This window comes from Faecalibacterium sp. I4-3-84 (genome assembly GCF_023347255.1).
Lineage (GTDB): Bacteria > Bacillota > Clostridia > Oscillospirales > Ruminococcaceae > Faecalibacterium > Faecalibacterium taiwanense.
Genome location: NZ_CP094466.1, coordinates 2,681,501 through 2,912,186, shown reverse-complemented (window position 1 = coordinate 2,912,186; position 230,686 = coordinate 2,681,501). Strand labels below are relative to the sequence as shown.

The 230,686-nt window shown below is 55.3% G+C and carries 212 protein-coding genes, 1 tRNA gene, 1 other RNA gene and 2 pseudogenes (2 of these 216 cut by a window edge); 67 read left to right on the top strand and 149 right to left on the bottom strand.

Annotated elements, in window-relative coordinates; translation table 11 throughout:
- Positions 1 to 1,544, top strand: the 3' portion of a protein-coding gene (locus tag MTP41_RS14460) for a glycerophosphodiester phosphodiesterase family protein (RefSeq protein WP_249235802.1). Its footprint begins 412 nt before the window's first position; only the last 1,544 of its 1,956 coding nucleotides appear in the window; its start codon lies off the left edge, out of view; its stop codon occupies positions 1,542 to 1,544.
- Between the two features lie 269 nt (positions 1,545 to 1,813).
- Here MTP41_RS14460 and MTP41_RS14455 read toward each other — a convergent pair whose 3' ends face one another.
- From MTP41_RS14455 to MTP41_RS14400, 12 genes and pseudogenes are all read right to left on the bottom strand, one after another.
- A complete protein-coding gene (locus tag MTP41_RS14455) occupies positions 1,814 to 2,269 on the bottom strand; it encodes a toll/interleukin-1 receptor domain-containing protein (protein WP_249235801.1) in 456 nt (151 codons plus the stop codon).
- A complete protein-coding gene (locus tag MTP41_RS14450) occupies positions 2,269 to 2,658 on the bottom strand; it encodes a TIR domain-containing protein (RefSeq protein WP_081028370.1) in 390 nt (129 codons plus the stop codon). Before MTP41_RS14450 ends, MTP41_RS14455 begins: the two co-directional genes overlap by 1 nt.
- Before the next feature lie 21 nt (positions 2,659 to 2,679).
- The gene (locus MTP41_RS14445; RefSeq protein WP_055184335.1) at positions 2,680 to 3,648 is read right to left on the bottom strand and encodes a caspase family protein; all 969 of its coding nucleotides are present in this window, start codon (positions 3,646 to 3,648) and stop codon (positions 2,680 to 2,682) included.
- A 22-nt stretch (positions 3,649 to 3,670) separates the two neighbouring features.
- The gene (locus MTP41_RS14440; RefSeq protein ID WP_055184332.1) at positions 3,671 to 4,381 is read right to left on the bottom strand and encodes a hypothetical protein; all 711 of its coding nucleotides are present in this window, start codon (positions 4,379 to 4,381) and stop codon (positions 3,671 to 3,673) included.
- Complete coding sequence (locus MTP41_RS14435) at positions 4,378 to 5,286, bottom strand: Dam family site-specific DNA-(adenine-N6)-methyltransferase (protein WP_055184330.1); 909 nt, start codon at positions 5,284 to 5,286, stop codon at positions 4,378 to 4,380. The genes MTP41_RS14440 and MTP41_RS14435 overlap by 4 nt, the downstream gene beginning before the upstream one ends.
- Positions 5,286 to 5,498: a helix-turn-helix domain-containing protein gene (locus tag MTP41_RS14430; protein ID WP_442900312.1), complete on the bottom strand. Its 213-nt coding sequence runs from the start codon at positions 5,496 to 5,498 to the stop codon at positions 5,286 to 5,288. The genes MTP41_RS14435 and MTP41_RS14430 overlap by 1 nt, the downstream gene beginning before the upstream one ends.
- Before the next feature lie 207 nt (positions 5,499 to 5,705).
- Positions 5,706 to 6,974: a plasmid recombination protein gene (locus MTP41_RS14425; protein ID WP_249235800.1), complete on the bottom strand. Its 1,269-nt coding sequence runs from the start codon at positions 6,972 to 6,974 to the stop codon at positions 5,706 to 5,708.
- Positions 6,975 to 7,227: 253 nt separating this feature from the next.
- Positions 7,228 to 7,461 (bottom strand): complexin-2, encoded by a 234-nt coding sequence (locus MTP41_RS14420; protein WP_097778380.1) that lies wholly within the window; start codon positions 7,459 to 7,461, stop codon positions 7,228 to 7,230.
- Positions 7,462 to 7,546: 85 nt separating this feature from the next.
- Positions 7,547 to 8,671 carry an AAA family ATPase gene (locus MTP41_RS14415; RefSeq protein WP_249235799.1) on the bottom strand — a complete coding sequence of 375 codons (1,125 nt, stop codon included), beginning with the start codon at positions 8,669 to 8,671 and terminating at the stop codon, positions 7,547 to 7,549.
- A complete protein-coding gene (locus tag MTP41_RS14410; protein WP_015538530.1) occupies positions 8,668 to 8,997 on the bottom strand; it encodes a plasmid mobilization protein in 330 nt (109 codons plus the stop codon). Before MTP41_RS14410 ends, MTP41_RS14415 begins: the two co-directional genes overlap by 4 nt.
- Positions 8,994 to 10,059 (bottom strand): annotated as a pseudogene (locus tag MTP41_RS14405) (tyrosine-type recombinase/integrase). Before MTP41_RS14405 ends, MTP41_RS14410 begins: the two are co-directional and overlap by 4 nt.
- A gap of 4 nt (positions 10,060 to 10,063) precedes the next feature.
- Positions 10,064 to 10,249, bottom strand: a complete 186-nt coding sequence (locus MTP41_RS14400; RefSeq protein WP_015538532.1) for a hypothetical protein — start codon at positions 10,247 to 10,249, stop codon at positions 10,064 to 10,066.
- A 333-nt stretch (positions 10,250 to 10,582) separates the two neighbouring features.
- Here MTP41_RS14400 and MTP41_RS14395 point away from each other — a divergent pair, with 333 nt between their 5' ends.
- Entirely contained in the window at positions 10,583 to 11,086 is a 504-nt protein-coding gene (locus MTP41_RS14395) for a helix-turn-helix domain-containing protein (protein ID WP_249235798.1), read from the top strand.
- A gap of 157 nt (positions 11,087 to 11,243) precedes the next feature.
- Here MTP41_RS14395 and guaA read toward each other — a convergent pair whose 3' ends face one another.
- The 22 genes from guaA to coaD all read right to left on the bottom strand — a co-directional run bounded on the left by guaA (position 11,244) and on the right by coaD (position 40,564).
- A complete protein-coding gene (gene guaA, locus MTP41_RS14390; protein WP_097778120.1) occupies positions 11,244 to 12,794 on the bottom strand; it encodes a glutamine-hydrolyzing GMP synthase in 1,551 nt (516 codons plus the stop codon).
- A gap of 102 nt (positions 12,795 to 12,896) precedes the next feature.
- Complete coding sequence (locus tag MTP41_RS14385; RefSeq protein WP_249235797.1) at positions 12,897 to 13,529, bottom strand: GyrI-like domain-containing protein; 633 nt, start codon at positions 13,527 to 13,529, stop codon at positions 12,897 to 12,899.
- Positions 13,519 to 13,902, bottom strand: a complete 384-nt coding sequence (locus tag MTP41_RS14380; RefSeq protein WP_249235796.1) for an MmcQ/YjbR family DNA-binding protein — start codon at positions 13,900 to 13,902, stop codon at positions 13,519 to 13,521. Before MTP41_RS14380 ends, MTP41_RS14385 begins: the two co-directional genes overlap by 11 nt.
- Before the next feature lie 226 nt (positions 13,903 to 14,128).
- On the bottom strand, positions 14,129 to 15,334 hold the full coding sequence (gene tuf, locus MTP41_RS14375) for an elongation factor Tu (RefSeq protein ID WP_097778122.1): 1,206 nt from the start codon (positions 15,332 to 15,334) through the stop codon (positions 14,129 to 14,131).
- A 175-nt stretch (positions 15,335 to 15,509) separates the two neighbouring features.
- Positions 15,510 to 17,606 (bottom strand): elongation factor G, encoded by a 2,097-nt coding sequence (gene fusA / locus MTP41_RS14370; protein WP_242702867.1) that lies wholly within the window; start codon positions 17,604 to 17,606, stop codon positions 15,510 to 15,512.
- A 54-nt stretch (positions 17,607 to 17,660) separates the two neighbouring features.
- Positions 17,661 to 18,131 carry a 30S ribosomal protein S7 gene (gene rpsG, locus MTP41_RS14365; RefSeq protein WP_005930552.1) on the bottom strand — a complete coding sequence of 157 codons (471 nt, stop codon included), beginning with the start codon at positions 18,129 to 18,131 and terminating at the stop codon, positions 17,661 to 17,663.
- 161 nt (positions 18,132 to 18,292) lie between these two features.
- Positions 18,293 to 18,721: a 30S ribosomal protein S12 gene (rpsL, locus tag MTP41_RS14360; RefSeq protein WP_005940205.1), complete on the bottom strand. Its 429-nt coding sequence runs from the start codon at positions 18,719 to 18,721 to the stop codon at positions 18,293 to 18,295.
- 289 nt (positions 18,722 to 19,010) lie between these two features.
- Complete coding sequence (rpoC, locus tag MTP41_RS14355; protein ID WP_249235795.1) at positions 19,011 to 22,583, bottom strand: DNA-directed RNA polymerase subunit beta'; 3,573 nt, start codon at positions 22,581 to 22,583, stop codon at positions 19,011 to 19,013.
- 128 nt (positions 22,584 to 22,711) lie between these two features.
- Positions 22,712 to 26,554 (bottom strand): DNA-directed RNA polymerase subunit beta, encoded by a 3,843-nt coding sequence (gene rpoB, locus MTP41_RS14350; protein ID WP_097778125.1) that lies wholly within the window; start codon positions 26,552 to 26,554, stop codon positions 22,712 to 22,714.
- Between the two features lie 51 nt (positions 26,555 to 26,605).
- A complete protein-coding gene (locus MTP41_RS14345) occupies positions 26,606 to 26,824 on the bottom strand; it encodes a hypothetical protein (protein ID WP_249235794.1) in 219 nt (72 codons plus the stop codon).
- Between the two features lie 280 nt (positions 26,825 to 27,104).
- Positions 27,105 to 28,184, bottom strand: coding sequence for an RNA polymerase sigma factor RpoD (rpoD, locus tag MTP41_RS14340; RefSeq protein ID WP_120079519.1), 1,080 nt, complete (start codon positions 28,182 to 28,184; stop codon positions 27,105 to 27,107).
- Between the two features lie 50 nt (positions 28,185 to 28,234).
- A complete protein-coding gene (gene dnaG / locus MTP41_RS14335; RefSeq protein WP_154258718.1) occupies positions 28,235 to 30,010 on the bottom strand; it encodes a DNA primase in 1,776 nt (591 codons plus the stop codon).
- A 25-nt stretch (positions 30,011 to 30,035) separates the two neighbouring features.
- On the bottom strand, positions 30,036 to 31,034 hold the full coding sequence (locus MTP41_RS14330) for a deoxyguanosinetriphosphate triphosphohydrolase (RefSeq protein ID WP_154258716.1): 999 nt from the start codon (positions 31,032 to 31,034) through the stop codon (positions 30,036 to 30,038).
- A 167-nt stretch (positions 31,035 to 31,201) separates the two neighbouring features.
- Positions 31,202 to 31,822, bottom strand: coding sequence for an IMPACT family protein (locus MTP41_RS14325; protein ID WP_097778129.1), 621 nt, complete (start codon positions 31,820 to 31,822; stop codon positions 31,202 to 31,204).
- A gap of 195 nt (positions 31,823 to 32,017) precedes the next feature.
- Positions 32,018 to 32,956 carry a CAP domain-containing protein gene (locus MTP41_RS14320; RefSeq protein WP_249235793.1) on the bottom strand — a complete coding sequence of 313 codons (939 nt, stop codon included), beginning with the start codon at positions 32,954 to 32,956 and terminating at the stop codon, positions 32,018 to 32,020.
- Between the two features lie 624 nt (positions 32,957 to 33,580).
- Complete coding sequence (gene acrA / locus MTP41_RS14315; RefSeq protein WP_097778131.1) at positions 33,581 to 34,675, bottom strand: acryloyl-CoA reductase electron transfer subunit beta; 1,095 nt, start codon at positions 34,673 to 34,675, stop codon at positions 33,581 to 33,583.
- A gap of 21 nt (positions 34,676 to 34,696) precedes the next feature.
- Entirely contained in the window at positions 34,697 to 35,491 is a 795-nt protein-coding gene (gene acrB / locus MTP41_RS14310) for an acryloyl-CoA reductase electron transfer subunit gamma (protein ID WP_097778132.1), read from the bottom strand.
- Between the two features lie 17 nt (positions 35,492 to 35,508).
- Positions 35,509 to 36,678: an acyl-CoA dehydrogenase gene (locus MTP41_RS14305; RefSeq protein ID WP_097778133.1), complete on the bottom strand. Its 1,170-nt coding sequence runs from the start codon at positions 36,676 to 36,678 to the stop codon at positions 35,509 to 35,511.
- 104 nt (positions 36,679 to 36,782) lie between these two features.
- Positions 36,783 to 37,655 (bottom strand): 3-hydroxyacyl-CoA dehydrogenase family protein, encoded by an 873-nt coding sequence (locus MTP41_RS14300; protein WP_097774829.1) that lies wholly within the window; start codon positions 37,653 to 37,655, stop codon positions 36,783 to 36,785.
- A 197-nt stretch (positions 37,656 to 37,852) separates the two neighbouring features.
- Positions 37,853 to 38,638, bottom strand: coding sequence for an enoyl-CoA hydratase-related protein (locus MTP41_RS14295; RefSeq protein WP_097778134.1), 786 nt, complete (start codon positions 38,636 to 38,638; stop codon positions 37,853 to 37,855).
- A gap of 122 nt (positions 38,639 to 38,760) precedes the next feature.
- Positions 38,761 to 39,978 (bottom strand): acetyl-CoA C-acetyltransferase, encoded by a 1,218-nt coding sequence (locus MTP41_RS14290; RefSeq protein WP_249235792.1) that lies wholly within the window; start codon positions 39,976 to 39,978, stop codon positions 38,761 to 38,763.
- Between the two features lie 79 nt (positions 39,979 to 40,057).
- Entirely contained in the window at positions 40,058 to 40,564 is a 507-nt protein-coding gene (gene coaD / locus MTP41_RS14285; protein ID WP_118527957.1) for a pantetheine-phosphate adenylyltransferase, read from the bottom strand.
- Between the two features lie 513 nt (positions 40,565 to 41,077).
- Here coaD and MTP41_RS14280 point away from each other — a divergent pair.
- On the top strand, positions 41,078 to 42,424 hold the full coding sequence (locus tag MTP41_RS14280; protein WP_118527959.1) for a butyryl-CoA:acetate CoA-transferase: 1,347 nt from the start codon (positions 41,078 to 41,080) through the stop codon (positions 42,422 to 42,424).
- A gap of 48 nt (positions 42,425 to 42,472) precedes the next feature.
- Positions 42,473 to 43,765, top strand: a complete 1,293-nt coding sequence (locus MTP41_RS14275) for an AI-2E family transporter (protein ID WP_249235791.1) — start codon at positions 42,473 to 42,475, stop codon at positions 43,763 to 43,765.
- 347 nt (positions 43,766 to 44,112) lie between these two features.
- On the opposite strand, the gene glmS is transcribed toward MTP41_RS14275, so the two are convergent.
- The 26 genes from glmS to MTP41_RS14145 all read right to left on the bottom strand — a co-directional run bounded on the left by glmS (position 44,113) and on the right by MTP41_RS14145 (position 69,714).
- The gene (glmS, locus tag MTP41_RS14270; protein WP_120019705.1) at positions 44,113 to 45,933 is read right to left on the bottom strand and encodes a glutamine--fructose-6-phosphate transaminase (isomerizing); all 1,821 of its coding nucleotides are present in this window, start codon (positions 45,931 to 45,933) and stop codon (positions 44,113 to 44,115) included.
- Positions 45,934 to 46,234: 301 nt separating this feature from the next.
- Entirely contained in the window at positions 46,235 to 46,792 is a 558-nt protein-coding gene (locus MTP41_RS14265) for a hypothetical protein (protein WP_118527965.1), read from the bottom strand.
- The gene (locus MTP41_RS14260; protein ID WP_097778139.1) at positions 46,789 to 47,658 is read right to left on the bottom strand and encodes a DUF5685 family protein; all 870 of its coding nucleotides are present in this window, start codon (positions 47,656 to 47,658) and stop codon (positions 46,789 to 46,791) included. The genes MTP41_RS14265 and MTP41_RS14260 overlap by 4 nt, the downstream gene beginning before the upstream one ends.
- Positions 47,659 to 47,726: 68 nt before the next feature.
- The gene (locus MTP41_RS14255) at positions 47,727 to 47,921 is read right to left on the bottom strand and encodes a hypothetical protein (protein ID WP_120120107.1); all 195 of its coding nucleotides are present in this window, start codon (positions 47,919 to 47,921) and stop codon (positions 47,727 to 47,729) included.
- A gap of 7 nt (positions 47,922 to 47,928) precedes the next feature.
- Complete coding sequence (locus tag MTP41_RS14250) at positions 47,929 to 49,134, bottom strand: THUMP domain-containing class I SAM-dependent RNA methyltransferase (RefSeq protein ID WP_120019704.1); 1,206 nt, start codon at positions 49,132 to 49,134, stop codon at positions 47,929 to 47,931.
- A gap of 105 nt (positions 49,135 to 49,239) precedes the next feature.
- Positions 49,240 to 49,809: a S1 RNA-binding domain-containing protein gene (locus MTP41_RS14245; RefSeq protein ID WP_097778141.1), complete on the bottom strand. Its 570-nt coding sequence runs from the start codon at positions 49,807 to 49,809 to the stop codon at positions 49,240 to 49,242.
- Between the two features lie 39 nt (positions 49,810 to 49,848).
- A complete protein-coding gene (locus tag MTP41_RS14240) occupies positions 49,849 to 50,154 on the bottom strand; it encodes a septum formation initiator family protein (RefSeq protein ID WP_097778142.1) in 306 nt (101 codons plus the stop codon).
- Between the two features lie 30 nt (positions 50,155 to 50,184).
- Positions 50,185 to 50,625: a hypothetical protein gene (locus tag MTP41_RS14235; protein WP_249235790.1), complete on the bottom strand. Its 441-nt coding sequence runs from the start codon at positions 50,623 to 50,625 to the stop codon at positions 50,185 to 50,187.
- Positions 50,622 to 50,906: a YabP/YqfC family sporulation protein gene (locus MTP41_RS14230; protein WP_120019701.1), complete on the bottom strand. Its 285-nt coding sequence runs from the start codon at positions 50,904 to 50,906 to the stop codon at positions 50,622 to 50,624. Before MTP41_RS14230 ends, MTP41_RS14235 begins: the two co-directional genes overlap by 4 nt.
- Positions 50,907 to 50,954: 48 nt before the next feature.
- Positions 50,955 to 51,212 (bottom strand): RNA-binding S4 domain-containing protein, encoded by a 258-nt coding sequence (locus MTP41_RS14225; RefSeq protein ID WP_005940129.1) that lies wholly within the window; start codon positions 51,210 to 51,212, stop codon positions 50,955 to 50,957.
- A gap of 70 nt (positions 51,213 to 51,282) precedes the next feature.
- Entirely contained in the window at positions 51,283 to 51,552 is a 270-nt protein-coding gene (locus MTP41_RS14220; RefSeq protein WP_097778145.1) for an HU family DNA-binding protein, read from the bottom strand.
- Between the two features lie 54 nt (positions 51,553 to 51,606).
- Positions 51,607 to 52,317 carry a MazG family protein gene (locus MTP41_RS14215; RefSeq protein WP_243112280.1) on the bottom strand — a complete coding sequence of 237 codons (711 nt, stop codon included), beginning with the start codon at positions 52,315 to 52,317 and terminating at the stop codon, positions 51,607 to 51,609.
- A 161-nt stretch (positions 52,318 to 52,478) separates the two neighbouring features.
- Positions 52,479 to 52,913: a zinc ribbon domain-containing protein gene (locus MTP41_RS14210; protein ID WP_249235789.1), complete on the bottom strand. Its 435-nt coding sequence runs from the start codon at positions 52,911 to 52,913 to the stop codon at positions 52,479 to 52,481.
- A 169-nt stretch (positions 52,914 to 53,082) separates the two neighbouring features.
- Positions 53,083 to 54,045 (bottom strand): uridine kinase family protein, encoded by a 963-nt coding sequence (locus MTP41_RS14205; protein ID WP_097778148.1) that lies wholly within the window; start codon positions 54,043 to 54,045, stop codon positions 53,083 to 53,085.
- Complete coding sequence (hemZ, locus tag MTP41_RS14200; RefSeq protein WP_118527979.1) at positions 54,011 to 55,480, bottom strand: coproporphyrinogen dehydrogenase HemZ; 1,470 nt, start codon at positions 55,478 to 55,480, stop codon at positions 54,011 to 54,013. The genes MTP41_RS14205 and hemZ overlap by 35 nt, the downstream gene beginning before the upstream one ends.
- 12 nt (positions 55,481 to 55,492) lie before the next feature.
- On the bottom strand, positions 55,493 to 56,110 hold the full coding sequence (locus tag MTP41_RS14195) for an MBL fold metallo-hydrolase (RefSeq protein WP_249235788.1): 618 nt from the start codon (positions 56,108 to 56,110) through the stop codon (positions 55,493 to 55,495).
- A 5-nt stretch (positions 56,111 to 56,115) separates the two neighbouring features.
- Entirely contained in the window at positions 56,116 to 56,577 is a 462-nt protein-coding gene (gene dtd, locus MTP41_RS14190) for a D-aminoacyl-tRNA deacylase (protein WP_249235787.1), read from the bottom strand.
- Positions 56,578 to 56,580: 3 nt separating this feature from the next.
- On the bottom strand, positions 56,581 to 58,920 hold the full coding sequence (locus MTP41_RS14185) for a RelA/SpoT family protein (protein WP_097778151.1): 2,340 nt from the start codon (positions 58,918 to 58,920) through the stop codon (positions 56,581 to 56,583).
- A gap of 1 nt (position 58,921) precedes the next feature.
- Positions 58,922 to 61,054 carry a single-stranded-DNA-specific exonuclease RecJ gene (recJ, locus tag MTP41_RS14180; RefSeq protein WP_249235786.1) on the bottom strand — a complete coding sequence of 711 codons (2,133 nt, stop codon included), beginning with the start codon at positions 61,052 to 61,054 and terminating at the stop codon, positions 58,922 to 58,924.
- Entirely contained in the window at positions 61,051 to 62,403 is a 1,353-nt protein-coding gene (locus MTP41_RS14175; RefSeq protein WP_249235785.1) for a 5-bromo-4-chloroindolyl phosphate hydrolysis family protein, read from the bottom strand. The genes recJ and MTP41_RS14175 overlap by 4 nt, the downstream gene beginning before the upstream one ends.
- A 10-nt stretch (positions 62,404 to 62,413) precedes the next feature.
- On the bottom strand, positions 62,414 to 64,009 hold the full coding sequence (locus MTP41_RS14170; RefSeq protein ID WP_249235784.1) for an NAD(P)/FAD-dependent oxidoreductase: 1,596 nt from the start codon (positions 64,007 to 64,009) through the stop codon (positions 62,414 to 62,416).
- A gap of 23 nt (positions 64,010 to 64,032) precedes the next feature.
- A complete protein-coding gene (locus MTP41_RS14165) occupies positions 64,033 to 65,337 on the bottom strand; it encodes a CdaR family protein (RefSeq protein WP_249235783.1) in 1,305 nt (434 codons plus the stop codon).
- Positions 65,334 to 66,233 (bottom strand): diadenylate cyclase CdaA, encoded by a 900-nt coding sequence (gene cdaA / locus MTP41_RS14160; RefSeq protein ID WP_005940107.1) that lies wholly within the window; start codon positions 66,231 to 66,233, stop codon positions 65,334 to 65,336. Before cdaA ends, MTP41_RS14165 begins: the two co-directional genes overlap by 4 nt.
- 16 nt (positions 66,234 to 66,249) lie before the next feature.
- Entirely contained in the window at positions 66,250 to 67,425 is a 1,176-nt protein-coding gene (gene ispF / locus MTP41_RS14155; RefSeq protein WP_442900309.1) for a 2-C-methyl-D-erythritol 2,4-cyclodiphosphate synthase, read from the bottom strand.
- Positions 67,426 to 67,552: 127 nt separating this feature from the next.
- Positions 67,553 to 69,235: a phospho-sugar mutase gene (locus MTP41_RS14150; RefSeq protein ID WP_249235781.1), complete on the bottom strand. Its 1,683-nt coding sequence runs from the start codon at positions 69,233 to 69,235 to the stop codon at positions 67,553 to 67,555.
- Positions 69,236 to 69,357: 122 nt separating this feature from the next.
- Positions 69,358 to 69,714: a hypothetical protein gene (locus MTP41_RS14145; RefSeq protein ID WP_179859701.1), complete on the bottom strand. Its 357-nt coding sequence runs from the start codon at positions 69,712 to 69,714 to the stop codon at positions 69,358 to 69,360.
- A 160-nt stretch (positions 69,715 to 69,874) separates the two neighbouring features.
- Here MTP41_RS14145 and MTP41_RS14140 point away from each other — a divergent pair, with 160 nt between their 5' ends.
- A complete protein-coding gene (locus tag MTP41_RS14140) occupies positions 69,875 to 71,413 on the top strand; it encodes a YifB family Mg chelatase-like AAA ATPase (RefSeq protein ID WP_249235780.1) in 1,539 nt (512 codons plus the stop codon).
- Positions 71,414 to 71,561: 148 nt separating this feature from the next.
- Here MTP41_RS14140 and MTP41_RS14135 read toward each other — a convergent pair whose 3' ends face one another.
- From MTP41_RS14135 to MTP41_RS14085, 11 genes are all read right to left on the bottom strand, one after another.
- Positions 71,562 to 73,001, bottom strand: coding sequence for a TrkH family potassium uptake protein (locus MTP41_RS14135; RefSeq protein ID WP_120079498.1), 1,440 nt, complete (start codon positions 72,999 to 73,001; stop codon positions 71,562 to 71,564).
- Positions 73,002 to 73,013: 12 nt separating this feature from the next.
- Positions 73,014 to 74,384, bottom strand: a complete 1,371-nt coding sequence (gene trkA / locus MTP41_RS14130) for a Trk system potassium transporter TrkA (protein ID WP_097774809.1) — start codon at positions 74,382 to 74,384, stop codon at positions 73,014 to 73,016.
- A gap of 168 nt (positions 74,385 to 74,552) precedes the next feature.
- Positions 74,553 to 75,872 (bottom strand): thymidine phosphorylase, encoded by a 1,320-nt coding sequence (locus MTP41_RS14125; RefSeq protein WP_249235779.1) that lies wholly within the window; start codon positions 75,870 to 75,872, stop codon positions 74,553 to 74,555.
- A gap of 171 nt (positions 75,873 to 76,043) precedes the next feature.
- Positions 76,044 to 76,961 (bottom strand): ABC transporter permease, encoded by a 918-nt coding sequence (locus tag MTP41_RS14120; RefSeq protein ID WP_097778160.1) that lies wholly within the window; start codon positions 76,959 to 76,961, stop codon positions 76,044 to 76,046.
- Position 76,962: 1 nt separating this feature from the next.
- Positions 76,963 to 78,132 (bottom strand): ABC transporter permease, encoded by a 1,170-nt coding sequence (locus MTP41_RS14115; RefSeq protein WP_120120119.1) that lies wholly within the window; start codon positions 78,130 to 78,132, stop codon positions 76,963 to 76,965.
- 3 nt (positions 78,133 to 78,135) lie between these two features.
- Entirely contained in the window at positions 78,136 to 79,650 is a 1,515-nt protein-coding gene (locus MTP41_RS14110) for an ABC transporter ATP-binding protein (RefSeq protein WP_249236575.1), read from the bottom strand.
- Positions 79,651 to 79,945: 295 nt separating this feature from the next.
- Positions 79,946 to 81,121, bottom strand: a complete 1,176-nt coding sequence (locus tag MTP41_RS14105) for a BMP family lipoprotein (RefSeq protein WP_249235778.1) — start codon at positions 81,119 to 81,121, stop codon at positions 79,946 to 79,948.
- Positions 81,122 to 81,394: 273 nt separating this feature from the next.
- Positions 81,395 to 81,841, bottom strand: coding sequence for a cytidine deaminase (locus MTP41_RS14100; protein WP_005940064.1), 447 nt, complete (start codon positions 81,839 to 81,841; stop codon positions 81,395 to 81,397).
- A gap of 90 nt (positions 81,842 to 81,931) precedes the next feature.
- Entirely contained in the window at positions 81,932 to 82,651 is a 720-nt protein-coding gene (gene deoD / locus MTP41_RS14095; protein WP_118528007.1) for a purine-nucleoside phosphorylase, read from the bottom strand.
- 78 nt (positions 82,652 to 82,729) lie between these two features.
- Positions 82,730 to 84,613 (bottom strand): M23 family metallopeptidase, encoded by a 1,884-nt coding sequence (locus MTP41_RS14090; protein WP_249235777.1) that lies wholly within the window; start codon positions 84,611 to 84,613, stop codon positions 82,730 to 82,732.
- A 174-nt stretch (positions 84,614 to 84,787) separates the two neighbouring features.
- Positions 84,788 to 85,714, bottom strand: coding sequence for an RluA family pseudouridine synthase (locus MTP41_RS14085; protein ID WP_249235776.1), 927 nt, complete (start codon positions 85,712 to 85,714; stop codon positions 84,788 to 84,790).
- A gap of 109 nt (positions 85,715 to 85,823) precedes the next feature.
- On the opposite strand from MTP41_RS14085, the gene rnpB reads away from it, so the two are divergent.
- The 4 genes from rnpB to MTP41_RS14065 all read left to right on the top strand — a co-directional run bounded on the left by rnpB (position 85,824) and on the right by MTP41_RS14065 (position 90,392).
- An RNA gene (rnpB, locus tag MTP41_RS14080) (RNase P RNA component class A) lies at positions 85,824 to 86,161 on the top strand.
- Positions 86,162 to 86,377: 216 nt separating this feature from the next.
- Positions 86,378 to 88,303: an NAD(+) synthase gene (locus tag MTP41_RS14075; protein ID WP_249235775.1), complete on the top strand. Its 1,926-nt coding sequence runs from the start codon at positions 86,378 to 86,380 to the stop codon at positions 88,301 to 88,303.
- A gap of 3 nt (positions 88,304 to 88,306) precedes the next feature.
- Positions 88,307 to 88,660, top strand: a complete 354-nt coding sequence (locus MTP41_RS14070) for a NusG domain II-containing protein (protein ID WP_097774802.1) — start codon at positions 88,307 to 88,309, stop codon at positions 88,658 to 88,660.
- A 19-nt stretch (positions 88,661 to 88,679) separates the two neighbouring features.
- Positions 88,680 to 90,392, top strand: a complete 1,713-nt coding sequence (locus MTP41_RS14065; RefSeq protein ID WP_097778168.1) for an LCP family protein — start codon at positions 88,680 to 88,682, stop codon at positions 90,390 to 90,392.
- Positions 90,393 to 90,581: 189 nt separating this feature from the next.
- Here MTP41_RS14065 and MTP41_RS14060 read toward each other — a convergent pair whose 3' ends face one another.
- Entirely contained in the window at positions 90,582 to 91,760 is a 1,179-nt protein-coding gene (locus MTP41_RS14060; RefSeq protein WP_249235774.1) for a phosphopentomutase, read from the bottom strand.
- A 434-nt stretch (positions 91,761 to 92,194) separates the two neighbouring features.
- Between MTP41_RS14060 and pyk the strand changes: the two genes are divergently transcribed.
- Together pyk and MTP41_RS14050 are read left to right on the top strand one after the other, a co-directional pair.
- Complete coding sequence (pyk, locus tag MTP41_RS14055) at positions 92,195 to 93,949, top strand: pyruvate kinase (protein WP_097778170.1); 1,755 nt, start codon at positions 92,195 to 92,197, stop codon at positions 93,947 to 93,949.
- Positions 93,950 to 93,965: 16 nt separating this feature from the next.
- The gene (locus MTP41_RS14050) at positions 93,966 to 94,418 is read left to right on the top strand and encodes an S-ribosylhomocysteine lyase (protein WP_249235773.1); all 453 of its coding nucleotides are present in this window, start codon (positions 93,966 to 93,968) and stop codon (positions 94,416 to 94,418) included.
- Between the two features lie 77 nt (positions 94,419 to 94,495).
- On the opposite strand, the gene MTP41_RS14045 is transcribed toward MTP41_RS14050, so the two are convergent.
- The 13 genes from MTP41_RS14045 to MTP41_RS13985 form a co-directional block, all read right to left on the bottom strand.
- Positions 94,496 to 95,272, bottom strand: coding sequence for a copper homeostasis protein CutC (locus MTP41_RS14045; RefSeq protein WP_249235772.1), 777 nt, complete (start codon positions 95,270 to 95,272; stop codon positions 94,496 to 94,498).
- Positions 95,273 to 95,410: 138 nt separating this feature from the next.
- Entirely contained in the window at positions 95,411 to 96,259 is an 849-nt protein-coding gene (locus MTP41_RS14040; RefSeq protein ID WP_249235771.1) for an HAD family hydrolase, read from the bottom strand.
- Positions 96,260 to 96,276: 17 nt separating this feature from the next.
- Positions 96,277 to 97,266: a LacI family DNA-binding transcriptional regulator gene (locus MTP41_RS14035; RefSeq protein ID WP_249235770.1), complete on the bottom strand. Its 990-nt coding sequence runs from the start codon at positions 97,264 to 97,266 to the stop codon at positions 96,277 to 96,279.
- A 182-nt stretch (positions 97,267 to 97,448) separates the two neighbouring features.
- Complete coding sequence (locus MTP41_RS14030; RefSeq protein ID WP_249235769.1) at positions 97,449 to 98,249, bottom strand: hypothetical protein; 801 nt, start codon at positions 98,247 to 98,249, stop codon at positions 97,449 to 97,451.
- 70 nt (positions 98,250 to 98,319) lie between these two features.
- Positions 98,320 to 99,354 carry a hypothetical protein gene (locus MTP41_RS14025; protein WP_097774794.1) on the bottom strand — a complete coding sequence of 345 codons (1,035 nt, stop codon included), beginning with the start codon at positions 99,352 to 99,354 and terminating at the stop codon, positions 98,320 to 98,322.
- Positions 99,355 to 99,383: 29 nt separating this feature from the next.
- The gene (gene ftsH / locus MTP41_RS14020) at positions 99,384 to 101,555 is read right to left on the bottom strand and encodes an ATP-dependent zinc metalloprotease FtsH (protein WP_097778176.1); all 2,172 of its coding nucleotides are present in this window, start codon (positions 101,553 to 101,555) and stop codon (positions 99,384 to 99,386) included.
- Positions 101,556 to 101,588: 33 nt separating this feature from the next.
- Positions 101,589 to 102,137: a hypoxanthine phosphoribosyltransferase gene (hpt, locus tag MTP41_RS14015; protein WP_005940003.1), complete on the bottom strand. Its 549-nt coding sequence runs from the start codon at positions 102,135 to 102,137 to the stop codon at positions 101,589 to 101,591.
- Positions 102,134 to 103,591 (bottom strand): tRNA lysidine(34) synthetase TilS, encoded by a 1,458-nt coding sequence (tilS, locus tag MTP41_RS14010; RefSeq protein ID WP_249235768.1) that lies wholly within the window; start codon positions 103,589 to 103,591, stop codon positions 102,134 to 102,136. The genes hpt and tilS overlap by 4 nt, the downstream gene beginning before the upstream one ends.
- Positions 103,591 to 104,991, bottom strand: a complete 1,401-nt coding sequence (gene dnaB / locus MTP41_RS14005; protein ID WP_005939997.1) for a replicative DNA helicase — start codon at positions 104,989 to 104,991, stop codon at positions 103,591 to 103,593. The genes tilS and dnaB overlap by 1 nt, the downstream gene beginning before the upstream one ends.
- An 80-nt stretch (positions 104,992 to 105,071) precedes the next feature.
- The gene (gene rplI, locus MTP41_RS14000) at positions 105,072 to 105,527 is read right to left on the bottom strand and encodes a 50S ribosomal protein L9 (protein ID WP_005939994.1); all 456 of its coding nucleotides are present in this window, start codon (positions 105,525 to 105,527) and stop codon (positions 105,072 to 105,074) included.
- Positions 105,528 to 105,778: 251 nt separating this feature from the next.
- Positions 105,779 to 106,882, bottom strand: coding sequence for a UDP-galactopyranose mutase (gene glf, locus MTP41_RS13995; RefSeq protein ID WP_249235767.1), 1,104 nt, complete (start codon positions 106,880 to 106,882; stop codon positions 105,779 to 105,781).
- Positions 106,883 to 106,905: 23 nt separating this feature from the next.
- Positions 106,906 to 108,885 (bottom strand): DHH family phosphoesterase, encoded by a 1,980-nt coding sequence (locus MTP41_RS13990; RefSeq protein ID WP_242959357.1) that lies wholly within the window; start codon positions 108,883 to 108,885, stop codon positions 106,906 to 106,908.
- Positions 108,886 to 108,931: 46 nt separating this feature from the next.
- Complete coding sequence (locus MTP41_RS13985) at positions 108,932 to 110,758, bottom strand: ribonuclease J (RefSeq protein ID WP_249235766.1); 1,827 nt, start codon at positions 110,756 to 110,758, stop codon at positions 108,932 to 108,934.
- Positions 110,759 to 111,157: 399 nt separating this feature from the next.
- On the opposite strand from MTP41_RS13985, the gene rnhA reads away from it, so the two are divergent.
- Both rnhA and MTP41_RS13975 read left to right on the top strand, forming a co-directional pair.
- A complete protein-coding gene (gene rnhA / locus MTP41_RS13980; RefSeq protein ID WP_005939979.1) occupies positions 111,158 to 111,622 on the top strand; it encodes a ribonuclease HI in 465 nt (154 codons plus the stop codon).
- Positions 111,619 to 112,149 (top strand): hypothetical protein, encoded by a 531-nt coding sequence (locus MTP41_RS13975; protein ID WP_249235765.1) that lies wholly within the window; start codon positions 111,619 to 111,621, stop codon positions 112,147 to 112,149. The genes rnhA and MTP41_RS13975 overlap by 4 nt, the downstream gene beginning before the upstream one ends.
- A gap of 318 nt (positions 112,150 to 112,467) precedes the next feature.
- Here MTP41_RS13975 and mgsA read toward each other — a convergent pair whose 3' ends face one another.
- The 9 genes from mgsA to MTP41_RS13930 form a co-directional block, all read right to left on the bottom strand.
- On the bottom strand, positions 112,468 to 112,872 hold the full coding sequence (gene mgsA / locus MTP41_RS13970) for a methylglyoxal synthase (RefSeq protein ID WP_005939970.1): 405 nt from the start codon (positions 112,870 to 112,872) through the stop codon (positions 112,468 to 112,470).
- Positions 112,873 to 113,066: 194 nt separating this feature from the next.
- Positions 113,067 to 115,370, bottom strand: a complete 2,304-nt coding sequence (locus MTP41_RS13965; protein ID WP_249235764.1) for a peptidoglycan D,D-transpeptidase FtsI family protein — start codon at positions 115,368 to 115,370, stop codon at positions 113,067 to 113,069.
- Between the two features lie 19 nt (positions 115,371 to 115,389).
- Positions 115,390 to 115,923 (bottom strand): rod shape-determining protein MreD, encoded by a 534-nt coding sequence (gene mreD / locus MTP41_RS13960; RefSeq protein ID WP_044953428.1) that lies wholly within the window; start codon positions 115,921 to 115,923, stop codon positions 115,390 to 115,392.
- Positions 115,924 to 115,937: 14 nt separating this feature from the next.
- Positions 115,938 to 116,768 carry a rod shape-determining protein MreC gene (gene mreC / locus MTP41_RS13955; RefSeq protein WP_101956484.1) on the bottom strand — a complete coding sequence of 277 codons (831 nt, stop codon included), beginning with the start codon at positions 116,766 to 116,768 and terminating at the stop codon, positions 115,938 to 115,940.
- Positions 116,769 to 116,917: 149 nt separating this feature from the next.
- The gene (locus MTP41_RS13950) at positions 116,918 to 117,940 is read right to left on the bottom strand and encodes a rod shape-determining protein (protein WP_005939954.1); all 1,023 of its coding nucleotides are present in this window, start codon (positions 117,938 to 117,940) and stop codon (positions 116,918 to 116,920) included.
- Positions 117,941 to 118,100: 160 nt separating this feature from the next.
- The gene (locus MTP41_RS13945; RefSeq protein ID WP_249235763.1) at positions 118,101 to 118,655 is read right to left on the bottom strand and encodes a Maf family protein; all 555 of its coding nucleotides are present in this window, start codon (positions 118,653 to 118,655) and stop codon (positions 118,101 to 118,103) included.
- Between the two features lie 9 nt (positions 118,656 to 118,664).
- Positions 118,665 to 119,111, bottom strand: a complete 447-nt coding sequence (gene dut / locus MTP41_RS13940) for a dUTP diphosphatase (protein WP_005939948.1) — start codon at positions 119,109 to 119,111, stop codon at positions 118,665 to 118,667.
- Between the two features lie 77 nt (positions 119,112 to 119,188).
- On the bottom strand, positions 119,189 to 121,264 hold the full coding sequence (locus tag MTP41_RS13935; RefSeq protein WP_249235762.1) for a U32 family peptidase: 2,076 nt from the start codon (positions 121,262 to 121,264) through the stop codon (positions 119,189 to 119,191).
- A 25-nt stretch (positions 121,265 to 121,289) separates the two neighbouring features.
- Positions 121,290 to 121,721, bottom strand: a complete 432-nt coding sequence (locus MTP41_RS13930) for a cell division protein ZapA (RefSeq protein ID WP_249235761.1) — start codon at positions 121,719 to 121,721, stop codon at positions 121,290 to 121,292.
- A gap of 426 nt (positions 121,722 to 122,147) precedes the next feature.
- Here MTP41_RS13930 and MTP41_RS13925 point away from each other — a divergent pair, with 426 nt between their 5' ends.
- The 6 genes from MTP41_RS13925 to MTP41_RS13900 all read left to right on the top strand — a co-directional run bounded on the left by MTP41_RS13925 (position 122,148) and on the right by MTP41_RS13900 (position 128,999).
- Entirely contained in the window at positions 122,148 to 124,553 is a 2,406-nt protein-coding gene (locus MTP41_RS13925) for a glycogen/starch/alpha-glucan phosphorylase (RefSeq protein WP_249235760.1), read from the top strand.
- A 75-nt stretch (positions 124,554 to 124,628) separates the two neighbouring features.
- Positions 124,629 to 126,485 carry a glycoside hydrolase family 13 protein gene (locus MTP41_RS13920; RefSeq protein WP_249235759.1) on the top strand — a complete coding sequence of 619 codons (1,857 nt, stop codon included), beginning with the start codon at positions 124,629 to 124,631 and terminating at the stop codon, positions 126,483 to 126,485.
- 190 nt (positions 126,486 to 126,675) lie between these two features.
- Positions 126,676 to 127,125 (top strand): NfeD family protein, encoded by a 450-nt coding sequence (locus MTP41_RS13915; RefSeq protein ID WP_118528053.1) that lies wholly within the window; start codon positions 126,676 to 126,678, stop codon positions 127,123 to 127,125.
- A gap of 50 nt (positions 127,126 to 127,175) precedes the next feature.
- Entirely contained in the window at positions 127,176 to 128,081 is a 906-nt protein-coding gene (locus MTP41_RS13910; RefSeq protein WP_005939926.1) for an SPFH domain-containing protein, read from the top strand.
- A 179-nt stretch (positions 128,082 to 128,260) separates the two neighbouring features.
- Complete coding sequence (locus MTP41_RS13905) at positions 128,261 to 128,740, top strand: YhcH/YjgK/YiaL family protein (protein WP_097778190.1); 480 nt, start codon at positions 128,261 to 128,263, stop codon at positions 128,738 to 128,740.
- 19 nt (positions 128,741 to 128,759) lie between these two features.
- Positions 128,760 to 128,999, top strand: coding sequence for a hypothetical protein (locus tag MTP41_RS13900; RefSeq protein WP_097778191.1), 240 nt, complete (start codon positions 128,760 to 128,762; stop codon positions 128,997 to 128,999).
- 59 nt (positions 129,000 to 129,058) lie between these two features.
- On the opposite strand, the gene MTP41_RS13895 is transcribed toward MTP41_RS13900, so the two are convergent.
- From MTP41_RS13895 to dapF, 6 genes are all read right to left on the bottom strand, one after another.
- On the bottom strand, positions 129,059 to 129,217 hold the full coding sequence (locus MTP41_RS13895; protein WP_165852545.1) for a hypothetical protein: 159 nt from the start codon (positions 129,215 to 129,217) through the stop codon (positions 129,059 to 129,061).
- A 1-nt stretch (position 129,218) separates the two neighbouring features.
- Positions 129,219 to 129,863, bottom strand: coding sequence for an ABC-2 transporter permease (locus MTP41_RS13890; RefSeq protein WP_249235758.1), 645 nt, complete (start codon positions 129,861 to 129,863; stop codon positions 129,219 to 129,221).
- A complete protein-coding gene (locus tag MTP41_RS13885) occupies positions 129,860 to 130,705 on the bottom strand; it encodes an ABC transporter ATP-binding protein (RefSeq protein ID WP_097778193.1) in 846 nt (281 codons plus the stop codon). The genes MTP41_RS13890 and MTP41_RS13885 overlap by 4 nt, the downstream gene beginning before the upstream one ends.
- A gap of 2 nt (positions 130,706 to 130,707) precedes the next feature.
- Positions 130,708 to 131,079 carry a GntR family transcriptional regulator gene (locus MTP41_RS13880; RefSeq protein WP_005939906.1) on the bottom strand — a complete coding sequence of 124 codons (372 nt, stop codon included), beginning with the start codon at positions 131,077 to 131,079 and terminating at the stop codon, positions 130,708 to 130,710.
- Between the two features lie 130 nt (positions 131,080 to 131,209).
- Positions 131,210 to 132,397 (bottom strand): LL-diaminopimelate aminotransferase, encoded by a 1,188-nt coding sequence (locus MTP41_RS13875; RefSeq protein ID WP_097774778.1) that lies wholly within the window; start codon positions 132,395 to 132,397, stop codon positions 131,210 to 131,212.
- 182 nt (positions 132,398 to 132,579) lie between these two features.
- Positions 132,580 to 133,419, bottom strand: a complete 840-nt coding sequence (dapF, locus tag MTP41_RS13870) for a diaminopimelate epimerase (protein WP_249235757.1) — start codon at positions 133,417 to 133,419, stop codon at positions 132,580 to 132,582.
- A gap of 299 nt (positions 133,420 to 133,718) precedes the next feature.
- Between dapF and acpP the strand changes: the two genes are divergently transcribed.
- Entirely contained in the window at positions 133,719 to 133,955 is a 237-nt protein-coding gene (gene acpP / locus MTP41_RS13865; RefSeq protein WP_044953468.1) for an acyl carrier protein, read from the top strand.
- Between the two features lie 122 nt (positions 133,956 to 134,077).
- On the top strand, positions 134,078 to 135,517 hold the full coding sequence (proS, locus tag MTP41_RS13860; RefSeq protein ID WP_097778196.1) for a proline--tRNA ligase: 1,440 nt from the start codon (positions 134,078 to 134,080) through the stop codon (positions 135,515 to 135,517).
- 214 nt (positions 135,518 to 135,731) lie between these two features.
- Here the strand turns inward: proS and MTP41_RS13855 are convergent, their stop codons facing one another.
- Positions 135,732 to 136,613 (bottom strand): aldose 1-epimerase family protein, encoded by an 882-nt coding sequence (locus MTP41_RS13855; RefSeq protein ID WP_249235756.1) that lies wholly within the window; start codon positions 136,611 to 136,613, stop codon positions 135,732 to 135,734.
- Between the two features lie 317 nt (positions 136,614 to 136,930).
- Between MTP41_RS13855 and MTP41_RS13850 the strand changes: the two genes are divergently transcribed.
- The 3 genes from MTP41_RS13850 (at position 136,931) to MTP41_RS13840 (ending at position 141,686) form a co-directional block, all read left to right on the top strand.
- Complete coding sequence (locus MTP41_RS13850; RefSeq protein ID WP_249235755.1) at positions 136,931 to 139,534, top strand: peptidoglycan-binding domain-containing protein; 2,604 nt, start codon at positions 136,931 to 136,933, stop codon at positions 139,532 to 139,534.
- 3 nt (positions 139,535 to 139,537) lie between these two features.
- A complete protein-coding gene (locus MTP41_RS13845) occupies positions 139,538 to 140,230 on the top strand; it encodes a peptidoglycan-binding domain-containing protein (protein ID WP_005939873.1) in 693 nt (230 codons plus the stop codon).
- Positions 140,231 to 140,522: 292 nt separating this feature from the next.
- Complete coding sequence (locus tag MTP41_RS13840) at positions 140,523 to 141,686, top strand: pyridoxal phosphate-dependent aminotransferase (RefSeq protein ID WP_044953423.1); 1,164 nt, start codon at positions 140,523 to 140,525, stop codon at positions 141,684 to 141,686.
- Between the two features lie 36 nt (positions 141,687 to 141,722).
- On the opposite strand, the gene MTP41_RS13835 is transcribed toward MTP41_RS13840, so the two are convergent.
- The 3 genes from MTP41_RS13835 to MTP41_RS13825 all read right to left on the bottom strand — a co-directional run bounded on the left by MTP41_RS13835 (position 141,723) and on the right by MTP41_RS13825 (position 144,158).
- Entirely contained in the window at positions 141,723 to 142,685 is a 963-nt protein-coding gene (locus MTP41_RS13835; protein ID WP_249235754.1) for a D-2-hydroxyacid dehydrogenase, read from the bottom strand.
- A gap of 21 nt (positions 142,686 to 142,706) precedes the next feature.
- On the bottom strand, positions 142,707 to 143,345 hold the full coding sequence (locus MTP41_RS13830) for a hypothetical protein (RefSeq protein ID WP_249235753.1): 639 nt from the start codon (positions 143,343 to 143,345) through the stop codon (positions 142,707 to 142,709).
- Positions 143,346 to 143,432: 87 nt separating this feature from the next.
- Entirely contained in the window at positions 143,433 to 144,158 is a 726-nt protein-coding gene (locus MTP41_RS13825; protein WP_097774769.1) for an NAD-dependent protein deacylase, read from the bottom strand.
- Positions 144,159 to 144,245: 87 nt separating this feature from the next.
- On the opposite strand from MTP41_RS13825, the gene MTP41_RS13820 reads away from it, so the two are divergent.
- Positions 144,246 to 144,719, top strand: a complete 474-nt coding sequence (locus MTP41_RS13820) for a methylated-DNA--[protein]-cysteine S-methyltransferase (protein ID WP_249235752.1) — start codon at positions 144,246 to 144,248, stop codon at positions 144,717 to 144,719.
- 199 nt (positions 144,720 to 144,918) lie between these two features.
- Here the strand turns inward: MTP41_RS13820 and MTP41_RS13815 are convergent, their stop codons facing one another.
- Positions 144,919 to 145,926: a GDSL-type esterase/lipase family protein gene (locus MTP41_RS13815; protein ID WP_249235751.1), complete on the bottom strand. Its 1,008-nt coding sequence runs from the start codon at positions 145,924 to 145,926 to the stop codon at positions 144,919 to 144,921.
- Positions 145,927 to 146,270: 344 nt separating this feature from the next.
- Here MTP41_RS13815 and MTP41_RS13810 point away from each other — a divergent pair, with 344 nt between their 5' ends.
- Positions 146,271 to 147,494: a 6-phosphofructokinase gene (locus MTP41_RS13810; RefSeq protein WP_005939849.1), complete on the top strand. Its 1,224-nt coding sequence runs from the start codon at positions 146,271 to 146,273 to the stop codon at positions 147,492 to 147,494.
- An 83-nt stretch (positions 147,495 to 147,577) separates the two neighbouring features.
- On the top strand, positions 147,578 to 148,810 hold the full coding sequence (locus tag MTP41_RS13805; protein ID WP_097781973.1) for a 6-phosphofructokinase: 1,233 nt from the start codon (positions 147,578 to 147,580) through the stop codon (positions 148,808 to 148,810).
- A 99-nt stretch (positions 148,811 to 148,909) separates the two neighbouring features.
- On the opposite strand, the gene MTP41_RS13800 is transcribed toward MTP41_RS13805, so the two are convergent.
- From MTP41_RS13800 to MTP41_RS13775, 6 genes are all read right to left on the bottom strand, one after another.
- Positions 148,910 to 150,226 (bottom strand): 2-hydroxyacyl-CoA dehydratase, encoded by a 1,317-nt coding sequence (locus MTP41_RS13800; RefSeq protein ID WP_256466452.1) that lies wholly within the window; start codon positions 150,224 to 150,226, stop codon positions 148,910 to 148,912.
- A 50-nt stretch (positions 150,227 to 150,276) separates the two neighbouring features.
- On the bottom strand, positions 150,277 to 153,216 hold the full coding sequence (locus MTP41_RS13795; protein ID WP_256466451.1) for an acyl-CoA dehydratase activase: 2,940 nt from the start codon (positions 153,214 to 153,216) through the stop codon (positions 150,277 to 150,279).
- A 351-nt stretch (positions 153,217 to 153,567) separates the two neighbouring features.
- Positions 153,568 to 154,413, bottom strand: a complete 846-nt coding sequence (locus tag MTP41_RS13790) for a sensor histidine kinase (RefSeq protein ID WP_097778215.1) — start codon at positions 154,411 to 154,413, stop codon at positions 153,568 to 153,570.
- 26 nt (positions 154,414 to 154,439) lie between these two features.
- Positions 154,440 to 155,177, bottom strand: coding sequence for a response regulator (locus tag MTP41_RS13785; protein WP_097778216.1), 738 nt, complete (start codon positions 155,175 to 155,177; stop codon positions 154,440 to 154,442).
- A complete protein-coding gene (locus MTP41_RS13780) occupies positions 155,167 to 155,472 on the bottom strand; it encodes a hypothetical protein (RefSeq protein ID WP_242959366.1) in 306 nt (101 codons plus the stop codon). The genes MTP41_RS13785 and MTP41_RS13780 overlap by 11 nt, the downstream gene beginning before the upstream one ends.
- Positions 155,473 to 155,540: 68 nt before the next feature.
- On the bottom strand, positions 155,541 to 155,768 hold the full coding sequence (locus MTP41_RS13775; RefSeq protein ID WP_133300960.1) for a hypothetical protein: 228 nt from the start codon (positions 155,766 to 155,768) through the stop codon (positions 155,541 to 155,543).
- A gap of 223 nt (positions 155,769 to 155,991) precedes the next feature.
- Here MTP41_RS13775 and MTP41_RS13770 point away from each other — a divergent pair, with 223 nt between their 5' ends.
- Positions 155,992 to 159,294 carry an ATP-binding cassette domain-containing protein gene (locus tag MTP41_RS13770; protein ID WP_097778218.1) on the top strand — a complete coding sequence of 1,101 codons (3,303 nt, stop codon included), beginning with the start codon at positions 155,992 to 155,994 and terminating at the stop codon, positions 159,292 to 159,294.
- Positions 159,295 to 159,362: 68 nt separating this feature from the next.
- On the opposite strand, the gene MTP41_RS13765 is transcribed toward MTP41_RS13770, so the two are convergent.
- On the bottom strand, positions 159,363 to 160,163 hold the full coding sequence (locus MTP41_RS13765) for a YoaK family protein (RefSeq protein ID WP_097778219.1): 801 nt from the start codon (positions 160,161 to 160,163) through the stop codon (positions 159,363 to 159,365).
- A 197-nt stretch (positions 160,164 to 160,360) separates the two neighbouring features.
- Between MTP41_RS13765 and MTP41_RS13760 the strand changes: the two genes are divergently transcribed.
- The 7 genes from MTP41_RS13760 (at position 160,361) to MTP41_RS13730 (ending at position 166,780) form a co-directional block, all read left to right on the top strand.
- Positions 160,361 to 161,188, top strand: coding sequence for a TrmH family RNA methyltransferase (locus MTP41_RS13760; protein WP_249235750.1), 828 nt, complete (start codon positions 160,361 to 160,363; stop codon positions 161,186 to 161,188).
- A 282-nt stretch (positions 161,189 to 161,470) separates the two neighbouring features.
- Positions 161,471 to 161,543 (top strand) — tRNA-Ala (locus MTP41_RS13755).
- A 337-nt stretch (positions 161,544 to 161,880) separates the two neighbouring features.
- Positions 161,881 to 163,260: a ParB/RepB/Spo0J family partition protein gene (locus tag MTP41_RS13750; RefSeq protein ID WP_249235749.1), complete on the top strand. Its 1,380-nt coding sequence runs from the start codon at positions 161,881 to 161,883 to the stop codon at positions 163,258 to 163,260.
- 309 nt (positions 163,261 to 163,569) lie between these two features.
- Positions 163,570 to 163,926, top strand: a complete 357-nt coding sequence (locus tag MTP41_RS13745; RefSeq protein ID WP_003500157.1) for a DUF7768 domain-containing protein — start codon at positions 163,570 to 163,572, stop codon at positions 163,924 to 163,926.
- Complete coding sequence (locus MTP41_RS13740; RefSeq protein WP_249235748.1) at positions 163,913 to 164,998, top strand: DNA cytosine methyltransferase; 1,086 nt, start codon at positions 163,913 to 163,915, stop codon at positions 164,996 to 164,998. Before MTP41_RS13745 ends, MTP41_RS13740 begins: the two co-directional genes overlap by 14 nt.
- A complete protein-coding gene (locus MTP41_RS13735) occupies positions 164,961 to 165,716 on the top strand; it encodes an antirestriction protein ArdA (RefSeq protein WP_249235747.1) in 756 nt (251 codons plus the stop codon). Before MTP41_RS13740 ends, MTP41_RS13735 begins: the two co-directional genes overlap by 38 nt.
- A 26-nt stretch (positions 165,717 to 165,742) precedes the next feature.
- Positions 165,743 to 166,780, top strand: a complete 1,038-nt coding sequence (locus tag MTP41_RS13730) for a hypothetical protein (protein ID WP_249235746.1) — start codon at positions 165,743 to 165,745, stop codon at positions 166,778 to 166,780.
- 254 nt (positions 166,781 to 167,034) lie between these two features.
- Here MTP41_RS13730 and MTP41_RS13725 read toward each other — a convergent pair whose 3' ends face one another.
- The 3 genes from MTP41_RS13725 to MTP41_RS13715 are packed head-to-tail and all read right to left on the bottom strand — an operon-like array spanning position 167,035 to position 169,161.
- A complete protein-coding gene (locus MTP41_RS13725) occupies positions 167,035 to 167,952 on the bottom strand; it encodes a radical SAM mobile pair protein B (protein WP_097778225.1) in 918 nt (305 codons plus the stop codon).
- Positions 167,940 to 168,629, bottom strand: coding sequence for a radical SAM mobile pair protein A (locus tag MTP41_RS13720; protein ID WP_249235745.1), 690 nt, complete (start codon positions 168,627 to 168,629; stop codon positions 167,940 to 167,942). The genes MTP41_RS13725 and MTP41_RS13720 overlap by 13 nt, the downstream gene beginning before the upstream one ends.
- Positions 168,630 to 168,657: 28 nt before the next feature.
- On the bottom strand, positions 168,658 to 169,161 hold the full coding sequence (locus MTP41_RS13715; protein WP_097778227.1) for a flavin reductase family protein: 504 nt from the start codon (positions 169,159 to 169,161) through the stop codon (positions 168,658 to 168,660).
- A gap of 154 nt (positions 169,162 to 169,315) precedes the next feature.
- Between MTP41_RS13715 and MTP41_RS13710 the strand changes: the two genes are divergently transcribed.
- Positions 169,316 to 169,669, top strand: coding sequence for a winged helix-turn-helix transcriptional regulator (locus MTP41_RS13710; RefSeq protein ID WP_097778228.1), 354 nt, complete (start codon positions 169,316 to 169,318; stop codon positions 169,667 to 169,669).
- Here the strand turns inward: MTP41_RS13710 and MTP41_RS13705 are convergent.
- From MTP41_RS13705 to MTP41_RS13670, 8 genes are all read right to left on the bottom strand, one after another.
- The gene (locus MTP41_RS13705) at positions 169,596 to 170,627 is read right to left on the bottom strand and encodes a toprim domain-containing protein (protein WP_429887427.1); all 1,032 of its coding nucleotides are present in this window, start codon (positions 170,625 to 170,627) and stop codon (positions 169,596 to 169,598) included. The two genes, MTP41_RS13710 and MTP41_RS13705, sit on opposite strands and share 74 nt — an antisense overlap.
- Positions 170,628 to 170,639: 12 nt before the next feature.
- Positions 170,640 to 171,020 (bottom strand): hypothetical protein, encoded by a 381-nt coding sequence (locus MTP41_RS13700; RefSeq protein ID WP_242959370.1) that lies wholly within the window; start codon positions 171,018 to 171,020, stop codon positions 170,640 to 170,642.
- Entirely contained in the window at positions 171,017 to 171,637 is a 621-nt protein-coding gene (locus MTP41_RS13695; RefSeq protein WP_097778229.1) for a hypothetical protein, read from the bottom strand. Before MTP41_RS13695 ends, MTP41_RS13700 begins: the two co-directional genes overlap by 4 nt.
- 21 nt (positions 171,638 to 171,658) lie before the next feature.
- A complete protein-coding gene (locus MTP41_RS13690; protein ID WP_249235744.1) occupies positions 171,659 to 172,261 on the bottom strand; it encodes a Fic/DOC family protein in 603 nt (200 codons plus the stop codon).
- Between the two features lie 2 nt (positions 172,262 to 172,263).
- Positions 172,264 to 172,452: an antitoxin VbhA family protein gene (locus MTP41_RS13685; protein ID WP_005939815.1), complete on the bottom strand. Its 189-nt coding sequence runs from the start codon at positions 172,450 to 172,452 to the stop codon at positions 172,264 to 172,266.
- Positions 172,453 to 173,088: 636 nt separating this feature from the next.
- Positions 173,089 to 173,637 carry a hypothetical protein gene (locus MTP41_RS13680; protein WP_249235743.1) on the bottom strand — a complete coding sequence of 183 codons (549 nt, stop codon included), beginning with the start codon at positions 173,635 to 173,637 and terminating at the stop codon, positions 173,089 to 173,091.
- Between the two features lie 390 nt (positions 173,638 to 174,027).
- Complete coding sequence (locus MTP41_RS13675) at positions 174,028 to 174,243, bottom strand: hypothetical protein (protein ID WP_343214681.1); 216 nt, start codon at positions 174,241 to 174,243, stop codon at positions 174,028 to 174,030.
- A 19-nt stretch (positions 174,244 to 174,262) separates the two neighbouring features.
- Positions 174,263 to 175,153 carry a LysR family transcriptional regulator gene (locus tag MTP41_RS13670; protein WP_179859707.1) on the bottom strand — a complete coding sequence of 297 codons (891 nt, stop codon included), beginning with the start codon at positions 175,151 to 175,153 and terminating at the stop codon, positions 174,263 to 174,265.
- Positions 175,154 to 175,377: 224 nt separating this feature from the next.
- On the opposite strand from MTP41_RS13670, the gene MTP41_RS13665 reads away from it, so the two are divergent.
- From MTP41_RS13665 to MTP41_RS13650, 4 genes are all read left to right on the top strand, one after another.
- Entirely contained in the window at positions 175,378 to 177,693 is a 2,316-nt protein-coding gene (locus MTP41_RS13665; protein ID WP_097778233.1) for an FAD-binding protein, read from the top strand.
- Positions 177,694 to 177,873: 180 nt separating this feature from the next.
- Positions 177,874 to 178,773 (top strand): hypothetical protein, encoded by a 900-nt coding sequence (locus tag MTP41_RS13660; RefSeq protein ID WP_097778234.1) that lies wholly within the window; start codon positions 177,874 to 177,876, stop codon positions 178,771 to 178,773.
- A 298-nt stretch (positions 178,774 to 179,071) separates the two neighbouring features.
- Positions 179,072 to 179,254: a transposase gene (locus MTP41_RS13655; protein ID WP_097778235.1), complete on the top strand. Its 183-nt coding sequence runs from the start codon at positions 179,072 to 179,074 to the stop codon at positions 179,252 to 179,254.
- A 20-nt stretch (positions 179,255 to 179,274) separates the two neighbouring features.
- On the top strand, positions 179,275 to 179,646 hold the full coding sequence (locus MTP41_RS13650) for a hypothetical protein (RefSeq protein WP_097778236.1): 372 nt from the start codon (positions 179,275 to 179,277) through the stop codon (positions 179,644 to 179,646).
- Positions 179,647 to 179,663: 17 nt separating this feature from the next.
- Here MTP41_RS13650 and MTP41_RS13645 read toward each other — a convergent pair whose 3' ends face one another.
- The 14 genes and pseudogenes from MTP41_RS13645 to MTP41_RS13580 all read right to left on the bottom strand — a co-directional run bounded on the left by MTP41_RS13645 (position 179,664) and on the right by MTP41_RS13580 (position 192,271).
- Positions 179,664 to 179,888, bottom strand: a complete 225-nt coding sequence (locus tag MTP41_RS13645) for a hypothetical protein (protein WP_242959372.1) — start codon at positions 179,886 to 179,888, stop codon at positions 179,664 to 179,666.
- 184 nt (positions 179,889 to 180,072) lie between these two features.
- Positions 180,073 to 180,462 (bottom strand): TnpV protein, encoded by a 390-nt coding sequence (locus tag MTP41_RS13640; RefSeq protein WP_097778238.1) that lies wholly within the window; start codon positions 180,460 to 180,462, stop codon positions 180,073 to 180,075.
- A complete protein-coding gene (locus MTP41_RS13635) occupies positions 180,459 to 182,198 on the bottom strand; it encodes a recombinase family protein (RefSeq protein ID WP_249235742.1) in 1,740 nt (579 codons plus the stop codon). The genes MTP41_RS13640 and MTP41_RS13635 overlap by 4 nt, the downstream gene beginning before the upstream one ends.
- A 26-nt stretch (positions 182,199 to 182,224) precedes the next feature.
- Positions 182,225 to 182,620, bottom strand: a complete 396-nt coding sequence (locus MTP41_RS13630; RefSeq protein WP_005934733.1) for a recombinase family protein — start codon at positions 182,618 to 182,620, stop codon at positions 182,225 to 182,227.
- Positions 182,617 to 184,224 (bottom strand): recombinase family protein, encoded by a 1,608-nt coding sequence (locus MTP41_RS13625; protein WP_249235741.1) that lies wholly within the window; start codon positions 184,222 to 184,224, stop codon positions 182,617 to 182,619. The genes MTP41_RS13630 and MTP41_RS13625 overlap by 4 nt, the downstream gene beginning before the upstream one ends.
- A complete protein-coding gene (locus tag MTP41_RS13620; RefSeq protein ID WP_249235740.1) occupies positions 184,225 to 184,722 on the bottom strand; it encodes a hypothetical protein in 498 nt (165 codons plus the stop codon).
- Positions 184,723 to 184,764: 42 nt separating this feature from the next.
- Positions 184,765 to 184,884 (bottom strand): annotated as a pseudogene (locus MTP41_RS13615) (recombinase zinc beta ribbon domain-containing protein); the annotation flags it as partial.
- Between the two features lie 271 nt (positions 184,885 to 185,155).
- The gene (locus tag MTP41_RS13610) at positions 185,156 to 186,361 is read right to left on the bottom strand and encodes an IS110 family transposase (RefSeq protein ID WP_154244678.1); all 1,206 of its coding nucleotides are present in this window, start codon (positions 186,359 to 186,361) and stop codon (positions 185,156 to 185,158) included.
- Between the two features lie 210 nt (positions 186,362 to 186,571).
- A complete protein-coding gene (locus tag MTP41_RS13605; RefSeq protein WP_249235739.1) occupies positions 186,572 to 187,669 on the bottom strand; it encodes a recombinase family protein in 1,098 nt (365 codons plus the stop codon).
- Positions 187,670 to 187,684: 15 nt separating this feature from the next.
- Complete coding sequence (locus MTP41_RS13600; protein ID WP_249235738.1) at positions 187,685 to 189,319, bottom strand: recombinase family protein; 1,635 nt, start codon at positions 189,317 to 189,319, stop codon at positions 187,685 to 187,687.
- Between the two features lie 213 nt (positions 189,320 to 189,532).
- Positions 189,533 to 189,775, bottom strand: a complete 243-nt coding sequence (locus MTP41_RS13595; RefSeq protein ID WP_008816138.1) for a DUF6870 family protein — start codon at positions 189,773 to 189,775, stop codon at positions 189,533 to 189,535.
- Positions 189,776 to 190,286: 511 nt separating this feature from the next.
- Entirely contained in the window at positions 190,287 to 190,769 is a 483-nt protein-coding gene (locus tag MTP41_RS13590) for a hypothetical protein (protein ID WP_008816140.1), read from the bottom strand.
- Positions 190,770 to 191,219: 450 nt separating this feature from the next.
- Complete coding sequence (locus tag MTP41_RS13585) at positions 191,220 to 191,948, bottom strand: ImmA/IrrE family metallo-endopeptidase (RefSeq protein ID WP_008816141.1); 729 nt, start codon at positions 191,946 to 191,948, stop codon at positions 191,220 to 191,222.
- Positions 191,945 to 192,271 carry a hypothetical protein gene (locus MTP41_RS13580; protein WP_154238209.1) on the bottom strand — a complete coding sequence of 109 codons (327 nt, stop codon included), beginning with the start codon at positions 192,269 to 192,271 and terminating at the stop codon, positions 191,945 to 191,947. The genes MTP41_RS13585 and MTP41_RS13580 overlap by 4 nt, the downstream gene beginning before the upstream one ends.
- A 203-nt stretch (positions 192,272 to 192,474) precedes the next feature.
- Between MTP41_RS13580 and MTP41_RS13575 the strand changes: the two genes are divergently transcribed.
- From MTP41_RS13575 to MTP41_RS13480, 20 genes are all read left to right on the top strand, one after another.
- Positions 192,475 to 192,903, top strand: a complete 429-nt coding sequence (locus MTP41_RS13575) for a helix-turn-helix domain-containing protein (RefSeq protein ID WP_021748080.1) — start codon at positions 192,475 to 192,477, stop codon at positions 192,901 to 192,903.
- Positions 192,904 to 193,043: 140 nt separating this feature from the next.
- Entirely contained in the window at positions 193,044 to 193,508 is a 465-nt protein-coding gene (locus MTP41_RS13570) for an ImmA/IrrE family metallo-endopeptidase (protein WP_223385148.1), read from the top strand.
- A gap of 24 nt (positions 193,509 to 193,532) precedes the next feature.
- A complete protein-coding gene (locus MTP41_RS13565) occupies positions 193,533 to 194,357 on the top strand; it encodes a hypothetical protein (RefSeq protein ID WP_249235737.1) in 825 nt (274 codons plus the stop codon).
- A gap of 33 nt (positions 194,358 to 194,390) precedes the next feature.
- The gene (locus tag MTP41_RS13560; RefSeq protein WP_147561320.1) at positions 194,391 to 194,696 is read left to right on the top strand and encodes a carboxylate--amine ligase; all 306 of its coding nucleotides are present in this window, start codon (positions 194,391 to 194,393) and stop codon (positions 194,694 to 194,696) included.
- Positions 194,696 to 195,382, top strand: coding sequence for an AlkZ-related protein (locus MTP41_RS13555; protein ID WP_249235736.1), 687 nt, complete (start codon positions 194,696 to 194,698; stop codon positions 195,380 to 195,382). The genes MTP41_RS13560 and MTP41_RS13555 overlap by 1 nt, the downstream gene beginning before the upstream one ends.
- A gap of 4 nt (positions 195,383 to 195,386) precedes the next feature.
- Entirely contained in the window at positions 195,387 to 196,118 is a 732-nt protein-coding gene (locus MTP41_RS13550) for a hypothetical protein (protein ID WP_071699572.1), read from the top strand.
- A complete protein-coding gene (locus tag MTP41_RS13545; protein WP_120136751.1) occupies positions 196,111 to 196,590 on the top strand; it encodes a flavodoxin in 480 nt (159 codons plus the stop codon). Before MTP41_RS13550 ends, MTP41_RS13545 begins: the two co-directional genes overlap by 8 nt.
- A 34-nt stretch (positions 196,591 to 196,624) precedes the next feature.
- Entirely contained in the window at positions 196,625 to 197,044 is a 420-nt protein-coding gene (locus tag MTP41_RS13540; RefSeq protein ID WP_006573504.1) for a nuclear transport factor 2 family protein, read from the top strand.
- Positions 197,045 to 197,088: 44 nt separating this feature from the next.
- Positions 197,089 to 197,298, top strand: a complete 210-nt coding sequence (locus MTP41_RS13535) for a hypothetical protein (protein WP_118564803.1) — start codon at positions 197,089 to 197,091, stop codon at positions 197,296 to 197,298.
- A 19-nt stretch (positions 197,299 to 197,317) separates the two neighbouring features.
- A complete protein-coding gene (locus MTP41_RS13530) occupies positions 197,318 to 198,361 on the top strand; it encodes an O-acetyl-ADP-ribose deacetylase (protein ID WP_006573506.1) in 1,044 nt (347 codons plus the stop codon).
- Positions 198,362 to 198,366: 5 nt separating this feature from the next.
- Complete coding sequence (locus MTP41_RS13525) at positions 198,367 to 199,899, top strand: hypothetical protein (RefSeq protein ID WP_249235735.1); 1,533 nt, start codon at positions 198,367 to 198,369, stop codon at positions 199,897 to 199,899.
- Between the two features lie 22 nt (positions 199,900 to 199,921).
- Entirely contained in the window at positions 199,922 to 201,430 is a 1,509-nt protein-coding gene (locus tag MTP41_RS13520; RefSeq protein WP_147561332.1) for a Y-family DNA polymerase, read from the top strand.
- The gene (locus MTP41_RS13515; RefSeq protein ID WP_008396798.1) at positions 201,427 to 201,849 is read left to right on the top strand and encodes a hypothetical protein; all 423 of its coding nucleotides are present in this window, start codon (positions 201,427 to 201,429) and stop codon (positions 201,847 to 201,849) included. Before MTP41_RS13520 ends, MTP41_RS13515 begins: the two co-directional genes overlap by 4 nt.
- 101 nt (positions 201,850 to 201,950) lie before the next feature.
- Positions 201,951 to 202,607, top strand: a complete 657-nt coding sequence (locus MTP41_RS13510) for a VWA domain-containing protein (protein ID WP_076917487.1) — start codon at positions 201,951 to 201,953, stop codon at positions 202,605 to 202,607.
- Positions 202,607 to 203,266, top strand: a complete 660-nt coding sequence (locus tag MTP41_RS13505) for an SIMPL domain-containing protein (RefSeq protein WP_076917488.1) — start codon at positions 202,607 to 202,609, stop codon at positions 203,264 to 203,266. The genes MTP41_RS13510 and MTP41_RS13505 overlap by 1 nt, the downstream gene beginning before the upstream one ends.
- Positions 203,267 to 203,502: 236 nt before the next feature.
- Positions 203,503 to 203,832, top strand: coding sequence for a plasmid mobilization protein (locus tag MTP41_RS13500; RefSeq protein ID WP_005934759.1), 330 nt, complete (start codon positions 203,503 to 203,505; stop codon positions 203,830 to 203,832).
- Complete coding sequence (locus MTP41_RS13495; RefSeq protein WP_249235734.1) at positions 203,793 to 205,157, top strand: relaxase/mobilization nuclease domain-containing protein; 1,365 nt, start codon at positions 203,793 to 203,795, stop codon at positions 205,155 to 205,157. Before MTP41_RS13500 ends, MTP41_RS13495 begins: the two co-directional genes overlap by 40 nt.
- Positions 205,158 to 205,306: 149 nt before the next feature.
- The gene (locus MTP41_RS13490) at positions 205,307 to 205,546 is read left to right on the top strand and encodes a helix-turn-helix domain-containing protein (protein WP_008982943.1); all 240 of its coding nucleotides are present in this window, start codon (positions 205,307 to 205,309) and stop codon (positions 205,544 to 205,546) included.
- A gap of 69 nt (positions 205,547 to 205,615) precedes the next feature.
- Complete coding sequence (locus MTP41_RS13485) at positions 205,616 to 207,118, top strand: class I SAM-dependent DNA methyltransferase (protein ID WP_249235733.1); 1,503 nt, start codon at positions 205,616 to 205,618, stop codon at positions 207,116 to 207,118.
- On the top strand, positions 207,108 to 207,611 hold the full coding sequence (locus MTP41_RS13480; protein WP_249235732.1) for a restriction endonuclease subunit S: 504 nt from the start codon (positions 207,108 to 207,110) through the stop codon (positions 207,609 to 207,611). Before MTP41_RS13485 ends, MTP41_RS13480 begins: the two co-directional genes overlap by 11 nt.
- Here MTP41_RS13480 and MTP41_RS13475 read toward each other — a convergent pair.
- Positions 207,608 to 208,300 (bottom strand): restriction endonuclease subunit S, encoded by a 693-nt coding sequence (locus MTP41_RS13475; RefSeq protein WP_249235731.1) that lies wholly within the window; start codon positions 208,298 to 208,300, stop codon positions 207,608 to 207,610. The two genes, MTP41_RS13480 and MTP41_RS13475, sit on opposite strands and share 4 nt — an antisense overlap.
- A 37-nt stretch (positions 208,301 to 208,337) precedes the next feature.
- Here MTP41_RS13475 and xerA point away from each other — a divergent pair, with 37 nt between their 5' ends.
- From xerA to MTP41_RS13450, 5 genes are read left to right on the top strand one after another with little or no spacing between them, the layout of a single operon-like run.
- The gene (xerA, locus tag MTP41_RS13470) at positions 208,338 to 209,321 is read left to right on the top strand and encodes a site-specific tyrosine recombinase/integron integrase (protein ID WP_249235730.1); all 984 of its coding nucleotides are present in this window, start codon (positions 208,338 to 208,340) and stop codon (positions 209,319 to 209,321) included.
- A 12-nt stretch (positions 209,322 to 209,333) separates the two neighbouring features.
- Positions 209,334 to 210,464 carry a restriction endonuclease subunit S gene (locus MTP41_RS13465; protein ID WP_249235729.1) on the top strand — a complete coding sequence of 377 codons (1,131 nt, stop codon included), beginning with the start codon at positions 209,334 to 209,336 and terminating at the stop codon, positions 210,462 to 210,464.
- 35 nt (positions 210,465 to 210,499) lie between these two features.
- Positions 210,500 to 212,002 (top strand): hypothetical protein, encoded by a 1,503-nt coding sequence (locus MTP41_RS13460; RefSeq protein WP_249235728.1) that lies wholly within the window; start codon positions 210,500 to 210,502, stop codon positions 212,000 to 212,002.
- Between the two features lie 16 nt (positions 212,003 to 212,018).
- Complete coding sequence (locus MTP41_RS13455; protein ID WP_249235727.1) at positions 212,019 to 215,108, top strand: type I restriction endonuclease subunit R; 3,090 nt, start codon at positions 212,019 to 212,021, stop codon at positions 215,106 to 215,108.
- Positions 215,109 to 215,134: 26 nt separating this feature from the next.
- The gene (locus MTP41_RS13450) at positions 215,135 to 216,526 is read left to right on the top strand and encodes an NYN domain-containing protein (RefSeq protein WP_249235726.1); all 1,392 of its coding nucleotides are present in this window, start codon (positions 215,135 to 215,137) and stop codon (positions 216,524 to 216,526) included.
- On the opposite strand, the gene MTP41_RS15740 is transcribed toward MTP41_RS13450, so the two are convergent.
- Entirely contained in the window at positions 216,448 to 217,626 is a 1,179-nt protein-coding gene (locus tag MTP41_RS15740) for a hypothetical protein (RefSeq protein WP_249235725.1), read from the bottom strand. The genes MTP41_RS13450 and MTP41_RS15740 overlap by 79 nt on opposite strands.
- Positions 217,627 to 217,816: 190 nt before the next feature.
- Between MTP41_RS15740 and MTP41_RS13440 the strand changes: the two genes are divergently transcribed.
- Both MTP41_RS13440 and MTP41_RS13435 read left to right on the top strand, forming a co-directional pair.
- Entirely contained in the window at positions 217,817 to 219,016 is a 1,200-nt protein-coding gene (locus MTP41_RS13440) for a DNA cytosine methyltransferase (protein ID WP_097784883.1), read from the top strand.
- Positions 219,003 to 219,629 carry an Eco29kI family restriction endonuclease gene (locus MTP41_RS13435; protein ID WP_117535817.1) on the top strand — a complete coding sequence of 209 codons (627 nt, stop codon included), beginning with the start codon at positions 219,003 to 219,005 and terminating at the stop codon, positions 219,627 to 219,629. The genes MTP41_RS13440 and MTP41_RS13435 overlap by 14 nt, the downstream gene beginning before the upstream one ends.
- A 45-nt stretch (positions 219,630 to 219,674) precedes the next feature.
- Here MTP41_RS13435 and MTP41_RS13430 read toward each other — a convergent pair whose 3' ends face one another.
- From MTP41_RS13430 to MTP41_RS13385, 10 genes are all read right to left on the bottom strand, one after another.
- Positions 219,675 to 220,088, bottom strand: coding sequence for a hypothetical protein (locus MTP41_RS13430; protein ID WP_097784885.1), 414 nt, complete (start codon positions 220,086 to 220,088; stop codon positions 219,675 to 219,677).
- Positions 220,089 to 220,106: 18 nt separating this feature from the next.
- On the bottom strand, positions 220,107 to 220,493 hold the full coding sequence (locus MTP41_RS13425; protein ID WP_249235724.1) for a TnpV protein: 387 nt from the start codon (positions 220,491 to 220,493) through the stop codon (positions 220,107 to 220,109).
- Positions 220,490 to 222,361: a recombinase family protein gene (locus MTP41_RS13420; protein WP_249235723.1), complete on the bottom strand. Its 1,872-nt coding sequence runs from the start codon at positions 222,359 to 222,361 to the stop codon at positions 220,490 to 220,492. The genes MTP41_RS13425 and MTP41_RS13420 overlap by 4 nt, the downstream gene beginning before the upstream one ends.
- A 33-nt stretch (positions 222,362 to 222,394) precedes the next feature.
- Complete coding sequence (locus MTP41_RS13415) at positions 222,395 to 223,831, bottom strand: DNA topoisomerase (RefSeq protein WP_249235722.1); 1,437 nt, start codon at positions 223,829 to 223,831, stop codon at positions 222,395 to 222,397.
- The gene (locus MTP41_RS13410) at positions 223,828 to 224,607 is read right to left on the bottom strand and encodes a DUF4366 domain-containing protein (RefSeq protein ID WP_249235721.1); all 780 of its coding nucleotides are present in this window, start codon (positions 224,605 to 224,607) and stop codon (positions 223,828 to 223,830) included. The genes MTP41_RS13415 and MTP41_RS13410 overlap by 4 nt, the downstream gene beginning before the upstream one ends.
- Positions 224,600 to 224,836: a DUF4315 family protein gene (locus tag MTP41_RS13405; RefSeq protein ID WP_249235720.1), complete on the bottom strand. Its 237-nt coding sequence runs from the start codon at positions 224,834 to 224,836 to the stop codon at positions 224,600 to 224,602. Before MTP41_RS13405 ends, MTP41_RS13410 begins: the two co-directional genes overlap by 8 nt.
- A 16-nt stretch (positions 224,837 to 224,852) precedes the next feature.
- A complete protein-coding gene (locus tag MTP41_RS13400) occupies positions 224,853 to 227,060 on the bottom strand; it encodes a C40 family peptidase (protein WP_249235719.1) in 2,208 nt (735 codons plus the stop codon).
- Complete coding sequence (locus MTP41_RS13395) at positions 227,060 to 227,890, bottom strand: DNA-methyltransferase (RefSeq protein ID WP_249236574.1); 831 nt, start codon at positions 227,888 to 227,890, stop codon at positions 227,060 to 227,062. Before MTP41_RS13395 ends, MTP41_RS13400 begins: the two co-directional genes overlap by 1 nt.
- Positions 227,891 to 228,042: 152 nt before the next feature.
- Positions 228,043 to 228,636: a nitrogen fixation protein gene (locus MTP41_RS13390; RefSeq protein WP_249235718.1), complete on the bottom strand. Its 594-nt coding sequence runs from the start codon at positions 228,634 to 228,636 to the stop codon at positions 228,043 to 228,045.
- Between the two features lie 17 nt (positions 228,637 to 228,653).
- Positions 228,654 to 230,686, bottom strand: partial view of a VirB4-like conjugal transfer ATPase, CD1110 family gene (locus tag MTP41_RS13385; RefSeq protein WP_249236573.1) — the 3' portion only. It continues 367 nt past the right edge of the window; only the last 2,033 of its 2,400 coding nucleotides appear in the window; its start codon lies beyond the right edge, outside the window; the stop codon is at positions 228,654 to 228,656.

Here is a 230,686-nt window from a genome sequence, read left to right as displayed (position 1 = left end):
ACTGGCTCGTTCTGGTCTACAGTGCCGTGCTGATCCCGTTCACCAACTTCTTCCTCGCCTATAACTATATCACGCAGCTTGCCGTGCCGGAATACATCATGGGTGTCATCCGGGCAAACAGCCGGTATTACCTGCTCTATCTGGCTGCCGGTGCCGCCCTGCTGTTCCTCTGTGTCAGCTGGGTGCTGGTGCTGCCGCTGTTCGTGCTGGAGCGCAAAAGCCTGTGGCAGTCGGTAAAGGAAAGCTTTTGCTGCATCCGCAGGCGCGTCTTCCGCGCTTTTCTTTTGCTGCTGCGCTGGAACCTCTCGGTCGTCCTACGTTCCCTGCTGCTGACGGCAGCGGTTGCCGTGCCGCTGTACGGCATCATCATCGCGGTCGGGCTGCAGAGCACACAGGCTATGTTTGCACTGTCCCGCGCGGCGCTGGCCATTGAGATGCCTTTCTTCCAGTTCCTGATCGACTGCGCCATCACCATGGCGCAGTGCACGATCCTCGCCATGCTGTACTGCCGCCTGCGGGAATCTCTCCCCTCTGAGCCGGAGCCGGTCCAGAGCGGAAAGCATCACCGTTCCACCGGCAGGCTGCTTCTGGGTGCATCGGTTGCGGGTGCTACTCTGCTCACCTTTGCGCTGGCATTCTGTTACCTTGCCCTACCCAGAGACGACGAGCTGCTCTCCATGCTGGGCGGCGTTGCGCCGGTAGTCACCGCGCACCGCGGCTACTCCGCTGCCGCACCGGAAAACACCCTGCCCGCTTTCCAGCTGGCCATCGATCAGGGCTGCGAGTGGGCCGAGCTGGATGTGCAGATGACCAGGGACGGCGTGGTCATGGTGACCCACGATACCAGCCTGCGCCGCTGCACCGGCCGCAACGAGAACATCTACGACCTGACCTGTAACGAGGTTCGCAAGCTGGATGCCGGGCGCTGGTTCGGCCAGAAGTACACTGGTGCCAAAGTTCCCACACTGGAAGAAGTGCTGGACCTGTGCAAAGGTAAGATCCAGCTGAACATTGAGATCAAGCCCAATGCCGCCACCCCGGAGCTGGAAGCGGAAACCATCCGCATCATCCGCGAAAAAGGCTTTGCGCAGGACTGCACCATCACCTCGCAGAGTTATGAGACCCTCTGCAAGGTCAAGGAGCTGGCACCGGAGATCCGGACCGGCTATATCCTTGCACTGGGCGTGGGCAGTTATTACGATCTGCCTGCCGCAGATTTCTTCAGCGTACAGTCCACCTTTATCACCTCCGGTATGGTGCAGCAGATCCATAAGCGCAGCAAGACGATCTCCGCATGGACCGTCAACCGCGAAGAGGATGCCAGCGAACTGCTGAGCATCGGCGTGGACGACCTGATCACCGATAAGCCGGATATGATCCAGCAGCTGCTGAGCGAGGATGCCGACCTTGACAACAGCCTCGTCCTCCTGCGCGACTTCATCTGTGACCTGTTCGCTCCGTCCGATGTCGATGAACCCACTCCTGAGGAAGAGACCATCGAAGAAGCCATCGAGGACCCGGACGAATTGCTGGATGCGTCGTAATCGCGGCAAACATCAAGTATTCTGTTAAACTACCCGTACACACATAAAAAGCCCCCTGCCAGTTCATCACCGGCAGGGGGCTTACAAGTTTACCTGATCCAGTTTTATCAAGAAAGATTATTCGAGCTCGGTAAGTTTGGATTCTCGCTAAACAAATTTGTTTAGTAACGCTATTCTTGAATGTTCACTTTTTCATGAGATTGCTGTGCTAGATGTGGCTTGCTGATTTTTTAGTATCAGGATAGTATCACGCAAATTTTGTCTTTGAATTACAATCTTCGCTTCAACACATCATAGAAACGTTCTGTCTGCGACTTTGTCGTTTGCGCCATATCATATCTCACATATTCATCCTGGACTTCTCTTCTGGTACTAACGTATTTAGCAATATCGCTTGGATATTTTAATCTAGGCCAATACTCCAGAAATTCAGGTAACGAAACGTTGCTCTTAAGAAACGTTGCCGTTGGCATATCATTTTGTGCTGACATTCCCACTTCAAACGGAACCCATTGCGAGAACCGTGTTGCCTCCGACATTATAACAATAATATCTGTGCAATCATTTAAGTTGCTTTTTATATGTTCCGTTAATGCCTTGCCACTTGTCGTTACCGTAGAATCAAGAATATCGAGATAATAGGGTATCCCTAATGATCTCAATTCACTTGCAAGTCTATTTGCTGTATCCGAGTCTTCTTGCTTATGTGAAATAAAAATTTTCACTATCTTGCACCCCCAATTAGCTTTTTCAAGTTTGCCCACGTCCAAGTATAAATTTTATCCGTGTATCTTGCTGCTACCGGTTTAACACATGTACCACTCGATCTGCCCCACAGTAAAAAATATGGAACATTTTCCTCTTGAGCAATTTTTACTTCTGCGCTAACACCTGTAGCAAAATTTGTGTATCTTCCGCATATTACAATTACGACATCACAGCCCTTTATTCTTCGTCTCGCGTTCTCCTTCCAGTTGCTTTCAATCGTTTCTTTTATGGACATATCCACAATTTCAAAAGGTGAATCTGGATTTCTAGCTTGCCCTACCAGCAAAGCCTTCAAATCCACATCGTTATCATAATCAAAACTAATAAATGCTCTCTTTTTTGCCATAGTTCACACCCTTTCTTTTGTTCAAATGCGTCCAGCTTTGACCAATCTCCAATATTGTTTTCCGATAGCTGTTAAGGCACATGCTTTTGACTTCATTGCAGCATAATACATATGTTCTTCGCCTACTGGTACAACTAAGCCTACTCCCTCCAGCTTCTGTAAATCCGAAAAGATTTTGGTATGCTCTTCAACTGCATAAGGCTCTATAACCTCATGTGTGACGGTTGGAGAATTCGTAGGTTCATAAGACGGATCAATGTTCAGGTTTTCATTTTCGCTAGAGAAATAATCGCACAGTTTCCTAATAACAGACAAATCCACCTGAGGTGTAACATCGCGCAGTGATGTAAACCTCGTAACATTTGTCTTAAAAACCGGGCGTTGTTCCCAAGGTCCTAACGCTTTATCAATATACGCATACACTCCGCCTGGCGTAACATGACCCGTCACATCAGCAGCACTTCCCATTAGTGCTTCAATCAACAGCGAGGTAAAAACTCCGTGTCCATGAGATTCCACAGATGTTTCATTCGACCGACTAGCTGTTAATATTGTTACACCCTCATTAATTATTGCTGTTTGTTGCCCCGATGTGTTTATGTTTCCCATAAAGCCAGAATAGCAACTATCCAAAATAATGATTTTCTCCTTTGCTTTTGAATTATTGGCAATTGTCAAAACATCTTGCAAGGAGACTCCATAATCGTGCTGTGTAGCATCAGGTGTCACCAAATAGCCACCAACAGAATCTATGTATCCGTGCCCTGAATAATAAAAAAGCGAAATATCAGAATCGCCCGCAAAGCATTCATCAATCATCCCACGAAGTTCTGCTTTGCTAGAAACATTCTTTTCTATCCTTACGTCAAAATTAGGAGAACCATTACCATTTTTACTGAGGACATTTGCAATGGCATCTGCATCATTGCAGCATCCATGTAATGGACAACCCGTATATTGATCAATGCCTACAACCAACGCCTTTCTCATTTCTGTTTTTCCTTTCCTTCATTCACTTCAGGTGCTCATGCAAAATCCTTTTTATTACCGCCTGCGCAGTATCTTCGCCAGATAATGCAATTAACTTATTATAGTCATCAACTTCATCGCCCGTGAACACAATTGACACCAACTTTTCCGGTTTTCCAGCAACATGGTCATAATCTTCAGGATGTGCCCAATAGCACCTCATACAAAAACTCGGATTTTTCGTTTCCCAGTTTTCACAATGCTCACATGTCCACGATTTTGCACGGTTTGCCGATGGGCTAAGCAACATAAAATAATCTATGTCTTTTTCATCATGTTCTCCGCCAATCTCATACGGTACTCTGTGATCTACTTGCAGTTTTGACTCATCCATCTCTTCAAGATAGATAAAGCATCTAGCTCCATATTTTTCAATAAGGGCCTGTTTTAATGCTTTTGATAAAACCGTTCGTCCCGCTGTTTTCGATAATGCATTTTGTACTTCGTGAGGGTCGCCAAATTTATATGCTGCAATCTTTCTGCCATCCGACCCTTGGACTCTATATGTCACAAGCGGTATTCCATACTCGCGAACATCTCTTACTGCACGCGGCGGATGATTATACCCATAAACATCCTTTAATTCCTCAGACGTAATATATCCATTTTTTAATATATGCTGAATTACCGTTCTGGGTCTCTTGGCTGTCACACTCTCCAATAGCTCCAAGAATTCTTTGGGGTATTCTGTCATCCGATTGCCTCCATAAAGGATAATTGTTCAGGTTCTTTATCAATTTCTTGAATCAATGCTTCACTTATATACAAAGCTTCAAATGTTGTTTGTTTCTTTCCCAGCAAAAGTGCTTGACTTGAAAGCCCCGCATTCAGCATAACTTTTTTACATTTCAAATCTTCCGGCAGGTCTTCTCCATATTCTTTTCCTCCACATTCACCATCATAGCTGATAAGATAGTCAACACCTTTTTTATTAAGGATTTTCAAAGATTCTGCGAACTCATCAAAGGGAACACCTGAAAAATAACGATTATCCCGAACATTTGTAACGCCTTGATACGGCGGATCCATATAAACCAAATCGCCAGGTTGGGCCATCTCTAAAATTTCATGGTAGTCTTTTGATACAAACTCCGTCTTTCCTTTTAAAAGTCGCGATACCTTGTAGACATTCTGTGCCAAAGTCTTAGGGTTTGTTCCATGTCGCCGCTTATCAGGGGACTGATTGAAATTTCCATTTTTCCCATATCTGACCGCTCCTTTAACACAGCGAGCCAGCAAATATAGCATATTGGCGGATGTTTTCTCCCCATTATTGAAACGCTCTCGTACATCATAAAAATGTTGGATATGATTTTCTCCGTAGGAAAATTGTTCTTCCCACACTTTTGAGTAATTCATGATCAACTGCTCAGGCTTTTCAATGGCCTCTTGAAGCATGTCTACCAATGGCTTATTAAGATCATTTACCAAAAAGCTATTCGTCCTATTTTCGTATGCTGTCGCAATGCTAATTGCCGCCATTCCAGAAAATGGTTCTATCAATCTGTTAAATCGCTCCGGCATATATTGCAGTATTTGAGGTGCCAATACTCTTTTTGAACCTTGATATTGCACAATATGAGGAATCTTCCCATTCATTAAACCACCCCCGGTTTCAAAAATTCCATAATATCACCTATATTACAATCCAATGCGGTACAAATCTTGTACATACTCTCCATTGACACCGCTTCGCATTTTCCCAGTTTCGCAATAATATTAAAGCTAATGCCTGCTAAATCTTTTAATTCTGTCTTACTCATTTTCTTGTCTATTAGCAATTTCCATAGCTTATCATATGAAATCTGCATTATACCCCTCGTTTTCATCCCATTCTTAATTATTAGTATATCGAGTACAATTGCAAAAATCAAGATTATCTCATAATATTGTGAGATTTTATATAAATTCTTTACAGTTTTTGTCTTTCTATTTCGCATTTCTTTGTTCCTTTCTGTTAATATTTTAATATTTAGCAGCCCTTACTATCAATGTGCTGGTAGTAAGGGCCGCTATGCTTACAGTTCTACGCTGTTCTGCCTGTTCTTCTTCTGGCTTCTATCCGCGGTCTGTTCCTGCCCCCTCATAAGCCCAATGACCTGCTGCATCTTTTCGGCACCGAAATAGTTCCATACTCGCCTGAAATCACGTTTCATCGCATAGAGCTGAGAGTTTTCAGCCTCCACCTCTTTCAGCCGCTGGCTTAGATGATGGGTAGCTTTCTTCTCGTCCTGATAGAAGTACAGATACTTATCCCGCTCATCCTTGACCTCCCAGTACTTCCGATGGAGGGCAAAGAGTACCTTCACCAACTTCTGGATCAGCGGCATGGCCTTTTTCTCTCGGTAACTCTTGGCGGTCTCAAACATGGCTGCTTCCGGCACCCATTCTTCTGGCCGCTGGGAGTACTGCGCTGACAGGTTTTCCAGCCCCTCCATGATGGGAGCCAGCTTGTTCAGCTTCTGGCTCTGCTTCTGGTAGGTCAGCTCTGCTTTCTGTACCCGCTGTTCAGCGGCTTCTACGGCTGTCTGCGCTGTTTCCAGCTGTTCCTGCATCTCGGTCAGGTCGGTCTGGCACTCCTGCTTGGCAGCTTCCAGAGCCGCTACCTCTTTACTACGCTCCTGCTTTTTGAAGTCCAGCACAGACAAGTGCTCTTCGTGGATGCATTTCTGTTCCCACTCGATGCCGTGCCGCTCCATCACGGCGGCAAGCTGCTCTTTCTCGGCGTTGATCCACTGGTTCAGCTCGGATTCCCGTTTAGAACCGCCTGCAAAGCCCAAGGCTTTCAGCGCCTGCTTCAGGGACACCTTGGTGTCCAGTCCTTTGCCCTTCCAGCCGGACACATACGGCACGAAGTCGATGTGCAGATGGGGCGTAGCTTCGTCCATGTGGAGGAAAGCCCCGAACACCCGCAGTGTCGGGTTCCGCTCTTGGAAGCCCTGCATATACTCGTCCAGCAGTTCCTTCGCCAGTGCGCCATTCTCGGTCAGGACACCCATATCATCTTTGTTGCCGATCTGGACGATCAGCTCATGGAAAAGCTTTTCCTGCTTGCCTGTCCGCAGGTGCTCATAGTAGTCGGTGATACAGCGGTCCTTGCGCTTCTGCTTGGCATTGTAACGCTTCACTGCCTCGTCAAACAGTTCGTGGTACACCTTCTGAATCGACTCATCACGGTACACGACATTCAGACTGCTGCGCTTCGGGTCTACGTTTTCAGCGGTGAAACTTCTCCGGTTATGGTTGAGGGAGCCGGGACCCCGCATTGCGGAAATGGTTCTTTTCAATCGCACGTCCTTTCTCTGTGGAAGTAACTGGTGCCGGACACGGCAAAGGCTTTGTTACTTTCGTCGAAAGTAACGCAAAAGCACTTTTGACAGACGTTCCGTCCATCAAAAGATGCCTTTGCGCCCTGCCGGGGGCTTCCGTCTGCGGACGAGGTTTCGCTGCACCTCACCGCTACCCGGTCCAACACCACCTTCCTGCATGATTGCATTCACAGGAGCGTGACACGCTCCTGTACTTTGCCAATAGAGGGGCTCACCAGCGGAAGCTTTCTGGCACGCCTCGTCTGTCCAGATACTCCTGCCGAGCCTGCTCCCGCTGTTCCTCGGTGGGTGCTGTCTTGTACTGGGCATACAGCTCATGCCGCAACATCGCATCCAATTTTTGCTCCAGACCCTGCTCAATGACCTCTTCGTACTCATTTTCGCCGCTCAAATGATAATGCAGCAAGGCGACGAAAAGTTCCTGCGAAATCTGCACATTTTTCATCATTATCACCATCCCGTGTCGGTTGTGTCGATTGTGACGGTATTTTACATAGTAGCAAAAATACCGTCACAACCGTCACGAATCGTCACGCCTCAGAATTTTCCAGCGTTAATTTGACCACTCTGCCCTCATGGGTGCGCTTGCTTTCGTACCGAATTCCATAATCGTTGTAGAGCCTGTCGGCACTCACGTTCAGCTTCCGGGTCAAGATGTTTGCCTGTATGCTCACACCAGACAGACGTTCCAGCAGCTCCGTGGGCGTACCGCTCCACTCTGGCTGTTCCGGGCTGAGCATCTTTGCCACCGCTTCCAGAAGCGGGTCGGGCGGCAGCTTCCAAAGTTCCGTTTCGGCTCCTTGGAACTCCCACACGCAGCGTTCCCGGTCAAACTCCAATGTCAGCTCCTGATCCGGCTGGTCACGCCCCACGATGTCCAGCAGAGCGGTATTATCTGTACGCCGCTTCTTCTGCATGATGAACGCGCCATCCGCTGCACCCAACAGACCGTTGGTGCCGGAAATCATATCGAAGCTGTCCTCGGCTTCCATCTTCCGGGTGTGATGAACCACCAGCAGGCAGATGCCGTACCTGTCGCTGAAAGTTTTCAGTTTGGTCACGATCTCGTAGTCGCTGGCGTAGCTATATCGTTCACCGCCGATCTCCCGCACCTTCTGCAGGGTGTCGATAATGATGAGCCGCACATCCGGGTGCTCCCGGATGAAGCCTTCCAGCTGCTGGTCAAGTCCTTCGCTCACGGACTTGGCCTGTGTTGCGAAGTAGAGATTGCTGGTCTCCTCCACCCCGAACATCCGGGAGAGCCGCCGCTGCAACCGGGCGTAATCGTCTTCCAAGGCCAGATAGAGGACTGTTCCCTGATGCACCTCGTACTCCCACAGCGGAAGCCCCATCGCCACATGGTAGGCAAGCTGCCCCATGAAGAAGGACTTGCCCACCTTTGGCGCACCTACGAAGAGGTACGTTCCGCTGTAAAGCAGGTCATTCACGATTGGTTTCCTTGGTGGATAGACCGTGTCATACAGTTCGGTCATTGATATCGTGTTCAGCCCGAAATTGTTTGATTTTTTCGCGGCTTGCAGATTGATTTGCTTGTCCGAATTTGTTATAATATTGGTGCTAGTTTTGTGAGACGACTGTACCGCATCTGCGCCAACAGATGCACCCGGTACGGTCGTTTTTCTATTGTCCGTCATTCGCATTCCTCCTTAAGTCCGTTCAACGTCAGAGCCACCATTTGCAGGGTCTCCAGCAAGTCCGGCGGAACTTCTTCATCCACGGCCAGCCGCTGCAATTCCTGATAGATCAGCTTCATCTGGTCTCGCAGGGCTTTGTAGACCCTTGGGTTGCCTACCACGGTGATCTCCCGATCGGTCAAGCGGCGGATGATATACTCCTGTTTGGTCAGCCCGGAGAGCTTTACTTTGGCTTCCAGAACCTCGTCCTCTTCCGGGGACATTCGGAAGGCTACCACCTTGTTCCGCCAGCGGCCTTGCTGGTCGAGTACTCGTTCCATCTTCATCCCTCCTTTCGCTCCATATCCAACTTCTGCGCCATCTCCTGCTGCTTTGAGGGGAAGAGGTGGGCGTACTTATAGGTGATGTCCACGCTCTCATGCCCCACCCGGTCTGCGATTGCCAGCGCCGAGAAGCCCATCTCGATCAGCAGCGATACATGGGAGTGCCGCAGGTCGTGGATTCGGATGCGCTTCACCCCGGCTTCCTTGGCTCCCCTGTCCATCTCGTGGTGCAGGTAGCTCTTGGTCACCTCAAAGATCCGCTGATCCGGCTGGACTTTGTAGAGGGATTTCAGATAGTCCCTGATCTCGTCCGTCAGAAACTGCGGCATCTGGATGACCCGGACGCTCTTGGATGTTTTCGGGTCGGTGATCACATCCCGGCCTTTCAGCCTTTGATAGGATTTGGTGATGGAGAGCAGCCCCTTGTCCAAATCGAAGTCTGCTGGAGTCAGAGCCAGCAGCTCGCCCTCCCGGATGCCACACCAGTAGAGGACCTCAAAAGCGTAATAGGACTGCGGCTTGTCCATCATCGCTTCCGCGAACTTGAGGTACTCCTCCTTTGTCCAAAAGAGCATCTCCTTGTGCTTTTCCGACCCCATGCACCCGGCTGTGGCTGCTGCGTTTGATTTCAGCCCGTAGAACCGGACGGCGTGATTCAGAATGGCACTGAGTTGTCCATGCAGCGTCTTGAGGTAGGTCGGCGAGTAGGCCTTGCCGTTTTTGTCCCGGTAGTTCAGCATCTCGTTCTGCCATGCAATCACATCCCGTGGCTTTATCTCGCTGAGCCGCTTTTCTTTGAAATACGGTAAGATTTTCGTTCGGATGATATGCTCCTTGGTAAACCATGTGTTTTCCCGGAGTCGCTTCTTTTTGTCCGTGATATAAATTTCCACAAAGGCTTCAAATGTCATGGTCAGGTCTGCCGCCTGTTGAAGAAGGAACTCCCGCTCCCACGCCAGAGCATCCTTCTTGGTGGCAAATCCCCGTTTCAGCTTCTTCTGCTTCACACCTTGCCAGTTAGGAAGCGTACCATGTGCCCTGCCTGTTGTCCTTGTAGGCTGGCATCCTATCACTCCTCCCCTGCCCCGTAGATCTTCTCCTGATAGTACCTCCTGCTTACCCGGCCTCCCACGGTCGTGTAGCCTTTGGCCCTCAGTTCCTCGTTCCACTGGGCGATCATCTTGTACGCCAGACCCTGGGAGATGTCCAGTTCCTTTGCCAGCTCGTCTGCCTTGATAAAAATGCTGTTTGCCATTTTTTGTCCTTTCCTTGTCGGTTTCGTTTCGGTGCCGCTTCATCCTCGCTGACTTCCGGCAGGCATATCCCCTTTGCGGTGCTGTGCCGTCCCCTTGTGGAGCGCTCGCTTCCTTTCGGAAGGTCTTGGCGGTTTGGATCAGTTTGGCGGTCATTCAATTTTACTAAGCATTTTTGCTTATCTTTTTGCACTCTCATTATACTAAACACATTCCGTTAAGTCAAGAGGTTTTCAGGTAAAATCTTAAACTTTTTTGTTTATTTTCTATTGCACCTCCTATTTTTCTGTGCTATACTAGGTTCAACAAATATGTTTAAGTCAGGAGGCAATCGCATGGCAGTCGGTGACCGCATCAAACGTGCCCGCAACCTCCGAGGTATGACCCAGAAAGAACTGGGCATTGCCATCGGGTTTGAGGAGAAAAGCGCAGACATCCGCATCGCACAATACGAAAGCAACACCCGCACTCCTAAAGAAGAGCTGCTCCGCAAGATTGCGGAGGTATTGGATGTGAACTATCGGTCTCTCTATGAGCCGACCCTGTACGCCGCAGAGGATGTGATGTACACTCTGTTCGAACTGGATGAGCACTACCCCGGCACCCGGCTCTATGAGGTCACAGACACCGCCGACCCGGACCTCCCGGAAAAGCACATGGCAGTCAGCTTCCGGTATCGCCTGCTGGATGAGTTCTTAAAGGAGTGGCAACTCCGTAAGAAGCAGCTCCGGGAGGGCGAGATCACCAAGGAAGAGTATCTGGAATGGAAGCTCAACTGGCCACAGACCGCCGACAGCTGCGGCCGGTACGAGCCGAAGAAAAAGTGGCGTAAAGAATAAAAGACACAAAAATGCCCTCTGAAAAACTTACCGTTTCTCAGAGGGCATTCTCATGTCTCTCTTTATGAATAATCGCCTGATAGTATCAAAGCAGTATCAGAGCACCTTTTGGTTCTCAAAATATCGCATTGTATCAATACTTTTCAGGTTTTGCAGATTACTCGAGCTCAATGGTTGCCGGCGGCTTACCGGTGCAATCATAGAACACGCGGTTCACATGCTTGACCTCATTGACGATGCGGCTGGTGACAGTGCCCAGAACATCCCAAGGCATATTATAGCTCTCTGCAGTCATGAAGTCGGTGGTGGTCACAGCACGCAGGGCCACAGCGTAATCATAGGTGCGCTCGTCGCCCATGACGCCCACACTGTGCATGTTGGTCAAGGCTGCATAGTACTGGCTGATCTCCTTATCCAGACCCGCCTTTGCGATCTCCTCACGCCAGATCGCGTCGGCATCCTGCACGATTGCCACCTTCTCCGGGGTCACCTCACCGATGATGCGGATGCCAAGACCCGGGCCGGGGAACGGCTGACGGCTGACCAGATATTCGGGCAGGCCCAGCTCACGGCCAGCCTGACGCACCTCGTCTTTGAACAGGTTGCGCAGCGGCTCCACCAACTCCTTGAAGTCCACAGTGTCGGGCAGACCGCCGACGTTGTGGTGGCTCTTGATAACAGTGGACTCACCGCCCAGACCGCTCTCAACGACATCCGGGTAAATGGTACCCTGTGCCAGGAAATCCACCTTGCCGATCTTCTTGGCCTGCTCTTCGAACACACGGATGAACTCTTCGCCGATGATCTTGCGCTTGCGCTCCGGCTCGGTGACACCAGCCAGCTTTGCAAAGTAGCGGGCGCGGGCATCCACACAGATAAAGTTGATATCAAAGCCATTGGCATTGCCCGGACCAAAGACTGCACAGACCTCTTCCTTCTCGTTCTTACGCAGCAGACCGTGATCCACGAACACGCAGGTCAGCTGCTTGCCGATGGCCTTAGCCAGCATAGCTGCCAGAACGGAGGAATCCACGCCGCCGGACAAGGCGCACAGCACCTTGCCATCGCCGATGCGCTCACGCAGGGCCTTGACGTTGTTTTCCACAAAGGAGTCCATCTTCCAGTCGCCGGTGCAGCCGCAGACGTTGTACACGAAGTTGCGCAGCATCTTCTTGCCTTCCGCAGTGTGCAGCACTTCCGGGTGGAACTGGACCGCATACAGGCCCTTTTCCTCGTTCTCTGCCGCAGCTACCGGGCAGTTGACCGTGTGAGCAGTGATTTTAAAGCCGGGCGCTGCCTGCTCAATGTAGTCGTTATGGCTCATCCAGCAGATGGTGGAGGGCTGCACATCGGTGAACATCTTGCTGTTCGTGTCCACGAACACCTCAGTCTTGCCATATTCGCGCTCCGGTGCGCGGCAGACATGGCCGCCCAGCAGATGCATCATCAGCTGGCTGCCATAGCAGATGCCCAGCACAGGCACACCCCAGTTGAAGATCTCAGGGTCGATCGTGGGAGAATCCTCCAGATAAACACTGTTGGGGCCACCGGTAAAGATGATACCCTTGGGGTTCTTTGCCTTGATAACCGACAGATCGGTTTTATAGGAATAGATTTCACAGTAGACATTGTTCTCGCGGACGCGGCGCGCGATCAGCTGATTGTACTGGCCGCCAAAGTCCAGCACGATGACAGTTTCATGCTGCATGAAGTTCTCTCCTCCCTTATCCATTCAATGTGTTTCTACAGATAGAATCAGTATATCACATCTGCCAAATAAAAGCGACATCATTTGTGAATTTTCCCGTTTTTATTTTTCACGTATGGGATGCCGCAGAACTGTTTTCAGTGTTCCCGGTGCAGCGCGGCGAGGATCACCCAGATAAATCTCGTGGTGGAAGCGTGTCTCTGAAAAATCAAGCCTATACCCCTGCTCTACGGCAAAGGCATCCATCTGCGCCAGCGTTTTCGGTTCTTCATCATAAGGGCCGATATGCAGGCACTGAACGCAAAGTCCCTCGTCATAGGTCAGGAATTCCGCCTTGGAAAAATCCTTTTTCTTTTTTGCCGTTGCTTCCTGTACGGCCCAATCAAACGCTTCCGACGTCACGAATTCCGGCAGGCGGATCATAGATGTCCACTCAAATAATTCTTTATGCGCATAGTCAACGCCATCCACGCCCTTCTGATGCCACAAGCCCTCCAACGGTGGAACCACATATTCAAAATAGCCGTCCATCTTGTGGCTGCCCTTATAGCTCATTTTGATGGTGAAAGCAATGCCGTACAGCACTCCCATAGCCTCCTGATAGGCTCCACCCGGAGCATTCGGGTCGCCCTTGCCGTGCACTGCCACAAAATTCATACGAGGTATCGTAATCAGATGCGGTTTTTTCGGCGGGAGATAAAATTCCCTGTACTCTTTCTTATAATCAAACGGCATTGCCCTTCACCTCTTCCAGAAGTTCACGCTGTTTCTTTTTGCTGAATCCTCTCAGCACCAGCCGATAGGACTTTTCCAGTATTTCCTGCAGTAGTTCATCCGGCACATTCCCCTCCGCTTTGACAGAGCTCCAGTGCGTTTTGTTCATATAATAACCCGGGATGATATCCTCATACTGCTGACGCAGAAATTCGCTTTCTGCGGGATCGAGCTTCATAGTAATATAGACCGGCTTTCCGCTGGAATCATCCAGACAGACCGCAGCAAACATTTTGTCTCCGATCTGGTAACGCACCCAGTTCCACTCTGCCTGTAAGTTCTTTGTCACACCGGGCTTTGACAGCAGATATTCATCGATCCATGGATATTTCATCCATCCACCCTCCATTCTGATTCAGATGCACATCCTCTTTCTGCTTTTCAGTATACCAGAACAACCTTGTTTTGTAAACAAAGAGTTGTGACATGCCGCAAAAAAAAAATCCCCTGCCCTTACAGACAGAGGATCTAAAACAAAAAGAGACCTTCCCACTCTCCGGAATGGGAAGGTCTCTCGTAAGTTTAACCTTTAGCCTTAGGAAAGGCGCGAAGGGTCAAAATCACTCAATGATCTTGCCAACAACGCCAGAACCAACGGTACGGCCACCCTCACGGATAGCGAAACGCAGGCCCTCTTCCATAGCAACAGGGGTCAGCAGCTCAACGTGCATCATGACGTTATCGCCGGGCATGCACATCTCAGTGCCTTCGGGCAGAGTGATGATACCGGTCACGTCGGTGGTGCGGAAGTAGAACTGAGGACGATAGTTGGAGAAGAACGGGGTGTGACGGCCGCCTTCGTCCTTGGTCAGAACGTACACCTGAGACTCGAAGGTCTTGTGGGGGTGCACGGAACCGGGCTTAGCCAGAACCTGACCACGCTCGATCTGGGTACGATCAACACCACGCAGCAGAGCGCCGATGTTATCGCCAGCCTCAGCGAAGTCCAGAGACTTACGGAACATCTCCAGACCGGTGATGGTGGTGCTCAGACGATCGGGCTTGATGCCGACGATCTCCATAGCATCGCCAACCTTAGCAATACCACGCTCAACACGACCGGTTGCAACGGTACCACGGCCAGAAATGGTCATGACATCCTCGATGGGCATCAGGAAGGGCTTGTCTTCCTCACGATCGGGGTTGGGGATATAGGTGTCAACAGCGTCCATCAGCTCCTTGATGCAAGCATACTCGGGAGCATTGGGATCGGTGGAGGTAGACTCCAGAGCCTTCAGAGCGGAACCACGAATGATCGGGGTATCGTCGCCCGGGAAGTCGTACTCGCTCAGCAGCTCACGGATCTCCATCTCGACCAGATCCAGCAGCTCTTCGTCGTCGACCATATCGCACTTGTTCATGAACACGACGATATAGGGCACGCCGACCTGACGAGCCAGCAGGATGTGCTCACGGGTCTGGGGCATGGGACCATCGGTAGCAGCAACGACCAGAATAGCGCCGTCCATCTGAGCAGCACCAGTGATCATGTTCTTAACGTAGTCAGCATGGCCCGGGCAGTCAACGTGAGCATAGTGACGAGCGTCGGTCTGATACTCAACGTGAGCGGAGTTGATCGTGATACCACGAGCACGCTCCTCAGGAGCCTTATCGATGTTGGCATAATCCATGAAGTCTGCGTCGCCCTTCAGAGCCAGGTACTTGGTGATAGCGGCGGTCAGAGTGGTCTTGCCGTGGTCAACGTGACCGATGGTGCCGATGTTCACATGCGGCTTAGAACGGTCGAACTTTGCCTTTTCAGCCATTGGAATATCCTCCCTTAATTTAGGTTTTGATATTTGGTTACAACAACCCTGCAAGATGCAGACATTGCATTGCAAGGCTATTCTACTAAATTTGCCCTGTAAAATCAAGTGCTTTTACAGGAAATTTTGCCGAGGTTACACTACCCCGGCAAAATCTTTATCCATTTTTCAGGAATCAGCCCTTGGTGCGGCCAGCAATGATCTGGTCAGCAATGTTCTTGGGCACCGGCTCGTAGTGAGACGGCTCCATGACATACTGGCCACGGCCCTGAGTCTTGGAACGCAGGTCGGTAGCGTAGCCGAACATCTGAGCCAGAGGCACAAATGCATTGACGCGCTGAGTACCAGCCATAGCTTCCATGCCCTGGATCTGACCACGGCGTGCATTCAGGTCGCCGATAACATCGCCCAGATACTCATCGGGAACGATAACTGCAACCTTCATGATAGGCTCAGTGATGATAGGATCAGCCTTGCGCATAGCATCCTTGAACGCCATAGAACCAGCAATGGAGAAGGCCATTTCAGAGGAGTCGACCTCATGATAAGAACCATCCCACAGGGTAACCTTGACATCAACGACAGGATAGCCAGCCAGAACACCGGACTTCATAGCACCCTGGATACCGTTGTCGATAGCCGGGATGTATTCCTTCGGGATGGCACCGCCAACGATGGCGTTGACGAACTCGTAACCCTTGCCGGGCTCGTTGGGCTCGATCTTGATCTTAACATGACCGTACTGGCCCTTACCACCGGACTGACGTGCGTACTTGGTCTCCTGGTTGGCCTCTTTGCGGATGGTCTCACGGTAAGCAACCTGAGGTGCACCCACGTTTGCTTCAACCTTGAACTCACGCAGCAGACGGTCAACGATGATCTCCAGGTGCAGCTCGCCCATACCGGCGATGATGGTCTGACCGGTCTCTTCGTCAGTGTAGGTCTTGAAGGTCGGATCCTCTTCGGCCAGCTTTGCCAGCGCGATGCCCATCTTCTCGTTGCCGGCCTTGGTCTTAGGCTCGATGGCAACACGGATAACAGGCTCGGGGAACTTCATGGACTCCAGAATGATGGGATGATTCTCATCACACAGAGTGTCACCGGTAGTGGTGTTCTTCAGACCGACAACAGCAGCGATATCACCTGCGTAGCAGCAGTCGATATCCTTGCGGTGGTTAGAATGCATCTGCAGGATGCGGCCCATACGCTCCTTGCTGTCCTTCACGGAGTTGTAGACAGTGGTACCTGCCTCAACCTTACCGGAGTAAACACGGAAGTATGCCAGCTTACCAACGAACGGGTCGGTAGCGATCTTGAAGGCCAGAGCTGCGAAGGGAGCGTCGTCAGAAGACGGACGGGTCTCCTCTTCCTCAGTCTCGGGATTCACGCCCTTGATGTCAGGGACATCGGTAGGAGCGGGCATATAGTCAACGATAGCGTCCAGCAGCTTCTGGACACCACGGTTCTTGTAGGAAGAACCGCAGACAACGGGAACCAGCGTGTTAGCGATGGTCTCCTTGCGGATCGCAGCCTTCAGCTCGGCACGGGTGATCTCCTCGCCCTCGAGGTACTTCTCCATCAACTCTTCGTCGTTCTCAGCAACAGCCTCGATCAGAATGTTGTGGTACTCCTCGGCCTGCTCACGCATATCCTCGGGGATGGGCTCAGTGCGCATGTCGTTACCCATATCGTCGTAGTAGACCTCAGCGTTCATATCGACCAGGTCAACGATACCGCGGAAGGTATCCTCCTGACCGATAGGCAGCTGGATCGCCACGCCGTTTGCGTGCAGACGATCGTGCAGCATCTTGATGCAGCGGAAGAAGTCGGCACCCATGGTGTCCATCTTGTTAACGTACACCATACGGGGAACCTTGTACTCGTCAGCCTGACGCCAAACGGTCTCAGACTGCGGCTCAACACCGCCCTTTGCAGCCAGAACGGTCACAGAACCGTCCAGCACGCGCAGGGAACGCTGGACCTCAACAGTGAAGTCCACGTGGCCCGGGGTGTCGATGATGTTGATGCGGTGACGGTTCTTCTTGAATGCAACCGGATCCTTCTGGGTCTCAGAGTGGCTCCAGTAGCAGGTGGTAGCAGCGGAAGTGATGGTGATACCACGCTCCTGCTCCTGAACCATCCAGTCCATGGTAGCGCCGCCATCATGAACTTCGCCGATCTTGTGGTTGATACCGGTGTAGTACAGAATACGCTCGGTAGTAGTAGTCTTACCAGCATCAATGTGGGCCATAATGCCGATATTTCTCGTCATCTGAAGAGAAACTTCTCTGGGTGTAGCCATGAAATTAACCTCCTACAGAACAGATCAATAACGGAAATGAGCGAAAGCCTTGTTAGCCTCTGCCATCTTGTGAGTATCCTCACGCTTCTTCACGGCGTTACCAGTGTTGTTGGCAGCATCCATGATTTCAGCAGCCAGACGCTGAGCCATGGTCTTCTCACCACGGCTGCGGCTGTAGGCAGTCAGCCAGCGCAGACCCAGGGTCTCGCGGCGAGCCGGGCTGACTTCCAGAGGAACCTGGTAGTTAGCACCGCCAACGCGGCGGGTCTTGCACTCGAGGCTGGGCATGATGTTCTCCATCGCCTTCTCGAAAGTCTCCAGAGGATCGTTGCCGGTCTTCTCCTGAATCATGGAGAAAGCTTCGTAAACGATCTTCTGAGCGACGCCCTTCTTGCCATCCAGCATAACGCTGTTGACCAGACGAGTGACCATCTTGGAATTGTAAATAGGATCAGCTAAGACATCGCGCTTAGCAATGTTACCTCTTCTAGGCATCTTTCTTCCCTCCTTCACAGAATGATATCATCGGTACTCGAAAGTAATAAAACTCCCGTTGTGTCACAAAGAGCTGACCTTTACATAAACTGTTGCCCTCCGCTTTGCAAGCGGACTTGTTATTTATATAATGGAAAGCCGTTTATGGCGGTTGTCCTCAATTACTTCTTTGCAGCACCGGCCTTAGGACGCTTTGCGCCGTACTTGGAGCGGGCCTGATTACGGCCTGCCACACCCTGAGTATCCAGGGTACCACGGATGATGTGGTAACGCACACCGGGCAGGTCCTTAACACGACCGCCACGGATCAGCACGACGGAGTGCTCCTGCAGGTTATGGCCGATACCGGGAATGTAAGAGGTGACCTCGATACCATTCGTGAGGCGGACACGAGCAACCTTACGCAGAGCAGAGTTGGGCTTCTTGGGGGTCATGGTACGAACAGCAGTGCAGACACCACGCTTCTGGGGGCTGTTCAGATCAGAATACTGTTTCTTCTGAGAATTGTAGCTCTTCAGCAGTGCGGGAGCGGTACTCTTGGTAGCCAGAACCTGACGGCCCTTGCGTACAAGCTGGTTAAAAGTAGGCATTTTGTTTCTCCTTTCTTAATAATGCACATCGGACTTTTTTCCGACTTTTTTGCCGCACTATCCCCATGAGGGATGCGCAACAGTTATATAATACTCGCTTTACAGGCGGATGTCAACAGTTTTTGCAAAGTTTTTTGCATTTATTCCAGATTTTTTCTTTCAGCATTTTTTCGACGTAAAACGCACGGTTTTCTCCCCTGTTTCCGCTTTTCCGGGCATATAAAAACCGCCCTGCAGGCGGATGCCCACAGAGCGGTCCATTGTTTTATTTCAGAAGAAGGAGCTTTGCTTACTGTACAGCAGCTGCCTGTTCGGCAGCGATCTCAGCATCGCGCTCAGCCTCACGGTTCTTCAGATCCTCACGGACTTCCGGCAGACCGGTACCTGCGGGGATCAGCTTACCAATGATGACGTTCTCCTTCAGGCCGGCCAGCGGGTCGACCTTGCCCTTGATGGCAGCCTCGGTCAGCACGCGGGTGGTCTCCTGGAAGGATGCAGCGGACAGGAAGGAGTCGTTTGCCAGAGCAGCCTTGGTGATGCCCAGCAGCACCTGCTGGTACTCGACCAGCTTCAGGCCCTCTTCACCAGCGTCGATGCGCTGCTGCAGATCGGCGTTGATGCTCTCCACTTCCAGACGGCTTGCCAGTGCACCGCCGATCAGGTTGGAAGAACCGGAATCAGTCACGCGCACCTTGCGGCACATCTGACGGACGATGACTTCGATATGCTTATCGTTGATCTCAACGCCCTGCAGACGGTAGACCTTCTGAACTTCGTTGATCAGGTAGTTCTGGACATCCTCCAGACCCTTGATTGCCAGAATATCCTGCGGATACAGAACACCTTCACGGGTGATGATGTCGCCCTTCTCCACACGGTCACCCGGCATCACGCGGGAATGCTGGGTGAACGGGATGGAGTAGCTCTTTACGACCTCGGCACCGTTCTCGTCCTTGCCGGTCACCTTGATAACGACATTCTTCTTGGTATCGTCCTGAGAAACGACACCAGAGATCTCGCTCATGATGGCCATGCTCTTGGGACGGCGGCTCTCGAACAGCTCTTCAACACGGGGAAGACCCTGCGTGATATCTTCAGCAGATGCGATACCGCCGGTATGGAAGGTACGCATGGTCAGCTGAGTACCAGGCTCGCCGATGGACTCTGCGGCGATAACGCCGACAGACTCGCCCAGACGGACCGGCTCGCCGTTTGCCATATCGGAACCGTAGCAGCGTGCGCAGACACCGGTCTTTGCACGGCAGGTCAGCAGGCTGCGGATCTTCAGCTTGGTAATGCCAGCAGCCTCGATCTCGTTTGCATCGTACAGGTCGATCATCTTGCCTTCCGGCACGATCACCTTGCCGGTGACGGGGTTGACCACATCGCCCACAGCAAAACGGCCGATCAAGCGCTCGCGGAAGCTCTCGATCTTCTCCTTGCCCTCGTGGATCTCAGACACCCACAGGCCGTCGGTGGTGCCGCAGTCGATCTCGCGCACAATGACATCCTGAGAGACATCGACCATGCGGCGGGTCAGGTAACCGGAGTCAGCGGTACGCAGAGCGGTATCGGCCAGACCCTTACGGGCACCACGGGCAGAAACGAAATATTCCAGAATATTCAGACCTTCACGGTAGTTGGCACGAATGGGCATCTCGATGGTGTGGCCGGCGGTGTTTGCCAGCAGGCCGCGCATGCCGGCCAGCTGCTTGATCTGGTTCATAGAACCACGAGCACCGGAGTCAGCCATCATATAGATCTCATTATCCTTGGGCAGGTTGTCTGCCAGAGCCTTGGAGACCTTATCGGTGGTAGCCTGCCAGATGGCGATGGTCTGGTTGTAACGCTCGTTGTCGGAGATCAGGCCGCGGTTGAACAGTCTGCCGACCTTTGCGATCTGCTGGTCAGCCTCAGCGATCAGTTCCTGCTTCTGCGGCGGGATCACAGCGTCGCACACAGCGACGGAGATCGCAGACAGAGTGGAGTACTTGTAGCCCTGCGCCTTGATGGCATCCAGCATCTTTGCACACTTGCGGGTGCCGTTGCGGGTCATGCAGCGGGAAATGATGTCGGGCAGAGTCTTCTTGGTCACGCGGAAGCTGACCTCGTACTCCAGCCAGTGCTCGGGATCAGTACGGTCGATATAACCCAGATTCTGAGGAACAGGGTTATTGAAGATGATGCGGCCGACGGTGGCTTCCACCAGACCGGTGCGCTCCACGCCGTCAATGGTCATGGTGCGGCGCACCTTGATGGGTGCGTGCAGGGTAACGATGTGCTCTGCATAAGCCATCAGGGCTTCGTTCTCATCGCGGAACACCTTGCCTGCGCCCTCGTCATTTTCACGAACGGTGGTCAGGTAGTAGCTGCCCAGGATCATATCCTGCGTAGGCACGGTAACAGGTGCGCCGTCAGAGGGTTTCAGCAGGTTGCCAGAAGCCAGCATCAGCATCTTGGCCTCACGGCAGGCATCCTCGCCCAGAGGCAGATGCACTGCCATCTGGTCACCGTCGAAGTCGGCGTTGAATGCGGTACATGCCAGCGGGTGCAGCTTGATTGCACGGCCCTCCACCAGCACCGGGTTGAAAGCCTGAATGCCCAGACGGTGCAGGGTAGGTGCACGGTTCAGCAGAACGGGGTGGCCCTTGATCACAGTCTCCAGGCTGTCCCACACTTCGGGCTTAGCGCGCTCCACCATCTTGCGGGCGGACTTGATGTTGTTGGCAATGCCCTTCTCCACCAGATCCTTCATGACAAAGGGCTTGAACAGCTCCAGAGCCATTTCCTTGGGCAGACCGCACTGATCCATCTTCAGCTCAGGGCCGACGACGATAACAGAACGACCGGAGTAGTCAACACGCTTGCCCAGCAGGTTCTGACGGAAGCGGCCCTGCTTGCCCTTCAGCATATCGGAAAGGCTCTTCAGTGCGCGGTTGTTGGGGCCGGTAACCGGACGGCCGCGGCGGCCGTTGTCGATCAGGCTGTCCACTGCTTCCTGCAGCATACGCTTCTCGTTGCGCACGATGATGTCGGGAGCGCCCAGCTCCAGCAGACGGCGCAGACGGTTGTTGCGGTTGATCACGCGGCGGTACAGGTCGTTCAGGTCGGAGGTGGCAAAACGGCCGCCGTCCAGCTGGACCATGGGGCGCAGGTCAGGCGGCAGAACAGGCAGCACATCCATGACCATCCATTCAGGACGGTTGCCGGAAATGCGGAATGCCTCAACTACTTCCAGACGCTTGAGGATGCGCACGCGCTTCTGGCCGGAGGACTTTTCCACCTCGGCAGTCAGCTCTTCACTCAGCTGATCCAGATCGATCTCCTTCAGCAGATCCTGAATGGCCTCAGCGCCCATAGCAGCCTCGAACTCATCACCGTAGTGGTCGCGCATCTCACGATACTCGCTCTCGGTGAGCAGCTGCTTCTTTTCCAGACGGGTAGCACCCGGATCAGTGACGATATAGCTTGCAAAGTACAGCACCTTCTCCAGCAGGCGGGGGCTGATGTCCAGCATCAGGCCGATGCGGCTGGGGATGCCCTTGAAGTACCAGATGTGGCTGACGGGAGCGGCCAGCTCAATGTGGCCCATGCGCTCACGGCGGACCTTAGCCTTGGTCACTTCAACGCCGCAGCGGTCGCAGATCTTGCCCTTGTAGCGGATGCGCTTATACTTACCGCAGTGGCACTCCCAGTCCTTGGTAGGTCCAAAAATGCGCTCACAGTACAAGCCGTCGCGCTCCGGCTTCAGGGTACGGTAGTTGATGGTCTCAGGCTTTTTGACCTCGCCGTAGCTCCAGTTGCGGATCTGCTCCGGGGAGGCAAGGCCGATCTTGATGGAATCGAAAACGTTGTTTTCCATGAAACGAACCCTTTCTTAATCTCTAGTTGTCTCGATGATACAGGCGGCTTTCTTGTTCAGACCACAGGCCCCTCTCCCCTGCCGCAGCACGCGGAACAGGGGGCTTGAGGCTTGTGTTCTTTGTCTGATCAGAAATCTACTTCGTCAGAAGAAGCGGGAGCTTCGGCACCGGAGTTATTGTCCTCCAGCACAGAAGGATCATCGAAACCGGCATCGGCATCCTTAATATTATAATCGTTGAGCAGTTCGCTCTCCTGCACGACGTTCTCAGTGCCGGCAACATCGCGCATATCAAAGCCGGTCTCTTCGTCGTCGAAGTTCTGACGCATGTCGATCTCGTTGCCGTCCTTGTCCTGAACAACAACGTCCAGACCCAGAGACTGCAGTTCCTTCAGCATAACGCGGAAGGACTCGGGAATGCCGGGCTGCGGGATCGGCTCACCCTTAACGATAGCCTCGTAGGTCTTCACACGGCCCTCCACGTCGTCGGACTTGACGGTCAGGATCTCCTGCAGAGTGTAAGCAGCGCCGTAAGCTTCCAGTGCCCAGACTTCCATTTCGCCAAAGCGCTGGCCGCCGAACTGGGCCTTGCCGCCCAGAGGCTGCTGAGTGACCAGAGAGTAGGGGCCGGTAGAACGTGCATGGATCTTATCATCGACCAGGTGATGCAGCTTCAGGTAGTACATATAACCGACGGTAACGCGGTTATCGAACTTTTCGCCGGTGCGGCCATCGTAAACGGTGGTCTTGCCATCGCGGTCCAGCTCGATCTTGGAGAAGTCGATGATGTGTCCCTTCTCGCCCATGATCTTGGGGAGCTTCGTGGGATATGCAGGAGCATTCTCGCCATGCCACATCTCGCGGGCGGTATCAAAGGTATCGCCGATGTCGTTCTCACGAGCAGAGTCGAAGACGGGAGTCATGACCTTGATGCCGCATGCCTTGGCAGCGTAGCCCAGGTTGACTTCCAGCACCTGACCGATGTTCATACGGGAAGGCACGCCCAGAGGGTTCAGCACGATGTCCAGCGGAGTGCCGTCGGGCAGGTAGGGCATGTCCTCCTGCGGCAGAATGCGGGAAACGACACCCTTGTTGCCGTGACGGCCTGCCATCTTATCGCCAACGCTGATCTTGCGCTTCTGGGCAATATAGCAGCGGACGACCTCGCGCACGCCGGGCTGCAGTTCGTCGCTGTTCTCCGGGGTGAACACCTTGACGTCCACGATGATGCCGTATGCACCATGGGGCACGCGCAGAGAAGTATCACGCACTTCGCGTGCCTTCTCGCCGAAGATGGCACGCAGCAGGCGCTCTTCAGCGGTCAGCTCGGTCTCGCCCTTCGGGGTGACCTTACCAACCAGAATGTCGCCGCTCTTGACCTCGGCACCGATGCGGATGATGCCGCGCTCGTCCAGATCCTTCAGTGCATCCTCAGAAACGTTGGGGATATCACGGGTGATCTCTTCGGGTCCCAGCTTGGTATCGCGGCTCTCGGTCTCGTACTCTTCAATATGAATGGAGGTGTACACGTCCTCGCGCACGATCTTCTCGTTCAGCAGAACGGCATCCTCGTAGTTGTAGCCTTCCCAGGTCATGAAGCCGATCAGAGCGTTCTTACCCAGAGAAATTTCGCCGTTGCGCATTGCAGGGCCGTCGGCCAGCACCTGACCGGCCTTGACGCTCTCGCCGACCTCCACGATGGGACGCTGGTTGATGCAGGTGCCTGCGTTGGAGCGTGCGAACTTGACCAGAGGATAATCCTCCAGCTCGCCCTTGTTGTTGCGCACAACAACATGGTCGGCATCCATCTTCTCAACGATACCGTCATTCTTTGCCAGAACAGCGGTGCCGGAGTCGGTAGCAGCCTTGTACTCCATACCGGTAGCAACGATGGGCTGCTGGGTGACCATCAGAGGCACTGCCTGACGCTGCATGTTGGAACCCATCAGAGCACGGTTACAGTCATCGTTCTCCAGGAAGGGGATGCAGGCGGTAGCAACAGAGACCATCATTCGCGGAGAAACGTCCATGTAATCGACTTTCTCTGCATCAATTTCAAGGATCTCGTCGCGGCGGCGGGCAGACACGCGGGGACGCACGAAGTGCTTGCCCTCATCCAGCGGCTCGTTGGCCTGTGCCACAACGTACTCGTCCTCGACGTCAGCGGTCATATACTCGACCTCGTCGGTGACGACCTGTTCCTTCAGGTTGCCGTTCTCGTCATAGATCTTCTTGACCTTGCGGTACGGAGCTTCCACGAAGCCGTACTCGTTGATCTTGGCGTAAGATGCCAGATAGGAGATCAGACCGATGTTGGGGCCTTCAGGAGTCTCGATGGGGCACATACGGCCGTAGTGGCTGTAGTGAACGTCGCGGACCTCGAAACCTGCGCGGTCACGGCTCAGACCGCCGGGGCCCAGAGCAGACAGGCGGCGCTTGTGGGTCAGCTCAGCCAGCGGGTTGTTCTGGTCCATGAACTGGGACAGCGGAGAAGAACCGAAGAACTCCTTGATGGCTGCCACCACCGGACGGATGTTGATGAGGGCCTGCGGGGTGATGACGCTCTGATCCTGGCTCTGCAGGGTCATGCGCTCACGGATGACGCGCTCCATGCGGGAGAAGCCGATGCGGAACTGGTTCTGCAGCAACTCGCCCACGCTGCGGATGCGGCGGTTGCCCAGATGGTCGATATCATCGGTGGTGCCAATATTGTGGCCCAGACCGTTCAGGTAGTTGATGGAAGCCAGAATATCGGCGACCGTAACGGTGCGGCCGATCAGCTGGTCGTGGTTGCGGCGCAGCATCTCCTTCTGCTCTTCCACATCAGAGGTGGTGTCGAGGATCTTCTTGATCTCATCGAAGGAGCAGCGCTCGTTAATGCCGCACTCCTTCACGTCGAAGGAGAAGAAGCCCTGTGCATCCACACAGCCGTTGGTGATGACCTTGATCTTCCGGCTCTCTTCCTTCATGGGATCGTCGAGCTTCAGCACGACCAGATTCACACCGGCATTGTCAGCCTTCTCAGCCAGCTCGCGGGTGATCTTGGCACCAGCCTCGATCAGGATCTCGCCGGTCAGCGGAGCGACCACATTCTCAGCAGCCACCTGACCGGTGATGCGGCGGGCCAGAGACAGCTTCTTGTTCATCTTATAACGGCCGAAACGAGACAGGTCATAACGGCGCGGGTCGAAGAACAGCATGTTGATCTGGCTGGTAGCAGACTCCACCGTGGGAGGCTCGCCGGGGCGCAGCTTGCGGTAGACTTCCAGCAGGCCCTCTTCCTGATTCTTGGTGGTATCCTTTTCCAGAGTAGCGAGGATGCGCTCATCGTCGCCAAAGAAGTTCAGGATGTCCTCGTTGGTGGACAGGCCCAGTGCACGGCACAGCACGGTGACAGGCAGCTTGCGGTTCTTATCGATACGGACATAGAACACATCGGAAGCATCGGTCTCGTACTCCAGCCATGCACCGCGGTTGGGGTTCATGGTGGCGCTGTACAGGTCGTTGCCCACCTTATCCTTGGCATCGCCGTAGAACACGCCAGGAGAACGCACCAGCTGGCTGACGATCGCACGCTCTGCACCGTTGATCACAAAGGTGCCGGCATCGGTCATCAGCGGGAAATCGCCCATGAAGATCTCCTGATCCTTCACTTCGCCGGTCTCCTTGTTCAGCAGACGGGCGGTGACGCGCAGGGGTGCTGCATAGGTCACGTCGCGCTCCTTGCACTCCTTGATGCTGTACTTCGGCTCCTTATCCAGGCGGAAGTCCACAAAGCTCAGTGCCAGATTGCCGGTGTAGTCCTCAATGGTGCCGATATCGTGGAAGACCTCTTTCAGGCCCTCGTCCAGGAACCACTGATAAGAGTTCTTCTGGACCTCGATCAGGTTCGGCATACTGATGACTTCGTCGATGTGGGAGAAGCTCATGCGCTCGGTTTTGCCGAGCTTTACGGGCTTGACTTTCATCATAAAATCAACCACTCCTTACTTTTATACTCTACGGGATGTCGTATACACGGGTCAAATTTGAGCAGACACACATAATTCGACCCGCGTCGAAGGGAACCTTTCGGCGTTTTTCACAAACTTTTCGGTTTGACCCGTCCAGCCGCCGCCTGCGTATTCCCCTTTTTGGCGCACTAGTCCATTATGTGATACTAATGCAGTATACACCCTAAAAGCCTTGCTGTCAAGCCGTTTTTCAGATTTTTGCCAAAACAAATTTATTTTTTCTTTCATTTTCGTACGCCCGGCAGCGTGTTGTATTTTGCTGTTTTAGGGCTTGATTTTTTTATTTTGCACGTTCCTGTTCATAATCCCCTTGTGCAATTTGTCTATCTTTGCCCTTGTGTTTTGGCGTATTACTTTTACAGTCGGATATGCCCATTTTCCCTTGCGGCCCTTTTTTGTGAAAAAGCAGCTCAGAAAAGCTCACAGGCTTTTCTGAGCTGCAAATATAAAAATAATGTTTCCTCTAATATTGTATTGCCAGAGCGCAAGCGGCGGCAATTATAATCGTTCACTCATCCAGATAATCCCGCAGGCGTTTTGCACGGCTGGGATGCCGCAGCTTGCGCAGGGCCTTGGCTTCGATCTGCCGCACCCGCTCCCGGGTCACATTGAACTCCTTACCCAGCTCTTCCAGCGTGTGCGCCCGGCCATCCTCCAGCCCGAAGCGCAGTGCGATCACCCGCTCTTCCCTCGGTGTCAGGCTTTTGAGCACGCTGAACAGTTCCCGCCGCAGCAGCTGCCGCCCGGCTTCATCCACCGGGACGCCTGCATCCTCGTCCTGAATAAAATCTTCAAGGTGGGCATCCTCTTCCTCGCCCACCGGCGTTTCCAAGCTGATGGGATCCTGCGCCAGCTGCAGCAATTCCCGCACACGGTCCGGCTCCATGTCCAGCTGAACAGCGATCTCTTCCGCGGTAGGCTCCCGGCCATTTTTCCGCAGCAGGTCACCCGTCGTCTTTTTGACCCGGTTGATGCTCTCCACAAGGTGCACCGGGATGCGGATGGTCCTCCCCTGATCCGCAATGGCGCGGGTGATGGACTGACGGATCCACCACGTGGCATAGGTGGAAAATTTGAAGCCGCGCTCCGGCTCAAACTTTTCCGCCGCCTTCATCAGACCGAGATTGCCTTCCTGAATGAGATCCAGAAACGGCAGGCCCCGCCCTGCATAGCGCTTTGCCACCGACACCACCAGCCGCAGGTTCGCTTCGCTGAGCTTCCGCCGGGCATCCTCGTCCCCGGCCTGCGCGGCACGGGCAAGCTCCGTTTCCTGTTCTGCCGTCAGAAGCGGCACCCGGCCGATCTCCTTCAAATAGGCCTTTACCGGGTCGTCCAGCGCCACCCCCTCTGCCGAAAGCTCATGTTCCAGCCTGCCGATCTGCGTTTCATCCAACGCAGGCAGGTCCGCTTCCTCTTCGGTCAGGTGCACGCCGCGATCCTCCAGTGCCGTATACAGCTCGTCCAGCTGCGCCACATCGTAATCCTGTTCGTCCATGGCACGGCTGATCTGCTCCGGTGTCAGGGCATGGTGGCGTGCCCGCGCAGCCAATGTTCTGGCCAATTCCTCCGTTTGCGACAATTTCTGCATGGTTCCTGCTCCTTCCCTCTCCTGCTCCAGCCGGAGGGGAAAGCGGGGGATCATTCTTCTACAGGCACATTTCCCTGCTTCTTTTCGCGCATCGACTGGAGGTAATCACTCAGTTCCTCATTGGACATATGCGCCGCCTTGCCTGCCATGGGCATCCCCCGGGCAATGCGGTCCAGATACAGCCGGATATCATCCGGCGTACAATTCACATCGCTGTATTGTGCCGCAAGATGGCTCAGTTCATTCAGCGCTTCTTCGCTTACAAAAGCGCGCAGCGTGGTCAGGCTGATCTCAATGCCCTCCTGTCGGCAGCGCAGCATGGCTTCAAACAGCTCCTTCTGCTGCGGCAGCACAAACTGTTCTGCGGTCAGCTGCCCCTGCACCAGATCGATATAGTGCGGCTCCCTCAGTATGGCCGCCAGCAGCCGCTGCTGTGCACTGGCAATGCCCAGCGCCTGACTGCCGCCCGCACTGTACGGCACGTTGATCTGATTCATCTCACCGGACTTGAGCGCCTGCTGCTTTTTCTCCCAGCGGTGCTTGCTGCCCGCCCTCTTCACGGCGGTCTCCAGCTGGGTCATGATAGCTGTTTTGGAGATGTTGGTCTCCTCAGCCAGACGCCCCGCATACACTTCCTGCTCGGTAGGGTTGGAGCGCTCTGCCAGCATATTCACAGCTTCCTTCACGTATTCCAGCCGCTGGGCATCCTGTGCCAGATCATACTGGCTGCGCAGACGGCCCAGCCGGAAGTCCAGTGCATTGCCCACACCATCCAGCAGGGCTTTGAATCGCTCTGCGCCATACTTTTTGATGTACTCGTCCGGGTCCTTTGCACCGGGGATCTGCAGCACACCCACCTTTACCGGGCTGTTGCGGAACAGTTCCAGCGAGCGCAGCGTGGCCTTCTGGCCTGCTTCGTCCGAATCGTAGCTCAGGATCACCTCGTCAGCATACTCGCTGATGAGCCGCACCTGCTCCGGGGTCAGGGCCGTGCCGCAGGCACACACTGCTGTGTCGATGCCTGCCTGATGCATACTGATCACGTCCATGTAGCCCTCGCACAGCACGAACCGGCGCACCGCGCTGCGCTTTGCGATCTGCAGCGCAAACACCGTCTCTGATTTGTGGTACACCAGCGTTTCCGGGCTGTTGACATATTTCGGTTTTGAATCGTCCAGCACGCGCCCACCAAACGCAATGATGTTGCCGCGCAGGTCAAAGATGGGGGTCATCACCCGCTTCCAGAACAGGCAGTAGATGCGGCCGGACGCACTGCGCTTGAACAGGCCGCTGGCATCCAGCTCCTGCTGATTATAGCCCTTATCGCGCAGGAACTGATACAGCGCCTGTCCGTCGTTGGGCGCATAACCCAGCCCGAACCGGACGATAGTCTTGTCGTCCAGACCGCGCCGCCGCCAGTAGGCACGGGCCTGCCGGGCTTCCTCCACGGTGGAGTTCAGGCAGGCGTGGAAAAACCGTGCCGCCTCCTTGTTCATGGAGAGGATGCGGCTGCGCATCCGGCCTGTTTTGTCGTCCTCCTGCGGCTCCGGCATACCGGCCCGCGCTGCCAGCAGCTTAACGGCCTCCGGGTAATCGATGCTGTTGATCTTTTTCGTAAAGGTAATGGCATCGCCGCCTGCGCCGCAGCCAAAGCAGTAAAAGCTCTGGGTGTCCGGGTAGACGTAGAATGAGGGCGTTTTTTCGCTGTGGAAGGGGCACAGGCCGCCATACAAACGTCCCTTGCGCTTGAGCTGCACATAGCTGCCCACCAGCTCCACAATGTCGGTGCGGCGGGTCAGTTCTTCAATGTATTCGTGTGGGATCATGGATCTTTCAAACGACCTTTCGGATTTATAGGACATGCCACTTCCGGGGCACAAACAATTCCTCAAAAGTGCGGATGGCAAATTCATCGCTCATGCCACTGATGTAATCGGTCACTGCGCGTTCTCCGCCCTCCTGATAAGCCAGCTGGATGTAGAAGTTGGACATCCGGTCCACATGGTTCAGGTAGTAATCGTACAGTTCCCCGATCACCTTGTCCACCTTCTGCTCTTCCCGCTTGGCGGTCTTGTCCACGTACACGGTGGCGTACATGAAATCCCGCAGCGCAAGGAAGGCTTCGTTTTCCTCTGCGCCCACCTTCACATCCCCATCGCTGTTGGCAAGGATACTGTTGATCATGGTGGTGATGCGGGCAGATTTTGTCTGGCCCAGCACGGCGGTGCATTCCTTCGGCAGGGTGGCTGGGTCCAGCACACCGGCGCGCACCGCGTCCTCAATGTCATGGTTCACATAGGCGATCTGATCCGCCATGCGCACGATGCGCCCTTCCGGCGTTGCCGCCCAGGTGCCCTTTGTGTGGGTCACGATGCCGTTGCGCACCTCCCACGTCAGGTTCAGGCCCCGGCCGTCCTTTTCCAGCTTGTCCACCACACGCAGGCTCTGCATGTAGTGCTTGAAGCCGTCCGGGCACAGCTCATTCAGCGCGCGCTCCCCGGCATGGCCAAACGGCGTGTGGCCCAGATCATGGGCAAGGCTGATCGCTTCGGTCAGATCTTCGTTCAGCCGCAGGGCGCGGGCAATGGTCCGCGCGATCTGCGAGACCTCCAGCGTATGGGTCAGTCGGGTGCGGTACAGGTCTCCCTCCGGCGAGAGGAACACCTGCGTCTTTTGTTTGAGCCGTCGGAACGCCTTGCAGTGCAGCACCCGGTCACGGTCACGCTGGAACACCGGCCGGATCGGGTCCTGCTCTTCCGGCAGCATGCGGCCGCGGCTCTGGTCGCTGAAGGTAGCCCACGGCGCGAAGGTCATATGTTCGATCTCTTCTGTGCGCTGACGTACATCCATACAAAGTCGCCCTCCCTTTTTGTCGCCATTCCCCCTCTCTGTTTCGGCACAGCCGATCCCAATTGCTGCGTCTGCGGCAATTGTAGCACACCCGCTTTGTCGAAGGGGGAAAAAGCCTGTCGGTTCGCAAAATAATGCTTGCTTTTTTATTTTTGCCGCTGCCGGGTTCAGAACGGTGCGTAGAACGGGTCGGATACCGTCACCTGCGCGCCGCCGCGCGTCAGCTCCCGCAGCTGTTCCAGCAGCGGGCCTTCGGTGTGTTCCGGCATCTGCCAGCACAGGGTCACGCGGTCCGTGAATTGCGGCGCTGCCTGTTTTGCTCCCGCCGCATCGATCAGCAGCGATGCACGCTCATAAAGGGAGTAATCCACCGTCACGCTCAGCTCCACCACGCTGCGCACCGTGACCACCTCGGCATTTTCCAGTGCACGGGCCGTAGCCGTGGTGTATGCACGCACCAAGCCGCCGGTGCCCAGCAGCACGCCGCCAAAGTAACGGGTCACCACCACGATCAGATCCGTCAGGCCGCTGTGCTGCAGCACCTCCAGCGCTGGTGTGCCCGCCGTCTTGGCCGGTTCCCCATCATCTGAATAGCGTTCCCGGTTGCCTTCCCGCAGGCGGTAGGCATACACATTGTGGCGGGCGGTGCGGTTGGCCGCACGCACCTGTTCCAGAAATGCAACGGCAGCTTCCTCGCTGTCCGCAAATGACAGCGACGCAATGAAGCGGCTCTTCTTTTCCTCGTATTCTCCGGTGGCCGTGCCACGGATGGTGCGGTAATCCTCCACTGTGGTTCCTCCTGCATGTTATTCAAATCAAGTATAACATAAATCGTCCGTTGTGCAACCACTGCCGCATACGTTTTTATGTCAAGGGCATCTTCCTGTACTGCTGCCCGCATGTCCTCTGCCAGAAAAAAGCGCAACAAAAAATCGGCCAAGCCTTGCAGCTCAGCCGATCTTTTATTAGAAGAAAGCAGATGATCACTTCGTAAAGAGCTGGATCCACTGATGGCCCCAAGTGCTGGAGCTGTTGTAGTAGTAGCCAACACCCATTGCACGAGCTTCGGGATCCAGAATGTTTGCGCGATGGCCTTCGGAATTCATCCAGGCATTCACGACTTCTTCAGGAGAAACGCTGCCCCATGCGGCATTCTCGCCAGCAGCGGCATCCGTCACGCCGTACTCGCTGAGAACAGTGTACCACTTGGTACCATTGGGACGAACGTGAGAATTGACGGTTGCGATCTCTTCGGCGCGCTGCTGAGCAGCTGCGGTGAGCTTTGCATCGCCCATGACCAGGGGCTGCAGGCCGTACTTTGCACGCTCGGCATTGACCAGATCCAGAACTTCCTGACGGTAGTTGCTGGTGTAAGAGTTTTCGGGGTAAGAGAAGATCAGCACCCAGTAGTTGTTGTAAACGCCGCCTTCGTAGTGGCCCACACTCATGGTGGTCACATCCGCATTCAGCATGCGCTCACGTGCGAAATCAATGTTCATCCACTGATCCACCGCTGCATCGGGGGTAGAAACGCCAGCTATGTAGTTTTCGCCAACGGACACATCGTCAATACCATTCTCGGCGAAGATGGTGAAATCGCGCTGACCGTTGGGACGAACGTAAGAGTAAGAAACAGCCAGCTCTTCAGCGCGCTCCTGAGCGGCATTGTTGTGGCTGCTGTCGCCCAGCTGAACGGGCTTCAGGCCAGCCTTTGCGCGCTCGTTGTTTACGCGGCGCAGGAACTCGTTCTGATAAGCTTCGTCCTGAAAGCTGATGTAGGAATTTTCTTCTTCGATGGAAACAGAAACCGAAGCCTCAGCTGCGTTTGCAGTAACGGGCTTGAGAGATGAAGCAACAAAAACTACAGCCAGAGTCATAGCTGCTGCTGCGATATTCTTCAGGGTGCGCATCTCGAGTTTCATAAGACATCCTCCGTAAGCCTTTGTATATAAAAGCTTTTTTGCATTCCTGCGAATGCGTGCCGCAACATATTCGCAACGCTTTCGTTTCAAACGTGTCACTCTTGTGCAACAAGAGTATCACAAGAACATCTCATCGTCAAGGGGTTTTTGTCGATTTTTTTGAGAAAAAATGCAAAAAAATCAAAATTCCCTGTCCCAAAAGCGTTTCACAAGTGCAACAGGCTCAACCAGGATCCCGTAAATTTGTTACGCCTGTGTTGCACTTCACCGTTTTCGGGATTGTTTCGTCACACTTTACGTGTTGCATTTTATTTTTCTACACTTTTTCTGCAGTGTTTTTCATGCATTTTTCCGTATGTTTATTCGCTTACATGCATATTTCAAAGTATAACAGACTTTTGTGTGCGCTTTTTCCGTTCCACTCCCCTCCCGCAGCCCTTTTCTGGGCTGCAGCCGGCCTTTGGCTGTACTTTCTGCAACAAAAAACAGCACAGGCAGCCTTTTCAGGGCCATCTGTGCTGTGCCGTATTTCTTATTTAAAAATTATATAAAAAGAAGAGCGGCTCCGAAGAGCCGCCCTCCCACAATTCAGGCTATGCTATAAAAAGATCTCGCGTCAGTCGATCACTGAGCAGCCTTTGCTGCCTCGATCTGCTTGATCAGTTCGGGAACTACCTTGAACAGGTCGCCCACAATGCCGTAGTCGGCAACACCGAAGATGGGTGCGCCCTCATTCTTGTTGACAGCGATGATGCACTCGGAGTCCTGCATACCAGCAGTGTGCTGGATAGCGCCGGAAATGCCCAGAGCAACATAGATCTTGGGATGCACGGTCTTGCCGGTCTGGCCAACCTGATGGTCAGCAGTCATCCAGCCTGCATCGGTGACGGCACGGGAAGCGCCCACAACGCCGCCGCCCAAAGCGGCAGCCAGCTGCTCAGCCAGCTCAATGCCCTTGTTGACATCCTTGCTGATGCCGCGGCCAACAGAGACGATCACGTCTGCGCCGATCAGATCGACCAGCTTTTCAGCTGCCTTCTCAACGCTCAGCACTTCGGTCTTAACGTCGTCAGCGGTCAGGCTGAAGGCGGGCTTCACGATCTGGCAGGCATCAGCCTTGGCCTGATCGAAGGGAGCCTTCTTCATAACGCCGGGGCGGACGGTGGACATCTGCGGACGGAAGCGGGGGCAGATGATGGTAGCCATCAGATGGCCGCCGAATGCGGGACGGGTCATCTTCAGGTTGCGATCCTCATAATCGAACTTCTGCTTGGACAGGTCGATGGTGGAGCTTTCCTTCAGGAATTCGACATACTTTGCAGTGTCGATATCCAGATGGGTAGCATCGGCGGTCAGGCCGGTGTGCAGGCGGGCTGCGCAGCGGGGGCCCAGATCGCGGCCGATGTTGGTTGCACCGATCAGCAGGACTTCGGGCTTATACTCGTTGACCATGTCGCACACGACCTTAGCGTATGCATCGGTGGTGTAGTCCTTCAGCAGGGGGCTGTCGCAGACCATGACCTTATCAGCGCCATAGCCGCCCAGTTCCTTGGCAATGCCTTCCACGTTGTCGCCCAGCAGCAGGCCGGTGACCTCGCAGCCCAGCTCATCAGCCAGCTTGCGAGCCTCGCTCACCAGCTCGAAATCAGTGGACATCAGTGCGCCCTGGCGCTGCTCGCAGAAGACCCAGACGCCCTTGTATTCGTTAAAATCAGCCATTGTAATCCTATGCTCCTTTCATCAGATCAGGTGCTTCTTGGCCAGGATACCAGCCAGCTGGGCAGCAACATCGTCGCCCTTCAGCATGGTGCCTGCGCCCTTCTGCGGAGGAGTGAAGGACTTAAAGACGTTCGTCGGAGAACCCTTCAGACCGATGGTATCAACCTCGATCAGCGGATCGTCCTTCAGTGCGTTGTAATCAAACACTTCCATCGGCTTGTCGTAGCAGGTGAAGATGCCGTTCACGCTCATGTAACGGGGCTGGTTCAGCTCCTTGATGCAGGTCAGCAGGCAGGGAGTCTGCACCTTGACCATCATGTAGCCGTCTTCCAGCATACGCTTCACGGTCAGGGTGTTGCCATCCTTCTGGATGTCTGCCACGTAGGTGACCTGAGGCAGATGCAGCTTTTCAGCGATCTGCGGGCCGACCTGTGCGGTATCGCCATCGATTGCCTGACGGCCGCAGAACACAACGTCCTCGGGGCCAACGCCGATCTTGTTGACAGCAGCAGCCAGGATCTGGCTGGTTGCAAAGGTATCGGAGCCGCCGAACTCACGGCCGGAGACCAGAACCGCCTTATCAGCGCCGCGGGCCAGCAGCTCACGCAGCATGCCTTCTGCCGGCGGGGGACCCATAGTAACAACAACGACCTCGCAGCCGGTCTCGTCCTTCAGCTTCAGAGCAGCCTCCAGAGCGTTCAGGTCATCGGGGTTGGTGATGGTAGCCATCGAAGCACGATCCAGAGTGCCGTCAGCCTTAACGGCGACCTTGCCGGAGGTATCAGGAACCTGCTTTACACAAACAATTGCTTTCATTGTAACTCTTGCCTCCCTTACTTCAGCAGCGCGCCGGAAATGACCATCATCTGCACTTCGCTGGTGCCCTCGTAGATCTCAGTGATCTTGGCATCACGCATCATGCGCTCGATGGGATAGTCACGGGTGTAGCCGTAACCGCCGAACAGCTGCAGGCAGCGGCGGGTCACATCGCTTGCGGTGCGGGCTGCGATCAGCTTTGCCTGAGCAGCCTCGACGCTGTAGCGGACCTTCTTGCCGTCCATAGCCTCCTGCTTCTTCAGAGCAGCGGCGTAAACCAGATACTTTGCAGCCTCAACGCGGGCCTTCATCTCAGCCAGCTCGAACTGAGTGTTCTGGAAAGCTGCGATGGCACGGCCGAACTGCTTGCGCTCCTTGACGTAAGCCACAGTCTCTTCCAGAGCGCCTTCGGCAATGCCCAGAGCCTGAGATGCGATACCGATACGGCCGCCGTCCAGAGTAGCCATAGCCAGCTGGAAGCCCTTGCCGCGCACGCCCAGCATACGATCCTTCGGAATGCGGCAGTCCTCAAAGATCAGCTCACAGGTAGAAGAACCGCGAATGCCCATCTTGTCCTCAGCCTTACCGACGGAGAAGCCCGGATCGGTACGCTCCACGATGAAAGCAGAGCACAGCTTGGTGGGACGGCCCTTCTTGTCCAGCACATTGTCGGTGACGGCAATGACGATGAACACATCAGCAAAGCCTGCATTGGTGATGAAGATCTTGGAGCCGTTCAGCACCCAGCAGTCATCCTCTTCCTTTGCAATGGTCTGCTGGCCCTGTGCATCGGTACCGGCACCCGGCTCGGTCAGGCCGAAAGCACCCAGCCACTCGCCGCTGCACAGCTTGGGCAGATACTTTGCCTTCTGCTCGGGAGTACCATTTTCATAAATAGGAGCAGCACACAGGCTGGTGTGAGCAGAGACGATGACACCGGTGGTGCCGCAGACCTTGCTCAGCTCTTCCACTGCCATGACGTAGGACAGCACATCGCCGCCTGCACCGCCGACCTCAGTCGGGAAATAAATGCCCATCATGCCGAGCTTGCCCATCTTTTCGACGGTCTCTTTGGGGAAGTACTCTTCCGCATCAACCTTCTTTGCCAGGGGCTTGACTTCGTTCTCAGCAAACTCGCGGTACATTTTCTGTACCATCTGCTGCTGCTTGGACAGAGTAAAATCCATCGCTATATCCTCCTAACGGGTCTTTTTCATTTACCGGAATTGCCCGGTGCAAACAAATTCCTCCCGGCCGCTTTTCCACGGTCGGGAGAAACGTTTATCAGAATTTACAGCTGGTCAACAGGGGTCTTGGTGCGGTCTGCGTTGTAAACGTAGAAGCCCTTGCCGCTCTTGCAGCCCAGGTTGCCGCCGCGGACCATCTTACGGATCAGCGGGCAGGCACGGTACTTGCTGTCGCCGGTCTCCTTGTACAGCACATCCATGATGGCCAGGCAGATATCCAGGCCGATGAAGTCGCCCAGCTCCAGGGGACCCATGGGGTGGTTGGCACCCAGCTTCATAGCGGTGTCGATGCCAGCGATATCGGAAACGCCTTCCATCTTGATGAAAGCAGCTTCGTTGATCATGGGGATCAGGATGCGGTTGACGACGAAGCCTGCAGCCTCATTGACCTGAACCGGCTGCTTGCCGATGGCAACAGAGATCTCCTTGATCTTCTCAACGGTCTCAGCGGGAGTGTTGCAGCCTGCGATGACCTCGATCAGCTTCATGCGGTCTGCGGGGTTGAAGAAGTGCATGCCGACCAGCGGACGGCCAACGCCCTTGCCGATCTCGGTGATGGACAGAGAAGAAGTGTTGGAAGCGAAGATGCACTCGGGCTTGCAGATCTTATCCAGTTCGCCGAAGGTGGTCTGCTTGACCTTCATATCCTCAAAAGCAGCCTCAACGACCAGATCGCAGTCAGCGCACAGGTCTTCCTTCAGGCCCGGGGTGATGGCAGCAACGATGGCGTCTGCCTTTTCCTGCGTCATCTTTCCCTTGGCAACCAGCTTCTCGTAGCCCTTCTTGATCTTTGCCAGACCATTCTCGGCCCACTCCTGCTTGATGTCGCACAGAGCAACGGTGTTGCCCTCAACCTGTGCAAATGCCTTTGCGATGCCCTGGCCCATGGTGCCAGCGCCGATAACACCGATCTTCATAGGAAACCTCTCCTTATCAATCAATAATGTAGTTGATTTGCATCAAATGGTTACTCCTTCAGCCACGGCTTCGCCGTGACAGCTCCCTCAAGGAGGGAGCCTCTGGCGAAGAGATAAAGCTTTCGGTTTTGCCAAGGCCTCCCTCTCAGAGGGAGGTGGCATCGTGCAAGCGATGACGGAAGGAGTCTTTTTCGATTTTAGTTGTTGGTGAACACTGCCTTGGGCTTCGGCTTCTCACGGCTCAGGAAGCAGGCCATGCCTTCCTTCTGATCGTGGGTCTCGAAGCAGTCGCCGAACAGCTTTTCCTCGACCTCAACAGCCTTCTCGATGGGCAGGCTGATGCCGCCGTTGATTGCCTTCTTGCAGTTGCGCACAGCGATGGGTGCATTCTTTGCGATCTTGCCGGCCAGCTTCAGCACGTTCTCCATCAGTTCAGCCTGAGGATACACAGCGTTCACCAGACCAATGCGCAGAGCCTCGTCCGCCTTGATGTTCAGTGCAGAGTAGACCAGCTGCTTTGCCATACCCATGCCGACCAGACGTGCCAGACGCTGGGTGCCGCCGAAGCCCGGGGTGATGCCCAGACCCACTTCCGGCTGGCCGAACACAGCGTTGTCAGAGCAGATGCGGATGTCGCAGCTCATAGCCAGCTCGTTGCCGCCGCCCAGTGCAAAGCCGTTCACGGCTGCAATAACGGGGATGGGGAAGCTCTCGATCATCAGGAACACATCATTGCCCAGCTTGCCGAAGGCCTCGCCCTCTGCCTTGGTCATGGTGCTCATGGAACCGATATCTGCGCCTGCCACGAAGCTCTTGTCGCCTTCGCCGGTCAGAACGATGCAGCGGACAGTCTCCTGATCCACAGCCTCAAAAGCTGCCTTCAGGTCTGCCAGAACTTCGGGGTTCAGGGCATTCAGTGCCTTGGGACGGTCGATGGTAATGATCTCAACTGCGCCCTGCACCTCGGTTTTTACAAATGCCATTGTGAAAACCTCCTATTCAAATCTTATCAATTATCACAAACAGCCCCCGGACGGAGGAAAGGCTCTCCGGTTCCCTTCCCCGTCCGGGTCTGTCATTCAGTCAGGATTCCAAGAGGTGGAACTTAGTCCATCTCAACGATGGTAGCGCAGCCCATGCCGCCGCCAATGCACAGGGTAGCCAGACCCTTGTGAGCACCACGGTGCTTCATAGCATACAGCAGGGTGACCAGGATACGAGCGCCGGAAGCGCCGACCGGGTGGCCCAGAGCGATTGCGCCGCCGTTGACATTCAGCTTATCCTTATCGAAGCCCAGAGCCTCGCCGACAGCGATGGACTGTGCTGCGAAGGCCTCGTTTGCCTCGACCAGATCCATGTCAGCAACGCTCATGCCGGTCTTAGCCATGACCTTCTTGGTAGCGGCGATGGGGCCCAGGCCCATGACTTCGGGCTCAACGCCTGCCAGAGCACCGGCGACCCAGGTAGCCAGAGGCTTCACGCCCAGCTCCTTGGCCTTCTCCTCGCTCATGATGACCAGAGCAGCAGCGCCGTCATTGATGGCGGAAGAGTTGCCGGCGGTCACAATGCCGTCCTTGGTGAAAGCGGGCTTCAGCTTTGCCAGCACTTCGGGAGCGCTCAGACGGGGGCCTTCATCGGTATCGAACACGGTGTCGCCCTTCTTGCCCTTGATCACAACGGGAACGATCTCGTCCTTGAAAGCGCCGTCCTTGATAGCCTTGTCAGCCTTCAGCTGGCTGTTGTATGAGAACTCGTCCAGCATCTCACGGGTGATGGGGCTGTAACCGTATTTCTTCTGATAGGTCTCGTTGGTGCAGACGTTCTCAGCGGTCATGCCCATGTGCTTGTTGAAGCCGCAGGCATCCCACAGAGCATCGTTGACCATGGTATCCACGATCTCGCTCTTGCCCATGGGTGCGCCCATGCGGTAGCCGTAACGAGCCTTCTGCAGTGCGAAGGGAGCCATGTCCATATTCTCCATGCCGCCTGCGACCACGATGTCAGCATCGCCAGCCTCGATCATCTGAGCAGCCATGTTGACGCAGTTCAGACCGGAACCGCACACCACGTTGACGGTGACAGCCGGGGTCTCGATGGGCAGGCCAGCCTTCAGAGCAGCCTGACGAGCAACGTTCTGGCCCAGACCGGCCTGAATGACGCAGCCCATGTAGACATGGTCGACCTGCTCGGGAGCGACGTTTGCACGGTTCAGAGCTTCCTTGATGACGATGGAGCCCAGCTCAGCTGCGGGAACGTTTGCCAGAGTGCCGCCGAACTTGCCAATAGCGGTACGGCATGCAGATGCGATAACGATCTTTTTCATGTGAATAGCCTCCTGAATTGTGTATGTGTTACTTTTCGTAAGCCATTTTTATCAAAACGCCCGTAGGCGCTTTTACAAATTAGGTCTCGGGGTCTTTTTTCTGCCGGATCAGCGCATACTTTTCGTTGACCGCTTTTTCCACACTGGGTGTGACGAACTTGCTGATGTCGCTGCCGTAGTAAGCTGCCTCTTTTACAATGGTGGATGAAAGGTAGCTCCACTTGATGCTCGTTGCCAGAAACATGGTCTCGATGCCGGGCATCAGTGCGTGATTGGTCTGCGCAAGCTGGATCTCGTTTTCAAAATCCGTCACCGCCCGCAGGCCCCGTACCATCACCGAAGCGTGCCGTTTCTTGGCGAACTCCACGGTCAGGCCGTCGAAGCTCTCCACCGAAACATTCTGGATGCCCTTGCAGCATTCCTTCAGAAGCTCCACGCGTTCCTCCACGGTGAACAGCGGATTCTTTGCGCTGTTGTTGAGCACTGCCACGATCAAATGATCGTTGATCTTTGCCGCACGCTTGATGATATCGAGATGCCCTTTTGTGACCGGATCGAACGAACCGGGATAAACTGCTGTTGCCATCGTTTGGTGTCCTCCTTGGGCGCTGTGAAAAGCGCGTTTTGGTTCTGCCATGATAGCACTTTCCAGTCTTGGGTGCAAGATTTTGTGCAAGCTGTACGTTTTATCGTTAAATTTTAAACAATCAACGTTGTGCCACATCGCGGCAACTTGCTACGCTATAAGTAAACCACATCGTCAAAATTTTATCAAGTCCTTTTGCAAAGATTTTTGGTTTTTCAGCACCAAACAATCGTTCAAAAACTCTGCGAATTTTGTCCATATTGCCAGTCGGCCAAAATTTTCTCGATAAACTATTGATTCCGCACATTGTTAATGTTATAACTAAGTTGCGCAGATCTGCTGCCCTGTCCGGCAGCTGCCTTCTGCTGGTTATCAGGATATCGTCCGCCTGTGTCAGAGCTGTGTTCAAATTGTCAACAGGTGGTAAACATCCTGCAAAGATTTGTTCGCGCAGGAAGAGTAAATGATAAATTTACAATTCCTTTATTTTATTATAGGAGAGGATGGTTTATAATGGATTTTACGGAACTGTATGCTCAGAAGAAAATGACCGCCGCTCAGGCTGCCGCACTGGTCAAAAGCGGTGACTGGGTGGATTACGGCTGGGCTGTGAACACCCCTGTGGCGGTGGATGCCGAGATCGCAAAGCGTCTGCCTGAGCTGGAAGGTGTCAACTTCCGCGGCGGCATCCTGATGTGGGTGCCCGCGATCTTCCAGATCGACGATCCCGCTGCACACATGACATGGAACAGCTGGCATATGGGCGGCATTGAGCGCAAGGCCATTGCACAGGGCTTTTCCTTCTACTCCCCCATCCGTTATTCCGAGCTGCCCCGCTACTACCGCGAAAGCCCGGATCCGCTGGATGTGGCGGTGTTCCAGGTGACCCCCATGGACGAGCATGGCTACTTCAACTTCGGCCCCAGTGCATCTCATCTGGGTGCTGTGTGCGAAAAAGCCAAGAAGATCATCGTTGAGGTCAACAAGAACATGCCCCGCTGCCTTGGCGGCATGGAGAACTGCATCCACATTTCTCAGGTCACCGGCATCGTGGAAGGCGAGAACCCGCCCATCGGCCAGATGGCCGCTCCCGGTGCTGCTACCGAAGTGGATCTGAAGGTTGCCAACCTGATCGTTCCGCAGATCCCCAATGGTGCCTGCCTGCAGCTGGGCATCGGCGGTATGCCCAATGCCATCGGCAGCCTGATCGCACAGAGCGATTTGAAGGATCTGGGCGTGCACACCGAAATGTATGTGGATGCCTTTGTGGATATCGCCAAGGCCGGCAAGATCACCGGTGCATGCAAGCAGCTGGACAAGGGCCGTCAGGTCTACGCCTTCGGTGCCGGCACCCAGAAAATGTACGATTACCTGAACGATAACCCGGAGTGCATGTCTGCACCCGTGGACTACACCAACGATATCCGCAGCATCTCCGCACTGGATAACTTTATTTCCATCAACAACGCTGTGGACATCGACCTGTTCGGTCAGGTGAACGCCGAGACTGCAGGCCTCAAGCACATCTCCGGTGCTGGCGGTCAGCTGGACTTCGTTCTGGGCGCATACCTTTCCAAGGGCGGCAAGAGCTTTATCTGCCTGTCCTCTACCTTCTTTAATAAGAAGACCGGCCAGCTGGAGAGCCGCATCCGTCCCACTCTGGAAAACGGCAGCATCATCACCGATACTCGTGCCAACATCCACTACCTGTGCACCGAGTACGGCTGCGTGAACCTGAAGGGCCTGACCACCTGGGAAAAGGCCGAAGCTCTGATCAGCGTAGCACATCCCGACTTCCGTGAAGACCTGATCAAGGAAGCCGAAAAAATGCACATCTGGCGCAGGAGCAACAAAATCTGATAAGTGCCGCGGAGATTCCTGCTGTCCGCGGCTGAAATGGAGTCTATCATGATGGACAAAAAGCCGCACATCAAGCCCTATCTCTACGGGATGTTGGCAGGATTTGGAGCAATCTCCCTGAGCATCATCTTCTTTTTCCTGATCTACCGCTTCGATGGTTTTGGCGATGCCATCTCCACGCTGACCGGCATTCTGATGCCGTTCATCTACGGTGCCGTCATCGCCTACCTGCTCAAGCCCGTGTGCAACACCATCGAGAGCTTTCTGCGCCGGTTCATCCCGGAAAAGATGCATGGTCTGGTCAATGTGCTGTCCGTTGCGCTGACCATCCTGTTCGGCCTGCTCCTCATCTACGCTTTGTGCATGATGATCATTCCGCAGCTCATTACCAGCGTGACCACCCTGTACTACACTGCGCAGCGCAACCTCGCAAAGTTCGTGCAGTGGGCGAATCATGTGGAGTTCATTGAGAACAACCAGCAGATCATGGACATGCTCAACTCTGCTTATGCCACCATCAGCACCAATATCGATGATCTGATCAAGACCCGGCTCCTGCCCTCCATGCAGAACATCGTCAGCGGTGCCGCAGTGGGTGTGCTGAACGTAGTGACCATGGCCAAGAACCTGATCATCGGCATCATCGTGGCCGTGTATATGCTGGCCAGCCGCAAGCGCTTTGTGCAGCAGGCCAAGCTGGTGCTCTACAGCATCTTCAAGCCCCGCTGGGCAGAGCTGATCAAGGAAGAAGTGAAGTACGCCGATAAGATGTTCGGCGGCTTCATCAACGGCAAGATCATGGATTCCGCCATCATCGGCGTGCTGTGCTATATCGGCTGCCTGATCTTCAAGTTCCCCAGCGCCCTTCTGGTTTCCGTGATCATCGGCGTGACCAATGTGATCCCCTTCTTCGGCCCGTTCATCGGTGCCGTGCCCGCCACCCTGCTGATCCTCATTCAGAACCCTATCAAGGCGCTGTGGTTCGTCCTGTTCGTTCTGGTGCTGCAGCAGCTGGACGGAAACGTGATCGGTCCCAAGATCCTGGGCAACACCACCGGTCTTTCCAGTTTCTGGGTACTGTTCGCCATCCTGCTGTTCGGCGGTCTGTGGGGCTTTGTGGGCATGATCGTAGGTGTGCCGCTGTTTGCAGTCATCTATGATGTGATCAAAAAACTGGTCATCTACGGCCTGAAGCGCAACAAGGAGATCGACCTGCTGCAGACTTACCACGACAACTTCGGTGACCCGGAGGACGATGTTCCGGTAGAAACGTCTGCATCGGAAGCACCTCCTGTCGAAACAAATAATCTATCAATCACAAAGCCCCGGCATTCCATGTGATATGCTGCCCCTAGAGTAGACAGAGTAAAAAACAAAAACTCTGAGTACTCTAGGGGTATTTTCATGTCAAGAAAGAGCAATCACTATTCACTGTTGACTGCTGCAACAACCGCCGTTACCAGCACCGTCTGTTCATCCAGATGCCGATGCAGGCTCATGTCGGTGCCATGAACCGAGCTGCCTGATACCGATTTTGCACAAAAAATTCGCCGTCTCCTTGTGGAAACGGCGAACAAAAACATTATATTATTTTTTTCTACTTGACAGAATGCACTTCGGTGATTCAGAGCGGGTCCTGTTTTGTTATTTCTGTTTTGTGCAGGGCTTTCTGGCTGCGTTTTATGCCGTCACTCCACGGTCACGCTCTTGGCCAGATTACGCGGCTTATCCACGTCACAGCCGCGCAGAACAGCCATATAATAGGCAAATAGCTGCAGCGGCACAATGAGCTGCAGCGGCATCAGGATATCCTCATACTCATCCAGTCGGATCACGGCATCTGCCACGCCTTCCGGCACCGCAGCATCCTTTGTGGTAAACAGCAGCACCCTTGCTCCGCGGCTGCGGGTCTCCTTGGCATTGGAAATGGTCTTTTCGTACACCTGTTTCTGGGTGGCCAGTGCGATCACCGGCACGCCATCGGTGATCAGGCTGATGGTACCATGTTTCAGTTCACCGGCTGCATAGGCATCCGAGTGCACATAGCTGATCTCCTTGAGTTTCAGGCTGCCCTCCAGCGAGAGCGCATAGTCGAACCCGCGCCCAATGAAGAAGCAGCTCTGGGTGTTCACATAGCGGCTGGCAAGGTACTTGATCTGCTCACAATCTGCAAGGCGCGGCTTGATGATCTCCGGTGCGCGCAGCAGCTGGGCCGTAAAGCGGCGGGTCTCTGCCTCGCTCAGCCGTCCGCGCGCATAGGCCAGCCGCAGTGCAAACAGATAAAGCACGCACATCTGCACCATATACGCCTTGGTGGATGCTACCGCGATCTCCGGCCCGGCGTAGGTGTACATTACATAATCTGCGGCACGTGCAATGGAGCTGCCCACCACATTCACGATGGCCAGCACCGGCACGCCGCGGCTCTTGGCCAGCTTGAGCGCTGCCAACGTGTCGCTGGTCTCGCCGGACTGGCTGATGATGATGACCAGATCGTTCTTTTCCAGAATGGGGTCCCGGTAACGGAACTCGCTGGCAATGTCCACCTCGGCGGGCACACGGGCCAACGTTTCGATGGCAGATTTGCCCACCATACCGGCATGCATAGCCGTACCGCAGCCCACCAGATGCACCCGGCCAATACCGCGCAGCACTTCATCGGTCAGCTCCGGGATGCGCAGCACCGGCAGTCCGTCCTCTACACGGGGGCTGACCGTGGCCATAATGGCCGCAGGCTGCTCGTTGATCTCCTTGAGCATAAAGTGGGGATAGCCGCCCTTTTCGGCAGCTTCCATATCCCAGTCCGCCGTCAGCTGCTGGCGCTCCACTGGCTCACCAAATTCGTTGTAGAAGCGGATGCCCTCTGTGGTGCAGACGGCCATATCCCCTTCTTCCAGCACGCTGTATTTCCGGGTATACTTGAGCAGTGCCGGAATATCCGAAGCCACAAAGTTTTCGCCCTCGCCCCAGCCGACGATCAGCGGGCTTTCCCGCTTGACTGCAAAAATGGTGTCCGGGTAATCCCGGAACAGCACGGCCAGCGCATAGCTGCCGCGCACCTTGGCAAGCGCCTGCTGCAGTGCACGCAGCGGGTCACCGGTATAGCAGCTGTCGATCAACTTTACCAGTACTTCGGTGTCCGTCTCACTCTGGAAGGTATAGCCCTTTGCAGCCAGCCGCTCCTTGAGCAGCCCGTAATTTTCAATGATGCCGTTGTGCACAATGCTCACACGCGGGGTCGAATGCGGGTGGCTGTTCACATCGCTGGGCTCGCCATGGGTAGCCCAGCGGGTGTGGCCGATGCCGCAGAAGCTTTGTGCCAGCTGCTGCGCCGCCAGCTTTTCCCGCAGGGCGGTGAGCCGTCCTTTGCTTTTTACCACGCGGATGCCGCCGTCCAGCGCAAGCGCCACACCGGCGGAGTCGTACCCGCGATACTCCAGCTTTTCCAGACCATCCAGCAGCACGTCCTGCGCACTGCGCTTACCGACATAACCAACAATGCCGCACATACAAAACACCTCCATACCGACCGTTCCCGCGCAAAAAGGCGCAGTGATACCCAGTCAGCTTCCTAGTACAGTTTATGTTCTTGTATGGCTTTCTTTGAAGGGATCTGTTGCGGTATTGCTGCCGTTTTTTGCCCTTCTCTGCGGCTGGTCTAGCCCTCAGCCGGAGAAACATCCGCCGAATCTTTCGATGATTCCTCTCCTCGTCACCCTCGCGGCTGTCACCCGCGTGGCCCGGCGCTTTGCGTTACCTGTGTGCTGCGCTCTCCCCTTTCTGATGCCCCATTATAGCACAAAGGCTGGCTCAGCGCCAGCCCAAAGTTTTATGAAGTTTCGGCCGCCAGACCAGCCGGTACATCATGAGCATGTTATGCAATGCCCGGTCGTACAGCACAAAGGCAACATTGCCCATGGCCAGCGTTGCCAGCGAGACCGCCAGCGCGGTGGTGCGCAGCTCCTGCGAAATGCTGCCCGCCGGCACCAACAGAAATACCAGCCCGTACATGGCCAGCACTGTGCCGTTGCACAGCAGCAGCTTGCAGACAATGCACAGAACCGCAGGGCGGATGCGCTCAAACTTCGGCTTTGCCAGCGGGTAATACCCCAGCAAAAACACAAAGATCAGCGCTACTTCCTTATCCGGCACGAACAGCAGTGCCAGCAGGCTGACTGCCGCATAGGCCGTCAAAGCCAGCTGCATCCCGCACTCCACGCAGACTGTTGCAACAAGAAAGCCCGCCACTGCAGGCGCAATGAACATGGCAATGGGGATCACAGCTCCCAGCAGCATCAGTGCGACGCACAGCGCCGCCACAATGCCGCAGTAAGCCATGGCCCAGCTTTTTTGATGGTTTTGCTTCATGGGATCTCCCAGTTTTCGTGCTCAGCACCGGCTTCCAGCGGGTCCACCGCATGGTGCAGACCAAGCAGCATGATGTTATCCAGCAGGCCGCGGTTCAATTTGATGTCCAGCATACTGTACACGCGAATCAGATCGTTGGCGGCAGCCAGTGCCTGACGGCGGGCATTCTCCACCGCCGCAGCCTGTCCCCGCAGGTCGTTGACTACGAACACGTTGTAGCGGCCACTGCGCTTGTCCATCTCAAAGCGCTCAGCCTTATCCAGCAGGTAAAAAATGCGGCCGATGCTGCTGCCGATGTAGCGCATGCTTTTGCGCTGGCTGGGGTCGTCGGTGGCAAGGGTGGAATACAGTGCACCGTAAATGTTGCTCATGGGTTCAGCGGCAAGAGAGTAGTTCTTGGCGCTCAGGTTCATCTGCACCACGGCCTGATCCCGCTCCTGCACGAACAGCCGTTCCAGCGCCGGGTTCTCCTGCACGGCACGCTCATAGGCGCGGCGCAGCAGCAGACGGTCCACCGCACGGCGCAGGCGCTTGAGCGGCCGCAGCTCGCTGTATTTGCGGTCCTGCAGGTTGTGCCAGCCCAGCAGCACCTCCACCTGTGCGGCCAGCCGGATGCCCTGGGTCTGGCACATGAGCCTGCGCCAGGCCAGTGTGCCCGGGACCCGCTTGCGCTGGCAAGTGGCCTGCCGCCCGGCCAGACTGTCCGAAAGGATGGCAAACAGCACGCCGTTGCTCCGCAGCAGATGGCAGGAATATAATCCGTACGCCTCGTACAGCTGACGCCGCACCCCGCGCAGATAGCGCAGGTAGATATTGTAATCCCGGATGGTGAGCTCCGGCAGATATGGCCGCATCCTACCCTTCATACGCACCTTTTCCTCCTCGGAAGAACCGCAGAATAATAAGGTAAGTATAATCCATTTTCAGCCCGGGTTCAACCATCCTTTGTAAAAAGAGCATGAATTTGTCTCATCTTTGCCGCACGTGGCGCGGAACACAGCGTAAAACTTCCTGTGTTTGCGTTCATTTCCATCTCCTGCCAATTCAGATCCCGCTTTGTTTTTTTTCGGTAATTACCGGCTGCAATGTAAAAAGCCGCACTGGACAGCTCCGGTGCGGCAGGTAACATTTTTCAATTACTTCTTGTTAAAGCGGTTCGGTGCAGTGCGCTTGCCGTCAAAGCCGGACTTCGGCATCGGCTTTGCAGTGTGCTCAAGCTTGAGCGCGCTGTAGTACATATACAACTGGCAGGGGATCATGCCGTTGTACATCTTGCGGCGCTTGTTGGCACGCTTGCCGTAGTGGGTCTCAAAATCCATATCGGCAGTGATCGCATACACGCCTGCACAGGGGTGTGCTTCCATCTGCCGGCCCAGCGTACGGGCCAGCTTAGCGGCACCTTCAATGGTGCTCATGCGCTCGCCATACGGGGGATTCGTCAGCACGATGGCCTCCTGCTTCGCGGCAAAGTCGGCCACATCAGCCACTTCAAAGTGGCAGCGCTTTTCCACACCGGCCAGCTTTGCGTTGGCGTTGGCCAGAGCCACAGCGGCAGGGTCGATATCATAGCCAAAGGCTTCAAAGCCCACATCCAGCTTGGCCTCGGCCAGTGCCTTCTGACGCTGCTCGGCCCAGATGGCTGCCGGCACAAAGCCATAGCGCTCGGCGGCAAAGCGGCGCTTCAGGCCGGGGGCAATGTTCATAGCTTTCTGAGCAGCTTCGATCAGCAGCGTGCCGCTGCCGCAGAAGGGGTCCTCCACCAGACTGTCGCGGCGCACACGGCCAAGGTCTGCAATGGTAGCGGCCAAAGTCTCGCGAATGGGTGCCTCCATGGCGTTGCGGCGGTAGCCGCGCTTGTGCAGACCGTCGCCGGTGGTGTCCAGCATGATCTCACACTGATCCTTGCGCAACATGAAGCGGATCTTGTACTCCGCGCCGGTCTCCGGCAGCACAGAGGTGTGGTGCTTTGCCATCAGGCGCTTGACCACAGCTTTTTTGATGATGCTCTGGCAGGCAGGCACACTGGACAGCTGGCTGTTCAGTGAAGAGCCGGTGACCGGAAAGGCTGCGTCTGCGGGCAGCAGCTCCTCCCACGGAATATCGTACACGCCGTCGAACAGGTCATCAAAGGTGGCGGCCCTGTAGCGGGCCAGCAGCAGCATCACGCGCTCCACCGTGCGCAGATTGAGGTTTGCAGCAGCAATCATCTCTGCGCCGCCGGCAAAGCTCAGACGGCCATCGTCCACGCGGATATTCTCTGCGCCGATGCGGGTCAGCTCAAATTTTGCAGTGGATTCACACCCAAAAAAGCAGGGCGCGATCAGTTCAAATTTTGCAGGCATTGTGTTTCCTTTCTTTTATTACGGAAAAAACAGACCTGCCCGATCAAATGAGACAGGTCTGTTTCCGTTATTTTGATCAGGCTTGAAAAGCGCAGGCCTTTCCGCTCAGCGGCGGCCACCGCGGCCGCGAGGCGCATAACCACCGCCGCGGCGGTTATTGGTCTCGTGATCAAGATCGGCCATCTTCTCTTCGCTCTGGCTCTTGAAGCGGCTCATCATGTCCTCAAAACTCATGTTATCGGAACGGACGGGAGCCTTGGGCTGCCATACACGGGGTGCGCTGTCGCGGGCAGGGCCTCTGCCGCCCTCACGCGGGGGGCGGCCAGCGCCGCCGCGGCCTGCACCAAAATGACCACCCTCGCGGGGGCCGCCCGGACGGGGACCACCAGAGCGCGGACTGCCTGCAGGGCCTCTGCCCTCACGCGCCGGGCGCGGAGGAGGCGGCAGCAGGCGCTTGATGGACAATGCGATCTTGCCGTCCGGTGCAATGTTGATCACCTGCACCTTGACGATATCACCATCGTGCAGAACAGCTGCAATGTCCTGCACGAACTCGTTGGACACCTCGGAAATATGGACCATGCCCACACGGCCCTCCGGCAGTGCGACAAAAGCGCCAAACGGCTTTACACCGGTGACGCGCCCCTCGAATACGTTCCCTACCTCAATTGCCAAAACTCAATACTCCTTGTTTTCCATAGAATGGGCAGCAATTCAGCTGCCGGTCACATCCACAAAGATGCGCTCGTTGGGTGCAGCGTAATTGTAAGAATCCCGCGCGACCCACTCGGTGATCTGGTCTGCATCGCCGCTGAGAATGCGCTGCATCTCCTCGTTTTCAGTCTTTTGCTGGGCGATCTGCTCGTTCAGCGTGTCCAGCTCCGCATGTTTGGAGCTGATGGTGACCTGATTGGAAATGTATGCTGCCAGCATACTCAGCAGCAGCAGGACAAAAAACACCCGTACAAGCGTTTTAACGACCACTTTCTTCTTGCGTTTTCTGCGGTCCGGTGCTGCCATGATCTCTTCTGCCCCCGTTGCATTTGACTCTTACTTTGACACATATGAATTATACATCATGCGGCGCTGGTTTGGCAAGTTCTTTTTGCTCTTTTTTGCAGTTCTTTTTGCGCTGCGGCGTAGTTTGCGCGCCTTTCTCCGCCGGGCGCGCCGCCGCTCTGCCGGCCGGAGCACCCGGCGCTGTAAAACGCCTCCCGCTGCACGCAGCGGTGCACCCAGCACAAAGGCTGCTGCACCGGCACCGGCAAAGGCTGCCGCAGCCATGTACCAGCGCAGAACACCGGCACTGCTCTGCCCTGCTGCGTAGCTCTGCACAGCAGCCAGCACAGCACCCATCCACACCAGATCCGGCACAAAAGCTGCACGCCCTCTGGCCGGGAATACAGCCCGCAGTGCGCCGATACTGGCTCCCAGCACCGTGCAGGCAGCGATCTCCTGCCCAAGGGCTGCAGGCGGCAGTACCGGGATCATCGCAGCAGGCGGCGCAGAAAACCGCCCGCCGGTGCGCTGACCGTATATTCCAGCGTGTCGATGCGGCCGGTGAACTTCGCCTCCCCGGTCTCCAGATCCAGCGCCGCCATGTTCAGCTGCGCCCCGGTCAGGTGCAGCGTACCCTTGCCCGTTTCCATGGCAGCGCTGTCGGCATTGCAGTGCAGTACCTTCTGCACACCGGTCACCGTCAGGCGGGCGCGGCTTTCCAGGATCAGATCGTGCGGCGCGGGCTGCGGGTCTCTGGGTGTTTTTTCCGGCATGGTTCGTCTCCCCTTTTCTGGTGCATCCTATGCACCGGACCGGGGCTTTTATGCCTGCTCGCCCTCTGCAATGATCTCGTACATCTCGCGGGCCACATCCTTGGTGCGCGGCTCCACATCCGAGAGCACCTTTACCTTGATGGGCCGGTTGCCGAAGGTCACTTCGATGATGTCGCCCGCCTTGACGGCCTGACTGGCCTTGGCGATCTTGCCGTTGATGAGGATGCGGCCTGCATCGGCCACCTCGTTTGCCACGGTGCGGCGCTTGATCAGGCGCGAAACTTTCAAATATTTATCCAGACGCATGGATCTTCCTCCTGTTACAAAAAATGCCGCCGCACCCTCTTGCAGGCAGCGGCGGCAAAGCAGATACAGCTTACAGGGTGTCCTTCAGGGACTTGCCGGGCTTGAACACGATGCTGCGGGAAGCGGCAATGGTGATCGGCTCACGGGTGCGGGGGTTGATGCCCTGACGCTCGGCGCGCTCACGCACCTCAAAGGTGCCAAAGCCGGAAATGGTGATCTTTTCGCCCTCAGACATGGCCTTGCTCAGTGCTTCAAACACAGCATTGACAGCCTGCTCAGCACTCTTCTTGCTCATCTCAGTGTTCGCAGCAACCTGTGCGATCAGATCGGTCTTCGTCATAAAAATACCCTCCAGATTTGTTACTTGGTGTTCTTTTTTCTCTATCGGAGCAGGTCACTCGACCTGAGTACCGCTTTGTTCTTTCTGCGCCAGCAGTTCTGCACAATAGCGCTTGGATGCAAAGGTCAGCGCTTCCTCCGCGTCCACACCTGCCAGCCGCATGGCATTGGCCGCAGCAAACAGCAGTTCTCCCGCCGCCTGTGCGTCCTGTTCCCGGTTCCAGCCGTCCAGTGCTGCCTGCAAAGCCTGCCGTGCCGTTTCCGGCACAGACTGCTCTGTCCCGCAGCGGTCGGCACGCTTCTGCAGCTTCTGGGCACGCATCAAAGCAGGCAGCGTAACCGGCACTGTGCCCAGCTCATCAGCCAGAGTGGTGCGGCCCTTTTCCTTATTTTTGAGCGCATCCCAGCCGTTTATACCCGCATTTTGTGCCGCCGAGGACGCAAAGATGTTCGGATGCCGGAACACCAGCTTCTCGCACACCTCACGGCAGACATCCTCAAACGTAAAGCGCCCGCGCTCTTCTTCGATCACCGCGTGGAACGCCACCTGCATCAGCACATCGCCCAGCTCTTCCTGCATCAACTGCGGATCGTCAGCATCAATGGCCTCCAGCGCTTCGCAGGTCTCTTCCAGAAAGTTCTTCCGGATGGAAGCATGGGTCTGTACCTTATCCCACGGACAGCCGTTCTCCGGGTCCCGCAGGATACGCAGAATTTCCAGCAGCTGCTCTGCCGTATAGGGTGCCTTTGGCTGCCAGTCCAGCACAGCGCTCACCTGCCTTGTAAAAGATACTGTATATTGTATCGCATCTCATGCAGTTTTGCAAGACAAAGTGCGCAAATTTCCCGCATTTCTCCTGCATTTTCCGCTCGCAAAAACAGGACGGTGCCCTGTGGGGAGCGCCGCCCTGTTGCTGAACCGTTTTATTACAGCTGTGCACCGCACTTGTTGCAGAACAGTGCATCGTCCGAGACGGGAGCACCGCACTGCGGGCAGGCTTTGTGCTCTTCCGGTGCAGCTTCGGCAGCAGGGGCTTCCGGCTGGTCGGCAGGAACTTCCTCGTGCACCACATATTCCGCCTCGGCAGCTTCCGCCGGGGTCAGGGATGCTTTCAGGCGGGCGATCTCCTGCTCGATGTTATCGATCATCTCGATATACTTATCCACCAGCGGCTGGTTTTCTTCCTTGCCCTTGGCCAGACTGTACACCAGTGCGCCCAACTGGCGCTGTGCCTTGAGCAGCTTGCCCTGCTCATTTACGATCAAAGCCTGAGTCTTGCCCTTTTCGGCCAGATCCAGCGCAGCGTTCTTGCCTTTTTCGGCATATTCCAGACCCATTTCCTTGATCTTATTGAAATCCATAAAAGACACCTCTCTTACTATCGGCCTGTTTATCGTGGGCCATGTGCGGATGTTATCTCCATTATAGCGCACAAGCCGCTCATTTGCAACGAACGGACCGCATTTTTTACAGTTCGGTGCCGGTTTGGAAACAATTTTTTCGCATTCGGCCTAAATTTACACGATAAGTTCACACATCGGCATTCTGTGCCCTGCGGTCGGCTGCGCCGCCGTAGAATTCCCGCAGCATGCTGTCCTCCGGCAGCAGCTCCAGCTCCAGCGGTGCCACATGCTCAAAGCGGCGGGCTGTCTCGTCCCACAGCTCTGCATTGTGGCCTTCCAGCGTGAACTGACGGCGCACCACGCCCAGCAGCTTGGAGATCAGGCCCAGCTCGTAGGTAAAGGAGGTATCCAGCAGAAAATCTGCCGTGGTCTTGAAGCCCTTGATATACCGCGTCTCACCGTCCAGCACGCGGTCCCACATGGCAAGGGTCTTTTCCGGGCTGCGGCCGCGCGCTGCAGCGTCCCGCAGGGTGCGGCGGCACAGGCGGATATCCTGCGTGTTGATGACGCGGCGGCCATCGATGCAGTATTCCTCCCGCAGGCCTGCATAGATGCGGTAGATGTCGTCGCCCTTTACAAGGCCGGTCAGCTCCGGGTTCAGCGCATGGATGCCCTCCACGATGCATACACCGCCCTGCAGGTCGATGGGCTCCACCTCTGCCGAGCGCTTTTCGGCAGAGAAATCGTAGATGGGCAGCACGGTCTTGCCCGTCTCGCTCAGCTCCCGCAGGCACTGCTTGATGAGAGGCAGATCCAGCGTATCGGGGTTCTCGTAGTCCAGCGTGCCGTCCGGCAGGCGCGGATAGAACTCTGCGCCTTTGAAGAAATTATCCAGACTGACCACCTGCGCCGGGGTCCCGCGCTTTTGCAGAGCCTTTGCAATGCAGTGGGCGCTGGTGGTCTTGCCGCTGGCCGACGGGCCGGTGAGCATGACGATCTTTGCGCCGGAAAGCTGCACTTTCTGGGCGGCGTAATCTACCCTTTGGGCATAGCTCTGCTCACTCAGGTCGGCAAGTGCCTGCGGGCTGCGGGCTGCCACATTGTACAGATCGATCTCAACCAGACGTTTGGGTACCCAAATCGTGATCATAAAAATCAGCCACTCCTTTTTTGCGTTCCAGCACCTCCGCAAAACGCTGGATATATTCGTTCGGATACTTAAAATTGAAAATGCGCTGCATCCGTTTGCCGCCGTCGGCCACCAGCTTGGTGCTGCCGCCTGCACCGGCGGAGAGGATGGTCTGGACTTCCTCCATGATATAGATGTTGTAATATCCCTCGTGGCCCGGCTTGCACCAGCCCACGTTTTCCAGGTTCTGCAAGGTATTCTTCTGGCGGTAGAGGTAGTAGGGCCGATAACCCGCCTCGGCCAGCAGATGGCACTTTTCCAGCATGGCGGCTACATCGGCGTAGTCGTTCTCCTTCTGGTCCTCAATGACGATGCGGGAAGCGCGCTTGAGGGTGAGGGTGTGCACGGTGATGTTCTCCGGGTCCAGCGCGATGGCCTGCCGCAGGCTGCGCTCAAAACTTTCCACCGTATCGCCGGGCAGACCGGCGATCAGGTCCATGTTGATATCATCATGACCGGCCTTGCGCGCTTCGGCATAGCAGTCCAGAATGTCCTGCGCCGAGTGCTTGCGCCCAATGCCCGCCAGCACCTCGTCCGAGAAGGTCTGCGGGTTGATGGAGATGCGGGTAGCGCCGTATTCCTTGATGACCGCCAGCTTTTCGGCATCCGTGCAGTCCGGACGGCCTGCCTCCACCGTATATTCCACGACCTTCGAGAGGTCAAAATTCGCCCGGACCGTGCCCATCAGCTGCCGCAGCTGGTCGGCAGACAGGCTGGTGGGCGTGCCGCCGCCAATGTAGATGCTGCAAAGGGTAAGCCCCGCCTTTTCTGCCTGAATGCGGATCTCTTCCACCTCTTTGCACAGGCAGTCCACATAGGGCTGCACCATCTTGCGGTCGCGGTCCAGATTGCAGCTGACAAAGCTGCAGTAGCTGCACCGGGACGGGCAGAACGGGATGCCGATGTACAGGCTGTAGGTCCCGGGTTCATTGCCCACTTTCAAAATCGGCTCCTGCAGGTCGGCAATGGCCTTGGCCATCTGGTATTTCTGCTGGGAGCAGTCGAACCGGTCAAGGAAAAAGTGGTCGATCTCCGCTTCCGTCCAGCCTGCGGCGCGCTTGTCGTGGATGAGCCGCACCGGGCGCACACCGGTCATTTTGCCCCATGGCGGGCGGATGCCGGTCCAATCCCGCAGCAGATCATAGGTCAGGCTGGCAAGGCTGAATTCCGGGGTCTCGCCGCCCTGTTCCACAGGCGCAGGCAGCGGTGCGTGTCGTTCAGCACTTCTGCCGTCCTGACGCACCAGTGCATGCAGGCCGTCCGGCGTTTTTTCTGCCCAGACGCAGTCCTCGGCGTTCTCCGGCGGGGTGAGGGTGAGCGGTGCCATGGGGTAAAACAAACGCACCAGATGCTCCACTTCGTAGCCGGAAGGCAGGCCGGTAATATAAATCTTCATGTTGTTCACTCTTTAAAATAAATCATTGTTGCCGCGCAGAGCGCTGCGGATATAGTAATTGTTGTCCAGTTCATCGCCAAAGGTGGAGAACTCGCCATGGCCGGGCAGCACCTGCGTGCCGCGCGGGATGGGCAGCTTTGCCAGTTTACGCAGACTCTCGGCCATCTGTGCACTGCTGCCGCCCTCCAGATCGGTACGGCCGATGCTGCCTGCAAACAGGGTGTCGCCGCAGAAGAGATACTCGCCGCACAGCAGCACCACGCCGCCGGGCGTATGGCCGGGCGTGTGCCAGACCGTGAACTGCAGCTCGTCTACCGAGACAGTCTCCCCTTCTGCGTAGCCGCAGTCCGCTGCGCTCAGCGGATACATGCGGTCGCCTGCAAGGTCGGCAGCCTCACAGTAGAGCTTTGCGTTCCACTCGGTGCGCAAGGCTTCGGCGCTGCCCACATGGTCGTAGTGGCCGTGGGTGCACAGGATGGTGGTGAGCTGCGCATTGTTTTCCTTTAAAATTTTATCGTAGGTCTGCGCATCTGCCGCCGGGTCAATGACCACGGCATGGCCTGCGTCGGAAATGAGCAGGAAGGTATTGGTATACAGCGGCGCAGCGCCCGGAATATGAAAAGTCTGCATGGCGGTCACTCCTTTTTCTTCCACTCGTCGGTATCGATGATAATGGTGCAGGGTCCTTCGTTCACAAGAGCCACCTGCATGTCCGCGCCAAACTCGCCGTGCTGAACATCCTTCAGGCCCTGTTTGTTCATCTCTGCAAGGAACAGCTCGTAAGCATCCACGGAGAGCGGCGGCTTTGCGGCCTTGATAAAGCTGGGCCGGTAGCCTTTTTTCGTGTCGCCGTAAAGGGTGAACTGGCTCACCACCAGAGCCGAATAGCCAAGGTCCTTTGCGCTGAGATTCAGCTTGCCCTCTGCGTCCGGAAAGATGCGCAGGCCCGCGCATTTATCGGCAAGCTTGGGCACGATGTCCAGACTGTCGGTATCCCTGACACCCAGCAGGATCATAAGGCCCGGCCCGATGGCCCGCGGCTCATCGCCGTTTACCCGCACACTGGCGGAAGACACCGCCTGAATGACTGCACGCATGTTTTAGCTCCTTGTCACCTTGAGCACGTCCTTCACCTTGGAAAGTCTTGCGACCACACGGTTGAGGTGCTCGGTATTGTTGATGCCGATGGTCAGGCTGACCATAGCGCAGTTGTTTTCCACCTGACGGGCGTTCACCGCATAGATGGGCACCCGGATATCCGCCAGCGCAGCCAGCACATCCTGCAGCAGCTCGTTGCGGTTCAGCGCGATGATCTCAATGCCGGCCTTATAGCTGTCCTTGACGCTGTCGGCCCAGTACGCCTTGACCCAGCGGGGGGCATTGGTGGGATCCTTCATGCTGGAAATGGCGTTCACGCAGCTCTGCTTGTGGATGGAAACGCCAAAGCCGCGGGTGATAAAGCCCACGATGGGGTCGCCCGGCAGCGGGCTGCAGCACTTGGCAAACTTGATGGGGGTGTTATCGAAGCCTTCCACCACCACGCCGTCGGTAGCGTGCACACGGCTCAGATCCACCTTAGGCAGGTCTTCCCCGGCCTTTTCCTCCGAAGTTTTCAGCTTCTGCCACTCCTCCTTGAGCTTGGGCAGGCAGTTGGCAATGGTCATGCCGCCGTAGCCGATGGCGGCATAAAGCTCCTCGGCATTGTTCTGGCGCAGGCGGCGGGAACAGCTGTTGATAAAATCGTCCAGCTGGTCGTCCGGAATGATGATCATTTCCCTGCGCAGCTCACGGGCCAGCGCATCACGTCCCTGCGTGATATTTTCCTCGCGGCGCATCTTTTTGAACCAGTTTCGGATCTTGCTCTTCGCTTCGCTGGTGCGCACGATCTTGAGCCAGTCGCGGCTGGGGCCTTTGTCCGCCGGGCCAAGGATCACTTCGATGATCTCGCCGGTGGAAACGATGTGGTCGATGGGCACCATGCGGTTGTTCACCTTGCAGCCCACCATGCGGTTGCCCACCGCCGAATGGATCGCATAGGCAAAATCGATGCAGGTAGCGCCGGTGGGCAGGTTGATGACATCGCCCTTGGGGGTAAAGGCAAACACTTCCTCCGGCAGCAGGTCGCTCTTGAGGTCGTGCAGCAGATTGCCGGAATCCTCGCTGACGCGCTGGTTTTCCAACAGCTGGCTCACCCATGCCAGACGTTCGTCCAGCTTGTCGTGGCCATCCAGACCTTCTTTATACTTCCAGTGGGCCGCAACGCCGTACTCGGCCTGCTCGTCCATCTTGCGGGTGCGGATCTGCACCTCAAAGGGGATGCCCTCGTGGCCGATGACGGTGGTGTGCAGGCTCTGGTAGCCATTGGGCTTGGGAGTGGAGATATAGTCCTTGAAGCGGTTGGGCAGCGGATGGTACATATCGTGGATGAGGCCCAGAGTGCTGTAGCACTCGGCCAGCGTATCCAGAATGACACGCACCGCATAGATATCGTAGATCTCATCAAAGGACTTGTTCTGCATAATGGTCTTGCGATAGATGCCGTAAATACTCTTGACGCGGCGCTTGATGGTAGCGCCCTCAATACCGCTTTCGGCCAGCCGCCGCTCGATCACACCGGACACCTTTGCAAGGAACTCCTCGCCTGCACGCTCACTGAGCATCCGGCTGATCTCCTCGTAGCCCACAGGGTCAAGGTAATGCAGGCTGCGGTCCTCCAGCTCTTCCTTCACGTTCAGGATGCCCAGACGGTTGGCGATGGGGGCATACACCTCCATGGTCTCGCGGGCTTTATCGCGGCGCTTCTGTTCCGGCCATGCATCACCGGTGCGCATGTTGTGCAGCCGGTCGCACAGCTTAATGATCATCACGCGCACATCGCGGCTCATGGCCAGCAGCATCTTGCGCAGGTTTTCAGCCTGCAGTTCCTCAATGTTAGAGAACTGGATTTTGGTCAGCTTGGTCACGCCGTCCACCAGCAGGGCAACTTCCTCGCCAAAGGCGGCTTTCAGGTCGTCCAGTGTAGTGGGAGTGTCCTCCACCACATCGTGCAGCAGGGCCGCAGCAATGCTCTCGGAGTCCATACCAAGGTCCAGCACCAGTCGTGCCACAGCCAGCGGATGGCAGATATACGGCTCGCCGCTGCGGCGGCACACCCCCTTGTGGGCAGTGTTGGCAAGGTCATATGCCTTTTCGATCATCTCCATATTGTAGGAGCGGCCGCTGGCCTTGATGGCCTCACACAGCTTTTCCCAGGTAACGATCTCCGGCCGCACCTCCGAAGGCAGAGTTCCTTCCGGTGCATCGGCCAGCTGTGCTGTTGCAGAAACGGTAGCCGTTTCCTGCACCGGTACCGGCTGATGCAGGTGGGTCTTTGCGGAGTAGAGATCCTCTTCCCGCACAGGCTTCGGTGCCGGGACAGCAGTTTTCTTTCCCTCTGGCATTTTACATTCCCTCCAAACATTTCAGGACCGGGGCATCCGCAAGGTTCTTTTTGCCCTGTGCAGGCACAAGATCCAGATACTTTGCTCCGCCCTTTTCCACCGTGGCGATCAGTCCCACCTGTTCCAGAGCCGTGACCGCCACCAGCGTTTTGCCTGTATTTTCCTCGCCCAGTTTTGCGCACAGCGGCTGCAGATCTTCTGCGTGCCAGCGGCGCGCCTGCAGCTCACGGTACACTGTGACGATATCACTGCGCTCAGGCGTAATAAGCTTTTTCTGTTCCTCGGTCAGGGGTGTGCCGCGGCGCAGCGCCGCTACAAAAGCAGCCTGCTCCGCAAGCTTTGTGCCCAGCCCTGCCGGGTGCAGGTCCAGAATGCGGCCCGAAAGCTGTGCGCCCCGGGGCGAATCGTAGACCGAAAGGTTCAGCGCAGCATCCACCACATCGCCCATGGCATAGGGCAGCTGTTCCGGCGGCATGCCGAACCACACGGCATACACGCTGGCATTGCCCTGCCGCAGGCGCAGGCGGCTGTGCCTGCCCTCCGATACCGGGTATACCCCATCCAGCACGGCGTTCTGCAAAAGGAACACCGGGGTCGGGTTCTCGGCCCCATAGGGAGCCAGCTGGTCGAGCTTCCGCACACTTTCCACGGTCACACGGTCCAGATGGATGGGCAGGTCGCACTCCAGCGGGGTGGTATGCAGCACCGGGCATTCCCGTGCTGCCCAGTCGTTCAGGCGGCGGCGCAGAGCGGGCAGATTTTCTTCCCGCACCGAAAGGCCCGCAGCCATGGCATGGCCGCCGTAGCGGATGAGCAGATCTGCGCAGGCACCAATGCAGGCATGCAGATTGAAGCCCTGCACGCTGCGTCCGCTGCCCTTGCATTCGCCGTGCTCGTCGATCGTCACCACGATCACAGGCCGGCCGGTGCGTTCCACCAGCCGGGATGCCACGATGCCAATGACACCGGGGTGCCAATCGCGGCCCCACAGCAGCATCACGCGGTCTTCCAGCCGCTCCGGTTCCTGTTCCAGCAGTTCCTGCGCGGCCTTGAAGATCTGCAGCTCTGTCTCCTGACGCTTTGTATTGATCTCGTTCAGTTTATGGGCCAGCTCTGCGGCGCGGTCCGGGTCCTCACACATCACCAGCTGCAAAGCCGTAACAGCGTTGTCCATGCGGCCAGCCGCATTGATGCGGGGCGCAATGGCGTAGCTGACATTTTCTGCGGTGACCGGTTTGCCCGCAAGGCCCACCTCTTCCAGCAACGCTTCCAGACCCGGACGATCCGTGTTCTGCAGCTGGCGCAGGCCCGCCTTGACAAGGGTGCGGTTTTCGCCGGTAAGCGGCATCACGTCCGCCACAGTACCCACAGCGGCAAGGTCGCCGCAGTAGTCCAGCATTTCTTCCGGCGGGCAGCCATCCAGTGCGGCACACAGCTTGAACGCCACGCCCGCACCGCACAGGCCCTTGAAGGGACTGGTGTCGTCCTCACGACGGGGGTCTACCACGGCAATGGCCTTGGGCAGAGTTTCCGGCGGCAGATGATGGTCGGTAATGATCAGGTCAATACCCAGTTCAGCGGCATAATCGGCTTCTTCCACAGCAGAAATGCCGTTATCCACCGTCACGATCAGCTTGCAGCCCTTATCGTGGATGGAACGGATGGCATTGCGCGAAAGGCCGTAGCCGTCACCCTCGCGGCTGGGCAGCATACATTTTACGGTAGCCCCCATGCCCTTGAGATGCTGGTACAGCAGGGCCGTGGCCGTCACGCCGTCCACATCATAATCGCCGAACACCACAATGGTCTCGCCCTCGTCAATGGCCCGCCAGATGCGCTCGCAGGCCTTGTCCATATCGGTGAGCAGCGAAGGGTCGCTCAATTCTTCCTCACCGGCAAGCAGGGTCAGTGCTTCGGTAGGGTCGGTAATGCCGCGGGCCGTCAGCACGCCCGCCAACAGGGCATTTTCCTTCTGCTGGGCGGCAAGGGCGGCCGCATATTTTTGCTCGCTCCACGGCTCGTCGTTCTGTGCGTTATATTCCAGTTCTTCGGTGGCCTGCTCCGCAATCGCCTGCGTCAGCTCCCGCAGCGCGGCACGGTCCAGCGGCTTCAGATTCCATGCACGGTAGGTCATTCAAAATTTCCTCCCGTCAGGCCGTCGTTGGCCAGCATTCCCTGCAGGGCGGCGATCTCAGAAGAGACATCCATCGCTACATCCGAGAGCAGCGTATCATACAGGGTGTCGTAGGCCTGATTCAGCGTGTGAAGGATGCCCGCGATATCGCGGCGGATGGTCTCGGCGTTTTCGCCCTGCTGGCCCTGCACATCGTTGTAGGTGTGCAGCAGCTTGAGGGTGGTGGGGATATAGTATTCCGCAAAGCGGCGGGCCTTGGGCAGGCTTTCCGGGTGCGCTTCCAGCCAGTCACAGATGGCAGTGGTGGTGGTCTGCATATGGTCCAGCTCTTCGCGGCCCTGCGCATCCTGCATCAGCTGTTTTTCCTGCTGCAGCACGGCGGCAAAGCGGCGCGCCGTCTCAAGATTGAGCGGCACATCGTCTGTTTTTTCTGCCGCCGGTTCCGGCTGCGGCGGTGCCTTGGAGGCTGCGGCAGCTTCCTGCGCGGCACGGTAATCCTCAGCAGTCAGGTAAAGCTTTTCCGCTTTTTCGTCCACCCATGCACTCAGCCAGCCATTGCGGATGAATCTGCGCACCCGCTTGAGGGCACGGGTCTTTTTCTCGTCCACGGCTTCCAGCGGCAGGCCCTTTTTGCAGTCAAAGCCTTCTGCTGCCTCGGCCAGACGGAGCAGCGTCTTGCTGGCCTTCAGGCGGGATGCACCGGCAGTGATCATCCACACGAACACGGCGGTGACAGCCGCAAAGCACCAGCCGGTGATCCGCACCGCCCCCAGCGCAAAGCTGCCCATGGCTGCAGCATTTTCAGCCATAAAGCTGTCCTGCAGAAGAGCCTGCAGAACCGCCGCATTGGGCGTAAACAGGCCCGCCGCACCCAGACAGGAAACCGCCGTGATGCCAAAGATCACCGTAAACGTGATGCCGACTGCCAGCAATGCGCAGCCTGCGCTGTAGCGCTTTTTGGCACTGGCGCGGATCTCGTCTGCCGGGGTCGTCTCTGCCTTGCCGAACATCTGCCGGAACCAGCCGGAAACACCTGCGGCCTGCGCGTTGATACAGTCCTCATTCAAGCCCTGTTTTTTCGTATTCTGCGCATTCTGGCGGCTGCGGTAGTATTCATCCCGGCTGCTGCGGAACGCTTTTGCCGCTTTGCCAAGGCCAAAGTTTGCAGCATTCACCGCCGCACGGCCCACACCATAGGCGCGGTCGCCAATGTCCTCCCCTTTGCCCTCAAAGCCATGGGCAAAGGCATCCGACACGGTATCGCCAAAGGCGCGCAGCTGGTTTTCCAGCTCCTGCTGCACCTGACGGCCCTCATTTTCTCTCATTGTATCGTTTTCACGATCGTTCATCAAATTCTTCTCACCCTTCTGCCGGTGCATACCGGCTGATGATGGCGCGGGCCACCCGCAGGCCATCCACGGCGGCGCTCATGATGCCGCCCGCATATCCGGCACCCTCGCCGCAGGGATACAGACCTGCCAGCTGGGTGCATTCAAAATTTTCTTCCCGCTTCAGCCGCACCGGGCTGCTGGTGCGGGTCTCAAGACCCGTAAGGATCGCTTCCGGCGCGGTATAACCCGCAATTTTGCGCTCGTAGGCGCGCAGGCCCGCCCGCAGTGTTTCGGCCAGCTCCTGCGGCAGCAGTGCGCCGAGGTCTGCCGCAGCAACGCCGCGGTCATAGGTAGGCTGCACACGTCCAATGTTCAGCTGGCCGCGCCCTTCCAGAAAGCTCTGGATATTCTCTGCCGGAGCGGCATACTCCCCTGCACTGCGCCCAGCGGCGTAGGCTCTGGCTTCCAGCTCCCGCTGGAACGCGATGGCCCGGCGCGGATCGTCTGCAAAGTCCTTGCCTCCCACGCTCACCACCACGGCCGCGTTGGCATTTTTGCCATTGCGGGCGTGGAAGCTCATGCCATTGGTCACTACACGGCCTTCCTCGCTGGCCGATGCCACCACCTGCCCGCCGGGGCACATGCAGAAGGTGTAAACGCACCGCTCCCCCACATGCTGGGAGAGTTGATACTCGCCCCGCGGCAGAGCCGGATGCCCGGCAGCCTCGTGATATAAGCTCTTTTCGATCTCACTCTGCAGATGCTCGGCGCGGAAGCCCACACTGAACGGCTTGCATTCCAACTGCAGGCCGCCGTCCATCAGCATCCCGAAGGTATCGCGGGCCGAGTGGCCCACCGCGAACACCAAAGCTTCGCAGGCAAAGGTGCCATTTGTGGTAAAAATGCCGGTGAGCTGACCATTTTTCTGTTCAAAGCCGGTCAGGGCCGTGTTGAAATGCACCTCACCGCCCAGAGCTTCGATCTCCTTGCGGATAGAGGTGATCACACCGCGCAGCAGGTCGGTGCCCACATGGGGCTTCTGCTTCCAGGCGATCTCCTCCGGCGCACCGTGCTGCAGGAACACCTCGGTAACAAAGCCGCACAGCTCATCGCCGATGCGGGTGGTCAGCTTGCCGTCCGAAAAGGTACCGGCACCGCCCTCGCCAAATTGAATGTTCGCATTCACATCCAGTTCGCCGGTAGCAGAAAAATGCTCCACCGCCTTTACGCGCTCGTCCAGCGCCGGGCCGCGCTCCAGCACAATGGGCTGATAGCCCTGCCGGGCCAGCAGCAGCGCTGCAAACAGGCCCGCCGGGCCAAGGCCGCACACCACAGGCCGATGTGCCAGTGGCTGGATGCCATTCTGCACCGAAAAATCCACCTTCTGCTGCAGAGAAGCATCACCACAGCGGGCTGCAAAAGCCGCTTCCTCGGCAGGTTCTTTCAGGGTGACAGCCACGGTATACACCAGCTTGGGCTGGCCGTGGCGGGCATCCACCGAGAGCTTTGCCACGCCCAGATGCTGCACCTTTCCGCGCGGGATGCGGGCGGCGTGCAGGGCTTTTTCAAATGCCTGCGGCTCTCCGGCAGAGAGCGGCAGACGGATGTTGCGAACCAGAATCATGTTATCGTGTGTTCCTTTTTGTTTCAGTTGCTTTCGATGCGGCACTGCAGCACATAGCTGCCCAGTGCAAAGATCTTGCCGTTGGAGGGCACATACAGGCGGCAGGCGATGTTCTGCTCGCCGGTCGCCACCGAGAAATCCTCGGCATCGATCTCAATGACCACCTGCTCCGGGGTCAGCGTTTCGATCGCGCCCTTGGGGCCGCAGAGCGTTACATTCATCAGGCGTTCGGTCTGCACCGTCAGCTGGTAGGTAGAGGGCAGGTTGACCACCTGCACGCAGGTATTGGGCAGGTTCATGGTCTTGGTTCCCAGATTGGAGCAGTCAAAGCTGACCGTAATGGTGGAAATGTTATCCAGCAGATAGATGTCTGCGGGCAGGTCGATGGGCAACTCATAGCTCTTGTTCAGTGTAAAGGTGGAAAGGTCGATATTGCCGATGGGCAGCGTGGACAGCATATCGATCTTAGCTGCCGGACCTGCCACCTTGAGCTGCTTGCGGCTGAGTGCATATACCAGAACCGAATCATCAAAATCACGCGGTGCATTGATGAAATTCACGTCCACCGGCAGCGTTGCCATCTTGTACACCTGCAAGGTCACATCCACACTGTTCTCTTCCAGCTCCGTGTACTCAAACTTGACTTCCTTGCCGCCGGAGGTATAGAAGCGCAACGGCGTGTTCAGCGTGATGGACTCGGTCAGTTCGCCGCTGTAGGTCACCTCTGCTGTGCAGGTAGCAACTTTATCCAGCTCACTGCTGGGGCCGGAAAGGGTGATATTCTCCTTGGAAACATCCGTACTATAAAGGATATAGCCGTCCGCGATGGTCAGGTAGTTGGTGGTAATGGTAACGGGCATGGTCTTTTCCTCCACCACGTCAAACACCACATCCACCGTATTATCCGTGCCTTCCATGGTCACAGTCACACCGTTCAGCAGGCCGTTGGCACCGCGTACCAGCAGGCGCAGGGTCTTTTCGCCGCTGTCGCGTACGCTGGAAAAATCCGGGTAGACCACAAAGTCGGAAGCCGTCAGCCCGCCGATGGTATAGCCGTCGCCGGAGATTTTCAGGTTCACGGTCTTATCCTCGGCGCTGACGATGCTCAGGCCCCGGGAGGTGTAAGCAGCGGAATCGTAGGTATAATCCACCGGCACATTGTAGATGGTGTTGCTGGTGCCGGGCTGCACGATGATCGTGACCACCATCCATGCAACGATGGCACCCAGCACCGAAAGTGCCAGCCGGATGCGGCGGTCGTCCAGAATGTTTTTCTTATGGGCGACCGCCGGCTTTGCGCCGTTTTTCTTGTTGGGTTCGTTGTTCATTGCGCATCGTCCTCCTTCTGGCTGACCCATTTCCACAGACGGTCCAGCTGACCGCGCCAGCCGCTGACCGTCGTCTTTTCGGTGGTGGTCTCCTTGGGGATCATCTCATCCACCAGACGGGTATACAGGGTCTGGCGGTCAAAGTGGCGGATCAGCACACCGTTTTTCGCCATGGAGATGATACCGGTCTCCTCGCTGACCACGATGGCAATTGCATCGGAATTTTCGGCAATGCCAAGGCAGGCGCGGTGACGGGTGCCCATATCCTTGCCAAGATCCAGATTGTTGGAAAGCGGCAGCACACAGCCCGCCGCTTTGATGCGGCCGTTCTCAATGATGGCGGCGCCGTCGTGCAGGGGCGTGCCCTCGTAGAAAATGGTGCCCAGCACCTCCAGATTGACGGCGCTGTTCACCGGCGTGCCGGTGCGCACGATCTCCGAAAGGTTCGTGTGGCGTTCCAGCACGATCAGTGCACCGGTCTTGGTCTCAGAAAAGCGCTCTGCCGCATCGCAGATGGCAATGATGGCGCTGCGCCATGCACCCTTCAGGCTTGGATCGTTGTAGCGGCCTTTGACATTGAACAGCTTGGCGGCCCACTGGTCGGTCTGGCCCATGCGCTCCAGCGCACGGCGGATCTCTGGCTGGAACAGCACCACCAGCGTCAGCAGGCCCACCTGCAGCAGTGAGTTCAGCAGCCACGTGACGGTACGCATGTTCAGCGTTTCTGCCACCAGATAGACGGCCATCACCAGCAGCGCACCCTTGAACAGCTGGCCAGCGCGGGTGCGGTTGACAATGCCCAGCAGCTGGTAAATCAGGAAGGAAATGATGATGATATCCAGCAAATCGACCAGTTTGAAGGTCTGGAAATTTGCAATGATCGCGTTCAGAGTCATTGGTACACGCTCCCGTTTACAGTGTTTCGATCAGGGCAACGGCGTGGGCGGCAATGCCCAGCCCCTCGCCGGTAAAACCCAGATGTTCCTCGGTGGTGGCCTTCACACTCACAGCGTCCACCGGCAGGCCGAAGGCATCGGCCAGATTCTGGCGCATGGCCGGAATGTACGGCGCAAGCTTGGGCCGCTGACACAACAGCGTCGCGTCGATATTTTCAATGCGGAAGCCGTGCTCCTTTAAAATTTCGGCCACACGGCGGGCCAGCTTCAGGCTGTCGGCACCGGAGTAAGCCGGGTCATTGTCCGGGAAATGCTGGCCGATATCCCCCAGCGCAGCGGCACCCAGCACAGCATCCATCACCGCATGGGCCAGCACATCTGCATCCGAGTGGCCCAGCAGGCCTTTTTCAAAAGGCACTTCCACGCCGCCCAGGATCAGCTTGCGGCCTTCCACCAGACGGTGCACGTCATAACCATGTCCAATGCGCATTTTGTGTTCCTCTTTCTGATCCGGGCGGGGCAGGTCCTCGCGGGTCGTGATCTTATAATTGGCGTAATCGCCCTGCGTCAGCTGCACGGCGCGGCCGGTCAGCTCGAACAGGCTGCAGTCGTCGGTGACAAGGCGGGCTTTTTCGGCATCCAGCTCTTCCAGCGCAGCAAGGTACTCTGCGCGGTCAAAGCACTGAGGGGTCTGCACCGCATACAGGGTGCTGCGGTCGGGCGTTGTGTACACAAGGCAGGCATCCGGCACGATCTTTCCGTTGCCGCGCGCTGCAGCCTTGATGGTATCCTTTACCGGTACGGCAGGTGCAGCTGCGCCGCACCGGGCCGCTGCTTCCAGCGCTGCTGTGATGACGGCCTGACTGACGAAGGGTCTTGCCGCGTCGTGCACTGCCACAAGCTCCCCTGCTGCCGCCAGCACGCCGTTTTTTGCGCTCTCGGCGCGGGTGGTGCCGCCCGTTACGATCTGCACAGGCTTTGTGCAGTCTGCTGCCTGCTGCTCCACAAAGGCGCGGTTCTTACCGGCCACCAGCACGATCTCTGTGACAAGCGGGTCCTGTTCAAACGCGCGGATGCTGCGGTGCAGCACGGTCTCGCCGCCCAGATCAAAGCTGAGCTTGTCAAAGCCCATGCGTGTGGAAGACCCCGCCGCCACCAGTACTGCGGATACTCTCTTTTCCAATTTCTTCACCTGCCCGATTCCTATAGTAAGCCATATTTTATTATAGCGTATAACTTCCCAAACTGCAACCAATATTCTACAGCAAAAATGCCCCTCTGCACACAGCAGAGGGGCACAAACTTGTTCTTGATGGAGTTTACTTCAGGATCGGCTCGATGGCAGCAGCCAGGGCATCCTTCTGTGCCTGTGCTTCAGCCAGATCCTTGCCCAGAGTGGTGAAGTAGGTCTTGATCTTCGGCTCAGTGCCGGAGGGACGCACCACAACGGTAGCGCCGTTTTCCAGTGCGTAGATCAGCACGTTTGCAGCGGGCAGGCCGGTCTCCTCGGGCTTCTTGTAGTCGGTCACCTTGACCACCTTGTGGCCAGCCAGCTCGGCGGGCGGGTTATCACGCAGCTTCTGCATGATGGAAGCCATCTTCTCCATGCCGGTCAGGCCAGGGAACTCGAAGCTGTCCACCTTGTTCAGGTAGCGGCCATACTGTTTATAGATCTCTTCCAGACGCTGCTTGATGGAGGAACCGATGCTGCGGTAGTAAGCGGCCATTTCGCAGATCAGCATGGAACCGATGACGGCATCCTTATCGCGTACATAGGGGCCGGCCAGATAGCCATAGCTCTCCTCGAAGCCAAAGATGAAGCGGTCCACCTCACCGGCAGCTTCCAGATTTGCGATCTGGTCGCCGATCCACTTGAAGCCGGTCAGCACGCTGCGCATTTCCACGCCGTAGTGTGCGGCAATGGCATCGGCCAGAGGAGTGGATACGATGGACTTGACGGCCACCGGGTTTTTGGGCATGGTGCCCTTCTCGATGCGGCCTGCGCAGATGTAATCCAGCAGCAGAGCGCCCATCTCGTTGCCGGATACCAGCTCATAGCTGCCATCCGGGCACTTCATGGCAATGCCCACGCGGTCGGCATCGGGGTCGGTGGCCAGCATCAGATCGGCACCAGTCTTGGTTGCCAGCTCCAGACCCAGCTTCAGAGCCTCGAAAATTTCGGGGTTCGGGTAGGAGCAGGTGGTAAAGTAGCCGTTGGGGTACTCCTGCTCGGGCACGATGGTGATATCGGTGATGCCCATATCGTTCAGCACGTGGGTGACCGGCACCAGACCGGAACCATTCAGCGGGCTGTACACCAGCTTCAGGCCGGCAGTCTTGCACAGGCCCGGGCGCACCTGACGGGCCTCAATGGCATCATACAGTGCCTTCTTGCAGTCGTCGCCCACAAAGCGGATCAGGCCCTGCTCCACGCCCTCGGCAAAGGAGATGTACTTTGCACCGGTCAGCACATCCGTCTTCTGGATCTCATCGTACACGATGGCAGCAGCATCATCGGTCATCTGGCAGCCATCCGGGCCGTAGGCCTTGTAGCCGTTGTACTTGGCCGGGTTGTGAGAAGCCGTGACCATGATACCAGCATTGCACTGGTAGTAACGGGTAGCAAAGCTCAGTGCAGGCACAGGCATCAGAGCATCGTAAATGCGCACCTTGATACCGTTTGCCGCCAGAACGCCTGCGGCGGTCTTGGCAAAGATATCGCTCTTCAGGCGGCTGTCGTAGCTGATCGCCACAGTCTGGCTGCCGCCCTGAGTCTTGACCCAGTTTGCCAGACCCTGCGTGGCCTGACGCACAACATAGATATTCATACGGTTGGTGCCAGCGCCCAGAACGCCGCGCAGACCAGCGGTGCCAAACTTCAAAGCCACAGCAAAGCGGTCCTTGATCTCGTCATCATTTCCCTCGATCTTGGCCAGCTCCGGCTTCAGATCAGCGTCTTCCAGCTCTGCAGCCATCCAGCGCTTATATTCATCCAAATACATCTTGCACACCTTACCTTTTGTAAATTTTTCCGCAAAAAAGAACAGGTTTGGTTAAACCTACTTATAATATAAACTCTCCGCGTTCATGTGTCAATTGCGTAATCTGCAACAAGATTTGCAGTTCAAAACCGGCATATGGCACAAAATTCCAAGTTTTTCCCGGTAAAGTCGGGAACCATCCCGGCCTCGCCTGCATTTTCCAGCAGTTCATAACTCTGGCCTGCATCGTCCAGAACGTCCAGCCACTGCTCCAAACCGACGCTGTTTTCACACAGGTAGCGCAGCAGCTGCATTGCCCGGGCAAAACTGTCCTGCAGCAGCACCGCGCTGCGGCGCACCCGGCCATCCTGCTCCTGCCGCAGCTCCATTACAACGCCCTGCGCAGCGGCGGCACCGCAATATACAAGGGTGTGGGCATGCTGCAGCCCTTCCAGTTCTGAATATGTACGGATATAGCGGCAGTATTCTTTGCTCATCATGGAAAACTCTCTCCTCTCTATCGCATTGACATCTTTCCTGCCCTTTACTATAATGAATTCAGAAGTATTTTTGTGTCGAAGTATGACATAATCATCCAATATTTTCCACTTTTGCCAATTCTTTTCCGTCATATCATCCGCTGGGATAAGGGAGAACAACATGTATTCTGTTACCAGAAGCTTTGGTCTGAACGGCCTGAGCGGCTTTGCCGTGGCAGTGGAGGCCGACATTTCCGGCGGTCTGCCTGCCTTTTCCATCGTGGGCCTGCCGGATTCCGCTGTGCGTGAAAGCGCCGACCGTGTGCGCGCCGCCATCAAAAATCTGGGCTTCAAGTTCCCGGACCGGCGCATTACCATCAATCTTGCCCCGGCGGATGTGCGCAAGACCGGCCCGGTGTACGACCTGCCGCTTCTGCTGGCAGTGCTCACTGCCAGCGGCCAGCTGGAGGATGTGCCTGCCGACGCGGCATTTCTGGGCGAACTGGCACTGGACGGCACCTTGCGGCCGGTTTCCGGCGTGCTGCCCATGGCGCTGGCTGCAGCAGAAAATGGCATCCACGCCCTGTATGTACCTGCCGAGAATGCCGCCGAAGCAGCCGAGGCCTGTGCCGACAGCATGGCCGTCTACCCCGCCCACACGGCACGCGAAGTTGTAGATGCCCTGCGCGGCATCTCCCCGCTTGCCCCGGCGGCTGTTGTTCCCTTTGACCCTGCAGACGCATGGGCACAGGTGCCGGATTTTGCGGACGTGATGGGCCAGTCGCTGGCGCGGCGGGCTATGGTCATTGCTGCCGCAGGCGGACACAATGTATTGCTCATTGGCGCACCCGGCACCGGCAAATCCATGCTGGCAAAGCGTCTGCCCGGCATCCTGCCGCCGCTCACCCGCGAGGAAGCCGTGGAGACCACTAAAATTTATTCTATTGCAGGGCAGCTGCCGCAGGGTCGGGGCCTGATCTCTGCACGGCCTTTCCGCAGCCCGCACCACTCGGCCAGTGCCGCAGCTCTGGCTGGCGGCGGCGCACAGTTCCGGCCCGGCGAGTGCAGCCTTGCCAACTGCGGTGTGCTGTTTTTAGACGAATTGCCGGAGTTCTCCCGCGAGAGTCTGGAAGTGCTGCGCCAGCCGCTGGAGGACGGCCAGATCACCGTGAGCCGAGCGGCAGGCAGCGCCACCTATCCCAGCCATTTCCAGCTGGTGGCAGCCATGAACCCCTGCAAATGCGGCTACTACGGTCATCCCACCCGGCAGTGCACCTGCTCACCCAGTGCCGTGCGGCAGTACCGCAGCCGGGTGTCCGGTCCGCTGCTGGATCGTATCGACCTGTGCGTGGAGATGGATCCCATCGCCTTTGACGAGCTGCACGCCGTCGTCCCTTCCGAGAGCAGCGCCGATCTGCGCAAACAGGTGCTTGCCGCCCGGGCCATTCAGGCAAAGCGCTATGCCGCCCCGGGTTTTGAGGGTGTGCTCTGCAACGCCCAGCTCACCGCTGGGCAGGTGCGGCGCGTCTGCCGCATGACCCCCGCCGCCGAGCGGCTGCTGCGCGCCTCCTACGACGCTTTGGGCCTTTCCGCCCGCGCTCATGACCGTATCCTGCGGGTGGCCCGCACGGTGGCCGATCTGGCAGGCAAACAGCTGCTGGATGAGGACTGTGTGCTGGAAGCCCTGCAGTACCGGGCACAGGAAAAAGTGGAAGTATAAAAGTTTCTCCGTCTTTGCTTCGCAGATCCGCCTTCCCCGAAAAGGGAAGGGTTTGTGCAGCTTACCGTTACGCGCAAAAAAGCCATCTGTATCTTTCCAAATGCTCAATACGAGCAGGAGATCACAGATGGCTTTTTATAATTGCTTTTTAGAATCTGCGCCATGTATCCGGCAGGAACAGCACCAGCATCGGGAAGATCTCCAGACGGCCGGCCAGCATGTCGAAGATCATCACCAGCTTTGCGGGGTTCGTAAAGCTGCCAAAGTTCATCATGGGGCCTACCTGCGCAAGGCCCGGGCCGATGTTGTTCAAAGTAGCTGCAATGGCTGTGAAGTTCGTCACCATATCAAAGCCATCCAGACTGATGAGCAGGAAGGAGACCACGAAGATGAAGAAATACGCGCCCATAAACACATTGGTGGTGCGGATGGTCTCGTGGTTGAGCAGCTTGCCGTCCATGCGGACGGGGGCCACCACCTGCGGGTGCAGTGCCTGCTTGAGCTCCTTGCCCAAGGTCTTGCCCAGAATGAGGAGGCGGCTCACCTTGATGCCGCCGCCGGTGCTGCCTGCGCAGGCACCAATGAACATGAGCACCACCAGAATTTCTTTGGAGAGGGTGGGCCACAGGTCAAAGTCACAGCTGGAAAAGCCAGTGGTCGTGATGATGGAGCCCACCTGAAAGGCTGCCTGACGCACCGCTTCGCCAAAGCTGTTATAAAGGCTGTAGATATTGGCCGTGATAATGCCAATTGCCACCAGAATAATGGCGAAGTAGCCGCGCACTTCCTCGCTGATGGCGCGGTTGAATTTGCGCAGCAGCAGCAGGAAGTAGGCATTGAAGTTGACACCAAACAGGATCATGAAGATGGTCACGACCCACTGGATGTAGGGAGAAAAGCTGGTAAAGCTGTCGTTCTTGAAGCCGAAGCCGCCGGTGCCCGCCGTACCGAAGGCCGTGAGCATGGACTCAAACAGCGGCATGCCTCCCAGCAGCAGGAATACCACCTCCAGCACGGTGAGTGCAAAATAGATGCCGTACAGGATCTTTGCGGTAGACTGCACCTTGGGCACCAGCTTATCCACCTGAGGGCCGGGGCTTTCTGCCTTCATCAGGTTGACGTGGGAGCCACCAGTCAGGGGCAGCAGCGAGAGCAGGAACACCAGAACGCCCATGCCGCCGATCCAGTGGGTGAAGCTGCGCCAGAACAGGATGCCCTTGGGCAGATCCTCCACCCCGGGCAGGATGCTGGCACCGGTGGTGGTAAAGCCGGACACCGTCTCAAACAGGGCATCCACCGGGTTCGGGATGCAGCCCGCCACCACAAACGGAACGGCGCCCACGATGGAAATGACGATCCAGCTCAGCGAGGTAGCAGCAAAGCCCTCCCGCATATAGAACATCTTGCTTTTAGGCTTGATGCCGCGCAGGGCGTAGCCGATGGCGGCGCTGACTGCCGCCGTGATCAGAAACACGCCCAGCACGAACCATTCGCCGTAGATCCAGCTGGCCGCTGCGGGCAGCAGCAGCAGCGCACCCTCGATCAGCATGACATAGCCCAGCAGACGGAAAACGATCGCATAATTCATAGTCTGCCTCCGTCAACCCTCTGCGCCCTTGTCCAGAATATCGCGCAGGTCATGCAGACCATGCTCCAGCGTGACCACGATCACGTTGTCGCCCACCTGGATCTGGTCGCCGCCGCGCGGGATCAGGATCTGATGGCCGCGGGTGATGCAGCACAGCAGCAGATTCTTTTTCAGGTGCAGCTGGCTCAGGGGGACACCGGTGGCAGCGCTCTTCTCGTGGACGGTAAATTCCAGCGCTTCCACGCGGTCGTCCAGAATGCGGTACAGCGTCTTGATGTTGCTGCCCGCTTCGTTCTGCAGTGCACGCACATACTGCACGATGTAATCGCAGGTCATGTACTTGGGGTAGACCACGCTGCCCAGATCCAGACCGGCCAGAATATCATCGAACTCCAGACGGTTGACTTTGGTGACCAGCTTGCCCTTGGAGTGCTTTTTGGCAAACAGAGTCAGCAGCACATTCTCCTCGTCGATGTTGGTCAGGGCCACAAAAGCCTCGGTGGACTCCATGCCCTCCGAGAGTAGGAATTCGCGGTTGGAGCCGTCCTCGTTCAGGATCTGTGCGCCGGGCAGCTGCTCGGCCAGCTCCATGCAGCGGGCAGGGTCGCGCTCCACGATGCGCACACGCACGTGGTTTTCCAGCAGCTCCTGGCTCAGATAGAAGGCGATGGCACCGCCGCCCACGATGAAGGCATTGCGCACCGGGCGCACCGGCAGGTGGATGCGCTGGAAGAACTCGTGGGCCTTTTCCTGTGTTGCAAGGAAGGTGACCTGATCGCCGTTCTGCAGTACAAAGTTACCGTTCGGGATGATCACGCCGCCGCTGCGCTCCACTGCACACACCAGAATATCGCTCTTCAGGCGGGTGGGGATCTCGCGGATGGCCACGCCATCCAGCCCCTGCTCTGCAGTGAGTGCAAACTTGATCAGCCGCACACGGCCGTCTGCAAAGGTGTCGATCTTGCTTGCACCCGGGAAGCGCAGCAGATGGGAGATCTCCTTTGCTGCAGCCATTTCCGGATTGATGATGGCCGAAATGCCGATCTGCTTTTTGATAAAGTCCAGCTCATGACTGTAGGACGGGTTGCGCACACGGGCAATTGCATGGCAGTGGCCCGCCTTTTTGGCAAACATGCAGCACAGCAGGTTCAGCTCATCCGAACCGGTCACGGCAATGAACACATCCGCGTCTTCAATGCCGGCCTCTGCCAGCGTGGTGATCGAGGAACCGTTGCCCACGATGCCCAGCACATCGTAGCTTTCAGTCAGGTGCTCCACACGCGCTTTGTTGGTATCCACAATGGTCACATTATGGTCTTCCTCACTGAGCTGCCGCGCCAGCGCAGTACCAACCTTGCCGCCGCCCACCAGAATGATCTTCATAACAAGTCCTTTCTCTTTCCGCGTCCCTTCTGCCGGGACAGCACAAATCCATCATAGTATAGCATATCTCCTGCCAAAGTTCCACTGTTTTCCACGTTATGCAACAAGAACCTGCCAAATGACGCAAAAAAGCCCCGGGAGATACCGTCCCGGAAGCTTTTATTTCATTTAATAGCGCTCCACGCCGTCCTTCGTTACAAGGGCATACACCAGCGGGGCTTCCTCCGGCTTCTCAGAGCCGTATCCAAGGCCGCTGCGGTACTCGGCGGCGGCAGCTTCAAACTTATCGGCTGCGCCGTAGAAGGTGGCAAGGCTCTCGCCCTTCTTTACGTAGTCGCCGCGCTTTTTATGCAGGGTGATGCCGGCGGCAAAATCCAGCGGGTCGCCCTTTTTCTGTCGGCCCGCACCCAGCAGCACGCTGGCAGAGCCGATCTTCTCGGCATCGTTCGCCACAATGTAACCGTCCTGCTCTGCCAGCAGCTCAAAGCTTGCCGCAGGCTTCTCGAACAGGCTGTAGTCGTCCAGCACGCGGGTATCGCCGCCCTGCGCCGCAAACATCTCCTTGCACTTAGCAAAGGCAGAACCGTCGGCGATCACCGCCTCGGCCATGGCGCGGCACTCGGCAGGAGTGCCCTTATCGGCCAGCACCAGCATGTTCGCCGCCAGCTGCAGGCAGACCTCGGTCAGGTCGGTGGGGCCATGGCCCTTGAGCACATCCATGCTCTCCATCACTTCCAGACTGTTGCCAATGTTATGGCCCAGCGGGGTGTCCATATCGGTGATCATGGCGGCAACGCGGCGGCCATGGTGGGTGCCAATGGATACCATCAGCTTGGCCAGCTCAATGCTCTGGTCTACCGTTTTCATAAAAGCTCCGGTGCCGGTGGTCACATCCAGCAGGATGGCATCCGAGCCGGAGGCCAGCTTTTTGGACATGATGCTGGATGCGATGAGCGGGATGCAGCTGACGGTTGCGGTCACATCGCGCAGGGCATACATTTTTTTATCTGCAATGGCAATGCCCTCGCTCTGGCCAATGACCGACAGACCGATGCGGTTCACCTGCGCAAAGAACTCCTCCTGCGAGAGGGCGGTTCTGGTGCCGGGCACGCTCTCCATCTTATCGATGGTGCCGCCGGTATGGCCAAGGCCCCGGCCGCTCATCTTGGCGATCTTCACGCCGCAGGCCGCCACGATGGGGGCAATGACCAGCGTGGTCTTGTCACCTACGCCGCCGGTGGAGTGCTTGTCCACCTTGATGCCCGGAATGGGCGAAAGATCCACCATCACACCGCTGTGAGCCATCACATCGGTCAGCTCTGCGGTCTCTTCATCGGTCATGCCGCGCAGATAGACAGCCATCATCCATGCAGCCATCTGGTAATCAGTCACTTCTCCGCTGACATAGCCATTGACGATCTGCTCCAGCTCCTCACGGCTGTGCGTACCGCCATCACGCTTTTTTGCGATCAGATCATAAACGCGCATCGTATCACGCTCCTCGTTTTTTCAATAGTACGACATTATAAGATATAGTATAGCAAAATTCCAAACAAAAGCAAGTATCATTCTGTAAACTTTGCCCAATTTCAAACCAAAAAGGGCGCAGCCGCCCGGAAAAGCAGCTGCGCCCTTGTTTTGGGAACACGAATCGTCGTTTTAGCGGGATCCCTTGTCGTAGGGGATGCCCTCTGCCTTGGGTGCCATGCTGTTCTTGGAGGTAAACGCCAGAATGATCATGGACGCCACGAACGGCATCATGTTGTAGATATTGCTGGACCAGTGCAGCTGTGCCAGGAAGGTGGAGTCTGCAATGTTTGCCAGACTCTTGAACACAGCAAAGAACATGGCTGCGCCAAAGATGTTGAAGGGCTTCCACTGGCCAAAGATCATAACAGCCATGGCAAGGAAGCCTGCGCCGGCCACGCCCACCTCAAAGTTCCAGGTCTGCACCGGGGGCACAATGTAGGCCATACCGCCGATCGCGCCCAGTGCACCGGAAATGACAACACCGGCATAGCGCATCTTGTAGACATTGATGCCCACAGAGTCCGCTGCCTGCGGATGCTCGCCGCAGGCACGCAGGCGCAGGCCAAAGCGGGTCTTGTACAGCACCACATAGCTGATGATCAGCAGAATGATGCCCAGCGGCACAAAAATGCTCAGCTCCAGCCCGCCGATGCTGAACAGGAAGGGCTTGTTGGAGTAGTTCAGCTTTGCACTGCCGCTATCGCTGAAATACTTGGCAATGACCACCGCAATCGCAGTAGCCAGCAGGTTCAGGGCCGTGCCGCCGATGGTCTGATCCGCCTTCAGGTTGATGGAGGCAAAGGCCAGCAGCAGACTGTACACCATACCGGCCAGTGCCGCCACCAGAACAGAGATCAGCACCACGAGGAAGACCGGCATACTGGAAGGCAGCATGGTCAGGGTGAGAACACCCGCCACACCGCCAATGACCATGATACCTTCCAGTGCAATGTTGATGATGCCGGAGTGCTCACTGAACATACCGCCCAGTGCCACCATCATCAGAACGATGCCATACAGCAGCGTATATTTGATCAGAAGCAGCATATCACTTGCCCTCCTTTTCGGTTGCAGATCCTGCAGGAGCAGCAGGCTCTGCGTTCACATTGGTCTTGTCGGCATTCCTGAACAGCAGTGCGTGGATCTTGCCGCGGAACAGCATGGAGAATGCGCACAGGTAGATGATGATGCCGCTGATCAGGTCCGAGATCTCAGTGGGGTAATACTTGGTGGAAAGGAAGGAGCCGCCCACCGAGATATGGGAAATGAAGATCGCCGAGAAAATGGTGCCAATGGGGTTGGAGCTTGCCAGCAGTGCAACGGAAATGCCGTTGAAGCCCATTGCCGGCAGGCTGGTGGAGTTCAGCGGGTTCCACTGGGACACATTGGACAGATAGTACAGGCCCGCACCAAAACCGGCCAGCGCACCGGCAATGGCCATGGAGAGGATGATGTTCTTCTTCTCGTTGATGCCGGCGTAGCGGGCAGCGCTCTTGTTCAGGCCGACTGCCTTGAGCTCGTAGCCGAAGGTGGTCTTGTTCAGCACCACCCAGATCAGAACTGCCACCGCTGCCGCCAGGAAGATGGCGATGGTGGTGCTGTTGGTCTGGAACAGCTTGTTCAGGCCGAAATCCGGGATGATGGACTGAGCGTAATCGGCGTTCTTGCTGATGTTGATGGTGCGGGTGTTGCGCACATCGTACATGGGGCCGGTGCCGTTCTGATAGATCAGCTCATTGACCAGATACAGGCCGATCCAGTTGAACATGATGGAGGTAATGACCTCGTTGATGTTGAAGTAGGCCTTGAAGAAGCCGGGGATCGCACCCCAGATGCCGCCCAGAATGGTGGCTGCGATCAGACAGACGAACCACGGCAGCTTGAGCATGATGGCGCAGTACAGAGCGCCGTAAGCGCCCAGCGTATACTGACCCGCCGCACCGATGTTGAACAGACCGGTCTTGAAGGCAAAGGCCACGGACAGACCGGTCATAATGAGGGGAGCCGCATTTGCCAGCTCCTTGCCGACACCGTAGGGCGCGTCATGGAAGCCGCCCTTCAGGATGCGCACAAAGCCGTCGCCCCATGCGTGGGCCGGGTTGATGGCCAGCAGCACCAGAAAACCGACCACAAGGCCGATCAGGATGCACAGCAGAGCAGCCAGCACACTGGTGATGGAGCTGTTCAGACTGCTGTGGGAAAGTTTTTTCTTGTTCATGTGTTATTTGCTCTCCTTTCCCTGCTTGCGTGCGCCTGCCATATACAGGCCCAGCTCCTGCACGGTGGTGGTCTTGGGGTCAAATTCGCCCACGACCTCGCCCTCGTACATCACAAGGATGCGGTCGGACAGGTTCATCACCTCGTCCAGCTCCAGACTGACCAGCAGCACAGCCGTGCCCTTATCGCGCTCGGCCACGATCTGACGGTGGATGTATTCAATTGCACCAACGTCCAGACCGCGAGTGGGCTGGACTGCCACCAAGAGCTTCGGGTCCTTATCGATCTCACGGGCAATGATGGCCTTCTGCTGGTTGCCGCCGGACATACTGCGCACGGTGGTCACACTGCCCTGACCGCTGCGCACATCGTACTGGGCAATGAGCTTATCGGAATATTCGCGCACCTTATCGCTGCGGATAAAGCCACCCTTCTGGAACTCGGGCTGCCAGTAGCGCTGCAGCACCATGTTGTTTTCCAGACTGTAATCCAGCACAAGGCCGTGCTTGTGGCGGTCCTCCGGGATATGGCTCATGCCGTCCTTGGAGCGCTGACGGATGGACTCGTTGGTGATGTCCTTGCCGTCCAGCGTGATCTTGCCGCTGCTGATCTTTTCCAGACCGGTCAGGCCGTAGACGAACTCGGTCTGACCGTTGCCCTCGATGCCTGCAAGGCAGACGATCTCACCGGCATGCACCTGAAAAGAGACATTCCGGACTGCATCCTTCTTGTGTTGGGCGCTGTGCATGGTAACGTTTTCCACATCCAGCACCACTTCGCCGGGGTTGGCGGGCTTTTTGTCCACCTGCAGCTGCACATCACGGCCAACCATCATGCGGGAAAGCTCTTCCTTAGTGGTGTCCTTGATGTCCACGGTGCCCATATACTTGCCCTTGCGCAGAACAGTGCAGCGGTCTGCCACCGCCATGATCTCGTTGAGCTTGTGGGTAATGAACAGGATGGACTTGCCTTCCTTCTTGAACCCGCGCATGATCTCCATCAGTTCGTCGATCTCCTGCGGGGTCAGCACTGCGGTAGGCTCGTCGAAGATCAGGATCTCGTTGTCGCGGTACAGCATCTTCAGGATCTCAACGCGCTGCTGCATACCAACAGAGATATCGCTGATCAGTGCATCCGGGTCCACGCGCAGGCCGTACTTTTCGCTCAGGGCCATCACCTTTTTGCGTGCCTCGGCCTTCTGCAAAAAGCCCATCTTGTTGGGTTCCACCCCCAGAATGATGTTGTCCAGCACGCTGAAGCATTCCACCAGCTTGAAGTGCTGGTGCACCATGCCGATGCCCAGTGCGTTTGCATCATTGGGGTTGCGGATGACAACCTCCTTGCCGTTTTTGCGGATCTGACCAGCTTCCGGTTGGTACAGGCCAAACAGCACGCTCATCAGCGTACTTTTGCCGGCGCCGTTCTCGCCCAGCAGGGCATGTACCTCGCCTTTGCGCAGCTGCAGGGTGATATCGTCGTTTGCCTTGATTCCAGGGAACTCCTTGGTAATGTGGAGCATTTCGATCACAAAATCCTCTGCCAATCTGCTCACTCTCCTTTCGTGTCGTTTCGACACCGATACTTCTTTAAGTTCCATTATACCTGATTTGCGGCAATTTGCACATGTCTTTTTTGCTTTTTGGCAGAAAGCACAGATAATAGTATTACTTTTGTACCCTTTTCACGAAGAGTACGCTGCATTTTTCCCGCATTACGCCAATAGAAGACAGAAAAAAGCGGGACATCCCGTTACAGGATGCCCCGCTTTGAAAAGAACTATCGATCGTCCGCAGGCAGGCCTGCCGGACAACAGCTTACTGGATGTAGTTGACAGTGGTGAACTCGCTGACGGTGGGCTTGGTAGCGTCGTCGGAGCTGTTATCAACAGTGATCTCGCCGCTCTTGATCTTGCCCTTGACTTCCTCGTACTCGTCGGTGGTGAAGGACTCGAAGTTCCAGCTGTCTGCATCGGTGGGCAGGCCGATATAATCGCCGTCCTCCAGACCAAAGTTGCCATTGGAACCTGCGATGTCGGCCCAGCTGCCGGCATCGATATCAGCCAGAGCAGTGTTGACAGCCTCGGTCAGACCCTTCATAGCGGAGGTGATGAACGGGTTATAAGCGTAGGTGCCATCTGCAACGCCGTTTGCACCGATGTAGTTCTGGTCAACATCAACGCCGATGACGTAGCCGTTGTTCTTCAGAGCAGCCTCAACAGCGGAGGTGTAGATGCCGCCGCCGCAGGCAAAGACGACCTGAGTGCCGTTGGAGTACCAGCCCTCCATACGGGAGGTGATGTTTGCATCGCCGTAGAACTGGCCGCCGTAGAAGTAGTTGATCTCGATGTTCTGGCCCAGCTCAGCAGCAGCGGCGTCAGCGCCCTGCACGAAGCCGTAGCCGTAACGGATAACAGCGGGAACAGCCATGCCGCCCAGGAAGCCCAGCTTGGTCTTGCCGTCCTTTGCGATGGCGTAGCCTGCCAGATAGCCTGCCTGCTCCTCCTTGAAGGTGATGCAGTAGCAGTTAGCAGGGATAGCGTCGGTGCCGATATCGCCCTGAGTCACATCGATGGCGATGAACTTGACATCGGGATACTGGTCAGCAGCCCATGCCAGAGAAGCGCCGTACAGGTAGCCGACACAGACGATCACATCAGCGCCGTCGTTGACAGCCTGACGGATCATGGTCTCGCGGTCCTCATCGGAAGCGTCAGCCTCGGGAATGTAGTACTGGCAGTCATCGCCCATGTAGCCGGAAACAGCAGTCCAGCATGCCTGGTTGAAGCTCTCATCATCGATCGTGCCGGTATCGCAGGTCAGAGCGACCTTGACGATCTTCTCACCGCCCTCAGCAGCAGAGGAAGCAGTAGAAGCAGCAGCGGAAGAAGCGGTGCTGGTAGAAGAAGCGGAAGAACCACCGCAAGCGGTCAGAGCAGCGGCAGCGGCAGCGGCGCCAGCCACAGCCAGGAAATTACGACGAGAAATCATCATAATCAAACTCTCCTTTTATTTTTAATAAAATTGCGTCAAACAAATAAAATGCGCAGAACTGCACATTTACTGGCTCAAGTATAACGGCAAGCCGTGTCAGATGCAAGCGAATTCCGATTACAAAATCTTTACAATAATTTTGTAAGTTTTTATCAAAAGTAGTATTTATGCACAAATTTGCCGTAGTTCCGTGCGTTCTCTGTGCTTTGGCACACAATGCACGTATTGCCGTCACTTTATTGTCCTGCAGTGCACCTCTGCGTTTTTATCCCGTCACTTCACGGCACGGTTGCCCGCCACATTGGAGGGGCCAAAGCCGAAGGGCAGCAGTTCGTCCATGCTGCGCTCGATAAAGTCTTCCGGTGTCTTTGCCATGATAACGTTCAGTTCCGGCCCGCCGAATTCAAACAAAGCCTGGCGGCACACCCCGCAGGGAGAAGTGATCTGCTCGTTCACCTCGCCGCGGCGGCTGCCCACCACAGCAATGTCTGTGAACTCGGTCACACCCTCGGCCACCGCCTTGAACAGAGCCGTGCGCTCTGCACAGCTGGTGGGGGTAAAGGCAGCGTTCTCCACGTTGCAGCCGGTAAAAATGCGGCCATCCTTGGCGCGCAGGGCAGCGCCCACCATAAAATCGCTGTAGGGCACATAGGCTTTTTCCCGTGCAGCCAGTGCCATGCGGATGAGCTCCTTCTTTTCTTCCAGGGTCAGGTTTGTCATATCCGTCACTCCTTTTTTGGTTTTCAGCGGTCGAAAACAGCGCGGCAAGCCCTTTTGCAGGCAAACCGCGCTGAAATGCGTTTTTAACGCTTAGTATTCTGCACCCAGTGCTACCTTCATCATGTCGGTAAAGCTCTTCTGGCGCTGTTCTGCCGTGGTGATTTCCGGCGAAACAAAGCTGTCGGAAATGGTCAGCAGGCAGGCAGCGTTCTTGCCCAGCACCTGTGCATTGGCAAACAGGGCAAAGCTCTCCATCTCCACGCACAGGCAGCCGCGCTCGTCGCGCAGCTTTTCCCAGTAGGTGGGCTTTGCATCGGAGGGCTGACGGTAGAACACATCCGAAGAGTGGATGTTTCCCTCGATGAGGGGGATGCCCTGCTTTGCGGCAGAAGCGCGCAGCTTGTCATTCAGGCTCTGGCTGGGCAGCGTGATGTCCCCTTCAAAGCCGCTCTGCACACGGGCATAGTTGCTCTCGCTCACAGCACCGGCGGCCAGCACCACGTCAAACAGCTTGGCCTTGTCGGTATAGCTGCCGGCAGAGCCAATGCGGACGATGTTCTCTACATCGTAGAACTTGAACAGCTCATAGGAATAAATGCCAATGGACGGCATACCCATGCCGCTGCCCATCACGCTGATGGGACGGCCCTCGTAAGTGCCGGTAAAGCCCAGCATCCCGCGCACGCCGGTCACCTGACGGACATCCTTGAGGAAGGTGTCCGCAATGAATTTTGCACGCAGAGGATCGCCCGGCATCAGGACGGTCTTTGCAAAATCGCCTTTTTCAGCACTGATGTGAGGGGTAGACATAAGATCATCTCTCCTTTTCTGTTACATAATACAGCAGATGGGCCTTCTCCGGAGAAAAAGCCCTCTGCAAACTTACCTTTACCTATACTTTCTGCGGTTGAACACATTCTGCGGCGCGATGTAGCTGCCGTTGCGGCGGATCTCAAAGTGGCAGTGGTTGCCGCTGGAGCGTCCGGTGCTGCCCACATAGCCGATCAGCTGGCCCTGCTTGACCGACTGACCAGAGTGCACCGCCAGCGACAGACAGTGCGCATACACCGTGGTGTAGCCGCTGCCGTGGCTGATGATGATGGAGTAGCCATAACCCGTACCGGCACCGGCCTTGTTGTAGCCGGCCTTGGTCACGGTGCCGCCCGCCGATGCGTAGATGGGCGTACCGGCAGCCGCACAGATATCCACACCCTTGTGGCTGCCGCCGTACCAGCGCGAGCAGTTCCGGTAGCCGGGCACCGGCCAGATGAACTGACCGCTGCCGGTGATGTAGCTGGTGCTGCTGGTCACCTTTTTGGTGCCCTTCACGATCTTTTCCGTGACAGGCTCCTGCACCACTTCCGTGCTCAGGATCTTCTGGGAAAGCTGGATGCCGTCGGTGTTATAAACACGCTGCGCCGTGATCTGACGCAGGCCGTTCACACCGTTCTGCACCGTTTTCTTGGTACCCACCGTGTACTCGTTGGAGGTGGTGGTCTCGGTGGTATAGGGGATCTCCTCCTGCCAGGTCTCCACCTTGGTGATGCGCACTTCCAGCGTAGCTTCCTGCTTGGTCACGATCAGCTCATCACCGGCCTGAATGTTGGATTTTTCATTCAGCTGTGCGCCTTTGAAGCTGGGGTTCAGCTCGCACAGTTCCCGGAAGGTCAGGTCGTTTTTCTGGGCGATGCTCCACAGCGTGTCGCCTGCGCCCACTGTGTAGATCTTTTCCTGCTGCTGCACACCGGAAAGTTCCTTTTCCACATCCGCTTCGTCCTGAAAGCTGTCGTTGAAGTAGATGCCGTTTTCCAGCGTGACTTCCTTGTTGAAGCCCACGGTCACGTTGGAGTTCTCAGGGTCCTCATAGGGTTCCAGCAGGCTGCTCAGGTAGCTCTGCAGGCTGACACCATCGCTGCACACTGCGGTCAGCTCACCATCCAGATACAGGGCCGTGCCCTCGCTGATCTCGTCGCTGGCGCTCTTCAGGATCGCGTCCGCCATCTCGTTTTCATCCATGGTCTTGTGGGCCACAGTAACGGTGTAGGTAGGCTCCACGGTCCACTTTGCATGGTCGGTGTCTGCGTAGTTGATACGCTCCTGAACCGCCTCGCGGGCTGAGTTGAACACATCCTCATTGGCCACATAGCCGACGGTCTGGCCGTTCACCTGCACCTCCAGCGCATAAGGCTGGCGGACGGTATGGTTGAACACGGTCACCATAACGGCCAGTGCGCACACCGGCAGCACATACATGGCCATGCGCGGCAGTGTTTTCAGGTTGCGGCGCACGCCGCTGGCCAGATAATGTACGCTGGCTTTGCAGGCTGCGGCAAAGCCTTTTTCTTTCCGCACCCGTTGGGCGTGCACCAGCAGCGAACCGCAGCCCCGGAAGAACAGCCAGATCGGGCCGAACAGGTCCCGGAACATCTGCGCTGCCCCCGGGAACGCCATTGCCGCAGCATTTGCCAGCAGTGTCGTAAATGCCTGCCACAGCCACAGCCAGCCGCTGCGCAGGCCGCGCCCAATGCGGACGAATACATACTCTGTAGAATAGCCCAGTGCATACAGCGTCTCCCCGATGACTGGCGCGGCAGAATTCTGGGCAAGCTTTCTGCCAAAATCATTCATATGATTCTGGGTTTTACGGCGCAGCCGGTGCCGGTGCAAAAGCCCCATGCATTGCAGCTGTGCCCAAAGGGAGCGCAGCCTCTGGCCGCGTTTCGGTTTTACCGGTGAATCGGGCTGCTGCTCCTTTGTCTTGTCTTCGATCAAAAGGTTTTTCTCCTTCCTTGCCGCCAATGCACACACGGTGCCGGGATAAGACGGCGGCGGTCTTGGGCGCACATGCCCTTTCCAGCAGGCTCATGCGCACAACATTCTTATTTTATTATACACCCTGCCGTCTTTGAAACAAGCATTGTCACAAAATTTGGGCGGTTCTTTCACTTACTTTTCACCAAAAAGCGGTTTCATATCCTGCGGCATCGGGCTTTCTGCCCCAACAGTCTTCCAGTTATTTCCATTCGCCGGGCATTTCACCCGGATTCCGCCCTCCACCGGGGTGTACACCGGCACCCGGAAGCTCTGCCTTGCACAGTGCAGCGCCTGCCGCCCAATGCGCTCCCGGCTCCCGCCGTAAAGGTCATCCCCAGCCAGCGGGTGGCCGATGGACGCAAAATGCACCCGGATCTGATGGGTGCGGCCCGTTACCGGCACACAGGCTGCAAGGCTCAGGCCGTTTTCTGCCTTTAATACGGTATACTCGGTACGGCTGGGCTTGCCGTCCGGGGTCACGCAGCGGCCAATGATGCTCTCCGCCTGGCGGCCAATGGGCGCGTCGATCACGCCCGGACCCAGCGGCAGCTCTCCCTCCACAACGGCATAGTAGAGTTTTTCCACATTCCGGGCCAGCAGCGGCGCAGCATAGGCGTGCTTTGCAGCCAGAACAAGGCCGCTGGTGTCCTTATCAATACGGTTCACCGGGCGGAACACCGGGCTGATGCCCTGCTGCGCAGCCCATGCCGCATACCCGTTGGCAAGGGTATCGTAGGGGTAGTTCAGGGTGGGGTGCACGGCCAGATGCGGCGGCTTTTCCAGCACCACTGCAAAGGCATCCTCATAGACCACGTTTACCGGGATCTCCGGCTGCGGGGCCACGCCTTCCCCTTCCGGCGGCAGCTCAAAGCTGACCGTCTGCCCCGGGTACACCCTGCGGTTGGCAAGGACAGGCTCTCCATTCGCAAAAAAGCCGCTGCCCCGGAACTTGACCGCACGGGCAAGGTCGGTAGAAACGGCACACTGGCGCAGAAAATTGCGCAGAAGTACTCCGTTTTGGGTCTGTGGCGTATCGGGCACCGTAAAAAACAGCCGCATATGCACCCACCTCCTGCGCAAAAAAACATAAAAATATATAAGATATTATATCAAAAAAGGCTTCTACTTGCAAATCCTGCTTTTTTATGGTATCATGAGGAGCGGAAAACGAGTGGAACATACGGCGGCGGGGCGGCTTTGACCGCTCTGAGGAAAGTCCGGGCCTCACAGAGCACGGTAACTGCTAACGGCAGCCGAGGGTGACCTTAGGGAAAGTGCAACAGAAAACAAACCGCCGCAGCAATGCGGTAAGGATGAAACGGCGAGGTAAGAGCTCACCAGCGCATGGGTGACCATGCGGCTTTGTAAACCCTACCGGAAGCAACGCCTATATGGGACGTACAGCGCTGCTCGCGTGTCCCGAAGGCGGCACGAACCTGTCAGCAATGGCAGGTCTAGACAGATCGTCGTTTAATACAGAACCCGGCTTACGGTCTATCTCGTTTTCCATTTTTCAGTCTTTGATTCCCGCACATTTTTGTGTGGGATTTTTTATTTTTTGTCTTGCCCGCTTCCTCCGTCGGGCAGTGCGAGATGGCGAGAACGCGGCTGTTTTGTTTTTGTCATTGTTCTTTTACTTCCCGTTTGGGTCTGTTTGTGGTATACTATGTGCACTGCAGGAAATTGCAGTCAACTAAGAAAGACAGGATGTGAAATCCTCCGATGAAAGATGGTTTTTTGAAAGCAGCCGCTCTTTCTCCCGCACTGCGGGTGGCCGACTGCGCCTATAATGTCCGGCAGATCACGGATGCTTTGCACAAGGCCGCAGCCCGCGGCGTAAAGCTGGCCGTGTTCCCCGAGTTCTGCCTGACCGGCTATACCTGCGGCGACCTGTTTCTGCAGCGCACGCTGCAGACCGGTGCACTGGATGCCCTGAGCACCCTGCTTGATGAAACAAAAGCACTGGACGTTGTCACGCTGGTGGGCCTGCCGCTGCTGGTGCACGGCAAGCTGTACAACTGCGCCGCCGTGCTGTGTCATGGCCGCATTCTGGGCCTTGTACCCAAGACCTATCTGCCCAACTACGGCGAGTTCTACGAAAAGCGCCAGTTCACCCCGGGCAGCACCGAGGTGGAGCTGGTGGAGGTGTGTGGTCAGCAGGTGCCTTTTGGCACCTCCCTGCTGTTCCGCTGCCGCCAGATGCCCAGCTTTGTGCTGGGTGTGGAGATCTGCGAAGATCTGTGGAGCGCCCTGCCGCCTTCCACCTTCCACGCGCTGGCCGGTGCGACCGTGATCGCAAATCTTTCCGCCAGCGATGAGACCGTCGGCAAGGCCGAGTACCGCCGGGCGCTGGTGTCCAACCAGTCTGCCCGCCTGCTGTGCGGCTACCTGTATGCTTCCGCCGGGCACGGTGAGAGCACGCAGGACATGGTGTTCGCCGGCCACGACCTGATCGCCGAGAACGGCACTATTCTGGCGGAGAACGCTCCCTTTGACGGCGGCTGTGCCGAGACCGAGATCGACTGCCAGCGCATGGAAGCCGAGCGTGCCCGCAACACCAGTTTTGAGCTGAGCGGCGAGGGCTACCAGACCGTGGAGTTCGATCTGGAACCGGCAGAGACCACGCTGACCCGCTGGATCGACCCCGCACCCTTTGTGCCCGGCGACCCCAAGCGCCGCGCCGAGCGCTGTGAGCTGATTTTGAAGATGCAGGCCGACGGCCTTGCAAAGCGGCTGGAACACGCCCACGCAAAGACCGCCGTTATCGGCATTTCCGGCGGCTTGGACAGCTGTCTTGCGCTGCTGGTGGCCGTTCGTGCCATGAAGCAGCTGGGCCGCCCCGTCCGGGATGTGCTGGCTGTGACCATGCCCTGCTTTGGCACCACAAAGCGCACCCGCAGCAATGCAGAGATCCTGTGCGATGAGCTGCAGGTCTCCTTTAAAGAGATCGATATCGCCAACACCGTGCACAGCCATTTTGCGGACATCGGTCAGGACGAGAGCGTGCTGGATGTCACCTTTGAAAACGGACAGGCCCGCGTGCGCACGTTGGAGCTGATGGACACCGCCAACCGCACCGGCGGTCTCGTGGTGGGCACCGGCGACCTTTCGGAGCTGGCGCTGGGCTGGGCCACCTACAACGGCGACCACATGAGCATGTACGGTGTGAACGCCGGTGTGCCCAAAACGCTGGTGCGCCACCTTGTGCGCTACGAAGCCGACATTGCCGCCACCGATGCTCTGCGCACGGTGCTGCTGGATATTCTGGATACGCCCGTCTCCCCGGAGCTGCTGCCTGCCAAGGACGGCGAGATCGCGCAGAAGACCGAGGACCTTGTGGGGCCCTACGAGCTGCACGATTTCTACCTGTATCAGGTGCTGCGCTTCGGCTTTGGCCCGGCCAAGATCTTCCGGCTGGCAAAGGCTGCATTCGCAGGCCGGCCGGAGTACCCGGACAGCGTGCTGTACAAGTGGCTGCGCAACTTCTACTGGCGGTTCTTTGCCCAACAGTTCAAGCGCAGCTGCCTGCCCGACGGCCCCAAGGTGGGCAGCGTGACCCTTTCGCCCCGCGGCGACTGGCGGATGCCCAGCGATGCCTGTGCCGCACTGTGGCTGGCCGAGCTGGAACAATTACAGATCAAGGATTAACGCATGAAAAACAAAAAGCTGCTTGCCAATCTTCTGTTTGCCGTGGTCATTCTGGCCATTGCCGCTGTGCTGCTGGTGGTACGCCGCGTGCACGCTTCCGGCTCCGGACTGCGGGCCGAGCTGATCTACGGCGACAACAACACCACCATGAACCTGCCGCTGGACGTGGATGAGACCTATGATGTGGACACCGGTTACTATACCGTCCACATTCAGATCAAGGACGGTGCAGCCCGGTTCGTGGATTCACCCTGCCCGGATCACATCTGTGAAGGCTTTGGCTGGCTTTCCAACGAAGATCAGACTGCCACCTGCCTTCCGGCCCGTGCAGTGCTGACCATTGTACCTGTTTCCTGACAAAAAGGAGTGGTTTTGAATGATGGATGAAAACGATCGTTCCCACGAAGATTACCGTTCTCTGCGGCACATCAGCCGCAAGGAAGGCTCTGAGGACACTGCGCCCATCGAGGTAGACAGCTCGGCGTTTTTTTCCGAGCTTCCGCCGGAACAGCCCAGCACACCGCCTCCGGCCCAGCCTCCCCAGAAGCCGCCGCGCAGCGGCCACAACACACCCGTACCGCCCAAGGCCCAGCCGCCCGTGGATGGAGCCGTGGCAGTACCTTCAAAGTGGGGGAAAATTTTGCTGATCTTACAAGGTATTTTAAGCATTCTGGCACTGGTTCAGCTGTGGCGCACCCAGATGCTGCCGGTGCTGTATCTGGTCATTCTGGCCGCGCTGCTGGCGCTTTTGTGGCTGCTGGTAAAGCGCTGTCAGGAGTACAATGTTCCCGGCAAGGTGGCCCGGGTATTCTCGGTGTTCCTGTGCGCTGCCATGGCGCTGGGTTGCTTCTGGGCCCAGCAGGGCCTTTCTGCCTTGGGCAGCATGACCTCTGGCCTGCTCACCGGTGCCGAGGCCAACAAGATCACCAAGGAGCCGTTTGTGATCTACCTCAGCGGCGTGGACACCCGCGGCGAGCTGACCGAAAATGCCCGCAGCGACGTGAATATCCTTGCTGCCGTGAACCCTGTCACCAAGAGGGTGGCCCTGATCAACACCCCGCGCGACTACTACGTAGACCTTGCCGGCACTGACAGCAAGGACAAACTGACTCACGCCGGTCTGTACGGCGTGGAAACCAGCATGGCCACACTGGGCAATCTGTACGGCGTCAATGTGGACCATTACATCCGCATCAACTTTGCGGGCTTCATCAGCATCATCGATGCGCTGGGCGGCGTGGATGTCTACTCCGATCAGGCGTTCACTTCTGTGGGCAGCCCCGGCTACTATGACCCCACCACCTTTGTGGAGGGCTGGAACCATCTGGACGGCAAGGCCGCTCTGGCCTTTGCCCGTGAGCGTCACGCCTTTGCATCCGGCGATATCCAGCGCGGCATCAACCAAATGAAGGTGATCGATGCCATGCTGAACAAGATCAAGTCCCCTGCCCTGCTGATGGGCTTTTCCAAGATCATGGATGCCGCAGCCGACTGCTTTGTGACCAGCTTTTCGCAGGATCAGATCAGTGCGCTGGTACGGATGCAGCTGAGCGACTTTGCCGAGTGGGATATTGAAAGCTACACCGTCACCGGCACAAGCTCCAGCAGCACCAAGTGCTACTCTGCCAAGGGACAGAAGCTCTACGTCATGAAACCGGATGATGCTTCTGTGAGCAAGGCCAGGGAAATGATCGCGTCCGTGCTGGGCGGTGAGGGCACCGTTGCCGACACCACCCAGAAGCCGGAAAAGACCGAGGTGTTCACCCCCACCACCGACCCGAACGCTGCCGTTTCGGAGGTGCCTGCCGAGAGCGTTCCCGAGGAAGTGCCCGCCGACAGCCTGCCGGAAGAGACCGTCCCGGCTGACCAGCCTGCAGATGCAGAGCAGCCTGCCGACACCCAGCCGCAGGAGCCGGCGGTCCCCGCCGAGGGCGAGACCGGCAGCGGTGATACGGCCGGAGAAGCACCGTCCATCTCCCTGCCCACGCAGGAAGAGGTGGAACAGGCTGCATCGTCCATCTACAATGCGGCTTCCTCCATCTGGGATGCCATTCAGGATGCTGCTTCGCAGCAGAACGAAGCAGCGTGACGATTTAAAATGTCCTCTGCGCAAGCCCCGGACTCTATCGTGGAAATATTATTTTATTTGCAAAACAGGAAACAACTGCGGTCGTTTCCTGTTTTGCTTTTTCACCAGAAAGTCCGTGCCGATAAACTGCATAAAAATGCCGCCTGCATCTTGAACCAATGCAGGCGGCTTTCTCATTCTATAAAATCATTATGCCTTGATCTCGTTCCAGACGCTCTTGCCGTCCAGAGAGGAAGCATCCACATCAAGATACTCGCAGATGGTCTGGGCGATGGTGCCAAAGCACAGACGGGTGCCAAGATCAACGCCGGGCTTCACGCCCTTGCCGCAGATCAGATACGGCACATACTCGCGGGTGTGGTCGGTGGTCTTGGTATAGGACGGGTCGCAGCCGTGGTCAGCCGTCACCATCAGGAGATCGCCCTCCCGCATCCCGGGGATGAAATCTGCCACGAACCTGTCGAACTCCGTAGCAGCGGCGGCATAGCCTGCCACATCGCGGCGGTGGCCGTAGAGCATATCGAAGTCCACCAGATTCACAAAGGCAAGGCCCTCAAAGTCGCGGGTCTGCAGGGCCTTGGTAAAGGCGATGCCATTGGTGTTGCCAGTGGTCTTGATCTTCTCGGTCACACCCTCACCGTCGAAGATGTCAAAGATCTTACCCACAGCGATGACATCCCTGCCAGCATCTTTCAGCAGATCCAGCATGGTAGCGCGGGGCGGCTTGAGGCTCAGGTCGTGGCGATTGGTGGTGCGGTAGAAGGTATCCGCAGTGTGGCCCAGGAAGGGGCGTGCGATCACGCGGCCCACGCCGTACTCGCCCTTGAGCATCTCGCGGGCGATCTCGCAGTAGCGGTACAGCTCATGCACCGGCACCAGCTCTTCGTTGGCGGCCACCTGAAATACACTGTCGGCACTGGTGTAGACGATAAGGGCGTTTTCTTTCATGGCCTGCTCGCCGTAATCCTTCAGCACCTGCGTGCCGGAGTAAGGCTTGTTGCACAGCACCTTGTGGCCGGTCTTTTCCTCAAACTCGTGGATCAGCTCATCCGGGAAGCCGTTCGGGAAGGTGGGCAGCGGCTTGGGGCTTACCACACCGGCGATCTCCCAGTGACCAATGGTGGTATCCTTGCCCATGCTCTGCTCCTGCAGGCGGGCAAAGGAGCCGATGGGCGCTGCGGTCTTTTCGCCTGCGGCCACGCCATCAATGTTGAACATGCCCATCTTTTGCAGGTTGGGGCAGTTGAAGTTGGGGTGTTTTGCAATGGCACCCAGGGTGTTGGTGCCCTCATCGCCAAACGCTGCGGCATCCGGCTCTGCGCCAATGCCAAAGCTGTCGAGGACGATCAGAAAAACACGCTTTTCCATATCGTTTTTTCTCCATTTCTTCCGGGGACCTGCCCCGGATAAGTGATACTATCTTTACTTATCATTATAAGCAAATCCCGCACCGGATGCAAGCGTTTTTGCTGTGCTGCAAATATCCGTCATTTTCACCAAAATGTTCGTCATTTTATTCACAATTCGACGAAGTGTTTTGACATTTTTATTCGTTGCTGCGTTATTCCGTGGCAAAGGCATCTTAGCTGCCAAAAAAATTGCAGCGCAGCTTGAATTTTTTCTTGCCCTATTGTATCCAAGCGGGTATAATAGTAAATGGAAAGGTTTTGAACCACAGAATTTTTCCGCTTTTGTACCACAGCACGGGATTTTTTCCCGTTGGCCACGCGCAGCTGCCTGTACGACGACAGCCTGCCGCAAAATAGAGAATGTGAAGTTGTAGTTGGAGGTAGTAAAAGTATATGAGAAAAACCAAGATCATCTGCACTCTGGGTCCGTCCACCGATCAGGAAGGCGTTCTGCGCGAGCTGGTCGCCAACGGCATGAATGTTGCCCGTTTTAATTTTTCCCACGGCTCTCACGAAGAGCATCTGGGCCGCTTTGAAAAGCTGAAGGCCATTCGTGAAGAGCTGGGCAAGCCGGTCGCCGCCCTGCTGGACACCAAAGGCCCCGAGATCCGCCTGAAGGACTTCAAGAACGGCACTGAAATGCTGGAAGCCGGCCAGACCTTCACCCTGACCACCCGCGAGGTGGAAGGCACCAAGGAGATCTGCTCCATCACCTATAAGGACCTGCCGCAGGACGTGCAGCCCGGCGGCACCATCATGCTGGACGACGGCCTGATCAAGCTGCAGATCGTCACCGTGAACGACACCGACATCGTGTGCAAGGTGCTGAACAGCGGCAAGATCAAGAACAAGAAGGGTGTCAATGTGCCCGGCGTGCATCTGTCCATGCCGTATATGAGCCAGCGCGACCGCGACGATATCATCTTTGGCGCACAGCAGGGCTTTGACTTCATCGCTGCTTCCTTCGTGCGCACGGCACAGGATGTGTACGACATCCGCAACCTGCTCAACGAGTATGATTCCGATATCCGCATCATCGCCAAGATCGAGAACCGTGAGGGCGTGAACAACATCGACAGCATTCTGGCTGCAGCCGATGCTGTCATGGTGGCCCGCGGCGATCTGGGCGTTGAGATCGACTTTACCGAGCTGCCCGGCATTCAGAAGAATATCATCGAGCGCTCCTTCTCCTTTGGCAAGCCCATCGTCACCGCCACCCAGATGCTGGACAGCATGATCGTGAACCCCCGCCCCACCCGTGCCGAGACCTCCGACGTGGCAAATGCCATCTACGACGGCACCTCTGCCATCATGCTCTCCGGCGAGACTGCTGCCGGTGCTTACCCGGTGGAGGCCCTCAAGACCATGTCTGCCATTGCTGAGCGCACCGAGCAGGAGAACCACGCCCGCTTTGTTCCCCTCACCGAGAACACCGGCAAGATCAGCGTGAGCGATGCAACTGCACACGCTGCCTGCCTGACCGCCAAGGACGTGAACGCCGCAGCCATCGTCACCGTTTCCGAGTCCGGCAACACCGCCCGTCTGCTGAGCAAGTACCGCCCGGAGCAGCCCATCATCGCCTGCGTGATGAAGGAGCAGGTGCAGCGTCAGCTGGCCCTGAGCTGGGGCATCACCCCGCTGATGATGCCTCTGGCACACAGCACCGATGAGCTGATCGAGATGTCCACCTCTCTGGCCAAGGAGAACGGCTACCTGCACAACGGTGAGCTGGCCGTTGTGACCGCAGGCGTGCCTGTGGGCGTGTCCGGCACCACCAACATGATCAAGATCCACATGGTAGGCAACTGTCTGGCTACCGGTGTGGGCGTTGGCCGCGAGAATGCCGACGTGACCAGCGCCACCGGCAAGGCCTGCGTCTGCCGCACGCTGGAAGAGGTACGTGCAAAGTTCAAGCCCGGCATGGTTCTGGTGGTGCCCTCCACCAGCAACGAAATGCTGAGTTACGTGCGTGATGCCGCCGCTCTGGTGGTGGAAGAGCCGGGCCTGAACAGCCACGCTGCCATTGCCGGCAAGGCCCTGCTCAAGCCTACCGTTGTGGGTGCCGCCGGTGCTACCAGCCACATCCGCGACGGTCTGATGATCGCTGTGGACTGCGCTCACGGCAGCGTGCAGCGCCTGCAGGCATAAGCCAAAGGAGAAGATCATGGAACGCATTGCAAGCTTCTGTGTTGACCATACCAAACTGGACCGCGGCATGTATCTGAGCCGTCAGGACGGAGATGTTCTCACCTGGGACATCCGCATGAAAAAGCCCAATCACGGCGATTACCTGTCCACCGGTGCCGCCCACACGCTGGAGCATCTGTTTGCCACCTATGCACGCAACAGCGCCTTTAAAGACAGCGTGATTTATGTTGGCCCCATGGGCTGCCGCACCGGCTTCTATCTGCTCACCCGCGGCCTGACTCCCGCCGAGGCACTGGAGCTGACGGTGGAATCCTTCCGCTTCATGGCTGGCTTTGAGGGCGCTGTGCCCGGGGCCAGCGAAGTGGAGTGCGGCAACTACCGCGATATGGATCTGCCCGCCGCCAAGGCCGAAGCCGCTGCCATGCTGCCGGTGCTGGAAGCACTGACCGGCGACGAGCTGCATTACTAAGCTATCTTCACCCTTCAAATTCATCATCATAAAAAGCGCTCTCCCACCGGGGTTTCCCGTGGGAGAGCGCTTTTGTTTTAGTTGTTCTTCATCGCATCCAGTGCCTGCCGTGCAGCACGGATGTTTTCTTCATCCGTCTGCCATACCTCAAACTCTGAAAAGCCCGGCAGCCCCATGGGCACACCCTCGCGGCGGAAGGTCATGCGGCTTTGCAGCACCTGCTTGCCGGAAAGGTGGAACGCATGTGCCCCGGTCTGTGCGGCCAGTGCCGGGATGTTTTGTGCCGTGACACCGGCACCTACCAGAATTTCCACGCTGTCCCCTGCCCGCTCCACCAGTCGGCCGAGAAGCTCCGCTCCCTCTGGGGCACTCGCCGCCTGCCCGCTGGTGAGGATGGTACAAAGGCCCATGCTCCGGACCGTTTCCAGTGCCGCAAAGGGGTCGGCGCTGACATCAAAGGCACGGTGCAGGGTACACGCCACCGGACGGCCTGCCTTTTCCGCTGCCCTGCGCGCCGCCGCATAAATGGGCCGCATGGCATCCGCATCCAGCTGCCCTTCCGGGGTCAGCACACCGGTCACGATACCATCCGCCCCGGCCTCCACCAGCTCTGCGGCCAGCTGTTCCATCTGGGCAAGCTCGTAGCTGTCGTAACAGAAGTCTCCGAACCGGGGCCGCAGCAGAGCACGCACCGGCAGGCCGGTCTCCGCCTTGACCTGACGCACCAGCGCAAGGCTGGGCGTTGTACCGCCCACGATCAGGTCGGCACACAGTTCCAGCCTGCTGGCACCGCCGCGCTTTGCTGCCAGTGCACTGGCAGTGCTGTCCACACATACTTCCAGAACGGAACGCATTTCAATTCCTCCCTTTTTGCCGGGCTTTGAACCCGGCATTCTGGTTTATTCTACCACGTTTTTCCGTTTTATAAAACCCTGTGGCAGCAAAAAGCTGCGGCCCGGGTCTTATCCCTGCCGCAGCCTTTGTTGTTTTTTTCAGATCAGACCCAGCGCCTTGAACTCCTTTGCAATGCCGTCCTCGTATACCGAGGGAGCAATGCGGTCACACCGCTTTTTCAGGTTTTCGGAGCCATTGGCCATACACACGCTGATGCCCGCCACATCGGTCATCTGCAGGTCATTATCGCTGTCACCAAAGCCGATGGTATCCGCCAGCGTGCAGCCCAGATGATCACAGATGGCCTTGATTCCGGTTCCCTTATCAAATTTGCGGTTGATGAGCTCACCATTCACAAAGCCATCGGTCAGACGGTCCAGCTTGCTTTCGCAGAACACGAACTGGTCGGCATAGAGCTGCTTTGCCTCGGCAAGGTCGCTCTCGTGGTCGGCAATGAACACGATCTTATACAGCGGTTCCCCTTTGTAATCGGAAAGCGGCAGGATGGACATGCCCTCTTCCATGGCTTTGCGCCAGCGTTCTGCTTCGCTGTTCAGCGGTGCATCGTTCTTTTTGTGGATAAAGTTCCATCTCTCAACCATCTTGCTTCCGCCAAAGGTGGCATCCCGGGCTTCCAGCGTGCACTCCACGCCATTGCGCTCCAGCGCCGCGCGCACGCCTTCAGCCTGCTGCGGCTCCATGGGGATATCCACCAGAGTCTTGCCATCGCACAGCACATAGCCGCCGGCGCTGCACACTGCGCCCGCAAAGCAGTCGTGCCGCAGCAGCGGTTCGGTCATGCGGTGGTTGCGGCCGGTGCACAAAAACAGCTTGTGTCCGTTTGCTCTGGCGCGATCCAGTGCAGCCAGAGTGCTTTCCGGGATGAGCATATCACCCGGCGGCAGCAGCGTGCCGTCAATATCCAGAAAAATCAGCTTACGACCCATACTTTTATCCTTTATCATCAAAGGGAGCCTCGCTCCACGATCTGATAGCCCAGCGTCACCTGACGCACAGGCCCGCCGCTCCCATTCTCTTCCAGCATCTGCAGCAGGATCCGGGCAGCCTCCTGCCCCACCTGCTTCTGGTAAAAGCGCACCGTGGCCAGCCCCGGTTCCATCATGCTGCCAGCCCAGCTGTCGCCAACGCCTGCAAGACCCACATCCTGCCCCACATGCCGTCCTGCTTCCCGCAGGGCACGCATGGCACCAAAGGCCACCGTGTCAGTCACGCAGACCACACCGTCCAGATCCGGGCAGCGCGCCAGCAGTTCCTGCATACAGCGCTGGCCCTCTTCCATGGTAAAGGCGTTGCAGCAGATGCGGGGCATCTGTTCGCCGTTCAGTCCGGCAGCGTTCAGCGCATCCTGCACGCCCTCACGGCGCTGCACGCCGGTGGCATCGTCCCGCTCTGTACCGCCAATATAAACGATCCTTCTGCGGCCACGGTCCAGCATCCGCTGGGCAAGTTCCCGGGCTGCAGTGCGGTCGTCGTTGTACACGCAGGCCACATCCTGAAAACGCTGGCCTGTTACCACCACCGGCACACGGCAGTTTTTCAGCGCCTGCGCCAGCTGAGGAGTATAATAGCTGCCCAGCAGGATGATGCCCGCCACGTGGTTGCGCTGCATGGCAGTCAGATAGCCCAATTCCCGCTGGGCATCCAGCTCGGTGTTTCCCAGCAGCATCAGATAGCTCTTTGCATCCAGCTCACTGGCAATGCCTGCCGTGATCTGCCCCACCGACTGGGAACCGATGCTGGGAGCAATCACCCCCACCTGATTCACTTTTCCGGTGCGCAGAGTCTGGGCGGCGGTATCCGGGCGATAGCCAGTCTTTTCCACTACCTCGTGGATGACAGCCCTCTTCTGTTCGCTCAGGGGGCCTCCGTTCAGGTAGCGGCTGACCGCCGCACTGGATACACCCGCCATTTTTGCAATATCACTGATGGTCATTTGCAGTACTTCTCTCTTTTGGGATGCATTGTTATGTGTAAACGTTTTCATGCTTATTATAAACCGCTTTCACCCATCCCGCAAGATGCGCTTTTCCCGGTTTATTCCGAACGCATTTTTGTTTTTCTGGCAACTGTGTACAAAAGACGGCTTTTTTCTGAGAAGCAGGGCATTACAGGCGGTCAGGCTGCGCCCATGCTCCATGCACGCACGGCAAGCCCCAGCAGCAGGACCACCAGCAGAACGATGAACACGGTTTTATTGCCAGTTCTTCTCTGTTTCTTTTTGCGGCCTGCCGTGCTGCGGCTTTTGGCCGAGCTGCTGCGCGCTGTGGTGCTTCTGCTGCCGGAGGAACGGCTGCCGGCCGTTTTGCGGCTCTGGGTGCTGCGGTTCTGGCCCTGCTTTGTGCTCTGGCGGGCTGGCTCGTGCGCAGCCGTTTTTTCTTCCGGCGCACGGCTGGATGCGATCGGCTCCTTTGCGCCGCAGCGTACCAGATAATTTTCTGCATCGCGGTAATAGCGGGCAAGTTCATTCTCGCGGAAAGCCGTGCCCACATAGCCGTCTTCCAAGCTCTCCACCGCCTCGTTGAACAGGATTGCCGCCTGAGCGGCATCGGTGTGATCGGTGGCGTGGGCGGCTTCGTTGCGGGCGGTGCGCACAGCATTGCAGGCGCGGCGGGCCGCACCCGGATTGCTGGTATTGCCCAGCAGGTCCAGCGGTTTGGCGGCATCCTTTTCCGGGTCCAGCAGAACCCGCATACAAATGGTGGTATCCAGCTGCTGCCAGCTGTTTTTGCCGGAAAGATCCGGCATACGGTCGTAGTAGTCCGGGCTTTCCTGCTGGCGCTGTGCAACGTGATCCAGCAATGCACCCAAGCTGTGCGCACCGGGTTTGTGCTCCCAGTGCCAGCGCAGCAGGCGGCGGCTGATCTCATCGCAGGCAGTCTTGATCTCAAAGGCAGCCTGTAAGGCTTCTTCCGGCATAATGGTTCTCCCTTCTTCTGGCATACAAAAAAGCGGAGAAGGCATACCGCCCTCTCCGCTGCTGTTTGTGTTACAGCACGAACTGGTAATACACGAAGCCGCACAGTGCCACTGCTGCACAGACAATGGCAGTGATGGGCGGCACCCAGCGGATCAGCGCTTCGGCCACGCTGTCGCGCTCGTCCTCGTATTCTTCCTCGTCGTCATAGGCAGGCTCCGGCTGCTGAGATATCGGCTGTGCACGGCGGGCTGCAGCAGGCATCACACGGGTGCCTTCGTCTGCAGCTGCATGAGATGCCCTGCCCGGGAACTGTGCCCGCATTCCGGCATCCATCACACGGGTCTGCTCTGCAGCAGGTTCTTCCGGCTGTGGTTCTGCTTCACGGCACGGTGCACCCATGATCCGGGTCGGCTCCTCCTGCACGGGCGCTGCGCCCATGATGCGGGTAGGCTCTTCGGCCTGCGGGGCAAGAGGCGTTTCCAGTTCCGGCTCGGTCTGGGCAGGCTGTTCCGGCTGCAGCAGGGTGTTCAGCGCGTTCTGCAGCAGGATGCGGTCGCAGCCGCACTCCGAGCAGTACACGGTATCCTCCTCCTTCGGGTGGAAGGCACCGCAGGCGCAGTACCAGCCATTTTCAAACACCTGCGGCTGATACTTCAGCTCCGGGCGGTTCATGCGGGTCTCCAGCGCCTTTTCCAGCTCAGCAGACAGGCGCTTGGGGGCAGGCAGGCGCACGCGCTTGATGCCGTCCAGATGCACCACCCTCTTGCCGTTGTACACGTTGCACAGCGAAACATCCACGCTGGTGATGGCCTTTGCGGTAACGAACACCGCATCGTCCATGCCAAACAGTTCGCCGGGCTTTACTTCCAAGTCACGGTACTCGAACCGGTCCTCGCACAGGATCACGCCGTCCACGCCCTTGCACTTGAAGTGGATCTCCAGCGCGGTCAGGGTCACCTTGGAAATATTCTTGAAGGTCAGGCAGACCGCGTGCTCCCCGCTGACATCACCCTTGAGCAGCTCCACGCAGACGAACTGCACCGGGCTGCCGGGGGTGTAATAGTTTGCGCGGGTCCGTGCGACCGGGTTAAAATTTTCCTCCACGACACTCGCTCCTTTCCGTTTGGGTCAAATCAGTTCTGCGGTTTCTGTGCATCCGGGGCTTCCGGTGCAGGAGAAGCCGGCATCTGCTCTGCCGTTTCGGCCTGTTCGGCAGGCTCAGCGGTCTCTGCAGATTCAGCAGTTTCGGCCTGCTGAGCGGTCTCTGCAGTGGCAGCCTGCACGGTCTGAGCAGGCTGTTCCGGCTTCAGCTCATCGCCTTCACGCGGGGGCAGTGTGCCGCCCGCCATAATGGTGTTGAACTCCTGCTCGTTGAGCTTCTCGCGTTCCATCAGGGCCTGTGCCAGCGCGTGCAGCTGATCGATGTGCTCGGTCAGGGTGCGGCGGCAGGTCTCGTAGGCTTCATCGATGATATCCCGCATCTCGCCGTCGATCTCGGCAGCGGTGGTCTCGCTGTAGCCCTTGCCCTGACCCAGATCGCGGCCCAGGAAGGTTTCCTCCTGCGAGGTACCGTACACCACAGGGCCAAGCCGCTCCGAGAAGCCGTACTTGGTGATCATCTGGCGGGCAATGTTGGTGGCCTGCTGCAGATCATTGGAAGCACCGGTGGAGATATCCTCCAGGATCAGCTGTTCGGCCACGCGGCCGCCCAGACTGGAAACGATATCCTCGAACATTTCGCCCTTTGTCACGTAGCTGCGGTCTTTCTCGGGCAGGTACATGGTGTAGCCGCCAGCCTGACCACGCGGGATAATGGTGATCTCGTGCACACGGGGGTGATGCTTGCAGTAGAAGCCCGCCACCGCGTGGCCTGCCTCGTGGTAAGCAGTCAGCTTCTTTTCCTCCGGGGTCACAACGCGGCTCTTCTTCTCCGGGCCAGCCATCACCTTCATGGAAGCTTCCTCGATATCCTCCATGGTAATGGCCTTGCGGTTGCGGCGTGCAGCCAGCAGGGCCGCTTCGTTGACAAGGTTCTCAAGGTCTGCGCCCGCAAAGCCTGCGGTGCGCTGTGCAATGACCCTGAGAGAGACATCCGGGGCCAGCGGCTTCTTTTTGGTGTGGACCTTGAGGATCTCCTCACGGCCCTTGACATCCGGCAGGCCCACATAGACCTGACGGTCAAAGCGGCCCGGCCGCAGCAGGGCCTTATCCAGAATGTCGGCACGGTTGGTGGCCGCCATGACGATGATGCCGTCGTTGGCCTCAAAGCCGTCCATTTCCACCAGCAGCTGGTTCAGGGTCTGCTCGCGTTCATCGTGGCCGCCGCCCAGACCGGCACCGCGCTGACGGCCCACAGCATCGATCTCATCAATGAAGATAATGCAGGGCATGGACTTCTTTGCCTTATCGAACAGGTCACGCACGCGGGATGCACCCACGCCGACGTACATTTCCACAAAGTCAGAGCCGGAAATGGAATAGAAGGGCACACCGGCCTCGCCTGCGCAGGCACGGGCCAGCAGGGTCTTGCCGGTGCCCGGAGGGCCTACCAGCAGCACGCCGTGGGGAATGCGTGCGCCCAGAGTGTTGAACTTCTCCGGGCTTTTCAGGAACTCCACGACCTCTTTCAGCTCTTCCTTTTCCTCGTCCTCACCGGCAACATCGGCAAAGGTGGCTGTCTTTTGGTTCTCGTGCTCGTCCTTCACCTTGGCTTTGCCAACGTTCATGATCCCGCCGCCGCCAGCACCGCCGCGCATCATGGAGAACAGCAGGAAGCCGGTGCAGCCCAGCATTGCCAGATAGAACAGGATCTCCATCCATGGGATGTTTTCCTTGACAGGGGTATAATCGTACACCATGGGAGCATCCGGGTTTGCTTCGTCATAGGCGGCAATGTAGTCGCCCACATACTTGACGAACATGGATGCATAGGGCAGCTTGTAGCGCACAGTCACAGTGCCGTCGCTGTTCTTCTGCGCAGCAGTATCCTCATCCGAGGAGGACAGCATACCGCTCAGCAGTCCGCCGGTGGCCTGCGTGGTGCTCTGGGACGTGGTATCGGGCAGGGGCAGGTTGTTCTTGCCGCCTTCCTTGAGGTTCATGGTGATCACGCCGGTGTTCAGGTCCAGCGAGAACTGCGTGACCTGCAGGCTTTCAAAATAATGCACCACCGTGGAATATTCCATGGAAGAGCTGCTGGCAGAGCCGGCGCCGCCCAGCACCGACCAGACCATCAGCACCGCCGCCAGCGCCAGAGCAAGGATCAGCGGATTGAAACGGGGTCTTTTGGATTGCAAAAAAATCAACTCCAGTTCTTGGATGAATTATAGTGTGAGAAATCACTTCTCGTAGACTTCAGGCTTGAGCACACCCACATAAGGCAGGTTGCGGTATTTTTCATCGTAGTCCAGACCGTAGCCCACCACGAACTCGTCCGGCACCTGGAAGCCCTCGTAGTCGGGCTGGATATCGGCCTTGCGGCGGCTGGGCTTGTCCAGAATGGTGCAGATCTTTACCGAGTTGGGGTTGCGCATCTTGAGCATGGGCACCAGATTCGAGAGGGTGACACCGGTATCCAGAATATCCTCCACGATCAGCACATCCTTGCCGGACAGATCACCGTCCAGATCCTTGATGATCTTTACAAGGCCGCTGGTAACAGTGTTGCTGCCACCGTAGCTGGACACCACCATAAAATCGATGCTGCAGGGAATGCTCACCGCACGCATCAGGTCGGCCATAAACACCACCGAGCCCTTGAGGATGGACACCAGAACAAGGTTCTTGCCCTCGTAATCCTTGCTGATCTGGGCACCCAGCTCAGCAACCTTTGCCTTTAACTCTTCTTCACTGACCAGAACAGTCTTGATATCATCATGCATACTCATGTTATTTCCTCCCTATGTTCCATTTCCATCTGCAGCACCTGCGCAGTGTCTGCATCCGGGGCAAGGCCCTCGGCAAAGCCCGCACCGCAGACCCACAGTACTTCGCTGCCCGCCGCCAGCAGCGGCAGCTGATCGCGCTGGCTGGCCGGGATGCCCGTTTCGTTCATCCACTTGCGCAGCCGGTTGTGTACACTTCGCCCCGCCGGGCGGTAGACATCTCCCGGCTGGCGGGTGCGCAGGACAAGACCAGCATACAACGTAGTTATTCTAGCATAATCCGCCTGATTTTTTAAGTCTTTTTTATGAACGACTTGTATTTTTTCTTCAAAATCAGCCGTAAAAAGCCCTGCAGTCACCTTCCAGCCGCCCGCAAGGCAGTATTCTGCCTGTTTTTCCGGCTGAAAGGGCTGGCTTTCCAGCCGTTTGTCTTCCTGCTGCCGGGGCCGTTCCGGCACAATCTCCTGCCAGAAGCATCCGTCTCCGGCACAAAAGCGCACCCGGTCAGTCAGCTGTACCGCACCGCTGCCGCGCCGCACAAGGCCGCACAGCAGCTGCACATATTTTTCCTCTGCGTCACGCACGGGAGCCGTCAGCGAATGCATGGCTGCTTCCAAAATAAGCGCATCCGCAGCGGAAAGCGGGCCCAGCCGCCACACCGTGCAGGCTTCCGGGCTTTTGATGGCAGCCTGTGCCGCATCCAGACGTGCAGCAGAAAGCAGCTCTTCGGCCTTCCGGGCAAAATAGGCATCCGCGCGGGCTGCCTTCTCGCAGAAGCGGGCAAGGTTTTCCACCGCTGCGCCGTTGGTGCTCTGCAGTGCAGGCAGTGCCGCACGGCGCACCCGGTTGCGGGCATAGGCATCGGTCGCGTTCGTCTCATCTGTGACCCATGCCTGCCCGGCTGCACGGCAGAAGCTTTCGGTATCCTGCCGGGTAAGGACCAGCAATGGCCGCAGGTAGCACCCGCGCTTTGGCCGGATGCCTGCCGCACCGTGCAGCCCCGTGCCCCGGGCCAGCCGCAGCAGCAGGGTCTCAGCCTGATCATTTGCAGTATGGGCCGTTGCAACGGCATCTATCCCCTCCCCGCACAAACGCGCAAAGCAGGCATAGCGCAGGCGGCGCGCCCAGTCCTCCCCGGCATGTTCCGACGGCAGGCCCACTTCGTCGGCCATCTCTGCAGCATGGAACACCCGCAGCGGCACACCCAGCCGGGCGCATTCCGCCCGCACAAAGGCTTCGTCCCGGTCAGCGCTCTCACCGCGCAGGCCGTGGTTCACATGGCAGGCCGAAAGCACAAACCCGAATTCCGGCTGCAGGGCCAGCAGGATGCGCAGCAGTGCCATGCTGTCTGCCCCGCCGGACACTGCCGCGGCCAAGTGCAGCGGCTCACCCGGACAAAGCAGCTTTTCTCGCAGAACAAACATGCGCACATACGCCAGAATTTTTTCATTGTTCATCAGCGTTTAAAGTCCACATCCATAAAGCGGGTGTGGGCACCATCCCAGCCCAGCGGCACCGTGCTGGTCTCGCCGTGACGGTTCTTCGCCACGATGCACTCTGCCGTATCGGCATCCACCTCAGCGCCGTCCGGGTTCTGGCTGGCATAGTAGGAATCGCGGTACAGGAACAGAACGCAGTCGGCATCCTGTTCGATAGAACCAGAATCGCGCAGGTCGGAAAGCTGGGGCCGGTGGCTGGAATTGTTGCCCTGCTTTTCCACCGCACGGGACAGCTGAGAAAGTGCGATGATGGGCACATTCATTTCCTTTGCCATGATCTTAAGGTTTCGGGTGATGGAGCTGATCTCCTGCACGCGGTTCTCGCTGCGCTGGCCGGTGGTCATCAGCTGCAGATAGTCGATGACAATGAGGCCCACATTCGGGCGGGTGGGGTCCTGATTCACCCGGCGGATCTTCGCCTTCATCTCGGTGATGGTGATGCCGGAGGTATCGTCCATATAGATGGGTGCATCGTGCAGCTTTTCGGTGGCAAGGGCCAGATATTCCCAGTCCTCGGCGCGCAGGGCACCGGTGCGGAATGCCTGACTGTCGATGCCGGCCTCAGCAGAAAGGATGCGGTTCGTGAGCTGTTCCTTGGTCATTTCCAAGCTGAAAATGGCCACCGGCACCTTCTGCTGCATGGCCACGCGGGTGGCGATGTTCAGCGCAAAGCTGGTCTTGCCCATACCGGGGCGGGCCGCAAGGATGATGAGGTCGCCGCGGCCAAGACCGGTGAGCACCGTATCCAGCAGGCGGAAGCCTGTGGGGATGCCCTTGTATTTGTCCGCATCCGGGCCGCTGATCTTCTGCAGGTTGGTCAGGGTCTCCACCATGCTGGAGGAAAGCGGTGTCAGTGCGCTGGAATCGCGGCCGGAGCGGATCTCATAAATGCGCTGCTCCGCGTTTTCCAGCAGCAGGTCGGCATCCGGCTCATCTCCGGCATCCTGCAGGATGTCCTTTGCAACGCCCATCAGCTGGCGCACCAGATACTTTTCCTGCACGATCTGGGCATAGGCCTTCACGTTGGAAATGCTGGGCACCGTCTCGGCAAGGCCGGTCAGGTACACCTTTGCTTCGTCGGCACTGGGGAACACGCCGTCCGAGATAACAGCGTCCAGCAACGTCACAAAGTCGATGGTCTGGTCGGCGGTGAACAGGCGCAGCATTTCGGAGTAGATCTGCGCATTCTGCCGGGTGTAGAACATCTCCGGCCGGATGATCTCCACCAAGTCGGTGAGCGTTTCCGGTTTGAGCAGCACCGCACCCAGCACGCTCTGCTCTGCCTGCATGTTGTAGGGCAGGTTGATGCCCACGCTTTCCAGATTCAGTTCATTGGAATAATGTCGTTCATTCGGCATGGTAGTTTATCCTTTTGCATCATTTCGCTGAAAAGCCAAAAAGCGCCCCCTGCTGTGAGGGGGCGCAGATGGCAGAAAAATCAGGCCTGTTCCACTTCCACCATGATCTTGAAAGAAGCGACCACACCAACGTGCAGACGGACCTTGCCGTTGAACACACCGGCATCCTTGATGTCCTTGGTCTCCAGCTCGATCTTCTTCTTATCGATGGGTGCGCCTGCCAGCTGAGCCAAAGCATCGGCAACTTCCTTGCCGGTGACTTTGCCGTGCAGACGGCCGGATGCACCGCCCTTGGCCTTGATGGTCACGGTCTTGCCCTCGATCTTTGCGGCCAGATCCTTGGCAGCAGCTACGGTCTCAGCCTCGTGGAAATCGGCAGCAGCTTCCTTGCTGCGGGCAACGTTCACAGCGCTGGCATCTGCCACAGCGGCCAGCTTGCGCGGGAACAGATAGTTGCGGGCGTAGCCGTCGGAGACCTCGTGGATCTCGTCCTTCTTGCCAATGCCCTTGATATCCTGCTTGAGAATCACTTTCATGATGTTATCCCTCACTTCTCACCGGAAAACCGGTGCAGTTGTTGTGTTTATAGTATAGCGCATTTGTCGCTTTTGGGCAAGAGGAAGCGCGCATTGCAGCATTATCCTCAAGTGAACTCTCCCCCAGTCTGCTTCGCAGACAGCCCTCTCTGAGATGGGGCCTTTGGCAAAACCGAAGGCTTGTCCTTTTCGCCAGAGGCTCCCTCGTTGAGGGAGCTGGCATCACGCAAGTGATGACTGAAGGAGTTTTCTTATTTCAGTTCCTTTGCGGCCACGTCCAGAGCTACCTCAATGACCTTGTCCATGTCATAGTACTTATACTCGCCCAGACGGCCGCCAAAGATCACGTCCGGCTCCGCATCGGCCAGCTTCTTGTACTCGGCATACAGGGCGCCGTTCTTCTCGTCATTGACGGGATAGTACGGCTCGTCGCCCTTTTTCCATTCAGCACTGTACTCGCGGCTGATGACCGTTTTGGGCTGGGTGCCGAACTCAAAGTGCTTGTGCTCGATGATGCGGGTGTAGGGAGTTTCCGCATCGGTATAGTTGACCACCGCGTTGCCCTGATAGTTGTCGGTGTCCAGCACCTCGGTCTCAAACCGCACGCTGCGGTACTGCAGCGCACCCAGCCTGTAGCCAAAGTAGGCATCCACCGGGCCGGTGTAGACCACCTTCTCGGCCAGAGCGTTCAGATTTTCGCGGTCGGCCAGATAGTCCACATTCAGCCGCACCTCGGTGCCGTCCAGCATCTTTTCCACCATGGCGGTGTAGCCGCCATTGGGAATGCCCTGATACAGTGCGTTGAAATAGTTGTCGTCGTAGGTGAAGCGCACCGGCAGACGCTTGATAATGAAGGCCGGCAGTTCGGTGCAGGGGCGGCCCCACTGCTTGCCAGTATAGCCCTTGATAAGCTTTTCGTAGATATCGGTGCCCACAAGGCTGATGGCCTGCTCTTCCAGATTCTGCGGGTCGGTGATGCCTGCTTCTTTCTTCTGCTCCTCGATCTTGGCCTTGGCTTCGGCAGGGGTAACAACTCCCCACATCTTATTAAAGGTGTTCATATTGAAGGGCAGGTTGTAGATCTCGCCGTGGTAGTTTGCCACCGGGCTGTTGGTGTAGCGGTTGAACTCTGCAAACTGGTTCACATACTGCCACACAGCCTTGTTGTTGGTATGGAAGATATGTGCACCGTAGCGGTGGACGTTGATGCCCTCCACCGGCTCCGTGTAGATATTGCCTGCAATGTGGCTGCGCTTATCGATCACAAGGCACTTCTTGCCTGCCTTTTTTGCTTCCTGTGCAAAGACCGCGCCGTAAAGGCCGGCACCAACGATCAGGTAATCGTACTGTTTCATGGGTGTGATCCTCTCTGTTCCGTTTATTTTCCTTCTACATCGCCCTTTTTCTGCGATGCATAGTATTTGTCGATGGCACCTTCGATGCGGGCACGGGCTGCTTCCGGCGTGATATGCTTGAGCTGTGCTGCTGCCATGGTCTGGTGGCCGCCGCCGCCCAAAGATTCCATGATCACCTGCACGTTCACGGCACCCAGACTGCGGGCCGAGATGTTCACGCCTGTGCCCACCTGCACTGCCACAAAGCTGGCATCCACGCCCTGAATGGTCAGCAGATCGTTTGCCGCCTGTGCAATGGCCACGCGGGCTTCCGGTGCCACCTCGCCGCTGACGGAGATCGCGCAATTTTTGTACATGCGTGCTTTTTCCACCAGATCAGCCTTGGCATTGTACTCCACCATGGTCACATCGAACAGCTGGCGCACCCGCTCCGTCTCCGCGCCATAGCGGCGCAGCGCAGCGGCAGCTTCAAAGGTACGCACACCAGTGTGCAGGGTAAAATCGCGGGTATCCAGCATGATGCCGGACAAAAGGCCCTCGGCCTCCACACGGTTGGGCTTGTCGTCGCGCTCGCCCACGTACTGCAAAAGCTCTGTGACCAGCTCACTGGCCGAGGAAGAATACGGCTCATGGCAGACCAGCGCCGGGTTCTCGATGTAGCCCACACCCTTGCGGTGGTGGTCGATCACGGCTACCTTGCCGCATTTTTCCAGAATATCCTTGCTTTCCACAAGGCCCACCTGATATGTATCCACCACGATGCACAAAGTGCGCTTGGAGATGATAGGCAGTGCGTCCTTCGGGTCGATAAAGTCGTCCTTCTGGCCTGCACGGCACAATGCATCGATCAGGCTGCCCGCAAGGGTAGCGTCACGCCGCACCGCGATCACCGCCGGGACATCGCATATTTTGCAGATGCGCAGCACGCCCTCGGCGGAGCCGATGGCATCCAGATCGCTCATGCGGTGGCCCATAATGACTACATGATCTGCTTCCTTGATCAGCTTCACCAGCTGATCGGCCACGATGCGGCTGCGCACCTTGCTGCGCTTTTCCACGCCGTGGCTCACGCCGCCGTAGAACGTAAAGCCGTCCGGTGTCATTTCAGCGGCCTGATCGCCGCCGCGGCCCTGCGCCATATCCAGCGCCTGCACGGCCATATCCTGGGCTTCCCGCAGAGTCTTGGCCCCGCGGCCAATGCCGATGGACAACGAAAGGTTCACGCTGGGATCCAGCGCACGGATCTTGTCCAGCACATCGTAGCCGCGGTTTGCGAACTGCTCCATCTGGCGCTCTTCCACCACAGCGATATAGCGGCCGCTGGCCACACGGCGCAAAAAGCCGCTGCCCCGGCCGATCATATCCTCCAGCGTGCGGTTGATGCCTTCCAGCAGGCGGGCACGCTCGCTGTCCAGCATGTCACCGAACACATCGTCGTAGCCGTCCACCAGAAATACCAGATAGCCCGGACGGCTGGCTTTGTATTCCGCCTCCACCTTGCGCAGGGCGGTCTCCTCGTTCAGCACCAGAAGGGTCATGCTCTCCGCATCGCCGGGCACCGTGGAGCTGTGTACGCTCCACATGCCGTCCGCGAGAGTCAGCAGCTGGCCCTCCTGCTTGCGGCACTGCTGCAGATCAAGGCCGGGCAGCACCTTCTGCACACGGCTCACCAGCGCATCCTGCCCGTTCAACAGGCGGGTGCGGAACTGTGCATTGTACCACAGCACCGTCTCACCGGAAAGCAGCGCGGCCGGCTGAGAGAGCGGCTCCAGACTGAACTGCAGCTTGGAGCCTTCAAAGCTGCCACCGCACATCCACCGGGCCACCCACTTGCGCAGCTGGCAGCGGAACAGCACCACCACAACGCCCCACAGCACCACCAGTGCCAGCAGCGCCGGCCATGCCGTGGGCCGCTGGATCAGCAGCACCAGCACCAGCAGGCCGCACAGCACGGCCAGACTGGCGGTGAGCATCTCCAATGTCCATCTTGGTTTTTGTTTCATCAAATCTCCTGCCTTCCGCCGCATTGTTTGCGGCAGCGTGCCCGGATCAGACCTCCATCAGGATGGGAAGGATCATCGGGCTGCGCTTGGTGCGCCGATAGATATAGCTGCTCAGTGCCTCGCGCACGCGGGTCTTGACGCTGTTCCAGTCGCGCACATGTTCATCCACGCAGCGGTCCAGCGCATTTTCCACGATGCTCTGTGCACCGTCCATCAGGCTCTCATTCTCGCGCACATACACAAAGCCGCGGCTCACAAGGTCCGGGCCGGCCAGCACCTTGCCGGTCTTGCTGTCCACGGTGGCCACAATGATCACCAGACCGTCCTCGGACAGGTGCTTGCGGTCGCGCAGGACCACATTTCCCACATCGCCCACGCCCAGACCGTCCACCATGACGGCACCGGCAGTCACCGGCTCGCCCAGCTTCATCTCATCCTGACTGAGGACGACATTGGAGCCATTCTCCGCAATGAGGATGTTGCTGGTGGGGATGCCGAGGCTTGCAGCGGTGAGGGCATGCTTTTTGAGCTGCTTGTACTCGCCGTGCACCGGCAGGAAATACTTGGGCTTCGTCAGGGTGAGCATGAGCTTCTGCTCTTCCTGACAGGCGTGGCCGGAAACATGCACATCGTACATGCTCTCGTAGATGACCTCTGCCCCCAGCAGCAGCAGACCGTTGACGATCTTGGTCACGCTCTTCTCGTTGCCGGGAATGGGATTTGCCGAAATGATAATGAAGTCGCCGGGGCCCACGCGCACCTGACGGTGGCTGCAGGATGCCATACGGGAAAGGGCACTCAAGGGTTCGCCCTGGCTGCCGGTGGTAATGAGCACTACCTGCTCCGGGGGATACTGGTTCAGCTCATCCACGCTGATGAGGGTGCCCTCCGGGATGTGCATATAGCCCAGCTCCTGCGCCATGGCGGTGTTGTTCACCATGCTGCGGCCGCTGAATGCCACCTTGCGGCCATCCTCCACGGCCAGATCGATGATCTGCTGCACGCGGTAGATGTTGGAAGCAAAGGTGGCAATGATGATCCGCTTGTTGCGGGCACGGGCGAACAGATTGCGCACGCCTGCAGCCACCTTCTGCTCGGTGGCGGTAAAGCCCGGACGCTCGGAGTTGGTGGAATCGCTCAGCAGGGCCAGCACGCCGTGCTGACCGTACTCGGCCAGCGTGGACAGGTCGGTGACGCCGCAGGCCAGCGGAGTGTAATCGATCTTGAAGTCACCGGTCTGGATGATGGTGCCCGCCGGACTGTCGATGGCAAAGGCCACCGCATCCGGGATGGAGTGGTTCACATGGATGGGCTCAATGGTAAAGCAGCCCAGCTTGATCTTCTGTCTGGGGGTGATCTCCACGAACTTGGTCCTGCCTGCCAGACCGAACTCCTCCAGCTTGTTGCGGATCAGGCCGCAGGTCAGGCGGGTGCCATAGATGGGCAGGTCAAGTTTCTGCAGCAGATACGGGATGCTGCCGATGTGGTCTTCGTGGCCGTGGGTGATGAGCAGGCCCTTGATCTTATCCTTGTTCTGCACCACAAAGGTGAAGTCCGGGATGACCATATCCACGCCGTACATGTCGCTGTCCGGGAACACAAGGCCGCAGTCCACGATGATCATGTCGCCGTTGCACTCGTACACGGTCATGTTCTTGCCCACTTCGCCCAGACCGCCCAGCGGGTAGATGTGGATGGGCACAGCGGCCTCTCTGGGCTGCTGCGGGCGGCGGGGCCGACGGTTATAATAAGGGCGGCGGGTGGTGCGGGGGCGCTTTTCGCCCGTCTGCGCGGCGGGTGCGCCGGTGCTCTGAGCAGCAGCTGCTGCCTTGCTGCGTGCGGAATTATTGGTATTTTCTTTCGACTGTGCCATTCTGACCTCCAAAATAATTACAGCGCAGGCCGTCCCCGCTTGTGGGAACAGCCGCGCTGTGCATGGGAAGCACCTTGAAAAATCGCATCGGCTTCCGTTGGATGCACCGTATAGAATTTATTTCTCAGCGTGTTTTTTGCAAACCGCTGCCTGTTCCGTAAGAGGTTTTGTGCCAGATAGGTCCATCTGCTCGATGCGACCGTGGCTTTTCTGTTGGAACGCCCGGGCACACGCCTGCGGTGCGCCCCTATACGCATTTTGTTAGGATAAGTATAGTATTTCCCGGCGTTTTTGTCAATTCCAAGGTTTGGCAGCTCCGGCACGGAATATACATTCGCACTTGACAGAAGCCGGAAAATAGCGCTAAATAGAAGCAACTCATTTTATAAGGAGAACCGCATGAAGCAGGTCGAAGTGTACACCGACGGCGCATGCAGCGGCAATCCCGGCCCGGGCGGCTGGGGTGCCGTGCTGCGCTACCGTTTTAACGGCAAAGTTTACGAAAAAGAGCTGAGCGGCGGCGACGACAGCACCACCAACAACCGCATGGAGCTGACAGCCTTTATCGAAGCACTGCGCCAGCTCAAGGAGCCGTGCGAGGTGCGGCTGTGCTCCGACAGCCAGTATGTCATCAACGGGCTTCAGAAGGGCTGGGCCAAAAACTGGCAGCGCCGGGGCTGGAAAAAAGCAGATGGCTCCCCTGCCCTGAACCCGGACCTCTGGGCACAGGCACTGGAGCAGGAAGCCCGGCACAAGATCACCTATGTCTGGGTCAAGGGCCACGCAGGCCACCCGGAGAACGAACGCTGCGACCAGCTGGCCGTGGCCCAAAGCAAAGCACATGGCGGGAGGCAGGGAACATGAGCGACACATTTTTGCCCGGCAGTGGGTTCGACACCTACGAGAGTCAGGATAAGGTTCTGGTGCAGATGGACGGCAGCAGAGAATGCGCCGTAGCTGTGCGCATTTTACAGCAGCAGGGCTTTGCCGTGGCGGGCGCTGCCGTGCGGCTGGCAGCAGAACAGACCGCCGATGCGGAAAGCGCCAAAAAGGCAGCAGAGGCCCTTGGCATCGAGTGCATCGTGCTGAACGCCGAAGCACTGGCCGGGCAGGACGCAGACGTTCTGGGCGAAGGCGGCACGCCGCTGTTTGCCGCCCTGCTGACGGCTGCAGACAAGCTTGGGATGCAATATGTGGCAACCACTCACCGTGCCCGGGTGGAGACCAGTGCAGACGGCGTGCACACCGTCTGCCCGCCCGCAGGCACCGGCAGTGATGACAGCACGATTCTTGCAGCTCTGCCGCAGGAAACGCTGGCACGGCTGATCTTGCCGCTGGGCGATTTTGCCCCGGAAGATGTGGCGGAGATGGCCGAGGATTTTAAAGTTTAACCGTACGTTTCAAATGGTCTCCGTTGCACTCTGGCCATATTCAGCGGAAACATTATTTTTATATTAGAATTCCGGAAAATCTGCGGATTTTCCGGAATTCTTTTTTTACAGGCAAGGCCGCTGCGGCACACGGCATCTGCTGTTTTTGCTTCCTGCGGAAACAGCAGCACGGCGGCAGAAATGCATTCTGCGGTTCGGACCCCATTCCCGTGAAAATGAAAATCGGAAACATCCGCAGATGTTCCCGATTTTCGCATTATCAATATAATTTCCGCTGAATATGGCGCAGCACACGCGGAGCCATTCCAAATCGTTTTGTCAGTTCTGGGGATGCACGATATCGCGCCAATCCAGATCGCCGCGCTCCAAGCCGTGGATCAGCACCTCGGCAGTGGCAATGTTGGTGGCCATGGGGATGTTGTGCACATCGCACAGGCGCAGCAGTGTCATTTCGTTGGGTTCGCTGGGCTTTGCGTTGATGGGATCACGGAAGAACAGCAACAGGTCGATCTCATTGCAGGCGATGCGGGATGCGATCTGCTGGTCGCCGCCCTGCACACCGGCCAGAAAGCGCTGCACCTGTAAGCCGGTAGCCTCTGCGATCAGTTTACCGGTGGTGCCGGTCGCTACCAGTTTATGCTGGCTCAGGATGCGGCAGTACGCCGTACAAAACTGAACCATCAGCTCCTTTTTGGAGTCATGCGCAATGAGTGCAATCGTCATCCGTTACCCTCTCCTCTTCCTAAACGATTGGAACGCTTTTGTAAAAAAGTCCTTCGCCTGAAATGATATCACAAAATCCAATCTTTTACAACTGTTTTTTATACAGAATATTCAATTTTGTTTTCTTTTCAGGGATGTTTCCATTCAAAACCCCGCTGCAGTGCCCTTTCCCGTGTCGGTTTTGTCTCCCGTTTTCAGTTCTCCGGCGCAATGGCATCGGGGTTCTGCTCGGTGTCTGCGGCGGGCTGCTGCTCGTCCTGCACGGCAGGCTGGGCTTCCCCTTCTGCTGCCGTTTCCGGCGCAGCGGTGTCTGCGGCGGGTGTCATCTGTGCAGGCTGGGCTGCGGCATTGCCGGTGGTCTGGCCTGCAGCGGCCTGCGCTGGGTCAGTGGTCTGCGCCTGATCTTCCTGCTGGGCCTGCTCGGCTTCCTTTTCCGCTTCGGCCTGCTGGGCAAGGCTGCCATCCTTCAGGGCAAAATAGGCATTTGCAATATCCACCACCAGATCACCGGTACGGGCACCATAGCCTCCGTACTCAATGCTAATGCCAATGGCGATCTGCGGATCATCCGCCGGGAGGTAAGCCACCATCATGGCGTTCAGATAGTGCTTGCCGGGCGCATAGGTCTCGCTGCGCTGAGGTGTACCGGTCTTGCAGGCGATCGGCACCGGATAGCTGGAAATTTTGCCGCTGATGGTGCTGGGCACCTGCTTCATGCCCTGCCGCACCAGCTCAAAGGTGTTACCGGTGCCTTCGATCACATCCATGACCTCGGGCTTGGTCTCGCTGAGCACCTCGCCGGTGTTGGTGTCCAGAATGGCCTTGACGAAATGGGTGCGGTAACGGGTGCCGTTGTTGGCCAGCGTTGCCGCGTAGGTAGCCAGCTGGATGGGCGAGACCACCGTGTTGCCCTGACCGATGGCGGCCTGCACATCCAGCGATGCCATATAGTTGGAGTCGCTCTTGGTGGTCAGACGGCCCACGGCCTCGCTCACCTCCACACCGGTGCGCTGGCCAAGACCCAGCTTGTAGGCATAGGCATCGTACACATCGCTGGTCAGGCGGCGGCCAACATCATAGAAGAAGATGTTGCAGCTCCACTTGATGGCCGTTACCACATCGATGTTGCCGCTGTGGCCATGGCGGGTACAGCGGGGGTGGTAATCCTTGAAGTAGTTGTACACGCCGTTGCAGTAAACGGTAGAATACTGGTTGATGAGGCCGCTGTCCAGTGCAGCCACCGCCACGGCGGGCTTGAAGGTAGAACCCGGCGTATACAGGCCCTGCAATGCGCGGTTGAACAGCGGCAGGCTCGGGTCGGAGCTGTACTCGCTGTAGTTAGCGGCATACAGGTTCTGGTCATAGCTGGGATAGTTGGAAGCAGCCAGCACACTGCCGTCCTTCACGTCCAGCACCACCACCGCACCGGCGGCAGCTTTCATGGTGCCGGTATTGTACACGCGGTTGATCATATCAATGTTGTCCGCCAGTACCTTGTCCACGGCACGCTGGAAGTTGCTGTCAATGGTCAGCTGCACGGTATGGCCCGGCTCCGGCACAGTGGTGAGCTTTGTATCCACGATCACGCCGTCCGAATTGCGGGTGATGGTCTCCACGCCGTCCTTGCCGCGCAGCTCGTCCTCATAAACGGATTCCAGACCAGAAATGCCCAGAACATCGTTCATGTTATAGCCTTTTTCCCGCAGCGGATAGGTCACCTGACCGTTGGAATCGGTCACCTTCCACTTTTCCGCCGTGATCTTGCCCACACGGCCCAGCACCGCCGGGATGATATCGCTCTGGTCGTAGCTGCGGGCGCTGGTCTCCACGATCTCCACACCTGGCAGCTGCAGGCTGTGCTCCTTGATGGTGGCCACCGCGAGGGTGCTCACGTTCTCCGCCATGACAAAATTGTTCACATTGGAGAACGCCTGCCGGTCCATCTCGTAGTGGATGCCGGCCAGCACACGCTGCCATTCCGGCGAAAAATCCTGCAGATCGTTCTTTTCCACCAGCATTTCCATTACATCGTTGGCGGTGGCGTACTGCTGCAGACCAAGCGTTTCCTTCATGTCTGCCAGCTGCTTCTGGTCGCTGGTGGACGTGTCATCGTCCGTAAAGGCGTAATTGCCTGCTGCGTCCGCCTGACCGATCAGCAGCGTATCATTCCAGCTCTCGCCATTCGCACGCAGCAGCTCCACGATCTGCTGCAGCATGGTATCCAGATTCCGGTCGCCCATCAGCAGTTTGTTGAGGACCACATTGTAGCTTGTGGTTGTGGTGGCAATGCGCCGCCCGGCGCTGTCCACGATATCGCCGCGGGCCGCCGTGACCGTAAAGTTATAGTCGGTGGTGTTGGTGGCCTTGGCCTTGAAGTCGTCGCCGTTGACCAGCTGCAGAAAGATCAGCCGCATCACGTACAGGCCCATGATAACACATGCCACTGCAATGAGCAGGATCATCCGGCGCGCAACGGTTTTTCGTTCGTTTTGGTTCATCCGCGTTTCCTCCGGCGGTTCAGACTACGCCGTTGTCGATTTTGAATGCGCTGTAAATGTGCCGCACCAGACTGAACAGCATCAGCGACGGCACCAGCGTCATCATGGCCGAAGGCAGCACAAAGGTCAGCCAGCGGCTCAGCGCCCAGCTGTAGCCGGGCATGTAGTAGAAGAACAGCCAGTCCAGCGAGAGCACCACAAGGGCCGTGCCGGTGCTGATGAGCGCAAAGTTCCATGTGCTGCCCTGCAGATACACCTGAACCAGCACCGAAAGCGCAAAGCAGAGCAACAGCAGTTCCAGCGCCAGCATACCCACGGTGCGCCCGGCGGTGTAGTCCCACAAAAGGCCGCTCACGGCACCAAACAGCGCACCTGCAAACTCGCCTTCATACACGGCCACAGCCAGACACAGCGGCAGAATGAACAGCGGCTTTGCCTGCCCCAGCTGGAGCAGGCCGGGGGTCGTCTGCAGTGCCGCGCACACAAACAGTGCCACCGCGTAGCAGACCCATTTCAGGATCTGGCTGCGGCTGCGCATGCGGCGTGATTCCATACAAATGCGCCCCCTTAATAGTCGGTAATAACGAATACGTGCTTGACCGTGCGCGGGTCTGCACCCGGGCGCACCACTGCAATGGAAGATTTGCCGCTGACTTCCGGCTCCACCTTCTGCACGGTTCCCACCAGCAGATCCGGCGGGAACACTCCGCCAAGACCGGTGGTGATCACCTGATCGCCCATCTTCGTCTCAGTGGCGCGTTCCAGATTGGTCAGCACGCACAGGCCGTCACCGGCATAATCGGTGCTGCCATTGATAATGCCGTTTTCCCGCGTGCGGGATACCACGCCCGCAGCGCTGAAGCTGGGGTGCAGAATGGTCATCACCTTGCAGCTGGTGGTGTCGGCTTCCACCACCATGCCGATCAAATAGCCCTTATCGCTGATCACGGCATCGTTCACGGCTGCGCCGTTCACCGTGCCGCAGTCCAGCGTAAAGCCTCCGAACTCATCCAGCGGGTCGCGGCCGATCACAAAGGCAGAAATATAGCTTGCTTCGGTGTTGGAATCCTGAATGCGGGCCAGTGCCTTGTAGGCTTCGTTCTCCGCCTTGATGCGGTCGTAGTCCACGATCTGCTGGCGCAGCTCAGCATTCTCCGCTTCCAGCTGTTCGTTCTGTTCCATGACCTCATCGATGCTGGTGTATTTTTCCCACACCGAGCCAATGCCGCCGCTCAGTGCCGATGTGACCTTCTGGAGCGGCATCAGCACCACGCCCAGCAGTTCCTGCGGGGCAGCAGTCAGCCGTCCGTTGGCACCGGCATAGGCCATAATGCCCACCAGAAACACCGCCACGGCTACCAGTATCTTAAATTTCCATGTGTCAAAAAAATCCTTCAAGGGAGTACCCTCCTGTTTCGGGTGGATGCCATGCCATAAGAAAAGCGCGGACAGCCCTGCCATCCGCGCAAGAGACATTGTTTGCAGCGGAAATCAGCGCAGACGCTGCGCAAAAGAGCCTTTTTCCGCAAGTGTGGGCCTTGCCCGTGTTACATGTGGCCGCCGTCGGTGTCCAGCACGTCATGCAGGACATCCACATGATCCAGCACCGCACCGGCACCCTTGGCCACGCAGTCCAGCGGATCTTCCGCAATGTGTACGTCGATGCCGGTCTCGCTTTGGATCAGCTGATCCAGACCGCGCAGCAGTGCGCCGCCGCCGGTCAGGGTGATGCCGCGGTCGATGATATCCGCACTCAGCTCCGGCGGGGTGCGCTCCAGCGTTTCCTTGATGGCGCTGGTGATCTTGACCAGGCATTCCAGCAGAGCTTCGCGCACATCCTCCGAGTGGACGACGATGTTCTTGGGCAGGCCGTCCACGAGGTTACGGCCCTTGATCTCCATGGTCATTTCGGGGTCCAGCGCATAGGCGGAGCCGATCTCGATCTTGATCTGCTCTGCGGTGCGCTCACCGATCAGCAGGTTGTACTTGCGCTTGATGAAGGCGATGATGGCCTGATCGAACATATCACCTGCCATGCGCACGCTGCGGGAGGCCACGATGCCGCCCAGAGAGATCACAGCGATCTCAGCCGTGCCGCCGCCGATATCCACGATCATGCTGCCGGTAGGCTCGCTGATGGGCAGGCCCGCACCGATGGCTGCTGCCATGGGTTCCTCAATGACGGACACCTGACGGGCACCGGCCTTCAGGGTAGCCTCGCGCACAGCGCGGCGCTCCACCTCGGTAACGCCGGACGGGATGCAGATGACCACGCGGGGGCGGGAGAACATGCTGTTGCCGCATGCCTTCTTGAGGAAATTTTCCAGCATGTTGGTGGTGATGTCAAAGTCAGCGATCACGCCATCCTTCAGCGGACGCACAGCCACGATGCTGCCGGGGGTACGGCCAATGACAGCCTTTGCCTCGGCACCCACACAGCGCACCTCGTCGGTCTTGGTATCCACAGCCACGACCGAAGGCTCCCGCATGATGATGCCCTTGCCCTTCATATATACCAGCGTATTTGCGGTACCCAGATCGATACCTACATCTTTAGAAAACAGGCCCATTGTAAAAATTCTCCTTATGCTTCCCATTTTATCTATAGCGCCAGAACATCCGGCAGCCCTTTTGTGCCGCCTTTGCGCAGAATAACACGGTTCTATTATAGCCGCAAGGCAATGATTTCTCAAGCGTTTGCGCAAGTTTTCTTCGTTTTTTCCAGTTTTATCACACAAAATGTGCCAGCAGCTGTACGGTGCGGCTCACCGGCAGACCCATGATGGTGTAGTAGTCGCCCTCAATACGGTCCAGCCAGAGGGCCGCCCGTCCCTGAATGGCATAGGCACCGGCTTTATCGTAGGGTTCGGCGGTGGAAGCGTAGAAGTCGATCTCCTCTTCACCCAGCGGGAAGAAGGTAACGCGGCAGCTGTCCACAAAGCTTTCAGTGCGCGTACCGTCCGAGATGCACACGCCGGTGTGCACCTCGTGGGTGGCACCGGAAAGGGCGCGCAGCATCCGCTTTGCGTCCTCTTCGCTGTGGGGCTTGCCGAACACCTCGCCATTCACATCCACCACCGTATCACAGCCGATGACCACAGCGCCCGGGTGCTGGGCCGAAACGGCAAGGCACTTGCCCCGGGCCAGCTGTTCCACCAGATGGGCAGGCGTAGCGGCCTGCACCGCACTTTCGTCAAAGTCACTGACGCAGACGGTGAAATTGGTGGTATATAAGGAGAGCAGCTCCCGCCTGCGCGGGCTGCCGGAAGCTAAGATCAGGTTCATGATTCCATCTCACTTTCCGGTAGAGCCAAAGCCGCCCTCGCCGCGCTGGGTATCGCCCAGCTCTTCGGCAGGCACAAAGGCAGCGGTGTACACCGGTGCGATGCACAGCTGGGCCACACGCTCACCGGGCTGAATGGTGTAGGCTTCCCTGCCCAGATTGACCATGGGCACCTTCAGCTCGCCGCGGTAATCGCTGTCCACCACGCCCACGCCGTTGGCCATGCACAGGCCGTGCTTGATGGAAAGGCCGCTGCGTGCGTACACCAGTGCCACGCTGTGGGGGCCGGGCAGCTCGATGGCAAGGCCGGTGGGCACCAGTGCCCGCTCCATGGGGGCAAGGGTGAGCGGCGCGTCCAGTACGGCGCACAGGTCGGCTGCAGCAGAGCCGGGGGTTGCGTAAGAGGGCACCTTGGCACGGGTGTCCAATACCTTATATTTTACTGTGATGGGTTCCATAGTATACCTCGTTTTGATTTTATAGCAACTCCTTCAGGGAGGGAGCTGGCATTGCGTCAGCAATGACGGAAGGAGTTTCAGTTCGTACCTTTAAAATACAACCCACGGGTAAAATCACCTTCAAAGGGTGCATGGGTGCGGATCATCTCCAGAATTTTGGCCGCTTCCTCCCGGCTTTCCAGCGTGAAGTAAGCCACACCGTAGTCCACCGTCAAAGCGCCCGGCTTATCCCCCATATAAATAGGTACAGGGTTATAGATGGTGCGCACACCAAGGCCGCACCGCACTGGGAACTTCTTGGCCTTGCGGTCGGTCAGCACGCCGGTCTTATCGCAGTGGGCGCAGTCGTGGATGTTCTGCAGCGGGCAGGCACGGGTGATCATCAGCGGCATATGGCCGTACACCAGCACGCCGGTGGGCACCGGCCTGCCGTTATGGGTGGGCGCAATGGTGCTGATGTCGCTGTCCTTCACCTCGGGCAGGATGAGCATGGAACCAAGGCCGTTGTCCGCGTAGAACTGCGCGGCCAGCTGGTTCGTGATGTTCAGGCCAAAGCTGCCGCTCATGGGCAGGCCCCGGCACAGGCGCAGGTGGGCGATATTGCTCACCTCATAGCCTGCAAAACCGGTGTCCTGCGTGGCCGCGATGCGGCGGGCGGTATCCTCTTCCAGCTTGCCAAACATGACCCGGGGCAATTCCAAAAGGGTCTTTGCCCGCCATTCCCGGGGCACGCGGTCGGCCTGCACAATGGGCAGGATGAGATACTCGATGCCGTCAAGCGCCCGCTCCGGCACCTGCTCCCAGCTCTCAAACCGGGCACGCAGGGTACGGTGGGGCGGCAGGGTGCGCAGCGGCAGGGCAGGCACATGCTCCTCGGTGGTGGGCCACGGGCGCAGCACTTCCCGCTTTTTGAGCAGGGCATCCAGCGCTTCACGGCGCAGCTCGTTCACCGCACTGCCCGGGATAAACCACGGCCCGCCGTCCATTTCCACGGTAATATCCTGATCTTCCACCGCAAAAGGCGTGCCGCCGGTCTTGGCAAGGCTGCGGTGCAGGCTTTCGGTGGGATCAGTACGGGCAGGCTGCGGCTCTGCATCCCCATAGGCAAAGGCCTTGCTGCCGTCTGCATCGGTGACAGTGAGCTTTTCGCCACCCTCTTCAATTTCCAGCTTCATCTTTACCGGCACGCGGCTGCGCTCACGGCGGTAAAGCTCCCGCAGCATGGGCAGGGTCTTTTTGGTCTGCTCGGCATCTGCTTCGCTGCGCACGCCGAACATGGTGCCGTCGATCTTTCCATCCAGATAGCCGGAGGTGAAGCCGGAACGGCTGAAAGCATTCTTCAACAGGTCGCGGTCGTAGGCGCGGCCTTCGCGGCCTGCAAGACAGGCGCTGACTGCCGCCGCCACATACTCCGGCGTGCGCAGACGGCCCTCGATTTTTGCCGATGCCACGCCAAGCGCCTGCAGCTTGTCCAGCTTATCAATGACCGAATTATCCTTTAAGGACAGGTGGTGCAGGCGGCCCGGCTTGCCCTCCGGCAGGGCATTTGCCTCAAACGGCAGGCGGCACGGGCCGGCACAGGAACCTCGGTTGCCGCTGCGTCCGCCCAGAAAGGCCGACATGTAGCACTGGCCGCTGACGCACATGCACAGCGCGCCGTGCACGAAGCACTCGGTCTCGATGCCGCAGTGCTTTGTGATATGCTCCACCTCGGGCATACTCAGCTCACGGGCCAGCACCACGCGGGTGAAGCCCAGCTCCTTGAGCTCCAGTGCACCCTGCAGGCTGTGCACGCTCATCTGGGTGGAGCCGTGGCGCGGCAGCCGCGGTGCAATTTTACCGATCAGCGTTGCCACTGCCAGATCCTGACAGATGACCGCATCGGCACCGCTGGCTGCAACGGCACGGATGGCCTGTTCCAGCGCGGGCAGCTCGCCGCCATAGACGGTGGTGTTCAGCGCCACATGCACAGCCACGCCCCGCGCATGGCAGAAGGAGACCGCATCTTTCAGCGTATCCGCGTTAAAATTGTCGGCACTGGTGCGGGCATTGAAACCCGAAAAACCCAGATACACTGCGTCGGCACCGCTGAACACAGCGGCACGCAGCATTTCTTTGTTGCCCACCGGGGCAAGAATCTCGATCTTTGACATACTTCTCCTTTATCCTGTAAACGGCTTATTCCGCCTTGTCCGCTTCGTCCTCGGCAGCAGACTGCTGTGCCGCCTGCTGGGCGCGCTCCTCGCGCCGGGCTTCCTTATTGCGCATCTTTTCCAGCTGTTCGCGCAGGGCGGCAGCTTCCCGCCGCAGCACCTCATTCTCTGCTTTGACCTTATCTTCCGCCAGCTTTGCGCGGGTAGCATCCGCAATGTAATCCTGGATCTGGCTGCGCATATTCTCAGCACTGCCGGTGCTCTTGCGGTATTCGTCCAGATAATCCATGGCGCAGAACACCGCCGCCTTCGTCACCGAAAGATTCGCATTGTCGTCCAAAAGCCTGGTGATGTCTTCATCCAGCTTTTTCGCCAGCGACAAAATATATTTTTCCGGGTCCGTCGTAGCAATGGCATACGGCGTACCTGCAATGTTCACCCGTACCTTGTTGACCATATCTGTTTCCCCTTTTTATCCTTTTCTGCCCGCAGCGGGCAGTGATCTTCTGATTTTTGCCGGGAAACGGCACCGTTCCCGGTACCGTTTTGGTGTCTTGTCACCCGCCGGGCGAGTTACCCGGCACATTTCTCCCGGAGTTTGTCCCCGAAAATGTTTCGGAACACAGCTTTCTTTCCCTATTATAATATAAATAAGCATCAAGAAAAAGTGTATTTTTTGAAATTTTGGCATATTTATCAGAAAGTTCAATAAAAAAATGTCAGTTACAGAAAAAATCCCCTGATTCCTTGCATTTGTCATTCTGCCATATTATAATATCTTTGTTATGTTGGCGGCAGAGCAAGTGAGGGAAAGTGCCTGCAGGCGCCAATTATTTCAATTATTTTAGCAAAGCTGAAAACTTATGCGGATAGGAGTACCTTTATGACATCGAAAGAATTCGGTAAACTTCTTCAGGACAAGCTCACCAGCGAGTACGGCGTGGAGCTGAGCGTTGCTTCCAACCAGCAGATCTACCGCTCTCTGGCTCTGATCTGCCGCCAGATGATGAGTGAGAACCACAAGAAGTTCCAGTCCAAGGCCATTGGCACCGGCACCAAGCAGGTGTATTACCTGTGCATGGAGTTCCTGATGGGCCGCAGCCTGAAGACCAGCCTGCTGAACCTGGGTCTGGACGAGGTGGCAAAAAAGGCCCTGTCCGACGCTGATATCAGCATTGACAGCATCTTTGAGGAAGAGCCGGATGCAGGTCTGGGCAACGGCGGTCTGGGCCGTCTGGCTGCCTGCTATCTGGACGGCATGGCCACCACCGGCATCTGCGGCACCGGTTACTCCATCCTGTACGAGTACGGCATCTTCAAGCAGAAGATCGTGGACGGCTGGCAGCAGGAGCGTGCCGACAACTGGCTGCCCGGCGGTCAGGTCTGGCTGAAGAGCCACCCCGATCAGGCTGTGGAAGTGCGCTTTGACGGCGAGATCCACGAGAACTGGGACAACGGCTTCCACTATATCCAGCACACCAACTACAACAGCGTCATGGCTGTTCCCTCTGATATGTATGTGCAGGGCTACGACGGCAAGGGCGTTGCAAAGCTGCGCCTGTGGCAGGCAAAGGCCCCGGACTTTGATATGTCCAGCTTCTCTCTGGGCAACTACAACACTGCAATGAGCAAGAACGCCAATGCAGAGCTGATCTCCAAGGTGCTGTACCCCAACGATAACCATGTTGAGGGCAAGATCCTGCGCCTGCGCCAGCAGTACTTCCTGTCTGCCGCATCCATCGGCGATATCGTCCAGAACCACCTGTCCAGCTATGCGACCCTCGAGAACCTGCCTGACAAGGTCGCCATCCAGCTGAACGACACCCACCCCACCCTCGCCATCCCCGAGATGATGCGCATTCTGCTGGATGAGTGCGGCTTTGGCTGGGACAAGGCATTCGACATCTGCCAGAAGGTCTTCTCCTACACCAACCACACCGTCATGGCTGAGGCTCTGGAAAAGTGGAACGTGGACATCTTCAAGATGACCCTGCCCCGCATCTACCAGATCGTGGTGGAGATGGACCGCCGCGCCCGCGCAGAGCTGGAGAAGGTCTTCCCCGGCGACAAGGGCAAGATCGACTATATGGCACTGATCGGCGACAATCAGGTGCGCATGGCAAACATCTGCGCCTACACCGCCAACAGCATCAACGGCGTGTCCAAGCTGCACAGCGAGATCATCAAGGACAGCGTCTTCCACGATTACTACCTGTTCAAGCCGCAGGCCTTCAAGAACGTGACCAACGGCATCGCTTACCGCCGCTGGCTGCTGGCCTCTAACCCCGGCCTGTGCAAGCTGCTGGACGAGACCATCGGCGACGGCTACAAGCATGATGCTTCCGATCTGTCCAAGCTGAACAAGTTCGAGAACGATAAGACCGTTCTCAAGCGCCTGAACGAGATCAAGCTGGCGAACAAGACCAACTTTGCCAACTATCTGGCAAAGAGCACCGGTCAGGTCATCGACCCGAACTCCATTTTTGACTGTCAGGTCAAGCGTATGCACGAGTATAAGCGCCAGCACCTGAACGCGCTGAACATTGCTGCCCAGTACCTGTACCTGAAGGAGAACCCCAACGCCGACTTCATCCCCAAGACCTATATCTTCGGTGCAAAGGCCGCTCCCGGCTACTATATGGCAAAGCAGATGATCCGCATGATCTGCAAGCTGGGCGACCTCATTAACAACGACCCCGCTGTGCGCGACAAGCTGCGCGTGGTCTATCTGGAAGAGTACTGCGTCTCTCTGAGCGAGCACCTGATGCCCGCCGCCGAGGTCTCTGAGCAGATCTCTCTGGCCGGCACCGAGGCTTCCGGTACCGGCAACATGAAGTTCATGCTGAACGGCGCTATCACTCTGGGCACTCTGGACGGCGCAAACGTGGAGATCGCAGACGCTGCCGGCAAGGAGAACGAGCTGATCTTCGGTATGCTGACCCCCGAGGTGAACAACCTCAAGCAGGTGGGCTACCATCCCAATGCCTTCATCATGGGCGACGATGTTGCCAACTACACCCTGAACTTCCTGGAGCGTGGCTGGAACGGTGAGAACTTCCACGAGGTGACCGAGAACCTGCGCACCAGCGACCCGTACATGGTCATGGCCGACTTCAAGGATTACCGCCGTGCACAGGCCGACCTGCAGAAGCTGTATGGCGACCGTGAGAAGTGGGCACAGATGAGCCTGAAGAACACCGCCAACAGCGGCATCTTCAGCGCCGACCGCGCCGTGCTGGACTACGCACGCGACATCTGGTACGCTTCCCCGGTGCCCATGGGCAAGTAATTTTCCCTTAAAAAATCCATCTGCCCCGGCGGCGTTTGGCCCGCCGGGGCTTTTTTGAGAAAGGACGACCCTGCTTTGTCTTGTCTGTTCAATAGCTACGACCCCTATTTCAAGCAGCCCTTTGGCGCACTGCGGGCCGGTCAGACCGTACGCCTGACCCTTTGCATCCCGGAAGAGCTGGGCTATGTCGATCCTCATCTGGTGCTCCAGAAGGAGGGAAAATATGACGTGCCGGTGCACTACCGCATGAAGTTCGACGGCCAGACCCCCCAGCAGAACCACTTTTCCGTGGAGCTGCCGCTGAACGACCCGGGCCTGTACTTCTACTACTTCGACCTCTACACCGACTTCCGCCGCATCTACCGCGGGCCGGACAACTGCGGCGTTGTCAGCTGGCAGGAAGGCGAAAAGTGGCAGATCACCGTCTACGATGCCGGTTTCCAGACCCCGGAGTGCATCAAGGGCAAGGTGTTCTATCAGATCTTCCCGGACCGGTTCTGCGAGGGCATTGAGAACAAGCCCATGCCTTTCCCGGACCGGCTGTATCAGGCCGACAAACACGCCGAACCCTTCTGGCAGCCCAACGAGACCGGCGGCCACCTGAACGAGGACTATTTCGGCGGCGACTTGGAAGGCATCCGCATCAAGCTGCCCTATCTGCGGGAGATGGGGGTGGATTACCTTTACCTCAACCCCATCTTTGAGGCGCACTCCAACCACCGCTACAACACCGCCGACTATCTCAACGTAGACCCGCTGCTGGGCACCAACGAGGAGTTCGAGGTGCTCTGCCGCGAGGCCGCTAAGTACGGCATTGGCATCGTGCTGGACGGTGTGTTCAGCCACACCGGTTCCGACAGCCGCTATTTCAACCGCGAAGGCCGCTATGGTGACGGCGGTGCTTACCGCGACCCCAACTCCCCCTACCGCAGCTGGTACGATTTTGACCCCAAGTATAAGGGCGGCTACCGCAGCTGGTGGGGCTTCGAGACCCTGCCCGAGGTGAACGAAGAGACCCCCTCCTATGTGGAGTTCATCACCGGCGAGGGCGGTGTCATTGACACATGGCTGCGGCGCGGTGCCGCAGGCTTCCGTCTGGATGTGGCCGACGAGCTGCCGGACGACTTTATTGAAAAGATCCGCGCCGCTGTCAAGCGGGTCAGCCCGGAAAAGTTCCTGCTGGGCGAGGTGTGGGAGGATGCCACCACCAAATACGGCTTTGGCCAGCGCCGCACCTATCTGCTGGGCAAGGGGCTGGACAGCGTGATGAATTACCCCTTCAAGAACGCTGTGCTGGATTTTGTAAAGGGCAAGCCCGCCGAGCAGGCCATGGGCGAAATTCTGTCCATCTGTGAGCACTACCCCGCCCCTGCCATGGACACTGCGCTGAACTTTCTCTCCACCCACGACACCGAACGCGCCCTCACCGTGATCGCGGACGAGCCCGCCAACGGCCGTGGCCGCGAGTGGCAGAGCGGCCGCTGTGTGGCCGGCGAAGCCTACGAGGAAGGGATGCTGCGCCTGCGCATGGCCTATGCCATCATCTACACGCTGCCCGGCGTGCCCTGCCTGTACTACGGTGATGAGATCGGGATGCAGGGCTACCGCGACCCCTTCAACCGTGCCTTCTTCTGCTGGGACAGCCACGAAAAGCGCCTGAAGCCGGTGCTGGCACAGCTGGCGCAGCTGCGCCACAGCTGCGAGGCCTTCCGCACCGGTGAGCTGCGGGTGCTGCGGGCGCAGGACGGCATCCTGCACTACCAGCGCGTAGGCGAAGCGGAAACAGCCGAGATCATCGTAAACCGCTCGGAGCACATCATCGTGGAGCCGCTGGCTTCCGGCAAACACACGGAGGTGAACCCCATGGGCTTTACCATCGTGGTGGAGGAGAACGGGCATAACCCGAACCACAGCTATTACGATATCACCTGATTTGAGAAAAGCCGTTGCGCATATTTTGTGCAGCGGCTTTTTTCACTCTTTCCATCATCGCTGACGCGGCAAAGCCGTGACTGAGGGAGTTTTTGTTCTTTATTTCGTTTTCTGTGCAACGTTCCAGTAAAAAACGCTTGACCTTCCACCCGGGGGATACTCTATAATAGGGGCATAAGGAGGGAGAACCATGAATCCTGTTCCATTTCTCTGGCTGGCTGCCGTGGTGGGCTTTTTGCTGTTGGAGGCTTCCACCTTCAGCATGACCTCCGTCTGGTTCGCCGTCGGCTCAGCTGCCGCCCTGCTCACCTGCCTGTTCACGGATTCGTTCCGGGCGCAGGCCCTGGTGTTCATCGTGGTAAGCATTCTGTGCCTGCTGGCGTTCCGGCCGCTGGCTGCAAAGCTGCGCCAGAAAACCACCCCCACCAATGGCGACCGCAACCTTGGCCGGGAGGCCACCGTGCTGACCACGATCACCGCCGACCTGCCGGGCCGTGTGCGGCTGGACGGCGTGGACTGGAATGCCCGCTGCGCCACTCCCGGCGACATTCTCACCCCCGGGCAGCGCTGCCGTGTGACCGAACTGCACAGCACCCTGCTCATCGTGGAGCCCGTATTGACCGAAAGCCGCAGAGCGTGATCTGCGTTCTGCGCTGAAACGTTGCACCCATCTGAAAAAGGAGAACCACTATGGTCATGTTTTTTCTGATCCTCGCGCTGGTCTTTGTCGTCCTGCTGGTGATCATCACCAATATCGTCATCGTGCCCCAGTCCAAGGTGTATGTCGTTGAGCGGCTGGGCAGCTACTCCGACACATGGTCGGCAGGCCTGCACATTAAGATTCCCTTCATCGAGCGCATCGCCAAAAAGGTGAGCCTGAAGGAGCAGGTGGCAGACTTTCCCCCTCAGCCGGTCATCACCCGCGATAACGTTACCATGCAAATCGATACTGTGGTGTTCTTTCAGGTGATGGATGCCAAGCTCTACACCTACGGTGTCAACCAGCCCATTGCGGCAATCGAAAGCCTGTCCGCCACCACCCTGCGCAACATCATCGGCGAAATGGAGCTGGACCACACCCTGACCAGCCGCGATGTCATCAACGGCAAGATCACCGCCATCCTGGACGAAGCCACCGACAAGTGGGGCATCAAGGTGAACCGCGTGGAGGTGAAGAACATCATCCCGCCGCGTGAAATTCAGGAAGCCATGGAGAAACAGATGAAGGCTGAGCGCGAGAAACGCGCCGTCATCCTGAAAGCCGACGGTGAAAAGCAGGCCGCCATTACCGCCGCTGAGGGCGAAAAGGAAGCCGCCATCCTGCGCGCGGATGCTGTGAAGCAGCAGCGCATTCTGGAAGCCGAGGGCGAAGCACAGGCCATTCTGGCCGTGCAGAAGGCCAACGCCGATGCCATCCGCCTGCTGAACGAGGCCATGCCCAGCGATAAGGTTCTGGCCATCCGCAGTCTGGAAGCTCTGGCCAAGGTCGCCAACGGCAAGGCAACCAAGATCATCATTCCTTCGGAGCTTCAGAATCTGGGCGGCGTGGTGCCCAGCATCAAAGAGCTGATGACCGACCCGAAGGACGCAGAATAAAGAATTTTATAAAGGACAGCTTCCTCGCCCTCTCAGTCTCACTTCGTTCGACAGCTCCCCCAAAGTGGGAGCCCTTGGCAGAATGATAAAGTCTCCGGTTTTGCCAAAGCCTCTCCCTTTGGGAGAGGTGTCACGGAACGTGACTGAGAGGGCGAGGCCGCTTGTGGAGGAGCACCACTATGATCTACGATACCCTGAACAACCTGCCCAACTATCTGGGCGTGAGCGACAACCTCGACACCGTCATTGAGTATATCATGGCGCGGGACATCACCACCCTGCCCGCCGGACGCACCCGCATCGACGGCGAAAAGGCTGTGGTCACTGTGAGCACCGTCACACCGCTGACTTCCGATAAAGCGCTGTTCCAGCGCCACGACAACCACATCACGCTGGAGACCGATCTGGACGGCAGCGAGCTGTTTGAGGTGAGCCTTGCTGAGCTGACCCCGACAAAGCCCACCGACGAAGCCACCGACACCACCGTGGGTACCGCAGGCACCAGCATTGCCGGAATGCTGTGCGAGGGGCGGTTTGCCCTGTATCTGGCCGGAGAGCCCTATAAATCCGGCCTGAAGGCGCAGGGCTGCGGCAAACTGAAGAAAGCCGTGTTCAGCATCGAGCTGGACCCGGACGAAGAGGACGAGACCGAGAAATAAGCCGAGAGAGGGCATTTATATGGGATTTTTTGCTGTACTGGCTGCAAGCCTGTTTGCCGTATTCCTCTTTACCGTGTTCGGCGGCTATTCGTTGCTGCTCTGGTGCCAGCAGTCCCTGTGGATGGTCGTTCCGCCTGCGGTGGTGCTGGCTGTTCTGGTGTGGACGTTCCTGAAAATGGACGACAAGATCACCGCTCTGCAAAAGCGGGTGGAGGAACTGGAAGCCACACAGAAAACCGCCGAAAAGTCCAAGAAATAAATACGCGCCGCCCTTACCGGAGAAGCTTCTCCTGCAGGGGCGGCGCTCTTTTTTACAGCTCACTTTTTATCCTGTGGGTCATCCAATCCTTTGAACATCACCATGCCCAGAATTGCAAAGCTGGCGCCCAGCACAAAACCCACTGTCCCCATCGACACGCTGAACAAAACGCCCATGGCAACGCCGAACAGGATACCCGCGATCTGACTTTTCTTCATTTTACTGCTCCGCCTTTCCGTACCATGCAACAGACAGCCGCCACGAGAGAGCATACAGCGTCAGAGCCGCCACCGCAATACCCAGCAGCCCCAGCGACGAGATGCTCTGCGGAAGAAGGTTTCTCACAATACCGTCCTCGTTTGCGGCCACGGAAAAGCCCATCAGGGCCGCGAGCGCACCAACTATGAAATAGAACACGACCTTTGCCTTTTCGTAGCCGAAGCGGTAGCTCAGCGGCAGCAGGATGGTGCTGCTGAGCAGGGTGGTCATGCCCACCTGCACCAGCGTAGAGATCACGAGCGCACTATCCACGGCTACCCAGTGCAGCTGTGCCACGCCAAGCGCCGCGGCAGCAAATACCTCTGCCAGCACCAGCCCGCACAGACCAACAATGTATTTACACCCCACCAGCTGCTCTTTTGTGGCCGGAAGCGCGGCACTGTATTCGTTGAAATTGCTGGTTTGGTCGTATGCCAGCAGTGTCATGGGCATCATACCCAGCAAAAAGCCCGCATAGACAATGAAGAAATTGGCCCCGTTCATCATCGAGATCACGCCCGCACCCATCATGACTACAGTTGCCACAACGACCATTTTTGCGTAATACCATGCCTGATATGCGTCCTTTAACAGCAAGCCTCTCATTGTACATTCTCCCCTTTCACCATCAGCACAAACAGCTCCTCAATGCTTACCGGGGTAAGCTCTGCCCCGGCGTGCATTGCATCCCGGCGCACAAGCGCCTCGACTCCGTAGGGGGTGACCCGCTTGCCGTACACCCGCGTATCCAGTGCCGCCAGCTGCGCCGCCGTGCCATGCCACAGGGCGTATTCCTCCCGCAAGGCGTCCTTTTCCTCACAGAGCAGCAGTCTGCCCTTGTGCAGGAAGGCGATGGTATCGCACAGCTTTTCCAAGTCGCTGACGATGTGGGAGGAGATAAGGATGGAGTGGTTTTCGTCCCGGGCAAAGTTCAGCAGCAGGTCGGTCACCTCGTCCCGCACCACCGGGTCCAGCCCGTTGGTGGCTTCGTCCAACAGCAGCAGCTTGGGGTGGTGCGCCAGCGCCACAGCAATGCACAGCTTCCTCTGCATTCCAGCGGAGTAGTCCTTATACTTTTTCTTTTCCGGCAGCTCAAATTTTTGGCAAAATTCTGTGTAGGCAGCGGCATCCCAATTGTGGTAGATGCCCGCCATCACCTTGCCTGCCTGCACTGCGTTCAGGCACAGGGGGATACCCTCGCTGCCCAGAACCACACCGATTTCTTCCTTTGTGTGTACAAGGTCGGTGCGGTTGTCCCTGCCCAAAATGGTCACGGTACCGCCGTCCTTCTGCAGCATGTCCAGAATCAATTTGATGGTGGTGCTTTTGCCTGCGCCGTTCTCGCCGATCAGGCCGCAGATGGTGCCGCCGGGCAGTGTCAGATCCAGCGGTCCGAGGGTAAAGTCCTTATAGTGCTTTGTAAGTCCCCGCAGTTCCAGTGCGTTCATGTTCAGCCCTCCCACAGCAGTTCCAGCATCTCCCGCAGCTCTTCCCTGCTCAGCCCGCAGGATGCGGACAGCTTCACAGCTTCGGTAAGGTGCGCTTCAATTTTTTTCAGGTTCTCTTCCCGCAGCAGCTCGGTGTTTTTAGGGGCTACAAAAAAGCCCTTTGCCGGTACTGCGTAAAGGAAGCCCTCTTTTTCCAGTTCATCGTAGGCGCGCTTGGTGGTAATGACGCTGATGCGCAGATCCCGTGCCAGCCCCCGGATGGAGGGCATGGCCTCGTCCGGCTGCAAAGCCCCGCTGATGATCTGCTGCTTGATCTGGTTGTAGATCTGGTCATAGATAGGCGCGCCGCTTTTGTTGTTGATAAACAGTTCCATCGGCTGCTCCTTTGGCTCTTGCGTTTTATCTGTATATGAACAGTATATACAATAGATACGGATTTGTCAAGAGAATGCGCAAAAAATACACCCGCCGTCCAAAACGGACAGCAGGTGCATTTTTTAGGTTTTACAGTGCCTTGATGGCGGTCTTGATGCGCTCGGCGGCCATCTTGGTCTTTTCGGCGTCACCGAAAGCGGTCAGGCGGAAGTAGCCCTCGCCGCACTCGCCGAAGCCCACGCCCGGGGTACCGACCACGCCGCAGTTTTCCAGCAGCCAGTCGAAGAACTCCCAGCTCTTCATGTTACCGGGGCAGCGCAGCCAGATGTAGGGGCTGTTCTTGCCGCCGCAGTACCACACGCCGCACTCGTCCAGAGCGTCCGCGATGACCTTGGCATTCTTGCGGTAGTAGTCCAAATTCTGCTGGATCTCAGCCATGCCGCTCTCGGTGAACACCGCAGCGGCAGCGCGCTGCACCACATAGGGCACACCGTTGAACTTGGTGGTCTGGCGGCGCAGCCACAGCTTATTGATGTTCATTCCCTCGCGCTCCAGCTCCTTGGGCACCACAGTGTAGCCACAGCGGGTGCCGGTGAAGCCTGCGATCTTGGAGAAGGAGCAAATTTCAATGGCACACTCCCGTGCACCCTCGATCTCAAAGATGCTGCGGGCGAGGTTCTCGTCGGAGATGAAGCACTCGTATGCAGCATCGTACAGGATGATGGCATCGTTCTTCTTGGCGTAGTCCACCCATGCCTTGAGCTGGTCGCGGGTGTAGGCGGCACCGGTGGGGTTATTGGGGCTGCAGATATAGATGATGTCAGCCTTCACATTCTCATCCGGCATTCCCAGGAAGCCGTTCTCCTGACTGGTGCGGCTGTAGATGATCTTGCGGCCATCGGTCACGTTATCGTCCACGTAGGTGGGATAAACGGGGTCCGGCACCAGCACGGTGTTGTCCACATCGAACAGGCCCAGTACGTTGGCCAGATCGCTCTTTGCACCATCAGAGATGAAAATTTCATCCTCTGCCAGCTGGGTGCCGCGGCCTGCATAGTAGCCCTGAATGGCCTGCTTGAGGAAGGGGTAGCCCTGCTCCGGGCCATAGCCGTGGAAGCCTTCCTTGGTGCCCATCTCATCGGCTGCATCGTGCATGGCCTTGACCACACACTTTGCCAGCGGCTGGGTCACATCGCCAATGCCCAGACGGATGATCTCCTTCTCCGGGTGTGCCTCCTGATAAGCGGCCACCTTGTGGGCAATGTCCACAAACAGGTAGCTTGCCTTCAGCTCGTTGTAATGCTTGTTCATCTTCATGGTTACTTTCCCTCGATTCTGTTTTGGTATGACCCTCTCAGTCATCTCGCGTCCGCTCGATGCCAGCTCCCCCGAGTGGGGGAGCTTTTTTTTGTGAAGAAAAACTTTTCCTCTTGATGTGGAAAAGCTCGCCCTTCGGGAGAGCTGTCGCCGTCAGGCGACTGAGAGGGTTCTCGTTTTTCTTACACTTCCGTCGTGCCTTCGCACACGGTCTCGGCGGCGCCGGTCATCAGCAGCTGTCTGCCGGGCAATACCCGGATGGTCAGCACACCGCCGCGCAGCTGCACATGGATGTCCTCGCCTGCTGGGCAGATGCCAAGCTCGGTCAGGGCCGCCACGGTGGCGCAGGTGCCGGTGCCGCAGGCCCATGTCTCGCCGCTGCCGCGCTCCCACACCCGCATCTTCAGGTGGGTGGGATCCACCACCTGCACGAACTCGGTGTTGATGCGCTCCGGGAAGTTTGCGTGGTGCTCAAAGGCCGGGCCGATCTCTTCCAGCTTCAGGCTGTCCACATCCTCCACCACGGTCACACAGTGGGGGTTGCCCACACTGATGCAGGTCACATGCCACGTTTTGCCATCCACGGTCAGTTCTTTGTCCACAAGCGGTTCTTCGCCCATGTTCACAGCAGGCAGGCTGGCAGGCATGGCACTGTAAGCGCCCATCTCCACCTGCCACAGGCCCGCACCCTTGTGGGTGACGGTCTTCAGGCCGCTGAGGGTATCAATGGCAAGGGTCTCTTTGGCAATGCCGTGGGTGTACAGCCATTCAGCCACACAGCGGATGCCGTTGCCGCACATCCTGCCCTCGCTGCCATCGGCGTTGAAGATGCGCATCATGCCGTCCGCACCCGCCGTCTGCGCAGCACAGATGCAGATGATGCCGTCCGCACCAATGGAAAAATGCCGCCGGGACAATTTTTCGGAAAGGGCTGCAATGTTCTCCGGCACACCGCTTTTGCGGCAGTCCAGATAAATATAATCGTTAGCGCAGCCCTGCATTTTGGTAAATGAAAGCTTCATGCTCAAAACTCCTTCATGGGACTTGTGGTCAGTCCCTATAAACTCGCTACTCTATAATGATAAGAAACCGGGGCGCTCCTGTCAAGCGAAAATGCACCTTTCCGGCAATTTTTCGCAAAGGAATCTGTCAGAATGGAAAACAGGGCTTGACAATACGCATGGCATGGGATATAAAAAAAGAGAGAGTTTTGTACAGTCCGGGGCCGCGCAGCATCTGCGGGTGCATCCGTCACGGCAGCCGCACGCACGGCACCGGTGTACAGAACAGGCAAAACAACTGCAAAAAGGAGACCACAGGAATGGATACTTTTGAAAAAATCCGTGCATTGCTGGCGGAGCAGCTGGATGTTGACCCGGCAAAGATCACGATGGACAGTGACATCATGAGCGATTTTGAGGCCGACAGTCTGGATATCGTGGATATGGTGATGACGCTGGAGGATGAGTTTGGCATTGAGGTGCCGGACGATGCCATCGAGTCCCTGCGCACCGTGGGCGATGTGGTAAACTTTGTGGACAGCCACGCGCAGAACTGATTCAGTCAAAAAGCCCCGCCTTCTGGTGCGGCACCCGGCCGCACTGCATGGACGGGGCTTTTAATATGGTTCGTGCGGAACGCAAGCCGTTTGGCGCACGGCCTTAGGAGGAAAAAGCAAAAATGGCAAAAGATTCAAAGAAGCTCGTACAGGCGATCACCAGCCAGGAAGAGAACTTCGCACAGTGGTACACCGATATCTGCGTGAAGGCAGAGCTGGTGGAGTACTCCAGCGTGAAGGGTTTCATCATCCTGCGCCCCTACGGTCAGGCCATCTGGGAGCTGATCCAGAAGGACATGGATGCCCGCTTCAAGGCCACCGGCCATGAAAACGTGGCAATGCCCGTACTGATCCCGGAAAGCCTGCTGCAGAAGGAGGGCGAACTGGTCAATGGCTTCGCGCCGGAGGTGGCGTGGGTCACGATGGGCGGTTCCGACAAGCTGGAAGAGCGTCTGGCCGTGCGTCCCACCAGTGAAACCATGTTCTGCGACCACTGGTCCCGCGTGCTGCACAGCTACCGCGAGCTTCCCATGAAGTACAACCAGTGGTGCAGCGTTGTCCGCTGGGAAAAGACCACCCGCCCCTTCCTGCGCAGCCGCGAGTTCTGGTGGCAGGAAGGCCACACCATCCACGAGACTGCCGCCGAGGCTGAGGCTGAGACCCAGCAGCAGCTGAACTGCTACGCAGATGTCTGCGAGCAGGATCTGGCCATCCCCGTGGTGAAGGGCCGCAAGACCGACAAGGAAAAGTTTGCCGGTGCCGAGGCCACCTATACCATCGAGGCCATGATGAAGGACGGCAAGGCCCTGCAGAGCGGCACCAGCCACTACTTTGGCGATAAGTTCAGCAAGGCTTATGACGTGACCTTTACCGGCCGCGACAACCAGCTGCATCATCCGTTCCAGACCAGCTGGGGCGTTTCCACCCGTCTGGTGGGCGCTATCATCATGACCCACGGCGACGACGACGGCCTGATCCTGCCCCCGGCAGTGGCCCCCATTCAGGTGGTCGTAGTGCCCATCGCAGCCCACAAGCCCGGCGTTTCCGAGAAGGCTGCCGAGCTGGCCGAGAAGATCAGCAAGTATGCCCGCGTGAAGCTGGACGACAGCGACAATGCCCCGGGCTGGAAGTTCTCCCAGTGGGAGATGAAGGGCGTTCCTCTGCGTCTGGAGATCGGCCCCAAGGATCTGGAAAAGAACCAGTGCGTACTGGTTCGCCGCGATACCCGCGAAAAAGTCTTCGTCTCTCTGGACGAGCTGGAGACTGCGATCCCCGCACAGCTGGAGGCCCTGCGCAAGGACCTGTACGAGCGTGCTCTTGCCAACCGCGAGAAGCGCACCTGGGCTGCCACCACCATGGACGAGGTGAAGGAGCTGGCCAAGGCAAACACCGGCTACATCAAGACCATGTGGTGCGGCGACCTTGCCTGCGAGATGAAGATGAAGGAAGAAGTCGGCCTGTCCAGCCGCTGCATGCCGTTTGAGCAGGAACACCTGAGCGATGTGTGCCCCTGCTGCGGCAAACCCGCCAAGGCCATGGTCTACTGGGGCGTGGCCTACTAAGATACCATTAGATAAAAAGGCAGTGTTGCATTCTGTGCAGCACTGCCTTTTTTCGATGATTCTTTAAATCAGCTTAGCTGTTTTCCGAACCCTCTCAGTCATCGCTTCGCGATACCAGCTCCCCCGAAGGGGGAGCTTTTGCGCGCTTCATGAAGCTCTCCCTTCGGGAGAGCTGGCGCGTTAGCGCCTGAGAGGGTTTTGTCATTCACCTTTTTCAGCGGTCAAATGTGGTGCTCAGGGTGGTCTCCCAGCTTTCACCCGGGGCAAGGCAGGCGGCAGCGGCACGCTGGCTCCACTGCTGCGGGTCAGTCTCGGCGGCGGGCAGGCTGTGCCACGGCTCAATGCACACAAACCGCACCGGCTTTGCAGGGGCCGACCAGATGAGCGCGTAGGGGTAGCCTTCCACATTGCAGGTGATCTTGCGGCCGGTGCCCTTCTCATAGATGCCAATGGTCTTGGTGCGCAGGCCCGCCATGCAGAAGCTGTCGTTTGCGAACAGATCATCCGTCAGCTGGATGGCCTGCTGGTTCTTCCACTGATAATAGCACTTGCCAGACAGCAGGCCGTTCGGACGGGCATCCAGAATGACCGGGCTTTCCGGCTGGTCGAACCGGAACTCGTAATCCGTGGTGGTGTGCTGTGCATCAAAGGGGATGTTGAACGCCGGGTGATAGCCGATGCCAAAGCGCAGCTCTTCGGTGCCGGGGTTGCGCACCGTCAGTGTATGGTGCACGGTCTTGCCGTCCAGACGGAAGGTGCTGGTGAGCACAAAATCAAAGGGGAAGCGTTCGGCTTTGATGGCATCATCCGAGCGCAGCTCCAACTGGATGGTATCGCCCTCGGCCTTGAGCAGGGTGTGCTCCATGTCGCGGGCAAAGCCGTGCTGACCGCCCTTGTACGTTTTGCCGTCCACCTCAAAGGTACCGCCGGTCAGCTTGCCCGTCCACGGGAACAGAATGGGAGCGTGGCGCTTCCACACAGCCGGGTCGGCCTGCCAAAGCATTTCTTCGCCCGCTGCATTTTTCAGGCTGACTGCTTCGGCACCGTGGGTGTCCACAGTCAAGGTCAAAAATTCATTGTGAATGGTTGCCTGCATTGCTGTATTCTCCTTTATGCTTCTTATCATAGACTGCCCGAACGGCAGGTGCGCCCACTCCGTCCTGCTTCCGCTCTCCAGTCCATCCAGCGTGAGAAGCCCTCGCACTTCCCGTAGTGGTGCATCGTCGATTCTAATTGCAGCCTACACTTTAGACCATGGCTTCGCGTCATCCTGCCGGAGTGGGCGCACCCGCCTAACTGCTTCCAGTATACACTCCTCTGCTGCAAAAGAAAAGCCCCATTCACGCGCGGCGGCGCAGCGGAATACGCTGTGAGAGAAGCGATACCATTTTTACAGCAAAGGAGCATCCGCCTATGAAAAACACCGGCATTCTACGCATTCAGGCTTTCGGTGCCCGTCAGTCCTCGCCCATCGAGGGTGTTCTCGTCACCGTGTCCGGCAACGGCTTTACCTCTCAGCGTATCACCGACGCAGAGGGCAATGCCGCTGATCTTTCCATTGAAGCGCCCTCCTGCGCCCTGTCGTTGCAGGAAGATAACACGGTGCGGCCTTACGCCGTTGTGGATCTGACTGCTGTCAAAGCAGGCTACCGCACCGTGCGCATTCAGGGCGTGCAGATTTTTGCCGGGCAGGTCACCCTTGCCCAGCCGGAGATGATCCCCGATACCGAGGAAGGCCGCGATATCCCGAATGTGCCGGTGGTCATCCCGGAGCATTCGCTTTTCACCGGAGACGGCGGCAGCGGCCCGGAGCCGGTGCAAAACTGCGTGCCCCGGGTGCTGGACAGAGTCATCATTCCCAAAAACATCACGGTGCATCTGGGCAGGCCTGCGGCATCCGCCCGCAATGTGACTGTCTCCTTCCGGGACTATATCGCCAATGTTGCATCCAGCGAAGTCTACCCTACCTGGCCGGAGCAGGCCCTGCGAGCCAACATCCACTGCCAGATCTCGCTGGCACTCAACCGCATCTACACCGAGTGGTACCCCAGCAAAGGCTACACCTTCAACATTACCAACTCCACCAGCTACGACCAGTACTATGTGCATGGCCGTACCGTGTTCGATGTGATGGTGCGCATCACCGACGACATCTTCAACACCTATATCCGCAAGACCGGCACCGTAAACCCCTACTACTCTGAATACTGCGACGGTAAATCGGTCACCTGCCCGGGTCTCAAGCAGTGGGGCACCGTGACGCTGGCCAATCAGGGCCGTAACGCCTTGCAGATCCTGAAGTATTACTACGGCAACGACATCGAGATCATCCGCACCTCGAACATCCAGTCCATCCCCCAGAGCTACCCCGGTTCGCCCATCCGGCAGGGCGACAGCGGCACAGCGGTGTTCACCCTGCAGCGCCAGCTGAACCGCATCACCAAGGACTATCCCTTCCTCGGCCTGCTGACTGTGGACGGCGTGTTCGGGGCCAGGATGGTCGCCACGGTCAGGGCGTTCCAGAAGCAGTTCAACCTGACCGCCGACGGTGCAGTTGGACGGCAGACATGGTACAAGATCAGCTATATCTATGTGTCGGTCAAGGATCTTGCGGAGCTGACCAGCGAGGGCGAGGTATCCAGCGGCACTCTCTCGGACGGCACATGGGGCGGCACCGTGCTGCGCACCGGCTCTACCGGCAGTGCTGTGGAACAGCTGCAGTTCTGGCTGAATACGCTGGCGCAGTACACTTCCTCCATCCCATCGGTCACGGTGGACGGCGTATTCGGCAGCGGCACAGCCGCAGCGGTGCGGGCCTTCCAGCGCAAATACGGCCTGACCGTGGACGGCGTGGTGGGCCGTGACACATGGACCGGGCTGTACGACCAGTTCCGCAGCATCCAGTCCGACAACGGCACCCCCAACGCCTACCCCGGCACCGCCCTGCGGGAGGGTGCAAGCGGACAGAATGTGCGGCTGGTGCAGTTCTGGCTCAAGATCGCGCGCACGGTGTACTCGAACCTGAACAACATCACGGTGGACGGCAAGTTCGGCAGTGCCACCACAGCGGCAGTCAAGCGGTTCCAGACCTACTTTGGCCTGACCAGCGACGGTGTAGTGGGCCGCACGACATGGAACAAGCTATACGAGGTGTACAACGACATCGCCAACAAGCTGCTGTCGTCCAGCCTGCGCCCCGGCGAGTACCCGGGCGTGCTGCGCAAAGGCTCTTCCGGCACAGCGGTGCGGGAGCTGCAGTTCTACCTCTACCTCATGAGCGCCTACGAGAGCAGCATCCCGGCCATTGGCATCGACGGACAGTTCGGTGCTTCCACCGAAGCTGCCGTGCGGGCCTACCAGCGCTTTGCGGGGCTGACTGTAGATGGCATCGTAGGACGTACCACATGGAACAGCCTGTACGACAATGCATCCACTCTGCGGACATCCGGGCCGGTGGTCACCCTGAAACGCCTGCCCTACCCCGGTACCCCGCTCGCAGTGGGGTCTTCCGGCAGTGCAGTGCTCTACTACAGCCTGCTTTTGCAGCGCATTGCCTACTACTTTACCAGTGTGGAGAACCCTCCCCTCTCCGACCAGTACACCGACGAGACTGCCGCCGCCACCCGCAGCGCACAGGAGCTGCTGGGCCTGCCCGAGACCGGCATTGCGGATGCCGACACATGGACAGCTGTGGAAGCGCTGAGCCTGCAGCTCGCCGCCGAAATGCCCAACCCCGACCGCAGCATCGGGCATGGCCCGGTCTACCCGGGCCGGGCCATCGGCGCGGGCAGCGTGGGGCCGGACGTGGCGCAGGTGGAGACATGGCTGAACGGACGTTCCTGCCTGTACTGCACCGAGGGCTATGTGACCGAGAACCGCTGCTTCGGCCCGGAAGAGACTGCCGCCGTCCGGCTGGCACAACAGCGGGCTGGGCTGCTGGTGACCGGCACCGTGGACCGTGGAACATGGGCCGCGCTGCAGGCCCAGAGCTGCCCACACTGCAGCAAGGAGGAATGAGCGATGGCACGACTTCTGATCTACGATGCCTACGAGAACAAGGTATACACCTATGCAAACCTGAACGAGAACGACCCCATGCCCTACAGCACCGGCACCACCCTGCGGGTGCGGGAATTCCGGGGCAAATCCGCCAGCCCCACCCTGTGGACCACCATTGCGGCCATGGAAGCGTGGAACCTGACCCGCCGCAAGTACGGCAAGGGCATCCCGGTGGGGTATGCCTTCCGCCGCATCTGGGAGGGCGGCCACGGCACCCGCAGCCAGCACTACGCGGGCGTATCCTTTGACGTGGGCCAGAGCCTGACCCAGACCGCCCGCACGGCCATCTACAACGCAGCCCGGGGCACCGGGGCATGGGGCTATGTGGAGCCGCTGAGCCAGACCCCCACATGGGTGCACATGGACCGCCGCTACGGCACGCCCGCCTGCAGCGGCACCACAGCAGGCTACCCCACCCTGCGGCGGGGAAGCCGCGGCTGCTATGTGATGATTCTGCAGGACGCGCTTTCCACGCTGGGCTACCAGACCGGGAGCCGCATCGACGGCATCTTTGGTGCCCGGACGGAGGAAGCGCTGAAAGGCTTCCAGCGGCGCACGAGCCTGCGTGTGGACGGTGTGTGCGGCTGCAGCAGCTGGAAAAAGATCAGCACCGCCGTCATCGGCGTGGGACGGACAAAAACGACGATCGATTAGCAGAAACTCCCCCAGTCACCTTCGGTGCCAGCCCCCTCGGAGATGGGGCCTTTGGCAAAACCGCAAGCTTTTCCTCTTCGCCAGAGGCTCCCTCATTGAGGGAGCTGGCAAACCTAAAGGATTTGACTGAAGGAGTTCCCCCGTGAAACATCCTTCGCTTCCCATCACCGAAAGTTGAAACTTTCTCCCCCATCTGCCCTTTTCGTTGCGCGGTTTGGAAAAACGTGCTAAAATAGCTCTATTATTAAAATGGTTCATGTTGAAAACAAGAGGATTTGAGGGGTATTGTATCATGGAATTTTCCAAACGACTGGACTTGTTCGGCGACGAGATCTTCGCTGCACTGAACGAACGCAAGGTAGCTCTGGAAGCACAGGGCCGCACCATTTATAATCTGAGCGTCGGCACGCCGGACTTTGCGCCTGCCGAGCACATCCGCAAGGCCATGATGGATGCCGCTGCCGACCCGCAGAACTGGAAGTACAGCCTGCGCGACCTGCCTGAGCTGCTGGATGCTGTGTGCGGCTACTACAAACGCCGCTTTCATGTGGAGATCACCCCGGATCAGGTAGCCAGCTGTGCGGGCAGTCAGGAGGGCGTGGGCCACATTGGTATGGTGCTGTGCGACGAGGGCGACACCGTGCTGCTGCCCACTCCCTGCTACCCGGTGTTCATTGCGGGCAGTCTGCTGGGCGGCGCAAAGCCGTGGTATTACCCGCTGACCAAGGAGCACGGCTTCCTGCCTTATGTGAAGGACATCCCGGAGGATGTGGCCCGCAAGGCAAAGTATATGATCGTCTCCCTGCCCGCAAACCCGGTGGGCAGCGTCGGCTCCCCGGAGCTGTACGCCGAGCTGGTGGCCTTTGCCAAAAAGTATGACATTCTCATCATCCACGACAACGCCTACAGCGACATTATCTTTGACGGGGCCGTGGGCAACAGCTTCTTCAATACGCCGGGTGCCATGGATGTGGGCGTGGAGTTCTTCAGCCTGTCCAAAAGCTTCAACGTCACCGGTGCCCGCATCAGCTTTCTTGTGGGCCGGAGGGACGTGGTAGCCGCCTTTAAAAAGCTGCGCGGCCAGATCGATTTCGGCATGTTCCTGCCGGTGCAGAAAGCCGCCATCGCCGCCCTGACCGGCCCTCTGGACATGGTAAAAACGCAGTGCGGCCTGTACCAGCAGCGCCGCGACGCTCTGTGCGGCGGCCTGCGTTCCATTGGCTGGAATGTGCCGGACAGTCACGGCAGCATGTTCGTGTGGGCACCCATCCCGGCAAAGTACGCAAAGAGCATGGACTTCTGTCTTGACCTTGTGGAAAAGAGCGGTGTGCTGTGCACGCCGGGTTCCAGCTTTGGCCCGCTGGGCGAAGGCTACGTGCGCTTTGCCCTCACCCTGCCGCCGGAGCGCATTGCCGAGGCGGTGCAGTCCATCAAGGCAAGCGGTATCCTGAACTAAAAAATAACGGGAACGTCCATGCGGCGTTCCCGTTTTTTATGCGTTCACAATATTCTCTCCCGCGCCATCCAGCCATGTGCGCAGGTTGTTTGCAGTAATATCCATCAGCCGCTGCAGGGCTTCGTTGGTGGCCCACGCGATGTGCGGTGTCAGCAGGGCATTCGGCAGGCCGCGCAAAGGGCTTGCCTGCGGCAGCGGTTCAGTGCCAAAGGCATCGGCACCGTAAAAGCCAAGCTTCCCGTTTTTCAGCGCATCGGCCACGGCCTGCTCGTCCACCAGTGCACCGCGCGCAGTATTCAGCAAGATCATGCCGGGCTTTGCCTTGGCAAGGGTGGCCGCGTTGATCAGCCCCTGTGTTGCAGGTGTTGCCGGGCAGTGCAGGCTGAGCACATCGCTGCGGGCAAGCAGGGTGTCAAGATCCACGAACTCCACACCGTCGGCTTCGTACTCCGGCCGAACGGTGCGGGTGCACACCAACACCTCCATGCCAAAGGCCTTGGCAATGCGGGCGGTCTGCCGGCCAATGCTGCCGTAGCCATAGATGCCAAAGGTCTTGCCCAGCAGTTCCACCTGCGGCAGCAGACCGTAGGCCGCAGGCTCCTCGGTGCGCCAATGGCCGTCCTGCACAAGGCGATGGTAACGGTCGGCGCACTGGCAGATGGCCAGCAGCAGGCTGAAGGTCATCTGTGCCACACTGTAAGTAGAATAGCCAGGCACGTTGGCTACCGGCACGCCATGGCGGCGGCAGGCCTTCAGATCAAGGTTATCCGTTCCGGTGGCAATGATGCCCACCCACCTGAGCTTCGGGCACTGGGCCAGAACGGCTTCGTCGATGCGGCACTTATTCAGGAACACGATCTCCGCATCCCCGATGCGCGGCACCACCTCTTCCTGCGCGGTGCGCCCATAGCAGGTGATGTCCGGCACAAGCGCCTTCACACCCGACCAGTTCAGATCTCCCTGCTGTATGGCATAATCTTCCAGAACAACTGCTTTCATTTCAACTTCCTCACTTTCACATCATACGGGATACAGTGCCAGCACCGTGCCCTGCGGGCTTTCGCGACTTTCCAGCGCGGCATAGCCCCGAGCCAGCAGGATGGCAATGTGCACCCGGTCGGCCAGCGGGAGCCATACCGGCGGCACATTCTGCGCAAGGCACCCGGCCTGCAGCAGAAAACACGGTGCCAGACTGTCCAGCGGGCGGATAGCCCGCAAAGCAAACCCCTGACGCAGATACAGCGGGATCAGCTCTTCTGCCGCACATTCCACCACGGCCCACCGTGCCCGTTGCCGGGCAAGAAACTCCTGCCGGGCAGCAGCCGCAGCCAGCAGCGGTGCAAGGGTCTCGGCAGCATGGCCGTCCGGCCCGGCTGCCGGCGTCAAAAAATATCCGCCTGACGTGCGGTTCCAGCCCAAAAAGCGGCGCAGCGCAGCCGCCGCTGCCACATCGGCATCCATGGGCAGCAGGATGCACCCGGCTCCCGGCACACCGCGTGTACTGTACACGCCCCACACCTCGCCTACCGTCAGCATCCGCAGCACCTCGCTGCGCGGACGGTACACACTGCTCACTTCGCTCTGCGCCAGTCGGCAGAATTCCTCCGCCGAAAGCCGCCTTACCTGCCGCGTGCGCGGCGGGTCACAAACCTGGATCATTTGGTTTCCCCCATTCTTTTTCAGTATGCATCCAGCATACCGGACCGGGGACGAGAATCGGCGCGAAACAGGGCCGCTCTTTTTGTTTTACAGATCCAGCGTTACATCCTCGCTCAGCACCTGACCAATGGGCTTTGCAATGCACAGGTCGGCTTCCGCATCTGCCCCGGTGGGCTGCATGTTGATGACCACCAGATGGTCGCCCCGGAAGTACCGGATCAGTCCTGCCGCCGGGTACACCACAAGGCTTGTGCCGCCGATGATCAGGGTATCCGCATGGCGGATGGCGTTCACCGCGCCGGACAGCACCTCCTCGTCCAGCCCTTCTTCATACAGCACCACATCCGGCTTGACGATGCCGCCGCACTCGGTGCAGCGGGGCACACCGGTGCTGTTGGCAATGAAATCCACATCGTAGAACTTACCGCAGCGGGTGCAGTAGTTGCGCAGGGTGCTGCCGTGCAGCTCGTACACCGTGCGGCTGCCCGCCGCCTGATGCAGGCCGTCGATGTTCTGGGTGACGACCGCTTTCAGCCTGCCCTCCCGTTCCAGCTTTGCCAGCCGCAGGTGGGCCGCGTTGGGCTTTGCCCCCTTCACGATGAGCTTATCGCGGTAAAAACGGTAAAACTCCTCCGGGTTCTCCTCCCAGAAGGTATGGCTCAGGATCGTTTCCGGCGGGTAGGCGTACTTCTGATGATAAAGTCCGTCCACACTGCGGAAGTCCGGGATGCCGCTCTCGGTGGAAACGCCCGCCCCGCCAAAGAACACGATGCTGCTGCTTTTGGCAATGATCTCTTCCAATGCCTGTACCATAACAAAAAACGCCCCTTTCGCCGGATGTACATTTGTGTTAAGATAGCTTCAGTATAACACAAACTCACAGGAAAGGAAGCGCAACTTTTGAACGTCTGGTATGTGAACAGCATTCTGGGAACCTTCCGGCTGGAAGAGGAAAACGATGCCATCTGCGGGCTGACCCTCTGCCCGGACGGAGTGCCGGAACTGGAACCGCTGCCCCGCAAGGTGTGCGAGACACCGCTTTTACAGGAAGCCGAGGAGCAGCTGAACGAATATTTTGCCGGGGCGCGCAGGGAATTCGATCTGCCGCTGGCCCCCAAGGGCACCCCCTTCCAGAAAGCCGTCTGGGCCGAGATGAACAAGATCCCCTACGGTGAGACCCGCACCTACGGCCAGCTGGCCGCCGCTGTTGGCAAACCCAAGGCCAGCCGTGCCGTGGGCGGTGCCTGCCACTGCAACCCCATCGCCATCTTTCAGCCCTGCCACCGGGTGGTGGGCAGCACCGGCAGGCTCACCGGCTACGCCTATGGCGTGGAGATGAAGCAATATTTGCTGGAGTTGGAACAGCAGGAGTAATTTTATGATCGGAATGCCCTCCGCGTTCGCTCTGGGCATTTTCAGCGGAAAATTTATTTTTATATTTGTGTTTCAGAAAAGCCTGCGGGCTTTTCTGAAACACTTTTTCACCGTAGGGTCGCTGTGGGAAACTGCATAATACACAAAAGAGCCATTGCACATTCATTTTGTGCAACGGCTCTTTATTTTTCACTCCGTTTTACTGTGCACTGTAAATGCTGCCCATCGTCCAGGAATTATCCGCGCTGTACTTGGCGTGGTTGCGCAGGTAGGTGACCCACGCGCCGTAGCCGTTGCCTGCAGAGAGATGCACGCCATCCGGCGCTGCAAGCATCTCCTTCAGGTTGCCCTCGCCGTCGGCAAGGGTCTCCCACAGGTCAAGGTAAACGCATCCCTTGCTGGCGGCCAGCTGAGCCAGCTGCTCGTTCACACCGCGCAGCACATCCGATGCAAGGCCGGGCTTTTCGGCAGCTGCCGAGGGTCGCACCGGCGGGATAGACTGCACGTAGATCACGCAGTCCTCGCCCAAAGCCTCGCGCAGCATATCCAGCATCTGGCCATAGTAGGCAAGGAAGCGGTCCGAAGCGCCCAGCGTGGTGAGGGTGTTAGTGCCCAGCAGGATATACAGCTTCTTGGGCCGGGCAGCGGCCAGCACATCCAGCGCTACCTCCTGCCCGCGGGTGGGGCTTTTGACTGCGCTGCGGTTCACAATGGCATCCGGGCCAACGCCGGTATAGCCGCAGATGAGTGCCCCGTCCAGATTGATCTGGTAATCCGAGAAGCCCACCGTCAGACTGTCGCCCAGAAAGGCTGCGTCCGCAAAGTAGCTCAGGTCCACCTGCCCGCAGCTGGGCTGGCGGATGACGCTGGCATCATAGGCTTTGACGGTGTAGGCCCCAGCGCTCTGCTTTGCAGGGCCAAAGTTCTCCAGTGTGACGGCCTGCCCACCGGTGCTGCCATCCTGTGCAGCACTGCTGCTGTCCGCTTCGCCCTGCATGGGCAGCGGTGCCAGAATGTTCTCGGCAATGCCGCTGGCGTTGGTAGACGGGGTATCGTCCGCGCCCTCTGCGCCCTTTTCCAGAATGGCCGTGATGGCGTAGGATACCAGCAAAATGGCGACCACTGCGCCCAGAAAGCGCAGCTTGCCGCTGACTGTACCGTGCCGTGCCCGGCGCGGCGCAGAATGATACTCGTGTGAAATGCCCATGGTTTTTCCAGCTTTCTCCATTTTTCCCGCACAGAAGGGGGTTTTATCCGCCCGGGGCTGTGCGTTTTTTATTTTATCATAATTTTTTTGCCTGTGCAACCAATTAGGTCTTGCATACAACAGGCAAAACAGGTACAATAAGGATGTGGTAATTTTGCACATTTTACAAAAGGGTGTGCACATGCCGCAAACTTTTTTGTATCACTTGCAGCATCCGGTTTGTTTGCCGCACGGTCTGCGGGCAGTGCAGGGCCTTTAGACCAAACCCCACTCTGGCGGCGCGGAAGCCGGAACCTGCAGCGATGTACAAATGATAAGAATGAAATTTGCAAAAGGAGGTACTCATGGCCAAGAATGTGATCATTGGTCAGAGCGGCGGCCCTACCGCCGTGATTAACTCCAGTCTGGCAGGCGTGTACAAAGCCGCCTGCAGCCTGGGTGCAGACAAGGTGTACGGCATGAAATACGGCATCGAAGGTCTGCTCAAGGAAGAAATGCTGGAGCTGAACGTCCTGCTGGACGACCGCATGAGCATTGAACTGCTCAAGCGCACGCCTTCCAGCTACCTTGGCAGCTGCCGTTACAAGCTGCCGGACCCGGATGTGGACTCCACACCCTTCATCAAACTGTTCACCCTGTTTGACAAGTACGACATCTGCGCGGTGTTCTACATTGGCGGTAACGACTCCATGGACACCATCGCAAAGCTTTCCCGCTACGGTGAGCGCGTGGGCAGCAGCGTGCGGTTCATCGGTGTGCCCAAAACCATCGACAACGACCTGTGCCTGACCGACCACACCCCCGGCTACGGCTCTGCCGCCAAGTACATTGCCACTATTTTAAAGGAAGTCATCCGGGATTCCTCCGTGTATGACATCCGCAGCGTGACCGTGGCCGAGATCATGGGCCGACATGCGGGCTGGCTTGCCGGTGCGGCTTGCCTTGCGGGCGGCGACGACTGCGAAGGCCCGGATCTGATCCTGCTGCCGGAGGTGCCCTTCGATCAGGACAAGTTCCTTGCCAAGGTGGACGAGCTGCAGCGCCGCAAGTCCAATGTGATCATTGCGGCCAGCGAGGGCGTAAAGACCGCCGACGGCACCTATCTGTGCGATCTGGTGTCCACCGCAGGCCAGCTGGATGCCTTTGGCCACAAGGCCGTGCTCAGCGGCACCAGCCGTTATCTCTCCGACCTCATCCACGACAAGCTGAACTGCAAGAGCCGTGCCATCGAGTTTTCCACCCTGCAGCGCTGCGCCAGCCATCTGGCCAGCCGCACGGATGTGAACGAAGCCTACGCTGTGGGCGGTGCCGCAGCCGCAGCCGCCTTTGCGGGCGAGACCGGCCGCATGATCGCGCTCAAGCGCATTTCCGCTTATCCCTACCAGTGCATCACCGAGTCGGTGGATGTGCAGCAGGTGGCAAACCTTGAAAAGAAGGTGCCGCTGGACTGGATCAGCCCCGACGGGATGCAGGTGACTGCTGCCTTTGAGGAGTATGCCCGCCCGCTGATCCTGGACGAGGTGACCCCCGTCTACGTCAACGGCACCCCGCGCCATATCCGTCTGTAATCCCTTTTCCCGCGTCTGTTTTCGTGCATCCTGCACGTAATATTATATTGCCGAAACAGAAAAACAAAAAAGGAGAAATCATCATGGGTAAAAATGCAATCGTTGGTCAGTCTGGCGGTCCTACTTCCGTCATCAATGCAAGCCTTGCAGGCGTATTTGAAAGCTGCAAGAACCGCGGCGCAGAGATCGTTTACGGTATGTGCAATGGCGTTGCCGGTTTGCTGGAGGAGCGGGTGGTGGATCTTTCCACCGTGCTGACGGACGATCTGGACATCGAGCTGCTCAAGCGCACCCCGTCCAGCTTCCTCGGCAGCTGCCGCTACAAGCTGCCGGACTGGCATGAGGACGAGACCGTCTACAAAAAGCTGTTCGCCATTCTGGAAAAGCTGAACATCGGCTACTTCTTCTACATCGGCGGCAACGACTCCATGGACACCATCGGCAAGCTGGCCGAGTACGGCGAGCGCATCCAGAGCGACATCCGCTTTATGGGTGTGCCCAAGACCATCGACAACGACCTGATGGTCACCGACCACACCCCCGGCTACGGCTCTGCTGCCAAGTACATCGGCGTGGTGATGAAGGAGATCATCCGCGATGCCACCGTGTACGGCACCAAGTACGTCACCGTGGTGGAGATCATGGGCCGCAACGCCGGCTGGCTGACCGCTGCCGCCGCTCTGGCAAAGAGTGACGACTGCGAGGGTGTGGACATGATCTGCCTGCCCGAAGTGCCCTTCAATGTGGAACACTTCATTGAGAAGGTGCGCGTGATGCAGGAGAAGAAGCCCAGCATCGTGATCGCCGTTTCCGAAGGCGTGAAGCTGGAAGATGGCCGCTACGTCTGTGAGCTGGCCGACGATGTGCACGCAGTGGACGCTTTCGGCCATAAGGCCCTGACCGGCACCGCACGGTATCTGGCAAATGTGGTGGCCCGCAATCTGGACACAAAGACCCGCTGCATCGAGCTTTCCACCCTGCAGCGCTGCGCAGGCCATCTGACCAGCCGCACCGACATCACCGAAGCCTATCAGGTGGGCGGTGCTGCTGCCAAGGCTGCCTTTGAGGGCGTCACCGGCCAGATGGTGGCCCTGAAGCGCATCTCCAACAGCCCGTACCAGTGCACCACTGAGCTGCACCCCATCAGCGAGGTTGCAAACCTCGAAAAGAAGGTGCCGCTGAGCTGGATGAACGCCAACCACACCCAGATGACCGATGAGTTCCTGGCTTATGCCCGCCCGCTGATCCAGGCCGAGCTGACCCCGCTGTACATTGCCGGTCTGCCCCACCACATCTACATGAAGAATCAGAAGTGATCTCTCCTGCATTGATTTTTCTCAAGGCATGATGAAAGCCCGTCCGAGTTTTAGGCCCGGACGGGCTTTTTGCATTTCGGTATTCTCCGCTTTAGAACATCAGACCGCTGCGCCGACTTTGGGTGCGCCGCCTGCGATTTCCTCTGCCGTCAGAGGCTTTGCCTCCACCGGGGCATTCAGGCGCTCCTTGGCCACGGCCAGCATCAGCTTGATGCGGTTCTCCTGATTGACCTTGGTGGCGCTGGGGTCGTAATCGATGGGGGTAATGTTGGCACTGGGGTACAGGGCGCGGATCTTGTTCACCATGCCCTTGCCCACGATGTGGTTGGGCAGGCAGCCGAAGGGCTGGGCACACACGATGTTGCCGTAGCCGCCCTGCACCAGCTCGATCATCTCGGCAGTCAGCAGCCAGCCCTCGCCCATCTTGGCACCCAGCGAAATGATGCCCTTGGGCTTTTCCACCAGCTCCTTGAATGGGCCGGGGGCGTAGAAGCCTGCGTTGGCCTCAGCCTTGAGCATGGCGCGCTCGATGCCGTCCAGCCAGTTCAGGAACTGGTCAATGCCGATCTTCACAGCCAGCTTGCCGCCGTACAGCACATGGTCCTCGCCCATGTTGAAGGCGCAGTACTGCACAAAGCCCATCAGGCCCGGGAAGTTCACCTCGCAGTCCTGACTTTCGAGGAACTTCTGCAGGTCGTTGTTGCCCAGCGGGCTGTACTTGACATAGATCTCGCCCACAACGCCCACCTTGACCTTGGGCACTCGGGTAACGGGGATGGCAGCAAAGTCCTTTGCGATGAGGGGGAAGGTGTGCTTCATCTCCCCGGCGGTGTAGCCCTTGCCTGCCAGCAGCACGCGGCCCAAGCGTTCCACCCACAGGTCTACCATCTTATCGGCAGCCCCCTTCTCGTTCTCGTAAGGTGCCACCTGATTGCGCAAAGCGCACAGCATATCGCCGTAGAAGATGCAGGCCAGCGCACGGCGGGCCAGCGGCAGGGTCATCTGGAAGCCGCTGTCCTTTTCCAGACCCGAGAAGTTCAGGCTGGCCACCGGGATCTGCGGATAGCCCGCCTTGACCAGTGCCTTGCGCAGCAGATGAATGTAGTTGGAGGCACGGCAGCCACCGCCGGTCTGGGTGATGAGCAGCGCAGTATGCTCCAGATCATACTTACCGCTGTTCAGCGCATCCAGAAACTGACCGATGACCAGCAGAGCCGGATAGCAGGTGTCATTGTGGACGTATTTCAGGCCCAGCTGTGCCACGGCATTGCCGCAGTTGCCCAGAATTTCGCACTTGTAGCCGTCGTAACGCAGGGCGTACTCCAGCAGGCGGAACTGGGTAATGGCCATGTTGGGGATGAGGATGGTGTGGGTCTTCTTCATCTCCGGAGTAAATTTGGGATAATTGTATTCCATAGGTTCCTCCTATGTTGCTTTCTTAAAAAGCTTTTTGCTCTATCTCTATTTTATTCTGCCTTTTCTGCGGCTACCTCGTCCCGCTCATCCAGAGCGGCGAACAGACTGCGCAGACGGATGTTCACGGCACCCAGATTGGTGATCTCGTCGATCTTGAGCTGGGTGTAGAGCTTGCTGCCCTCCTGCAGAATTTCGCGGGTCTCGTCGGTGGTGATGGCATCCACGCCGCAGCCGAAGGACACCAGCTGCACCAGATCCATATCCTTCTGGGTGGTGCAGTACTTGGCGGCGGCATACAGGCGGCTGTGGTAGGTCCACTGGTTCAGCACACTGGTGGGGAACTTCTGCACTCGATTGGAGATGCTGTCCTCGGTAACAACGGCAGCACCGTGGCGGGTGATGAGGCGGTCGATGCCGTGGTTCACCTCGGGGTCCACATGGTAGGGGCGGCCTGCCAGCACGATGATGCGCTTGCCCTGACGGCGGGCTTCATCGATGATCTCGCTGCCCTTCACGCGGATCTTTGCCATGTGGGACTCGTATTCCGCATAGGCGGCATCCGCTGCGGCCTGCACTTCCTTCTCGGAGATACCGCCAAAGTACTTGGGCAGGATGTTCTTTGCCATCTTGTGCACAAAGTCCTTCGGGCGGTGGATGCCCACATAGTCATAGATGAACTTGGTGCCCTCCAGTTCCGGGCAGTTGCCTGCCAGAACCTCGGGGTAGTAGGCCACCACCGGGCAGTTATAGTGGTTGTCGCCCAGTCCCTCGTCCACATTGTAGGTCAGGCAGGGATAGAAAATAGCGTCCAGCTGCATCTGGCTCAGGGCCTTGATGTGGCCGTGGCTCAGCTTTGCCGGAAAGCAGGCGGTATCGCTTGGGATAGTAGCCTGACCGGCGAGGTACAGGCCGCGGCTGGACACCGGGCTGGTGTGCACGGCAAAGCCAAGCTTTGTCCAGAAGGCCCACCAGAAGGGCAGCAGCTCGTAGAAGCCCAGACACAGCGGGATGCCGATGGAGCCGCGCTTGCCGGCCACAGGCTTGTACTCGGCCAGAAGCTGCTGCTTGTAGGCGTAGAGGTTCAGGCTGTCGTCGGCACTCTTGCCGGTCACAGGCTTATCGCAGCGGTTGCCGGAGATGTACTTGCGGCCATCCGCAAAGGTGTTGACGGTAAGCTGGCAGTGGTTGCCGCAGCCGCCGCACTTGACGCTGACCACCTTCTGTTCAAAGGCTTCCAGCTCCTGCCGGCTCATCATGCCGGAGGCGGTACGGTGGGCCTTGCTGCTCTGGCGCAGGCCGAACAGAGCCGCACCGTAAGCGCCCATCAAGCCGGCAATGTCCGGGCGGATGACCTCCACGCCCATCTCTTTTTCAAAGGCGCGGAGCACGGCTTCATTATAAAAGGTACCGCCCTGCACCACGATCTTGCGGCCCAGCTCTTCCGGACTGGATGCGCGGATGACCTTGTACAATGCGTTCTTGACCACGCTGATGGACAGACCAGCCGAGATGTTCTCGATGCTTGCGCCGTCCTTCTGGGCCTGCTTGACCGAGCTGTTCATGAACACGGTGCAGCGGCTGCCCAGATCCACCGGGCGGTCTGCAAACAGGCCAAGGCTTGCAAATTCCTTCACGTCATAGCCCAGTGCCTGTGCAAAGGTCTGCAAAAAGCTGCCACAGCCGGAGGAACATGCTTCGTTCAGGAAGATGTTGCTGATGGCACCATCTTCGATCTTAAAGCACTTCATATCCTGACCGCCGATGTCGATGATGAAATCCACATCCGGCATAAAGTATTTTGCAGCGGTAAAGTGAGCCACCGTTTCCACCAGACCGTAATCGCAGCGGAATGCGTTCTTCACCAGCTCTTCGCCGTAGCCGGTGGTGGTCACGCTGGCCACCTGCAGGCCCGGGTGCTCCTTGTAAATTTTCAGCAGCTGTTCCCGGATGAGGGGCAGCGGGTTGCCAAGGTTCGGTTGATAGTTGGTGTAAAGGATCTGGCTCTTCTCGTCCACCACCACCAGCTTGACGGTGGTGGAGCCGGAGTCGATGCCGATATGCACCGGGCCGCACTGCGCGCTGAACGGCACACGCGGCACACTGTGGGACATGTGGCGGGCGTGGAAGGCCTCGTATTCCTCCTTGCTGGCGAACAGCGGCGGCTCGCTGGCGTAGGTGGCAGTGGCAGCATACTGATCCAGCGCATCGGCCACCTCGGACAGAACAAAAGCCTTGTCGGCATAGAGGGCAGCGCCCAGTGCCACATACAGCAGGCTGTTCTCCGGGCAGGTGCCGGTCACGTTCAGCGCTTCGTCAAAGCTCTTGCGCAGCACGCTGCTGAAGGTGAGCGGGCCGCCCAGATACAGGATATTGCCCTTGATGGGACGGCCCTGTGCAAGGCCTGCAATGGTCTGGTTGACCACAGCCTTATAAATGCTGGCAGCAATGTCCTCAGTGCGGGCACCCTGATTGATCAGGGGCTGCACGTCGCTCTTGGCAAACACGCCGCAGCGGGACGCAATGGTGTAGGTGCGCTGTGCATTCTCTGCTGCCTTGTTCATCTCGTCGGCACCCATTTTCAGCAGGGTGGCCATCTGGTCGATGAAGGCACCGGTGCCGCCGGCACAGCTGCCGTTCATGCGCACCTCGGTACCGTTGGTCAGAAACAGGATCTTGGCATCCTCACCGCCCAGCTCGATCACGCAGTCGGTGGCAGGCACAAAGCGCTTGACCGCCACGCGGGTGGAGAACACCTCCTGCACAAAGGGCACGCCGCAGCTGTCGGCCAGACCCATGCCCGCCGAACCGGAAATACTCAGCAGCGCCTTCTGACCGTGCAACTGCTCGGCATCGATGCGGCGCAGCAGCTCCTGCGCCTTTTCCAGAATATGGCTGTAATGCCGTTCGTATGTAGAATACAGCAGCGTATCATGTTCATCCAGCACCACACACTTGATGGTGGTACTGCCGATGTCAAGACCTACTCTCACGTTGTTTTCCTCCTAAGGACAAATGCCGGAGGCAAAGCCCCCGGTGGACGGCAAAATCAATTTCTTTGCCAAAAATTAGTTTGTTAACGAATCATTTTGTCAATTCGCATACAAATGTATTATAATCCAATTTTGCGGCACAATCAATCAGCGTCCTTTATTTTACACAGAAAAAATAGTATTTTCCGCTCAAAAAGTTAAACATTTTGTGAACTTGTCGCTTTTTATGCGGCTGCACCGGTGTCTCGGCAAAGTTTTTTAACCTTTGCCAACAAAAAAGGACTGCCGCACAGGAGCATCTCCCCCGCAGCAGTCCTTTTTCATTATTATAATGCAATCATGCAGCATGCATCACAGCTCGTCCGGGTCGCCGCGCTCCGGCATGGTACGCAGCTCCCGCACCAGCATATTGCGCAGCTGGTACTGATGCTGCTGTGCCTGTGCCGTATCGCCGCCCGTATGCAGCTCTACCGTCGGCTCCGCCATGCGGTCGGCGCACAGCGGAATGGTCACCACTGCCTGTGTGCCCTTTTCCGGTGCGCGCTCCACCCGCAGGCCCCAGCCCATACGGCGGCAGCACTCGCGGCAGAGCAGCAGGCCCAGCTTTGCGCCGCCCAGAAAGCAGCGCCGGTTCTCCAGCCATGTATCCTCGCCTGCTTCCGGCAGGCCGCAGCCATTATCCATCACCGTCAGCTGCCAGAAGCTTTCGCTGCGGCGCAGCATCAGCCGCACTTTGCCGCCCGCACTGCAGGCTCGCAAGGCATTCGAAAGCAGATGCAGGCACAGCAGTTCTGCATCACTGCGGTCCGCCATGATCCGGCAGGCTGTCCAGCCGCCATAGTCCAGCGTCAGTTCCACCCCAAGCTGCGCCTGCACCATATCGGCCTGTGCGGCGACCTGCTGCAGCAGCTGGCACAGGTCCAGCGGATAGAGCCGCGGGTCTTCCTCGGTGCGCAGAAAATCCAGCAGCGACATCACTTCGTTCACAGTGCGGTCCAGCCTTGCCGCCGCAGCGCTGATATCGTTCACCGCCTGTCGGGTCTGCTGGTCGGCACCCACATGCGCAAGGTGCTGGTCCAGATATTCGCAATTGCGTCCGATCAGACCCAGTGCATGGAAGCATGCCTGTTCCACATCCTTCTGCGGGACCGCCTGCGCGGTCAGTGCACCCGCCTCGTTCTGCCGCATCTGCTCCATACCCTTGCGCCTCCTGTGTTTTATGCTCAGTCGTCCTTCTGACGCTGAAGATAATTCTTGACTGTGTAGATCAGTTTACCAGTGGTAGGTTTCTCGTCCGCAAATCCGCTTTCTTCCTTGAAGCGCAGCCACTTGACCGAGGGCTTTGCTTCCAGCTGGTCGATCATACGCCGGATGCCGCTGTCCACAGCAGAGACCGACACATCGTACTGCTCGCTCACCGCCTGCAGGATCTCCTTGCGGATGGCCAGCTTCTGGCTGGTGCCGTACACCACGCCCACCGCACAGGAAAGATAGTTGCAGTTCACGTCCGGCAGCTGGATGCCCCATCCCTCGTACAGTTCCTGACACTTGCGTTCTATGCGCTGGCTCTGCCGTCCCGGCAGGCGGTACAGCTCCCACAGCAGGTTCTTCAGTTCGGCATGGCCCACATAGCAGAACCCATCGCCCGATTCCAGACAGATGGCACTCGTATTCTGCCGCCTGCCCTCATCAAACAGAACAACATTCGGTTTGGGATCCATGCTGCGGATATTCATTAAAAACTCCAGCCCGCTCATATCTTCCAGCTGGCTGCAGAGGATCACAACATCAAACTGACGGCCCTGACGCAGCTGTTCCAGCAGACGGCCGCCGTTCTGGAAGCAGGTGCACTCCAACGCAGGGCTTTGCTCCTGCAGGTAGTTCTTTTCCACCCGCAGTTCCTTGCGGTCGTAGCTTCCAAGGGCGATCTGCAGCGTTTTTGCTGTGTGCTCACTCTCCACGCAACGCGCCGCCTTTCTGCCTGAGCTGTTCTGTATCGGTCAGTTCTTCTACCACATCCTGCCAGATCTCCGGCTGGACACCATTCTCACACAGATAGCGCAGGATCCGGTAGCAGAACTCTGGTGCAGCTGCAATGTAGCAGCTTTGCATGTACTGCCGGTTCCCGGTACGGCAAAGCGTCAGGCAGCAGCCGTCTTCGTTGCCTGTATCCATTGAGTATACCAGCGTATATGCTTTCTGCAACCCGTCGATTGCCGAAAACTGACGGATCATAGGTGAAAATGTACGTTCCATAATTTTTCCTCCCTTGCTACAAGGTCCTGCGACATTTTTAAGGCATTCCTTGTTTTTCTTATCTTATTTTAAAGAGCAAGGAGGGCTGGTTCAATCCTGAAAAAGCGTCTAAAAACATCAAAATCACATTCGTTGCATTTTTTTGTCGTGTTTTTCTGTTCCGCGGCACATTTTATTTTATACTTGCGTTTGATCGCAGATTTTTTGCGTCGTATTGGCAGTGTAATTCTGCTTTCGTGATGTTTTTCCGTTTTATCAGGATCTTCCGCTATTAAAATAGCACGACGGCGACGCAAATTCAACCTCCACGTCAATTTTTCCTTTATTTTCCTGTTTTTCTGCCTCAAAAGCCAAAAATACCGGTCCGGTCAAAATTTACGTTGAAATATACACAGTTTTTTCATATTGTTCCGGTAAAATAGAAGTGTATAACGCCTTGCTGCGGGTCCTGTATCCGGGCAGTTTATTATAATGTATAGCGGCAGCGTTCCTGCGAGGATGCGCCGGAAAGGCTCACACATGCTCCAACTCAACCACATCAAGAAAGAATACAAGACCGGCGATCTGGTGCAGAAAGCACTGGATGATGTCAGCCTGAACCTGCGGGACAACGAATTCGTCGCCATTCTCGGCCCCAGCGGTTCCGGTAAGACCACCCTGCTGAACGTCATTGGCGGTCTGGACCGCTACGACAGCGGTGATCTGATCATCAACGGCATCTCCACCAAAAAATATACCGACCGCGACTGGGACTCTTACCGCAACCACACCATTGGCTTTGTGTTCCAGAGCTATAACCTCATCCCGCACCAGACAGTGCTTTCCAATGTGGAGCTGGCGCTGACCATCTCCGGCATTTCCGGTGCCGAGCGCCGCAGCCGGGCCACCAAGGCGCTGGAGCAGGTAGGTCTGGGCGACCAGCTGCACAAGCACCCCAGCGAAATGTCCGGCGGCCAGATGCAGCGTGTGGCCATTGCCCGCGCACTGGTCAACAACCCCGACATCCTGCTGGCCGACGAGCCGACTGGCGCACTGGACAGCGACACCAGCATTCAGGTGATGGAGCTGCTGAAGGAGGTGGCCAAAGACCGCCTTGTAGTCATGGTCACCCATAACCCGGAGCTTGCAGAGCAGTATGCTACCCGCATCGTCCGCCTGCGGGACGGCGTGATCCAATCGGACACCGCACCGTTTACGCCGGATGATTCCGCTCAGGTGCCGCCGGTGCACAAAAATCTGGGCCGTTCTTCCATGTCGCCGCTCACCGCTCTCGCGCTGAGCTTCAACAACCTGCTCACCAAAAAGACCCGCACCCTGCTCACCGCGTTTGCCGGTTCCATCGGCATCATCGGCATTGCGCTCATCCTTTCGCTCTCGGCCGGTGTGAGCAATTATATCCAAGAGATGGAACGCTCCACCCTTTCGGAATATCCGCTGCAGCTCTCGACCACCGGCGTGGACCTTGCCGCCCTGCTGGACCCGGAAAGCTACACCAGTGCCGTTGCCGACAACACCAATGTGGGCACCACCAGCGCTTCTTCCACCCCGGAGGGCATGGTCACGGTGCGTGAACTGCTGAGCCAGCTGACCGAAGATAATTCCTCTGTCAATGACCTTGCTTCCCTGAAAAAATATCTGGACAGCAGCGAGTGCACCATCTCGGAGGATGCTGCTTCCATCGAGTATACCTACGGCACCGTACCGCTGATCTACCGCCAGAACAAGGACGGCACCGTGCGCCAGATCTTCCCGGACAGCAGCCTTTCTGCGCTGAACAACACCACCTCTGCCGCCGGCATCGTCTCTTCCATGACCAACCAGAGCGTGTTTACCGAGATGGCCGAAGAGCCTTCGCTGTACGAAGATCAGTACGATGTCAAGGCAGGCCGCTGGCCGAAAAGCTACAACGAGGCCGTTCTTGTGCTGAATTCGGATGGCAGCATCAGCGACTACGCTCTTTATATTCTGGGCATTGAGGACGACAGCGTGATGATGCGTTTTCTGCAGGAGTACGCAAAAAACAAGAACACACAGGCTCCCACCGGCTACGGCACCTACCCCTACGATACCTTTGTGGGCCTGAAATATAAGATCGTTACCAACTCAGACTATTACGTTTATGACGAAGAACGCCAGATCTGGCGCAACCGCTCCGACGATGAAGCGTATGTGGAGCAGCTTGTGGAAAACAGTCCGGATCTGACCATCGTGGGCGTGGTGCAGCCCCGCGCAGATGCCAGCTCCACCATTCTGCCCATAGGCGTTGCCTATACCCATGCACTCACCAACTACGCCATCGACCATGCAGCCGAAAGTGAAGTGGTAAAGCAGCAGCTTGCCGACCCGGAAGTGAACGTGCTGACCGGCGAGCGCTTTGATGCCGACCAGCGCAAAACCGATCTTGACATTTCTTCCCTGTTCTCGGTGGATACCGATATGCTGAAGGATTCCTTCCAGTTCGATGCAAGCAAGCTGCAGTTCGACCTGAGCGGTGCATTTGATCTGCAGGATGGCAGCTTTGACGTTTCCTCCATCCTTGATCCGTCCGCGTTCCAGCTGGATCTGAGCGATCTGGACCTGAGCGACATCGACATGAGCGATGTGGAGCTGCCGGACATGGACGCGCTGGATCTGAGCCAGTTGTTTGCCGATATGGACCTGTCCGTCTCGGAGGATGCGCTGCAGAGCCTGATGAAGAAGATCATGAATGGCTATAAGCGCTATATCATCGGCAACGGCATCTTGAATCTGGATAAGATCGGTTTCTCTTCCTATATGGAGAGCGACCAGTTCAAACAGCTTCTGTCCGAATCCATGGGCGACCTGCTGGACACCACCGGCCTGCAGGAGCAGTTCACCGCTTCACTTCAGCAGAACCTGCAGGGCATCATGACGAGCTATCTGCAAAGCTACTCGGAACAGCTGAGTCAGAAGCTGGGCGAAGCTCTGCAGACCAAACTTACCGCTGCCATTCAGACCCAGATGAGCACCGTGATGCAGCAGCTGATGACTCAGCTGACCACTCAGTTCAGCCAGCAGATCCAGTCCGCCATCCAGAACAACATCGCTCAGCTCAGCAGTCAGGTGGAAGATGCCCTGAAGATCGACCCCACTGTGTTCCAGAGTGCCGTGCAGGTGAACATGAGCACCGACGACCTTGTGGATCTGGTCAAAATGAACCTGCAGTCCAGCACCACCTCCTACGGCAGTGTTCTTGGTGCACTGGGCTATTCGGATTATGCCAAGCCCGGCAGCATCTGGATCTACCCCAAGAGCTTTGAGGCCAAGAACCGCATCGTGGACAGCCTGAACGCCTACAACGCCGCCATGCGTGCGCAGGGAGAAGAGGACAAGGTGATCGTATTCTCGGATACGGTTGGCACCCTGATGAGCGCCGTGACCAGGATTGTAGATATGGTCAGCAATGTGCTGGTGGCCTTTGTTGCCATCTCGCTGGTGGTTTCTTCCATCATGATCGGTGTCATCACCTATATCAGCGTGCTGGAACGCCGCAAGGAGATCGGTATTCTGCGTGCCATCGGTGCATCCAAGCACAATGTCTCCGAGGTGTTCAATGCCGAGACCTTCATTATCGGAATGTGCTCCGGCGTGATCGGTGTGGGCCTGTGCCTGCTGCTGCTGATCCCTGGCAACATGCTCATCCACTCCATTGCAGGAACCACCAGCGTCACCGCTGTGCTGCCGCCCAAAGCTGCACTGGTCCTGATCGTTCTGGCGACCCTGCTCACGATCCTTGGCGGTCTGATTCCCGCCCGCAGCGCAGCCAAGTGCAACCCCGTCACCGCCCTGCGTTCTGAGTAATTTCCTTTCTCGACAAGCAAAAGGAGTCGCTGCATCACGCAGCGGCTCCTTTTTTGATGTCCGGTGATTTATCTCAATTTCTCATGTAATTCCTCATGCAGTTCCTCGCGCTCTTCCTTCAGTTCCTGCTTGAGAGTCCGGTCGATCTCCCGTGTCTCCTGCCGGATCTCAGCCAGATCCTTTTCGATCGCAGGGTTTTCTTCGATTTCTTCCCGGATGAACATGAGTGCAAAACTTACCAGCAGCAGCCCGCAGGAGATCCAGATGGTCTCTCCTGCCAGCCGCGCTGTGCCCATGCTTCCAATACCGGCACCCACCGCGAACAACAGAATGATGCCAAAATAACGCATCATCCGATCCTTAACTTTCGGTTCATGGGTCTTGCACCAGATGCAGAATGCTTCCACACCGCTACGCAGGTCACCAATGCACATGGTGCTGGCAAATGCATAGCCGTTCACCTTGCGGAACGCCTGCACCTGCATTGCACAGGAGAAGGAAACGATGGCGTTTGCCAGCAGATTCTGCTCCTGCGGTAAAAGACCTACAATGAACAGCAGAAGCACTTCGCCCAGCACCACCAGCTGCCGCCAGTGAAGCCGCTGCATGTCGCAGAAGCGCTCCCGCATCTTTTCTGCCACCAGTACGCCCAGCGCAAAAGCACACAGAGGAACCAGATAGTGCAGCACCCGATCCCACTGACCATCCATGATGTTGGCACTCAGCAGCACGATGTTGCCGGTCTGTGCATTTGCAAACACCTTACCGCGGAACAGATACGTATAGGCATCCTGCAGCCCGCCCGAAAGCGAAAGGAACACCGCCGTCAGGAAGGACTCTGACATCTGCCCATGATGTTTTGTTTTCATATTACCTTTTCCCCTCTTTTCGTACCCTATTATAATATATTTTTACAGCTTGGCTCATATCAGTTTTACATATCCGGCATGTGTATCCCTGCGCTCTGCCAGCGCCGAAAATACGGCCCGTGCCCGGCCCGCACTTTGCATTCCCTCACAGGTTGTGTTAGAATAAGAAAAAAGCTTTTCCAAAGGAGAACTTCCTTATGCCGAATATTGTCGAGATCACAGACCTTTCCGCACCGGAGCTGGATGTCTATGCCCGCCTGACGCAGGCGCAGCTGCGCAATCGTCTGGAACCGGAAAAAGGCATCTTTATTGCCGAAAGCCCCAAGGTGATCGCCCGCGCGCTGGATGCCGGATACACACCGCTCTCCCTGCTCATGGAGCGTAAACAGATCACCGGCCCGGCTGCCGATATCCTGACCCGTTGCGGCGATGCCCCGGTGTACACAGCCGACCGCGAGACCCTTGCCAGCCTGACCGGCTTCGAGCTGACCCGCGGCGTGCTGTGCGCCTTCCGCCGCCCGCTGCCGCGCAGCGTGGAAGAGGTCTGCCGCAATGCCCGCCGGGTGGCCGTTCTGGAGGGCATTGTGGACTCCACCAATGTGGGAGCGATCTTCCGCAGCGCCGCTGCACTGAACATGGATGCCGTGCTCGTTACTCCTTCCTGCTGCGACCCGCTGTGCCGCCGTGCCGTGCGTGTGAGCATGGGCACCGTGTTTCAGGTGCCCTGGGCGCAGATCGGCACCTGCCCTGCCGACTGGCCGGAAAACGGCATTGCTCAACTGCACGGCCTTGGCTTCAAGACTGCTGCCATGGCTCTGAGCGACCGCTCCGTAAGCATTGACGACAGCGCTCTTTCCGCCGAGCCGAAGCTCGCCATCGTGCTGGGCACAGAGGGTGACGGCCTTGCCCACAGCACCATTGCCGCCTGTGACTACACCGTAAAAATCCCTATGTCCCACGGCGTGGATTCCCTGAACGTTGCCGCTGCCAGCGCTGTTGCTTTCTGGCAGCTAGGCAACCGCTGAGCGATGCTTTTTGGCCCTGCCCAAAATACTTGACAAATTTCCCGAACAGAGTTACACTTACAGGGTCATCACATGGGCCTGTAGCTCAGCTGGGAGTCCATGCGTATCGCTTTTGTGCCCCACAGAGTTGTGGGCATTCGAATGGGGAGTATGTCGGTTGGTCGCCCAACCGCGTCACGCCCCTAAATATGGGCCTATAGCTCAGCTGGGAGAGCAAGCGTTGCTTTCCCGATCTGGTGTTATAGCTCATTTGCCCCCATTTGAAATTGGGTGCTTTTTCGTGGGCTCGTAGCTCAGTTGGGAGAGCGTTCGGTTCGCATCCGAAAGGTCGAGGGTTCGACTCCCTTCGAGTCCATAAAACGCCGTATCGTGTTAAACGATACGGCGTTTCTTTTTGTTTTTCTTTGCAAAATCGCGCATCATTCGTCTTAACAGCGCAAAATCGCGTGTGCAGCATTTTTAGGCACAATGCTTATGGTTTCACCTGCTGTTTTGTCTAAAACGACGATTGCAACGGTGTACAAAGGGAACATAATAAAAAACTTAATAATGGACTGCCAATCTTACACAAAGTACCGCCCAAACGAGACTACGGGCGGTATTTTTGTATCATGGCGGAGAAAGGAGGAACTTCCCACGGGGGCTTGACTGAAAAGTTGAGTCCCTTTTTTCATGTCAAAAACAGGAGGTAAATGCTTATGGCAGATGATAAAACCACAAAAACGCCGGAACAGCCGGTAACGGATAGCGGGCCGGGCAAGGAAACGCCTCCCGCTCCCCCAAAAGAGCCGGAGAAGGTTTCCGTTTCCTCGGAGCCGGGAAAAAAGACGGAACCAGAGGTAAAGAACCCACAGGTTTCCGTCTATAACTTCGCTGAAATTATGAAGGAAAAGAAAGCCGAGGAACGGGCGGCAACTCCCGGCGTGGAAAAGCCTGACCCGGCAAAAGTGGAGAAACCGGAAAAGCAGCCGGAGACTCCGAAAAAAGCAGAGGAAAAACCCAAAGAGCCGGAACAGCCGAAGCGACGGGGCCGTCCCCCGAAAGCAGATAAGGACAAGGCCGCAGCCCCGAAGTCCAAAGCCCCCGCACAGAAACCGGAAAAGACGGTCAAAAAGGAGCCGGAGAAAAAAACGGCTCCAACGGTACAGGTCGCTCCCACTCCGAAGGAACCTGAAAAGCCGCAGGATGCACCACGCCGGGGCAAGGAACAGATCGTCTATATCAAGCTGAACGAGCTCCACGCCTTCAAGAACCATCCCTTTGAAGTCCGGGACGATGAAGAAATGCGAGCTATGGTGTCCAGCGTCAAGGACAAGGGCGTGACCCAGCCCGCTATTGTCCGTCCCCGTGAGGATGGCGGCTATGAGATCGTGTCCGGCCACCGCCGCCAGAAAGCCAGCGAGCTTGCCGGGTATGCGGATATGCCCTGTATCGTCCGAAACCTGACGGACGATGAAGCCATCACGCAGATGGTCGAGGACAATCTCAACCAGCGTGAAGAAATCCTCCCCAGTGAGCGGGCCAAAGCCTTGAAAATGCAGCTTGAGGCTATCAAGCACCAGGGCTCCCGCACTTCGGGCCAGATTGACCCGAAGGACGCAGGCAAACGCTCCAACGAGATTGTGGCCGAGCGCAATAAGATGGCGGTCAAGCAGGTGCAGCGGTATATCCGGCTCAATGAACTGGTTCCCGACCTGATGAAGCTGATGGATGAAAAAAAGCTGGGCTTTACTACGGCGGTGGAGCTTTCCTATATCGGCAAGAAGAACCAGAACTATATCGCCGTCGCCATTGACAGCCAGCAGTCCTCTCCTTCGCAGGCGCAGGCAAAGCGTATGCGTGAGCTGGACGAAAAGAAGCTGCTCAACGGGGATGTGATCGACGGCATTATGATGGAGGACAAAAAGGAGGTAGACAAAGTGATTTTGACAGGTGCGGAACTGAGCAAATATTTCGGCAAGGAAACTACGCCGAGGGAAATGAAGGACCAGATCATCAAGCTGCTGGACGACTGGAAGGGTCAGCAGAAGGAACACGAAAAGCCGGAGAAGAAAACCGAACAGGAAAAGTAAGCCCAAACTTCGGGTCAGCATGGCCCGAGGATTGCGGGGTTCTGCCCCGCGCCCCGAAGCTCTGGAGATATAAATGATTCCCCGTCGCCAGTTATTCCGTAGCATAGCCGGGAAAATCAGTCAAGGGCAGCGCCGCCGCAGGCGGTGCCGGAGGCACCCTTGACGGATTTCTCCCGGTTATGCTTTTTCCCGGTCAAGCGACGGGGATATAAATTCTCCAGAGCCGTTCCCCTTCCCGGGGGAAGGGGCGGAGGGGTTGGGCGAACTCTTGCTTTTCCCTAAACCTAAACAGAAATGGAGGCTCAACCAATGAAACGACCTTTAGCGTACCTGACCGCCGCATGGAGCGGCGAGCCGGATGTTGATATGGAGCTGGCGGCCCACTACTGCCGTCTTGCTTATGAGGCGGGCTTTTCCCCGATCTGCCCGCTCTTGTATCTGCCGCTGTTTTTGAATGACAGCGTTCCCGAGGAACACAAGGCCGGGATTGATATGCGCCGGGATATGCTGCGGCGCTCCCACACCCTGATCGTCTGCGGCAGCGCTGTGGATGAGGATGTAAAAAACGATATTGCGGTTGCCGGGCGGCTGGGCATTGCGGCGACCACACTGGAAGGGGTGCTTGCCGTGAAGGGACACGGCACCCCGGGCCATGCCGGACATTAAGCTGGGAAGCCTTTTCGACGGGATCGGCGTGTTCCCTCTGGCTGCTTCCCGGTGCGGTATCCGTCCGGTATGGGCCAGTGAGATTGAAAAAGCGCCCATCTCCATAACCAAAAGGCACTTTCCCGACATGGTGCATTTAGGGGATATTACGAAGGTGGACGGCGGGAAAATCCCACCTGTCCATATAATTACCTTCGGTTCCCCCTGTCAGAACCTTTCTCTGATCGGCAACCGCTCCGGCCTTGCCGGGGCAAAATCAAGCCTGTTCTATCAGGCGTTTCGTATCATACAGGAAATGAGGGATGCTACTGATAACCTATATCCAGCTATCGCTGTTTGGGAAAACGTCATGGGAGCGTTTTCTACAAATGACCGGATGGACTTTAGAGCCGTCCTATCCGCCTTCTCGGACACCGAAGTTCCAATGCCTCCTTCGGGAAGATGGGGAAACGCCGGAATGGTGCGAGGGGGAACGCCTGATGTGTGCTGGCGACTCATGGACGCCCAGTATTGGGCAGGCTCCCGAAGGCTGGCACGAAGGCAGCGGATTTTCGTCGTGGCGGATTTTGGAGGCAGACGTGCCGCAGACATACTATTTAAGCCCCGTCCAATGCTCCCACTTCCTCCGCCTTGCGGAGAGGGCGGGTGGGCCGCCGCCGAAGGAGATCGAACAGCTTCTTTTGAAACAGGGCGGCAGATACCAGTCATCCACCCCTTTCAGTGCTTCCGTATGCGGGGAGCGGCAAAAAGGCAGGAAGAAACGGCCTTCCGAAACAGCTTCGGATTACCAACTGACCCTTTTCCCACTCTTTTAGCCAGTGATGTAACGCCCTTTGCCTTCTGGTATGAGGGCGACCCGAAGGGCGGCTGTATCCGTTTTCTGACGGAAACGGAAAGCGAACGGCTGATGGGGCTGCCGGAGGGCTGGACAAAGTACGGGGCGGACGGCGTGGAGATCCGGCCTCTGCAACGCTACAAGGCACTGGGAAACGCGATTGCCCTCCCTTGCGCCGATTACATTATGGCCGGGATTTATGAGGTGCTGGCTGACCGGGCCGAAAAGGAGGAATGAGCCCATGTTTGAAGCCTATATAACCAATACAGCCCTATACCCCTTAATGGGGATTGAGGTAGGGACAACGGTACATTTCCCCATGACGACACAGGAGTTGCAGGCCGCCCTTGCCAAAATCGGGATAGACGGGAAACGGTACAGCGAAGTGTTCTTTACCAGCTTTGACAGTGATGTGCTGGGGCTCTACGATTATCTCTACGAATGTGAGAACATCGACGAGCTGAACGAGCTGGGCCACGCCCTGCTGGAAGTACGGGATAAGGGCGGACTGGAAACCTTTGAAGCCGCTCTTGTCTTGGGAAACCACACAAGGAGCGTGAAGGATTTGATAAACCTGACGCAGAACCTTGACCTTTACCGCTTTTACCCGGATATTTCCGATGATGAAGGGCTGGGCCGTCTTTACGCCGACGAGCTTGGGACTATCGACATACCGGAGCACATTCAGAACTACTTCGATTATGAGGCATACGGGCGGGATGTGCGTATCAACGAGGGCGGCGTATTCGCTCCCGGTGGGTATGTGTCGGCAGTCCCGGAGGGCTTCAAGGAGTATTACCACGGGCCGCAGGACATTCCGCCGGAACACCGGATATTTGCCTATCCTGAAAAGGCAGAGCCTGTCCACTCCATTCTCGCTACACTCAAACGGTTTCAAGAAGCCCCGCCCGCTCCGAAAAAGGACAAGGCGGGGCCTTCCAATGAAGAACGGTAAGACTTCGGGCCAGCATGGCCCGAAGCATGAAGGAGGTGCATACCATCAACTATTACCCTATCAATGAAGGGGCCGCCCGTCGGGCAAAGGAAATGAACAGCTTTTCCGATTACAAGGAAGGGAGCGCAACGGCGGAATACCGGGCAATGGTGGACAAGGCCGCCGCCGTAGCGGAAAAGCAGAAATCCCGGGTGGACCCCATGTACCATGAGAAGATCGACCATCTGTTAGACACCTACGCCCGCAAGCTGGCCGAAAACATGAACCAGGGCTTTGCCATTGACGCAAGGGTTCCCTCTGTGCTGATCGCCGGGCCTTCCAATTTCCCGGTGGGAAAGAAGGAAAAACAGAACCGGGCCCGGGACAGCAACATGGAGGAATGGCGGTATATTCAAGGGCTGCTGGATAAGATACGCAGCACCGGCATGGGCGGGATCGGCGCCGATGACCCGGCAGCGATTGAAAAGCTCCAGAAGAAGCTGGACGGGCTGGAACGCTCCCAGCTCATTATGAAGGAGGTCAACGCCTATTACCGCAAGCATGGCAAGCTGGACGGCTGTGCGCTGCTGTCGCCGGACCAGATCGAAAAGCTGAAAGCAAGCATGGCGTCAAGTTGGCGAAGCGACCCGAGGCCCTTTGAAAGTTACCAGCTAACCAACAACAATGCGGAGATCCGCCGGGTAAAGGCCCGTATCGAACAGCTTTCCAAACAGGCACAGCAGGAATTTTCCGGCTGGGAGTTCGATGGGGGTCGTGTGGAAATGAACCGGGAGGACAACCGCTTGCAGGTGTTCTTTGACGGAAAGCCTGACGCGGACACCCGGGCCGAGTTGAAAAGCAGCGGTTTCCGCTGGGCTCCCAGTGTAGGCGCATGGCAGAGGCAGCTCACGGACAACGCCATCCGGGCGGCTGACCGTCTGGAATGTATCAAGCCGCTGTCCGGCGAAAAGCCCTCCCAGCTTCAAAAGAAGCCCTCTATCTTGCAGACCATGCGGGAACAGGGCGAAAAAATCCAGACGGAGCCGGAAAAGAAAGCTCCGTCCGGCAGAGATGCCGAGCGGTAAGCCTCGGGCCACATTGGCCCGAGGTTTTCTGTTCCCCGAGATTGTACGGGGGCCTCCCGGATAGCGGGAACCCCGACGGAAAGGAGGTTTTATGCAGCGAATCCAGCTGCTTCAGCAGTTCACTGACAGCACCCATATAGGAAAGATGGTATTTTGTGGAAAACTGAATGAGCCAATGTTGATGCTTAAACAGTGCTAAAAAAGGTTCTGATATTGAAGCACAGCTCCATGTCAGGACCTTTTTATTTCACAAATTATTTTTTGGGGTTGCGTCGCCCGGTGTTTTCCGAGCCACGCACTTCCTCATGGTAAAAATAATCCACAATGACCGGGTGCCCAGGCTCTGCCCGGCCGTAGGGCAGCTCGTTGTCCACGAAGGGACAGTTGTTTTCTTTCGCCAGCCGTTCCGCTTGATCCTCCAAACCACGGAAGTAGCTTCTGTCTCCCTTGTTGTAGATAGCGTCGTACAGCGGAACCAAGTCAGGATATTTTTTACAAATATAGTCCATGATGTCTTTTTTGAATCCGCCTCGCAGGTTTAGATTTTCTAACCATACCAGGTCGCATTGATTTCTGACCTGATGGAAGATAGCCTCAAAATCCGTGATACCCGGAAAGACAGGTGCAATAAAGCAGACGGTGCGAATGCCCGCATCATAGATCTGCTTCATGGCCTCCAGCCGTCGCTTGATGCTGACGGCATCGTCCATATCATTTTTAAAGCCTTCGTCCAATGTATTGATTGACCAAGAGACCGTGACCTTTCCCAATTTTTTCAGAAGGTCGATGTCACGGATTACCAAGTCCGACTTGGTACAGATGAGAATTTCTGCCTCACTGCCCCGAAGCTGTTCAAGAAGCTTTCGGGTGTTCTGAAACTGAGCCTCCTGAGGCAGATAGCCATCGGTCACTGAACCGATGACTACGCGCTGCCCTTTGTACTTTTGCGGATTTTTGATTGCTGGCCAATGTTTCACATCCAGGAATGTACCCCACGGTTCGGTGTGCCCGGTAAATCGCTTCATAAACGAGGCGTAGCAGTATTTGCAGCTATGGGTACAGCCCACATAAGGATTGACGGAATAGCCGCCCACCGGCAGGGTGGATTTTGTCATAATATTTTTGGTTTCTACATCCTGAATCAGAATGCTGCTATCTTTCACTTCCGCCATGTCTTCTGTTCCTCCAATACCCGGTAAAAAGCCGGGGGAAATTCTTGTACCATATGTGTTTCTCCCATGATAGGAAGTAGATCTTCCTTCATGAATACAGGGATGCCAAGCGCATGGGCCTGATGTGTCAGGTTCCACACCCATTCCGGTTTCGATACGGCTTTGCCCTTCCTATGTCCGGTCTCAGTCCCAATGACGATCCACTCAATTCCGGTAAGGTCCACCATGCCAACATCATCAAACATAGGTTCAAAGGTCACATGATAGTGTCCGCCATGGATATGCTCCCGCAAAGTCCGGATACGGTTTTTCTCTTTACTGGGGGTAACAGTTACACCAAACCAAGCATTTTCTAGGGTAGTGGAAAACACAATATCCTCCGGTCGCTTGGTCAAAAACAGATATTGGTGCTGCGGATTTTCAGTTATCTTGGCAAATATCTGTTCCCGCCACTCTGGCTTCCAGTGGGAAAAATCGCTCATGCCGGTGAGCAGAAAATTCTGTGGGCGTTTTTTCTCCATCAGCCGCAGCTTATTGGGAAAAAACTCCGGCTTTTCAAAGTCATCGATCATGTGAAACCGGTGGACATTGTTTCTGGCATAGCAGTAGCTGCAACCAATAGTACAGCCGATCACCAGATTCATGTTCTGAATACAGTCTTTAATACAAACAGCCACCGCTAACGCCTCCTTTCCGTTTTAAGATTTAGCTTTCTACCGCAGGCGCAACTTTCCCGAAGCCGTTCCAGGCATACAGCCCCTTCTTGTCCTCATCGCCCAGGAACTTGTCCACCTGACAGATGTGCAGGATATGGTCGCCAACTTCCACCGACTGCTGCAGGGTGGCCACCATCGCCAGACGAGTATCCACCGGAATCTGGATGTCACTGCCCTCCACAGCCATCATCTCGATGTTGTTGGCGGCCACCTTGTCGGTCTTGGCACCGGTAGACGCTCCGCAGGCCATCACAGTCTGGGCAAGACTCTCGCCAGGAACGGTGACAATCACCTTGTCAGTCTCCCGTACCTGCTTACCGGTGTGGGACTGTTTGCTAGTGGCGAAACCCACCATGGGCGGGTTGAAGGAGAGGTAAGATACAAAGCAAATGGGAGCCAGGTTCGTAGAACCGTCCTCCTTTTTAGAGCAGATCAGTGTCAGCGGATTGGGGGAGGTCAGAACAGTAGCCTCCATAATGTTCAGTTCTTTCATGTTATTCAGACCTTTCTAAGAAATTTCAGTCGTTGACTGCACGGCTAACTAGTGATATATTTATTATACCTGCTAGTAATTTTTGTTCAAGTACGCAAATTATTTGTACCTGGTATCAAAAAATATACTGCAAAAGACGAGGAAAGATCCAATCATGACTTATGAAGAATTCAAAGAAAAGGTTAGCAGTGTCATTCTAACCGGCGAGGGAAACTGCCCGGTCACGCCGGTAGTTCAAATGCTGCAGGGCAAATGGAAACTCCAAATTCTCTATGAACTGTGCATCAAGTGTCCCATGCGGTTTGGGGAACTGAAAAAAGTTCTCAAACCCATTACCAATACAGCCCTGACCAACGCCCTGAAGGAGCTGGAAGCGGATGAATTGATCCAGCGCATCCAATATAATGAAATGCCCCTACGGGTGGAATACTCCCTCACCGAGAAAGGACGGGAGCTGTTGCCGGTCTTTTATGCCATTTCCCAATGGGGAATGAAATATATACCATGATTCTAACTATACTAATCTGCAAGATAATAGCCGGGAGGCATTGACAATTTGAGTCAACTTCCCGGCGTTTTATTTTCTGCATGCTCTTAAAATAATTGCGGTTTGGAATCTCTGCCCGGTGCACCAGAACATCGTTCCAATCCTTCATGCAGGGCTGGATGCGGGTCACGCTCACGGTGTCCGGCAGCAGTGCTGCCAGTCGCTTGCAGGCATTCTCTCCGGCTTTGTCGGCATCCAGACAGAGGAACACCCGCTCCACGTCCGGGCGTTCCGAGAGAAACTGCCGCAGCGCCTTGCCCGACACCCCGCCCAGCGACAGATAATTGTGCTGCTGCCAGTTTTTCGGAAACAGCTCAATGAAGGACAGCAGGTCGATGGGGGCTTCAAAGACCAGCAACTGTTTGTCGGTGCCACGATGAGCAAAGCCAAATGCCTTTTCTGCACCGGCTGCATCTTGCCGGAACTTCTCATGGATGCCACGGCTGCTTGCGTAGCGTGGGTGTCCATCTGCATCTCGCCCCACAAAGACCACGTTGTGGTGGGCGGCGTCCTCGTAAATATCTCCGGCAGCGATGAAGAAGTTCACCAGCGAGGGACTGAGTTTCCGCTCCTGTGTCAGATAGTTCAGGATGTTGGCGTTGGTGACGTTCCGCAGCGGCAAGCGAAACGCAGGAGAGGGGGCGGGGTCAGCCTCCGGCTGGACTTCGCCCGGCTCTCCGGTCAGCATCTGCACCGCTTCGGGGAAGGACTTGCCGTAAAATTCCATCACAAAATCGACCGGATAGCCGCCCTTGCTCTGGCTGTGCCGGAACCATTTGTTTCCGCACACGGTCAGGCTGTCGTGGGCTTTCCAGCGGTATTCTTTTCCGCTGCGCACCAGCGTTTCGCCCTGTGCCCGGAGAAAATCTTCCAGATTGGCGGCGTTTGCACGGTCAATCTGGTCTTGCGTGTAGGTCATGTTCCTTCCTCCTTATAATTCCGGTGTGCTCTTCTGCTGCTCCGGTTTCTTCGGGGCGGCGGTGGCTTTGGCTTCGTGCAGCTTCTTCAGCACGGATTCCTTTTCCGGGGTCTTGCCGCCCGGTGCGGAAAACTGCTGCTTATTCAGCACAAGGTCGATATACTTGCGCACATTTTTCAGCGCAGTCAGGTCAGGTTGCAAAGTTTCAAGCTGGCTGCGCAGCTCTGCGCTGCCGGATTGCAGCGCAGAAAATTCGGCATCCAATGCCGAAAAATCCACCGCTGTGCTGCCGTTCAGCTTCATCAGGGTGCGGACAGCTTTATTAAAGGTGTCCAGTTCCTCCTTGTGCTGGGCAGCATAAGCGTCCTTGGTCAGCTTAAAGTTTTTCTTCATACAGATAAATCAAACTTATTTAATTTTCTAAACTTCATGAGATTCAGCCAATCCACAAATAGTTGCTGAAAATCATAGTATATAAGATGTATTCGTTCAACTGGAACACTCCGCTTCTCCACATGATGCCAGATGACATCTCGATTAAAAACAATTTGAACTTGATAGCGTTTCTTTTTGTGCGAATAGTAAACACCTGTCACAAAAGTTTGAATGACTGCAAATGATGGACGGGGTTCTTTATCAATCGTAAAAGCTTTTGCTTTGTTGTAATCTGCTGAAAGAATATGAAGATTGTCATAGGAGCAATTCAGTCCATCATTGTCAAGATGCTCAATGATGTTGTCAGGTTCAAGCATTTTTGCTACATTGTGTGTCCCATAGAGGTGATTTAGAACAAATCTATGCAATGAAACAGTATGCTTCTCTCCATTATCACTTTTAATGGTTGTTGTTAGATATGGATGCTTTCCCTTTGTGTACGTCCAAGTATGGCGTAAAACCTTATCGAGTAATCCGGGATAAGCACTTATTCGAGCTTTGTGATTTCCCCATTGAGGACGGCTCAACTCATAAATATCGCCATACTTCTCAAATTTAATGTCTTTTAACGCCATACATGCACCCTCTTGGTACTTTCATAGGTATTCCATACACTGCCTAAGAATATCACAGAATGCCATATCATCATCTACGGCAGCAATTGCAGCGTTGATCAAAGTTTCTCGGTCAGTGTTGCCCCAGTTAATATGCAGACCATATTCTAATGCCATGCAGCGAATCAATTCACGGGTGCTGCGGCCATTTCCCTCACGGAAAGGATGGATAATGTTCAGTTCCGCCATCGTCTGCGACAGATTTTGAATCTGCTTTTCTTCATTACGCTCGGCAAGCAGCTTTTTGGAGCGAATATTCTTGAACACGCGCTCCAATTCTCGGTCAATCAGGTCTGGAGGGTAGAACATCGTGTCACCCTTGCTGATCTGTTCCTTACGGATGTGCCCTGCAAACGGATACACATCTTCAAAAAGGAAGCGATGAATCCGAAACAGGTGAGTTTTGGTAAACCGTCCCTTGATTGGCTCCTGCAACAGAGCCATCTGCTTGACTGCAGTAAATTCTTCTTCGGCCTGTTTAAGTTCTGCTTTGTCACGGATGTCCAGCTTGTTGATCAGAACATCCGTATCCGGGTAGCAGTACATGGACTGCACTGTGGTGTAGACATCATACTTCGTGAACATAATCAGCCCTTCTTTGCGTACTTTGCACGCAGTTCATTCACGACCTGTTGATAGCTGGCCTGACCGCTGCCAATGCGATCAAGGTTGCTGCGTGTATCTTTGCTGATGGTCATGCCCTCAATGGCAAAGGTGCCGTACACATTGCGGAGATTACTCTTGTGCTGGGCAGGGGTAGTGTACTTGACGCTCATGGTTTGGCCTCCTTCTGATCTACATAATACTATATAAAGTTTATCGTGTATGAGTCCTATTGTCAATCTACAACTTGTTGTCAAATGTAAAAAGCGCAGCTTCCATTCATTCAAAGTTGAAGTTGCGCTTTTACGGTATATCGTATTTTATTGTGAATTGGGATGCGATACATCTGAACCCCATGTGAGCTATATCTCAAGGGCCTGTAGCTCACTTGTCCGCCAACCATATTACATCCCAAATCGCTTTCTTTTGAAAATCAGCGGATTGGAAACCATACTTGCGACCAAGAAAGGCCGTTGGGATGGCAGGTCGTTTTATATGGACGAATATACGTTGATTTTTCTTTTCTCACGGTGCATAAGGTGTGCACAAAAGCGAGACTGTTGGGAGAGCGTTCGGTTCGCATCCGAGAGGTCAAGGGTTCGAATCCCTCTAGGTCCACCAATTTGCCGCATCGTTTTGTACGATGCGGCGTTTTTTATGCCTAAAAAACTTTGGCAGACCGTGCCGGGCTCCGAACCCTGAAGTCGGATGCGAACCGGGCGGGGTCATCCATGTACTTTTTGAAAATCCATCGGTTTCACGCTTCTTTCTTTGCATTTTGCAGAGTGCTGCGGGCAAGCGCATCGCTTTTATGCCCCCTTCTCGGAAATTTCTTCAAAAATTTCCGCACCATCGTAGGTTGACACAGCCTTGAGCTGTTCCACTTGGTTGAAGCTGGCGTTCAGGGTGATCGAGATTTCGTAGTCTTTTCGGACACGAATCTCCGTAATGAACTGCTGCAAGATAGCGCGGCGTTCATCGTGGTTGGCGGTGTCGTACACATCCGCCCATGTAAACAGCTCGTTGCAGATGTAGTTGCTGCGCTTTGCCGTTTTGGTGGCTTCTTCGTATTCTTCCTGTGCCTGCACGAGCTGCTTTTCCAGAGTTTCCAAAGTCTCTCTTGCCTCGGCTACCAGTGTGCCGAGCAGTTCTTTGTCCAAGGCACTTACGCCCCGGATGACGAGGATGGTTTCGGCTTTCAGGTCGTCCAGTTCTTTCTGCTTGCTTTCCAAGTCTTTCTGGATTTTCTTGACCTTCTTCTGGATGCGAGCGGCATCGTTGGTCTTGACCGATTCCAGCAGCTTCTTCCGGGAAACCTCCCGGAACTGTGCGAAGATCTGCCGGACAACTTCTTCCACAATGGAATCCAGCTTGGAAACACCGTAGCCGGACTGCCCATCGCAGTCACCCGGATTTCATTATCAATAATCCTCCAGTTATTTTACGGAATGTGAGCATTCGGACAAAAAGGATCGTGGTGGCCCACGACACCTTGCCCTTAAAAGCGCAAAAACGCCAGCCTCCCATGGCGGGAAGCTGGCGCAATATAACACATCGGCACGATTGTGGATGCTGACCGAGATCGAGCAGACCCAGGGCCTGAAGGTCGTGGACGAGCAGGGTCAGTGAGTTTTCAGGCCGGGACTGCATTGCAAAGCGCAGTGTGGTTCCGTTTTTTGTTTCCGGCAGACAGAAAAGGCCGCCCCATCCGGGGCGGCTCTTTGCTGTTTTTACAGGGAAAATGAGATTTACACCCACTCGCCGTTGAATACGTATTTGTCCAGCCGGGCAAAGGCTTCCTGCACGCAGGAGAGCGGCAGGGCCAGATTCATGCGGATGGCGCAGGGGCCGTGGAACATCCGGCCGTTCTGCCAGGCGGCGCCCACGTTCCAGCCAGCCTTTTTCAGCTGGCCGATGGTCTTGCCGTGGGCCTTGCACCAGCCGGTGCAGTCTTGGAACAGCATAAATGTGATGTGCCGGGGCTTACAGGCGGCCGTCTGCCACGGCGCGCCGGTGCTCGGCAAGGGTCAGCTGCTGCAGGATCTGCAGGCAGGGGCGGGTGTCGTCCTTGCGGGTGAACAGGCAGGTGGGCGACGGCGGGAAGGGGAACTGCAACGGGTGGAACCACTCCGGCGGGTAACCGTGGCTGCGCACTGGGCTGAGGAACAGGCATTTGCCGGCCAGCATCCGGACGTATTCCTTCTCGAAGTCAGGCACCATGAGCCACCGCAGGGGGACTTCTTCCATGCAGCGCCGCACCATGGACGCGAACACCGCGTCGCAGCTCTCGAAGCAGACGGTCTGCCCCGTCAGCTGGTCGGGTGTCAGGTCACCGCAGACGCTCAGCGGGCTGCCGGGGCTTACCAGCAGATGGCACTTGGTGTCGAACAACGGCAGGCACTCGATGGTGCCGCTCACCGGGGCCATCAGCATCTGAATCAGGGCGTCCACACCGCTTTCCAGCACCTCCTCCGGGGAGGCACAGGAGGTGTCGGTGTGCACTTCCAGGTCACAGTCCGGCAGTGCCTGGTTCAGCGCCAGGAGCAGGTCGTGGTACACGAGATCCCGCGACGCCATGGTCAGCGGCACTTGCAGCACCAGTTTTTCGTGCCGGGTCGGCCCGGCAGCCAGTGCCTGCTGGAAGCCCTGATAGCTCTGCCGGACGCTCTGGGCAAAGGCGGCAAACAGATGCCCGGCCTCGGTGGGTTCCACCCGGCAGGTGGTGCGGGTGAACAGCGGGACGCCCAGCTCGTCCTCCAGACTGCGGATCTGGTAACTCAGGGTGGGCTGGGTGAGGAACAGCTGCCGCGCGGCAGCCGAAAAATTCAGCGTTTCATACAGGGACAGAAAACAGCGGATCTGCCGATCAGTCATGCGGGGCATCTCCTTTCCGGTGTTTTCCCCATTGTAACAAAACTGCAATGGAAGGTCAATGAACTTATAGAAGAAGTCCATAACTGCAAACCGGAAAATTGAATTTCTCTTTTGGTAAAGATTTAACTATAATAAATATCGTCAAAAAAACATCAAACTGTGCCCTGTGCAGCAAAATGTTTTGAAAAAAGAAGACAAGAAGAGAAAAGAAAGGATTCCGCACTATGAACAAGATCTCGCGCAGAAACTTCATCCGTGCATCGGCTCTCAGCGCTCTGGGCGCTGCCGCTGCAGGCGCACTGTCCGGCTGCTCCAACAACGCAGCCAGCAGCGCCGCCGCTTCCTCCGTGGCAAGCTCTGCCGCTGCCTCCGAGCAGCCCGCAGCCGCTGCTTCCGCCATCACCTGGGACGACATCTTTGCCACCAGCTACTCGCAGGCCAACCGCCGCTCCAACCCGGACGCCAAGGCTCCCGAGACCCCGGAAGAGTACATTGAGCAGAAGGGCAACGGCGACATCATGGGCTCCATGATGGTCGGTATGGTCGATCCTCTGAACATTCCGGAAGAGCAGTTCATGAACAACAAGCCCGCCTGGCTGGGCGATGAGCCCCAGCTGGCCGACAAGGTCGAGTACACCAAGGACTGCGAAGTTCTGGTCATCGGTGCCGGTCAGGCCGGTACTGCCGCCGCCCTGCGCTGCGCAGAAGAGGGCCTGAACACCATCTGCTGCGAAGTGCAGACCTGGGAAGAGTACGACAACTATGCCTGCGACCTGACCACCTACAACTCCAAGTTCTTCCTGAACAAGGGTGCCGAGAAGTACGACCCCATGGACATCTTCACCGAGTACATGGTCAAGGCTCTGGGCCACGCCAACCAGAAGATCGTCAAGGATTACGCCACCCGTTCCGGCGAGGCACTGGACTGGATGCTGGCTGAGCTGGACCCCGACTACGTTGCAAAGTACGCACACGCTGTGAACTACAAGGGCAACAAGCACTTCCAGAACCCCTGCAGCCACAGCTACTACTATGTGGGCATGACCCAGTGGCGTGATACCGGCACCGAGACCAACACCAACAACAATATGTGGCCGTACACCGTCCGTCTGCTGCAGCAGAAGGCTGTGGAGAAGGGCTGTGAGTACATCTACGGCGCACAGGGTCTGACCCTCGTGCACGAGAACGGCAAGGTCACCGGCGCGATCTTCACCGATATCGACGGCAAGTACTTCCAGGTCAATGCCGATGCTGTCATCGTGGCAGCCGGCGACTTCGGCGGCAACCCGGATATGCGTCTGGATCTGTGCGACACCCTGCGCAACCTGGCATGGTCCTACGGCAAGGACCGCACCGACGTGAACAACATTTCTTCCATGGGCCGTGACGGTTCCGGCATCCGCATGATGCTGTGGGCAGGCGCTACCATGGAGGCCGGCCCCCGTGCAGGCCAGGCAGCCGGCATCAACAGCCGCCCGTCCTTCCCCTTCGGCGGCATCTGGCCCATCTTCGGCAATGACGGCAAGCGTTTCTTCAACGAGACCATCACCCGCCACGGCTCCGTGGGCTACCTGGATATGATGCCGGAAGGCCAGAAGATGGTCTGCGTCACCGACTCCAACTGGGATGCTTACTGCGAGTATCAGGCATACGACCATCAGGCCATGGACCGCAGCAACGACTACATGCTGGAGAAGGTCCGCAAGGATATGGCCAACTACAAGACCGGCCCCGACGGCTTCTCCGTGCAGGCCTTTGCCCGCTACGGCAACGACCCCACCACCCTGTATGCTGCCGACACGCTGGAAGAGCTGGCCGACATCATGGGCTATGAGGGCGACGCAAAGCAGGGCTTCCTGGACGAGGTCAAGCACTGGAACGAGATGTGCGATGCCGGTTACGACTCCGACTGGGGCGCAGACGCATCCATGATGCACTTCAAGATCCAGGATCCTCCGTTCTTCGCAGCTTCCTCCGTCACCGGCGGCAACCCCTCCGGCGGCCTGTGCCAGCACGCTGCAGTCTGCACCGATGGTGAGTACCGCGTCCTGACCGGTGCCAAGGCTCCCATCCCCGGCCTGTACGCTGTCGGCAACTGCTGCGGCCAGCGCTACGGTGTGCAGTACCACACCCCCACCGCAGGCAACAGCTGCGGCAGCGCTTTCGTGACCGGTTACCTGGCTGCCGAGTACGTCAAGAACGATCTGGACAACGGTATCGGCGGCGGTGAGAACGGCTCTGATGAGCGCACCACTAACGGCCAGTACTATGCCGGCACCTACACCGCTTCCAAGAACTCCGGCTACAGCACCGTGACCGTCACCATGACCTTCAGCGAGGACGCCATCACCGACTGCAAGATCACATCTTCCGGCAATGGTGACCTGATGAAGGACGACCTGCGCAGCAGCATGGCCGCTGCCGTGGTGGACAGCCAGGGCGACACCAGCGTGGATGCCATCACCTCTTCCACCCTGAGCTTCTCGGTCAAGGCTGTGCAGGAGGCTGTGGCCGACTGCATCGCACAGGCAAAGGCCTGATCTTTTACTTGCCAAAACCGCACGCGCCCGGTAGAATAAGACCAGAACAGGTTTTGCTCTGACGGCACCGTGTGCGTTCCACACAATCGGTTTTCTTTTTTTCTTCTCGGTGCCGCGCCGGGGCCGGGCATCTGCCTGCCCCGGCGCGGCATTGCTGTTATGCGGAGGTTTGAAACAAACATGGAGACGACAACGCTGCATCCGGTCGTGATGAAGCTCAATTTTCCCTTTATCACCCGCAAGCCTTCCTTCTGCGGGCGCACCCTCATCGAGGGCCACAACACCGAACTGCTGCACCGGTATGTGCTGGCCATAGCGCTGGAGCTCAAGGCCAACGCCGCCGACCTGGCCGACTGCGAGGTGCAGGCCATCCGTCTGGGCGGGGGTTCTGCCTCCATCATCAATGGCAGTGATCTGGACCACCTGCTGCGGCTCATCCGCAGCTGCTATCATGTGGCAGAGGACGCCCCGGTGACCATGCGCACCTGCCCGGCGGACATCAACGGTGCCAACATGCCCTTCTATAACCGCTCCCACGTCACCCGCTATGATCTGGAGCTTTATTCGCTGGAGCCGCTGGATTTCTGCACACTGGACACCCTCAACTATTCCGAGCAGATGCCCTACATCACCCACGGTTTCCTGCGGGCCGACCGCCGCGACAGCATGGGCTTTGTGCTGCTGTACGGCAAAAAGACCGTGTCCCGCTGGGGTTTCCGGCACTCGGTGCTGGAAGTCACCCGACGGCCGGTGTGCCATGTGCTGCTACAGCGCTGTGCCGGAGCAGATATGCTGGACGATGCGGCAGCCCAAGCCCAGCTGGACGAGGCAGCCCAGCTGCTCACCGAGGCGGGCTTTGTGCAGTACCTGCCCCGGCGCTGGGCAAAGCCCGGCTGTGAGGACAAGTTCTGGCAGAGTGCAGCCAATGGCATGGACGTGCTGGCCTTCGGCCTTTCGGCCTATACCCGGCTGGACGGCATGATCACCGCCAATACATCCGACCTGAACACCTACCTTGCCCACAGCGCAGACTACGAGCAAATCACAGTTTCCACTGTTCCGGCACAGCCGGAGGAATAAGGATGGGGCTGTTGCAAAATAGCCCCAAACAAAAAGTGAGATAGACTTCCCCGAAAGGGGTTGCCTATCTCATTTTCTCGTTGTAAGCTGAAACTGTCATGAACCACCTACAACAGGAACAGTATACAGGAAGGGCGGCATATATCAACAGCTGACCCTATCAATAAGCGAAAATATTTTAATAGATGAACATGAACCGGTGTATGTAGCCAACGCCCAGCTTGAGGAACTGGATTACAGGAAACTGTATCAGGCGTATTCTTGGAGAGGAAGAAAATCGGCAGCAGAACCCCGGATCATGTTCAAGCTATTGGTGTACGGCTATATGTGCGGCATCTATTCCACCCGAAAGCTGGAGCTTGCGTGCCGCAAGAATATCGACTTCATCTGGCTTCTTCAAGGAGAAAAGGTGCCGGACTATTCTTCGTTTGCCCGGTTTCGGAGCGGCAAAGCAAAGGATGCGGTGGAAAAGGCAATCTGACCCGAAAGAAACTGCAAGAGTTGGCGGACAAGCAGCTTCCTCCAAATGCAGAATTTGTTCATGGGATCGGAAAGCGCAAGAGCGAATGGCAAAAGCGGTATGAAAAGCTGGACAGCCTGTGGACGAAATGGACAGAGTACGAGGACAAGCTGTTCGCCATTGGAAATAACCGCAGAAGTATGTCCAAAACCGACAAGGACACCACATTCATGCGGATGAAAGAAGACCACATGGGGAACGGCCAGCTGAAACCGGCCTACAATGTCCAGCTTGCGGTCAACAGCGAATACATTACCGGTGTTGCTGCCTTTTCCAACCGCACGGATTCCGGTACACAAACCAATGATGACTTGCAGGGATACGGTAGCCGATTGGAGATTATTTTACCATAGCAGATCGGTTATCGCTTTCAGGAGCCCCGTACGGGCTGGATAGCCAGTACGGCACCCCTGACCTGATACGTTACCCCGCCAGCTTCGCCCTTTGCCTTGCGGTGGCACACCTCCGGGTGCTGCATAGCAAGGTCGGTAAGCTGTTTCTGCAAGTCAGGATTCAGCGTAAACACTCTGCTTGTTCCGTCCTCGCTGGCATAGATCATGGTTTCCAGCTTAAACATCGTCAACGAGTTCGTCATCTTTGTCCTCCTCAAAAATCGTAGGCTCCCAGTCCTCATCGCTCTCAATGTCCTGCGCCAGCTTCTGCATCCCGGCATAGCACTCCATCTCGGAACGGACGAAAAGGGCCTGCTGTGTGCAGACCGGATGTAACGAAAAGACCGCCTTGCAGTCGTGCAGGGCGGTCGGAGATGCGATATTGTATTAGACAAAAATCAGCTCGGTCTTGATGATTTCCTCAGCACGGCTGCGGATGCTGTTCATCTGGCGCACCCATTCCAATTGATTTTCAGCTTTCAGGGCTTCGGTCACACCCTCTGCATCCTGCATCTGCCTGATAATAAGGGAAAGCTGCTCGTCTGCCTGTTTGTCCAGACTGGCAAGGTAGCTGCCCAGCTCACCGGACAGGAGCAGTTGATTGTACCGGACGGGATGGTGTTCTTCCAGATATTTCTTATGTAAGCGGCCCCACCGCCCGGTGGGATGCTGCTCTGCCGGAGCTGCCACGGTCAGGTTCGGCAGATAGTGGTCGTTGACAAGGGTGTAGTCCAGACCGTTGGCGTTGTCATGGGTGGATTTTTCAAGTTCGATCATGCGGATTCTCCTTTCAGTTCATCGGTTGGTTCAAATTGAAGTGCGGTTTTATCGACAAGCTCTTGTTGAGCCAGCTTTTTCTTTTGGGCATATTGGCGGCAGCGTTCCCGGTTTTTCTGCAAGAGTGCTTCGTATTCGGCTGCTGCCTGCGGGTCAGTTTTAGCAGCTTCTCTCAAAGCCGCTCGTTTTTTCTTGCGGTTTTCTCCAGATGTTTTTTGGTACTTTTTACGCTTGGCTATCTGCTGCTCTGTAATCTTTTTCACATCATCGTGGTTGATCTCGATTTGGCTGGGAAAAGTATCGCCAATGAAGTTGAAATAAATGTCGATTTTCTGTTGACGGCAGATCGTCCGTCCGCCGGATGCGGAATGGATAACCACTTTTTCTACCAGCTCGTACAGCATATCATCGGTCAGAACTTCGCAATCTTTATATTTCCGAATCAGTTTGATAAAGCGTTTCAAATCAACTTTGGTCGTTTCCGTATTATCCAGTTCTTTTTTCAGTTCTGCCATACGGGTTTCACAGCCTGTTTGTTCTTCATCGTACTGTGCCATCAGTCGTTGAAATTGACGCTCCGGAATTTTTCCCATAACGCTGCTTTCATATAGGCTGCGAATCAACGTATCAAGCTCATCCATTCTCTTTTGCACAGCGAGTAGTTCTTTTTTGAACTCATTGGAAGATTGGTTATTCTGGCTTTCCCATAATGCCCGAAGCTGTTCTGCAAATTCCGCTTCATCCTCAAGAACTTTTTGCGCCATTGCTTTTATTGCCTCCAGAATGGCGGCTTCAATCGTCGAGGTTTTTATAAAATGGGACGTGCAGGAAGTGTACATATTGCGGTACTTGCTGCATTGCCACGAGGAATCCGAATCATATACCACCCCAGAATCCCGGTGTTTTGCTTCAGGACTGGAAAAGCTCATCCGGGAACCGCAGTCAGCACAGAAAACCATACCCGACAGCCGATGTGTATATGTCCCATCCGGCAGTCTTTTCGGGCAACGTTTCCGAAGGCGTTGTGCCTTATCCCATGTTTCTTGGTCAATGATAGCTTCATGGGTGTCCCTGAAAATCATTTGTTCTTCTGGCGTGGCTGCACGGCGTTTTTTCAGTTTGAAGTTTTCACGAATACTTTTGCGCAGCACCGTATGCCCAAGATACTCTTGACGGTCAAGAATATAAGTGATGGTGGTAGTGTTCCAGCGATACGGATCGTGATACGAATGGAATTGTGCAGCTTTTGAACCATGTTGTTCTTCATACGCCGATGGAATCAAAACCTTTTCATCGGAAAGCGTCTGCGCAATTTTAGCCATACTGGAACCGTTTGCGGCCATCTCAAAAATCTTATAAACAACGGCAGCGGCTTCTTCGTCCACATAGAGAGTCTGCTTATCACCGGGAATCCGTTTGTACCCATATGGGATACTGCCGCTGCATCGTTTTCCGTCCTGCATCCGGGATTTGAACACCGCACGAATTTTGTTGCTGGTGTCTTTGGCGTACCACTCGTTCATAATGTTCAGAAAGGGCGTGAAGTCGTTGTCTGTTGGATTGGCACTGTCTACATTATTATTGATGGCAATGAACCGAACACCTTTTGAGGGAAACTGAATTTCGGTGTAAAATCCAACTTCCAGATAGTTCCGTCCAAAACGGCTCATGTCTTCTTGTGTCAAGTAGGGACTAAAAAAATTTTGAGAATTTACAAGCCGTTCATAGGTGGACAACCACCCATGAACGGCTTGAGTTTTCTCTATGCTCTTTTGCCGTTCTTTGTGCGACGTTTCTTATACGCCGCTTCAAACGCCTCCATCATCGGAGTGACCGGAAGCTCGTTGTCAGGCTTGGACAGATACTCGAACCGGATGCCGTTCTCCCGGAACTTTCGCTCAAACCTCATGAAAGAGGAAGTGTCCCGGCTGATTCGCGAGGTGTCGCGGGTGAGGATCGTACCGATGTCCTGACGCTTTGCTTCGTTCAGCAGGAAGTTCATGATACCTTCCGTATGGACGCCGGAGATGCCGTCTGCCGCCACAGCAGCAGCCACCTCATAGCCTTTGTCCTTCGCATAGCGTTCCAGCTCTTCCCGCTGGTCTGCTGCCGCAAGCTGATCCGCACAGGCAACGCGGATATAAAGAAATACTTTCATTTGGCTTCTCCTTCTGATGTAGTGAGGAAGTCCTTGAACTTCCAGACGATTTCTATGTTGTCAAGATCGTAAATGTAGACCGCAGAAATGAATGTGTGGGTCAGCTCATGGGTCAGAGCTTTGCAGTCGGCGTACTGTTCGCAGACCGCATCCAGCTTTTCATCTGAACAGGCGGTCTCGGAGTCAAGCTCTTTCATCCGTTCGTGACTGCGCTGGATTACTCCATCGTTTTCAGCAATCTTCACATCCGCTGTCGCCTTCTGCTGAATGTACGCCTCCTTCGTGATGCTTCCGGCTGCATACTTCTCGTAGAGCCTCAGCTTGGACGCCTTGTGCTGCTCGTTCTGCTTTTGCAGAGTGCGGATTTTATCAGCACATTCCTTGATGGCAGATTTCCGCAGATCACCGACTTCGCGGTTCTGTATTGCTTCCTTCTGTGCCAAAGCAAGAAACTGAGTAAGGGCATGGAAGACAACCTTCTCAATATCCATTTCCGGAAAGCTCCTGCCAACCGGACAGTCTGTGTTTCCGTTGTTGACCGAGTGAATGCACTGGAAGTATCGAATGCCAGCCTTGTTCTTTCGGCGTGTCATAGCACGTTTACAGTTACCGCAGCGGACGAGTCCCTTGAGCGGATAGTCATGCTGCTTGCGCGTGGGATTCCGACCTCCGCCTCGAATGACCTTCTGAGCAAGCTCAAAGTCTTCCTTGCTGATAATAGCTTCATGCGTACCTTCTACGATAATCGGCTCATTGACAACACGCCTTTTTGAGCCGACACCGCAGGACTTCATTTTGCGGCTGACCAGTGTTCCGGTGTAAACAAGGTTTTTGAGGATGTTGTAGACCATCACGGTTTCCCAACTGATTTTCTCGCTCATGTTACTGAACTTCTTCTTGTCGGGATGCTTGCCCTTGAAGTATTGCCCCGGCGTCGGGATGCCGTCATCATTCAGGCTGCGGGCAATCTGAGAGGTGTTGCTGCCTTCCAGCGCCTCGCGGAAAATACGACGGATCACATCAGCCGCCTCCGGGTCTACGGCAAGTTTGTTCCGAATGGTTGGATGCAGGACGTAGCCGTATGGAGCGTAGCCACCGACATACTTGCCTTGCTTCATCATCTGGATTTTTGCCGATGTGGTCTTTACGGAGAGGTCTTTGCTGTATGCCGCATAGATGATGCTGCGCATAACCACTTCCAGACCGCCCGTTGTGCCTTTGTAATCGTCGCTGTCATAGCCATCATTGATAGAGATAAAGCGGACGCCCATGAATGGGAAAGTGCATTCCAGATAGTTTCCCGTTTCAATGTAGTCACGAGAAAAGCGGGAAAAGTCTTTGACGCAGATCAGATCGATTTCGCCGCGCTTGACCTTCTCCATCATCTGCGTGAATTGAGGACGGTGAAAGTTCGTGCCGGTATAACCGTCATCCGCAAACTCAGACCGCTGACAGCGAGACAGCTCCGGATGATTGTCAAGAAAGCGATTGATGAGCATACGTTGGTTGCCGATGCTGTCACTTTCCGCCTTGCTGCCATAGCCAGTATCTTCATCAGCCATTGAGAGGCGGATGTAGATGCCGATGTTGAATTCCTTGCTCATTTACATCGCCTCCTGTACTTCCTTGATACTCTGAACGGTCAGAGCGTAAATATCGCCGTATTTCATGACCAGCTCGATTGAGCCGTCCTCATGGACTTTCACAAGCTCTACGGACTCGTCAACCAACTCCTGAGAGAGCATCGTTGCACCGCTGACGGATTTCATCAGCGTGAGCCACTTGTTGTCCTCGGACATTGCCTCGGCAAACTTTACCTTCCGCTGAACCGCTTCATCCAACCGCCGTGAAAGATCGACATACTGCTCATCGTAGGCTTTCTTGGCAAAGGCGTATTCCTCTTCATCGAGAACGCCTTCCGTGAAGTCCTCGTAGAGCCGGGTGCGTTTCTTGGAGATGCCGCTGAGTTTCAGATTCAGGCTTGTGATGAGCGCATTCTGTTGATCGCGGATGCTGCGTTCGCCTTCGCTGTTTCTCAGTTTGGCAAGCAGCTTGTCGTAATTGAGAGCCGCCTTGACTTGAAGCTGGATCGCCGCAAGCACATCTGCTTCGAGTTTGTCCTGCCGCGTATAGTGCGGCGTACAGAGATTGCCGCGCTTGACGGATGAGCTGCACTCATAGAAGGCGTACCATGCGCCGTCCTTACGCTTGTCAACACGCTTGCGATGGAAATAGAGCTTCCTGCCGCAGTCTGCGCAGACGATTTTGTCTTCAAAGACCTGCTAATAAAAGTCAAGTCCCAAAACAAGAAAATTCGCTAACCGACCGCTGCCCATGACAAACAGTATTCAAATGCTGGTCAAAACACAGCGAGGGCGACGGAGGGGATAGCAAAGCAAGCCCAGCCAGCCCTCGCAAAATCAGGATAGCATTTGAATGCTTCGGTTTGTCAAGGGTTCGCTGCGCCAGCTAAGCGGTTCTTTGAATTCAGCTCAGGCTCAAGAGGAAATTACGACCAAAAACAAATATCCATGCTTATTTTGAGTGTTTGGAGTCCATTACAGCTTTCACTCTAGCATAATAGATTCGCAAGAACTTGTTGGCTGAAGCCATCATGTAAACTTTGTAGGGTTTTCCCTCAGAGCGCTTTTTGTTCATGAATTGAAAAACCGGCTCATCCTGAGGTTGTGTCTTCAAGATGACAGTCATAATCAGAAAGAGCGTCCTACGTAGAACAGCCGAACCCACTTTACTAATTCCGCTATCGTTGCCCACAATCTTGCCAGAATCATTTGGCTGCGGTTCAATTCCTGCAAATGCAATGAGTGATTTCTTGGATGAGAAACGACGGACATCTCCGATCTCAGCCATCAGTTGAGGACCGAGAGAAGGGCCGACGCCGTACATTTCCATCACAGTATCAAATTCCGGAAGCTGTTGAGAAAGGCGAAGCATCTCCTGCTGGAATGCAGCCACGGACTGAGATACGGCTTTCAGCTGAGCGACCTGTTGCTGAATAAGGAGTTTTGAGGTTGGGGATTTTGGAAGAGAAGCAGCATTGACTGCACAGGCATAGATCGTATCCGATTTTGAGCGAGTGAAATTATATCCGTGCTTCTGACACCACTTTAAATACTTTTTAGCAAAGGCATCAGAGGAAAGGCTTGAAACACACTCACTGTGCCAGAAGTCTCCAATGAAATCGACCCATTTTTCGCACCCGTTGCTCTTTGCGGGGCTTGAAAATAGCTTGTTTGCATCTGGAAAGGTCAGGTCAAGAGATGAGATCAGATTATTCTTCAGCATAGTACGAACTGCCACGGCTTGCTGGTACTGACGATAACAATTCTTCAAAGCCAGCCGGGTATCATCTTCGGGAAGATACTGTCGTAGCCGTGTCCACTTGTCGAGCGTATAGTTGGCGATTTTAACAGCGTCTTTTCTATCCGTTTTGACACGTCTTAAACTGTTGTTGTCATAGTCATGAATCAGAACAGGATTGACTACGGAAACGAATAAGCCCGCATCGTGTAAAACGAAAGCAACTGGTTTGTGGTAATTCCCGGTGGCTTCCATGACGACACGGGTCTCTCCGTCCAAAGCTTTGAGCTTCCCAGCCAGATCGTTCAGGCTTTGGGCGGTGTGTAAAACTTCAAAGGGTTCGAGTACTACTTCTCCAAAGGGGCGCATGACGCAAACCATGCTCTTTCCTTTGGAAACGTCAATGCCTACAGCGTTCATAACGGTTCCTCCATTACTTTGTATTTGCAACCGGAATCCATCTTTTACTCGTTGCCGATTCAATCTATTGGGTGACACGAACGCTCCGCTTGGCGGGTGGCTCAACCTGCTTAAAACGAATGCTACAACAAGAGAGATGGTCAACTGTCTTTAGAACGGGCGTAGAAGCCCAGAGAATGATGCGTTAGCCGATTACTCTCTTATTGTAGCTTAGGTACGAGTTGGAATGGAATATGGCTGGCTGCCATATCCGGTTCCATGTTTATTGTAATAGAGATTGATCAGTGTAGCACGGATTTCTTCCGTGCGTTCCATCTTTTCAACTCTCGTCCTTGCAGCGGCGTCCCGCATCTCACGAACCTTCTGAAAGTCCTCACGAGAGATAATCGCCTCGTGAGTATTGGGAAAAACAATCCATTCCTCGCGGTCGATATGTTGATTCTTGACGCCCTTGTAGATGGCGTTCAGCGTCCGTCCGAGAACGGTATCTCCGACGTAATGGGGATTATCCAGAATGGTAGTCAGTGAAGACTTGTTCCAAATCTTCTTTGCCGTAGCATTGCCTGTGCGGACGCCGACCTGATACTTCTGAAACTCCGGATTGGGCGCGTTCATTGCATCAAGCCGGTCTGCAATCGCAGGAAGGGACAGTCCTTCAATTTTCCATTGGAAAATCTTCCGGACAATCGGTGCGGTTTCTTCATCGAAAACCATATTGCTGTGTTCTTCATCCCAGCGATAACCATACGGGAGATTGCGCTTCTTGAACTCTCCACTTTCCATCTGTGCTTTGAGCGCAGTAGAAACCTTGCGGGAGATGTCCTTCGAGTAAAGGGTGTTGATCATGTTTTGCAGAGGGATGATGAGGCTTTCGCCGGAGCCGTCCGTATCAAAGTTGTCGTAGTTCTCTTTGATGGCGATAAACCGAAGCCCGATCTGCGGAAAGACCCGTTCCAGATAGATTCCAGCCTCGATGTAGTCACGCCCGAACCGGCTGAGATCACGAACTACAAGGCACTTGATCTTGCCGGTGCGGATGTCGTTCATCAGCCGGTTGAACTCCGGTCTATCAAAAACCGTTCCTGTTCGTCCGTTGTCCACATAGGTATCTATCAGATTCAGGTAGGGACGCTCTGCAATGTAGGACTTGCAAATCTCAATCTGATTTGCGATGACATCCACCTTTTCGGACTTGCCGCTGTTTTCAACGGAAAGACGGGCATAGATGGCTGTTGAGAAGACCTCGGAAGAAACAGACTCGATAACCGGCTCTTCAACTGCAATTTGCTTTCTGCTTTTTCTTGCCATTTGCTCATCCCCCCTTTATACGGCAATATCCAGTTCATCGGCATAGCCGAGAACGTATTCAATCGTCTGCTGGTATTCATCCCTATATTTGAAGACGATTTCGATTGCATGGTTTTCGTGAATCAGAATGCGGTCAACAAGGGACATCAGCACACGGCGGTTCAGTTCTTCGACGTTTTCATACTGCTTGAAAAGCGTTACCCAGTTCCGTTCAGTCGTGCCGGTTGTCACCGTCTGCTTCATTTCTTTTTTGACCCGCAGAAGCGCGTCCTGCTTGCCCTCAATGATTTTGGTGTAGCTGCTGCGGAACTCGAAGTATTCCGATTTATCAATGACGCCGCCGATGAAGTTCTCGTAAAGCCCCAGCTTGAGCTTTTGGTACCGTTCAATCTCTTCCTCGATTTTGGCGATCTGAGCTTCGTAATTGAAAGCCTTACGGCTCTGAGACGGAAGCCGTTCTATCATCGCAAGCGCGTGTTCCAGATTGATGACAAGCTCGATCTGGTCATGAATGGCACGGAAGACCTTCTCTTCAACCTCTTTTGCGGCGATGCTGTGCGGGCTGCACGTCCGGCTGTGCTTATTGGTGGAGCAGACGTAGTAGATATACTTTTTTGTCTTCGACGGGACGTTCTTGCGGATCATTGGCTGCTGACAGTCTCCGCAGAACAGGAAGCCGGAAAACAGATGCGCCTCGTCCTGATCGGGTGAACAGCGCATATCTCTCTGCATCATGACCTTGACTGCCATGAAGTCCTCGTAGGACACAAGAGCTTCATGCGCATTTTCAACCTTGACCCATTCGGATTCATCCTTGCTTTTCACGACGCGGACTTTGTAGTTGGGAGTGCCGCGCTTGCCCTGAGCCAGAACGCCGATATAAACCTCGTTGGTGAGAATACGCTGGACGGCTTTGTATGTCCATTTTGCGGTATCGCCGGTTTTGAAGACGGTATCAAACTTCACACCGGCAGAATGCTTGTATTCCATTGGGGACAGGACGCCCATCTGGTTCAGACGCTTTGCAATACGTCCGATGGAGAAGCCGTCCTTGTACATGGAAAAGATCATCTGCACATATTCGCTGACCGCTTCATCCACGATGAGCTGGTTTTTATTCTCCGGTGATTTCATGTAGCCGTAAGGCGCGAACGAGCCGACGAACTCACCGCTCTTCTGCTTGACTTCCAAACTGCTTCGGATTTTCATGGAGATGTCCTTGCAGTAAGAATCGTTAATCAGGTTTTTGAACGGGATAACAAAGGAGTCGGACTGCGGATCACCGGTCAGACTGTCATACGCATCATTGATTGCGATGAAGCGTATGCCGAGCTGCGGGAATATCTTCTCAATGTAACGTCCGCCGTCGATGTAGTTTCTTGAGAATCGGCTGAGATCCTTGACCACAATGCAGTCAAGCGCACCCTTGCGGATTGCCTCTTCCAGCTTTTTGAACTGAGGACGATTGAAGGAAACGCCGCTGTAACCGTCATCCACAAACGGCTCACAGACAAGCTCCAAATCCTCATGTCTTGCGATATAGTCCTCGCAGATGGCTCTCTGGCTGGCGATGGAGTTGCTTTCAACTTTGTCTCCATCCTCACGGGACAGGCGGCAGTAGATCGCCGTGCGGTAAACCTTGTCTGGCATAAAAATAACCTCCGTTTTTCTGTTTGGTGTGGTACATCAAATCAGAAAGACGAAGGCTTGCTTCAACTCTTATGAGAGGAACACGAAAACGCCACATGACCATCTAGGCAAGCGGCTTAATCCGTATTCTTCTTTTTTTGACCGATTTCATTATACCACAGGCTCAATCGCTTGTCCATAGAACCGGGTGAAAAGATTCAGACTGTTCATAAATCAAAGACCTCTCAGATAGTGTTCCAGACAATCTTCCATTGTCGTGTCCGTCGCGGCGAAGCTGATCTTCACCACAGTTTTCCCGTCCAGATAACAGTAGGGATTTCTGATCTGCTTGATGAACTCCCTCAGCCTGTCCTCGCGCGGTGCCGCAGGATCAAGCCGGATGCTGCTTCTCTGAACGAGTGTGCTTCGGTCAACCGTTTTCGGGCTGACGCTTTTCATTGTTTCAATGCCCATCATATTCTAAGCACCTCCTGTTTCGTGGAAATATTCAGGACAAAAGGATATGGCAGAGCATCTTGTGAAGACACTCTGCCACATAGTTTTCATCCTGAAACTATATAGTAAGTTTCTTTTGGGTTTGTTTCATTGTCCGGCATATTTGCAGCTCGCGCCCCTGCCAGAAGAACTTTGCAGTTCCGGGAATGCTGCGGACTACCAATGGTCAATCGGTATCATGGGACTCTCACCCCTCCGAGGATCGCTCCGAGCCGCCCATTCAAAGAAAAGACGGAAGTATCATTATACCCGGCATCTGCATCGTCGCAAGCAGCCGCACCACACGACTGTTATAGCTCTCCGGAGGTCGCTCACTCCCTTTCGGGAGGTCTTGGCGTCGGAAGCTGTGTTGCTTCGCAGAAGCGGAAAGATCCGCAGCACTGAACTATTCAGTTTTCAAGGAGCAGTGAAGTGGTCTGATTGACCCTTTCACTTTACAACGGACATCTTTTTGCCGTTTGTTGAGTACCGCTCAAAAAATTCTTTGAAATTTTTTCTGCACCGCTGCTTTGAGGTCAAATGCAGCTCTGATGCCGATGCCTTTCCTTCGGGCAAACTCTCGAAGAGTCAGTCCTTCACGGGTCATCGCAAGATACAATTCGCGCTGCTTCCCGGTCAGAATGGAAAGAAGCTCCTTCTCTTTGAGAGCGGTGATCAGTTCCTCCATGCAGTCGCGGGAGTCTGCCAGCCATGCAGCGGACTTCACATCGTCCTCCGGCATAGCGTCAAGGGACAGCACGGTATCAGAAATTTTCTCTGCGCCGTCCTCATCCTCAGAGGTGTTGTCAGAGCCATACGAGCGTCTGATCCGCTTTTCCTCTGCGCGAAGGATTCTCATAACCTTGCGGTCAACCTCGGAAACTTCGCCGGTTCGTTTCACGCGCACCATGCACTTGCCGTCCTCCGTAGTCCAGAGGTCGTAATCGAACGCGATAGGGGTTTTAGGGATTTTCATTGTTCATCCTTTCCGCTGCGCGGGAGCAGCGGGAAGGGTGAAGACAGAAAAAGAGCCGCATGACGGTGAGGTTTGAATCCCATGCCGATAAAACAGAGCAATTAAACTCTGTCTCATGCGGCATTAGGATGACTTCACCTATCAGGCGGCTCCACAGCTCAGCTATGACATATATTTTATTTTAGAACAGAGGCTTGTCCTCCGGTTCTTACTTGGTACGCGGTCGCAGTCTTCTCATATTCAGCACATCAAAGACTGTGATCCGCCCGCATTTCTTGCACTTGGATTCTACATGACCCCTCGTGTCCTCGTAGACAGCAATGGCATTATGCTGACAATAGGGACATTTCAGGTATCGGGGCTTCTGCTGGGAAATGGCAACTCTTGCCCTGCGGATTTTTTCGATCAGCTCCGGCGTCGGTTCCTGAACCCGAATGGATGCTCTCTTCATTACCACACCTCCAATGGGTCAACATACTCACTGAATGGACGATCTACCATGTAGCCGAGCTGACGAAGGCGGATAGACGCCGTTGTCTTGGAGACACCGAACAACCGGCAGAAAAGGCGCAGCGTTAAGTGATCACCATACGAATACCTCCCCTCGTAATTGATCAGCGGCGTTTCTGCAAACCGACGCATTGCCAGGTCAACCTCTTTTTGAGGAAGCAGGATCGCCGCGCCCAAGACATTTGCTTGCCACTCGTTCCAGTCCTCGCGGGTTTTCAGCTCTCGCGGCGTATAGGCTGTCCGTGCGGAATATTTCATTTCGCAGGACGCCTTTACCTCTTCCGATTCCAGTTGGAAGAGAATCTGATGGGCGCACTCGTGGGCAAGGGTAAATCTGCGCTTGGCGCAGAGCCGCTGCACATTTCCGGATCGAATGAAGCTCTCGTCCAAGATGACCTGATTACGCTTCAAAGCCAGTGTGCGCGTAATACCAAGTTCCGTGATCTTGTACTCAGTGTCGGCATAGGCAGTGACACCGCAGATGCTTCCGTCCGGCGAGAGACGGGCGAATGATACGCGAAGACCGAGATAGTTCTTTGCAAACTGATCAATGGGTGTTGGCAAAGCTGATCGGTCGGGCTTGTCCGCCTCATCCCCGAAAAAGAACCGGTTGAAGTCCTTCGTTGTTGAGGCTGCAATTTCTTCAAGTTGGCGCTGGGATAAAATCATGAGTAGTTGTCCTCCTTTGCTTCGACGAACCACTTGTCTCCTTCGTGGAAAAGAAATGACTCCTTTCCGCGAATCTGAACTGTGTAACGGATGCCTCCGCCCCCAACCTTTTTGGATGTGGCGCGGCATTTGTATAGAATCTGGTCGATTTGAAAGATTACACCGTTGTCCCACCAGATAAGGCGAGGAAGGATTGCCCCCTCCTTGTCTACATCCAGCGTAACCGGGACGTATGCTTTTCTGTACTGTGTAGCCATTTCCGTTTTTCTCACTCCTGTTCCCTCATACCGGTGTATGCCGGTACGGATGATCTTCGGCAGCATAAATGCCTGTCCATTTGAACTGCTCAAAAGATGTAACTTTTTCGTGTACAACTACTCATGCCCCTTGACAGGATGAGCAATTCAGGATATACTATGAGTAGTTGGATTGCTCAGTCATTATTATACGCACTTCAAGTGCCTTTGTCAATAGACTTGCGCAATTTGATGTCGCAAACTTTTTGTGAACAGGAGTGATTACCAAAATGACGTTTGGAGAGAAATTCAAGGCTGAACGGGAGAAGCGGAAGCTGACCCAGCAGGAAGTAGCCGATGCACTGGGGATCAACAGGCGTATGATTACCCGGTACGAGAACGGCATTTCCTTCCCCCGTACCAAGGACGCTTACAGAAAAATCGCGGAATACTTCAAGGTGGATGTGAACTATCTGCTGACCGAGGACGAAGAGTTTGTGGTTCAGGCATCCGAGCAGTACGGCTCCCGTGGCATGAAACAGGCAAAGGACCTGATTGAAGGGATGTCCGGCTTGTTTGCGGGCGGTACGCTGTCCGAGCAGGACAAGGATGCGGTGATGAAGGCGTTGCAGGATATATATTGGGAATCCAAAGCCCGGAATGTTGAGAAATACACGCCGAAGAAATACAAGAAGACCGAGACGGACGCAGAGGAATAACTGTCTGCGTCTCGGCTTCCCGACGGATTTACTTTGACTGTATTCAACATGAAAGGGGTGAAGGTCCCGTGATAATTCGCTCCGAGGAAATATACAAAAAGGCGAACAGCATTGTCAAAAGCTGTGGAACAAGAGATACCTTGAAGATTGCCCGTGAGCTGGGCATTCATCTCCATTTCCTTGACAATCTGAACGATCTGCTCGGAATGTACACCTACCGCCATAAAGAGCGGCATATTCTTCTGAACTCCAATATGGAGTATCTGATCATGCAAATGGTCTGCGGTCACGAGATCGGGCATGATACCTTTCATCGCGATCTTGCCAAAGGGAACGAACCGCTCCCGGAGTTCGTGCTGTTCGATATGCGCACAAAACACGAATATGAGGCGAATGCGTTTGCCTCTCACCTGATCATTGACGATGATGAGCTGATTGACCTGATGAAGCAGGACTACGATGTGGTGCAGCTCTCGGCTGCAATGGGAACAAACATCAACCTGATGCTGATCAAGCTCAACGAGCTGAACCGCATGGGCTGGCAGCTCAACTTGCCGTATGTACCGCACTCTGACTTCCTGAAAAATGTTAGACCGGAGGGCTGAATGAGGATGAAGGATAGTAATTAGATGAACAACAACGACTATAAAGAAGCCCTTTTCTATGCTGCTTCCATCTTTAACGAACGCTTGGGGACAGAGTTCAGTGAGGACAACCTTGTACTGCGCTGCTTTCAGACGGAAAACCAGCAGGAAGTCTTTGAGCAGTTCTGCAAGCAGTATTTCCCTGACCGGCTGGAAGACCGATATACAGAGGACGGCTATTTTGACTTTCACGCCGCTGCATTCGTCGGCACAGGAGACGGCGCGGACGGAATCCTTCTGCGCACAGATATAGCGCGTCATCCGGCAGAGTTGAAGCACATTCTTCTGCATGAGCTGGCGCATATCTTCTGCACCCGCAACGAGATTGACGGAGATAATTTCTTTGAGCGATACTGCATGGACGATACCATCAGCCGCGAAGAGGACGGAACCATTAACGCCGGTTATGCGGTCTGGCGGGAACTGATTGCGGAGCTGATTGCATTTGAGCTGGATGACAACTGCGATGTAGTTCCGGTTCGACGCAAGAAAGACCTACTCAGCTATTACGAAGGAGAACTCCTAACCGGCAACGGAAAAATGGGCGTCAGCATGATTCTCTGTGAGGCAATGACCAGTGCTGAGGGCGAAGCGTCTATGACATGGGACGCTGCCAAAAGCAAGTTTACGCGGTTCAAGCCCTTTGATGATCCACTGTACAGGGACTTGATGGAACTGGTTTTTACACACGTTAGAGAATACTTTATCGTAATCGACCGCGACTTTATCTATGAAATTGGAGTTTTGTATCTGAGCATTGCCGCACAAGCGATGATTGCGTCCCTAAAGAACAGATTTCAGGAAGAATAGGCAGACCGAAAGAGAGAAAGGACGGGCAACGATATGAAATATAAGCTGTTTCGCTCCCCCGGTAATCTGGACAAGGCAGTCCAGAAGCACGAACTGGTTGCCGTGGAGACCGGCAAGAACATTGATGATGTGGCAGACGCGCTTATCCGTGCTGTTCGGGATGATCTTGCGGAAATGCCGGAGTATGCGCACTGCGAAACCGCTGCGTATGCACCGGAGCCGGTTCAGGAGCATCGCCGCGTAAGACGTTATCAGTATGAGATGATGGGTGTTGTTTACCCGCAGTATGCGGAGAAGAATATCCTGATTGATTATGGCGTGATTGAAGAGGCGGAGTAATGTCAAAGAGATATGCCAGACAACTACATAGTGCAGATGGTTTGATTGCAGCCGTCGAACAACACGGCTTTCTGCCCTTCTTTCGGAACGAGATTCACGGCTTCTCCATCGAGGAACTTTGCCCACCTGAGTTATGGTTTGCGGATGATGTAGATGGTCCGTGGGAATGGAAAGGACCGGCTGCGCGGAGCGGCAAATGTCTTTACGGCAAACTTTTCAACAAGAAGGCTGGATTTGTGAGCCGGGAGTGGATTCCGGACTTTGCGAACTTCCGGCGTGACGGCTATGACTTTGACGCCCGTTGGGATGACGGCTTGGCGTCCTACAAGGACAAAGAGCTTTATGAAGCCATAGCCGGTGAAGGCAGGATGCTTTCCAAACGGCTGAAAGAAGCTCTGAACTACCGCAAGGGCGGCAACACCGGTTTTGAGACGTGCATCACGCGGCTGCAAATGCAGAGCTATGTCTGCATCGCGGATTTCGTCTATATGCAGGACAGATATGGAAGACCTTATGGCTGGGGTGTCGCAGAGTATGCGACGCCGGAAGAACTTTTCGGGTACGACCTTATCACATCTGCCTATCAGCGAGACCCGCAGGAATCCAAAGAACGCATTCTAAAACATCTGCAATCACGTCTGCCTAACGCGACCGAAATGCAGCTTGAGAAAATCATAAAGGGGTAACGCAATGGACGATATTATCTTTGAGAAGGATTACCGGGAAACCGAGTCTGCCGAATACGATAAATGGTGCGATGAGGTGTTTGACCGCGCAGTTAATTGTGGTATGCTGAAAGCGTACTCCGAAGCAATGGACAAGATACCAAAGATCATTGTACCGGAGGACAAGAAGAACTACGAGTATCTTCTGGAACGCTGTGATGCGTTTGTCAAGCAACACCGCGGGTATATCAAGGGAATCGTGGACTATCATCGTTGGCACGCGGAAATCAATATGTTTCTTCCGTTTGCGGAGTTCGATGACTCAGAAGACCTTGCATTTTTGAAAGAAATTGCAGAAAAATCGCAAACCGTCTGCTTCTCCCCGGACGAAGAAGGTGGCATTCGCGTTCATATTTTTATCAACTACTTTGAAGAATTGATGTCAGCCGAACACAAGTCATACATCGAATACGATGCTATTATGCAGGACAAGAAACTATCTGAGTTACTTGGCATACCGGAGCTTTCTGACGAGGAAAAAGAACTCGCCCTGAAAATGAAGGGCATACTTGACCGCATTGATGATGAAACAAGGATTGACCGTACCACGGCTTTTCGAGCCGTGCTTGATAAGATGACAAAAGAGCCGGAAGAAAACTGGTCGCTTCATTATATGGCAACATTGCTGGAAGCTCTGCTATACTTCATGCTGAATGAAGGAAATGAAAAGATTGATGAGGAAGAACACAATGAGTAAGAAACTTGTAGCGTATTTTTCTGCGTCCGGCGTGACCGCAAAGGTTGCCGAGACGCTGGCAGAGGCAATCGGCGCGGACATCTTTGAGATTGAGCCGAAAGTGCCTTATACGGAAGCCGATCTGAACTGGATGGACAAGAAAGCCCGCAGCACGATTGAGATGAACGATCCTGTTTCCCGTCCAGAGATTGCCATAAAGCGGGACAACATGAAGGACTACGACACAATTTTTGTGGGCTTCCCGATCTGGTGGTACGTTGCGCCGACGATTATCAATACGTTCCTTGAGAGCTATGATATGACCGGCAAGACGATCATCCCGTTTGCAACCTCCGGAGGAAGCGACATTGGCAAGACGAACGAACGCCTTGCGCCGAGCTGCAAAGGCGCAAAGCTGATGGACGGCAAGGTTTTCAAGGGCTGCGTCGGGCATCAGGAGCTTGCGGCGTGGGTTGAAGGACTTGGACTTTAAGGGGCAGACAAATCGAAAGTTGTGGAGGTGCTTTATGAACGAGAGAGAAAAAATTATCCGATTATGGTTTGATATGTGGATTAAGAAAGCAGATTTAGGAATTGACAATATTTTTACAGATGATGTTGTATATACTGAGAGTTGGAGTCCTAAATATGAAAACCGCAAAACGGTAAAGCACTGGTTTGACGAATGGAATACACGCGGAAGTGTTCTTGTCTGGGAGATTAAGCAATTTTTTCATCAAGGCAATCAAACAATCGTGGAGTGGTATTTTAAAAACAAAATGAATAATGGAAATGTTGAAGAATTTGACGGAATATCTTTAATTGTATGGACACAGGATAACAAAATAAAATCATTAAAAGAGTTTGGTTGCAATCTTCATAATTACAATCCATATCGAGATAGTGATATTCCCGTATTTCGAGAAGAAAAAGCAAATTGGTTTTGAGAGGACTATAAATTCCAGTTTAACGAACAGGAGATGATGATCGCATGAAAATCCTACATGAACTTTCTTGGCTATGGGAAACGCTGGGCATTGCGCTTGTTGCTGCGGCTGTCTGCATGGCTTGCGCTGCGCTGATTGGCAAGGCAGCGAAGAAGAAACTCGGCAAAAAGGTATTGGCTGTCATAGGGGCTGCGGCATTTGTGGGTGCGATTCTGGCGGTCATTCTGATCGCCCGGACACCGATGCCGCTTTGATAGGACGGAGGATAGAATCATGCCGCTTCAAATTGTCAGAAATGACATCACGAAAATGAAGGTGGACGCCATCGTCAACGCTGCCAACGAGTCGCTGCTGGGTGGCGGCGGTGTGGACGGCTGCATTCATCGTGCTGCAGGACCGGAGCTGCTGACGGAATGTGAAACGCTCCACGGCTGCAAAACCGGGAGCGCAAAAATCACGAAGGGCTACAAGCTGCCCTGCAAATATGTCATTCATGCTGTCGGTCCGCGCTGGTATGACGGACGGCATGGTGAGCGCGAACTACTGACATCCTGTTATCGGACATCGCTCATGCTGGCGAAGGAATACGGCTGCGAATCGGCTGCGTTCCCTCTGATTTCCTCCGGCATTTTCGGCTATCCGAAGGATCAGGCTCTCAAAGTGGCGATTGACACCATTAGCAGTTTCCTTCTCGAAAATGAAATGACGGTGTACATCGTCATTTTTGACCGCAAAGCCTATCAGATCAGCGGCAAGCTGTTTGCCGATATTGCAGCGTACATAGATGACCGCTATGTGGATGAGCATACTGATAATCGTTCCGAGCGTCTGCGCAGGATGAACGCCTTCCGGATGGAAGAACCCATGCCTTGCGAGGCATCCGTTTGTGAAGAGGCAATCGAACAGCTCATGCCTCCCGTCTCTGCGGCGGCTGCCCCCAAAAAGGCGGCAACCCTTGATGACGCGCTGGGACAGATCGACGAGAGTTTTTCCGAGATGCTTCTGCGAAAGATTGATGAGCGCGGCATGACGGACGCGCAGTGCTATAAGAAGGCGAATATTGACCGGAAGCTCTTCTCGAAGATCCGCTCGGACAAGTCTTATAAGCCTTCCAAGCCCACGGTCATTGCGTTTGCCATTGCCCTTGAGCTGCCGCTTGTTGAAATGAAGGATATGCTCATGAAGGCTGGCTTTGCGCTCTCCCACTCCAACAAGTTTGACATCATCGTGGAGTATTTCGTGGAGCATGGGAACTATAATGTCTTTGAGATCAACGAGGCTCTGTTTGCCTTCGACCAAAGTTTAATAGGAGCATAAGGTCTATGGATAAAGTGTTTCAGAAATTTTTGCGAAGTGGTATTGACCTTTCGCCCGTAGGGGTGGAGCGTCGTGAAGATAACAACCCATACTTTTGCACGCCAAAAGGTGCATCTATTTTTGGCTGGGCGGGTGTGGACGGCATCCACTTCTGCTTTGTTCGAGACTTTGGCGGTATGGTATTTTCCGTCAGTCCCATGAACTCGGCTCCGGATTTTGTTCATCCGCTGGCAAACGATTTTGAAGACTTTCTGAGGTTGCTCCTTGCTTGCAGTGATTCGGCAGCGCTGGAACAGGCGTGGATGTGGGATAAAGCCCAGTTTGAAGCCTTTTTGCAGGACAACCCTCCAACGCAGGATCAGCAAAGAACGCTATCAGAGCTTGCTGAGAAAATGAAATTGACGCCTATGGAACAGCCGTGGGTATACATCAAAAAGCTGCAAGCATCTTTTGATTATAGTAAGATCAAGTACACCGAGGACTATTATGATGTTGATATGAACCCAGAAGCAGAACCGACCATGCCTGAGTGGAAGGTCTACTTTGATGGAAACTTCTGGGGACATTCGGGAAAAGACCATGCCGGAACGGAAATCCGGTTGAATAAGCAATTTGACTGGGCGAGGCATCATTGGGTTATTCCTGCGGCGTATTCTTGCAGCAAGGGACTCGTCATGGACTTTTGTATGCGCACCCCGGAAGAAGACATTCGCAAGTTCATAACTAAATGGGATTTACACCCCGAAAACGACTTCTGCGAATACTTCACGCAGGAGCAGCAAATGCAGATAGATTTAGACAATCCACTTTGCCTTGACTTTATTCCTCGTTTGGAATTGAACGGGAAAACAATGCTGACCTCCCACGGCTGTTCCGTGGTCTTTAATCCATGTTTGCCAGACGGGGTGATCAATGAAGCGGAAGCAAAGTGGGCATTGGAACACTATGATTTGGATACATCCTATGGATGGATGATTTTTCGGGCAGCTTTTCCGTGGACAAGCAAACGCCGTCCTGAAATAAAAGCCCTCTCCCTTACAATGGAGCAGCAGTCGTGTCGTGTCCCGGGACCACATTTCAAGGCACACGCTCCCGGTGATTCGTTTTCTTTCCTCCATCCGGTCAGTGGAAAAAAATACACATTGACCGTACAGGAATTGGAGCGGCAGACAATTTCCGAAAAGCGTTTCGGTTCTGACCGCTGGCTTTATCCGACGCATTTTACCGCCATGAGCTATACGTTTTCTCCTGAACCTGACAGCGATGTTACGATCTGTGATTGCGCTGAGGGGGACAAGCCTTTGGAAATTGCGCCATGCTCTGACCGCTATGCACCAGAGGCACGAAACGATATTGCTTGTATCGGCATTATCGGCGGAGCGGACGGTCCAATCGCAATCGTGTGTGGAGACAGCTCAAAAGAAAAACTTCATGCAGTTTGTTCCTCTCTACACTTTGAGCCGGTGGAGGGTGATATTGAATGGCGTATCGTATTCAACATTAAAAGCTCCAATGAAATGTCATTAGGGCTGATCTAAGAAGAAAGCGGAGGCAAAGAAGGTGAAACAACACACTTACATCGCAATCGACCTGAAATCCTTCTACGCCTCCGTGGAGTGCCGGGAGCGCGGCTTAGATCCTCTGGACACAAACCTTGTTGTTGCGGATGAAAGCCGTACCGATAAGACCATCTGCCTTGCCGTCACGCCCTCCCTCAAGAGCTACGGTATCTCCGGACGCGGGCGGCTGTTTGAAGTCAAGCAGCGTGTGAAGGAAGCAAATGCCGGACGGCAGCACGACGCACCGGGACGCAGACTGGACGGCACATCACACTTCTTCTCGGAGTTGCAAGCAAACCCGTCTCTGGCGATTGACTTTATCATTGCGCCGCCCCGAATGGCGTATTACATGGAGTACAGCACCCGCATCTATCAGGTCTACCTCAAGTACATCGCGCCGGAGGACATTGTGGTCTATTCCATCGACGAGGTGTTCATGGACGTGACGGACTACCTGAACACCTACAAGCTCTCGGCACATGACCTTGCCATGAAGATCATCCTCGACGTGCTTGAGACAACCGGCATCACGGCAACCGCTGGGATTGGGACGAATCTCTTTCTCTGCAAAGTGGCAATGGATATTGTGGCGAAGCACATCCCCGCCGACAAGAACGGTGTCCGCATTGCAGAGCTGGATGAGATGAAGTTCCGGCGTGAGCTTTGGTCTCATCAGCCTCTCACGGACTTCTGGCGCGTGGGTCGGGGCATTGCCAAGAAACTTGAGCAGAACGGGATGTTCACGATGGGTGATGTTGCCCTCTGTTCAGAGCGGAACGAGGACTTGCTTTACAAGCTGTTCGGCAAGAATGCGGAATTGCTCATTGACCATGCGTGGGGATGGGAACCGACCACCATTGAAGCAATCAAAGCGTACCGTCCCAGCTCCAACAGCCTCAGCTCTGGTCAGGTTTTGCACTGCCCCTATGAGCCGCAGAAGGCGAAGCTGGTTGTGCGGGAAATGACGGACTTGCTTGTGCTGGACTTGGTAGACAAGGGGCTTGTCACCGACCAGATGGTTCTCACAGTTGGCTACGACATTGAGAACCTGACTGATCCGGCGCGACGGGCAAAGTATCACGGCGCGGTGGAGACAGATCATTATGGGAGGCAGATTCCGAAACAGGCGCACGGCTCTATTAACCTCGACGGTCACACATCCTCTACTCGCAAAATAATGTGTGCTGTGTCAGAACTCTTCGACCGGATCGTGGATAAGAATCTGCTTGTCCGCCGTATGTATGTTGTTGCAAATCATGTCCTGCCGGAAGCTGATGTACCGAAGAAAAACGACGGTGCAGTCCAGCTCGACCTCTTTACCGACTATGCCGCCGAAGAGGAAAAACAGAAAGCCGAAGATGCCGCTTTGGAGCGTGAGCGGAAGATACAAGCCGCCACGCTTGCCATCAAGAAGAAGTATGGAAAGAACGCCATCCTCAAGGCAATGAATCTTGAAGAAGGTGCAACCGCGAAAGACCGCAATGCGCAGATTGGAGGGCATAAGGCGTGAACGGAAAATACGACGAGATCATGGGACTTCCTCACCACGTTTCCAAAACGCGACCACAAATGCCGATGTCAGATCGTGCAGCGCAGTTTGCGCCCTTTGCCGCCCTCACCGGCTATGATTCTGCAATCAAGGAAACCGGACGTCTGACCGACGAAAGGATTGAGCTTGATGAGGGAGCCTTGACCGCTTTGAACATGAGGTATCAGCTTCTCATGGATGCCCTTGATGAAGAGCCGGAGGTTGAAATAACCTACTTCAAACCTGATGAGCGCAAAGCTGGCGGTGCGTATGTAACTGCAACCGGCGCAGTCATAAAGGTTGATGACTTTGAGCGCCTGATTACCATGCAGGACGGCACGAAGATTCCGATGGATGACATCCTAAGCATTGACGGAGAGCTGTTCTTGTCCTTAGAATAATGTCGCTTGCCATGCGACCAAATGAAGTGAATACCGAAGTACAATATGACTGTAAGGTGAGACACCAAGCAGTCATATTTTTATATACGGAGGTACAAAACATGAGAAAGAACTTGACGGAGATCGTATTCATCCTTGATCGCAGCGGCTCTATGAGCGGACTGGAAACAGACACCATCGGAGGATTCAACTCCATGATTGAAAAGCAGAAAAAAGAGAATGGCGAGGCATTGATCTCTACCGTTCTCTTTGACAACGTGAGCGAGGTTATCCATGACCGTGTGCCGGTTCAGAAGGTGGATCCGATGACCGACAGAGACTATTCCGTTCGCGGCTGCACCGCGCTTCTGGATGCTATCGGCGGAGCGATTCATCACATTGGGAATGTCCATAAGTACGCAAGAAAAGAGGATGTCCCTGAACACACACTGTTCGTCATCACAACGGATGGCATGGAGAATGCAAGCCGCCGTTATGACAGCGAGAAGGTCAAGAAGATGATTGAGCGACAGAAGGAAAAGTACGGCTGGGAGTTTCTTTTCCTCGGTGCAAACATTGATGCAGTTGAGACGGCAAAGCATTTTGGAATTGGAGCAGATCGAGCGGTCAATTACCACTCTGACCGCGAGGGAACGCAACTCAACTATGAAGTTCTGAGCGAAGCGGTTTCCGCTGTCCGATGCAGCGTACCGCTGGGTACGAATTGGAAAAAGCGTATTGATGAGGACTACAATTCCAGAAAGGACGGGAGAAAGTAATGAGAATAATCACCGTAAAAGGGACAGGCAATGTCTCCGCAAGACCGGATTACATCATCCTATCCCTGAACATTGAAGTCTTATCTGAAACCTATGACCGCGCAATGTCGGAAGCAGCCGAGAGAATCGAAAGACTGCAAGGTGCCGCAGTCCGCGTTGGGTATCGCAAGGAAGACCTGAAAACCACGAGCTTTGATGTCCAGACAAGGTACGAGAATGTCAAGGATCGGCAAGGAAATTACAAGCGAGAGTTTGCCGGATATGCTTGCAGCTATCGCTTGAAACTTGCCTTTGACTTTGACAGCAAGCAGCTTGCAAAGGTCATTTCTGCGATTGCGGATTGTGGGGCGCAACCAGAACTCAGCATTGCGTTCACCGTGAAAAATCCGGCAAGAGTCAGCGAAGAGCTGCTGATCAATGCGACGGAGAACGCCAGGGCAAAGGCGGAGATTCTTTGCAAAGCATCAGGCAGTACGCTTGGGCAGTTGCTCAACATCGACTACAACTGGGGCGAACTCAATGTTTTTTCCAGAACAAGCTACGATGTTGAAGACTGCATTCAGCCTCTCATGGCGATGAGCAAGTGCGCCGCACCTGAGATTGAGCCGGTTGATATTGATGTGACAGACACAGTGGCTTTCACATGGGAAATCCAATGATTTTTTGACTTTTTTGAAATCCGGTACTCAACAAACGCCCTTTTTGTGTCCGTTGTAAAGTGAAGGGACATTTCACGGAGGAATCTTCGGGGAATACGATTTTGGGAGATTAGCAAGCAAATCCGGTGAGTACCCACCGGAGAAAAATCAGTTAAGGAGACCCTGCCCTTAACATCAGATTTTTGCTTGTTGGGATAGTCCCAAACCCTTCTAATCTTTACGACGGAGGGCGCAGCATGGTACGAAGAACACGAGACATTCAGAAGAAGATTTGGCTGACACCACAGGAAGAACGGACGATTGCAAAGAAGATGGAGATGATCGGCACAGAGAACTTCGGTGCGTATGCAAGGAAGATGCTGATCGACGGCTACATCATCGTTGTGGACTACACAGAGCAGAAAAAGCTCGCCGCCGAAATCAACAAGATCGGCGTGAACATCAATACCGTCTGCCGCAGGATCAACTCGACGGGACGATTCTATCAGGACGATATTGACGAGCTGAAAGAAAAGATGGACGCGGTATGGCAGTTACTAAAATCAAAGCAATCCGAGGAACTTTGAGCAAGGCAATCGCGTACATTCTGAATCCCGAAAAGACCGATGAGAAGCTGCTGGTCTCGTCCTACGGCTGTGCCAGCGAGACCGCAGCGCGGGAATTTGAGTGGACGCGGAAAATAGCCGAGCAAAAAGGGATGAATCCGGTCAGGATCATAGCCCGTCATGTGATCCAGTCCTTTGAAATTGGAGAGGTCACACCGGAGCTTGCCCACGAGATCGGCAAGCAGTTTGCAGACGAAATCCTCGGAGGAAAATATGAGTATGTGCTGACCACTCACATTGACAAAGACCATGTTCATAACCATCTGATTTTCAATGCGGTTGACTTTGTGGACTACCACGCATACAAGAGCTACAAGCGGATTTACTATGATATGCGCGAGGTCAGCGACCGGCTCTGTAAGGAAAACGGTCTCTCTGTTATCCCTCCCTCTCAGAACAAAGGCATGGACTACAAAGAGTACACAGAAGCCAAACGCGGCACGAGTTGGAAGCAAAAGCTCAAGCAGACCATCGATCGGCTTGTCATCACCGCCAAAGACTATGATGACTTCCTTCGGCTCATGCAGGAAGCCGGTTATGAAATAAAGACCGGCAAATACATCTCCTTCCGTGCTGAAGGTCAGGAGCGGTTTACCCGTTCTAAAACCATCGGAGAGAACTACACAGAGGAACGCATCAAGGAACGAATTGCCGGACGGACGCCCCGAAGAAGCCAGAGACAGACCGTGCCGAATGGCATCTCCCTTATCGGAGATATTCAGGAGCGGATCAGGCTCATCGACAGCAAGGGCTATGAGTATAAAGCCAAGCTCACAATCCTCAAGGAAGCGGCACGGACGCTCAACTATCTCACGGAAAACAACTTGCTCCAATACGCTGATCTTGAGAAGAAGGTTGAGGATGTTCACGGCTCCTATGACCGCACCGGCAAGGAACTGAAAGCTGTGGAAGCACGTCTGCGTGAAGTCCAGCCGCTTATCAAGAATATCTCCAACTATCAGCGGCTCAAGCCCGTGTATGACGCCTTCCAGAAGGCGAAGGATAAGCCGAGCTTCAAGGCAAAGCACGAGGCAGAGCTTGTGATCTTTGAGGCGGCGCGGAGTACGCTTCTTGCCATGCAGGGCGATGAAAAACTGCCGAGCTTGAAGACACTGCAAGCGGAACAGCAGCGACTTCTTGAAGAGCAGCAACGGCTCTATGATGAACGTGCGAAGCTCAAAAAAGAAGCGAAGCACATAGAGACGATCAAGTCTAATGTTGATACGTTTCTCGCTCCTTCTGTTGACCATGACCGTGATCATCTGCGCAGCACACAGCGCGAATAATCTCTTCAAAAGCAGGGCATCTTCTGTTGACCGGAGATGCCCTGCATCCTTGAGAGAAGGTTCGAGAAGTTGAAACTTTTTCTTTAATTTTTGCATCAACGGATTGCTTTTGAGAATGAAATCCGGTATAATATTATAAGCGATGTTGAATGCAAGCAAGTGAAAGGATGGTTGCCGTGCGCATAAGCTATAAGAAACTATGGATGCTTCTTCTGGAACGCGACATAAAGAGGGCTTCTCTACGACATGAGGTAGGGCTGTCTGCCGGAACATGGACAAAACTGAATAAGGGGGAAGAAGTGTCCCTCTCTATTTTGCTGCGCATTTGTGATTACCTGAACTGTGACATCGGAGATATATGTGAGGCTGTGCGAACGGACAAGAATTAAGTCCGGTTTTTCGTACAGCTCTTTTTGTAAAATAGTAAGTGTGAAACTATAACTTTGGAGGTTGCTGAAATGGCTGAGAATAACACAAGCAATATCGGCTTTGAAAAACAAATCTGGGACGCGGCTTGCGTCCTGCGCGGAAACATCGACGCATCCGAATACAAGTCCGTCGTTCTTGGATTGATTTTCTTGAAATACATTTCTGATCGCTTCGAGGCAAAGTACAAGGAACTGGTCGAGGAAGGCGATGGATTTGAAGAGGATCAGGACGAATACACTGCCGAAAACATCTTCTTTGTCCCTGAGAATGCACGATGGAGTGCGATTGCTGCTGCCGCTCACACGCCGGAAATTGGCACGGTGATTGATGACGCAATGCGCAGTATCGAGAAAGAAAACAAGCGCCTCAAAGATATTCTTCCTAAGAACTTCGCCCGTCCAGAGCTGGACAAGCGGCGTCTTGGTGAAGTGGTTGATCTCTTCACCAACATTCAGATGATCGAACATGGAAACAGCAAGGACATTCTCGGTCGTACATACGAATACTGTCTCTCCAAGTTTGCTGAGCAAGAAGGTAAACTTGCTGGTGAGTTCTATACACCCTCTTGTGTTGTGCGTACCCTTGTTGAGGTGTTGCAGCCGTTTAATGGACGTGTTTATGACCCATGCTGCGGCTCTGGCGGTATGTTCGTTCAGTCTGCAAAGTTCATCGAGAATCACGGCGGCAACATCAACAAGATTTCCGTTTTTGGTCAGGACTCCAACCCGACCACATGGAAGATGGCGCAGATGAATCTTGCCATTCGCGGTATTGAAGCCGACCTCGGCAAGTTTAATGCGGACACGTTCTTTAACGACTGCCACCCTCAACTCAAGGCAGACTTCATTATGGCAAATCCTCCCTTCAATCTCTCCGGCTGGGGTGCGGATAAACTCGTTGATGATGTCCGTTGGCAGTATGGTACGCCTCCTGCTGGAAATGCAAACTTCGCGTGGTTGCAGCACATGATCTGGCATCTCGCCCCGAATGGGCGTATCGGTATGGTTCTTGCAAATGGTTCGCTTTCCTCGCAGTCCGGCGGTGAAGGTGAAATCCGCAAGAACATTATCAATGCCGACCTTGTGGACTGTATCGTCGCAATGCCGACGCAGTTATTCTACACGACGCAGATTCCGGTATCGCTCTGGTTCCTTGCAAAGAACAAGAAACAGAAAGGAAAGACGCTATTCATCGACGCACGGAAACTCGGTACTATGGTCACGCGGAAGCTGCGTGAGCTGACGGATGAAGACATCAGAAAAATTGCTGACACCTACAATGCCTTCGTTGAAGGAACACTTGAAGACGAGAAAGGCTTCTGTGCGGTTGTTACTACTCAGGACATTGCAAAGCAGGACTACATTCTTACTCCGGGACGCTATGTTGGCATTGAGGAACAAGAAGATGACGGTGAGCCGTTTGAAGAGAAAATGGGACGCCTGACTTCTGAACTGTCTGAGCTTTTCACTAAGTCTCATGAACTTGAAGCGCAGATCAAAGAACGACTGGGGGCGATTGGATATGACATCTGAACTTAGCTCTCTGTGTTCCTACGCTAAAGGAAAAGTATCAGTTGATACTCTATCTAAACGAAACTATGTTTCCACTGAGAATATGGTGCCAAACAAAGGCGGTATTGTTGATGCAGGAGCATTGCCTTCTGCCCAATATACCCAGCAGTACATGAAAGACGATATATTAGTTTCCAATATCCGCCCATATTTCAAGAAAATCTGGATGGCGGATGATGATGGCGGGTGTTCAAATGATGTTCTTGTTTTCAGAGCAGAGTGCGGGTGTGACTCGACATTTTTATACTACGTCTTAGCTAATGATGCGTTTTTCAATTATGCTTCTGCTACGTCTAAGGGGACAAAGATGCCAAGAGGCGACAAAACCGCGATTATGCAATACGAGGTCCCATGTTTCACTCACGAGACTCAACTTCGTATTGGTAAGTTGCTAAGAAGCATTGATGATCGGATTACAGTCAATAAGAAGATAAACGATAATTTAGCGGCTTAGAGCTGGACGGCAGAGACGTCTATCTCGCCTGACATGAGCTTAGGCAGCAATGAATCCCGTAGTGTTGAAAGTCGCAAGTTTTCGATGTTGTTGTTAAGCACCTCCTGAAACATGGGCTCTGCAACACGGAGAAACGCCGTAGCATCATCATCAGAGAGTTTCATGATTTGCTCTGATTCAAAATCTCTGGTGGTAATCGCATCAAATACGGCTCCACTTGCTTTGTGCTTGAGCCTATCAACAGCTTTGAGTGTGTAGAAATATACAAGAAGTTGATGCGTCTCTTTACCGACAAGCGCATAGCAGGATTGGTTCATAGCCATCGGAACTCCGGACATACCAACTTTACCAACAGTGCCTCTTGCAGTGACGAAAACGGTGTTCACAGGATACAGTCGGCTGTTACAATGTGAAAGACCTTCTTTTGAGATAGTCTTTTCTGTGATAAGTGTGTATGGTGTGCCAACATCTTTTGGGGTAAAGAAGGCAATATTACCGTTCCAATAAGTATTTTCGCCTGTTTTTGGTGTCCCACCGCCGAGTATCTGTATCAAATCGGTGAATCTAACCTCGGTGTTTGACCGATCATAGAGGCTCGAAAACAATGCGGCTGCTTGCTGCTGTAAATTATCGTTTACCGCCTGAATAACTCTCACCAGTGGCGAGAGTTTTACAAAAGGGACTGCCACTGAATGTCGTTCTCTTACCTCGAAAGGAGACACGACAATGACAGAACAACTCATCACGGAGATACAGCGAAAAATGCTGCCGTATCTTAACAACGAACAGCTCATGCACCTTCGGGATGCAATGGCTGAGACATTGGAAGGGGCAACGATCACCTATGATAGTGGCTCAATTCCAGCAGAAGAAACAGATGCAGTCGAAGCATTTATCACGGCAAAGCGGATCGAAGGCTGCTCAGAGAAAACCCTGAGCTACTACCGGAAGACGATTGAATCTCTGATTGCCGGAGTCGGAAAGGCTGTGCAACAGGTCACCACAGATGATTTGCGCCGCTATCTAACCAACTATCAGGTTCAGCGCAGGTCGAGTAAAGTGACCATAGACAACATCCGCCGGATCCTGTCCAGTTTCTTCTCTTGGCTTGAGGATGAGGACTTCATCGTGAAAAGTCCGGTACGCCGGATTCACAAAGTTAAAACCGCAAAGGTTGTTAAGGACACCTACACCGATGAAGCGTTGGAGCTGATGCGCGACAACTGTACAACGGCGCGTGATTTGGCTATGGTTGATCTTCTGGCTTCGTCCGGAATGCGTGTTGGAGAACTGGTCACGCTAAACCGCGAAGACATCAACTTCAACGAACGCGAATGCGTGGTTATCGGCAAGGGCAATAAGGAACGATTGGTCTACTTCGATGCAAGGACGAAGATCCACCTTCAAAACTATCTTGAGGGCAGATCGGATGAAAACCCGGCTTTGTTTGTTTCCCTGAAAGCTCCCTTCGACCGATTGATGATTGGCGGAGTGGAGACACGCCTTCGGGAGATGGGAAAGCGTCTGAATATCCCGAAGGTTCACCCTCACAAGTTCAGGCGCACACTGGCTACTACTGCCATAGACAAAGGAATGCCCATAGAGCAAGTCCAGCAGCTCTTAGGGCATCAGAAAATCGATACCACCATGCACTATGCAATGGTGAAACAACAGAATGTGAAGCTGGCACATAGAAAATACATTGGTTAGGATGGTGTAAAGATGGGCAAAGAAATTGAATTGTCTACTGCGATTACAGATATAGCCGCAGGACCATTTGGATCAAATCTGAAAGTCGAGTGTTTTGTCCCAAGTGGCTTCCCTATCATTGATGGAGCGAACTTAAAAGGGTACAAGGTCACTGACAACATAACTAAATTCGTTACAGAGGAAAAGGCTCGTTCGCTGAGCAGATCGATTGCACATCGCGGAGATGTGATTGTTACAATCAGTGGTACGATTGGGCAAATAGCATATATTCCGGAAAATTCATTGTATGATGAATACCTTTGCTCACAACGACAGTTCCGCGTGTCTTTCGATTCTTCTATGGTCTATGTTCCGTATCTTGTGTTTTACTTTCATACATTTGAAGGTCAAAACAAGATACTATCGTTTGCTAACCAAACGGGAGTACCTGCGTTATCGCAACCACTCAAAAACTTCAAAAAAATTCGTCTTTGTTTGCCGAGCCTTCAAGAGCAAAGGCGAATTGCAAGCATTGTAGAGACGATAAACGACAAGATCGAGAACAACATAAAGATAAACGATAATTTACAGCAGCAGGCTCAGGCGATTTACTCTTCAATGTTCATTGATAACCCTGATCCTGCATGGTCGCATGGACATCTATCTGATCTCATAACCGTAAAATACGGTAAAGACCACAAGAAATTAGCTGATGGTATCTATCCCGTCTATGGCTCTGGTGGGATAATGCGCTATGTTGAGCGCCCTCTGTATAATAAGGAATCAGTTCTGATTCCAAGAAAAGGGACTCTGAACAACGTCATGTATGTCAATCAACCGTTTTGGTCTGTTGACACCATGTTCTACACCGAAATGAAACTTCCGAATGTAGCGAAGTTTGTATATCACTTTGTCAAGGCAAAAGACCTCGCATCAATGAATGCTGGATCCGCCGTTCCAAGCATGACAACGGATATATTGAATGCGATGGAAGTTGTCATTCCCTCCGCGTCAGCCCTTGAAGAGTTTGAATCTCTGGTTGCGCCAATGTATGAGGCTATGGAAGCAAACGATGTTCAATCGAAAGCACTGTCCCAAATGCGTGATACACTGCTGCCGAAGCTCATGTCCGGCGAGATAGACGTCTCTGACATCCAACTCTAAGCCGCTAAATTATCGTTTACGTTAGGAGGGATAAGATGCAATACTGCTTTTACTACGATGAGTCTGAGCATAGCAGGGTCATCAATCTCTCAACCGTTACTGGCGAGACGTATTATGATGGTTTTCTGGCAGCTATTATTGGGTGGCGCAGCGATCACGAAACAGCTTTTGAACAGCGTTATCATGCTTTTGAAGAAAAATACGCTGATAGGAAGAAAAAAGGAGAGCTGAAAAGCGGAACGATAAAGCCGAAGCAGTTAGTTCATGGATTTGCCTCTCTCAACGAAGCAAATGTAAAGCTGCTTGGAGATTTCTTCTCCATCTTTGATGAGAACAGCTATATCTATCTGTTCTGTGCAAGCAAAATCGAATACGTTATCACCCAGATTTTCAAAGGCTATCGCAATAGCGTCTTCTTTGATATGGACGCTGCACGCTACTCAATAGTCAAAGCGATAGTTACATACCGACCCACAGAGGTAATTGAAAGCCTGTATAAAAGTCCGGCGGAGTTTGTAGCTGCGTTAATGACATTCTTGACGAACCGGATTAGTCGTAACAAAGAAAACCGCGAATTGAAGGCGCAGGAAAACACGGCATTTGAAGCCGTCCTTTATGTCCTGAATAACGTCGATGTTCCGCAGTCCCTCGCTTGGGACTACCATTTGCAGTTTGTCGGGTTTGGAAATTTCCTGAGCAGCAAGGGCATTCTTGATTATTCAGTCTTGCTTGACAAGGAAGGTGAAGCAGGAGCCGAAAGCAAAACTCTCATTGCCGCGAAAGAAGCCAGTTTGAAGAATTGCGAAGAGGCAGACTCGATAGACCACTTTGGAATTAGAATGGCTGATATGCTGGTAGGAATTATCGGCAAACTGATGAAATCGCTATACCATTCCTTGACACCGACGCAGGACAGTCCCCGCATTGCGAAGACTCTTCTTAGCAAAGAATGGTTCAGACTAACCGATGGGCAGTTACAGCTATACAAGCAGCTTTTTCATATCGTGTTTGAGATCAACAATGATTGGTATAAGGTCTATGCCGGTAATTATTCAGATGACCTTGTTAGCTTTTTGGGACTGCTGGATTTCATGAATCATTTCAATTCAGCTAAAGACATCGAACAAGACTTTGATATGCAACCGGAGTATTGTAATAGCTGCATCTGCCAAAGACTTGAAACCCATTTTGAGCAGATGAAAAATAAGCTGCCTGTTGAGCCGGTGAAAGATCAAGAAAAGGGTTTTTTTAGGAATCGACGCGGCGCAAAAGTTTATCACGATGTAGACAGACAACCCATTCTGGAACTCACCAAAGGAAAAAACGCCTTTGTAGTTCTTTCTGTCGGTATTGCAAAGGGCGGCATCCCATTAGTCACTGTTGAGGCATCACCTGAAAATCTATGTTATAGGCTGCCTGTACAGTTGAACGAATGGGCAATGACGCTGGTTTCAATGGCAAATACAGGAGAAGATTTATTTCCTGCTGAGGTAATCTTCACAAAAGCTGAAAACCGCATCTATGCGGATATTATATAGAGGGAGTTGAGTACAAATGTCGGGCTATTTTACCGAATCAAATTATGAGAATGCCGTCTTGCAGCTTCTCAATGAGGAGCTTGGATATACCTATGTCTATGGACCGGATGTGGAGCGCGATTATCACTCTCCGCTTTATGAGGATGTCCTGCTGCCCTCTTTGCAGCGAATCAACAAAAACTTGCCAATGGATGCTCTGACGGAGGCAACCTATAAGCTCAAGAACTTTGAAACCGGAACGCTCTTGCAGAAGAACATGGTATTTATGGACTACCTCCAAAACGGAGTCCCGGTAAAATACTATGACAAGGGTGAAGAACGCTCTACCCTTGTTTACCTTGTAGACTTCAAAAATCCTGCCAGTAACGAGTTCACAGTTGCGAATCAATGGACTTTCATTGAGAACTCCGAAAAAAGACCAGATGTGATTCTCTTTGTCAATGGTCTCCCGCTCGTCATTGTGGAGTTGAAGTCTCCGTCCCGCGAGGAAACCGACGCTTCCGCAGCATACCGCCAGCTCCGGAACTATATGTATGAGATCCCCTCTATGTTCATTTATAATGCGGTATGTGTCATGAGCGACTTGACCACTTCAAAGGCTGGTACAATCACGTCCGGCGAAGACCGCTTTATGGAGTGGAAAACAACAGACGGCAGCTATGAGAATACGCAACACGCATCATTTGACACATTCTTTGTAGGACTGTTTGAGAAGACCCGCTTCCTTGACATCGTGAAAAACTTCATCTGCTTTAATGTGGATGGACAGAATACTTTCAAGATACTCGCCGGGTATCATCAGTATTTCGCAGTCAAAAAGGCGATTGAGTCTACAAAACACGCAACCGTGACGGACGGTAAGGGTGGCGTCTTCTGGCATACACAGGGCAGCGGAAAATCGTTGTCTATGGTCTTCTATGCTCATTATCTGCAAGAAGCGTTAGAAAGCCCCACTATCGTTGTCATTACCGACCGTAACGATCTGGACGACCAGCTTTACGGACAATTTGCCCGCTGCAAGGACTTCCTCCGGCAAACGCCGCAGCACGCTGAGAGCCGCAAGAATCTCAAAGAACTGCTTGCAAACAGACAGGCAAACGGCATAATCTTCACGACCATGCAGAAGTTTGAAGAAAGCAACGAAGCTCTTTCGGAACGCCGGAACATTATCGTGATGGCTGATGAAGCGCATCGTGGGCAATATGGTCTTAATGAGAAGGTTGTGGTCAAGCAGAAGGACAACGGCGAAGTCGAGGCGAAAACCGTTATAGGCACTGCCCGCATTATAAGAGACACGCTTCCTAATGCGACCTACATTGGATTCACCGGAACACCGATCTCCACAAAAGATCGCAGTACACGAGAGGTCTTCGGTGATTACATCGACATCTATGATATGACTCAGGCAGTTGAAGATGGCGCGACCAGACCCGTCTACTACGAGAGCCGTGTGATTCACCTGAAACTCGACGAGAACACCCTCCATCTGATCGATAATGAGTATGACATTATGGCTGACAACGCCGATCCGTATGTCATTGAAAAGAGCAAAAAGGAACTTGGTCAGATGGAAGCAATCCTCGGTGCCGACCAGACGATCAATTCCTTGGTAAATGACATTCTTGATCATTACGAGAATTACCGTGAGAATATCCTAACCGGCAAGGCGATGATCGTTGCTTATTCGCGTCCCATAGCAATGAAGATTTATAAGCGCATTCTTGAGCTACGCCCAGCGTGGACGGAAAAGATTGCAGTGGTCATGACGCAAGGCAATAACGATCCCGAAGAATGGCGTGAGATTATCGGCAACAAAGCTCATAAGGACGATATGGCGCGGAAATTCAAAGACAATAACTCCCCGCTGAAAATCGCTATCGTCGTGGATATGTGGCTGACCGGCTTTGATGTTCCCTCCCTCGCTACGATGTATGTCTATAAGCCAATGGCTGGACACAACCTGATGCAAGCTATCGCCCGCGTCAATCGTGTCTTCAAAGATAAAGAAGGCGGTTTGGTTGTTGATTACGTCGGTATTGCGGCTGCACTGAAACAGGCAATGAACGACTATACTGCCAGAGACAAGAAGAACTATGGTGATACAGATGTAAGCAAGGCTGCATATCCGAAGTTCCTTGAAAAGCTCTCTATTTGCAGAGATTTGTTCCACGGATTCAGTTATGAGAAATTCATGACCGGAAGCGACCTCGACCGTGCAAAGCTTATCAGCGGCGGCGTGAACTTCATACTCGGCAAGAGTGTTGCAGAGTACGATCTTCCCGACAATGAGAAGACACAGAATGTGTTTATCAAAGAAGCGCTACTTCTCAAGCAGGCACTTTCGCTGTGCAGCAGTTTGGTAGACGAGCAAACTCGCATGGAGGCGGCTTTCTTCGAGTCCGTAAGAACAATGACCGTGCGCTTGGTTTCAGGCGGTACCGGAAAGAAGTTTACGCTTCCGGAAGTAAATGAGCGCATTAACGAGCTATTGAAGCACAGCATCAAGAGCGAAGGCGTTATCAACCTCTTCTCCGATGTCCAGACTGAGTTTTCGTTGTTCGATCCGAAGTTCCTTGAAGAAGTGGCAAACATGAAGGAGAAGAATCTGGCAGTCGAACTTCTGAAAAAGCTGATTGCTGAACAAGTATCTGTTTATCGTCGTACAAACATTGTCAAATCCGAGAAGTTCTCCGAAATCATTCAGAGCGCAATGAACCGCTATTTGAACGGAATGTTGACCAACGAGGAAGTCATTCAAGAATTACTCAAGCTGGCGAAAGACATTGCCGCTGCTGCCGCCGAGGGTGAAAAACTCGGATTGACAGCGGACGAGCTTGCTTTCTATGATGCCCTCACAAAGCCGCAAGCAATCAAGGACTTTTACGAGCATGACGAGCTTATTGCTATCACGAAAGAACTGACAGATTTGCTTCGCAAAAACCAGACAATAGACTGGCAAAAGAAAGAGAGCGCAAGAGCTGGAATGCGCCGCCTGGTCAAAAGGTTGCTGAAAAAACACAAATATCCGCCAGAGGGTATGGATGATGCTGTCCAGACTGTCATGAGCCAGTGTGAGATGTGGACGGACAATGTAATGACCGCTTAACTCCCCCTACGAGAAAGGAGTAGATCATGGGCAATTCAGTCATGTTGAATGGCATCGAATATGCCGGAGAACAGATTGCCTACAAAGACAGCACCTATGAGCTTGTGTCAAAGGTCGCTTACCTGATCGGCGTCCCGCTTCGTATTTTCCAAAATGAACACGAGCCGCCGAAGATAGAGATATACAACCGGCTTGAACAGGATAAAAATGCCCGTATCATTCGTAATCTATGTATCATCCGCACCGCCATTGAGCGCAACTACCGGAAAATAAATGACATCATGCGGATGGAATACCGTGGGCTTCTTTCGATGCCTGAGATCCTTCCAATGTCCAGTATGCAGCAGCTTTCAAATGACGGAATCAGCTTTATTAAAAAGTCGAGTACAAAGCTCTGCCACCACATTATCGAGATCAACCGGCTGATTTCAGACCGCATTAACAACTGCAAAAGCCTCTTTCCAATCTGGATTAACTGGGCGTACATAAAAGAGCTGTTCATTATGCCAAACGGCTTGACAGAGGACGGAACGAAAGATGCTGCGGACATCTATTACGCAAGTCTCTCCTACTACCCCTATCAAATGTACATCAACTGGGTACCGATGGACGAGGGTAATGTCCTCTATAATGACAAGAAGTTTGCTACCCTGCTTTATCAATGGCATTGCGACGCCTTCACGGAATACAGTAAAGTCTCCGATGCAGGGGCTTTTGTAAAAAACAATATCTACGACTTCATAGATGACAGTGAGAAGACCGTATTGGTAGTGGACTGCGAAAACTCCGACCCGTACAAGCTGTGCGCCACGCTCAAAAATCTTGATTATGAGGTCATGCAGAAGATTACGGCGATCATTCTCTTTGATGATGTACACACCGCTACGGCATGGCGGATTCTTGAAAACTACACCCGCATCCCCGTTGAACATATCATGATTGAGCGGATCAAGCAGAACAAATCACTGGTAGACATCAAGCTCACCGCAAGAGCCTGTCAGGAACACTACCAGAAGCAAGTGGATTCCTTCGTCATCGTCTCAAGCGATTCCGACTACTGGGGGCTGATCTCTTCCTTACCGGACGCCAGATTCCTTGTCATGATTGAGCGGGAAAAATGCGGACCGGATATGAAGGCGGCACTTTCAGAATCTGGGATATTCTACTGCTATCTGGATGACTTCTACTCCGGCAACAGCGAGGACATCAAGAAAAACGCACTGTTCAAGGAGATGTACCGCTGGATTGACAACTCCGTTCACCTGAATGTCAACGATATGTTTGATACAGCTCTGCGAAACACGAGGATCGAAATGTCTCCCGCAGAGCGGCGGCAGTTCTATGAGAAGCACATCAGGCACATGACGCTGACTATCGACGAGAACGGAAACGTCAGCATTGAGCTGAAACGCGGATAGCCTTGGTTTCTATTCCGGGAGGAATATGGATGGACAACAGATTCTATTTTGGATTCAATACATCGGAGGAACGGAAAAAGCGCAGAAAAGCAGAGCTGTACTCCATGAGTGAGCAAGTCAGCACCTTCTTTTGGGATGAAGCCCCGCAGCATGGCTTGGAAATGCGTGAAGGGCAGCAGGATATGTCCTTTGAGATTGTGGACGCCCTCATAAACGATCAGCATTTTGCGATTGAAGCTGGCGTGGGCATTGGAAAGTCCTTTGGCTATCTTGTGCCGGTGCTGCTGTACAGCAAACGCATGAACAAGCCGGTTATCATCGCAACCTCGACCATTGCGCTTCAAGAATTGCTTTTCGGGTGCGTGCTGCTTAGGTTCGTTCAGGTTTGCCCGATGTGGTTTCTTTAAGGGAATAGGAGTCAAATTAGGTGCAGACGAGTTTAGATTGAGTGGAATTTTCAATGCCTTGCTAATTGAAAAGAAGTCTGATGCTTTATTTTTCCGTTCATTTAACAGTTGCCGAACTGTTGATTCCAACTGCTCATTATAGCTGCGAACTTCGTTGTTTACATAGCCACTCGTTTCTTCAAAATTTTTGAATCGGTTTTTGAAAGCGGTGTCAATCTTTTCTTCTAGCTGCTCACCAAAAGATTTTATTTCTTGGTTTGTATAAGACAAGCGAATTGTGATATAGCCATAGCTACTCTCTGTCGAGCGTTGAAAGTCTACGATTTCATAACTTGTGAATGTATAAGTGGACGGTTGGCATTTAAGAAGAACCGAATCACCAGCAAAGGGAATTTTGAAGTCAATGTTATAGCCATCCAAGTTGTAATATTCAGGCTCTCCATAGGCACTTCCCATCCTGCTCCATGGATTGTACTGTTGAATGGTTGTTTCATGCAAACTTCTTGTAGTTGCATTAACGAAAAAGGTAATAGGTTCAACCTGATACTTTTTCGTAAGATATTCAACCCATTCATCAAAATCGCTGTTCATTATCTGTTCGTCAGTGTATGAAGCGATTTTATCTTTTAATGAACTGATGTTGCTTCTTAAGTAATCCGATACGCTTCCATTTCCGATTGCAAATAGTTTCAATGTTTGCTCCTTTGGTCAGAGGTTGGTTGTACGAATAGGGGGAGTTCATTATACCACACCTCTTGGAAATGTTCAATTAAACGTGTTTTTTTGATAAAAAAGCGGAAGTCCTCTGCTTTATGTTGCAATATCGTTGGGGATGCGATATACTAATATTGTATGTCATTTTATCTTGGAGGATGGTTGAGAGATGCGTAGTCAGGTGCAACAGAATAGGTCAATCGAGCTTTTCTGCGGAACAGGTGGCTTGGCACTTGGCTTGCAGAAAGCAGGATTCCACCACACTGCTTTGTATGAGTGGGATAAAGATTCCTGTGATAATATTAGGGCGAACATTCAGGCTGGATACAAAGGCATTGAATCGTGGAATGTCCATCAAGCGGATGTTCGTGCGGTTTGCTATGATGGGTTATCTGGAAAAATCAATATGGTATCTGGTGGCCCACCCTGCCAGCCGTTCTCTATGGGAGGAAAGGCTCAAGCCTATAATGACAAGCGTGATATGTTTCCTGAAGCTGTTCGGGCTGTCAGAGAAATCATGCCCGAAGTCTTTATCTTTGAAAATGTCAAGGGACTGTTAAGAAAATCATTCAGCCTATACTTCAGTTATATTATTTTGCAGTTGACATATCCGAGCATCCAAAAGCCAGCTGGAATGACTTGGGAAGAGCATCGTGAACTATTGGAAAAGCATCACACATCTAGCAGTCACGATGATTGCGAGTATAATGTTGTATTTAGGCTGTTGAATGCTGCCGATTATGGCGTTCCCCAGCTCAGGCACAGGGTGGTTATTGTTGGCTTTAGAAAAGATATAGATGCAAAATGGTCTTTTCCGAAAGCTACACACTCTAAAGAAGCGTTGCTTTATTCCAAATGGATTACCGGTGATTACTGGGAGCAGCACAAGTTGTTGAAACCATCTGAATCGCCATTGTCAAAAAACATGGAGCGGTCTGTTCGCACAGCTATTGAATGTACCGATAAAAAGCTGTTTCCTTGGCAAACCGTCAGAGATGCGCTACATGATTTACCCGACCCTCGAAGCAACGATGCGCAAAAATTTGATAATCACATCTTCCGTGCAGGAGCTAAAAGCTATCCCGGTCACTCTGGCTCGGTGCTAGATGAGCCTTCAAAAACCATCAAGGCTGGCGCACACGGTGTTCCCGGTGGAGAAAATATGCTGGTTTTGGATTCTGGTGAAGTGCGGTATTATACGGTTCGTGAAAGTGCAAGAATCCAGACTTTCCCCGATGATTATAAGTTTGTTGCATCGTGGACGGAGAGTATGCGCCAAATTGGTAATGCAGTTCCAGTAAAGCTGGCCAACGCGGTTGGCGTATCTGTTTTAACCCAACTAGAGGAGGTTCATCATGCCAAGAAGTGATATTCCTGTTATTACTCCCTACAATCCTCTTGATAAGCGAAATTTGGCAGAGAGTGTAGCATCAGCTATGCTGCACACTCCTGTCCAGAAATTGCCGCCAGAGCCTTTTATTGGTGCAGGTGTGTATGCAATCTACTATAAGGGTGATTTTGAACCTTATCGCAAATTAGTTGAATTAAATCAAGATGGTTGGAATGTCCCGATTTATGTAGGTAAAGCTGTTCCAGCGGGTGCAAGAAAAGGTGGTTTTGGGGTAAATGTAGACCACGGTCAAGCTCTTGCAAATCGTCTTTCAGAACATTTCACTTCTGTTTCAAAAGCATCCAATCTTGATGAAAATGACTTTGTATGCCGCTTTCTGGTAGTTGATGACATTTGGATTCCGCTTGCAGAATCCATGATGATCGAGCGATTTAAGCCGCTATGGAACAGATGTATAGATGGCTTTGGAAACCACGACCCCGGCAGTGGACGTTATCAGCAGCAACGTTCACCGTGGGATTGTATTCATCCCGGTCGTGAATGGGCCGAAAAACTCAAGCCGAATGCGATTTCAAGAGAAGATTGGTTATTGCGTGTTGAGAATTATCTAAGTACATATCAGGCTCCGTAAAAAGAGATAGCCGCCTGTGTTTTGGCACATGGCGGCTATCTCTTTTTATACTTTCAGGGATTCAAGGGATGCAAAGAAACGAAGATATTGCTTTGGCGAAAGGCGTTCAATCGCTACCCGTGCATTTATAGCAGCATAAGGATTGGAAATCTGGCAGCGGTCTACTAACAGCTTTAGAGCCATACAAGTTTCAAGTTGATCCGATGTTCCGTATTCTTTTAGAATATGAAGTTCGGTGAGCGACAAAGGAAGGAGCAGTTTTGCATTCAAAATTTTCGCTGTTTTATTTCTCACTTCCGATAATTGAATTTCATAATAAAGCCCGCTATTGTCAGTAGCATACATTGAAAAGTGTTTTTCTGCATCTGACTTGCGAATGTAATTGTATTCTTCATCTGGATAGTCATCAAGCCGCATAAACCGTACAATATATAATGGGATTGCTTCTGACGATTTCATAAAGAACCTCCTAGCTGATTATTTGTAAACAATCTCGTTATAAACAATTTCTTCGGCCCGGTTGCGAATATTGTTCATCCGGCGCACCCATTCCAGTTGATCGGCGGCTTTCAGGGCTTCGGTCACGCCCTCGGCTTCCTGCATTTGCCGGATGGTCAGCGCAAGCTGTTCCTCGGTCTGCTTGTCCAGCTTGGCAAGGTAGCCGCCCAGTTCGCCGGACAGGAGCAGTTGGTTGTACCGGATGGGATGTTGCTCCTTCAGATACATCTTATGTAAGCGGCCCCACCGCCCGGTGGGGTGCTCTGCCTGGGCTGCTACGGTCAGGTTCGGCAGATAGTGGTCGTTGACAAGGGTGTAATCCAGACCATTGGCACTATCATGGATGTGTTTTTTCAAATCAATCATAACCATTCTCCTTTTGTTTCGGCGGGTAGATTCTCTGGTAGGATGGTGCCAGCTTTTTTCATTTCTTTAAGGCGTTTTCGATACTTTGCCATATACTTTCGGCTGGCTATCCGATGCTTCTCTAGCTTTTCTTCACGGATTTTTTGAGTCGCAAGTTCTTCTTCGGATAAAATTATAGGCTCCTCTGGCACATCAAACTTTCCGATATAGTTCAGATAAACTTCAACTTGAACTGCTCGCGTTCCATTCAACTCAAATGGACGATGGACAATGATTTTTGAAACAAATTCGTTTACCATTGCTGGGGTCAGTTCTGAAAAGTCGGTATATTTCTTTGCCAATTCAATAAAGTGGTTCGTGTTGTCCGCTTGCTTTTCAGCACTATCTAACTGTTGCTGACAGTCTTTTTGTTCTTCTTCCAGTTCATTTTTTTCTTTTTCATATCCTTCCAGAAGATTTTCCAGCATTTTGTCTGAAAGCCGCCCTGCAATATTATCCTCGTAAATTTTACGAATTAAGGCATCAATGTCTTTTGTACGATGCTCGGCCTTGGTAATCCGGCTGCGCAGTTCTTGTAAATGGCTTTGATTTTGCGATTCTGAAATCTGATTGTACAGTTCCAGAAATTCTTCCGGATTGCTTTGGACGTAAGAACACGTTTTGCGGATACATTCGAGAACGATGCTTCTTAAAGCTGAAGTTCTGATATGATGACCGGAACAAGCAGCTTTATACGTTTGACGAGTGAGAATGTGTTTTGAACAGGCATAGCAATCTTCAGGTTTAGAATAACTTTCCCTGCGTTCACCTTTTGATGTGTAGTAAACACGCACCCGGCCATTCTTTCGACGATGGTTGTACATTAAAGAACCGCACTCACCACAGAAAACCTTGCCCGTAAGGGGATTGGCTTCACCTAGTGAATCTGTACGGCGGGTATGCTTGCGCAGGTTTTGGACGATACTCCATGTCTCTTTATCAATGATAGGTTCTTGAGTGCCTTCAAAAATCACCCAATCAGATTTATCCGCCTTTTTGATTTTCTTGTCTTTATAGGAATTTTTATAGGTGCGAAAGTTCACGGTGCAGCCAGTATATTCAGGTCTTTCCAGTATTGTGGCAACGGTGTGCCCTCGCCAAGTATAGGGATTACTATAATCGCAATCAGACTGATGATTTCCCAAACCTCTTTTGGCAAGGTAATAAGATGGCCGCTCAACTTTTCTTTCTGCAAGGCAGCGGGCGATTTCATAAGGGCCTTTTCCGTCCACACACATCTGAAAGATTTCGCGGACAACGGAAGCGGCTTCTTCGTCTATAACCCACTTGTCTGGATTCTCCGGGTCTTTTTTGTACCCATAACAAGCGCAGTTGCTTGTATGCGCGCTTCCTGACATTCCTCTTGCCTTTAAGACGGACTTGATTTTTTTACTGGTATCCCGGACGTACCATTCGTTCATAATGTTCAGGAACGGCGCAAATTCGCTGCTCTGCTGATCGTTGCTGTCAATGCCGTTCCCAATGGCGATAAAATGAACTTCCTTTTCTCGAAAGAGAATGTCTGTGAAAAAGCCAACTTGAAGGTGGTCGCGTCCGACACGGCTAAGGTCTTTTACAATGACAGTCGTGATTTCTTCGGCCTTTACCCCTGCAACGAGTTCGTTCCACGCAGGACGGTCAAAGGAAGCACCAGACCAACCATCGTCCGTATAATGCCGCAGATTCACAAAGCCATGTTCTTTGGCGTAGGCTTCCAGCATTTGCTTCTGATGGACGATGCTATTGCTGTCGCCATCTCCATCATCGTCACGAGAAAGGCGTTCATATAACGCTGTAATGCCAATTTCTTTGACTTTTTTCTTTTTCATGGGTCGTTTCTCACCTCCAATTCTGCATATCAACTACCCACGATGATAACATATCACATCCGTGTACTGCTTCGGAGGCGTTGTGAAGTGTTCGGTGACGCTGGCAGATACACCATCCAGAGCATCGCCCTCATGGACTTCGGGCAGGGACTTCACGGGATCGTCTTTTTCCTTCGCCTTGAGGGAAGCCTTGAACAGCTCTTCAATGGATTTCCAGCCGTTTTGAACGACGGTCTTGCCCTTGGTTTTGAACTCGTAGCCCTCGCAGGAGAGCGAGATCTGCGTTTCTGCGTAGGTGTGCTTCTCGCCGGTCGCACACAGAAGGCGCATCCCGACAAGATTGAGGATTTTCTGCTCTGACTGAGGGAGAACGGAAACATCCTGCTTTTCAAGCTGGACGGTCGGGAGAATGGCGTGGTGATCTGTGACCTTACTGTTGTCGGTTACGCGGGCAATGTCCGGCGTAATCGAAACGCCAGAGAAGAGCGGAAGTTGGCGGCAAACGATAGAAATGACCTGACGGGCGGTGTCCTCCATATCATCCGTGATGAACTGGCTGTCCGTGCGCGGATAGGTCAGGAGCTTCTTTTCGTAGAGCGTCTGAACGAGATCAAGCGTCTGCTGGGCAGTGAAGCCGTAATATCGGTTTGCCTCGCGCTGCAAGGTGGTCAGATCATAGAGCTTCGGAGGATTGACGGTTTTCGTCTCCCGCTTGAGAGAAGAAACGACGGCTTGCTTTTTCTCGCAAGCCGCCGCAATTCTTTTTGCTTCCTCTTCGGTTTTGACCTTTTCCAGATCGGCGGTCAGATCGCCCTTGCCGACGTGGACGTTGAAATACTTCTCCTTCTGGAACGTGGAGATTTTCCCGTCACGCTCCACCAGCATTGCAAGAGTAGGCGTCTGGACGCGCCCGACCACCAGCTTCTTGTGATAGAGCGTGGTGAAAAGGCGGGTGCCGTTGATGCCGACAATCCAGTCCGCCTTCGAGCGGCTGAGTGCCGCTTCATAGAGGCGGTCATAGTCCTTGCCGTCCCGGAGATGCTGGAAGCCTTCGCGGATGGCGGAGTCCTCCAATGAGCTGATCCACAGACGCTTGAAGGGCTTGGTGCATCCGGCTTTGTTGTAGACCAGCCGGAAGATCAGCTCACCCTCGCGTCCTGCATCGGTTGCACAGACCAGCTCGGTGACGCGCTTGTCCTTCATGAGAGCGGACAGCACCTTGAACTGCTGTGTTTTGTCCTTCGTGACCTTAAACATCCAGCTTTCCGGAACAATGGGCAGATCGTCATATCGCCACTTGGCATACCGCTCATCGTAGGAGCTGGCGTCTGCCAACTCCACCAGATGACCGAAGCACCACGAAACGATGTAATTGCCGCCCTCCATGTAGCCGTCCTTGCGGGATGTCGCGCCCAGCACCTTTGCGATGGACTGGGCGACGCTGGGCTTTTCAGCAATGACTAAGATCAATCTTCATCACCTTCCGTTTCGGCATCCTCCGCGATCTGCGGCTCTTCATCCTCGTTGATGTACGGCTCTTCCTCGTAGCCTTCATCGTCGAAGAAGTCCATATCCTCATCCTTGGGCTTTCTGCCCTTGACGAACTTGATGTAGTAATAGGCTGCACCCGCAGCACCGGCAAGGGCAAAGATGACGAGGATCATGCCGACGTTGGACTTCTTTTCGGGTTTGGGCGCGGGGACATCGGTTTCCGCATCCTTGTCCGGCTCAGGTGTAGCGAGAGCTGTGCCGGTGCATTCGCTCATGTTGGTCTTGCAGACCGGGCAGTCGGTGTTGACCTGACCGGCAGCGCACTTTTCCTTGCAGTTACAGGTGGTCAGAGCCGCCGCAGTGTCATCATCCAGCAGTGCAAGCAGATCGCTCTCATCGACCATGTTCAGGAAGTACGTCTGGTACTGTTCCTCGTCTTCGTTGATCGGCGCATCGTAGTCGATGACAATGAAGAAGGTGTTGCCGCTTTTCGTCTGGATGGTGATGAACTGCTTGTTGGTTGCCTTGTCATAGAGCAAGTCGCGGGTGTAGGCGTTGCCCTCATCGTCAATCGGCTCACCCTTCGGCTTTTCCGGCGTGGGAGTGACTGCGGGCTGCTGTTCGGGCTGAGTTGCCTCCGTAACCGGAAGGTTCTGCTCGGTATCATCGGCGTAGGCAAACGCCGTGACAGAGAAGCAGGACAGAACCATGACGCAGACCGCAAGGATGGTCAGAAAACGAAACTTCTTACGCATTGTCGATTACCTCCGTATTTCCGGCGGGCATGGTGCCGCCCTTCATGGAAGACAGGAACGCCATGATCTGATCCTTGTCCATCACCATAGAGCGCACGGTATTGATGATTTCAAGGTTTTCCAGCTCTGTCTTCTTGTCGTACAGCTCCTTGAGCTGACCTTCGATTTCGGACTTCTTCTTTTCAGCCTTCTCAATGTCGGAGAGGACTTTCTGATACTTGGGATTCATGCAAAACTCCTTTCTTTTAATAGGCGGGTCTTCCGAAGGCGTAGAAATGCTGCTGCCAATAGGAAGAGTTGATGGATGTGTACTGAATGGGATCGCCGCAGTGGATCATGACCCCATCACCAACATAAATGCCGACGTGAGACACGCCGGGGGTGTCATACGTTCCGACGAAAAAGATAAGATCACCGGGCTGTGCATTCGCCTTTGAAACCGGCGTACAGACGTTGTAAAGCCCCTGTGCGCCCAGCCGTCCGGTATTCACAAGCCCGCTGTTCGTGAGAACATAGCTGACAAAGCCGGAGCAGTCAAAGGACGTGTCGGGATTGGAGCCGCCCCACACATACGGATAGCCGAGATACTTTTCCGCCTCGGTAATCAGCGTTGCAAACTTCTCGTCGTTCAGGTATTCCGGGTTGACATCGTAGTCGGCGGGCGGATTTGTGATGTACTTGTCCACATAGGGAGAGTCACCGAACAGATCCTCACGGTTGCCCAGCACCGACATATACGTCGCGTACATGGAAAGCTGTTCCTGAGACATGATGTAGACCGGGACATGGGAGAGATTGAAGTTTTCGAGCTTCACGTTGCAGATGTAGTAGTCATACGGGACGCGGTAGGTTTCCGTGTGCGTATTGCCGTCTGCATCCGTCCATGTGTCGGTCTCCGTGCGGTATCTGGTTTCGACGATGACCTCTTCTGTGAGGATATACTGCTTTTCAAACAGCATTTGGAGCGTACCCTGCACCTCATCCAGCGTGAACTCGCCCTCATGGAGAGCCGAGAGAATGGAGATCAGCACATAGGGGTCATGCTCAATATCATCCAGATCGAAGTGATATTCGTCATAGTCATGAGTGCCTTCATAGTTATCCAGATAGCTTTGCAGCTCTTGCTCCATCCGGCAATACTGCGCCTCCGCGCCAAGCATCGCGTCATCCTCACTAAGATAAGAGGAAGCGATTACCGTCGAGCCGGTAGAAGTAAGCATCGAACACGAGCTGATTCCGGCACCGAGCAAAACGAGAAGGACAATTCCGACGCCGATCCAGATGAAGACCTTCTTGTTCTTCTCAAAGAACTCCTTGATCTTGTCGGACGCCTTCTCACCGAGCTTCTTGCCGGTGCTCTTTGTTGCAGTCCCGGCAGTCTGAGAACCGGCATTTCGAGCGGCGGCATATTCCTTCTTGATGCTCTGCTTCTGGTAGTGCTTGTTCATGTTCTGCTTCTTCATCTCAGGATGCTCCTGCTGATTTCTCTCATATTGGAGCTTCGCATCAGCAGCATCCGCCTTGTGTTCCAGCTTGGAGACCTTCTCATACGGCTTGTTGACGCTGCTTTCCCGATGATGACGGAAATGCCGAGCGGCAGTCTCGACGGCGATCTCCGTCTTATGCGCCGCCTCAACCGCCGAGTTTTCCTGTTCGACCTCATGGATTTTGCCGTGAATGCCGGAAGCGAGGGTGTCACCGACCTTGCGGACGGTTTTATCTGCTTCAAATTGCAGCTTGCCTTTGCCTTTGGGCTTTTTCAGCTCATCCTCAAAATGAAGGCGGGTTTTGCCCTTTCCGGTCTCTTCATCAAAGACGCGCTCTTTCTTGAGAACCTTGTGCGTGGGCAGCTTCTCGCGGGCAGCGTCCAGACGCTCATGCGCCTTCTCGGACTTCCTTTCGAGCTTCTGCATCCGCTTCGTGGGCGGGACGGCATCGTCCGAGAGCGGCTTTGCAGAGGCGGTTTCCGCCGCTTGAGTGAGAATGGCATCTGCATCCACTGCTTCAACCGCAGAGGTCTTGCGCAGCTTGTGTGTGACAACCGTTTCGGCAATCACCGTGCCGGTATGAGAAGAAACACCGCGCTGCTCCAAAGCAGGAGGCTTGAACGGCGTCTCTGACACGGGCAGCGGTTCAGATACATTCTGGGGTGGATTATCCGGCTTTTTCTCTTCTGTAACGGACATTTCCGAGGGCGGCTGTGTGTCGTTATCCACGCCGTGTTCCGCCTGAAACTGACGCTGCTGACGGCGCATCTGCACCTTTTTCTGTTCCTCCGCAGAAGGAGCTTCGGAAGGCTCGGCTGTCTCAGCGGGCTTCACCAACTCTGCATCTTCCAGCCGCTTTGACACACGCTGCTCGGTGCCAGCCGTCAGGTTTTCCTCAACCGCGCCTTCCCGCGTCATCCGCACGACTACCTTGTCACGGGCTTTAAGTTCCGGTTCCTTGGGCATCAGATTTCACCTCCGATCCGCTTGTAGGCAAGCTCGGTGTATTCAGGGTTCAGCTCTACGCCTACAAAATGCCGCCCCATCTGCGCGGCAACCATGCCGGTTGTGCCGCTTCCCATAAAGGGGTCAAGCACAATACCGCCTTCGGGACAACCGGCAAGCAGACAGGTCTCAACCAGTTTCGGAGGGTAGGCGGCGTAGTGACCGCCCTTGAAGGGAACGGTGTTGATCTTCCAGACATCGCGCTTATTGCGGAGCGGATTGATGTCACTGTCCTTGATCTCACCATGCTCACGGGGGCGGTTGATGGACTGCGGCTGAGGCTGACCGGGAACGGGCTTGCCGTATTTGTTGCCGCCCTTCATGCCGCGCTTGAGGCGTTCTGCCGTTGCAGGGGCAATCGGCTCGGAAATTGCCTTGTAGTCAAAGAAATACTTCTTGGACTTTGAGAACAGGAAAATATGCTCATAGCAGCGGGATAGGCGGTCTTTCACGCTCTCCGGCATGGGGTTGTCCTTCATCCAGATGATGTCGTTGCGCAGATACCATCCGGTATCGCGGAGAGCAAAAGCCAGCATCCACGGAATGCCGATCATGTCTTTCGGCTTGCAGCCCTCAACCTTGTTGTTGAGAGCCACAGCCTGACCGTTTCTGCCGTTGGGGTTCTTCGGGTCAATAAATTCGCCCTGATTGCCTTTCCCGGCGTAGGTGTCCGAGATGTTCAGCCAGAGCGTTCCATCCGGACGCAAAACGCGCCTGACTTCGGTAAACACTTCCGTCAGGCGCGAAATATATTCCTTCGGCGTTGTCTCTCTGCCGATCTGGGCATCCATGCCGTAATCGCGGAGCGCGTAATACGGAGGGGACGTCACACAGCAATGAACGCTGTCATCGGGCAGAGTTTTCAGGATTTTAAGGCAATCGCCGGTATGAATGATGTCAAGCTCTATAAAAACCAGCTCCTTTCTTCGGATTTGAGCGCATATCAGTCGGAGTAATACTCGTCCGGCTCGTAGTCCTCATCTTCCATGAAGTCCTCGTCGAGATCGTCAATCTCGTCTGCCCAACGGTCGAAGATTTCCTCGGCTTCCTTCGCCGCCTCACGATAGAGGCTCAGGCGGTTCTTCTCAAAGGCGGCAAAGGCGGGGACGAACTTGCCGAACTCGCGGATTGCCTTCACATCCTGCGTGCGCATATCTGCGACGCACTGAATGATTTCGGACATCGTAAGCAGATCGTCGATCATCTGCTCATACTCGCCCTTGGGGATAGAAACGGTTTCATCTTCACCCGCGTCAGCGAAAGGGGTATTCTCATCGTTGTTGCTGCACTCAGAAACATCAACATTGAAGTAAAAGCCGATCATATCCACGGCTACTTTGGTCATAATCTGACGCGCTTCCTTGACCTTTTCGTCGATGTCCTCCCTCACATGGAGATAGGCGCGGTGATGCTTCTTGAGGTCGCTTTCCAGTCGGATCAGATCGGTCAGCTCCCACAGAGCCTTAAACAGCGCGGAGGTGTTCTCTCCGTATTCGATAGCGTCCGCGTAGGGAATGGTAATCATCTTGTTGTTCATGTTCAAAAATCCTCCTATCAGTTCTGTACGGTTTCTTCGGGTTTGGTGGTCATGATGCGGTAAAGCTGGGTGTCCTTCGGGAAATCGTCCTTGAAGGGAACGATGGTCGAGCCGTAGAAGATCAGCCCCTCACCGGCGTTGGAGTTGGTGATGTAGTTTTGCTGGCTGGGCGAGATGTTCAGCGCCTTCGAGAGAATCTGCCGGTCGCCGGATGCCTGATTCAGAAGGTAGACAAAATCCGAGTTTTCAAAAATGTTCTCCACCTCGCGGGAGGCAAGAAGATCCTTGACGTTCTGCGTGATTCCGGTCGGGATGCCGCCCCATTTTCTGAAACGCTTCCAGATTTCCACGCTGTACGCGGCGGTCTGTTCCTCTTTCAGCAAAAGGTGGAACTCGTCCATGTAGTAGCGAGTTGCCTTGTGCTGGGCGCGGTTGATGGTAACTCTGTTCCACACCTGATCCTGCACGATCAGCATACCGAGCTTTTTGAGCTGCTTGCCGAGTTCGCGGATGTCATAGCAGACAAGGCGGTTGTTGACATCCACATTCGTTCTGTGATTGAAGACGTTCAGAGAGCCGTGAACATAGATTTCAAGGGCAGTTGCAATGCGCTGTGCCTCCGGCTCCTTCTGATTTCTCAGAATGTTGTAGAGGTCTTCGAGGATCGGCATTTTCTCCGGCTTGGGGTCTGCAAGGAACTCCTGATAGACCATGCGGACGCTGCGGTCAATGATGGTCTTCTCAACCGGCTGCAAGCCGTCCTTGCCGCCGACAATCAGCTCACACATGGAGAGGATGAAGTCGGATTTCAGCGTCAGCGGGTTTTCCTCTTCGGAGTAGTTCGTGTTGATGTCCAGCGGATTGATGTAATCCGTGCTGACCGGCGAAATGCGGATGACCTGACCACCGAGCTTCTGCACGAGGGGAAAATACTCGGCTTCGGGGTCGCAGACGATGATGTCATCCTCCGTGATGAGGAAGGCGTTCGTCATTTCACGCTTTGCGGAGAAGGACTTACCGGAACCGGGCGTACCCAAGATCAGTCCGTTGGGGTTTTTGAGCTGCTTGCGGTCAACCATGATCATGTTGTTGGACAGCGCATTCAGCCCGTAGTAGAGAGCTTCGCCGCCCTGAAAAAGCTCCTGCGTGGTGAACGGCACGAAAACCGCTGTGCTGGAAGTGGTCAGTCCGCGCTCAATCTCCACCTGATTGACGCCGATAGGCAGAGAGGACATCAGCCCTTCCTCCTGCTGGAAGTCAAGACGCTTGAGCGCACAGTTATACTTTTGGGCAATGGCGGCGGTCTGGAATACCGCATTTTCGAGCTTCTGGCGATTGGTTGCCGTATTCATGATGAGGATAGTCACAAGGAACAGTCTCTCATTGCGGGTCTGGAGATCCTGCAACAGACGCTTTGCCTCACCGCCGAAGGTGGCAAGATCGGATGGGATGATGTCCATATCGTAGCCGGAGCGGACGGCTTTTTTCTGCTCTTCGATCTTCATCTTGTCGAGGTCGGTGATCTTCATCTTGATGCTCTTGATTGCCTTCGCCTGGTCAATCGTCCGGATATGAAAATTGACCGTAATGTTGCTGTCCATCTCAAGGAAGTCGGCAAGCATACGGTCGTTGAGTTCCGGCGCGAGGATTTGCAGGAAGCTCACCGCACCGATGGTTCTGCCCATCTTGAAGCACTTGCCTTCACGGAAGTCAAAGGAAGTGGGAGCGATGAAGTCCTTGCTGGAAAGCCCCGTCCGGGCAACCATATCGAAGGAAAAGCGGAACGGCTCATTGCTGTCCATATTGAACACATCGTGAAGCACTTTCAGCCGTTCGTAGCCGGACAGCGGCTCGGTTTTCACGCCGAGAGTTTTGAAGTTGTTGAGGATGTCGGTTTCAATGCGTTCGAGCTTCGGCTTTGCCGTGCGGAGGGAGTCCGCCTCAATGCCGAAGGTGATGTACTTCTTCTTAATCAGCCCGTTATTGCCTTTGGTGAGCTGGCTTTGCAGCATTCCGGAATACTCGGAGCGGATGTCGTTGAAGGCGTCCT

Coding starts and splice junctions, on each gene's coding strand:
- MTP41_RS14230 (WP_120019701.1), bottom strand. CDS start 50,906: ATGCCGGAAAAAACACCCAGAGACCCGCAGCCCGCGCCGCACGATCTG.
- MTP41_RS13760 (WP_249235750.1), top strand. CDS start 160,361: ATGCCGAATATTGTCGAGATCACAGACCTTTCCGCACCGGAGCTGGAT.
- MTP41_RS13645 (WP_242959372.1), bottom strand. CDS start 179,888: ATGACGAACTCGTTGACGATGTTTAAGCTGGAAACCATGATCTATGCC.
- glmS (WP_120019705.1), bottom strand. CDS start 45,933: ATGTGCGGCATTGTTGGTTATGTCGGTAAGCGCAGTGCGCAGGACGTG.
- MTP41_RS14195 (WP_249235788.1), bottom strand. CDS start 56,110: ATGCAGACTTTTCATATTCCGGGCGCTGCGCCGCTGTATACCAATACC.
- MTP41_RS13855 (WP_249235756.1), bottom strand. CDS start 136,613: ATGCAGGCAACCATTCACAATGAATTTTTGACCTTGACTGTGGACACC.
- MTP41_RS14050 (WP_249235773.1), top strand. CDS start 93,966: ATGGAACGCATTGCAAGCTTCTGTGTTGACCATACCAAACTGGACCGC.
- MTP41_RS13605 (WP_249235739.1), bottom strand. CDS start 187,669: ATGGCAAGAAAAAGCAGAAAGCAAATTGCAGTTGAAGAGCCGGTTATC.
- fusA (WP_242702867.1), bottom strand. CDS start 17,606: ATGACGAGAAATATCGGCATTATGGCCCACATTGATGCTGGTAAGACT.
- tilS (WP_249235768.1), bottom strand. CDS start 103,591: ATGAACAATGAAAAAATTCTGGCGTATGTGCGCATGTTTGTTCTGCGA.
- MTP41_RS13460 (WP_249235728.1), top strand. CDS start 210,500: ATGCAATACTGCTTTTACTACGATGAGTCTGAGCATAGCAGGGTCATC.
- MTP41_RS13915 (WP_118528053.1), top strand. CDS start 126,676: ATGAATCCTGTTCCATTTCTCTGGCTGGCTGCCGTGGTGGGCTTTTTG.
- MTP41_RS14385 (WP_249235797.1), bottom strand. CDS start 13,529: ATGCCGTTTGATTATAAGAAAGAGTACAGGGAATTTTATCTCCCGCCG.
- MTP41_RS13430 (WP_097784885.1), bottom strand. CDS start 220,088: ATGAAATCGTCAGAAGCAATCCCATTATATATTGTACGGTTTATGCGG.
- recJ (WP_249235786.1), bottom strand. CDS start 61,054: ATGACCTACCGTGCATGGAATCTGAAGCCGCTGGACCGTGCCGCGCTG.
- mreD (WP_044953428.1), bottom strand. CDS start 115,923: ATGGAATCACGCCGCATGCGCAGCCGCAGCCAGATCCTGAAATGGGTC.
- MTP41_RS13555 (WP_249235736.1), top strand. CDS start 194,696: ATGTCAAAGAGATATGCCAGACAACTACATAGTGCAGATGGTTTGATT.
- MTP41_RS14145 (WP_179859701.1), bottom strand. CDS start 69,714: ATGATGAGCAAAGAATACTGCCGCTATATCCGTACATATTCAGAACTG.
- MTP41_RS14305 (WP_097778133.1), bottom strand. CDS start 36,678: ATGGATTTTACTCTGTCCAAGCAGCAGCAGATGGTACAGAAAATGTAC.
- MTP41_RS13480 (WP_249235732.1), top strand. CDS start 207,108: ATGACATCTGAACTTAGCTCTCTGTGTTCCTACGCTAAAGGAAAAGTA.
- MTP41_RS13655 (WP_097778235.1), top strand. CDS start 179,072: ATGTTCAAGCTATTGGTGTACGGCTATATGTGCGGCATCTATTCCACC.
- MTP41_RS13535 (WP_118564803.1), top strand. CDS start 197,089: ATGAAAATCCTACATGAACTTTCTTGGCTATGGGAAACGCTGGGCATT.
- dapF (WP_249235757.1), bottom strand. CDS start 133,419: ATGAAGCTTTCATTTACCAAAATGCAGGGCTGCGCTAACGATTATATT.
- xerA (WP_249235730.1), top strand. CDS start 208,338: ATGACAGAACAACTCATCACGGAGATACAGCGAAAAATGCTGCCGTAT.
- rpoB (WP_097778125.1), bottom strand. CDS start 26,554: ATGATGAAAGTCAAGCCCGTAAAGCTCGGCAAAACCGAGCGCATGAGC.
- MTP41_RS14140 (WP_249235780.1), top strand. CDS start 69,875: ATGTATTCTGTTACCAGAAGCTTTGGTCTGAACGGCCTGAGCGGCTTT.
- MTP41_RS14175 (WP_249235785.1), bottom strand. CDS start 62,403: ATGAACGATCGTGAAAACGATACAATGAGAGAAAATGAGGGCCGTCAG.
- MTP41_RS14265 (WP_118527965.1), bottom strand. CDS start 46,792: ATGAAGCAAAACCATCAAAAAAGCTGGGCCATGGCTTACTGCGGCATT.
- MTP41_RS13660 (WP_097778234.1), top strand. CDS start 177,874: ATGGAGACGACAACGCTGCATCCGGTCGTGATGAAGCTCAATTTTCCC.
- dnaG (WP_154258718.1), bottom strand. CDS start 30,010: ATGATCCCACACGAATACATTGAAGAACTGACCCGCCGCACCGACATT.
- MTP41_RS13405 (WP_249235720.1), bottom strand. CDS start 224,836: ATGAATCCCAAGTATCAGAAAGTCCTCTCCGACATTGAGAAGGCTGAA.
- MTP41_RS14430 (WP_442900312.1), bottom strand. CDS start 5,498: ATGCAGATTTCATATGATAAGCTATGGAAATTGCTAATAGACAAGAAA.
- MTP41_RS14280 (WP_118527959.1), top strand. CDS start 41,078: ATGGATTTTACGGAACTGTATGCTCAGAAGAAAATGACCGCCGCTCAG.
- MTP41_RS13840 (WP_044953423.1), top strand. CDS start 140,523: ATGGAATTTTCCAAACGACTGGACTTGTTCGGCGACGAGATCTTCGCT.
- MTP41_RS14440 (WP_055184332.1), bottom strand. CDS start 4,381: ATGACAGAATACCCCAAAGAATTCTTGGAGCTATTGGAGAGTGTGACA.
- MTP41_RS13910 (WP_005939926.1), top strand. CDS start 127,176: ATGGTCATGTTTTTTCTGATCCTCGCGCTGGTCTTTGTCGTCCTGCTG.
- MTP41_RS13560 (WP_147561320.1), top strand. CDS start 194,391: ATGAAATATAAGCTGTTTCGCTCCCCCGGTAATCTGGACAAGGCAGTC.
- rpoC (WP_249235795.1), bottom strand. CDS start 22,583: ATGGAAAACAACGTTTTCGATTCCATCAAGATCGGCCTTGCCTCCCCG.
- MTP41_RS13685 (WP_005939815.1), bottom strand. CDS start 172,452: ATGAGCGTCAAGTACACTACCCCTGCCCAGCACAAGAGTAATCTCCGC.
- MTP41_RS13500 (WP_005934759.1), top strand. CDS start 203,503: ATGGTACGAAGAACACGAGACATTCAGAAGAAGATTTGGCTGACACCA.
- rplI (WP_005939994.1), bottom strand. CDS start 105,527: ATGAAAGTGATTCTCAAGCAGGATATCAAGGGCATTGGCAAGAAGGAC.
- rpsL (WP_005940205.1), bottom strand. CDS start 18,721: ATGCCTACTTTTAACCAGCTTGTACGCAAGGGCCGTCAGGTTCTGGCT.
- MTP41_RS13730 (WP_249235746.1), top strand. CDS start 165,743: ATGAAGGAGGTGCATACCATCAACTATTACCCTATCAATGAAGGGGCC.
- MTP41_RS14220 (WP_097778145.1), bottom strand. CDS start 51,552: ATGACGAAGACCGATCTGATCGCACAGGTTGCTGCGAACACTGAGATG.
- MTP41_RS14205 (WP_097778148.1), bottom strand. CDS start 54,045: ATGATCACGATTTGGGTACCCAAACGTCTGGTTGAGATCGATCTGTAC.
- MTP41_RS13735 (WP_249235747.1), top strand. CDS start 164,961: ATGAGGTGCTGGCTGACCGGGCCGAAAAGGAGGAATGAGCCCATGTTT.
- MTP41_RS14255 (WP_120120107.1), bottom strand. CDS start 47,921: ATGTTACCTGCCGCACCGGAGCTGTCCAGTGCGGCTTTTTACATTGCA.
- MTP41_RS13885 (WP_097778193.1), bottom strand. CDS start 130,705: ATGAACGCACTGGAACTGCGGGGACTTACAAAGCACTATAAGGACTTT.
- MTP41_RS13895 (WP_165852545.1), bottom strand. CDS start 129,217: ATGAAGAAAAGTCAGATCGCGGGTATCCTGTTCGGCGTTGCCATGGGC.
- acpP (WP_044953468.1), top strand. CDS start 133,719: ATGGATACTTTTGAAAAAATCCGTGCATTGCTGGCGGAGCAGCTGGAT.
- MTP41_RS13410 (WP_249235721.1), bottom strand. CDS start 224,607: ATGCGTAAGAAGTTTCGTTTTCTGACCATCCTTGCGGTCTGCGTCATG.
- MTP41_RS13505 (WP_076917488.1), top strand. CDS start 202,607: ATGAGAATAATCACCGTAAAAGGGACAGGCAATGTCTCCGCAAGACCG.
- MTP41_RS13550 (WP_071699572.1), top strand. CDS start 195,387: ATGGACGATATTATCTTTGAGAAGGATTACCGGGAAACCGAGTCTGCC.
- MTP41_RS13880 (WP_005939906.1), bottom strand. CDS start 131,079: ATGGAACTGTTTATCAACAACAAAAGCGGCGCGCCTATCTATGACCAG.
- MTP41_RS14065 (WP_097778168.1), top strand. CDS start 88,680: ATGATGGATGAAAACGATCGTTCCCACGAAGATTACCGTTCTCTGCGG.
- MTP41_RS14165 (WP_249235783.1), bottom strand. CDS start 65,337: ATGAACAACGAACCCAACAAGAAAAACGGCGCAAAGCCGGCGGTCGCC.
- MTP41_RS14445 (WP_055184335.1), bottom strand. CDS start 3,648: ATGAGAAAGGCGTTGGTTGTAGGCATTGATCAATATACGGGTTGTCCA.
- MTP41_RS14250 (WP_120019704.1), bottom strand. CDS start 49,134: ATGCCTGCAAAATTTGAACTGATCGCGCCCTGCTTTTTTGGGTGTGAA.
- MTP41_RS13945 (WP_249235763.1), bottom strand. CDS start 118,655: ATGAACCTGATCTTAGCTTCCGGCAGCCCGCGCAGGCGGGAGCTGCTC.
- pyk (WP_097778170.1), top strand. CDS start 92,195: ATGAGAAAAACCAAGATCATCTGCACTCTGGGTCCGTCCACCGATCAG.
- MTP41_RS13745 (WP_003500157.1), top strand. CDS start 163,570: ATGAAACGACCTTTAGCGTACCTGACCGCCGCATGGAGCGGCGAGCCG.
- MTP41_RS13810 (WP_005939849.1), top strand. CDS start 146,271: ATGGCCAAGAATGTGATCATTGGTCAGAGCGGCGGCCCTACCGCCGTG.
- MTP41_RS13800 (WP_256466452.1), bottom strand. CDS start 150,226: ATGGAATACAATTATCCCAAATTTACTCCGGAGATGAAGAAGACCCAC.
- MTP41_RS14275 (WP_249235791.1), top strand. CDS start 42,473: ATGATGGACAAAAAGCCGCACATCAAGCCCTATCTCTACGGGATGTTG.
- MTP41_RS14135 (WP_120079498.1), bottom strand. CDS start 73,001: ATGAATTATGCGATCGTTTTCCGTCTGCTGGGCTATGTCATGCTGATC.
- MTP41_RS13450 (WP_249235726.1), top strand. CDS start 215,135: ATGGGCAATTCAGTCATGTTGAATGGCATCGAATATGCCGGAGAACAG.
- MTP41_RS13625 (WP_249235741.1), bottom strand. CDS start 184,224: ATGAGCAAGGAATTCAACATCGGCATCTACATCCGCCTCTCAATGGCT.
- MTP41_RS13495 (WP_249235734.1), top strand. CDS start 203,793: ATGGCAGTTACTAAAATCAAAGCAATCCGAGGAACTTTGAGCAAGGCA.
- MTP41_RS13420 (WP_249235723.1), bottom strand. CDS start 222,361: ATGAAAAAGAAAAAAGTCAAAGAAATTGGCATTACAGCGTTATATGAA.
- MTP41_RS14235 (WP_249235790.1), bottom strand. CDS start 50,625: ATGATCCCGGTACTGCCGCCTGCAGCCCTTGGGCAGGAGATCGCTGCC.
- MTP41_RS14395 (WP_249235798.1), top strand. CDS start 10,583: ATGGCAGTCGGTGACCGCATCAAACGTGCCCGCAACCTCCGAGGTATG.
- MTP41_RS13750 (WP_249235749.1), top strand. CDS start 161,881: ATGCTTATGGCAGATGATAAAACCACAAAAACGCCGGAACAGCCGGTA.
- MTP41_RS13780 (WP_242959366.1), bottom strand. CDS start 155,472: ATGGAACGTACATTTTCACCTATGATCCGTCAGTTTTCGGCAATCGAC.
- MTP41_RS13565 (WP_249235737.1), top strand. CDS start 193,533: ATGAACAACAACGACTATAAAGAAGCCCTTTTCTATGCTGCTTCCATC.
- dtd (WP_249235787.1), bottom strand. CDS start 56,577: ATGCGTGCAGTCATTCAGGCGGTGTCTTCCGCCAGTGTGCGGGTAAAC.
- MTP41_RS13835 (WP_249235754.1), bottom strand. CDS start 142,685: ATGAAAGCAGTTGTTCTGGAAGATTATGCCATACAGCAGGGAGATCTG.
- MTP41_RS13580 (WP_154238209.1), bottom strand. CDS start 192,271: ATGCTGCCGAAGATCATCCGTACCGGCATACACCGGTATGAGGGAACA.
- MTP41_RS14435 (WP_055184330.1), bottom strand. CDS start 5,286: ATGAATGGGAAGATTCCTCATATTGTGCAATATCAAGGTTCAAAAAGA.
- MTP41_RS14030 (WP_249235769.1), bottom strand. CDS start 98,249: ATGCCGGAAGAAGCCTTACAGGCTGCCTTTGAGATCAAGACTGCCTGC.
- MTP41_RS14070 (WP_097774802.1), top strand. CDS start 88,307: ATGAAAAACAAAAAGCTGCTTGCCAATCTTCTGTTTGCCGTGGTCATT.
- MTP41_RS14345 (WP_249235794.1), bottom strand. CDS start 26,824: ATGAAAGAAAAAATAAATTTGTTTTGGCAAAAATCTGAAAAACGGCTT.
- MTP41_RS14045 (WP_249235772.1), bottom strand. CDS start 95,272: ATGCGTTCCGTTCTGGAAGTATGTGTGGACAGCACTGCCAGTGCACTG.
- MTP41_RS13440 (WP_097784883.1), top strand. CDS start 217,817: ATGCGTAGTCAGGTGCAACAGAATAGGTCAATCGAGCTTTTCTGCGGA.
- MTP41_RS14040 (WP_249235771.1), bottom strand. CDS start 96,259: ATGGGTCGTAAGCTGATTTTTCTGGATATTGACGGCACGCTGCTGCCG.
- MTP41_RS13610 (WP_154244678.1), bottom strand. CDS start 186,361: ATGAACGCTGTAGGCATTGACGTTTCCAAAGGAAAGAGCATGGTTTGC.
- MTP41_RS13400 (WP_249235719.1), bottom strand. CDS start 227,060: ATGCCCAAGGAACCGGAACTTAAAGCCCGTGACAAGGTAGTCGTGCGG.
- MTP41_RS14225 (WP_005940129.1), bottom strand. CDS start 51,212: ATGCGTCTGGATAAATATTTGAAAGTTTCGCGCCTGATCAAGCGCCGC.
- MTP41_RS14035 (WP_249235770.1), bottom strand. CDS start 97,266: ATGACCATCAGTGATATTGCAAAAATGGCGGGTGTATCCAGTGCGGCG.
- MTP41_RS14290 (WP_249235792.1), bottom strand. CDS start 39,978: ATGAAAAAGATCGTTATCGCATCTGCATGCCGTACCGCTATTGGCAAG.
- MTP41_RS13890 (WP_249235758.1), bottom strand. CDS start 129,863: ATGAGAGGCTTGCTGTTAAAGGACGCATATCAGGCATGGTATTACGCA.
- MTP41_RS13710 (WP_097778228.1), top strand. CDS start 169,316: ATGACTTATGAAGAATTCAAAGAAAAGGTTAGCAGTGTCATTCTAACC.
- rnhA (WP_005939979.1), top strand. CDS start 111,158: ATGAAGCAGGTCGAAGTGTACACCGACGGCGCATGCAGCGGCAATCCC.
- MTP41_RS13825 (WP_097774769.1), bottom strand. CDS start 144,158: ATGGTACAGGCATTGGAAGAGATCATTGCCAAAAGCAGCAGCATCGTG.
- MTP41_RS14240 (WP_097778142.1), bottom strand. CDS start 50,154: ATGGCAGCACCGGACCGCAGAAAACGCAAGAAGAAAGTGGTCGTTAAA.
- MTP41_RS14170 (WP_249235784.1), bottom strand. CDS start 64,009: ATGATTCTGGTTCGCAACATCCGTCTGCCGCTCTCTGCCGGAGAGCCG.
- dnaB (WP_005939997.1), bottom strand. CDS start 104,991: ATGCCGAATGAACGACATTATTCCAATGAACTGAATCTGGAAAGCGTG.
- MTP41_RS13930 (WP_249235761.1), bottom strand. CDS start 121,721: ATGGTCAACAAGGTACGGGTGAACATTGCAGGTACGCCGTATGCCATT.
- MTP41_RS13485 (WP_249235733.1), top strand. CDS start 205,616: ATGGCTGAGAATAACACAAGCAATATCGGCTTTGAAAAACAAATCTGG.
- glf (WP_249235767.1), bottom strand. CDS start 106,882: ATGAAACAGTACGATTACCTGATCGTTGGTGCCGGCCTTTACGGCGCG.
- MTP41_RS14420 (WP_097778380.1), bottom strand. CDS start 7,461: ATGAAAAATGTGCAGATTTCGCAGGAACTTTTCGTCGCCTTGCTGCAT.
- MTP41_RS14075 (WP_249235775.1), top strand. CDS start 86,378: ATGAAAGATGGTTTTTTGAAAGCAGCCGCTCTTTCTCCCGCACTGCGG.
- MTP41_RS13465 (WP_249235729.1), top strand. CDS start 209,334: ATGGGCAAAGAAATTGAATTGTCTACTGCGATTACAGATATAGCCGCA.
- MTP41_RS14210 (WP_249235789.1), bottom strand. CDS start 52,913: ATGGATTTCAATAAGATCAAGGAAATGGGTCTGGAATATGCCGAAAAA.
- mgsA (WP_005939970.1), bottom strand. CDS start 112,872: ATGACGATTGCACTCATTGCGCATGACTCCAAAAAGGAGCTGATGGTT.
- MTP41_RS13905 (WP_097778190.1), top strand. CDS start 128,261: ATGATCTACGATACCCTGAACAACCTGCCCAACTATCTGGGCGTGAGC.
- guaA (WP_097778120.1), bottom strand. CDS start 12,794: ATGCAGCATGAAACTGTCATCGTGCTGGACTTTGGCGGCCAGTACAAT.
- cdaA (WP_005940107.1), bottom strand. CDS start 66,233: ATGACTCTGAACGCGATCATTGCAAATTTCCAGACCTTCAAACTGGTC.
- MTP41_RS13390 (WP_249235718.1), bottom strand. CDS start 228,636: ATGAACAACAAGATGATTACCATTCCCTACGCGGACGCTATCGAATAC.
- MTP41_RS13595 (WP_008816138.1), bottom strand. CDS start 189,775: ATGATGGGCATTGAAACAATGAAAAGCGTCAGCCCGAAAACGGTTGAC.
- MTP41_RS13395 (WP_249236574.1), bottom strand. CDS start 227,890: ATGGATGCCCAGATCGGCAGAGAGACAACGCCGAAGGAATATATTTCG.
- MTP41_RS14150 (WP_249235781.1), bottom strand. CDS start 69,235: ATGTATTTGGATGAATATAAGCGCTGGATGGCTGCAGAGCTGGAAGAC.
- MTP41_RS13675 (WP_343214681.1), bottom strand. CDS start 174,243: ATGCTGTTCCAAGACTGCACCGGCTGGTGCAAGGCCCACGGCAAGACC.
- deoD (WP_118528007.1), bottom strand. CDS start 82,651: ATGTCTACCCCTCACATCAGTGCTGAAAAAGGCGATTTTGCAAAGACC.
- MTP41_RS13845 (WP_005939873.1), top strand. CDS start 139,538: ATGGCACGACTTCTGATCTACGATGCCTACGAGAACAAGGTATACACC.
- MTP41_RS13670 (WP_179859707.1), bottom strand. CDS start 175,153: ATGACTGATCGGCAGATCCGCTGTTTTCTGTCCCTGTATGAAACGCTG.
- MTP41_RS13640 (WP_097778238.1), bottom strand. CDS start 180,462: ATGATCGAACTTGAAAAATCCACCCATGACAACGCCAACGGTCTGGAC.
- MTP41_RS13965 (WP_249235764.1), bottom strand. CDS start 115,370: ATGAACCAAAACGAACGAAAAACCGTTGCGCGCCGGATGATCCTGCTC.
- MTP41_RS13935 (WP_249235762.1), bottom strand. CDS start 121,264: ATGTCAAAGATCGAGATTCTTGCCCCGGTGGGCAACAAAGAAATGCTG.
- MTP41_RS14300 (WP_097774829.1), bottom strand. CDS start 37,655: ATGAAGATCGGTGTTATCGGCGCTGGCACCATGGGCCAGGGCATCGCA.
- MTP41_RS14085 (WP_249235776.1), bottom strand. CDS start 85,714: ATGCGGCTGTTTTTTACGGTGCCCGATACGCCACAGACCCAAAACGGA.
- MTP41_RS13725 (WP_097778225.1), bottom strand. CDS start 167,952: ATGGCGGAAGTGAAAGATAGCAGCATTCTGATTCAGGATGTAGAAACC.
- MTP41_RS14415 (WP_249235799.1), bottom strand. CDS start 8,671: ATGACGGACAATAGAAAAACGACCGTACCGGGTGCATCTGTTGGCGCA.
- MTP41_RS13600 (WP_249235738.1), bottom strand. CDS start 189,319: ATGCCAGACAAGGTTTACCGCACGGCGATCTACTGCCGCCTGTCCCGT.
- MTP41_RS13925 (WP_249235760.1), top strand. CDS start 122,148: ATGACATCGAAAGAATTCGGTAAACTTCTTCAGGACAAGCTCACCAGC.
- MTP41_RS13765 (WP_097778219.1), bottom strand. CDS start 160,163: ATGAAAACAAAACATCATGGGCAGATGTCAGAGTCCTTCCTGACGGCG.
- MTP41_RS14100 (WP_005940064.1), bottom strand. CDS start 81,841: ATGACAAACCTGACCCTGGAAGAAAAGAAGGAGCTCATCCGCATGGCA.
- MTP41_RS13990 (WP_242959357.1), bottom strand. CDS start 108,885: ATGAAACAAAAACCAAGATGGACATTGGAGATGCTCACCGCCAGTCTG.
- MTP41_RS14060 (WP_249235774.1), bottom strand. CDS start 91,760: ATGGAAAAGCGTGTTTTTCTGATCGTCCTCGACAGCTTTGGCATTGGC.
- MTP41_RS13805 (WP_097781973.1), top strand. CDS start 147,578: ATGGGTAAAAATGCAATCGTTGGTCAGTCTGGCGGTCCTACTTCCGTC.
- MTP41_RS13815 (WP_249235751.1), bottom strand. CDS start 145,926: ATGGGCATTTCACACGAGTATCATTCTGCGCCGCGCCGGGCACGGCAC.
- MTP41_RS13455 (WP_249235727.1), top strand. CDS start 212,019: ATGTCGGGCTATTTTACCGAATCAAATTATGAGAATGCCGTCTTGCAG.
- MTP41_RS13575 (WP_021748080.1), top strand. CDS start 192,475: ATGACGTTTGGAGAGAAATTCAAGGCTGAACGGGAGAAGCGGAAGCTG.
- rpoD (WP_120079519.1), bottom strand. CDS start 28,184: ATGCAGAAATTGTCGCAAACGGAGGAATTGGCCAGAACATTGGCTGCG.
- MTP41_RS14110 (WP_249236575.1), bottom strand. CDS start 79,650: ATGCTCCACATTACCAAGGAGTTCCCTGGAATCAAGGCAAACGACGAT.
- MTP41_RS13425 (WP_249235724.1), bottom strand. CDS start 220,493: ATGATTGATTTGAAAAAACACATCCATGATAGTGCCAATGGTCTGGAT.
- MTP41_RS13630 (WP_005934733.1), bottom strand. CDS start 182,620: ATGAAAGTATTTCTTTATATCCGCGTTGCCTGTGCGGATCAGCTTGCG.
- MTP41_RS13770 (WP_097778218.1), top strand. CDS start 155,992: ATGCTCCAACTCAACCACATCAAGAAAGAATACAAGACCGGCGATCTG.
- MTP41_RS13690 (WP_249235744.1), bottom strand. CDS start 172,261: ATGTTCACGAAGTATGATGTCTACACCACAGTGCAGTCCATGTACTGC.
- MTP41_RS13585 (WP_008816141.1), bottom strand. CDS start 191,948: ATGATTTTATCCCAGCGCCAACTTGAAGAAATTGCAGCCTCAACAACG.
- MTP41_RS14410 (WP_015538530.1), bottom strand. CDS start 8,997: ATGAAGATGGAACGAGTACTCGACCAGCAAGGCCGCTGGCGGAACAAG.
- MTP41_RS13590 (WP_008816140.1), bottom strand. CDS start 190,769: ATGAAAATCCCTAAAACCCCTATCGCGTTCGATTACGACCTCTGGACT.
- hpt (WP_005940003.1), bottom strand. CDS start 102,137: ATGAGTATGCATGATGATATCAAGACTGTTCTGGTCAGTGAAGAAGAG.
- MTP41_RS14330 (WP_154258716.1), bottom strand. CDS start 31,034: ATGGATGTACGTCAGCGCACAGAAGAGATCGAACATATGACCTTCGCG.
- acrB (WP_097778132.1), bottom strand. CDS start 35,491: ATGAAAGCAATTGTTTGTGTAAAGCAGGTTCCTGATACCTCCGGCAAG.
- MTP41_RS13900 (WP_097778191.1), top strand. CDS start 128,760: ATGGGATTTTTTGCTGTACTGGCTGCAAGCCTGTTTGCCGTATTCCTC.
- MTP41_RS13695 (WP_097778229.1), bottom strand. CDS start 171,637: ATGGCGTTAAAAGACATTAAATTTGAGAAGTATGGCGATATTTATGAG.
- MTP41_RS14380 (WP_249235796.1), bottom strand. CDS start 13,902: ATGAAATATCCATGGATCGATGAATATCTGCTGTCAAAGCCCGGTGTG.
- rpsG (WP_005930552.1), bottom strand. CDS start 18,131: ATGCCTAGAAGAGGTAACATTGCTAAGCGCGATGTCTTAGCTGATCCT.
- MTP41_RS13985 (WP_249235766.1), bottom strand. CDS start 110,758: ATGGCACAGTCGAAAGAAAATACCAATAATTCCGCACGCAGCAAGGCA.
- MTP41_RS13705 (WP_429887427.1), bottom strand. CDS start 170,627: ATGACCTACACGCAAGACCAGATTGACCGTGCAAACGCCGCCAATCTG.
- MTP41_RS13790 (WP_097778215.1), bottom strand. CDS start 154,413: ATGGAGCAGATGCGGCAGAACGAGGCGGGTGCACTGACCGCGCAGGCG.
- MTP41_RS13700 (WP_242959370.1), bottom strand. CDS start 171,020: ATGAAGAAAAACTTTAAGCTGACCAAGGACGCTTATGCTGCCCAGCAC.
- MTP41_RS14450 (WP_081028370.1), bottom strand. CDS start 2,658: ATGGCAAAAAAGAGAGCATTTATTAGTTTTGATTATGATAACGATGTG.
- MTP41_RS13665 (WP_097778233.1), top strand. CDS start 175,378: ATGAACAAGATCTCGCGCAGAAACTTCATCCGTGCATCGGCTCTCAGC.
- MTP41_RS13435 (WP_117535817.1), top strand. CDS start 219,003: ATGCCAAGAAGTGATATTCCTGTTATTACTCCCTACAATCCTCTTGAT.
- MTP41_RS14115 (WP_120120119.1), bottom strand. CDS start 78,132: ATGAACAAGAAAAAACTTTCCCACAGCAGTCTGAACAGCTCCATCACC.
- MTP41_RS14400 (WP_015538532.1), bottom strand. CDS start 10,249: ATGGCAAACAGCATTTTTATCAAGGCAGACGAGCTGGCAAAGGAACTG.
- proS (WP_097778196.1), top strand. CDS start 134,078: ATGGCAAAAGATTCAAAGAAGCTCGTACAGGCGATCACCAGCCAGGAA.
- MTP41_RS14185 (WP_097778151.1), bottom strand. CDS start 58,920: ATGCCAGAGGGAAAGAAAACTGCTGTCCCGGCACCGAAGCCTGTGCGG.
- MTP41_RS13540 (WP_006573504.1), top strand. CDS start 196,625: ATGAACGAGAGAGAAAAAATTATCCGATTATGGTTTGATATGTGGATT.
- MTP41_RS13525 (WP_249235735.1), top strand. CDS start 198,367: ATGGATAAAGTGTTTCAGAAATTTTTGCGAAGTGGTATTGACCTTTCG.
- MTP41_RS13510 (WP_076917487.1), top strand. CDS start 201,951: ATGAGAAAGAACTTGACGGAGATCGTATTCATCCTTGATCGCAGCGGC.
- MTP41_RS13875 (WP_097774778.1), bottom strand. CDS start 132,397: ATGAAGATGAACAAGCATTACAACGAGCTGAAGGCAAGCTACCTGTTT.
- MTP41_RS14260 (WP_097778139.1), bottom strand. CDS start 47,658: ATGAAGGGTAGGATGCGGCCATATCTGCCGGAGCTCACCATCCGGGAT.
- MTP41_RS13490 (WP_008982943.1), top strand. CDS start 205,307: ATGCAAGCAAGTGAAAGGATGGTTGCCGTGCGCATAAGCTATAAGAAA.
- MTP41_RS13830 (WP_249235753.1), bottom strand. CDS start 143,345: ATGATCCAGGTTTGTGACCCGCCGCGCACGCGGCAGGTAAGGCGGCTT.
- MTP41_RS13740 (WP_249235748.1), top strand. CDS start 163,913: ATGCCGGACATTAAGCTGGGAAGCCTTTTCGACGGGATCGGCGTGTTC.
- MTP41_RS13850 (WP_249235755.1), top strand. CDS start 136,931: ATGAAAAACACCGGCATTCTACGCATTCAGGCTTTCGGTGCCCGTCAG.
- acrA (WP_097778131.1), bottom strand. CDS start 34,675: ATGGCTGATTTTAACGAATACAAGGGCGTCTGGGTCTTCTGCGAGCAG.
- MTP41_RS13975 (WP_249235765.1), top strand. CDS start 111,619: ATGAGCGACACATTTTTGCCCGGCAGTGGGTTCGACACCTACGAGAGT.
- MTP41_RS14120 (WP_097778160.1), bottom strand. CDS start 76,961: ATGCTGCTTCTGATCAAATATACGCTGCTGTATGGCATCGTTCTGATG.
- trkA (WP_097774809.1), bottom strand. CDS start 74,384: ATGAAGATCATTCTGGTGGGCGGCGGCAAGGTTGGTACTGCGCTGGCG.
- MTP41_RS13545 (WP_120136751.1), top strand. CDS start 196,111: ATGAGTAAGAAACTTGTAGCGTATTTTTCTGCGTCCGGCGTGACCGCA.
- MTP41_RS14105 (WP_249235778.1), bottom strand. CDS start 81,121: ATGATGATTTCTCGTCGTAATTTCCTGGCTGTGGCTGGCGCCGCTGCC.
- hemZ (WP_118527979.1), bottom strand. CDS start 55,480: ATGAAGATTTATATTACCGGCCTGCCTTCCGGCTACGAAGTGGAGCAT.
- coaD (WP_118527957.1), bottom strand. CDS start 40,564: ATGGCAACAGCAGTTTATCCCGGTTCGTTCGATCCGGTCACAAAAGGG.
- MTP41_RS13715 (WP_097778227.1), bottom strand. CDS start 169,161: ATGAAAGAACTGAACATTATGGAGGCTACTGTTCTGACCTCCCCCAAT.
- MTP41_RS14320 (WP_249235793.1), bottom strand. CDS start 32,956: ATGAAACTCGAGATGCGCACCCTGAAGAATATCGCAGCAGCAGCTATG.
- dut (WP_005939948.1), bottom strand. CDS start 119,111: ATGGAACCCATCACAGTAAAATATAAGGTATTGGACACCCGTGCCAAG.
- tuf (WP_097778122.1), bottom strand. CDS start 15,334: ATGGCTGAAAAGGCAAAGTTCGACCGTTCTAAGCCGCATGTGAACATC.
- MTP41_RS14125 (WP_249235779.1), bottom strand. CDS start 75,872: ATGCGCGTTTATGATCTGATCGCAAAAAAGCGTGATGGCGGTACGCAC.
- MTP41_RS13950 (WP_005939954.1), bottom strand. CDS start 117,940: ATGGGCCTGTTTTCTAAAGATGTAGGTATCGATCTGGGTACCGCAAAT.
- MTP41_RS14295 (WP_097778134.1), bottom strand. CDS start 38,638: ATGGCATTTGTAAAAACCGAGGTGCAGGGCGCAGTTGAGATCATTACC.
- MTP41_RS13530 (WP_006573506.1), top strand. CDS start 197,318: ATGCCGCTTCAAATTGTCAGAAATGACATCACGAAAATGAAGGTGGAC.